At 69.7% G+C, this 227,566-nt stretch carries 190 protein-coding genes and 4 tRNA genes (2 of these 194 cut by a window edge); 120 read left to right on the top strand and 74 right to left on the bottom strand.

Annotation, left to right across the window (positions count from 1 at the left end; all coding sequences use genetic code 11):
- The 3 genes in view from acuI to ACG00Y_RS06605 are tightly spaced (at most 13 nt apart) and all read left to right on the top strand, a layout consistent with a single transcriptional unit that may run on beyond the window.
- A protein-coding gene (gene acuI / locus ACG00Y_RS06615; protein WP_394477138.1) for an acrylyl-CoA reductase (NADPH) crosses the window boundary here: on the top strand, window positions 1–114 show its 3' end. 873 nt of this gene lie to the left of the window's left edge; the window shows 114 of its 987 coding nt (coding positions 874–987); the start codon falls outside the window, past its left edge; it ends in the stop codon at window positions 112–114.
- A gap of 13 nt (window positions 115–127) precedes the next feature.
- On the top strand, window positions 128–586 hold the full coding sequence (locus tag ACG00Y_RS06610) for a (2Fe-2S)-binding protein (RefSeq protein WP_394477136.1): 459 nt from the start codon (window positions 128–130) through the stop codon (window positions 584–586).
- Window positions 587–588: 2 nt separating this feature from the next.
- Window positions 589–2,829, top strand: a complete 2,241-nt coding sequence (locus ACG00Y_RS06605; protein WP_394477134.1) for a xanthine dehydrogenase family protein molybdopterin-binding subunit — start codon at window positions 589–591, stop codon at window positions 2,827–2,829.
- 293 nt (window positions 2,830–3,122) lie between these two features.
- On the opposite strand, the gene ACG00Y_RS06600 is transcribed toward ACG00Y_RS06605, so the two are convergent.
- Window positions 3,123–3,710: a TetR/AcrR family transcriptional regulator gene (locus ACG00Y_RS06600; RefSeq protein ID WP_394477132.1), complete on the bottom strand. Its 588-nt coding sequence runs from the start codon at window positions 3,708–3,710 to the stop codon at window positions 3,123–3,125.
- A 112-nt stretch (window positions 3,711–3,822) separates the two neighbouring features.
- Here ACG00Y_RS06600 and ACG00Y_RS06595 point away from each other — a divergent pair, with 112 nt between their 5' ends.
- Window positions 3,823–4,290 (top strand): nuclear transport factor 2 family protein, encoded by a 468-nt coding sequence (locus ACG00Y_RS06595; protein WP_394477130.1) that lies wholly within the window; start codon window positions 3,823–3,825, stop codon window positions 4,288–4,290.
- Between the two features lie 321 nt (window positions 4,291–4,611).
- Here ACG00Y_RS06595 and ACG00Y_RS06590 read toward each other — a convergent pair whose 3' ends face one another.
- Genes ACG00Y_RS06590 through ACG00Y_RS06570 form a run of 5 tightly spaced genes read right to left on the bottom strand, consistent with a single transcriptional unit; the run spans window position 4,612 to window position 8,719 of the window.
- Complete coding sequence (locus ACG00Y_RS06590) at window positions 4,612–5,469, bottom strand: alpha/beta fold hydrolase (protein ID WP_394477128.1); 858 nt, start codon at window positions 5,467–5,469, stop codon at window positions 4,612–4,614.
- A gap of 12 nt (window positions 5,470–5,481) precedes the next feature.
- Complete coding sequence (locus ACG00Y_RS06585) at window positions 5,482–6,558, bottom strand: alkene reductase (protein ID WP_394477126.1); 1,077 nt, start codon at window positions 6,556–6,558, stop codon at window positions 5,482–5,484.
- A gap of 34 nt (window positions 6,559–6,592) precedes the next feature.
- The gene (locus tag ACG00Y_RS06580; RefSeq protein WP_394477124.1) at window positions 6,593–7,594 is read right to left on the bottom strand and encodes an NADP-dependent oxidoreductase; all 1,002 of its coding nucleotides are present in this window, start codon (window positions 7,592–7,594) and stop codon (window positions 6,593–6,595) included.
- A 9-nt stretch (window positions 7,595–7,603) separates the two neighbouring features.
- Window positions 7,604–8,059: a DUF2147 domain-containing protein gene (locus ACG00Y_RS06575; protein ID WP_394477122.1), complete on the bottom strand. Its 456-nt coding sequence runs from the start codon at window positions 8,057–8,059 to the stop codon at window positions 7,604–7,606.
- Between the two features lie 54 nt (window positions 8,060–8,113).
- On the bottom strand, window positions 8,114–8,719 hold the full coding sequence (locus ACG00Y_RS06570; RefSeq protein WP_394477120.1) for a TetR/AcrR family transcriptional regulator: 606 nt from the start codon (window positions 8,717–8,719) through the stop codon (window positions 8,114–8,116).
- Window positions 8,720–8,920: 201 nt separating this feature from the next.
- Between ACG00Y_RS06570 and ACG00Y_RS06565 the strand changes: the two genes are divergently transcribed.
- From ACG00Y_RS06565 to ACG00Y_RS06540, 6 genes are all read left to right on the top strand, one after another.
- On the top strand, window positions 8,921–9,697 hold the full coding sequence (locus tag ACG00Y_RS06565; RefSeq protein ID WP_394477118.1) for a crotonase/enoyl-CoA hydratase family protein: 777 nt from the start codon (window positions 8,921–8,923) through the stop codon (window positions 9,695–9,697).
- 8 nt (window positions 9,698–9,705) lie between these two features.
- The gene (locus ACG00Y_RS06560) at window positions 9,706–11,583 is read left to right on the top strand and encodes a feruloyl-CoA synthase (RefSeq protein ID WP_394477116.1); all 1,878 of its coding nucleotides are present in this window, start codon (window positions 9,706–9,708) and stop codon (window positions 11,581–11,583) included.
- Window positions 11,580–12,515 (top strand): amidohydrolase family protein, encoded by a 936-nt coding sequence (locus ACG00Y_RS06555; protein ID WP_394477114.1) that lies wholly within the window; start codon window positions 11,580–11,582, stop codon window positions 12,513–12,515. The genes ACG00Y_RS06560 and ACG00Y_RS06555 overlap by 4 nt, the downstream gene beginning before the upstream one ends.
- Window positions 12,515–13,234 carry an alpha/beta fold hydrolase gene (locus ACG00Y_RS06550; protein ID WP_394477111.1) on the top strand — a complete coding sequence of 240 codons (720 nt, stop codon included), beginning with the start codon at window positions 12,515–12,517 and terminating at the stop codon, window positions 13,232–13,234. Before ACG00Y_RS06555 ends, ACG00Y_RS06550 begins: the two co-directional genes overlap by 1 nt.
- Window positions 13,228–13,668 (top strand): nuclear transport factor 2 family protein, encoded by a 441-nt coding sequence (locus ACG00Y_RS06545; protein WP_394477109.1) that lies wholly within the window; start codon window positions 13,228–13,230, stop codon window positions 13,666–13,668. The genes ACG00Y_RS06550 and ACG00Y_RS06545 overlap by 7 nt, the downstream gene beginning before the upstream one ends.
- A gap of 357 nt (window positions 13,669–14,025) precedes the next feature.
- Entirely contained in the window at window positions 14,026–14,580 is a 555-nt protein-coding gene (locus ACG00Y_RS06540) for a hypothetical protein (RefSeq protein WP_394477107.1), read from the top strand.
- Window positions 14,581–14,713: 133 nt separating this feature from the next.
- On the opposite strand, the gene ACG00Y_RS06535 is transcribed toward ACG00Y_RS06540, so the two are convergent.
- On the bottom strand, window positions 14,714–16,510 hold the full coding sequence (locus ACG00Y_RS06535) for a sigma 54-interacting transcriptional regulator (RefSeq protein WP_394477105.1): 1,797 nt from the start codon (window positions 16,508–16,510) through the stop codon (window positions 14,714–14,716).
- 361 nt (window positions 16,511–16,871) lie between these two features.
- On the opposite strand from ACG00Y_RS06535, the gene ACG00Y_RS06530 reads away from it, so the two are divergent.
- From ACG00Y_RS06530 to ACG00Y_RS06490, 9 genes are read left to right on the top strand one after another with little or no spacing between them, the layout of a single operon-like run.
- Window positions 16,872–18,338, top strand: a complete 1,467-nt coding sequence (locus tag ACG00Y_RS06530) for a benzaldehyde dehydrogenase (protein WP_394477103.1) — start codon at window positions 16,872–16,874, stop codon at window positions 18,336–18,338.
- A 38-nt stretch (window positions 18,339–18,376) separates the two neighbouring features.
- Window positions 18,377–19,144, top strand: coding sequence for a coniferyl-alcohol dehydrogenase (locus tag ACG00Y_RS06525; RefSeq protein ID WP_394477101.1), 768 nt, complete (start codon window positions 18,377–18,379; stop codon window positions 19,142–19,144).
- Window positions 19,145–19,173: 29 nt separating this feature from the next.
- The gene (locus tag ACG00Y_RS06520; RefSeq protein ID WP_394477099.1) at window positions 19,174–20,910 is read left to right on the top strand and encodes a DUF1302 domain-containing protein; all 1,737 of its coding nucleotides are present in this window, start codon (window positions 19,174–19,176) and stop codon (window positions 20,908–20,910) included.
- Window positions 20,911–20,932: 22 nt separating this feature from the next.
- The gene (locus ACG00Y_RS06515) at window positions 20,933–22,297 is read left to right on the top strand and encodes a DUF1329 domain-containing protein (RefSeq protein ID WP_394477097.1); all 1,365 of its coding nucleotides are present in this window, start codon (window positions 20,933–20,935) and stop codon (window positions 22,295–22,297) included.
- The gene (locus tag ACG00Y_RS06510) at window positions 22,294–23,331 is read left to right on the top strand and encodes a WD40/YVTN/BNR-like repeat-containing protein (protein ID WP_394477095.1); all 1,038 of its coding nucleotides are present in this window, start codon (window positions 22,294–22,296) and stop codon (window positions 23,329–23,331) included. The genes ACG00Y_RS06515 and ACG00Y_RS06510 overlap by 4 nt, the downstream gene beginning before the upstream one ends.
- 12 nt (window positions 23,332–23,343) lie before the next feature.
- A complete protein-coding gene (locus ACG00Y_RS06505) occupies window positions 23,344–25,770 on the top strand; it encodes an efflux RND transporter permease subunit (protein WP_394477494.1) in 2,427 nt (808 codons plus the stop codon).
- Complete coding sequence (locus tag ACG00Y_RS06500) at window positions 25,767–27,350, top strand: methyl-accepting chemotaxis protein (protein WP_394477093.1); 1,584 nt, start codon at window positions 25,767–25,769, stop codon at window positions 27,348–27,350. The genes ACG00Y_RS06505 and ACG00Y_RS06500 overlap by 4 nt, the downstream gene beginning before the upstream one ends.
- Complete coding sequence (locus ACG00Y_RS06495; protein ID WP_394477091.1) at window positions 27,344–28,447, top strand: ABC transporter substrate-binding protein; 1,104 nt, start codon at window positions 27,344–27,346, stop codon at window positions 28,445–28,447. The genes ACG00Y_RS06500 and ACG00Y_RS06495 overlap by 7 nt, the downstream gene beginning before the upstream one ends.
- A 30-nt stretch (window positions 28,448–28,477) precedes the next feature.
- Window positions 28,478–30,220, top strand: coding sequence for a carboxylesterase/lipase family protein (locus tag ACG00Y_RS06490; protein ID WP_394477089.1), 1,743 nt, complete (start codon window positions 28,478–28,480; stop codon window positions 30,218–30,220).
- On the opposite strand, the gene ACG00Y_RS06485 is transcribed toward ACG00Y_RS06490, so the two are convergent.
- Window positions 30,217–30,606, bottom strand: coding sequence for a winged helix-turn-helix transcriptional regulator (locus ACG00Y_RS06485; RefSeq protein WP_394477087.1), 390 nt, complete (start codon window positions 30,604–30,606; stop codon window positions 30,217–30,219). The two genes, ACG00Y_RS06490 and ACG00Y_RS06485, sit on opposite strands and share 4 nt — an antisense overlap.
- Window positions 30,607–30,685: 79 nt before the next feature.
- On the opposite strand from ACG00Y_RS06485, the gene ACG00Y_RS06480 reads away from it, so the two are divergent.
- The 6 genes from ACG00Y_RS06480 (at window position 30,686) to ACG00Y_RS06455 (ending at window position 35,471) form a co-directional block, all read left to right on the top strand.
- Window positions 30,686–31,561 (top strand): NmrA family NAD(P)-binding protein, encoded by an 876-nt coding sequence (locus ACG00Y_RS06480; RefSeq protein WP_394477086.1) that lies wholly within the window; start codon window positions 30,686–30,688, stop codon window positions 31,559–31,561.
- 17 nt (window positions 31,562–31,578) lie between these two features.
- Window positions 31,579–32,235: a hypothetical protein gene (locus ACG00Y_RS06475; protein ID WP_394477084.1), complete on the top strand. Its 657-nt coding sequence runs from the start codon at window positions 31,579–31,581 to the stop codon at window positions 32,233–32,235.
- A gap of 62 nt (window positions 32,236–32,297) precedes the next feature.
- Entirely contained in the window at window positions 32,298–32,885 is a 588-nt protein-coding gene (locus tag ACG00Y_RS06470) for an RNA polymerase sigma factor (protein WP_394477082.1), read from the top strand.
- A complete protein-coding gene (locus tag ACG00Y_RS06465; protein ID WP_394477080.1) occupies window positions 32,882–33,517 on the top strand; it encodes an anti-sigma factor family protein in 636 nt (211 codons plus the stop codon). The genes ACG00Y_RS06470 and ACG00Y_RS06465 overlap by 4 nt, the downstream gene beginning before the upstream one ends.
- Window positions 33,514–34,779, top strand: coding sequence for a S8 family serine peptidase (locus ACG00Y_RS06460; RefSeq protein ID WP_394477078.1), 1,266 nt, complete (start codon window positions 33,514–33,516; stop codon window positions 34,777–34,779). Before ACG00Y_RS06465 ends, ACG00Y_RS06460 begins: the two co-directional genes overlap by 4 nt.
- Before the next feature lie 65 nt (window positions 34,780–34,844).
- Window positions 34,845–35,471: a hypothetical protein gene (locus ACG00Y_RS06455; RefSeq protein ID WP_394477076.1), complete on the top strand. Its 627-nt coding sequence runs from the start codon at window positions 34,845–34,847 to the stop codon at window positions 35,469–35,471.
- Between the two features lie 19 nt (window positions 35,472–35,490).
- On the opposite strand, the gene ACG00Y_RS06450 is transcribed toward ACG00Y_RS06455, so the two are convergent.
- Window positions 35,491–35,991 carry a MarR family winged helix-turn-helix transcriptional regulator gene (locus ACG00Y_RS06450; protein ID WP_394477074.1) on the bottom strand — a complete coding sequence of 167 codons (501 nt, stop codon included), beginning with the start codon at window positions 35,989–35,991 and terminating at the stop codon, window positions 35,491–35,493.
- A gap of 145 nt (window positions 35,992–36,136) precedes the next feature.
- Here ACG00Y_RS06450 and ACG00Y_RS06445 point away from each other — a divergent pair, with 145 nt between their 5' ends.
- The 5 genes from ACG00Y_RS06445 to ACG00Y_RS06425 are packed head-to-tail and all read left to right on the top strand — an operon-like array spanning window position 36,137 to window position 41,780.
- A complete protein-coding gene (locus tag ACG00Y_RS06445; RefSeq protein WP_394477072.1) occupies window positions 36,137–37,387 on the top strand; it encodes a thiolase family protein in 1,251 nt (416 codons plus the stop codon).
- A 4-nt stretch (window positions 37,388–37,391) separates the two neighbouring features.
- Window positions 37,392–38,951, top strand: a complete 1,560-nt coding sequence (locus ACG00Y_RS06440) for an acyl CoA:acetate/3-ketoacid CoA transferase (protein WP_394477070.1) — start codon at window positions 37,392–37,394, stop codon at window positions 38,949–38,951.
- 30 nt (window positions 38,952–38,981) lie between these two features.
- Window positions 38,982–39,752: an SDR family NAD(P)-dependent oxidoreductase gene (locus ACG00Y_RS06435; RefSeq protein ID WP_394477069.1), complete on the top strand. Its 771-nt coding sequence runs from the start codon at window positions 38,982–38,984 to the stop codon at window positions 39,750–39,752.
- 28 nt (window positions 39,753–39,780) lie between these two features.
- On the top strand, window positions 39,781–40,815 hold the full coding sequence (locus tag ACG00Y_RS06430) for an aromatic ring-hydroxylating dioxygenase subunit alpha (RefSeq protein ID WP_394477067.1): 1,035 nt from the start codon (window positions 39,781–39,783) through the stop codon (window positions 40,813–40,815).
- Window positions 40,812–41,780, top strand: a complete 969-nt coding sequence (locus tag ACG00Y_RS06425) for a PDR/VanB family oxidoreductase (RefSeq protein ID WP_394477065.1) — start codon at window positions 40,812–40,814, stop codon at window positions 41,778–41,780. Before ACG00Y_RS06430 ends, ACG00Y_RS06425 begins: the two co-directional genes overlap by 4 nt.
- A gap of 33 nt (window positions 41,781–41,813) precedes the next feature.
- Here the strand turns inward: ACG00Y_RS06425 and ACG00Y_RS06420 are convergent, their stop codons facing one another.
- The 6 genes from ACG00Y_RS06420 to ACG00Y_RS06395 all read right to left on the bottom strand — a co-directional run bounded on the left by ACG00Y_RS06420 (window position 41,814) and on the right by ACG00Y_RS06395 (window position 49,264).
- The gene (locus tag ACG00Y_RS06420; RefSeq protein ID WP_394477064.1) at window positions 41,814–43,166 is read right to left on the bottom strand and encodes a porin; all 1,353 of its coding nucleotides are present in this window, start codon (window positions 43,164–43,166) and stop codon (window positions 41,814–41,816) included.
- Window positions 43,167–43,200: 34 nt separating this feature from the next.
- Entirely contained in the window at window positions 43,201–43,353 is a 153-nt protein-coding gene (locus ACG00Y_RS06415) for a hypothetical protein (protein ID WP_394477063.1), read from the bottom strand.
- Window positions 43,354–43,434: 81 nt separating this feature from the next.
- Window positions 43,435–44,241, bottom strand: coding sequence for an oxidoreductase (locus tag ACG00Y_RS06410; RefSeq protein WP_394477062.1), 807 nt, complete (start codon window positions 44,239–44,241; stop codon window positions 43,435–43,437).
- A gap of 113 nt (window positions 44,242–44,354) precedes the next feature.
- Entirely contained in the window at window positions 44,355–47,456 is a 3,102-nt protein-coding gene (locus ACG00Y_RS06405) for an efflux RND transporter permease subunit (protein ID WP_394477060.1), read from the bottom strand.
- A complete protein-coding gene (locus ACG00Y_RS06400) occupies window positions 47,453–48,571 on the bottom strand; it encodes an efflux RND transporter periplasmic adaptor subunit (RefSeq protein WP_394477058.1) in 1,119 nt (372 codons plus the stop codon). The genes ACG00Y_RS06405 and ACG00Y_RS06400 overlap by 4 nt, the downstream gene beginning before the upstream one ends.
- Window positions 48,572–48,646: 75 nt before the next feature.
- On the bottom strand, window positions 48,647–49,264 hold the full coding sequence (locus ACG00Y_RS06395; protein ID WP_394477056.1) for a TetR/AcrR family transcriptional regulator: 618 nt from the start codon (window positions 49,262–49,264) through the stop codon (window positions 48,647–48,649).
- Window positions 49,265–49,347: 83 nt separating this feature from the next.
- On the opposite strand from ACG00Y_RS06395, the gene ACG00Y_RS06390 reads away from it, so the two are divergent.
- The gene (locus ACG00Y_RS06390) at window positions 49,348–50,826 is read left to right on the top strand and encodes an efflux transporter outer membrane subunit (RefSeq protein ID WP_394477054.1); all 1,479 of its coding nucleotides are present in this window, start codon (window positions 49,348–49,350) and stop codon (window positions 50,824–50,826) included.
- Between the two features lie 204 nt (window positions 50,827–51,030).
- Here the strand turns inward: ACG00Y_RS06390 and guaA are convergent, their stop codons facing one another.
- From guaA to guaB, 3 genes are read right to left on the bottom strand one after another with little or no spacing between them, the layout of a single operon-like run.
- A complete protein-coding gene (guaA, locus tag ACG00Y_RS06385; RefSeq protein ID WP_394477051.1) occupies window positions 51,031–52,617 on the bottom strand; it encodes a glutamine-hydrolyzing GMP synthase in 1,587 nt (528 codons plus the stop codon).
- A 16-nt stretch (window positions 52,618–52,633) separates the two neighbouring features.
- Window positions 52,634–53,869, bottom strand: coding sequence for a TCR/Tet family MFS transporter (locus ACG00Y_RS06380; protein WP_394477049.1), 1,236 nt, complete (start codon window positions 53,867–53,869; stop codon window positions 52,634–52,636).
- A 56-nt stretch (window positions 53,870–53,925) separates the two neighbouring features.
- Window positions 53,926–55,395, bottom strand: a complete 1,470-nt coding sequence (gene guaB / locus ACG00Y_RS06375) for an IMP dehydrogenase (protein WP_394477047.1) — start codon at window positions 55,393–55,395, stop codon at window positions 53,926–53,928.
- A 78-nt stretch (window positions 55,396–55,473) separates the two neighbouring features.
- On the opposite strand from guaB, the gene ACG00Y_RS06370 reads away from it, so the two are divergent.
- Window positions 55,474–55,953: a DUF4124 domain-containing protein gene (locus ACG00Y_RS06370; RefSeq protein WP_394477045.1), complete on the top strand. Its 480-nt coding sequence runs from the start codon at window positions 55,474–55,476 to the stop codon at window positions 55,951–55,953.
- A gap of 7 nt (window positions 55,954–55,960) precedes the next feature.
- Here the strand turns inward: ACG00Y_RS06370 and ACG00Y_RS06365 are convergent, their stop codons facing one another.
- Both ACG00Y_RS06365 and ACG00Y_RS06360 read right to left on the bottom strand, forming a co-directional pair.
- Window positions 55,961–56,263: an RnfH family protein gene (locus ACG00Y_RS06365; protein ID WP_394477043.1), complete on the bottom strand. Its 303-nt coding sequence runs from the start codon at window positions 56,261–56,263 to the stop codon at window positions 55,961–55,963.
- Complete coding sequence (locus ACG00Y_RS06360; RefSeq protein ID WP_394477041.1) at window positions 56,253–56,714, bottom strand: type II toxin-antitoxin system RatA family toxin; 462 nt, start codon at window positions 56,712–56,714, stop codon at window positions 56,253–56,255. The genes ACG00Y_RS06365 and ACG00Y_RS06360 overlap by 11 nt, the downstream gene beginning before the upstream one ends.
- A 47-nt stretch (window positions 56,715–56,761) precedes the next feature.
- Between ACG00Y_RS06360 and smpB the strand changes: the two genes are divergently transcribed.
- Window positions 56,762–57,220 (top strand): SsrA-binding protein SmpB, encoded by a 459-nt coding sequence (gene smpB / locus ACG00Y_RS06355; RefSeq protein ID WP_394477039.1) that lies wholly within the window; start codon window positions 56,762–56,764, stop codon window positions 57,218–57,220.
- Here smpB and ACG00Y_RS06350 read toward each other — a convergent pair.
- Genes ACG00Y_RS06350 through phaR form a run of 3 tightly spaced genes read right to left on the bottom strand, consistent with a single transcriptional unit; the run spans window position 57,206 to window position 60,333 of the window.
- Entirely contained in the window at window positions 57,206–58,390 is a 1,185-nt protein-coding gene (locus ACG00Y_RS06350; RefSeq protein ID WP_394477037.1) for a PLP-dependent transferase, read from the bottom strand. The genes smpB and ACG00Y_RS06350 overlap by 15 nt on opposite strands.
- Window positions 58,387–59,769: a 30S ribosomal protein S12 methylthiotransferase RimO gene (rimO, locus tag ACG00Y_RS06345; protein WP_394477034.1), complete on the bottom strand. Its 1,383-nt coding sequence runs from the start codon at window positions 59,767–59,769 to the stop codon at window positions 58,387–58,389. The genes ACG00Y_RS06350 and rimO overlap by 4 nt, the downstream gene beginning before the upstream one ends.
- A gap of 30 nt (window positions 59,770–59,799) precedes the next feature.
- Window positions 59,800–60,333, bottom strand: a complete 534-nt coding sequence (gene phaR, locus ACG00Y_RS06340) for a polyhydroxyalkanoate synthesis repressor PhaR (protein WP_394477032.1) — start codon at window positions 60,331–60,333, stop codon at window positions 59,800–59,802.
- 188 nt (window positions 60,334–60,521) lie between these two features.
- Between phaR and ACG00Y_RS06335 the strand changes: the two genes are divergently transcribed.
- The 13 genes from ACG00Y_RS06335 to ACG00Y_RS06275 all read left to right on the top strand — a co-directional run bounded on the left by ACG00Y_RS06335 (window position 60,522) and on the right by ACG00Y_RS06275 (window position 72,411).
- Complete coding sequence (locus tag ACG00Y_RS06335) at window positions 60,522–61,655, top strand: zinc-binding metallopeptidase family protein (RefSeq protein ID WP_394477030.1); 1,134 nt, start codon at window positions 60,522–60,524, stop codon at window positions 61,653–61,655.
- Window positions 61,652–62,524, top strand: a complete 873-nt coding sequence (locus tag ACG00Y_RS06330; protein ID WP_394477028.1) for a transglutaminase-like domain-containing protein — start codon at window positions 61,652–61,654, stop codon at window positions 62,522–62,524. Before ACG00Y_RS06335 ends, ACG00Y_RS06330 begins: the two co-directional genes overlap by 4 nt.
- Window positions 62,525–62,789: 265 nt before the next feature.
- Window positions 62,790–63,578 carry a GntR family transcriptional regulator gene (locus tag ACG00Y_RS06325; RefSeq protein WP_394477026.1) on the top strand — a complete coding sequence of 263 codons (789 nt, stop codon included), beginning with the start codon at window positions 62,790–62,792 and terminating at the stop codon, window positions 63,576–63,578.
- Window positions 63,579–63,591: 13 nt separating this feature from the next.
- A complete protein-coding gene (locus ACG00Y_RS06320) occupies window positions 63,592–65,319 on the top strand; it encodes a fumarate reductase/succinate dehydrogenase flavoprotein subunit (RefSeq protein WP_394477024.1) in 1,728 nt (575 codons plus the stop codon).
- A 13-nt stretch (window positions 65,320–65,332) separates the two neighbouring features.
- Window positions 65,333–65,566, top strand: coding sequence for a 4Fe-4S dicluster domain-containing protein (locus ACG00Y_RS06315; RefSeq protein ID WP_394477022.1), 234 nt, complete (start codon window positions 65,333–65,335; stop codon window positions 65,564–65,566).
- A gap of 5 nt (window positions 65,567–65,571) precedes the next feature.
- Complete coding sequence (locus tag ACG00Y_RS06310; protein WP_394477020.1) at window positions 65,572–66,522, top strand: HEAT repeat domain-containing protein; 951 nt, start codon at window positions 65,572–65,574, stop codon at window positions 66,520–66,522.
- 79 nt (window positions 66,523–66,601) lie between these two features.
- Window positions 66,602–66,940 carry a ferredoxin FdxA gene (gene fdxA, locus ACG00Y_RS06305; RefSeq protein ID WP_394477018.1) on the top strand — a complete coding sequence of 113 codons (339 nt, stop codon included), beginning with the start codon at window positions 66,602–66,604 and terminating at the stop codon, window positions 66,938–66,940.
- Window positions 66,941–67,010: 70 nt separating this feature from the next.
- The gene (locus ACG00Y_RS06300; protein ID WP_394477017.1) at window positions 67,011–68,471 is read left to right on the top strand and encodes an ABC transporter substrate-binding protein; all 1,461 of its coding nucleotides are present in this window, start codon (window positions 67,011–67,013) and stop codon (window positions 68,469–68,471) included.
- A gap of 4 nt (window positions 68,472–68,475) precedes the next feature.
- Window positions 68,476–69,417, top strand: coding sequence for an ABC transporter permease (locus tag ACG00Y_RS06295; protein ID WP_394477015.1), 942 nt, complete (start codon window positions 68,476–68,478; stop codon window positions 69,415–69,417).
- Window positions 69,418–69,422: 5 nt separating this feature from the next.
- Entirely contained in the window at window positions 69,423–70,283 is an 861-nt protein-coding gene (locus ACG00Y_RS06290; RefSeq protein ID WP_394477013.1) for an ABC transporter ATP-binding protein, read from the top strand.
- A gap of 8 nt (window positions 70,284–70,291) precedes the next feature.
- Complete coding sequence (locus ACG00Y_RS06285; RefSeq protein ID WP_394477011.1) at window positions 70,292–70,597, top strand: gamma-butyrobetaine hydroxylase-like domain-containing protein; 306 nt, start codon at window positions 70,292–70,294, stop codon at window positions 70,595–70,597.
- 3 nt (window positions 70,598–70,600) lie between these two features.
- The gene (locus ACG00Y_RS06280; RefSeq protein ID WP_394477010.1) at window positions 70,601–71,374 is read left to right on the top strand and encodes a ferredoxin--NADP reductase; all 774 of its coding nucleotides are present in this window, start codon (window positions 70,601–70,603) and stop codon (window positions 71,372–71,374) included.
- Window positions 71,374–72,411: a YeiH family protein gene (locus tag ACG00Y_RS06275; RefSeq protein WP_394477008.1), complete on the top strand. Its 1,038-nt coding sequence runs from the start codon at window positions 71,374–71,376 to the stop codon at window positions 72,409–72,411. The genes ACG00Y_RS06280 and ACG00Y_RS06275 overlap by 1 nt, the downstream gene beginning before the upstream one ends.
- Window positions 72,412–72,414: 3 nt before the next feature.
- Here ACG00Y_RS06275 and ACG00Y_RS06270 read toward each other — a convergent pair whose 3' ends face one another.
- The gene (locus ACG00Y_RS06270) at window positions 72,415–74,286 is read right to left on the bottom strand and encodes a S8 family serine peptidase (protein WP_394477006.1); all 1,872 of its coding nucleotides are present in this window, start codon (window positions 74,284–74,286) and stop codon (window positions 72,415–72,417) included.
- Between the two features lie 119 nt (window positions 74,287–74,405).
- On the opposite strand from ACG00Y_RS06270, the gene gspG reads away from it, so the two are divergent.
- The 30 genes from gspG to ACG00Y_RS06120 all read left to right on the top strand — a co-directional run bounded on the left by gspG (window position 74,406) and on the right by ACG00Y_RS06120 (window position 116,094).
- Window positions 74,406–74,831, top strand: coding sequence for a type II secretion system major pseudopilin GspG (gspG, locus tag ACG00Y_RS06265; protein WP_394477005.1), 426 nt, complete (start codon window positions 74,406–74,408; stop codon window positions 74,829–74,831).
- Window positions 74,832–74,841: 10 nt separating this feature from the next.
- Window positions 74,842–76,026: a type II secretion system F family protein gene (locus ACG00Y_RS06260; RefSeq protein WP_394477003.1), complete on the top strand. Its 1,185-nt coding sequence runs from the start codon at window positions 74,842–74,844 to the stop codon at window positions 76,024–76,026.
- Between the two features lie 625 nt (window positions 76,027–76,651).
- Entirely contained in the window at window positions 76,652–78,190 is a 1,539-nt protein-coding gene (locus tag ACG00Y_RS06255; protein ID WP_394477001.1) for a GspE/PulE family protein, read from the top strand.
- On the top strand, window positions 78,171–79,238 hold the full coding sequence (locus tag ACG00Y_RS06250) for a PilN domain-containing protein (protein ID WP_394477000.1): 1,068 nt from the start codon (window positions 78,171–78,173) through the stop codon (window positions 79,236–79,238). Before ACG00Y_RS06255 ends, ACG00Y_RS06250 begins: the two co-directional genes overlap by 20 nt.
- Complete coding sequence (locus tag ACG00Y_RS06245) at window positions 79,235–79,744, top strand: hypothetical protein (RefSeq protein WP_394476998.1); 510 nt, start codon at window positions 79,235–79,237, stop codon at window positions 79,742–79,744. Before ACG00Y_RS06250 ends, ACG00Y_RS06245 begins: the two co-directional genes overlap by 4 nt.
- The gene (locus ACG00Y_RS06240) at window positions 79,741–80,256 is read left to right on the top strand and encodes a hypothetical protein (protein ID WP_394476996.1); all 516 of its coding nucleotides are present in this window, start codon (window positions 79,741–79,743) and stop codon (window positions 80,254–80,256) included. The genes ACG00Y_RS06245 and ACG00Y_RS06240 overlap by 4 nt, the downstream gene beginning before the upstream one ends.
- Complete coding sequence (locus tag ACG00Y_RS06235; protein ID WP_394476994.1) at window positions 80,253–82,397, top strand: secretin N-terminal domain-containing protein; 2,145 nt, start codon at window positions 80,253–80,255, stop codon at window positions 82,395–82,397. Before ACG00Y_RS06240 ends, ACG00Y_RS06235 begins: the two co-directional genes overlap by 4 nt.
- Window positions 82,372–82,857, top strand: a complete 486-nt coding sequence (locus tag ACG00Y_RS06230) for a type II secretion system protein (protein ID WP_394476992.1) — start codon at window positions 82,372–82,374, stop codon at window positions 82,855–82,857. The genes ACG00Y_RS06235 and ACG00Y_RS06230 overlap by 26 nt, the downstream gene beginning before the upstream one ends.
- A complete protein-coding gene (locus ACG00Y_RS06225; RefSeq protein ID WP_394476990.1) occupies window positions 82,857–83,237 on the top strand; it encodes a type II secretion system protein in 381 nt (126 codons plus the stop codon). The genes ACG00Y_RS06230 and ACG00Y_RS06225 overlap by 1 nt, the downstream gene beginning before the upstream one ends.
- Window positions 83,224–83,751, top strand: coding sequence for a type II secretion system protein (locus ACG00Y_RS06220; RefSeq protein ID WP_394476988.1), 528 nt, complete (start codon window positions 83,224–83,226; stop codon window positions 83,749–83,751). Before ACG00Y_RS06225 ends, ACG00Y_RS06220 begins: the two co-directional genes overlap by 14 nt.
- Before the next feature lie 135 nt (window positions 83,752–83,886).
- Complete coding sequence (gene epsA / locus ACG00Y_RS06215) at window positions 83,887–84,741, top strand: XrtB/PEP-CTERM-associated transcriptional regulator EpsA (protein ID WP_394476985.1); 855 nt, start codon at window positions 83,887–83,889, stop codon at window positions 84,739–84,741.
- A gap of 291 nt (window positions 84,742–85,032) precedes the next feature.
- Window positions 85,033–85,818: a PEP-CTERM sorting domain-containing protein gene (locus ACG00Y_RS06210; RefSeq protein WP_394476984.1), complete on the top strand. Its 786-nt coding sequence runs from the start codon at window positions 85,033–85,035 to the stop codon at window positions 85,816–85,818.
- A 131-nt stretch (window positions 85,819–85,949) separates the two neighbouring features.
- Complete coding sequence (locus ACG00Y_RS06205) at window positions 85,950–87,461, top strand: hypothetical protein (protein WP_394476982.1); 1,512 nt, start codon at window positions 85,950–85,952, stop codon at window positions 87,459–87,461.
- A 210-nt stretch (window positions 87,462–87,671) separates the two neighbouring features.
- Window positions 87,672–88,769 (top strand): PEP-CTERM sorting domain-containing protein, encoded by a 1,098-nt coding sequence (locus ACG00Y_RS06200; protein WP_394476980.1) that lies wholly within the window; start codon window positions 87,672–87,674, stop codon window positions 88,767–88,769.
- 250 nt (window positions 88,770–89,019) lie between these two features.
- The gene (locus tag ACG00Y_RS06195; protein ID WP_394476978.1) at window positions 89,020–90,639 is read left to right on the top strand and encodes a ShlB/FhaC/HecB family hemolysin secretion/activation protein; all 1,620 of its coding nucleotides are present in this window, start codon (window positions 89,020–89,022) and stop codon (window positions 90,637–90,639) included.
- A 4-nt stretch (window positions 90,640–90,643) separates the two neighbouring features.
- A complete protein-coding gene (locus ACG00Y_RS06190) occupies window positions 90,644–103,510 on the top strand; it encodes a filamentous haemagglutinin family protein (RefSeq protein ID WP_394476976.1) in 12,867 nt (4,288 codons plus the stop codon).
- A gap of 10 nt (window positions 103,511–103,520) precedes the next feature.
- Entirely contained in the window at window positions 103,521–105,212 is a 1,692-nt protein-coding gene (locus ACG00Y_RS06185; protein ID WP_394476975.1) for a DUF2341 domain-containing protein, read from the top strand.
- A 3-nt stretch (window positions 105,213–105,215) separates the two neighbouring features.
- Entirely contained in the window at window positions 105,216–105,626 is a 411-nt protein-coding gene (locus tag ACG00Y_RS06180) for an ExbD/TolR family protein (RefSeq protein ID WP_394476973.1), read from the top strand.
- Between the two features lie 653 nt (window positions 105,627–106,279).
- A complete protein-coding gene (locus ACG00Y_RS06175; protein WP_394476971.1) occupies window positions 106,280–106,681 on the top strand; it encodes an ExbD/TolR family protein in 402 nt (133 codons plus the stop codon).
- Entirely contained in the window at window positions 106,681–107,358 is a 678-nt protein-coding gene (locus ACG00Y_RS06170; RefSeq protein ID WP_394476969.1) for a TonB C-terminal domain-containing protein, read from the top strand. The genes ACG00Y_RS06175 and ACG00Y_RS06170 overlap by 1 nt, the downstream gene beginning before the upstream one ends.
- A gap of 18 nt (window positions 107,359–107,376) precedes the next feature.
- Window positions 107,377–109,026 carry a putative porin gene (locus ACG00Y_RS06165; protein WP_394476968.1) on the top strand — a complete coding sequence of 550 codons (1,650 nt, stop codon included), beginning with the start codon at window positions 107,377–107,379 and terminating at the stop codon, window positions 109,024–109,026.
- A 2-nt stretch (window positions 109,027–109,028) separates the two neighbouring features.
- Complete coding sequence (locus ACG00Y_RS06160) at window positions 109,029–109,658, top strand: hypothetical protein (RefSeq protein ID WP_394476966.1); 630 nt, start codon at window positions 109,029–109,031, stop codon at window positions 109,656–109,658.
- A gap of 71 nt (window positions 109,659–109,729) precedes the next feature.
- Complete coding sequence (locus ACG00Y_RS06155) at window positions 109,730–110,059, top strand: ArsR/SmtB family transcription factor (protein ID WP_394476965.1); 330 nt, start codon at window positions 109,730–109,732, stop codon at window positions 110,057–110,059.
- A gap of 12 nt (window positions 110,060–110,071) precedes the next feature.
- The gene (locus ACG00Y_RS06150; protein WP_394476963.1) at window positions 110,072–110,566 is read left to right on the top strand and encodes an arsenate reductase ArsC; all 495 of its coding nucleotides are present in this window, start codon (window positions 110,072–110,074) and stop codon (window positions 110,564–110,566) included.
- A gap of 8 nt (window positions 110,567–110,574) precedes the next feature.
- Window positions 110,575–111,078, top strand: coding sequence for an arsenate reductase ArsC (locus ACG00Y_RS06145; protein WP_394476961.1), 504 nt, complete (start codon window positions 110,575–110,577; stop codon window positions 111,076–111,078).
- Between the two features lie 2 nt (window positions 111,079–111,080).
- Entirely contained in the window at window positions 111,081–111,743 is a 663-nt protein-coding gene (locus ACG00Y_RS06140; protein WP_394476959.1) for an aquaporin, read from the top strand.
- Window positions 111,736–112,464, top strand: a complete 729-nt coding sequence (gene arsH, locus ACG00Y_RS06135) for an arsenical resistance protein ArsH (RefSeq protein ID WP_394476957.1) — start codon at window positions 111,736–111,738, stop codon at window positions 112,462–112,464. Before ACG00Y_RS06140 ends, arsH begins: the two co-directional genes overlap by 8 nt.
- A gap of 116 nt (window positions 112,465–112,580) precedes the next feature.
- Entirely contained in the window at window positions 112,581–113,069 is a 489-nt protein-coding gene (locus tag ACG00Y_RS06130; protein WP_394476955.1) for a MarR family winged helix-turn-helix transcriptional regulator, read from the top strand.
- Entirely contained in the window at window positions 113,060–114,901 is a 1,842-nt protein-coding gene (arsN2, locus tag ACG00Y_RS06125; protein ID WP_394476953.1) for an arsenic resistance N-acetyltransferase ArsN2, read from the top strand. The genes ACG00Y_RS06130 and arsN2 overlap by 10 nt, the downstream gene beginning before the upstream one ends.
- A gap of 5 nt (window positions 114,902–114,906) precedes the next feature.
- Window positions 114,907–116,094 carry an MFS transporter gene (locus tag ACG00Y_RS06120; RefSeq protein ID WP_394476951.1) on the top strand — a complete coding sequence of 396 codons (1,188 nt, stop codon included), beginning with the start codon at window positions 114,907–114,909 and terminating at the stop codon, window positions 116,092–116,094.
- Between the two features lie 90 nt (window positions 116,095–116,184).
- Here ACG00Y_RS06120 and ACG00Y_RS06115 read toward each other — a convergent pair whose 3' ends face one another.
- The 6 genes from ACG00Y_RS06115 to ACG00Y_RS06090 form a co-directional block, all read right to left on the bottom strand.
- Window positions 116,185–116,592, bottom strand: a complete 408-nt coding sequence (locus ACG00Y_RS06115) for a PIN domain-containing protein (RefSeq protein WP_394476950.1) — start codon at window positions 116,590–116,592, stop codon at window positions 116,185–116,187.
- Between the two features lie 4 nt (window positions 116,593–116,596).
- Window positions 116,597–116,821, bottom strand: a complete 225-nt coding sequence (locus ACG00Y_RS06110) for an AbrB/MazE/SpoVT family DNA-binding domain-containing protein (protein ID WP_394476948.1) — start codon at window positions 116,819–116,821, stop codon at window positions 116,597–116,599.
- 217 nt (window positions 116,822–117,038) lie between these two features.
- A complete protein-coding gene (locus ACG00Y_RS06105) occupies window positions 117,039–118,064 on the bottom strand; it encodes a glycoside hydrolase family 43 protein (protein WP_394476947.1) in 1,026 nt (341 codons plus the stop codon).
- Window positions 118,065–118,105: 41 nt separating this feature from the next.
- Window positions 118,106–118,447 carry a cyclophilin-like fold protein gene (locus ACG00Y_RS06100; RefSeq protein WP_394476945.1) on the bottom strand — a complete coding sequence of 114 codons (342 nt, stop codon included), beginning with the start codon at window positions 118,445–118,447 and terminating at the stop codon, window positions 118,106–118,108.
- 133 nt (window positions 118,448–118,580) lie between these two features.
- Complete coding sequence (locus ACG00Y_RS06095; RefSeq protein WP_394476944.1) at window positions 118,581–119,174, bottom strand: DapH/DapD/GlmU-related protein; 594 nt, start codon at window positions 119,172–119,174, stop codon at window positions 118,581–118,583.
- Window positions 119,175–119,184: 10 nt separating this feature from the next.
- On the bottom strand, window positions 119,185–120,348 hold the full coding sequence (locus ACG00Y_RS06090; protein ID WP_394476942.1) for an alpha/beta hydrolase: 1,164 nt from the start codon (window positions 120,346–120,348) through the stop codon (window positions 119,185–119,187).
- Between the two features lie 149 nt (window positions 120,349–120,497).
- On the opposite strand from ACG00Y_RS06090, the gene ACG00Y_RS06085 reads away from it, so the two are divergent.
- On the top strand, window positions 120,498–121,397 hold the full coding sequence (locus tag ACG00Y_RS06085; protein ID WP_394476940.1) for a LysR family transcriptional regulator: 900 nt from the start codon (window positions 120,498–120,500) through the stop codon (window positions 121,395–121,397).
- A gap of 117 nt (window positions 121,398–121,514) precedes the next feature.
- Here ACG00Y_RS06085 and ACG00Y_RS06080 read toward each other — a convergent pair whose 3' ends face one another.
- Window positions 121,515–122,948, bottom strand: coding sequence for a sensor histidine kinase (locus ACG00Y_RS06080; RefSeq protein ID WP_394476938.1), 1,434 nt, complete (start codon window positions 122,946–122,948; stop codon window positions 121,515–121,517).
- A gap of 126 nt (window positions 122,949–123,074) precedes the next feature.
- Complete coding sequence (locus ACG00Y_RS06075; RefSeq protein WP_394476937.1) at window positions 123,075–123,755, bottom strand: response regulator transcription factor; 681 nt, start codon at window positions 123,753–123,755, stop codon at window positions 123,075–123,077.
- A gap of 127 nt (window positions 123,756–123,882) precedes the next feature.
- On the opposite strand from ACG00Y_RS06075, the gene ACG00Y_RS06070 reads away from it, so the two are divergent.
- The 4 genes from ACG00Y_RS06070 to ACG00Y_RS06055 all read left to right on the top strand — a co-directional run bounded on the left by ACG00Y_RS06070 (window position 123,883) and on the right by ACG00Y_RS06055 (window position 128,078).
- Window positions 123,883–124,905: a porin gene (locus ACG00Y_RS06070; protein ID WP_394476935.1), complete on the top strand. Its 1,023-nt coding sequence runs from the start codon at window positions 123,883–123,885 to the stop codon at window positions 124,903–124,905.
- Between the two features lie 24 nt (window positions 124,906–124,929).
- Complete coding sequence (locus tag ACG00Y_RS06065) at window positions 124,930–125,889, top strand: tripartite tricarboxylate transporter substrate binding protein (protein ID WP_394476933.1); 960 nt, start codon at window positions 124,930–124,932, stop codon at window positions 125,887–125,889.
- Window positions 125,890–126,067: 178 nt separating this feature from the next.
- On the top strand, window positions 126,068–126,577 hold the full coding sequence (locus tag ACG00Y_RS06060) for a tripartite tricarboxylate transporter TctB family protein (RefSeq protein ID WP_394476931.1): 510 nt from the start codon (window positions 126,068–126,070) through the stop codon (window positions 126,575–126,577).
- A gap of 13 nt (window positions 126,578–126,590) precedes the next feature.
- Entirely contained in the window at window positions 126,591–128,078 is a 1,488-nt protein-coding gene (locus ACG00Y_RS06055; RefSeq protein ID WP_394476929.1) for a tripartite tricarboxylate transporter permease, read from the top strand.
- A gap of 7 nt (window positions 128,079–128,085) precedes the next feature.
- Here ACG00Y_RS06055 and ACG00Y_RS06050 read toward each other — a convergent pair whose 3' ends face one another.
- The 13 genes from ACG00Y_RS06050 to ACG00Y_RS05990 all read right to left on the bottom strand — a co-directional run bounded on the left by ACG00Y_RS06050 (window position 128,086) and on the right by ACG00Y_RS05990 (window position 145,856).
- Window positions 128,086–131,307, bottom strand: a complete 3,222-nt coding sequence (locus tag ACG00Y_RS06050; protein ID WP_394476928.1) for a type I restriction endonuclease subunit R — start codon at window positions 131,305–131,307, stop codon at window positions 128,086–128,088.
- A 24-nt stretch (window positions 131,308–131,331) separates the two neighbouring features.
- Complete coding sequence (locus tag ACG00Y_RS06045; protein WP_394476926.1) at window positions 131,332–132,489, bottom strand: restriction endonuclease subunit S; 1,158 nt, start codon at window positions 132,487–132,489, stop codon at window positions 131,332–131,334.
- Entirely contained in the window at window positions 132,482–133,828 is a 1,347-nt protein-coding gene (locus ACG00Y_RS06040; protein ID WP_394476924.1) for a PDDEXK nuclease domain-containing protein, read from the bottom strand. Before ACG00Y_RS06040 ends, ACG00Y_RS06045 begins: the two co-directional genes overlap by 8 nt.
- Window positions 133,825–135,378, bottom strand: a complete 1,554-nt coding sequence (locus ACG00Y_RS06035; protein ID WP_394476922.1) for a type I restriction-modification system subunit M — start codon at window positions 135,376–135,378, stop codon at window positions 133,825–133,827. The genes ACG00Y_RS06040 and ACG00Y_RS06035 overlap by 4 nt, the downstream gene beginning before the upstream one ends.
- 69 nt (window positions 135,379–135,447) lie before the next feature.
- A complete protein-coding gene (locus ACG00Y_RS06030) occupies window positions 135,448–137,724 on the bottom strand; it encodes a DEAD/DEAH box helicase (RefSeq protein ID WP_394476920.1) in 2,277 nt (758 codons plus the stop codon).
- Between the two features lie 113 nt (window positions 137,725–137,837).
- Window positions 137,838–138,479: an RpiB/LacA/LacB family sugar-phosphate isomerase gene (locus ACG00Y_RS06025; protein ID WP_394476918.1), complete on the bottom strand. Its 642-nt coding sequence runs from the start codon at window positions 138,477–138,479 to the stop codon at window positions 137,838–137,840.
- A 141-nt stretch (window positions 138,480–138,620) separates the two neighbouring features.
- On the bottom strand, window positions 138,621–139,073 hold the full coding sequence (locus ACG00Y_RS06020) for a PaaI family thioesterase (protein ID WP_394476916.1): 453 nt from the start codon (window positions 139,071–139,073) through the stop codon (window positions 138,621–138,623).
- Complete coding sequence (locus tag ACG00Y_RS06015; RefSeq protein WP_394476915.1) at window positions 139,063–139,854, bottom strand: SDR family oxidoreductase; 792 nt, start codon at window positions 139,852–139,854, stop codon at window positions 139,063–139,065. The genes ACG00Y_RS06020 and ACG00Y_RS06015 overlap by 11 nt, the downstream gene beginning before the upstream one ends.
- Window positions 139,851–141,626, bottom strand: coding sequence for an acyl-CoA dehydrogenase (locus ACG00Y_RS06010; RefSeq protein WP_394476913.1), 1,776 nt, complete (start codon window positions 141,624–141,626; stop codon window positions 139,851–139,853). Before ACG00Y_RS06010 ends, ACG00Y_RS06015 begins: the two co-directional genes overlap by 4 nt.
- A gap of 2 nt (window positions 141,627–141,628) precedes the next feature.
- The gene (locus tag ACG00Y_RS06005) at window positions 141,629–142,051 is read right to left on the bottom strand and encodes a PaaI family thioesterase (RefSeq protein ID WP_394476911.1); all 423 of its coding nucleotides are present in this window, start codon (window positions 142,049–142,051) and stop codon (window positions 141,629–141,631) included.
- Complete coding sequence (locus ACG00Y_RS06000; protein ID WP_394476910.1) at window positions 142,051–143,226, bottom strand: acetyl-CoA C-acyltransferase; 1,176 nt, start codon at window positions 143,224–143,226, stop codon at window positions 142,051–142,053. Before ACG00Y_RS06000 ends, ACG00Y_RS06005 begins: the two co-directional genes overlap by 1 nt.
- Before the next feature lie 31 nt (window positions 143,227–143,257).
- The gene (locus tag ACG00Y_RS05995) at window positions 143,258–145,351 is read right to left on the bottom strand and encodes a 3-hydroxyacyl-CoA dehydrogenase NAD-binding domain-containing protein (protein ID WP_394476908.1); all 2,094 of its coding nucleotides are present in this window, start codon (window positions 145,349–145,351) and stop codon (window positions 143,258–143,260) included.
- A 130-nt stretch (window positions 145,352–145,481) separates the two neighbouring features.
- Complete coding sequence (locus ACG00Y_RS05990; protein ID WP_394476906.1) at window positions 145,482–145,856, bottom strand: hypothetical protein; 375 nt, start codon at window positions 145,854–145,856, stop codon at window positions 145,482–145,484.
- A gap of 130 nt (window positions 145,857–145,986) precedes the next feature.
- On the opposite strand from ACG00Y_RS05990, the gene ACG00Y_RS05985 reads away from it, so the two are divergent.
- From ACG00Y_RS05985 to ACG00Y_RS05950, 8 genes are all read left to right on the top strand, one after another.
- On the top strand, window positions 145,987–148,323 hold the full coding sequence (locus ACG00Y_RS05985; RefSeq protein WP_394476905.1) for a hypothetical protein: 2,337 nt from the start codon (window positions 145,987–145,989) through the stop codon (window positions 148,321–148,323).
- A 40-nt stretch (window positions 148,324–148,363) separates the two neighbouring features.
- On the top strand, window positions 148,364–148,741 hold the full coding sequence (locus ACG00Y_RS05980) for a VanZ family protein (protein WP_394476903.1): 378 nt from the start codon (window positions 148,364–148,366) through the stop codon (window positions 148,739–148,741).
- A gap of 71 nt (window positions 148,742–148,812) precedes the next feature.
- Window positions 148,813–149,967 (top strand): ergothioneine biosynthesis protein EgtB, encoded by a 1,155-nt coding sequence (gene egtB / locus ACG00Y_RS05975; RefSeq protein ID WP_394476901.1) that lies wholly within the window; start codon window positions 148,813–148,815, stop codon window positions 149,965–149,967.
- Window positions 149,964–150,926 (top strand): L-histidine N(alpha)-methyltransferase, encoded by a 963-nt coding sequence (egtD, locus tag ACG00Y_RS05970; RefSeq protein WP_394476899.1) that lies wholly within the window; start codon window positions 149,964–149,966, stop codon window positions 150,924–150,926. Before egtB ends, egtD begins: the two co-directional genes overlap by 4 nt.
- Window positions 150,927–151,005: 79 nt before the next feature.
- Window positions 151,006–151,617: an ECF-type sigma factor gene (locus ACG00Y_RS05965; RefSeq protein WP_394476898.1), complete on the top strand. Its 612-nt coding sequence runs from the start codon at window positions 151,006–151,008 to the stop codon at window positions 151,615–151,617.
- A 4-nt stretch (window positions 151,618–151,621) separates the two neighbouring features.
- Entirely contained in the window at window positions 151,622–153,907 is a 2,286-nt protein-coding gene (locus tag ACG00Y_RS05960; RefSeq protein WP_394476896.1) for a protein kinase domain-containing protein, read from the top strand.
- 111 nt (window positions 153,908–154,018) lie between these two features.
- Window positions 154,019–155,923, top strand: coding sequence for a hypothetical protein (locus ACG00Y_RS05955; protein WP_394476895.1), 1,905 nt, complete (start codon window positions 154,019–154,021; stop codon window positions 155,921–155,923).
- 2 nt (window positions 155,924–155,925) lie between these two features.
- Complete coding sequence (locus ACG00Y_RS05950) at window positions 155,926–156,705, top strand: PEP-CTERM sorting domain-containing protein (protein WP_394476893.1); 780 nt, start codon at window positions 155,926–155,928, stop codon at window positions 156,703–156,705.
- A 27-nt stretch (window positions 156,706–156,732) separates the two neighbouring features.
- Here ACG00Y_RS05950 and urtE read toward each other — a convergent pair whose 3' ends face one another.
- From urtE to ACG00Y_RS05900, 10 genes are all read right to left on the bottom strand, one after another.
- Complete coding sequence (urtE, locus tag ACG00Y_RS05945) at window positions 156,733–157,437, bottom strand: urea ABC transporter ATP-binding subunit UrtE (RefSeq protein WP_394476892.1); 705 nt, start codon at window positions 157,435–157,437, stop codon at window positions 156,733–156,735.
- Window positions 157,427–158,260, bottom strand: coding sequence for an urea ABC transporter ATP-binding protein UrtD (gene urtD / locus ACG00Y_RS05940; protein ID WP_394476890.1), 834 nt, complete (start codon window positions 158,258–158,260; stop codon window positions 157,427–157,429). Before urtD ends, urtE begins: the two co-directional genes overlap by 11 nt.
- Window positions 158,257–159,303 carry an urea ABC transporter permease subunit UrtC gene (urtC, locus tag ACG00Y_RS05935; RefSeq protein ID WP_394476889.1) on the bottom strand — a complete coding sequence of 349 codons (1,047 nt, stop codon included), beginning with the start codon at window positions 159,301–159,303 and terminating at the stop codon, window positions 158,257–158,259. Before urtC ends, urtD begins: the two co-directional genes overlap by 4 nt.
- Window positions 159,300–160,841, bottom strand: coding sequence for an urea ABC transporter permease subunit UrtB (gene urtB, locus ACG00Y_RS05930; protein WP_394476887.1), 1,542 nt, complete (start codon window positions 160,839–160,841; stop codon window positions 159,300–159,302). Before urtB ends, urtC begins: the two co-directional genes overlap by 4 nt.
- 134 nt (window positions 160,842–160,975) lie before the next feature.
- Window positions 160,976–162,232, bottom strand: coding sequence for an urea ABC transporter substrate-binding protein (gene urtA / locus ACG00Y_RS05925; protein WP_394476885.1), 1,257 nt, complete (start codon window positions 162,230–162,232; stop codon window positions 160,976–160,978).
- 243 nt (window positions 162,233–162,475) lie between these two features.
- Window positions 162,476–163,705: a fumarylacetoacetase gene (gene fahA / locus ACG00Y_RS05920; RefSeq protein ID WP_394476884.1), complete on the bottom strand. Its 1,230-nt coding sequence runs from the start codon at window positions 163,703–163,705 to the stop codon at window positions 162,476–162,478.
- Window positions 163,698–164,981 carry a homogentisate 1,2-dioxygenase gene (gene hmgA / locus ACG00Y_RS05915; protein WP_394476883.1) on the bottom strand — a complete coding sequence of 428 codons (1,284 nt, stop codon included), beginning with the start codon at window positions 164,979–164,981 and terminating at the stop codon, window positions 163,698–163,700. The genes fahA and hmgA overlap by 8 nt, the downstream gene beginning before the upstream one ends.
- Complete coding sequence (locus tag ACG00Y_RS05910; RefSeq protein ID WP_394476882.1) at window positions 164,974–165,174, bottom strand: DUF2783 domain-containing protein; 201 nt, start codon at window positions 165,172–165,174, stop codon at window positions 164,974–164,976. The genes hmgA and ACG00Y_RS05910 overlap by 8 nt, the downstream gene beginning before the upstream one ends.
- Window positions 165,167–166,747: an FAD-dependent oxidoreductase gene (locus ACG00Y_RS05905; RefSeq protein WP_394476881.1), complete on the bottom strand. Its 1,581-nt coding sequence runs from the start codon at window positions 166,745–166,747 to the stop codon at window positions 165,167–165,169. Before ACG00Y_RS05905 ends, ACG00Y_RS05910 begins: the two co-directional genes overlap by 8 nt.
- A gap of 2 nt (window positions 166,748–166,749) precedes the next feature.
- Window positions 166,750–167,721, bottom strand: a complete 972-nt coding sequence (locus ACG00Y_RS05900) for an MBL fold metallo-hydrolase (protein WP_394476880.1) — start codon at window positions 167,719–167,721, stop codon at window positions 166,750–166,752.
- A 68-nt stretch (window positions 167,722–167,789) separates the two neighbouring features.
- Between ACG00Y_RS05900 and ACG00Y_RS05895 the strand changes: the two genes are divergently transcribed.
- Window positions 167,790–168,515: an IclR family transcriptional regulator gene (locus ACG00Y_RS05895; protein ID WP_394476879.1), complete on the top strand. Its 726-nt coding sequence runs from the start codon at window positions 167,790–167,792 to the stop codon at window positions 168,513–168,515.
- A 260-nt stretch (window positions 168,516–168,775) separates the two neighbouring features.
- Here the strand turns inward: ACG00Y_RS05895 and ACG00Y_RS05890 are convergent, their stop codons facing one another.
- The 3 genes from ACG00Y_RS05890 to ACG00Y_RS05880 all read right to left on the bottom strand — a co-directional run bounded on the left by ACG00Y_RS05890 (window position 168,776) and on the right by ACG00Y_RS05880 (window position 171,835).
- Window positions 168,776–169,468: an N-acyl amino acid synthase FeeM domain-containing protein gene (locus ACG00Y_RS05890; protein ID WP_394476878.1), complete on the bottom strand. Its 693-nt coding sequence runs from the start codon at window positions 169,466–169,468 to the stop codon at window positions 168,776–168,778.
- A 331-nt stretch (window positions 169,469–169,799) separates the two neighbouring features.
- Window positions 169,800–170,531, bottom strand: a complete 732-nt coding sequence (locus ACG00Y_RS05885; RefSeq protein WP_394476876.1) for a SapC family protein — start codon at window positions 170,529–170,531, stop codon at window positions 169,800–169,802.
- Window positions 170,528–171,835: a hemolysin family protein gene (locus tag ACG00Y_RS05880; protein WP_394476875.1), complete on the bottom strand. Its 1,308-nt coding sequence runs from the start codon at window positions 171,833–171,835 to the stop codon at window positions 170,528–170,530. The genes ACG00Y_RS05885 and ACG00Y_RS05880 overlap by 4 nt, the downstream gene beginning before the upstream one ends.
- Before the next feature lie 142 nt (window positions 171,836–171,977).
- Between ACG00Y_RS05880 and ACG00Y_RS05875 the strand changes: the two genes are divergently transcribed.
- Window positions 171,978–172,802, top strand: a complete 825-nt coding sequence (locus ACG00Y_RS05875) for a symmetrical bis(5'-nucleosyl)-tetraphosphatase (RefSeq protein WP_394476874.1) — start codon at window positions 171,978–171,980, stop codon at window positions 172,800–172,802.
- Between the two features lie 17 nt (window positions 172,803–172,819).
- Window positions 172,820–172,907, top strand: a tRNA-Ser gene (locus tag ACG00Y_RS05870).
- Here ACG00Y_RS05870 and ACG00Y_RS05865 read toward each other — a convergent pair.
- From ACG00Y_RS05865 to ACG00Y_RS05850, 4 genes are all read right to left on the bottom strand, one after another.
- Complete coding sequence (locus ACG00Y_RS05865; protein WP_394476872.1) at window positions 172,893–173,180, bottom strand: type II toxin-antitoxin system RelE/ParE family toxin; 288 nt, start codon at window positions 173,178–173,180, stop codon at window positions 172,893–172,895. The two genes, ACG00Y_RS05870 and ACG00Y_RS05865, sit on opposite strands and share 15 nt — an antisense overlap.
- The gene (locus tag ACG00Y_RS05860; RefSeq protein WP_394476870.1) at window positions 173,180–173,650 is read right to left on the bottom strand and encodes a hypothetical protein; all 471 of its coding nucleotides are present in this window, start codon (window positions 173,648–173,650) and stop codon (window positions 173,180–173,182) included. The genes ACG00Y_RS05865 and ACG00Y_RS05860 overlap by 1 nt, the downstream gene beginning before the upstream one ends.
- Window positions 173,651–173,774: 124 nt before the next feature.
- Window positions 173,775–174,509, bottom strand: coding sequence for a tRNA-uridine aminocarboxypropyltransferase (locus tag ACG00Y_RS05855; RefSeq protein ID WP_394476868.1), 735 nt, complete (start codon window positions 174,507–174,509; stop codon window positions 173,775–173,777).
- A 30-nt stretch (window positions 174,510–174,539) separates the two neighbouring features.
- Window positions 174,540–175,571, bottom strand: a complete 1,032-nt coding sequence (locus ACG00Y_RS05850) for a LacI family DNA-binding transcriptional regulator (protein ID WP_394476866.1) — start codon at window positions 175,569–175,571, stop codon at window positions 174,540–174,542.
- 277 nt (window positions 175,572–175,848) lie between these two features.
- Between ACG00Y_RS05850 and ACG00Y_RS05845 the strand changes: the two genes are divergently transcribed.
- From ACG00Y_RS05845 to ACG00Y_RS05820, 6 genes are all read left to right on the top strand, one after another.
- Window positions 175,849–177,801 carry a sialate O-acetylesterase gene (locus ACG00Y_RS05845; RefSeq protein WP_394476865.1) on the top strand — a complete coding sequence of 651 codons (1,953 nt, stop codon included), beginning with the start codon at window positions 175,849–175,851 and terminating at the stop codon, window positions 177,799–177,801.
- 11 nt (window positions 177,802–177,812) lie between these two features.
- Window positions 177,813–179,420 carry a glycoside hydrolase family 43 protein gene (locus tag ACG00Y_RS05840; RefSeq protein ID WP_394476863.1) on the top strand — a complete coding sequence of 536 codons (1,608 nt, stop codon included), beginning with the start codon at window positions 177,813–177,815 and terminating at the stop codon, window positions 179,418–179,420.
- Between the two features lie 839 nt (window positions 179,421–180,259).
- Window positions 180,260–180,664 carry a hypothetical protein gene (locus tag ACG00Y_RS05835; protein ID WP_394476861.1) on the top strand — a complete coding sequence of 135 codons (405 nt, stop codon included), beginning with the start codon at window positions 180,260–180,262 and terminating at the stop codon, window positions 180,662–180,664.
- A 105-nt stretch (window positions 180,665–180,769) separates the two neighbouring features.
- Window positions 180,770–181,165, top strand: a complete 396-nt coding sequence (locus tag ACG00Y_RS05830) for an HPF/RaiA family ribosome-associated protein (RefSeq protein ID WP_394476859.1) — start codon at window positions 180,770–180,772, stop codon at window positions 181,163–181,165.
- A 179-nt stretch (window positions 181,166–181,344) separates the two neighbouring features.
- Window positions 181,345–182,004: a PEP-CTERM sorting domain-containing protein gene (locus ACG00Y_RS05825; protein ID WP_394476857.1), complete on the top strand. Its 660-nt coding sequence runs from the start codon at window positions 181,345–181,347 to the stop codon at window positions 182,002–182,004.
- Window positions 181,965–182,687: a pyridoxamine 5'-phosphate oxidase family protein gene (locus ACG00Y_RS05820; RefSeq protein WP_394476854.1), complete on the top strand. Its 723-nt coding sequence runs from the start codon at window positions 181,965–181,967 to the stop codon at window positions 182,685–182,687. Before ACG00Y_RS05825 ends, ACG00Y_RS05820 begins: the two co-directional genes overlap by 40 nt.
- 49 nt (window positions 182,688–182,736) lie before the next feature.
- On the opposite strand, the gene ACG00Y_RS05815 is transcribed toward ACG00Y_RS05820, so the two are convergent.
- From ACG00Y_RS05815 to ACG00Y_RS05795, 5 genes are all read right to left on the bottom strand, one after another.
- Window positions 182,737–185,634 (bottom strand): family 43 glycosylhydrolase, encoded by a 2,898-nt coding sequence (locus ACG00Y_RS05815; protein ID WP_394476852.1) that lies wholly within the window; start codon window positions 185,632–185,634, stop codon window positions 182,737–182,739.
- Window positions 185,635–185,735: 101 nt separating this feature from the next.
- Window positions 185,736–187,667: a hypothetical protein gene (locus tag ACG00Y_RS05810; RefSeq protein WP_394476851.1), complete on the bottom strand. Its 1,932-nt coding sequence runs from the start codon at window positions 187,665–187,667 to the stop codon at window positions 185,736–185,738.
- A gap of 77 nt (window positions 187,668–187,744) precedes the next feature.
- The gene (locus tag ACG00Y_RS05805; RefSeq protein ID WP_394476849.1) at window positions 187,745–189,313 is read right to left on the bottom strand and encodes an ABC transporter substrate-binding protein; all 1,569 of its coding nucleotides are present in this window, start codon (window positions 189,311–189,313) and stop codon (window positions 187,745–187,747) included.
- A gap of 52 nt (window positions 189,314–189,365) precedes the next feature.
- Window positions 189,366–190,586 carry an HD-GYP domain-containing protein gene (locus tag ACG00Y_RS05800; protein WP_394476847.1) on the bottom strand — a complete coding sequence of 407 codons (1,221 nt, stop codon included), beginning with the start codon at window positions 190,584–190,586 and terminating at the stop codon, window positions 189,366–189,368.
- A 169-nt stretch (window positions 190,587–190,755) separates the two neighbouring features.
- A complete protein-coding gene (locus ACG00Y_RS05795; RefSeq protein WP_394476845.1) occupies window positions 190,756–191,400 on the bottom strand; it encodes a c-type cytochrome in 645 nt (214 codons plus the stop codon).
- A gap of 86 nt (window positions 191,401–191,486) precedes the next feature.
- On the opposite strand from ACG00Y_RS05795, the gene ACG00Y_RS05790 reads away from it, so the two are divergent.
- From ACG00Y_RS05790 to ACG00Y_RS05740, 11 genes are all read left to right on the top strand, one after another.
- Window positions 191,487–192,341: an AAA family ATPase gene (locus ACG00Y_RS05790; protein ID WP_394476843.1), complete on the top strand. Its 855-nt coding sequence runs from the start codon at window positions 191,487–191,489 to the stop codon at window positions 192,339–192,341.
- Entirely contained in the window at window positions 192,341–192,568 is a 228-nt protein-coding gene (locus tag ACG00Y_RS05785; protein ID WP_394476841.1) for a hypothetical protein, read from the top strand. Before ACG00Y_RS05790 ends, ACG00Y_RS05785 begins: the two co-directional genes overlap by 1 nt.
- Window positions 192,565–193,161, top strand: a complete 597-nt coding sequence (locus ACG00Y_RS05780) for a GNAT family N-acetyltransferase (RefSeq protein WP_394476839.1) — start codon at window positions 192,565–192,567, stop codon at window positions 193,159–193,161. Before ACG00Y_RS05785 ends, ACG00Y_RS05780 begins: the two co-directional genes overlap by 4 nt.
- Window positions 193,158–195,146 carry a S9 family peptidase gene (locus ACG00Y_RS05775; protein ID WP_394476837.1) on the top strand — a complete coding sequence of 663 codons (1,989 nt, stop codon included), beginning with the start codon at window positions 193,158–193,160 and terminating at the stop codon, window positions 195,144–195,146. Before ACG00Y_RS05780 ends, ACG00Y_RS05775 begins: the two co-directional genes overlap by 4 nt.
- An 8-nt stretch (window positions 195,147–195,154) precedes the next feature.
- Window positions 195,155–196,774 (top strand): M28 family metallopeptidase, encoded by a 1,620-nt coding sequence (locus ACG00Y_RS05770; RefSeq protein ID WP_394476835.1) that lies wholly within the window; start codon window positions 195,155–195,157, stop codon window positions 196,772–196,774.
- Window positions 196,775–196,882: 108 nt separating this feature from the next.
- Window positions 196,883–197,791 carry a matrixin family metalloprotease gene (locus ACG00Y_RS05765; protein WP_394476833.1) on the top strand — a complete coding sequence of 303 codons (909 nt, stop codon included), beginning with the start codon at window positions 196,883–196,885 and terminating at the stop codon, window positions 197,789–197,791.
- 38 nt (window positions 197,792–197,829) lie between these two features.
- Window positions 197,830–199,020 (top strand): vWA domain-containing protein, encoded by a 1,191-nt coding sequence (locus tag ACG00Y_RS05760; protein ID WP_394476831.1) that lies wholly within the window; start codon window positions 197,830–197,832, stop codon window positions 199,018–199,020.
- Window positions 199,017–200,834: an autotransporter assembly complex protein TamA gene (locus ACG00Y_RS05755; protein ID WP_394476829.1), complete on the top strand. Its 1,818-nt coding sequence runs from the start codon at window positions 199,017–199,019 to the stop codon at window positions 200,832–200,834. The genes ACG00Y_RS05760 and ACG00Y_RS05755 overlap by 4 nt, the downstream gene beginning before the upstream one ends.
- Window positions 200,831–204,781: a translocation/assembly module TamB domain-containing protein gene (locus tag ACG00Y_RS05750; protein WP_394476827.1), complete on the top strand. Its 3,951-nt coding sequence runs from the start codon at window positions 200,831–200,833 to the stop codon at window positions 204,779–204,781. The genes ACG00Y_RS05755 and ACG00Y_RS05750 overlap by 4 nt, the downstream gene beginning before the upstream one ends.
- 273 nt (window positions 204,782–205,054) lie before the next feature.
- Window positions 205,055–205,723 carry a helix-turn-helix domain-containing protein gene (locus ACG00Y_RS05745; RefSeq protein WP_394476825.1) on the top strand — a complete coding sequence of 223 codons (669 nt, stop codon included), beginning with the start codon at window positions 205,055–205,057 and terminating at the stop codon, window positions 205,721–205,723.
- 3 nt (window positions 205,724–205,726) lie between these two features.
- Window positions 205,727–206,257, top strand: a complete 531-nt coding sequence (locus ACG00Y_RS05740) for a DUF6036 family nucleotidyltransferase (RefSeq protein WP_394476823.1) — start codon at window positions 205,727–205,729, stop codon at window positions 206,255–206,257.
- Between the two features lie 6 nt (window positions 206,258–206,263).
- Here the strand turns inward: ACG00Y_RS05740 and ACG00Y_RS05735 are convergent, their stop codons facing one another.
- Window positions 206,264–206,614, bottom strand: a complete 351-nt coding sequence (locus ACG00Y_RS05735) for a GFA family protein (RefSeq protein ID WP_394476821.1) — start codon at window positions 206,612–206,614, stop codon at window positions 206,264–206,266.
- Between the two features lie 56 nt (window positions 206,615–206,670).
- Window positions 206,671–208,881, bottom strand: a complete 2,211-nt coding sequence (gene katG / locus ACG00Y_RS05730; RefSeq protein WP_394476819.1) for a catalase/peroxidase HPI — start codon at window positions 208,879–208,881, stop codon at window positions 206,671–206,673.
- Window positions 208,882–209,034: 153 nt separating this feature from the next.
- Here katG and ACG00Y_RS05725 point away from each other — a divergent pair.
- From ACG00Y_RS05725 to ACG00Y_RS05685, 9 genes are all read left to right on the top strand, one after another.
- Window positions 209,035–209,109, top strand: a tRNA-Arg gene (locus ACG00Y_RS05725).
- Between the two features lie 129 nt (window positions 209,110–209,238).
- Window positions 209,239–209,796: an NADPH-dependent FMN reductase gene (ssuE, locus tag ACG00Y_RS05720; protein WP_394476817.1), complete on the top strand. Its 558-nt coding sequence runs from the start codon at window positions 209,239–209,241 to the stop codon at window positions 209,794–209,796.
- Between the two features lie 116 nt (window positions 209,797–209,912).
- Window positions 209,913–210,869, top strand: a complete 957-nt coding sequence (locus ACG00Y_RS05715; RefSeq protein ID WP_394476815.1) for a sulfonate ABC transporter substrate-binding protein — start codon at window positions 209,913–209,915, stop codon at window positions 210,867–210,869.
- A 7-nt stretch (window positions 210,870–210,876) separates the two neighbouring features.
- A complete protein-coding gene (ssuD, locus tag ACG00Y_RS05710) occupies window positions 210,877–212,049 on the top strand; it encodes an FMNH2-dependent alkanesulfonate monooxygenase (protein WP_394476813.1) in 1,173 nt (390 codons plus the stop codon).
- Window positions 212,050–212,054: 5 nt separating this feature from the next.
- Complete coding sequence (gene ssuC / locus ACG00Y_RS05705) at window positions 212,055–212,819, top strand: aliphatic sulfonate ABC transporter permease SsuC (RefSeq protein ID WP_394476811.1); 765 nt, start codon at window positions 212,055–212,057, stop codon at window positions 212,817–212,819.
- A 1-nt stretch (window position 212,820) separates the two neighbouring features.
- A complete protein-coding gene (locus tag ACG00Y_RS05700; protein WP_394476809.1) occupies window positions 212,821–213,603 on the top strand; it encodes an ATP-binding cassette domain-containing protein in 783 nt (260 codons plus the stop codon).
- 113 nt (window positions 213,604–213,716) lie between these two features.
- Window positions 213,717–214,049, top strand: a complete 333-nt coding sequence (locus ACG00Y_RS05695) for a hypothetical protein (protein WP_394476807.1) — start codon at window positions 213,717–213,719, stop codon at window positions 214,047–214,049.
- Between the two features lie 31 nt (window positions 214,050–214,080).
- The gene (locus tag ACG00Y_RS05690) at window positions 214,081–214,419 is read left to right on the top strand and encodes a thioredoxin domain-containing protein (RefSeq protein WP_394476805.1); all 339 of its coding nucleotides are present in this window, start codon (window positions 214,081–214,083) and stop codon (window positions 214,417–214,419) included.
- 166 nt (window positions 214,420–214,585) lie between these two features.
- Complete coding sequence (locus tag ACG00Y_RS05685) at window positions 214,586–223,150, top strand: GH36-type glycosyl hydrolase domain-containing protein (RefSeq protein WP_394476803.1); 8,565 nt, start codon at window positions 214,586–214,588, stop codon at window positions 223,148–223,150.
- Window positions 223,151–223,216: 66 nt separating this feature from the next.
- On the opposite strand, the gene ACG00Y_RS05680 is transcribed toward ACG00Y_RS05685, so the two are convergent.
- Window positions 223,217–223,420, bottom strand: coding sequence for a hypothetical protein (locus ACG00Y_RS05680; RefSeq protein WP_394476801.1), 204 nt, complete (start codon window positions 223,418–223,420; stop codon window positions 223,217–223,219).
- 121 nt (window positions 223,421–223,541) lie between these two features.
- Between ACG00Y_RS05680 and ACG00Y_RS05675 the strand changes: the two genes are divergently transcribed.
- Window positions 223,542–225,065, top strand: coding sequence for a glycine betaine ABC transporter substrate-binding protein (locus ACG00Y_RS05675; protein ID WP_394476799.1), 1,524 nt, complete (start codon window positions 223,542–223,544; stop codon window positions 225,063–225,065).
- On the top strand, window positions 225,062–225,871 hold the full coding sequence (locus tag ACG00Y_RS05670; RefSeq protein WP_394476797.1) for a substrate-binding periplasmic protein: 810 nt from the start codon (window positions 225,062–225,064) through the stop codon (window positions 225,869–225,871). Before ACG00Y_RS05675 ends, ACG00Y_RS05670 begins: the two co-directional genes overlap by 4 nt.
- Before the next feature lie 81 nt (window positions 225,872–225,952).
- Here the strand turns inward: ACG00Y_RS05670 and ACG00Y_RS05665 are convergent.
- From ACG00Y_RS05665 to ybgF, 4 genes are all read right to left on the bottom strand, one after another.
- Window positions 225,953–226,028, bottom strand: a tRNA-Lys gene (locus ACG00Y_RS05665).
- Window positions 226,029–226,100: 72 nt separating this feature from the next.
- Window positions 226,101–226,176 (bottom strand) — tRNA-Lys (locus tag ACG00Y_RS05660).
- 55 nt (window positions 226,177–226,231) lie between these two features.
- Entirely contained in the window at window positions 226,232–227,020 is a 789-nt protein-coding gene (locus ACG00Y_RS05655; RefSeq protein WP_394476795.1) for a tRNA threonylcarbamoyladenosine dehydratase, read from the bottom strand.
- Between the two features lie 5 nt (window positions 227,021–227,025).
- Window positions 227,026–227,566, bottom strand: partial view of a tol-pal system protein YbgF gene (gene ybgF / locus ACG00Y_RS05650; RefSeq protein ID WP_394476793.1) — the 3' portion only. Its footprint extends 242 nt past the window's final position; 541 of the gene's 783 nt are visible here — the last part of the coding sequence; its start codon lies off the right edge, out of view; the stop codon is at window positions 227,026–227,028.

Below are 227,566 nucleotides of genomic sequence, written 5' to 3'. Positions count from 1 at the left end.
GACAAGCTGGCCAGCGCCACGAGTGTGGTCGCGCTGGCCGATGTGCCTCGAATTGCCGACCAGGTACTCCAAGGCCAGGTCCGCGGCCGCGTGGTCGTTGATGTCAATGCCTGACGAGGGCAGCACCATGAATCTGACCGTCAACAGCAAGTCCCACGCGATCGACGTGGAGCCCGAGATGCCCCTGCTGTGGGTGCTGCGCGATGAGCTGCGCCTGACCGGCACCAAGTTCGGCTGCGGCATCGCGCAGTGCGGCGCCTGCACCGTGCATGTGGACGGCAACGCCGTGCGCTCTTGCGTGACGCCGGTGGGCGCCGTCAGCGGCGCCGTCACCACCGTCGAGGGCCTGGGCACGCCAGCCGCCTTGCATGCCGTGCAGGCGGCCTGGGTGGAGCACCAGGTTGCCCAGTGCGGCTACTGCCAGTCGGGCCAGATCATGAGCGCGGCCGCCCTGCTGCAGCACAACCCGGCGCCCAGCGACGCCGACATCGACGCCGCCATGTCCGGCAACCTCTGCCGCTGCGGCGCCTACCCGCGCATCCGTGCGGCCATTCACGACGCAGCCACACGCACCCGGGGAGCCTGACCATGGGCAAGCTCGCAACCATCGCCCGCCGCAGCTTCCTGATCGGCTCGGCCGCCGTGGCCGGTGGCGTCGCCTTCGGCATCTACAAGGTCCGGCAGGCGGCGCCCAACCCGCTGCTGGACGACCTGCCGCCAGGCGCCGTCGCCCTCACGCCCTTTGTTCGCATCGATGGCCAGGGCGTGACGCTGATCACGCCACGCGCCGAGATGGGCCAGGGCATCCACACCACGCTCGCGGCGCTGGTGGCCGAGGAGCTGGACGTGGCCTGGGACAGCATCCGCGTCGAGCACGGCCCGCCCGGCGCGGCCTACTACAACCGCGCCCTGGTGGAGCACAACGTCCCCTTCTCGGAGCTGGACCAGGGCCTTGCGGCCGAAGCCATGCGCGGCGCCATGGGCGCGATGGCCAAGCTGTTGCCCATGCAGATCACCGGCGGCTCCTCCAACGTGGCCGACCTGTTCGACCGCATGCGTGCCGCCGGTGCGGCGGCGCGGTTCGCGCTGGTGGCGGCGGCGTCACCCAAGCTCGGCCTGCCGGCAGCACAGCTGAAAACCGACAACGGCAGCGTCATCGCCCCCGACGGCCGACGCCTGAGCTACCAGGAGCTGGCAGCCGCAGCGGCCGGCATCGAGCTGCCCGCGAGCCCGCCACTGAAGGCCCGCGAACAGTGGCGCTACCTCGGCAAGTCCATGCCGCGCGTCGACATGGTGGCCAAGTGCACCGGCACGGCCAGCTTCGGCATCGACGTGCAGCTGCCCGACATGGTGTTCGCCACCGTGCGCATGAACCCGGCGAAGGGCGCGGCCCTCGTCAGCTCGGACGCCAGCGCCGCCAAGGCCATGCGCGGCGTGTTGAAGGTGCTGGACCTGCCCGGCGGCGTTGCCGTCGTTGCCAACAACACCTGGCGCGCCTTCCAGGCGGTGCAGGCCGTGCGCTGCGACTGGGCGGAGCCGACCTACCCCGCCAGCACCCAGGCGATGGTCGATGCCATCGTGGCCTCGATGACCGAGAAGAACCAGGACAGCCGGCTGCGGGACGATGGCAACGTCGACAAGGCGCTGTCCGGTGACAAGGTGCTGGAGGCCGAGTACCGCGTGCCCTTCCTGGCGCACGCGACGATGGAGCCGATGAACGCGGTGGCCTGGCTGCATGACGGCCAGCTCGACATCTGGGCCGGCGTGCAGAACCCGACGGCCGCGCGTGACCAGGCGGCCCAGCTGGCAGGCCTCGATGCCAGCCAGGTGCGCCTGCACGTCATGCTGATGGGCGGTGGTTTCGGCCGGCGCCTGGAGTCCGACTACGTGGCGCAGGCCGTGCAGCTGGCCGTGGCGATGGCAGGTCAGCCGGTCAAGCTGACCTGGCGCCGCGAAGAAGACATGGCGCAGGACTTCTACCGCCCCGCCGCCGTGGCACGTTTGCGGGGCACGACGGCCGCGAAGCAGGTGAGCGCGCTGGACGTCCAGGTCGCCTCGCTGTCGGTGGTTGAGTCCAACCTCGGCCGCCTGGGCCTGCCCGCCCTGGGGCCGGACGCGAAGATCATCGAAGGCGCCTACGACCAGCCCTACGGCATCGCCAACTACCGCGCCACGGCCTACCGCACGCCGGCCGCCCGGCCGGTGAGCTACACGCGTTCGGTGGGCAATTCGTACAACGCCTTCTTCATCGAGAGCTTCATCGACGAGCTGGCCGCGCAGGCCGGCGCCGACCCGCTGGACATGCGGCTGGCGCTGCTCAGCCATGAGCCCTCGCGCCAGGTGCTGTCGGCGGTGGCGGCCCTGTCGGGCTGGGGCCAGCCGCTGCCCGCCGGGCGCGGCCGGGGCCTGGCCTTTCACCTGTGCCGTGGCGTGCCGGTGGCCCAGGTGGTCGAGATCACGACGACCCCGCGGGGCGTGAAGATCGACAAGGTGTTCGTTGCCGTGGACGTGGGCACGGCGCTGGACCCGCGCAACCTCGAAGCGCAACTGCAGTCGGGCGTGATCTTCGGGCTCAGTGCCGCGCTGTATGGCGAGATCAGCTTCGCCCAGGGCGCGGCCGAGCAGAGCAACTTCCACGACTACCCGGTGCTGCGCCTGCAGCAGGCGCCTCAGATCGTGGTCAAGGTGCTGGAGAGCGGCGGCGCCATCCGCGGCGTGGGCGAAACCGGCGTGCCGCCCGTGGCCCCGGCGCTGGCCAACGCGATCTTTCAAGCCACTGGCAAGCGCATTCGGGAGTTGCCGCTGCGCAGGCACGTCGACTTTGTTTGATGGCAGGGGGTGGCCAAACCTGGCCGAAGCGGCTGGCTTGGATGGAACGCGTTGCTGGTCCTGGCCGTCGGCGATTTACGGCTCTGCAGCGGGAAGAGACATTCGAGGTTTGTCCGCGAACTCTCCCCGCCGACCCGTTGCGGCCGTTGGCGTCGGGGATGCTGACCCGTGGAAAGCAGCCCTTGAGCGCGAGAGATCACCGACAGAGCGTGGGAGGCACTTATCGGAACGCATCTCTCAGCCCAGCTCTGCCAAGGCTGTAAGGCGCAGAGCAGGCTGACCTCCAGTCGCATTCAGGCTTTGTGGTTCAACTGGTCGGCAGTGAATTGGAGCGCGCGCAGCGCGAGTGCCGAATCCTCGCTGTACTGGGCCTGCACGATGGCGCCATCCACGGCGATGGCCAAGGCCTCGGCCGTCTTCCTCCGCTGACCCGACGGCGGCAACAAGGCTTCGATGGCATCGGTCATCTGCTGCTTGTGCTGGCGGGTGGCCTCAACGACCGCAGGGATCGCGGGCCCCATCTCGCTGACGCCGTTGAGAAAGGCACAGCCGCGGAAACCGCCGAGTGCCTGGCCGCTGAACCATTCGCTCAGCACGGGCGGCAGCGCCTGTGCACCCCGTGACGCGCCGCCGTGGCGCGCCAAAGCCTCCGTGAACCACGTCATCCACAGGTCGTGTCGACGGTTCAGGTACGCCAGGATCAGGTCGTTCTTGCTCGGGAAGTGTCTGTAGAAGGTCACCTTGGTCACGCCGGCCTCGGCGATGACGCGGTCGATCCCGGTGGCCCGCAGGCCCTCGGCATAGAAGAGGTCGTGCGCCGTGCGCAGGATGCGTTCTCTTGCGGGCAGGTCGCCGATGTCGACATCAGTGCGTGGGGCCATGCCCGCACTATAGACAGACTTGTCTACATGCGCCAGAATTCGCACGTAGACAGATCTGTCTACGCGCCGCCGGTCTGCGGCCCATCCTGACCCTTCACTGAAAGCCACTGCCATGGACACCCGCCCCCCGCTGCCGCCGTTCACCCGTGAAACCGCCATTCAGAAGATTCGCCTGGCCGAAGACGGTTGGAACAGCCGCGATCCCGCACGCATCGTGCTGGCCTACAGCCCAGACACGGTCTGGCGCAACCGGGCGGAGTTCCCTCGTGGCCGCGCCCAGGCGCAAGCCCTGCTGGAGCGCAAGTGGGCGCGGGAGCTGGACTACCGCTTGATCAAGGAGCTCTGGGCCTTCGACGGCAATCGCATCGCGGTGCGGTTTGTGTACGAGTGGCACGACGACGCCGGCAACTGGTTCCGCAGCCACGGCAACGAGAACTGGGCGTTCGACGAACAGGGATTGATGACGCATCGCCACGCGAGCATCAACGACCAGCCGATCAAGGCCGAAGACCGCAAGTTCCATTGGCCGCTCGGCCGGCGCCCGGACGACCATCCAGGGCTCACGGCGCTGGGCCTCTGACCTGAACGCACAGCCACGCCAGACGCGTGCAAGCCGAGCCCCAGCGCCGCGGAACCAGCCACCCGCCTGCACCAGCAACTGATGCGCGGGACTGCGCAGGTCGAGTAGAGAAGTGGCCCCGGCTTGCCCGTCCAGAGCAAGCGCCCATCCTTCACTCCCGCGATGCCAATGCGGTCGTTCGCGAGGGGCCGCTCGTGGCCGATCTGAAACAGTCAGCCCGCCTCGCCGAATACCCGCTCCCCGCCTTTTGCAGCCATCAACTACGACGTGGACTTCACCCGGTTTCAATTGAGCCCTGGATGCACGTCCGCGGCGCAGCCGTCAGCGTGCCAGGAACACGAGCGCCCTGGCCACGAAGTCGGCGTGGAACTGGAACACCGCGCCGTGCCCGGAGTCCGGATAGATGACCAGCTCGCTGTTCGGCAAACGCTGCGCCAGGTCGTGCGTGTTCTGGCTCGGCACCATGCGGTCGTTGTCGCCATTCGCGACCAGGACCGGGTGGTGGATCTTTGACAGGTCGGTAGGCGCCTTGTTGCCCCACAGGCGCAGCGCCTTGAGCTGGGCCTGCAGCGCGGCCACGGTGATGGCCTTGTCACGGCCTTCGGTGCGTTCCTTCAGGCGCAGCAGGAATTCCTTGCCCGCACGGATACCGGCCGGCGTCCGCGTGAAGAACAGGAACTGCTTCGGGTCCTGGAAGGTCAGCCAGCCACGCAGCATGTCCAGGTAGGTCACGCGGGCCACCTGGCTGATGCCTTCGCCGCCCGCCGGGCCGGTCCCGGTGATGATCATCTTGCGCACCAACTGGGGCGCCATCTGCACGATCTCCTGGGCGACCATGCCGCCCATCGAGAAGCCGAACAGGTCGACCTGCTTCAGGCCCATGGCCTGGATGAAGCTGATGGCGTCATGGGCCATCTCCTCCATCGACGCCGCCGGCACGCCGCTCGATGCGCCGACGCCGCGGTTGTCGAAGGCGATCACGCGATGCCTGGCCGCCAGCCCGTCGATGACGCGCGGGTCCCAGTTGTCCAGCACGGCGGCCAGGTGGATGAGGCACACCAACGGCGTGCCGCGGTTCTCGGTGCCGAGTTCCCGATAGGCGAACTGCACCCCACCGGCGGACACTGTCCGGGTCGGCACGTTCTTCCAGGTGACCGGCGAGGCGGGCGACGTGTTCACGGCTGGAGCCGCTCAGGCCGCGAGCGCGGGATAGTCGGTGTACCCCTTCGGGCCCGGGGTGTAGAACGTCGCCGCGTCCACCGCGTTGAGCGCCGCGTTCGCCTGCAGGCGCGTGACCAGGTCCGGGTTGGCCAGGAAGGGGCGGGCAAAGGCGATCAGGTCAGCCTGGCCTGCATGCAGCGCGCGCTCTGCGCTGTCGCGATCAAAGCCGCCGGCCAGGATGAAGTTGCCCTCGAAGGCCTTCCTCAGCCTGGCCTTCAGCTCCGCAGGCACGGGTGGTGCGCCCATGGCCGAATGGTCCAGCAGGTGCAGATAGGCCAGTCCGAGCTTGGACAGCTCCTCCGTCAGCGCCAGGTATTGGGTGTCGACTTCAGCGAAGGCGCCGGTGCTGTTGAACACGCCGTAGGGCGAGAGCCGGATGCCGACGCGATCCCCGCCGATGGCGGCCACGGTGGCGCGGGCAACCTCCAGCGCAAAGCGGTTGCGGCCCTCGATGCTGCCGCCGAATGCATCGGTCCGCTGGTTCACGTTGGCGTTCAGGAACTGCTCGATCAGGTAGCCGTTGGCCGCGTGCAGCTCGACGCCATCGAACCCCGCCTCGATGGCCAGCAGCGCGGAGTTCGCATACTCCTCGACGACGTAGGCGATGTCGGTGGCCGTCATCGGCCGCGGCGTGCTGTGCGCCTGCATGCCTTGCGAGTCGGTGTAGATGTCGCCGGGGCAGGCACTGGCCATGGGCCCCAGCACCTCGGCACCGGCCGGCAGGTTGGCCACATGGCTCACGCGGCCGGTGTGCATCAGCTGCACGAAGATCTTGCCGCCTTGGGCATGGACCGCATCGGTCACGGCCTTCCAACCCCGCGCCTGCGCGCTGTTGAAGAGCCCCGGAATGCGCGCGTAGCCCAGGCCATCGGGCGATGGCGATGTGCCCTCCGTGATGATCAGGCCTGCCGAGGCGCGCTGGCCGTAGTACTCGGCCATCAGCGCGTTGGGGGTGTTCGCATCGACGGCGCGGTTGCGCGTCATGGGCGCCATGACGGCACGGTTGCGCAGTTGGAGGGCACTGCTGGCCAGGGGTTCGAAGAGCATGGTTTTCCTTGAGAAAGAGAGGAGCCGCTTGGGCTCACTTGATCTTGATGACGACCTTGCCCTTGGCACGGCCCGACTCGACGTAGGCCAGCGCCTCGTTGGTCGCATCGAAGGGGAACACCCGATCGATGACGGGGCGGATGGCGCCCGCCTCGATGAGCTTGGTGATTTCCCGCAACTGGGGGCCGCTCGCCTTCATGAAGAGGAAGGCATAGCGAACCTCTCGGCGCTGTGACCGGCGCCGGATGCCCCAGCTCAGCAGCCGCATGACCAGCCGCACGAAGCCGGGCGCCGCAATCTCCGCGCCGAAGTCCGGGTCAGGCGGCCCGGAGATGGAGATCAGCTTGCCGCCGCGTTTGAGCACGTTGAGCGACTTCTCCAGCGTCTTGCCATCCTGGCTGTTGAGGACGACGTCGAAGTCTCGCAAGACCTGCTCGAAGTCCTGCGTCTTGTAGTCGACGGCGATGTCCGCGCCGAGGCCCTTGACGAGCGCGGTGTTGCCCGCGCTGGTGGTCGTGGCCACCGTGGCGCCCAGGTGCTTGGCCAGCTGGATCGCAAAGGTGCCGACACCCCCGGAGCCGGCCTGGATGAAGACCTTCTGCCCCCGCTTCAGCCCGGCCTTGCCGAACAGCGCCTGCCAGGCCGTCAGGCCCACCAGCGGGATGGAGGCGGCCTCCTCCATCGTGAGGTTCCGGGGCTTGGGCGCCAGCGAGGCCTCCTTGACGGGGACGAACTCGGCGAACGTGCCAATGCGGAAGTCGTCCACCCGCGCATAGACCTCGTCGCCCGCCTTGAACTGCCGGGCACGCGGCCCCGTCTTCACGACGACGCCTGCGACGTCGTGGCCCAGGGCCGTGGGCAGGCGGTAGGGCAGGATGAGCTTGAACTCGCCGTCCCTGATCTTGGCGTCCAGCAGGTTCACGCTGGCGGCATGCACCTCGACCAGGACTTCATCGTCCCGCAGCTCCGGCACCGGTGTTTCCGCCGCCCGCAGCGGGCGCTGCTTGCCGTAGCGTTCCAGGAGAAATGCTTTCATGACGCTTCCTTACTCCTGGCGCAACCAGGTCTGTGAGCGGCCCAACATGGGCACGCCGATATAGCCACGCACGCTGAGCTGCTGGCCGTTTTGAATGAGGCGCAGCTGGCTGCGGTAGACCTTGCCGTTGTCGGGGTCCAGGATCTGCCCGCCGACGTAGTCGTCGCCATCCTTGGTCAGGCCGCTCAGGATGACAAGGCCCAGCACCGGCGCGTTCTTCAGCGCGCCCTCGCACTTGACGCACTTCGGGTTTGGTTCTTCGCCGGCGGCGGGAAAGACCTTCTCGATCCGCCCCTGCAGCTTTCCATTCGCTTCGGTCACCCGGATCAGCGCCCGTGGCTTGCCGCTGACGTCGTCGACGTTCTTCCACAAGCCAACCGGCGAGGCGTCGCCGGCCCAGGCATGCAAGGGCGCGAGTGCCGCAGACAGTGCGATCAGCGAGACCGCTTTGAAGATGTTTCGCATGATGCTCGTCATGTGTTGAGTCCAAAAAAGATGGCAAGGCCCGCCATCAGGCAATCAATGGCCGTCCGGTGTCAGATGCTTGAGCGCTGCGGCGCGCAGCCCGTCAGCCAGGGCCGGCTCATCCACGGCGCGCGACAACATCAGCGCGCCAACCATGGTGGCAACGGTCACCAGCGCACGCTCATGGGCGGCCGGCGAACCCCAGTCGGCGGACTGGCGGGCGAGCAGGTCCACCATCTCCTTGATGTGCCGTGTCGCCACGCGGCGAACTTCCGGTGCCTGACGAGCCGTCTCCGATCCGAGCGCCGCCAGCGGGCAGCCCACATCGATGCCAGCCGCGTGTTGCTCGGACAGGTAGACGGCCAGCATGGCTGCCAAGGCCGACCCGGGTGGCACGCCGGCCACCACGTCGGCCGCGACGCCCGCCGACTCGGCGCAGGCCTTTGCCGCAGCCTCGGCCAGCATGGCCTCGCGCGACTCGAAGTGGGCATAGAAGGCACCATGCGTCAGCCCGGCCTCCTTCATGATGTCTGCGACGCCCGTGCCGTCGTAGCCGCTGCGGCGGATGGCCCGCGCGGCCACCGCCACGATGCGCTCGTGGGTGGCGTCCTTCGCCGCTGCTCTCGCGTTGATTGCTGACTTTCGCATGATGTGCATCATACGCATGATCCACCACGGCGCAACATCGGCCACTCAGACCTGGCGCGTCGCGCCGGGGGTTTTTCACGGATTGGCCGGGGCCGGGGAAGCCGTCTCCACGGGCCTCGGCCAGGCCCTACTAGGGCAATCACCAGGGTTGTACGCCAACATCATCATTAGCTAGACTAACAATAACTCAACAAAACCAATCAGGCGAACCCCATGACCCCATCGGACCTGGTCACGTGCACTGTCGAAGGCGCAGTTGCCACGCTCACCCTCAACCGGCCGGCCAAGCGCAATGCGCTGAGCCTGGAGATGATCCGCACGCTGGACAGGCACCTGGCCGCGCTGCCCGAGTCCGCGCGCGTCATCGTGCTCGCAGCAAATGGCGATCACTTCAGCGCCGGTCTGGACCTGAGCGAGCTGGGCGAGATGTCGGCCGCCGAGGGCGTGTTCCATTCCCGCGCCTGGTACGAGGTGTTCGACCGCCTGCAGTTCGGCCGGCGGCCGGTGGTGGCGCTGCTGCACGGCGCGGTGGTGGGCGGCGGGCTGGAGCTGGCGGCCTGCGCCCATGTGCGCGTGGCCGAGCACAGCGCCTACTTCGGCCTGCCCGAAGGCCAACGCGGCATCTTCCTGGGCGGCGGCGGCTCGGTGCGCATCAGCAAGCTGATCGGCTTTTCGCGCGTCACGGAGATGATGCTCACCGGCCGCACCTACAACGCCGACCTGGCCATGCAGGTGGGCCTGGTGCACCACTGCGTGCCCGACGGCGAAGGCGCCGCCAAGGCGCTGGAGCTGGCCCAGCGCATCGCCAGCAATGCGCCCATGTCCAACTTCGCCATCATGCATGCCCTGCCGCTGATTGCCGAACAGCCGATGTCGCACGGCCTGATGACCGAGTCGCTGGTGGGCGCCATCACGCAGTCCGCCCCCGAGGCCAAGGCCCGCATGGCGGACTTCCTCGCCAAGCGCGCCGCCAAGGTCGAGCGCAGCTGAGCCCCGCCATGAGCGCCGCCGCCCCCTACCGTCCCGTGGCCTTCGGGCCCTATGGCGCCGAGATCACGCCGCAGCCCGACGGCGGCTGGCTGATCCGCGCCCACCAGCCGATCGCGGCCTATCCGCGCCGCTTCACCGAGCACCTGTTGCACTGGGCCGCCACCGCACCGGACCGCAGCTTCCTCGCCCAGCGCGAGCGCGGCCCGCTGGGCACACCCGGCCGCCCCTGGCGCCACCTCAGCTATGCCGAGGCCGCTGCCCAGGTGAAGGCACTGGGCCAGGCCTTGCTGGACCTCGGCCTGTCGGCCGAACGGCCCCTGATGCTGCTGTCGGGCAACGACATCGAGCATGCGCTGCTGACGCTGGCGGCCATGCATGTGGGCGTGCCGGTCGCGCCCATCTCGCCGGCCTACTCGCGGCTGGACCCGCAGGCTGCCAAGGTCGCGCAGGCGGTGGCGCTGCTGCAGCCGGGGCTGGTGTTCGCCGCCGATGGCGACGCCTTCGGCCCGGCGCTGGACAAGGCCTTAACTCAGGGTAGGCCGGGCACGCCGGTGCTGCTGACCCACGGCCACCGGCCGGGCGCGCTGCGCATGCTCGACCTGCTGCGCACCGTGGCCACGCCCGCCGTGGACGCGGCCCACGAGCGCGTGAGCGCCGACACGGTCGCCAAGCTGCTGTTCACCTCGGGCTCCACGCAGGCGCCCAAGGCCGTCATCAACACCCACCGCATGCTCTGCGCCAACCAGCAGATGTATGCCCAGTGCTACCCCTTCCTGGAGGAGGAACCGCCGGTGCTGGTGGACTGGCTGCCCTGGCACCACACGGCCGGCGGCAATGCCAACTTCGGCCTGGTGCTGCGCAACGGTGGCAGCCTCTACATCGACGAGGGCAAGCCCACCGAGGACGGCATGGCCGAGACGGTGCTGAACCTGATGGACGTCTCACCCACGGCCATCTACACGGTGCCCAAGGGGCTGGAGATGCTGGCCCACCACATGGCGCAAGACCCGGCACTGCGCGACCGCGTGCTGGCCAGGCTCAAGCTCATCTTCGCGGCGGGCGCGGCCATGCCGCAGTCGGTCATCGAGCTGGTGGACCGGCTGGCCACCGAGGCGCTGGGCCAGCGCATCCCCATGACCATGGGCCTGGGCATGACCGAGAGCGGCCCGTTCGCGGTGTCCCACCACCTGCCCGGCTGGCGGCAGGGCATCGTCGGCCTGCCCGCGCCGGGGCTGGACCTCAAGCTCGCGCCCGTGGGCGACAAGCTGGAGCTGCGCTACCGCGGCCCCAGCATCACGCCCGGCTACTGGGGCCAGCCCGAGCTGACGGCGGCCGCCTTCGATGACGACGGCTTCTTCTGCAGCGGCGACGCCGCGCAGTGGATAGACCCGGCCCAGCCCGCGCGCGGCCTGCGCTTTGACGGCCGCATCGCCGAGGACTTCAAGCTCATCACCGGCACCTGGGCCAACGTCGGTCAGCTGCGCGCCCGCGCCATGGCCGACGCCCTGCCCTATATGCACGACGTCGTCGTCACCGGCGACGGCCGCGATGCGCTGGGCCTGCTGGTGTTCTTCGCACCGGCCGCGGCCGAGCTGGCGGCGCCCGGCACGCCGCACGACCCGGCCGCCTGGGCCGCCGACCCGGCCGTGCGCGCCTGGGCGCAGCGCTGGCTGGACGCGCTGGCGGCCACCGGCACCGGCAGCTCCAACCGCATCACCCGCGCGCTGCTCGTGCCGGCCGCGCCCAGCGCCGCGCAGGGCGAGGTGACGGACAAGGGCTCGCTCAACCAGCGCGCCGTGCTGCGCGCGCGCGTCGCGCTGGTGGAGCGCCTGTACGCCGAACCGCCACCCGCCGACGTGCTGCTGGCCAACGAGGGCCAGCGATGAGCGAGCAAGCCCTGCAGGACCTGGTCGCCATCGACATCCACACGCATGCGACCGTCTCCACACGCAATGCCTTCGACCCTGTTGCCGACGCCTTCGACCAGGCCATGGCCAGCTACTTCAAGGAGGCCATGCCCCGGCTGACCATCGCCGAGACGGCCGCCTACTACCGCGAGCGCCGCATGCTGTCGGTCATCTTCTCGGTCGACACCGAGCGCGGCATGGGCCAGGTGCGCATCAGCAACGAGGAGGTGGCCGAAGAGGCCGCGCAACACCCGGACGCCCTCATCCCGTTCGCCAGCGTCGACCCGCTGCGCGGCAAGATGGGCGCGCGCGAGGTGCGCCGGCTGGTGGACGACTTCGGCGTGCGCGGCTTCAAGTTCCATCCCTCGGCCCAGGCCTTCTACCCGAACGACCGCGCCTGCTACGAGGTCTACGAGGCCATCGCCGAGGCCGCGCTGCCGGCCATCTTCCACAGCGGCCAGACGGGCATCGGCGCCGGCATGCGCGGCGGCGGCGGCGTGCGGCTGAAGTACTCCGACCCGATGTTCCTGGACGACGTGGCGGTGGACTTCCCCGACATGCCCATCGTCATCGCCCACCCGTCCTTCCCCTGGCAGGAGAACGCGCTGGCCGTGGCCACGCACAAGCCCAATGTCTGGATCGACCTGTCCGGCTGGTCGCCCAAATACTTCCCCGAGATCCTCATCAAGTACGCCAACGGGCTGCTGAAGAAGAAGATGCTGTTCGGCTCCGACTTCCCCGCACTCACGCCCGAGCGCTGGATGGCCGACGCCGCCACGGCCGGCCTGCGCCCCGAGGTGATGCCACTGCTGCTGAAGGACAACGCCGTGCGCCTGCTGCGCCTGGACGAGCATCCCGTGTGGGGCCGCTACCAGCGCCTGCAGCCACCGGCCGGCGCGGAGTGCTGCTGATGGCGGCGCCGCTGCTGGTGCTGGTGCCGGGGCTGCTGTGCGACGACAGCGTCTGGCAGCCGCAGATCGCCGGCCTGGCCGACCGCGCCCGCTGCTGGGTCGCGCCCAACGACGGGCATGACAGCCTGCCGGCGCTGGCCACCGAGCTGCTGCGCCAGGCGCCGGCCGAACGGTTCGCGCTGGCCGGTCACTCCATGGGCGGGCGCATCGCGCTGGAGGTCATGCGCCAGGCGCCCGAGCGCGTCGAGCGCCTGGCCTTGCTGGACACCGGCTGGCAGCCGCGCCCGGGCGGCGAAGCGGGCGAGGCCGAGCGCCACCAGCGCCTGTCCTTGCTGGCCGCGGCGCGCGAATCGGGCATGGCCGAGCTGGCCCGGCGCTGGTTGCCCGGCATGGTCAGGCCCGAGGCCCATGGCAGCGCCGTGTACGGCCAGATGCAGGCCATGGTCCAGCGCCACACGCCCGAGCAGTTCGCCGCCCAGGTGCAAGCCCTGCTGGAGCGTCCCGACGCCGCCGACGTGCTGGCCCGCGTCGCCTGCCCCAGCCTCGTGCTGTGCGGTCAGGACGACCAATGGAGCCCGCCCGACCGCCATGCGGCCATGGCCCGCCTGATCCCGGACGCAAGGCTGGTGCTGGTGCCCGACTGCGGCCACATGAGCACGCTGGAGCAACCCGAAGCCGTCACGGCCGCGCTGGCCGACTGGCTGACCGAGCCATGCTGATCGACGAGCTCACGCTGCTCAGCGCCGAGGCCGGCTGCCGGCGCACCGTGCTGCGCAGCGCGCACTGCATCGACACAACCGATCCTGCGGGCCTGGCCGCGCTGTTCACGCCCGACGGAGAACTGCACCGCCCTTCCGGCGAACCGGCCCGGGGGCGTGAGGCCATCGAGGCCGCCTACCGCAACCGCCCGGCCGAGCGGCTGACACGGCATCTCGTCGTCTCCACGCTGGTGGAGATGCAGTCGGCCGACACGGCCTGCGCGCTCAGCCGCGTGCTGCTCTGGGTGGGCGATGCCGGCGACCCCGCCGGGCCGCAAGGCCGGCAACGCCGGGGCGCACCGCTGCTGGGCAAGTTCGCCGACCGCCTGCGCCGCCAACCCGATGGCAGCTGGCTGATCGAGCACCGCGACGCCAGCTTCGAGTTCCACGGCTGAAGCGTCCTCGCAGGGCAGGAAGTGAGTGAAGTGAGGGCCGAGCGCCGGGCCGCTGCGTACTCCAGCGGTCGTCAACATGCAGGCCAGAGCGATGAGCACGCAATCCAGTCACCGCTAGCACCTGCGGCAGCCAGCAGGTGAACGAGCGGTGAGTCGGCGTTGCAGCGCGAGCGGTCACCGAAGATTTCTACTTCGCCTTTCCAGCTCATAGCACCCTCGCTGTACCGGGTAAGGCGTGTGGGCGTCAGCTCAGTGCCGAAGACTCCGATCCCTGACGGGAATGCCAGCGCGAGCGAATACACAGAGCGACTCGGAAGTTTCGGTACTCTTTCGGCTATTCAAGGGAGGACAACAAATATGAATGACCTAAAAGGCTGCGCTGCATTGGCCTTAGCCGCATCAATGTTGACCGCCAGCGCCGCAGCGCAGACACCTGCGGCCCAGAGCACAACGCTGAAGAGCAATTCCTTCGTAGCGCAAGCCGAAGCCGCATATGTGGCGCATCTGGCGTCCGAGAAGACCGGAGATGTAGCCCTGTACAAGCAGTCCCGGGCCAAAGGAGCTGTGGACGAGATGTTGGCGAACCTGCGCCAGCGGGGGATGTCAGACAAGGACCTGCCCACCATGCTGAAACGCGGGGCGAAGTACTCGACGCCGCTGGATGGCTATCGCCTTCTCCAGGCCGACGGCGCGGGCGGTGCCGGGCGGCTGTTCTACCGCAAGGACTGGAAGAACGGCGAGACGGAGATGGTCGATTTCCTGGGCTACGTTACCCGCTGGGAAGACGGGCGCTGGAAGATTGATTGCGTGCTCAATGCGACGGGCACCAAGCTGGGCCTAGGCTCGGGCGGCAAGTTGCAGGAGCGCACCGTGGACGAGGTGGCCGGGCATCGGTGCTTATCGTTGAAGTAAGCCAAGCCCGCAAACATGAATCGGGATGGCGGCCCTCAACACCACTCGCGTCGGACTATGCAGGCCGCCCCAAGCCGGCCCACAGGGAATGTGCCCCACCCGCCTTCAGCGGGGCGGGACTGGGCGAAGGGCTTCAGCCATGCCGCTCCAGCCGGTAGGCCAGCTGCGCCCGGCTCAGCCCCAGCGCGCGCGCAGCCGCCGACAGGTTGCCACTGTGGGCATCGACCGCCTCCTGCAGCAGCCGGGCCTCCAGCGCCGGCAGGTCCAGCGCGGCGGCGCCCAGTGCGGACTGCAGGTGCTGCAGCAGGTTGTCCACGCCCGGTTCGGCCTCCTGCGCAAGCTCCCCTGCGGACGACACCGCCAGCACCGCCTGCCGGGCCAGCGGCTCGCCGCGGAACATGTGGTGCACGTCGATGGCCATGCCGTCTTCCACGTTGATGACCGCCCGCTCGACGAGGTTGAGCAGCTCTCGGATGTTGCCCGGCCAGTCGTAATGCAGCGCCGCACGCACGGCCCGCGCACTGAAACCGCGCACCGCACGGCCATGGCGCTGCGACTCGCGGCGCAGGAAATGGCTCATCAGCAGCGGGATGTCCTCGCGCCGCTCGCGTAGCGGCGGCAGGTGCAACGGGAAGACGTTGAGGCGATAGAACAGGTCCGCCCGGAATCGCCCGGCCTCCACCTCGGCCCGCAGGTCGACATTGGTGGCGGCCGCCACGCGCACGTCAACCTGGATGAGCCGTGAACCGCCCACCCGCTCGATCTCGCCTTCCTGCAGCACCCGCAGCAGCTTGGCCTGGGCCACAGGGCTGAGCGTGCCCACCTCGTCGAGGAACAGCGTGCCGCCGTGCGCGCGCTCGAAGCGTCCCTCGCGCGAGGCATGCGCGCCGGTGTAGGCGCCCTTCTCCACGCCGAACAGCTCGGACTCCAGCAGGCCCTCCGGCATGGCGGCGCAGTTCAGCGCGATGAAAGGCTTGTCCGCCCGCGGGCTGATGCGGTGCAGGCGCCGTGCGAAGGCCTCCTTGCCGACGCCCGATTCGCCCGAGAACAGCACGGTGGCCGACGTGCGCGCCACCCGGTCCAGCAGGTGGCAGGCCGAGACGAAGGCCGACGACGCGCCGACCACCTCGTGCCGGCCATCGCCCGTCGCGCCGACAGGCGCCGGGCCCAGGGCGGGATCGGTCGGCGGCGCAGGCTGCCCGGCGCCCGGCGCCATGGCGCGGAAGTCATGCGCCTCCAGATAGCGCAGGTCCTCGCTGATGTCGCCCCAGGCCGCGGCATGCCGACCGATCACGCGGCATGCGGCGGCCCCCATCGCGCGGCAGTCCACCTCGCGGAAGATCACCGGCTGGCCGAACAGCGTCGTCACATAGCCCGTCGCATAGCCGACCTGCGACCAGCAGGCCGGGTCGGTGCCGATGCCATAGGCGCTGATGTGCTCGTCGTCCTCGCTGGAATGCTCCCAGATGAACTCGCCGTCGTAGGTGCCGCGGTCGATGTCGAACGAGAAGCTCACCGGCGTCACCTTCACCACGCCCTCCAGCGCATGCAGTCGGGCGCCCGCCATGAAGACGGCGGCCGCATCGGCATCCGGCCAGCGTTGGCGCACGAGCTGCGCATCGCGAGAACCACTGACGTAGCCCGCCCGCGTCAGCAGCCCGCGCGCGCGCGACAGGCCCAGCGTGTCGATCAACTCGCGCCGCAGATGTCCCGTCGCTGCGCTGTGGACGAGCAGCATGCGCTGGTCATTGAGCCAGATCCGGCCGTCGCCCGGCGAAAAGAACAGCGCCTCGGTCAGCTGCGCCAGCGTGGGCGCACTGCCGTCGAGCGACCAGTTGAAGTCCTGGCTGTTGCCTTTGCGCAGCATGGCGTCCGATTGGCGCGACAGCTCCGCCAGAGAGATCTTCGGAGGGACGTTGTGCGGTTTCATGATTTCGTCAAAGCCAGGGGTCGCAGTCTGCTTCAGTCTTGCGAATTTGCGCGAGTCCGCAAGCCACTGCCCCCGTGAGTACTGGGGCTGAACGCCCCGGTTGCCGGCATCGGGAAAGTCCCAGTGAGCCGCCTCCCGTCCCGGGGAGAGCAAGCGGCAGAAGCCGCGCGGCGTCGCGCGCCGCCTCGGGGTTGGCATGCCAGTTGCGCTGAGCCCAGCGTGCGCCGGGCGGCAGGCCGAACGGTCTCAGCGTTTCTACGGATTCCCGAAGCCACCCATCCAAGCACACATTAAGCCCATATTTTTGTTTGCCTGGCTAATCATCGTATAGGCAATCTAAACAAGAACCCAAGGAGACACCATGCAGCAGAGCCCCACGTTCCTGGCCGGCGCCCCCTGGCGTGACAGCCTCTTCATCGGCCAATGGCGCGCTGCGGCGCGCACGCTGGACATCATCGAGCCCGCCACCGGCGAGCGCCTGGGCACGGCGGGCGAGGCCACGCCGGCCGATGTGGCCGAAGCCGCCCGAGCCGCCGCCGCCGCGCAGGCCGCCTGGGCGGCCACCGCCCCGCGCGAGCGCGCCGCCGTCTTCCACAAGGCCGCCGCCCTGCTGCAGCAGCATGCCGACGAGCTGGCGCTGTGGATCACCCGTGAGGGCGGCGGCATCCTGCCCAAGGGCCAGCACGAGGTGCGCGAGGCCATCACCTTCTGCCACGTGGCCGCCGCCATGCCGATGCAGCCGGCGGGCCAGCTGCTGCCCAGCGTGCCGGGCCGCCTGAGCATGGCGCGGCGCGTGCCGCACGGCGTCGTGGCCGTCATCTCGCCGTTCAACTTCCCGTTGATCCTGACCTTGCGCGTCGTCGCACCGGCACTTGCCGCTGGCAACGCCGTGCTCATCAAGCCCGACCCGCGCACGCCGGTCAGCGGCGGCTACCTGATTGCCCGCGTGCTCGAGGCCGCTGGCCTGCCGGCCGGCGTGCTGTCGGTGCTGCCCGGCGGCGCCGAGGTGGGCGAGGCACTGATCACCGCGCCCGAGGTGCGCATGGTGTCCTTCACCGGCTCGGTGGGTGTGGGCCGGCGCGTCGGCGAGCTGGCCGCGCGACACCTCAAGAAGGCCTCGCTGGAACTGGGCGGCACCAACTGCCTGGTCATCCTGGACGACGCCGACCTGGACCTCGCCGCCAGCAACGCGGCCTGGGGCGCCTGGCTGCATTCGGGCCAGATCTGCATGGCCTCCAACCGCGTGCTGGTGCATGAGTCCATCGCCGAAGCGCTCACGCAGCGGCTGGTGGCCAAGGCCACGCACCTGCCGGTCGGCGATGGCGCCACGGGACAAGTGGCCCTGGGCCCGCTGATCGATGCACGCCAGCGTGACCGCGTGCATGCGCTGGTGCAGGACAGCGTGGCCAAGGGTGCCAAGCTGCTGGCCGGCGGCACCTACGAGGGCCTGTTCTACAAGCCCACCGTGCTCAGCGGCATCAAGCCCGGCATGCGCGTGCATGACGAAGAGGTGTTCGGCCCGCTGCTCAACCTCGTCACCTTCAAGACCGACGAGGAAGCCGCTGCGCTGGCCAATGCGCACGACGGCGGTCTGGCCGCGGCGGTGATCTCCAAGTCCATGAACCGCGCGATGGCGCTGGCGCAGCAGCTGAAGGCCGGCATGGTCCACGTCAACGACCAGACGGTGAACGACGACGCCACCAACCCCTTCGGCGGCCCCGGCGTGGCCGGCAACGGCAATGTGCATGGCGGACCGGCCGACTGGGAGGCCTTCACGACCTGGCAATGGGTCACCGTCAAGGCCGCGCCGCCGCCCTACCCGTTCTGAACCGCCCCGCACAAACGACAACAACAGGAGACATACCCATGAAAGTTCAAGGCAAGACCATCGTCGTCACCGGCGCCAGCTCGGGCATCGGCGCCGACACCGCGCGCCTGCTGCGCGCCCACGGCGCCAAGGTCATCGGCATGGACCGCAACGACCCGCTGCTGACGCTGGACGGCTTCGTCAAGGCCGACCTGTCGCAGCAATCGGCCATCGACGCGGCCGTGCGCCAGCTGCCCGCGCAGATCGACGGCCTGTGCACCGTGGCCGGCGTGCCCGGCACGTCGCCCGTGGACCTGGTCAGCCGCGTCAACTACCTCGGCGTGCGCCATCTGTGCGAGGCGCTGGTGGAGCGCATCCCGCGTGGCGGCAGCATCGTCAACGTCTCGTCCATCCTCGGCTACTTCTACCGTGACCGGCTCGACACGCACAAGGCGCTCGCCGCCGTGCAGGGCTTCGAGGCCGGCCTGGCCTGGCTGGCCCGCAACCCGGTGCCGCAGAAGGGCTGCTACGAGTACTTCAAGGAGGCGTTGATCGTCTGGTCGACGCTGCGCTCCAGCGAGTTCTTCATGCAGCGCGGCGTGCGCATGAACTGCGTCGCCCCCGGCCCCGTGTTCACGCCCATCCTGGGCGAGTTCGTCGCGCAGCTGGGCGAGGAGCGCGTGGCCGCCGACGCCCACCGCATCCCGCGGCCGGGCCTGGCCGACGAGATCGCGCCGGCCATCGCCTTCCTGTGCAGTGACGACGCGCGCTGGATCAGCGGCGTCAACCTCGCGGCCGACGGCGGCTTCGCCGCGACCTATCTCTGAGCACATAACACCTCAAACCAGGAGACACCATGAGAAAGAACCGCGTCGCGTTGGCGGCGGCGGCAGCCCTGCTGTTGCCCGCTGCACAAGCCTTCGAGATCGAAACCAGCGTGCCCGACCTCAAGGTCCGGTTGGACCTCACGCCCAAGTTCAGCGCCGGCTACCGCGTCAAGGACCCGTCCGCAGCGCTGAGCCGCCTGGACGTGGCCCGCGACCCCGGCACCGTCAACGAGGACGACGGCAACCACAACTTCGGCAAGGGCCTGATCTCCCGCCGCTTCGACCTGCTGGCCGAGCTGGACATCTCCACGCCCACCTTCGGCGCCCGCATCAGCGGCACCGGCTGGTACGACGGCGCCTACATGGGCCGCAACGACTACAACGGCACCGCGCTCTACGCCGCCGGCAACCCGCTGGGCCCGGTGGTCAGCACCGCCAACAACGACTTCGGCCAGGCGCCCAACGAGTTCCTGCCCGCCACGCGGCGCCAGCACGGGCGCGGCGGCGAGCTGCTGGATGCCTTCGTGTCGTTCAAGGGCGAAGTGGCCGGCATGAAGGCCAACCTGCGCGTGGGCAAGCACACGCTGCAATGGGGCGAGAGCCTGTTCTTCGGCCAGAACGGCATTGCCAATGCGCAGGGCCCGGTGGACATCGCACGCATCACCTCCGTGCCGGGCTGGCAGTTCAAGGAAGTGCTGCTGCCGGTGGAGCAGGTCTCCGCCACGCTGCGCCTGGCCGAGGGCCTGCAGCTGGGGGCCTACTACCAGCTCAAGTGGCGCAAGAGCAAGCTGCCCGGCGTCGGCAGCTACTTCTCCAACCAGGACTACGTCGGCGGCGGCCGCGTCAACTTCGGCCAGGCGCCCGATGGCTCGCCCATCGAGCTGCCCACGCTGACCTCGCGCGACAACAAGCCCAAGAACAGCGGCCAGGGCGGCATCCAGCTGCGCTGGAGCCCGACCGGCGGCGACTACGAGTTCGGCTTCTATGCCGCGCAGTACCACGACAAGACGCCCAGCGCGCTGGTGTTCGACTTCGCGCAAGGCCATGTGCGCATGGCCTATGCCAGCAACATCCGCACCTTCGGCGCCAGCGTGACCTCGTCCATCGGCCAGCTGAACTGGGCGCTGGAAGGCTCGGTGCGCCAGAACACGCCGCTGAACGGCGACCCCGCCGTGCTCGGCGGCCCCAGCCCCATCCCGAGCTGCGACACCGGCAGCAACACGCCCTGCTATGCCGTCGGCGACACGGCCCACCTGCAGCTCAACGGCATCTACGTGCTGCAGCCCAACGACTTCTGGCAGGGCGGCGCGCTGCTGGGCGAGATTGCCTACAACCACCGCCTGAAGATCAAGCGCGACATCTTCGCCGGCCCCAACGGCCAGAACCTGGGCGTCGGCGGCCTGGACCCGAACACCACCAAGGGCGCGTTCGCCATGCGCGTGCTGTTCGAGCCGGCCTACTTCCAGGTGCTGACCGGGCTGGACATGTCCATTCCCATCGGCCTGGGCTGGAACTTCGGCGGGCGCTCCTCGGCCATCGCCAACTTCGCCGGCGGCGTGTCGGACGGCGGCGACTGGACCGTGGGCCTGAAGGGCACCCACCAGAACGCCTGGAACTTCTCGCTGACCTACACCGACTACTTCGGCAAGGCCAAGACCTTCACCGAGACCCTGGTGCCCGGCAGCGGCTCGCCGCGCCAGCTGACCTTCGGCCAGACCCTCAAGGACCGCGCCTACGTCGCCTTCAGCGCGTCGCGCACCTTCTGACCCCAGACAAGGAATCCCCACCATGAAGCACGCACTGCTCCGACTGAACGTTCTCGCGCTGGCCTGCGCTGCCCTGCTGCCGCTGGGCGCCGGCGCCGCCGTGTCGGCCGACGAGGCCGCCAAGCTCAAGACCACGCTGACCCCCATGGGCGCCGAGCGCGCCGGCAACAAGGACGGCAGCATCCCGCCCTGGGAGGGCGGCCTGACCAAGGCGCCGGCCGGCTACAAGAACGGCGACCCGCGCCCTGACCTCTTCCCCGCCGACAAGCCGGTGCTGCAGATCAGCGCCAAGAACATGGCCCAGCACGACGCCAAGCTCAGCGATGGCGTGAAGGCGCTGATGAAGAAGAACGCCGACTTCCGCATCGACGTCTACCCCACCCGCCGCAGCGCTGGCGCGCCGCAGTACGTCTACGACAACACGTTCAAGAATGCCACCCGCGCCAAGCTGGTGGACAACGGCCTGGGCGTGGAGGGCGCGTTCGGCGGCATTCCCTTCCCCATCCCCAAGGACGGCTACGAGGCCATCCTGAACCACCGCCTGGCCTGGCTGGGCGTGAACACCCAGACGCCGATGCGCGTCTGGGTCATGACGGCCGACGGCAAGCGCACGATGGCCAGCGGCGGCAACCAGACCTTCCGCCGCCCCTACTACGACCCCGAGGTCAGCCCCGAGAAGTTCGACGGCTACTACGCGCTGGGCAAGTTCGCCGCCACCGAGCCCGGCTCCAAGGCCGGCGAAGCCATCCTGGCGCACGACGGCATGACCAGCGCCACGCCGCGCGGCCTGTGGCAGTACCTGGTGGGCCAGCGCCGCGTGCGCAAGGCGCCTTCGGTGGGCTATGACACGCCCGACGCGGTGACCTCCGGCATCGGCCTGTTCGACGAGGCCTTCAACCTGTTCGGCCCCATCGACAAGCACGAGCTGAAGCTGGTCGGCAAGAAGGAGCTGTACATCCCCTACAACAACAACCGCGCCGCGCTGGCCAAGGTGGCCGACCTGGTGAAGCCGGGCTCGCTGAACCCCGACCTCGTGCGCTGGGAGCTGCACCGCGTGTGGGTGGTGGAGGCCACGCTGGCCGCCGGCAAGCGCCACGTCGCCGCCAAGCGCAAGTACTACATCGACGAAGACAGCTGGCAGATCATCCTGATCGACGGCTGGGACGCCAAGGGCGAACTCTGGCGCACCAACTACACGCTCACGCTGACCGCGCCGGACATTCCGGCCGTGCTGGGCAACATCTTCTGGGGCGGCTACGACCTGCAGACCGGCGCCTACTACCTGAACATGGCCACCAACGAGTTGCCGGTCCAGGTCAAGGTGCTGCCCAAGCTGGAGCGGGCCTTCTTCAGCCCCGAGGAACTGGCCAACGAGAGCACGCGATGAAGCGGCGTGCGCTCTGCAGCGCGGCGGCCCTCGGGCTGCTCGCCGGCCCGGCGCGCGCGGCTGCCCCGCTGCCCCCCGTGCTGACCCAGCCGGCGGCCCCCACGCCGCTGGCCACGCGCAGCGCGCTGCTGGCCGCCGCGCAGGCCGGCCAGCGCCTGGTGCTGGCCGGCGAACGCGGGCTGCTGGTCTACAGCGATGACGGCGGCCAGAAGTGGCAACAGGCCGAGGTGCCGGCGCAGGTCAGCCTCACGGCGCTGGCCTTTGCCAACGCCCAGCAGGGCTGGGCCTGCGGCCATTTCGGCAGCCTGCTGCAGACGACCGATGGCGGCCAGCGCTGGCAGCTGCTGCTCGATGGCCGGCAGCTGGCCCAGCTGGAGCTGGCCGCCGCCGGCGACGACGAGGCCCTGCGCGAGGCCGCCCAGCGCCGCGTGGCCGACGGCCCCGACAAGCCGCTGCTGGACCTGGGCCTGAGCCCGGACGGCAGCGTCTACGCCGTCGGCGCCTACGGCCTGGCCTTCGTGCGGCGGGGCGACGCCTGGCAGAGCCTGCACACGCGCCTGCCCAACCGGCGCCGCCTGCACCTGTACGCGGTGCGCAGCGACGGCCCGCGCGTGTTCATCGCCGGCGAGCAAGGCCTGCTGCTGCGCTCGCTGGACGGCGGCGCCCACTTCGAGGCGCTGGCCTCGCCCTACAAGGGCAGCTTCTTCGGCCTGCTGCTCACGCGCGACGGCACGCTGCTGGCCTACGGGCTGCGCGGCAACGTCTGGCGCTCGGCCGACCAGGGCGACAGCTGGACGCAGGTGGACAACCCCGTGCCCGTGTCGATCAGCGCCGGCCTGCAGCGCAGGGACGGCTCGCTGCTGCTGCTGGCCCAGAACGGCGACCTGCTGCTCAGCCGCGACGACGGGCGCAGCTTCGTGCGCCGCAGCGCCCTGCCGCCGCTGCCATCGGCCACCTTCGTCGAGGCCGACGCCGGCCATGTCGTGCTGGCCGGCCTGCGCGGGCTGCAGCGCCAGCCGCTGAGCTTCACCTGAACTTCACCCGAGATTGCGACCGTGAGCGTGAGCCTTTCCACCGACGACAGCGCCCAGCCCGTCATTGCCCGCCTTGAGGACTTCGACCCGCGCAGCGGCTCGGGGGCCGAGCGGCTGTTATTCAACCACCGCCCCTGGGTGCTGGCCCTGTGCCTGCTGCTGACGCTGGTGCTGGGCTGGCAGGCGCTGGCCATCCAGCTGACCGCCAGCTTCGACAAGACCATCCCCAGCCGCCACCCCTACATCGCCAACTTCCAGGAGCAGCGCGCCCAGCTGGCCGGCGGCGGCAACGCGCTGCGCATCGCCGTGGCTGCGCGCCAGGGCAACATCTTCGACAAGGACTACCTGGAGACGCTGCGCCTGCTCAACGACGAGCTGTTCCTGATGCCGGGCGTGGACCGGCCCTTCATGAAGTCGCTGTGGACGTCCAACACCCGCTGGGTGGCCGTAACCGAGGAAGGCCTGGACGGCGACACCGTCATCACGGACCGTTATGACGGCAGCCCCGAGGCCCTGGCCGAACTGCGCGCCAACATCGAGCGCTCCGGCGAGATCGGCCAGCTGGTGGCGGGCGACTTCAAGAGCAGCATCATCTACGTGCCGCTGCTGGAAGCCGACCCGCAGACCGGCCAGGCGCTGGACTACGCCGCGCTGAGCCAGCGCATCGAGGCGCTGCGCAGCAAGTACGACAGCGACCGCGTGCAGCTGCACGTCGTGGGCTTCGCCAAGGTCATGGGCGACCTCATCGACGGCGTGCGCCAGGTCATGGGCTTCTTCGCGCTGGCGCTGCTGATCTGCGGCGGCGTGCTGTATGCCTACACCCGCTGCCTGCGCTCCACCGCCATCGTCGTCGCCTGCTCGCTGATCGCCGTAGCCTGGCAGCTGGGCCTGCTGCAGCTGCTGGGCTATGCGCTGGACCCGTACTCCGTGCTCGTGCCCTTCCTCGTGTTCGCCATCGGCATGAGCCACGGCGCGCAGAAGATGAACGGCATCCTGCAGGACGTGGGCCGCGGCACACACCGCGTGGTGGCCGCGCGCTACACCTTCCGCCGCCTGTTCGTGGCCGGCCTGACGGCGCTGCTGTGCGACGCCGTGGGCTTTGCGGTGCTGGCGCTGATCGACATCCGCGTCATCCAGGACCTGGCCGCCAACGCCAGCATCGGCGTGGCCGTGCTGATCTTCACCAACCTCGTGCTGCTGCCGGTGCTGCTGTCTTACGTGGGCGTCAGCCCCAAGGCCGCGCAGCGCAGCCTGAAGCAGGAGCAGAGCGAGCAGCTCACGGGTGGCTGGGCCTGGCTGGCGTCCTTCACGCAGGCCAAGCCGGCCGCGCTGGCCCTGTCCATCGGTGCCGTGCTGCTGGTGGGCTCGGTGGCGCTGGCCACCCGGCTGCAGGTCGGCGACCTGGACGCCGGCGCGCCCGAGCTGCGCGCCGACTCCCGCTACAACCGCGACAACGCCTACCTGGTGCAGAGCTACGCGGCCAGCACCGACATCCTGACCGTCATGGCCACCACGCCGGACGACCAGTGCACGCGCTACGACACGCTCAGCCAGGTCGACGCGCTGGCCTGGCGGCTGCAGCAGTTGCCCGGTGTCGAAGGCACGCAGTCGCTGGCCGGCCTGGCCAGGCTGGGCATGGTGGGCTTCAACGAAGGCAACTTCAAGTGGTACGAGCTGATCGCCAATGACCAGGCGCTGGGCGGCGTGCAGACCATCGCGCCGCGCGAGCTGCTGAACAAGGCCTGCTCCTTCCTGACGCTGCAGGTCTTCCTGCGCGACCACAAGGCGCAGACGCTGGAGCGCGTTCTGGGCGAGGCCGAGTCCTTCATCGCCGCGCAGCCTGCGGGTGGCGACGTGCGCTTCCTGCTGGCCGCCGGCTCGGCCGGCATCGAGGCCGCCACCAACAGCGTCGTCAAGCAGGCCATGCGCGAGATGCTGTACTGGGTGTACGGCGCCGTGGTGCTGCTGTGCTGGCTGACCTTCCGCAGCTGGCGCGCCACCGTCGTGGCCGTGCTGCCGCTGGTGCTGACCTCCATGCTGTGCGAGGCGCTGATGGTGATGCTGGGCATGGGTGTCAAGGTCGCCACGCTGCCGGTCATCGCGCTGGGCGTGGGCATCGGCGTGGACTACGCGCTCTACGTGCTGGCCGTCATGCTGCAGCGCCTGCGCGCTGGCGACAACGTCGACCAGGCATACCGCGCCGCGCTGCGCTTCACCGGCCGCGTGGTGCTGCTGACCGGCCTGACGCTGGCACTGGCCGTGTCCACCTGGTTCTTCAGCCCCATCAAGTTCCAGGCCGACATGGGCATCCTGCTGGCCTTCATGTTCCTGTGGAACATGGTGGGCGCCCTGGTGCTGCTGCCGGCGCTGGCGCGCTGGCTGCTGAAGCCGGCGACCGCAGCGCAGGCGCAGGTGCTGCCGGCGGGTCAGGCGGCATGACACGCGGCCTCAACTGGAGCCTGCGCCGGCAACTGGCGGTCGGCGTGGGGCTGCTGCTGTCGCTGATGCTGGGCATCGCGCTGCTGGCGCTGTGGCAGGGCGGCCGGCTGGGCGAGCAGCTGGCGCGCATCGTCACCGTCAACAACCCGCGCAACGACCTCGCCCACGCGCTGCACGCGGCACTGCTGCGCCAGCAGGTGCTGGAGCGCAGCTTCCTGGCCTACACCGAGGCGGAGGACTTCGAGGCCGGGCGCAAGCAACTGCGCGCCGCCCAGGCCGAGGTGCTGGGCGCCGAGCAGGCGCTGGGCAAAGCGCTGGACGGCAATGACGAGGCCATCACCCCGCTGCGCGACGCACTGGCCCAGGCCCGCGCGCTGCGCGAGCAGGCGCAGCCGCTCGTCGAGTCCGCGCTGCAAGCGGCCGAGCAAGGGCGCGGCGTCGATGCGGCGCTGTCGGCCATGCTGCCGGCCGAGGGCGCCCAGAACGGCTGGGCCGACGCGGTGCGCGGCATCGTCGCCGCCATCCGCGACGCCAATGCGCGCGAGAACGCCGCGCAGCAAGGCCAGCAACGCGCCATGCGCCTGCAGCTGCTGGCGCTGGCCGGCCTGGCGCTGGCGCTCGGCGCCACGCTGGCCTGGGCGCTGTACCGCAGCGTCATGCGCCCGCTGCAGCAGGCCGTGCGCCTGGCCGAGCGCATCGCGCAGGGCGACCTGCAGGCCGAGGTGGCGACGCGGCGCAGCGACGAGTTCGGCCGACTGCTGACGGCGATCGCCGATCTGCAGGGCGCGCTGCGCGAGACCGTCGCAGACCTGCGCCACTCGGCCGACCTCGTCGACGCCGCCAGCCGCGACATCGCCGCCGGCAGCCAGTCGCTGTCGCAGCGCACCGAGGCCGGCGCCGCGCGGCTGCAACAGGCGGCGGCCACCGTGCACGGCCTCGTCGGCCTGGCCGAGCAGGCCGACCGCGCCGCCGCCAGTGCCAACAGCAGTGCCGAGCAATCGCGCAGCCTGGTCGCGCAGGGCCGCACGGCCATGACCGAGCTGGCCGGCCGCATGGGCGAGATCGCCACCGCCGCCGGCCGCACGACCGAGATCGTGCGCAGCATCGAGGCCATCGCCTTCCAGACCAACATCCTGGCGCTGAACGCCGCCATCGAGGCCGCACGGGCCGGCGACGCGGGGCGGGGTTTCGCCGTGGTGGCCGGTGAGGTGCGCCAGCTGGCCGCCCGCACCGCCCAGGCCGCCGCCGAGATCGGCCAGTTGAGCCACGACACGCAGCAAGGCGTCGGTGCCGGCGAGCAGTCGGTGCGAGCTGCGGGCGAAGTCGTCGACTCCCTGCACCTGGCCGCCGAGCAGGTCTGGCAGGTCGTGCAGCAATCGGCCCAGGCCGCCCGCCTGCAGCGCGACCAGTTGCAGGAGGTCAACCACAGCGTCGGCCAGCTCGACCACCAGACCCAGCACGACGCCGCGCTGGCCGAGCAGCTCAACGCCTCGGCCGCCGCGCTGCAGGGCAGCGCCGGCACGCTGCTGCGCGGCGTCGGGCGCTTCCAGCTCGACTCGATGGTGGCGCCCAAGTGCTGAGGCGCCGCGCCGCGCTCGTCGCCCCGCTGCTGGCGGCCATGCCCGCGCTGGGCCAGCCGGCGGGCGCACCGGTCGTGCTGGGCCAGTCCCTGCCCATGACCGGCACCGGCTTCACCACCGCCAACCGCGTGCGCGCCGGCGCCCTGCTCGCCGTGGAGCGTGCCAACGCGGGCGGCGGCCTGCTGGGCCGGCGTGTGGAGCTGCTGACGCTGGACGACGGCGGCGACGCCCGGCGGCTGGCGGACAACGTGCGCCGCCTGCGCGAACAGGGCGCTCTTGTCCTGCTGAACTGCGTGGGCGAACAGGCCTGCCACGCCGCCGCGCAAGCCAGCGCCCAGGTCGGCCTGCCGCTGGTGGGCCCGTTCTCCGGCGACGCGCGGCTGCGCGCGCCGGCCGTGCGGCATGTGTTCACGCTGCGACCCGACGATGCCCGCGAGGCCCGGCTGCTCGCCGGCCAGTTGCGCGTGCTGTCGGTGGCCCAGGTGGCGCTGCTGGCCGACGGCCACGAGCCGGTGCGCGAGGCCGCGCTGGCCCGCGCGCTGCAGGCCGCCGGCATCACCGTGCTGCGGCTGCCGGTCGACCCCGCGCGGCCGGCGGCCACGCTGGCGCAGGCCTCCGATGCGGCCGGCGCCGCTGTGCTGAGCCTGGGCCCCGACAGCCTGGAGGCCCTGAGCCAGACCGCCCCCACCACCGTGGCCGGCCTGCCGGCGATGCTGATGACCGCGCCCAGCACCGGCCTGACCGAGCAGATGCGCATGCTGCGCGGCCACGGCCTGGGCTTCACCACGGTGCTGCCCAACCCCGAGGCCTCGCAGCTGCCACTCGTGCGCGACTTCGGCCGCGATGCCGAGCGCTTCGGCTCGCCGGACGCCGTCACCTTCGAGGGCCTGGGCGGCTATCTGCACACCCTGCTCTGCATCGAGGCCTTGCGGCGCGGCCGCAGCGCCGACAGCCCGGCCGACCTGGTGCGCGCGCTGCAGGCCTGGGGCCGACGACCGCTGGGCGGCTTTGACTTGAACCTCACGCCGGAACAGCGCCACGGCTCGGACTTCGCCGAACTGGGCGTGCGCGGCCGCGACGGCGTGGCCCGCCGCTGACACCGACCAGCCCCGAAACGGAAACCCCACATGACCACCCCTCGCCTGCCCGCCCCCTTCAGCCGCCGCGACACGCCTTCGGGCACCGTCATCGGCTCACGCGAACCCGCCAGCGCCGGCGGTGAAGTGCACGCCTGGCGCGGCCTGCGCTACGCCGCGCCGCCGCTGGGGCCGCTGCGCTGGCGTGCGCCGCAGCCGGCACCGCGCTGGGATGGCGAGCTGCAGGCGCTGGGCCATGGCGCCATCGCGCCGCAGTTCGCTGGCCGCATCGCCGCGCTGCCCGCCAGCCAGCACGGCCAGGTCGTCGGCGACGAGGACTGCCTGTGGCTGAATGTGTTCGCGCCCGTCGATGTGGAGGGGCCGCTGCCGGTCATGGTGTGGATACACGGCGGCGGCAACGCCGTCGGCACGGCCGCCACCTTCGACGTGGCCCGCAACCTGGCCGCACGGGACCGGGTCATCGTCGTCACGGTGAACTACCGGCTGGGCGTGCTGGGCTGGTTCGCCCACCCGGCGCTGCAGCAGGCGCCGGACCTGAGCGGAGAAGACTGCTCCGGCAACTTCGCGCTGCTTGACCTGATCGCCGCGCTGCGCTGGGTGCAGAGCCACATCGCGGCCTTCGGCGGCGACCCCGGCTGCGTCACCGTGTTCGGCGAATCGGCCGGCGGCCAGCAGGTGCTGATGCTGCTGGCCAGCCCGCTGGCCAAGGGGCTGTTCCACCGTGCCATCGCCCAGAGCCCGGTGTGCGAGAGCTTCAGCCGCGACGAGGCCATCCGCGGCCTGGACTCGCCGCTGGACAGCCACCGCTGCGGCAGCGAGGAGGTGGTGCGCCGCCTGCTGGCCCGCGCCGGGCTGGCGGCGGCGCCCGATGACCTGGCGACCTGGCTGCGCAGCCTCAGCCCGGCTGAACTGCTGGCCGTGCATGCGCACGGCAGCGAAGGCATCTACCTGGCTCCGCGCCCCATCCGCGACGGCGTCGTGCTGCCGCTGGCGCCGCTGCCCGAGCTGTTCAGTCAGGGCGACTGGAACCGCGTGCCGGTGCTGCTGGGCAGCAACCGCGACGAGTTCCGCACCTTCCTGGCCGGCAAGCCGGAGCACTGCCGGCTGATCGGCGGCAAGCTGCCGGTGCTGAAGGACCGCGCGGCCTACCGCTACGAGTCCGGCATGATGTCGCGCGCCTGGCGCGCCCACCACGTCGACCGGCCGGCGGACGCGATGCTGGAAGGCGGCCATGCCGACGTCTGGACCTACCGCTTCGACTGGGACGAGGCGCCCGCCATTCCCTTCATCCGCCCCGACCTGCTGCTCGGCGCCGCCCATGCGATGGAGCAGGCCTTCGCCTTCCGCGACCTGGCCGGCGAGTTCGACATCTTCCAGGTCAACACGCCCTTCAACCGCGCGGGCCGCCGCGCCCTGTGCGACGCGATGGGCTCGGCCTGGACCGCCTTCGCCCGCCACGGCCGGCCCGAGGTGGCCGGCGGCCCGCCCTGGCCCGCACGCCGCCTGCAGGGCGCCGACAGCCTGGTGTTCGACACGCCGCGCGACGGCGGGCTGCGCATGGCCGCGATGCGCGAGTCGCTGGCCACGCTGCAGGCCGAGCTGGAGCAGCCTTCCGCGCACAGCGCCCTGCAGCGCCTGCGCTGCTTTGCGCGGCTGTTCCTGTGGACGCCGCTGATCGCGGGCGTTGTCGATGCCGCCGCCTACGAGCGCCTGCGCGCCCGGCTGGGCCGCAGTGAGGCGGCCGAGGCGTTCCGGCCGGTGATGGAGATCTAGGAAGCTGTTTGCGCCTGCAGTGAGCGCATCAGGTTGCCCTCCACGCAGTCCACCAGCGCATGCACATGGGCGGCAATGTCCTGCCCCAGCGGCGTCAGCGTGTACTCGACGTGCGGCGGCACCACCGGCCGGGCATGGCGCTCGATGAGGCCGTCGCGGGCCAGCGTCTGCAGCGTCTGCGCCAGCATCTTCTCGCTGACGCCCTCGGCGCGCCGCCGCAGGTCGCTGAAGCGCAGCCGCCCCTCGTCGCGCAGCGTGACGAGGATCAGCACCGCCCACAGGCTGGTCACATGCTGGAACAGCTGCCGCGACGGGCAGCGCGACGCGAACAGCGCGCCGCGGGTCGGCAGGGGGTGGCCGGTGTCGGCAGAGGGGGAGGCTTGCATACTTACCTTCAGGTATGTACTTACCAAACAGACTGTACCTTACTAGACTGCCGCACCTTCCACCCTCAGAAGCTCTCTCATGCTTGCAATCACCGGCGCCTCCGGCGCACTCGGCCAGCGCGTCCTCCACCATCTTGTCCACACGCTGGGCCATCCGGCCGGCCAGATCCTGGCCCTCACCCGCCAGCCCGCGACACTGGCCACGTGGGCCGCACAAGGCGTGCAGGTGCGCACCTTCGACCTGGACGCCCCCGCCACGCTACCCGGCGCGCTGCAGGGCGCCAGCCGCCTGCTGTTGATCAGCACCGACGCCCTCGGCCGCCGCCTGGCCCAGCACCAGGCCGCCATCGCGGCGGCGAGCGCAGCCGGCGTGCAGCATGTCGTCTACACCTCCATGCCCAGGCCCGAGGGCTCGCCGCTGCTGCTGGCGCCCGAGCACCTGGGCAGCGAGCAGGCGCTGGCCGGCGCCGGCTTGGCCGGCTGGACGGTGCTGCGCAACCACTGGTACTTCGAGAACCTGTTCGGCAGCCTGCCGCACGCGCTGGCCGGCGGCCAGTGGTACACCGCCGACGAAGGCCAGCCCAGCGCCGACATCGCCCGCGACGACCTGGCGCTGGCCGCCGCCACCGCGCTGGCGGACGGCTTTGCCGGCCAGCGCGTGCTGACGCTGTCGGGCCCCGAGGCGCTGACCAAGGCCGACATGGCCCGCCGCATCAGCGCCGCCACCGGCCGCGGCCTGAGCGTGGTGCAGGTGCCGCTGGCCGCCATCGTCGACGGCCTGAAGGGCGCCGCCCTGCCGCCGCAGATCGCCGAGGTGTACGCCTCGTTCGACACCAACACCGCCGCCGGCCGCGTGGCCGAGGTGACCGGCGACTTCGAGGCGCTGACCGGCCGCAAGCCGCAGAGCTTCGACGACTGGCTGGTGCAGAAGGCCGACGCGCTGCGGGCCCTTTGAGACCCGCGGCGTCGTTGTTGCTGCTGTGCGCCGGCGCCGCTGCGGCGCAGACGCGCAGCCTCAGCGCCGAGCTGGCCGTCAGCAGCGAACTGACGGAGCGCGGTGCCTTCGTCGGCCTGCGGCGCCCCATCGCCCAGGCGGCCGTGTCGCTGTACGACGCCACCGGCTGGTCGGTCGGTGGCGCGCTGGGCGTGCCCAGCAACGGCCTGCGCAACGCCCGCGTCGTGCTGCGCGCTGCGCACGACCGGCCGCTGGCCGGCGACTGGCAGCGCCAGGTCGCGCTGCAGTACTACGGCTACCCCGGCGGCGGACCGACCGGCCGCGGCTTCGACCGCTGGGAGGCGGCGCTGGAGCTGCGCTGGCGCGACCGCTTCATGCTGGGCGCAACCGGCTTCCACTACCTGCACCCGGCGCCCGGCACCCCGGCGCTGCAATGGGCGCTGGACGCGGGCGGCCGCTGGTCGCTGGGGCCGCAATGGTCGGCCCAGGCGGCGCTGGGCCTGGCGCGCGTGCGCAACCGCGGCGCCTACGCCTACGGCAGCCTGGGCCTGGCCTGGCAGGCGGGCGACTGGCGGGCCGAGGCCAACCTGCTCGCGTCCAGCCCGCAGGCGCGCCGCCTGATGCCCAGCAGCACGCCGGGCCACCTGTCCATCGCGCTGACGCGAATGTTTTGACGGGGCGTGCAACCGTGCGCGCCGAACGCGGCACACACGGCCAGTGACCTGACCCCGATGCCATGAGCTTCACACCACGACCCGACGAGGTCGACCAACAACTGCTGCGCGCCGTGGCCGGCGGCGACCGCGCGGCGCTGGCCACGCTGTACCGCGCCTACCACCCGCGCCTGTGCCAGTTCCTCACCCGGCTGACCCGCCGCACCGACCTGATGGACGAGATCGTCAACGACAGCTTCTGGATCGTCTGGCAGAAGGCCGGCGGCTTTCGTGGCGACTCGCGGGTGTCGACCTGGATCATCGGCATCGCCTACCGCTGCGGCCTGAAGGCGCTGCGCCGCGACGGCCCTGACGACCTGGACAGCCTGGACGACGATGACCTGCCCGCCACCGCAGCCGCCGACGAGCCGGCCGAGCAACGCGAACTGCGCGACTGGCTGGACAAGGGGCTGAGCAAGCTGAGCTGGGAGCAGCGCGTCATCGTCGAGCTGGTGTATGCCGGCGGCCACTCGCTGGAGGAGGCTGCCGCCATCACGCAGGCGCCGGTGGGCACGCTGAAGTCACGGCTCTTCCAGGCGCGGCTGAAGCTGCGCAACCTGCTGCCCGCACTGGCCGGCGACGCCGCGCCGCTGAAGGAGAACCTGCCATGAGTCCCACCCCCGGTCACGACGACGCGAGCCATGCCCGCGTCCAGGCCCTGATGCCCTGGGTGCTGAACGGCCAGGCCGACGCCGGCCAGCAGGCCGAGGTGGCACGGCATCTGGCCAGCTGCGCGGCCTGCCGCGACGAGATGGCCCGCCAGCAGCGGCTGCAGGCCGCACTGCAACTGCCCGCGAACCCGTCGCCGAGCGCCGAGCAAGGCCTGGAGCGGCTGCTGCAGCGCATCGAGCTGGAGGGGCTGGACGAGCAGCCCAGGCCAGCGCCCGCGCGCCCCCAGCGACTGAGCCTCGCGCTGGCCGCCTGCGTGGCGCTGCAGGCCGTGGCGCTGGCCGTGCTGGCGCCACGCGCCTGGCAGCACGAGGACGCGGCCTACCGCACGCTCAGCCAGGCCGGGCCGGCCGACACCGGCCGCCTGCGCGTGGTGCCCGCGCCGCAGCTCAGCCTGGCCGCCTGGCAGGCGTTGCTGCTGGCGGAAGGCCTGCAAGTCACCAGCGGGCCCAATCAAGCAGGCGCCTACGCGCTGACGCCGGTGGCCACGCACGCCGACCTGCCGGCGCTGCTGGCCCGCCTGCGCGCCCGCCCCGAGCTGCTGCTGGTGGAACCGCTGCAGGCAGCGCCATGAGGTGGGCCCTGCTCGTTGCGCTGCTGCTGGCGCTGGCCGGCTGCGCCAGCGCGCCCACCGCACCGGCCGGCGCCGACGCCGACATGCAGGCCCGCAGCGACCGCTTCGTCGTCGTGGCCGTGGCCAACCCGCTGCAGCGGCTGCCGTCCCGCGCCGGCACCAGCCTGTCCAGCTACGGCGGCACGCCGCGCTACACGCAGGGCGAGCAGGCGGCCCGCGTGCTGGCCGACGTGGCGCGGCGCCACCAGCTGCGCGAGGCGGCGGCCTGGCCCATTCCCGTGCTGGGCGTGCACTGCGTGGTGTTCGAGATCGCACCCGACGCCTCGCGCGACGCGGTGCTGGCCGCACTGGCCCAGGACGCGCAGGTGCAGCTGGCGCAACCGCTGCACGACTTCGAGCCGCTCGCCACCGACGCGCCGGGCGTGCGCTATGACGACCCCTACCTGCCGCTGCAGCAGGGCTTCCTCGCGCTGGGTGTGCCGCAGGCGCACCGCCTGAGCACCGGCCGCGGCGTGCACATCGCCGTGATCGACACCGGCGCGCAGACCGACCACCCCGACCTGAACGGCCGCGCCATCGCACTCCACAACCTCGTCGACGAGCGCCCGGCGGCGGCGCTGGCCGAGCGGCATGGCACCGAGGTGCTGGGGCTGATCGCGGCCACCGGCAACAACGGCCAGGGCATCGTCGGCATCGCGCCGGACGCCCGCCTCAGCCTCTACCGCGCCTGCTGGTACGGCGCCGCGAACGGCCGGGCCCGCTGCAACAGCTTCACGCTGGCCAAGGCGCTGGTGGCCGTGCTGGCCAGCGACGCCCGCGTCATCAACCTGAGCCTGGGCGGCCCCGACGACCCGCTGCTGACCCAGTTGCTGCAGCAGCTGCTGCGCCAGGGCCGCAGCGTCGTCGCCGCGCTGCCGGCCGATGGCCTGCGCCGCGGCTTCCCGGCCGGCGTCCCGGGCGTCATCTCGGTCGCCGCGACCGGCCAGGCCGACGGCGCCGCACCGCTGCAGGCGCCCGGCCGCGATGTGCTGACGCTGCAGCCCGGCGGCCGCTACGACTTCGCCAGCGGCTCGTCCATGGCGGCAGCCCAGGTCAGCGGTGTCGTCGCGCTGATGCTGTCCGCCCAGCCGGCGCTGGACGGGCCGGCCATCGCGCACCTGCTGACCGGCGCCGAAGGGCGGCCATGGACGGCCCAGCAGCTGCTGGCGCTCGGCAAGGCCGCACCGGCGGGCCGGCAAACAGCTGCTCACAATTTCAGATAGCCACTGCAACCATTTGCCTGATTCACGGCACCTACCGCCGTTGCCACTTCTTCAGGCCTTGCGACATGCTGCTCAAGAACCTGCTCGTGTTCGTCCACCTCATCGCCATGGCGGTCGCCGTGGGCAGGATGCTGGAGTTCGACCTGCGCTTCCTGCGCGCCGCCCACCTGCCCATGAACGGCGCCATGCGCCGCGCGCTGCGGGCCACGCAGCGCACGATGACGGCGACGCTGGGGCTGCTGTGGGCCACCGGCCTGGCGCTGGTGGCCTTGGCGGCCTGGCAGGACCCGAACGCGCTGCTCAACGAGAAGCTGTGGATGAAGATGGTGACGGTGGCCTGCCTGACTGCCAACGGCGTCGTGCTGCACCGCTTCGCCTTCCCGCTGCTGGCCGGCGGCCTGCCCTTTCTGGCACTGCCACCGCGGCAGCGCCTGGGCCTGACGCTGTGCGCCGTGATGTCGTCGGTCTCCTGGCTGTACGCCAGCTTCCTGGGCATCGCCCGCTCCTGGAACCACAGCGCGCCCTTCGTCCACGTACTGGGCGTCTACCTGGCGCTGCTGGCGCTGGCGGCGCTGGCCGCCACTGCCCTCGTGGCCGTGCTGGCGGCCAGCCAGCGGCCCGGCGGATGCGACACGGACGACGGCACCACGCGCTTCTCCGACACCGTCGCGCAGGGCGGCCCCGGGGGCTGACGCCGCCGCAGCGGCGCACTCAGCGCGCCAGCCGGCCCAGCAAGTCCATCAACTGCAGCCGTTCGGCGGCGCTGAGGCCGGCGGTCAGCCGGGCCTCGTACTCGGTGAGCTTCTCGCGCAACTGCTCCAGCCGCGCCTGGCCCTGCTCGGTCAGTTGCAGCGAGTAGCGGCGCCGGTCACCCTCCACCTCCATGCGCCGTATCCAGCCGGCCGACTCCAGCCCGTCCACCAGCTTCAACGCGCTCGGCCCCGCCACGTTCAGCGCCTTGGCCAGCGCGGCCTGGTTGGTGCCGGGGCTCATCGCGATCAGCGACAGCGCCGTCACGCGCGCGGGCGACAGGTCCAGCGGCGCCAGCATCTCGAAGAACAGGTCGAAGGCGCGCAGCTGCGCCAGCCGCAGCTGGTAGCCCAGCGCATTGCTCTGGAAATCGAAAACGTCACCCGCGTCGGCGCGGGGCCGGCGGGCTTTGGCACGCGGCGCCAGTTCGGCAGGCGCTGGGGCGGGGGCGGATCTAGGCATTCGTGCTCCTGAGACGGGCGCTGCGCACGGCGGTCGCGGCGGCAACTCAATCGGTCGGAAATCCGACTTGCGCGACAGTATCAACCTTATTACAGTTAGCCATGCTAATGCATAGCCACATTCAACAATTCACCTGACCACGCCCATGCCGGACTTCTCCCGCCCGCTGCACGACACCTGGCTGCTTGCCGGGGCCCGCACCCCCTGGGTCGACTACTGCGGCGCGCTGGCCGCCGTCTCGCCGACCGACCTGGGCATCCATGCCGCCCGTGCCGCCATCGAACGCAGCGGGATGGCCCCGGCGGCCATCGGCGCCAGCGTCGTGGCGTCGATGGCGCATGCCGACTTCGACGCCTACGTGCTGCCGCGACATGTGGGCCTGTACGCCGGCCTGGACATCGGCGCGCCGGCCATCGGCGTGCAGCGCATCTGCGGCAGCGGCTTCGAGGTGCTGCGCCAGGCGGCCGACCAGATCGCGCTGGGCTATGCCGACGCCGTGCTGGCCGTGGGCACCGAGTCCATGAGCCGCAACCCCATATGCGCCTACACGCACCGCAGCGGCTTCAGGCTGGGCGCGCCGGTGGAGTTCAAGGATTTCCTGTGGGAAGCGCTCGACGATCCCGCCGCCCGCGTGTCGATGATCCAGACCGCCGAGAACCTCGCGCGCCAGCACGGCATCCGCCGCGAGGCGGTGGACGCCTACGCCGCCCGCTCCTTCGAGCGCGCGCTGCACGCCCAGGCGCAGGGCTGGTTCGCCGAAGAGATCGCGCCCGTGACGGCCCAGCGCTTCGAGCGCGAGGGTTACCACGACCGCGGCCTGCGCCTGCCGCGCAAGGTCACCACAGTGGCCCAGGACACCCACCCCAAGCCCTCGCCGGTGGAGGTGCTGGCCGGCCTGCGCACGGTGTACGACGGCGGTGTGCAGACGGCCGGCAACTCGGCCGCGCTGGTGGATGGCGCGGCAGCGATGGTCGTCGGGTCGGGCGCCGTGATGCGCGACGGCGGCCGCCCGCCGCTGGCCCGGCTGGCCGGCGCCGCTGCCGCCGGCGTGCCACCCGAGATCATGGGCATCGGCCCCGTGCCCGCCATCCGCCAGCTGCTCGCGGCCACCGGCCTGTCGATGGCGGACATCGCCCTCGTCGAGATCAACGAGGCCCAGGGCGCCCAGGTGCTGGCCTGCGCCCAGGTGCTGGAGCTCGACCCGGCCCGCCTCAACGTCAACGGCGGCTCCATCGCGCTGGGCCACCCGCTGGCGGCCACCGGCCTGCGGCTGACGCTGACCGCCGCGCTGGAGCTGCAACGCCGCGGCGAGCGCTACGCCATCGTCAGCGCCTGCGTGGGCGGCGGCCAGGGCATGGCGCTGCTGATCGAGAACCCGAACTTCTGCAAGGCCTGACCCCATGAAAGTCATCACCGCCGACGCCGTCGGCCCCCTGATCCGCGACAACGCGACCGTCTTCCTGGGCGGCCTGGCCATGATGGGCCTGGCCGAGGAAGTGCTGCAAGGCCTGGAGCGCCACTTCCTGGCCACCGGCCACCCCAACCAGCTCACCACCTGGGCCTGCGGCGCCATCGGCAACGCGGCCGATGGCGGCATGGCCCACCTGGCCCACCCCGGCATGGTGCGGCGGGTCGTGGCCGGCCACTTCGGCCAGACCGGCGCGCAGATGATGGCGCGCGTGCATGCCGGCGAGGTGGAGGCCTACAACTTCCCGCAGGGCTCGCTGTCGCACCTGACGCGCCACATCGCCAGCCGCTCGCCGGGCCTGCTGACGCGCGTGGGTCTGGGCACCTTCGTCGATCCGCGCATCGAGGGCGGCAAGCTCAACGCCGCGTGCAGCGAGGACCTGGTGCGCCTGGTGGAGCTGGACGGCGAGGAATGGCTGCACTACCCCTGCCCGCACATCGACGTGGCGCTGATCCGCGCCACCTATGCCGACGAGCACGGCAATCTCAGCCTCGACCGCGAAGGCCTGCTGCTGGAGCAGCTCTCCATCGCCCAGGCCGCGCGCGCCTGCGGCGGCATCGTCATCGCCCAGGTCGAGGCCGTGGTGCAGGCCGGCAGCCTGCATCCCAAGTCGGTCAAGGTGCCGGGCTTTCTCGTCGACTACGTCGTCGTCGCCGAGCCGCGCAACCACAAGCAGACCATCACGACGCAGTTCAACCCGGCGCTGTCGGGCGACGTGCGCGTGCCGATGAATGCGGTGCCGGCACTGCCGCTGGACGAGCGCAAGGTCATCGCCCGCCGCGCCGCCATGGCGCTGCGCCCGGGCGCGATCACCAACCTGGGCATCGGCATCCCGGCGGGCATCCCGGCCGTGGCCGCCGAAGAGGGCGTGGCCCAGCTGCTGAGCCTGAGCGTGGAGTGCGGCGTCAACGGCGGCGTGCCGGCCTACGGCGGCGACTTCGGCATGGCCTACAACGCCGAGTCCATCATCGAGCAGGCCTCGCAGTTCGACTTCTATGACGGCGGCGGCCTGGACTGCAGCTTCCTGGGCCTGGCGCAGACCGACGCGGCCGGCAACGTCAACGTCAGCAAGTTCAACGGCCGGCCGGTCGGCTGCGGTGGCTTCATCAACATCACGGCCAGCACGCCGCGCCTGGTGTTCTGCGGCACGTTCACGGCCGGCGGCCTGGAGCTGGCCGTGGGTGACGGCCGGCTGACCATCGTCAAGGAAGGCCGCTCGCGCAAGTTCGTCGAACAGGTCGAGCAGATCACCTTCAACGGCAGCGACGCCGCCCAGCGCCGCCAGCAGGTCAGCTTCATCACCGAGCGCGCCGTCTTCGTGCTGCAACCCGACGGGCTGGAGCTGACCGAGATCGCACCCGGCGTGGACCTGGAGCGCGACGTGCTGGCCCACATGGGCTTTCGCCCGCTGATCCGCGACTTGAAGCTGATGGACGCCGCGCTCTTCCAGCCCCACTGGGGCGGCCTGGCCGCCGCGCTGGGCGCGACCTGACCCCGACACACAACACAGGAGACATCGATCATGGACATCCACGGACAAGCCGCCCTCGTGACCGGCGCCGGCTCCGGCCTGGGCGAGGCTGTTGCGCGCGCCCTCGTCGCCGCCGGCGCGCGCGTGGCGCTACTGGACATCAACGAAGCCAGCGCCCGGCGCGTCGCTGACGACCTGGGCGCCAATGCGCTGGCCCTGCGCTGCGACATCGCCGACGCGACCTCCGCCGCCGTCGCGCTGGACGCCGCCGCCGCCGCCCATGGCCCGGCGCGCCTGCTGATGAACATCGCCGGTGTCGGCGGCGCCAAGCGCGTCATCCAGCGCGACGGCAGCCCGGCGCCGCTGGAGGACTTCGAGCGCACGCTGCGCATCAACCTCGTCGGCACCTACAACATGGTGCGGCTGTTCGCCGCCCGCGCCGCCCAGTTGGAGGCCGGCGCGGACGGCGAGCGCGGCGTCATCGTCAACACGGCCTCGGTGGCCGCCTTCGACGGCCAGGTGGGCCAGGAGGCCTATGCCGCCTCCAAGGCCGGCGTGGCGGGCATGACGCTGCCGCTGGCGCGCGACCTGGCGCAGTGGGGCATCCGCGTCTGCACGATCGCACCGGGCATCTTCGCCACACCGTTGCTGAAGGAACTGCCGGAAGCGGTGCAGCAGTCGCTGGCCCAGTCCATCCCCTTCCCCAAGCGGCTGGGCGACCCGGCCGAGTTCGCGGCGCTGGCCCTGCACATTGCCACCAACGGCCACCTGAACGGCGAGGTCATCCGCCTGGACGGCGCACTGCGCATGGCACCGCGCTGACCCCCCGGACACGACAGAGGAGACAACCATGTTCCCGCTCAACACCTGGTACGTCGCGGCCCGCAGCGAAGAGATTCCACGAGACAAGCCGCTCGGCCGCCGCATCTGCAACCAGCCCATGGCCTTGTTCCGCACCCAGGCGGGACAGCTGGCCGCCGTCGAGGACTTCTGCCCCCACCGCGGGGCGCCGCTGTCGCTGGGCAGCGTGCAGGGCGACACGCTCGTCTGCGGCTACCACGGCCTGGCCATGGGCTGCGACGGCAAGACCGTCTCCATGCCCTGCCAGCGCGTTCGTGGCTTCCCGGCCATCCGCAGCTTCCCCGTCCACGAGGCGCACGGCTTCGTCTGGGTCTGGCCGGGTGATGCCGCCAAGGCCGACGTGGCGTTGCTGCCCAGCTTCGAATGGCTGGGCAACCCGGCCTTCGGCTATGGCGGTGGGCTCTACCGCATCGCCTGCGACTACCGGCTGATGGTCGACAACCTGATGGACCTGACGCACGAGACCTATGTGCATTCGACCAGCATCGGCCAGAAGGAGATCGACGAGGTGCCCTGCACGACGCGCGTGGAGGGTGACCACGTCATCACCGAGCGCTACATGAGCGGCATCGAGGCGCCGCCATTCTGGAAGATGGCGCTGCGCATGAACGGCCTGCCCGACGACCAGCCGGTGGACCGCTGGCAGATCTGCCACTTCACGCCGCCCAGCCACATCATGATCGAGGTGGGCGTGGCGCTGCAGGGCCACGGCGGCTATGCGGCGCCGGATGCCGTCAAGGCGGCCAGCTGGGTGGTGGACTTCATCACCCCCGAGACCGACACCTCCATCCACTACTTCTGGGGCATGGCGCGCAAGTTCAAGCCGCAGGACGAGGCGCTCACGGCCCAGATCCGCGACGGCCAGGGCCGCATCTTTGCCGAGGACCAGGAGATGCTGGAGCGCCAGCAGGCCAACCTGCTGGCCTGGCCGGAGCGCAAGCTGCTGATGCTCAACATCGATGGCGGGGGCGTGCAGTCGCGCAAGGTCATCGATCGCCTGCTGGCGGCCGAGGCGGCCGCATGAGTGCGCCGCTGCTGCAACTGCGCGTGGCGGCAAAGCGCCCCGCCGCGCAGGACGTCGTCGAGCTGACCCTGCAAGCGCCCGACGGCGAGCCCCTGCCCGCCTTCGAGGCCGGCGCCCACGTCGAGCTGCACCTGGCGGGCGGCCTGGTGCGGCACTACTCGCTCTGCAACGCGCCGGGCGAGCGGCAACGCTACGTGCTGGGCGTGCTGCGCGAGCCGGCGTCGCGCGGCGGCTCGGTGGCCGTGCATGAGGGCCTGAACCCGGGCGATGTGCTCGCCGTCGGCGGGCCGAAGAACCATTTCTCGCTGCAAGCCACCGCCGCCCACAAGCTGCTGCTGGCCGGCGGCATCGGCATCACGCCCGTGCTCAGCATGGCGCGCCAGCTCGCTGCCCAGGGCCGCAGCTTCACGCTGCACTACGCCGGCCGCAGCCGGGCGCGCATGGCCTTCCTGGCCGCGCTGGCCGACGCGCCGCTGGCCGCCCACACGCACCTGCACGTGGGCGATGAGAACGGGTCCATGGACATGGACGCCGTGCTGGCCGCGCAGCCCGAAGGCAGCGAGCTTTACGTCTGCGGGCCGGCCGGCTTCATCGACGCGGCACTGGCGGCCGCGCGCCGCCTCGGCTGGGCCGAGGCCAGGCTGCACCGCGAGCTTTTCGCCGCCGCGCCGCGCAGCGACACCGGGGAGCACCAGCCCTTCGACATCGAGGTGCAGGGCAGCGGCCAGGTCATCCACGTGCCGGCGGGCTGCAGCGCGGCGCAGGCGCTGCAGGACGCTGGCCTGCCGCTGCTGACCTCGTGCGAGCAGGGCGTCTGCGGCACCTGCCTGACCCGCGTCGTGGCCGGTGAGCCGGACCACCGCGACCAGTACCTCACCCCCGAGGAGCAGGCCGCCAACGACCAGTTCCTGCCCTGCTGCTCGCGAGCCAGATCGCCACGGCTGGTGATTCAGCTGGGCGGCTGAGCCCAGCCCGGTTCGACCTGTCGCTGCATCAGCTCAAAAGCTGTGCCGGATGCCGAAGGCGAGCACGCTGGATCGCCCGTCCGGCGAGATGCCAACGCCATTGAACGCCGGTGTTTCACGCAAGCCGAGCGCGGCCAGGATGGCATCGGGGCCACCGGAGACGTTGATCGGCCTGGCGCCCGTCGGCGTCACGCCGACGATGGGCAACACCCGGCCCTGACGGTCTTCGGCGACGGCCAGCCGCGAATAGAGCACCGTGCGCTTGGACAGCTGATAGTCCACGCCCAGCGAGATGCCGAGGTTCTTGCCGCGGGTGAAGTTCGTGAAGCGGCTCTCGCCGGCCTCGCCTATCCAGACGAAGTTGCCGACGGGCACGCGCGCGCCGACGACGAGGGTCTGAATCTTCGGGTCCAAGCGCCCGGCGCCAGGCAGGCTCAGCGGCGGCTGCCCGGGCAGATTGAGGACGCCGCCATCGAAGTAGCGCCCCTCGTGGACCATCGCGTGCAGCGACGGGCCATCGACCGACAGCATGTACTTTGCGGACAGCGCGAAGCCCCAGTAGCGATCCAGCTCGAAGATCGATCCGCCTTGCGACAGCACGGGGACATCGAACTCGTTGTAGTGCGCGCCTGCGCTCAGGCTGAACGTTGGCGCGGTGTAGGCGAGAAACAGCCCACCGGACCGCCCACGCTTGCCACCGGACTCTGAACCTGACGCTTCGGCGCCCGCGCCGGCGGCCCCCAGCATGGCGCCGGTGGCGGCCGTCACCGTGCTGCCACGCGCCGGGCTGACGATGCGAGAGACACCGGCGTTGGGGCTGTAGGAGACGGCGGCTGCAAAGCCACCGACCCGGGCCCAGTAGCTGATCTGGTTGTCCTGCCTGACCTGCAGCGTGTTGGTGACCAGGCCGGCGGTGAACAGGTCGGTGCCGCCGAGGCCGTCTGGCGTGCCTGACGCGAAGGCGTAGAAGATCGGCGCGTACTGACGGCCGAGGCGGACCTCGCCAGCAGGCGTCGTCAGGTACACCATGGCTTGCTTGCCGAAGAAGCGGCCGTCCTGGGACAGGCTGCCGTCATCGCTGCCGGGCTGCGATTCCAGAACGAAGCCCGCCGCATACCCGCCGCCCAGGTCCTCGCGCCCCTTGAAGCCCAGGGTGTTGGTGCGCGAGAGACTCTGCGTCACCCGCGTCTTCGTGCCGGCGCTGCCGGGCGGAAAGATCAGCGCGGCGGACGCGCCGGTGGGCGTGCCCGCACTGCCGGTCGTCTTGTGCGTCGTGTCGACCGCCGTGTCGATGTTGCCGTACAGCGTCAGCACCGCCTGGGCGCTGGCCCCGGATGCGCAGACCGAAAGCGCGGCCGCCAGGCCGATGCGAGTGCGGAGGTTCATGTTTGTCCCCGGATCGGTTTTAGGTGGTTTGCCATCAGTCCCAGGAGGTCAGCTCACAGCCCGGCGTGGTGTAGCCAAGCTCTCGCTGGATCTGAGGCGCGTCGCACGCCTTCTTGTCGACGGGCGCCGCACAACCGGCAAGCGCAGCGAGCACGGCCAGCAGGGAAACACGCAGGTAAGTCTTCATGGGGGAACTCCTTCAAGGTTTGCCCCGTTGGGGCGGTGTTCGGCAAGGGCCTTGCCGAGGTGAATCCGCGCAGGCTCGGGCTCAGCCCAGGCCCAGCGACTTGCGCAGACTCTTGTCGACCGGGCCCGCCGGCATGAAGCGGCGCAGCTTGCTCAGCAGCGAGGCCTGACCCGCCGGCGTGCGGCGCATGCGCCAGGGCCCGAAGGCGGCGTCGACGATGGTGTCGGCCACCTTCCCCGGCTCGTCACCAGCGCTGACATTGGCGGAGACGGCCTGCAGGACGGCCTTGCGCTCGCGGTCGTAGGCATCGATCAAGGTCGCTGCCAGCGGCGAGTTGGCTTCGAGATTGGTCTTCGTATAGAACGGCTGGACCAGGGTCACGCGGATGCCGAACTGACGCACCTCGTGATCCAGCGATTCCGACAAACCCTCGACGGCATGCTTGGACGCCGCATAGACGCCCATATAGGGCGCGGGCAGGAAACCCAGCACGGAGCTGACGTTGACGATGCGGCCCTGCCGCTGCGTTCGCATGTGGGGCAGGACCGCCTGCGCGACCCTGAGCACGCCCAGCACGTTGGTGTCGAACAGCGCGGCCGCCTCGGCGGGCGTGGTCTCCTCCACCGCGCCGACCATGTTGAAGCCGGCGTTGTTGACGAGGACGTCGATGCGACCTGCGCGCTGGATGACGTTCAGCACGCCGGCCAGGACCGAGGCGTCGTTGCGGACGTCCATCTCGACCAGCTCGATATCCGGGGTCGGGCTGGCCTTGGCCAGGCTGCGCACGGTGCCGAAGACACGGCTTCCACGCGCGGCGAATGTCTTGGCCGTGACGAGGCCGATGCCGGATGAAACGCCCGTGATCAGGACGACGGGTTGTGTGGTCATGATGTTCCTTCTTGGTTCGGTTGAATGAGGCGAAGCGCGGCCCCACGCGTGCCGCTGCACGCGCGATGCTTCGTCGCAAGGGGGTGCCGCTGGCGGGAGCAGCGGCTGCTGGATCAGGTGGCTGGGCTGGCCGGCGTAGCGCCGGTCACCGCCCCTTCTCGGCCCGGCCGTATTCGGAACCAGATTGCATACATCGCCGGCAGGAACACCAGCGTCAGCACCGTGCCCGCCAAGGTGCCGCCGATGAGGGTGTAGGCGAGCGTTCCCCAGAACACCGACTGCGTCAGCGGGATGAAGGCGAGGATGGCCGCCAGCGCCGTCAGGATCACCGGCCGCGCCCGCTGCACGGTCGCCTCGACTACCGCCTGGAAGGGCGGCTGGCCGGCCTGCTCGTTCTCCTTGATCTGCCCGATCAGGATCAGCGTGTTGCGCATCAGGATGCCTGACAACGCGATCAGGCCCACCAGCGCATTGATGCCGAAAGGCTGCTGGAACAGGATCAAGGTCGGCACCACACCGATCAGGCCGAGCGGGCTGGTCAGGAAGACCATCACCATCGCGGCCAGCGAGCGGACCTGCAGCACGAGGATCAGCAAGGTGACGGCCAGCATGATGGGGAAGATCGGCAGCATCGCGACCGTCGCCTTGCCGGATTCCTCGATGGAACCGGCCTCCTCGATCCGGTAGCCACTGGGCAGCTTGTCAATGACGGGCTTGAGCTGCTGCGTGATGGCGGCGGACACATCCGGCGGCTGCAGGTCTTCGGCGATGTCGCCGCGGACCGTGATCGTGGGCATGCGGTCGCGGCGGCGCATGACGGGTTCTTCCATGCGCACGGCTATGGCGCCGACCTGCGACAGCGGGATGCGCTGGCCGTTGGCGCCGGCCAGCGTGAAGTCGCCGATGCGCGCCGGGTCGAGCCGCACATCGCCGGCCGAACGCGCGACCACCTGGACCGTGCGGATGTCCTCGCGAACGGCGGTGACCGGCACGCCGCTGAGCAGGAACTGCAGCTGCTGCGCGACCGCGCTGGAGGTCAGCCCCACCGCCTGCAGGCGATCCTGCTGCAGCGTGAAGTGCAGCATCGGCGTCCGGGTGCCCCAGTCCGTGTTGACGGTGCGCATCATGGGGCTGGTCTGCATCACCTGCTGCACGTCGGCGGCGATCTGCCTGAGCGTGTCTGGGTCCGGCCCGGTCACGCGATAGGCGACCGGGTAGGGCGAGTAGGGACCGAACACCAGTTGCGTGACGCGCACATGGGCCTCGGGCGCGAGGCCGTCGGCGATGGCCTGGCGCAGCCGGTGCTTCAGCGCCTCGCGCTCCTGCTGGCTGTCGGTGCGCGCGACGATCTTGGCGAACGACGGGTCGGGCAGCTCGGGCGACATCGACAAGTAGAAGCGCGGCGCGCCCTGCCCCACATAGGCGGTGACGATCCTGGCCTCCGCCTGCTTGGCCAGCCAGGCCTCGACCTTGGCGGTTGCGGCGCTGGTCTGGGTGATGGCCGTGCCGTAGGGCATCTGCACCTCGACCAGCACCTCCGGTCTATCCGAGATAGGGAAGAACTGCTTCTTCACCACGGCCATGCCGAGCACGGACAGCACGAACAGCCCGACGACCGCCCCGGCAACCCACCACTTGCGCGCGATGACGCGACCGAGCGTGCGGCGGAAGCGGTTGTAGCGCGGCGTGTTGTACAGCGCCGCGTGCCCGCCTTCCACCGTCTTGAAGTCCGGCAGCAGCTTGACGCCGAGATAGGGCGTGAAGACCACCGCGACCACCCAGGACGCGATCAGCGCGATGCCGACGATCCAGAACATGTTGCTGGTGTACTCGCCGGCCGTGGAGCGCGCAAAGCCGTTGGGCATGAAGCCGACGGCAGTCACCAAGGTGCCCGACAGCATGGGCGCCGCCGTGTGGCTCCAGGCATAGGCGGACGCGGCCAGGCGGCTGTAGCCCTCCTCCATCTTCACGACCATCATCTCGATGGCGATGATGGCGTCGTCCACCAGCAGGCCCAACGCCAGGATCAGCGAGCCCAGCGTGATGCGGTCGAAGCTCTTGCCCGTGGCCAGCATGACGACGAACACGGCCGCCAGCGTCAAGGGCACGGCGGCGGCCACGACGACGCCGACTCGCCAACCCATGCTGACGAAGCACACCACCAGCACCACCAGCAGGGCGGCAAAGAACTTCATCATGAATTCGTCGACCGACGCGCTGATGTTGACGGCCTGGTCGGTGACCTTGGTGAGGCTGATGCCCGTCGGCAGGTCGGCGTTGATGCCCTGGATCTCGCCGTCGAGCGCCTTGCCGAGGTCCAGGCCGTTCCAGCCGTCGCGCATGACCACACCCAGCAGCAGCGCGGGCTCACCACCATTGCGGATCAGGAAGCTCGCCGGGTCCTCGTAGCCGCGCTTGACGGTGGCGATGTCCGACAGCTTCAGCGTGCGCCCCTGCGCCACCAAAGGTGTGTCGCGGATCTTCTGCAGGTCGTCGAACGCACCGTCGACACGGATGAAGACCTCGGGGCCTCTCGTCTCGACAGAGCCGGCCGGGGTCAGCGCGTTCTGGCCGTTCAGCGCCGCGAACACGTCCTGGGGGCTGAGCCCCAGCGTGGCGATGCGCTCGTGGGAGAACTCGACAAAGATGCGCTCCGACTGCTCGCCGACGATGTTGACCTTCTTGACGCCCGGCACGTGCAGCAGCCGCTGGCGCAGTTGCTCGGCGTCACGCACGAGCGCACGCTGCGGTTCGCCCCTGGCCTTCAGCGCGTACAGCGCAAAGGTCGTGTCCGAATACTCGTCGTTGACGAAAGGGCCGATCACGCCGGGCGGCAGGTTGCGTATCTCGTCGCCCACCTTCTTGCGGGCCTGGTAGAACTCGTCCTGCACCTCGGCCGGCGGCGTCTTGTCCAGCAGCGTCAGCGTCGTGAAGGCCAGGCCCGGCCGCGTGTAGGTCTCGGTGCGGTCGTACCAGCGCAGCTCCTGCATGCGCTTCTCGATCTTCTCGGCGACCTGGTCCTGCATCTCCTGCGCGGTGGCGCCCGGCCAGGCGGTGACGATGGTCATCACCTTGATCGTGAAGGCCGGGTCCTCGGCGCGGCCGAGCTTGAAGAACGACAGCACGCCCGCCGCCGAAATCAGCAGGAGCAGGAAGACGGTGATGGCGCGCTCACGAACCGCGAGCGCCGACAGGTTGAAGCGGCCCGCGCTCACGGGCGGCTCCCGTTGTTCGCGGCGGCCACGGCCGGGTCCATCACGCGGACCTGCGCGCCCTCGCGCAGCAGATGCGCGCCGAGTGCGACGACGATCTCGCCGCGCTTGACGCCATCCACGACCTGGGCGCGCTCATCGTCGACACGCTTGATCGTGACCGTCCGCCACGTGATCTTGGTCGGTGAACCGCTGACGACCCACACCCCCGGCCCTTTGCCGGCGTCGAACACCGACGCGATCGGCACCTGCAGGGCCGGATGCCCGGTGGAGGGCTCGTCTGCCATTTGCACCGTGACCGTGGCGCCCAGCGGGGCGTTGGCGAGTGCACCGTCCAGCACGTAGCGGGCCTCGAAGGTGCGCGTGAGCCGGTCCGCCGCGCTCGACAGCTGCCTCAGCTTGACGGGACTGCCGGCACCCTCGCTGCCGAACAGCCTGGCTTCGGCCTTGGCCCCGATCGCCGGGCGCAAGGTCTCCGGCAACTGGACAACGGCCTCGCGGTGGCCCGCATGGGCCAGGCGGACGACCGGCTGGCCCGCCACCACCACCTGCCCCGGCTCGGCCAGCGTCTCGGTGACGACGCCGTCGGCATCGGCGATCAGCTCCGCGTACCGGCTCGCATTGCGGGCCACGCTGGCCTGCGCCTCGGCGGCGCTGAGCTGCGCCTTGGCTGCGTCTGCCGCCGCCTTGACCTGGTCGTAGGCGGCGGTCGAGATGGCGCCGGTGCCGCGCAGGTCGCGATACCGGAGCTCATCGTCAGCCGTCTGCTGCGCACGGGCCCTGGCGGCTGCGACGGCCTCGTGCTGGGCCTCGGCGGCCAGCTTCAGGTCTACGGGATCGATGCGCATCAGCAGCTGGCCGCGCTTCACGGCCTGGCCCGTGTCGACCAGGCGCTCCAGCACCTTGCCCGGCACGCGGAAGCCCAGGTCGCTTTGCACGCGCGCCGCCACGGTGCCCGTGAAGGACCGGGACGACCCCGAGGCGTCCTGGACGACGGCGGTCCTCACCAGCGGCGCTTGAATGCGCGCATCCGTGATGGGCGTCGATTCGCCGCAAGCGGCCAAGGCCAGCGGCAACACGCAGATGACGGCAGAAAGAGCGAGGCGAGGCCGGCGCATGAAGGTCCCTTGGATGACGAATCAGGACCTTCATTTTGATTCTTGTGACCAATGCAGTCAATAGTCACAACGGATTTAGGGCGACAAACTTCGCAGAACGAGGCTGGCCAGCAGCGCCGGCGCCTGTTCGGTGCTGTCCATGCTGTGCTGCAGCAGCAGCGGATTCAGATAGGGCCGCATGACCAGGTGGATGGACATCACGGTCTCGTCCAGCGGCGTCTTGCGCTCGAAGTCGCCGCTCTGCCGCCCTTCCTGCAGCACGTCGCGGAGCAGTTGCTGCGTGCGCGCTTCGTAGTCGATGACGGCCTGCCAGCGCTCCGTCGCCGCCGAGGTGGCGATCTCGAAGAGCTTGCGGTCCTGGAAGAAGAGCCGCAGGCTGGCCTCGGTGCTGACCTTGAAGAGGCGGCGCAGCTTGTCAGGCGGCTGGGCAGCCTCGGCGATGGCTGCGCTGACCTCGGCCTCGATCTCGCGCAGGCAGTTCGCGCAGATCAATTCGCCAATCGCCTGCTTGGACTCGAAGAACTTGTAGATGTAGGCCTTGGAGAAGCCGATGGCCTTCGCCAGGTCGGACACCGTGGTCTTCTCGTAGCCGTAGCGGCTGAAGTGCTCGGTGGCCGCAGCCACGATTTGCGCACGGACGTCATGGTCGGCCGGGCCGCGGGCCGGCGTCGGGGAGGTGCTCGTTGATGTCATGGGCGTCAGCTTACGGGAGAGCGTCACATTGGACAACGAGTGACCATTTGGTATTATGGTCACTTCAATTCCAGGAAGAGTCCATGCCCTCCCCTTCAGCGCTTGCCGCCCTCCTCCTCCTCGCCAGCCTGACCGCCGGTTGCGCTGTCGGGCCAGCCTACACACACCCCACTGCGCCGCTCCCTGAGCGCTTCCAAGGCCAGGCCGAAGTGGATCGCCGCGCGGCAACCGGCAGCGCCGACCTGGCGCAATGGTGGGCGGCCTTCGACGACGCGCAACTGGCGCGGCTGGTGCAGATCGCGCTGCAGCAGAACCTGGACCTGGCGCAGGCCACGGCCAGGGTCGCCCAAGCGCGGTCTGCCGTCGGCATGGCGAACGCCGCCTTGCTGCCGTCGGGCCATGTCGGCGCCCAGGCCGCAAGGGCCTACCCATCAGTGGAGACCCCGTTGGGCCAGGTGCTGAACGCCAACCCCGGCTTTGACCGCCACGGGAGTTCCTACGAGGTCAACGCCAGCGCCGGCTGGGAACTCGATCTGTTCGGCGGCTTGCGGCGCGGCAAGGAAGCGGCTCAGGCCGAGTACCAGGCTTCAGAAGCCGGCGCCGTCGCAGTGCGCCTGGTCGTGGCGGCACAGACGGCCGATGTCTACGTGAGCATCCGCGGGCTGCAGGCGCGTCTGGCGATCGCCCATCGTCAGGTCCAGACCCAGCAGGAACTGCTCGACAAGGTCAAGCTGCTGCACGGCAAGGGCCTTGCTGCGGAGACGCAGGTCCACCAGGCCGAAGGCGCCCTGGCGCAGCTTCGTGCGTCGATACCCGTTCTGCGGGCCGGCCTGGCGACGGCCATGAACGCGCTGGATGTGCTGCTGGGCGCGCTGCCGGGCACCCACAGCGCCGCGTTGGCCGGCGGCGGCCGCATACCGGCAGCGCCAGGGATAGCCGCTTCGGCGTCGCCGGCCGAGCTGCTGCGGCGTCGCCCGGACCTGATCGCAGCGGAGCGCCGCCTGGCTGCAGCGAACGCCCGGGTCGGCGTCGCGCTTGCCGAGTACTACCCGAAGTTCTCCCTGAGCGGCTTGATCGGCAGCGCCACCTCCGTTTCCGCCGGGAGTCTCTTCAGCGGCGGTGCCAGCCAGGCCGCCGGCGTGCTGGGCCTGCGGTGGCGACTCTTCGACTTCGGCCGCATCGACGCGCAGATCGAACAGGCCAAGGGCCAGGAGGCCGAGTTGCTAGCCGGCTATCGCCTCGCCGCCCTCAGGGCGACCGAAGACGTCGAGAACGCGTTCTCGGCCCTCGTGAACAGGGAGATTCAGCTTGCGGAGTTGACGCAAGGGGTCGAGTCGCTGACCCGTGCGCGCGCAGCGGTGTTCGCCGCCTATCAGAAGGGTGTCGTCAGCCTGATCGAGGTGCTGCAGGCCGATGACAACCTGCTGAGGGCTTCCGACGCCCGCGCTCAAGCGCAAACGGAGGCGGCTCGGGCTGCGATCTCCTCGTTCAAAGCACTCGGCGGTGGCTGGCAGCCGCCCGCGCAGAACGTGGCCACAAGGCGTCTTTCAGGCGCTCTGTGACGACAGCGGCGCCGGTCTCCCGACCTGAAGGGTCGATGCAGTGACGAATGCGGCAACCACAAGCCATCAGCCGTGAAAACCGATGGCGCCGGTGGGAGTGACTGCTGCTGTAGACCTTCCCATTGGGCTTGAGCGCCCTCAACTCCATGCCCGTGAGCAACCTGCCCCCCGTTTTCGCGTTGGACGACCCGGCACGGCTGTGAATCATTCCCACTCGATGGTCGCCGGCGGCTTGCTGCTCACGTCATAGGTCACGCGATTGATGCCGCGCACCTCGTTGATGATGCGGCCGCTGGTCTTCTTCAACAGCGAATACGGCAGCTCGGCCCAGTCGGCCGTCATGAAGTCGCTGGTCTGCACGGCGCGCAAGGCCACGACGTAGTCGTAGGTCCGGCCGTCGCCCATGACGCCCACGCTCTTCACCGGCAGGAACACGGCGAAGGCCTGCGAGGTCAGCGCGTACCAGCTCTTGCCCGTAGCCGGGTCGATGGTGTTGCGCAGCTCCTCGATGAAGATCGCGTCGGCGCGGCGCAGCAGGTCGGCGAAGTCCTTCTTCACCTCGCCGAGGATGCGCACACCAAGGCCGGGGCCGGGGAAGGGATGGCGGTAGACCATATCGGCCGGCAGGCCCAGGGCCACACCTAGCGCGCGCACTTCGTCCTTGAACAGCTCGCGCAGCGGCTCCAGCAGCTTGAGCCCAAGCGTCTCAGGCAGGCCGCCGACGTTGTGGTGGCTCTTGATCGTCGTCGCCTTCTTGGTCTTGGTGCCGCCGCTCTCCACCACGTCGGGGTAGATCGTGCCTTGCGCCAGCCACTTGGCGTTCTTCAGCTTGCTCGCCTCGGCCTGGAACACTTCGACGAACTCGGCGCCGATGATCTTGCGCTTGCGCTCCGGGTCGGTCACGCCGGCCAGCTTGCCGAGGAAGACCTCGCTGGCGTCGACGCGGATCACCTTGGCATGCAGGCGGCCGACGAACATGTCCATCACCATGTCGCCTTCGTTCAGGCGCAGCAGGCCGTGGTCGACGAAGACACAGGTGAGCTGGTCGCCAATGGCGCGGTGGATCAGCGCGGCAGCCACCGAGGAATCGACGCCACCGGAAAGGCCCAGGATGACCTCCTCGTCTCCCACCTGCTCGCGGATGCGCGCGACGGCCTCGTCGATGTAGCTGCCCATCTGCCAATCGCCCTGGCAGCCGGCGATCTCGCGCACGAAGCGCGTGATGATGGCCGCGCCCTGTAGGGTGTGCGTGACCTCGGGGTGGAACTGGAAGGCGTAGAAGCCGCGCTCCTCGTCGGCCATGCCGGCGATGGGGCAGCTGGGCGTGGAGGCCATCAGCTTGAAGCCGGGCGGCAGCGCGGTGACCTTGTCACCGTGGCTCATCCAGGCCTTCAGCATGCCGTGGCCCTCGGGCGTCTCGAAATCCTGGATGCCGCTCAGCAGCTTGGTGTGTCCATGGGCGCGCACCTCGGCGTAGCCGAACTCGCGGTGATCGCTCCACTCGACGGTGCCGCCCAGCTGCACGGCCATGGTCTGCATGCCGTAGCAGATGCCCAGCACCGGCACGCCCAGCTCCCACACGGCCTGCGGCGCGCGCAGTTCGTGGTCCTCGTAGGTCGAGGCATGGCTGCCGCTCAAGATGATGGCCTTGGGCGCGAACGACCGGATGAACTCGTCGGAAACGTCGTTCGGATGGATCTCGCAAAACACGGCCGCTTCGCGCACGCGGCGGGCGATGAGCTGGGTGACTTGCGAGCCGAAGTCGAGGATGAGGACTTTGTCGTGTTGCATGGTGTTGAGCCTGAGGCTAGGCAGTTTGCAAGGCGAGGCGCTGGCGATGGAAGAAGCGGTAGGCGAGAACCAGGCCGGTCAGTTGCAGCGCGGCGCAGGTGAAGAAGGGCAGACCCATCAACGGGTCGGTGGCGGGGCGGTGCGAGACCCAGCCCAGCAGCGTCAGGCCGATAAGCGGCGCGATGACAGCCATCATGCTGTTCAGCGACGACACGGCGCCCATCGCCCGGCCCTGGCTGTTGGCACCCGCCGCATTGGAAATGATGCTCTGCACGGCTGCGGTGGCAACGCCGCCCAGCAGGTTGAAGGCGATGACGGCGTACATCATCCAGCCCTCGGTCACGAGGCCGAAGCCGAGGTAGGCCAGCGACGCCGAGCCCATGCCGATGAGGGCCAGGCGCTGCGGGCCGAAGCGGGCCAGCAGCGGCTTGAGCAGCACGCCCTGGCTGATGACGGAGACGATACCGACGGCGAACAGCGACCAGCTGACCTCCAGTGGCCCCCAGCCGAAGCGGAACTTGGTGTAAAGCACCCAGGTCATGTGCAGCATGTACTGCGACAGCGACGCCAGCGCGATGACGGCGACCAGGGAGCCGACGCCCTTCAGCGCCGCCAGGCCGTGCAGCGCCGACACCGGGTTGGCCTTGCGCCAGTCGAACGGCGTGCGCCGGTCCAGCGGCAGCGACTCGGGCAGCACGAAGAAGCCATAGCACCAGTTCAGCAAGGCCATGCTGCCCGCAGCGATGAAAGGCCAGTGGATGTCGTAGTGGCCCAGCCAGCCACCGATGACGGGCCCCAGGATGAAGCCGACACCAAACATCGCACCCAGCTGGCCGAAGCGCCGCGCGCGGTCCTCCGGCGCGCTGATGTCGGCCACATAGGCATTGGCGATGGCGATGTTGGCCTGCATGGCCCCCGAGAACAGGCGCACCGCCACGAGCATCCACAGCGCCGTGGCCATCGCCGTCACGAAGAAGCTGAGCGCCAGGCCGGCAAAGCCGATCAGCAACACCGGCCGGCGGCCAAAACGGTCCGACAACGCGCCGAGGATGGGCGAGCCAACGAAATTGGCCACGCCGAAGGCCATGGTCACCAGCAGGAAGGCCGAGGTCTGCTCGTCGTTGCTGGTGGTGAACGTGCCGACGATGTGAGGCAGCACCGGCACCATCAGGCCGATCGAGATCATGTCGATCAGCACGGCGGCCATGATGAAACCCATGGCCGGGGTGCGTGTCGGAGAGGTGCTGCTCATCGTTCCTGAAAAGAGAAACGGGGCGATTGGCATCGCCCCGTTTGGCTGTCAGCAGCTCACTCGCTGCGGTAGTTCGGTGCTTCCTTGGTGATCTGCACGTCGTGGACATGGCTCTCGCGCATGCCGGCCGTCGTGATCTCGACGAACTCTGCCCGGTTCTGCATGTCTTCAATTGACCCGCAGCCGCAGTAGTGCATGGACGCCTTCAGGCCACCGGCCATCTGGAAAATGACCTGCACGACCGAGCCCTTGTAAGGCACCTGGCCCTCGATGCCTTCGGGCACCAGCTTGGACGTGTTCGGGTTGTTGGCGGACGTGTCCTGGAAGTAGCGGTCCGCGCTGCCCTTGGCCATCGCGCCCATGGACCCCATGCCGCGGTAGCTCTTGAAAGTGCGGCCCTGGTAGAGGATGACCTCGCCCGGGGCTTCTTCGGTGCCGGCGAAGGCGCCGCCCATCATCACGCAGTCGGCGCCGGCAGCGATGGCCTTGGCCAGGTCACCGGAGTAGCGAACGCCGCCATCGGCGATGACCGGCACGCCGGTGCCCTTGAGCGCCGTGACGACGTTGTCGATGGCCGTGATCTGCGGCACGCCGACGCCGGCGACGATGCGGGTCGTGCAGATGGAGCCGGGGCCGATGCCGACCTTGACGCCATCCGCGCCAGCTTCCACCAGCGCCAGCGCTGCGGCGCCGGTGGCGATGTTGCCGCCGATGACGTCGACGTTCGGGTACTGGCTCTTGACCCAGCGCACGCGCTCCAGCACGCCAGCACTGTGGCCGTGAGCCGTGTCGACGATGAGGGCGTCGACGCCAGCCCGCACCAGCAGTTCCACGCGCTGCTCGGTGTCGTCGCCGAAGCCGACCGCCGCGCCGACGCGCAGCTTGCCCTGGGCGTCACGCGCGGCATTGGGGAAGCTGGTCTGCTTGGTGATGTCCTTGGTGGTCATCAGGCCGCGCAGCTCGAAGGCGTCATTGACGACGACGACGCGCTCCAGCTTGTGCTTGTGCATCAGCGCCTTGGCTTCGTCGGTGGACGCGCCATCCTTGACGGTGATGAGCCGCTCGGCCGGCGTCATGATCTCGCTGACGCGGGCATCCATGCGGGTCTCGAAACGCAGGTCGCGGCCGGTGACGATGCCGATGACGCGCTTGCCTTCGACGACCGGGAAGCCCGAGAAGCCGTGCTGGCGGGTCAGCTCCACGGCCTCGCGCACCGTGGTGTTGGGGCCGACGGTCAGCGGCTCGCGGACGACGCCGCTCTCGTAGCGCTTGACGCGGGCAACTTCACGTGCCTGCGCCTCGGCGCTGAGGTTCTTGTGCACGATGCCGATGCCACCTTCCTGCGCGATCGCGATCGCCAGGCGGGCCTCGGTCACGGTGTCCATCGCGGCGGACACCAGCGGCAGATTCAGGGGGATGTTGCGCGACAGGCGGGTCGCAAGGCTGGTGTCACGGGGCAACACCTGGGAGAACGCTGGCACCAACAGAACGTCGTCGAAGGTGAGCGCTTTGCCGAGAAGGCGCATGAGGAAAGCTCCAGTCGCAAAGCGGCATTATACGGAGGGCCTCAGGGCTACACTGACCGCATGCGTCGCAAGCCCCTCATGCTTATCTTGATCGGCCTGGTCCTGGCCGCGTCCGCCCAGGCCCAGTGGAAGTGGAAGGATGCCAAGGGCAACGTGCAATACAGCGACCGACCGCCCCCGACCGGCACGCCGGACAAGGACATCCTGCAGCGCCCCGCCGCCCCTTCTCGCATCGTCGGCATCGTGCCCGCCGGCCAGCCCGCCAGCGCGGCGTCAGCCCCCGCACCCCGGCCGGCCGCCAGCGCGCCGGGCCAGGAAGCTGCGCGCCAGAAGCAGGAGCAGGAGCGCGACGCCGCCAAGCAGAAGGAAGAGGCGCGCCGCGTCGCCGAACAGCGGCGCGAGAACTGCACCCGCGCTCAGGGCAACCTGCGCGACCTGCAGAGCGGCATCCGCATCACACGCACCAACGAGCAGGGTGAGCGCGTCTTCATGGACGATGTGCAGCGCCAGGCCGAAGTCGAGCGCGCCCGCAACTTGATCACCAGCGAGTGCAAGTAGGGGCTGTTCAGCCGCCCGCCTTGGGCCGGTGGCGCGACACGATGCGCTCGCCGCGCTTGGCATAGCGCAGCCGCCGCGCCTCCATCGGATCGACAGTCAGCGGCCGATAGACCTCGATGCGGTCGCGCTCGCGCAGCGCTGTTTCCAGCGGCCGCACGCGGCCCCAGATGCCGATGCGGAACTGGTCGAGATCGAGATCAAAGTCGGCGCAGCCACGCAGCGCCGATTCAATCGTGGCGCCCTCCTCCACCTCCAGCCAGCGCTGCCGCACATCGCCGGCCTGAGGGCTCCAGACCAGCTCAACGCGCACCGTAGAGGCTTTCCGCGCGCTGCACGAAGCCGTCGACGAAGGTGTTGGCGATGCGGTCGAACACCGGGCTGACCACCGCCTCCAGAGCGCCGCTGTTGAAGGCGTACTTCAGGTCGAAGACGATCTTGCAGGCGGTGGGCTCGCCCTCGGTGCCGGGCTTGTTCAGCGGCAGGAACTGCCACAGCCCGTCCAGATGCGAGAAGGGGCCATCGACCAGTTCCATGTCGACGCTCAGCTCGGCCTCATCGTTGCGGTTGCGCGTCGTGAACGCATGGCGCACGCCGGCGTAGGCCAGGTGCAGCCGGGCCGTGACGGCATCGCCCTCGCGCGCCAGCACGTCGACCTTGTTGCACCAGGGCAGGAACTCGGGATAGCGCTCCACGGCGGTGACCAGCTCGTACATCTCGCGCGGCGTGTACCAGAGCAGAACGGACTTTTTGACCTGCTTCATAGAATGGACAAATTGTATTGAGGGGCATCGCCCCCATTTGCGTCCCCATGTCCATCGCCGAGAACCGCCGCGCCCGTTACGACTACCACATCGAGGAACAGTTCGAGGCCGGGGTGGTGCTGTCCGGCTGGGAGATCAAGGCCATCCGCGCGGGCCAGGTGCAGCTGACCGACGGCTATGTGCTGATCAAGAACGGCGAGCTGTTCCTGATCGGCTGCCGGATCAACGCGCTGCGCAGCGCGTCCACCCATGTGTCGCCCGAGGCGGACCGCACCAAGAAGCTGCTGATGCACAAGGCCGAGATCAAGCGGCTGGTGGGCAAGGTCGAGCAGCGCGGCTTCACGCTCGTGCCGCTGAACCTGCACTACAAGGGCGGCCGCGTGAAGGCCGACATCGCGCTGGCCAAGGGCAAGGCCGAGCACGACAAGCGCAATACCGAGAAACAGCGGGACTGGGAACGAGAGCGGGGCCAGCTGATGCGCCACAAGGTGTCAAACAAGAGCTGACAGCGCTTGTTCGAGGTCGGCTTTCAGGTCGGCACCGTCCTCCAGACCAATTGCAAACCGCACCAGCGTGCCGCCATTGAACGGCAGCGGCAGGTCGCGGCTGCGGCTCATGTCGTAGGGCACGGCCAGGCTCATCGGGCCGGCCCAGGAATAGCCGATACCGAAGAGCTGCAGCGCATCGACGAAGGCATCCACCTGGGCTGCGCTGTACTCGGGCTTGAAGACAGCTGAGAACAGGCAGGCCGCACCCACACCGCCCACGGCCAGCCAGTTTTCATGACCGGGCGAGTCCGGCAGCGCTGGATGGAAGACGCGCGCCACTTCAGGTCGCCCGGCCATCCAGCCCGCCAGTTCGCGCGTCACGCGGTCCTGCGCCTCGTAGCGCAGCGGCATCGTCGGCAGGCCGCGCAGCACCAGCTCCACGTCGTTCTGGCCCAGGCCGTAGCCCAGATGCTCGTGCGCGTGGTTGAGCTTGTCGTGCAGCCGGCGGTCACGAGTGCAGACCGAGCCCATCAGCACGTCGGCGCCGCCGCTGGGGTATTTGGTCAGCGCCTGCATGACGATGTCGGCGCCCAGGCCCGGGTGGGTCTGCGGCGCCGGCTCGAAGCCGTTGAAGGCCAGGCCCGCGCCCCAGGTGTTGTCCAGCGCCGTCGTGATGCCTCGCGCGCGGCAGGCGGCCAGCGTGCCGAGCAGGTCCGGGAACTCCAGCGTGATGGAGCCTGCCGCTTCCAGCCAGACCAGCTTGGTGTTGTCGCGCATCTCGGGCACCGTCAGCGGGTCGTAGAAGCGATGCGTAACGCCCCACTGCGGCAGCCAGGACTCGGTCAGATAACGGTTCTGTCCGTAGACGTTGTCCGGCACCAGCACCTCATCGCCCGGGCGCAGCACGGCCAGCGACGGCAGCGTCACGGCCGCGAGGCCGCTGGGCACCAGCAGGCAGTGCTCGGCATGCTCCAGCGTGGCGATGCGCGCGGCCAGCGTGTAGCTGGTGGGCGTGCCATGCAGGCCATAGCGGTAGCTCAGGCCGTCGCGCGGGCGGGGCCTGTGCAGGTCGGCCGTGTCCTTGAACAACACGGTCGATGCCTTGGCCACGGGCACCGGTATCGCGTCCCAGCCTTCCGGCGCACGGTAGGGGTGGTGGATCAGCTCGGTAGCAGGCCCCCGGGTCATACGAGCGTGGCGACCAGGTCGTGCCCATCAGCGGCCACGACGCGGGCGCGCACGAAGTCGCCCACCTTCATCGTCTTGCTGGCCTTCTCGGGCGGCAGGATCTTGACGGTGCCGTCGATCTCGGGCGCGTCGGCATAGGAGCGACCCACGCCGCCCTTGCGGCCCAGGCCTGGGGCGGAGTCGACCAGCACCTGCAGCGTCTGGCCGACACGGGCCTGCAGCTTGGCCGTGGACACCTGTTCGGCCACCGCCATGAAGCGCGCTCGGCGTTCCTCGCGGACCTCGGTGGGCAGCGCGCCTTCGATGTCGTTGGCGCTGGCACCCTCGACGGGCGAGTAGGCGAAGCAGCCCGCGCGGTCGATGCGCGCTTCCTGCATGAAGTCCAGCAGATGCTGGAACTCGGCCTCGGTCTCGCCGGGGAAGCCGGCGATGAAGGTCGAGCGGATGACCAGCTCCGGGCAGGCCTCGCGCCAGCGCAGGATGCGCTCCATGTTCTTCTCGCCGTTGGCCGGGCGCTTCATGCGCTTGAGCACATCGGGGTGGGAATGCTGGAAGGGCACGTCCAGGTAGGGCAGCACCAGGCCCTCGGCCATCATCGGCAGCACTTCGTCCACATGCGGATAGGGGTAGACGTAGTGCAGCCGCACCCAGGCGCCGAACGGCTTGGCGATCTCGCCGAGCTGGGCGACGAGGTCCAGCATGCGGGTCTTGACCGGCTTGCCGTCCCAGAAGCCCATGCGGTACTTCACGTCCACGCCGTAGGCCGAGGTGTCCTGGCTGATGACCAGCAACTCCTTCACGCCGCTCTCGAACAGCGCGCGTGCCTCGTTCAGCACGTCGCCGATGGGGCGGGACACCAGGTCGCCGCGCATGCTGGGGATGATGCAGAACGAACAGCGGTGGTTGCAGCCCTCGCTGATCTTCAGGTAGGCGTAGTGCTTGGGCGTGAGCTTGACGCCGTAGCTGGGCACCAGGTCGACGAAGGGGTCGTGGGGCTTGGGCACGTGCGTGTGCACCGCGTCCATGACCTCCTGCGTGGCATGCGGGCCGGTCACGGCCAGCACGCTGGGGTGCATCTCCCGCACCAGGCTGCCGGCATCGCTGCTGGCAGCACCTGCCTTGGCGCCCAGGCAGCCCGTGACGATGACCTTGCCGTTCTTGGCCAGGGCCTCGCCGATGGTGTCCAGGCTCTCCTTGACGGCGTCGTCGATGAAACCGCAGGTGTTGACGATCACCAGGTCGGCGCCGGCAAAGGTCTTGGAGGTCTCGTAGCCCTCGGCGCGGAGCTGGGTGAGGATCAGCTCGCTGTCGGTCAGCGCCTTGGGGCAGCCGAGCGATACGAAACCGATCTTCGGGACGGAGGTGGTCGATGCATTCATCGCCGCATTTTCGGCGATGTGGCGCGGACCTTACTTTTTCGGCACGAACGGGAACAGCGCACCCGCCGATTTCAGCTGTTCCTGCCACTGGTTCATCAGCGTCTTGGACTGCTCGGCATAGCCGCCCATCAGGCCCGTCCAGGCCTCGGGCGTGAAGGGCATGCCCGGCGTCTGCTCGGTGAAGCGCTGCTGCATGTCGGTGAAGGCCTGCATCTGGCGCTCCAGCAGCCCGCCCATGACGCCCTGCATCGCATGGCCGTACAGGCGGATGATCTGCGCCAGCGAGTTGGCCGAGAACATCGGCACGCCGCCGGTCTCCTCCTCCAGGATGATCTGCAGCAGGATGGCGCGCGTCAGGTCCTCGTTGCTCTTGGCGTCGTGCACCTCGAAGGCGGTGCCGTCCAGCACCATGGCCTTCACGTCGGCCAGCGTGATGTAGCTGCTGGTCTGCGTGTCGTAGAGGCGGCGGTTGGGGTACTTCTTGAGAATGCGCACGCCCGGGTTGATGTCGGGGCCGGTGGTTTTCTCGGTCGTGGATGCCGGCTTTTTGCGGGCAGTCGCCATGCGGGTGTCTCCTGGTGCGATGCAACAAATTCTAGGCAGGCCCCGAATGTCGCCCGAAACGGGTTTACCTGGGGCCTGAATCTCATTTTTCTCTGCGGCCGAGCACAGGAAGCTCGGTTCGCCTACACCGCCGCAACCGGCAGCCGGTCAAGATAAGCCACGCCTGCTGGCCATCCATCTCCAACGCCATGAAAACCTTCTGCTGCGAACGCTGCCAAACCCGCGTCTTCTTCGAGAACACGTCCTGCGACGTCTGCAAGGCCAGGCTGGGCTTCATCCCGGCGGAGCTGACCCTCGGCTCGTTCGACGAGGACGAAAGCGGCGACTGGCTGCGCGTGACGGGCACGGCGGCGTTCCGGCGCTGCGCCAACCACGTGGCGCCGGTGCATTGCAACTGGATGGTCGGCGCGGGCGAGGCGGAGCCGCTGTGCCTGTCGTGCCGCACGACCAAGGTGCGCCCGCAGCTCGCCAAGGCCGAGAACCACGGCTACTGGCGCAGCATCGAGGCCGCCAAGCGGCAGCTGGCCTACAGCCTGGCGTCCTGGCGCCTGCCCTTCCCGTCCAAGGCCGAGGACGCCCGGCACGGCGTCGCGTTCGCGCTGATGGAACAGACCGACCCCGAAAAGAAGGTGCTGACCGGCCACGACAACGGCCTCATAACGCTCAACATCGCCGAGGCCGACGACGCCCAGCGCGAGCGCGTGCGTGCCCAGATGCGGGAGCCCTACCGCACGCTGCTGGGGCACTTGCGCCATGAAATCGGCCACTACTACTGGGACCGGCTCATCCGCGACACACCCAACATCGGCAAGTTCCGCGAGATGTTCGGCGACGAGCGGGCCGACTACGGCAAGGCGCTCAAGCAGCACTACAGCGCGCCCAAGGCCGACTGGCAGACAAGCTTCGTCAGCGCCTATGCCAGCTCCCACCCCTGGGAGGACTGGGCGGAGTGCTGGGCCCACTACATGCACCTGCAGGACGGGCTGGAGACGGCCACCTCCTGGGGCCTGCAGCTGGACCACGCGGTGCCCGGCGGCACCACGGTGCGGGCCGAGGTGATCGCCGCCGACGCGACCGACGTGCAGGCCAAGGTCATCCGGCACTGGCTGCCGGTGTCGCAGTTCATCAACGCCATGTCGCGCAGCCTCGGCGGGCGCGACAGCTATCCGTTCACGATGCCAGACGCCGTGCTGGACAAGCTCGCCTTCATCCACGACGTGATCGGCGCCGGCGTGCGCGGCGACAACCCGATGAACTTCACACCACGGCCCGCCCCGCAGGCCGCCATTGCCACCCAAACCATTGAAAGCACCGCCGCATGATCCGCATGGAATTGCAAGTGCAGCTGAAGTACGAAGTGTCTGCACCCGGCGCTGACTTCATCCTCAACATCCACCCGGCCTACACGCCCTGCCAGCGCGTCTCGTCCGAGAACCTGACGCTGAGCCAGAACATCCCGTCCGAGCTGCAGACCGACAGCCGCACCGGCAACCGCCATCTGCGCCTGCAGGCGCTGCCGGGCCCGCTGGAGATCAGCTACGAGGCCACCGTAGAGTTGGCCCACCGCCAGGACCAGCCCGCCGACCTTCATGAAGTGCCGGTGCACCAATTGCCGCTGGAGGTGCTGCAGTACATCTACCCCAGCCGCTACTGCCAGTCGGACCGGCTCATCAAGCTGGCGACCGCCGAGTTCGGCTCGGTGCCGGCGGGCTATGGCCGGGTGCAGTACATCGCCGAGTGGATACAGCGCCACGTGTCGTTCGCATCGAACACGTCCAACTCGACCACGTCCGCCGTCGACACCTTGATCGAGCGCGCCGGCGTCTGCCGCGACTTCACTCACCTGATGGTGGCGCTGTGCCGGGCGCTGAACATCCCGGCCCGCTTCACGACCGGCACGGACTACGGCGCCGACCCGGTGCTGGGCCCGCCGGACTTCCACGCCTATGCCGAGGTCTATCTGGGCGGGCGCTGGTACATCTTCGACGCGTCGGGCACGGCCATTCCGATGGGCTTCGTGCGCTTCGGCACCGGCCGCGATGCGGCGGACGTGGCCTTCGCCACCATCTTCGGCACCGTCCAGTCGTGGGCGCCCTTCATCCAGACCACGGCCTACGCCGATGCCGCCACCGGCTTCGTGCTGCCGCACCGCTGCACGATGGCGCTGTCCACCGACGCCATGCCGGGCTGATCGCGCCGGCGCCGCACTGAAAACGAGCGGCGGCGCGCTCAAGTTTGGCGCACCAGCCCGCCTCGGTGCGGCCCTCAGCGCCCGTCTTGCCGGTGCGGATTCATGGATCTCCACCCTCGCTGCCAGGGCGTCAGGGGCGTCTCGCCCGCGCTGAAGCACCCTCGTCCGCAGCCGGCATAAAACCTGGCACGGCTCGTGCTCGTACTGACTTGTCATAACGAGTTGGACGGCCATGAGCAAAGGCGCTCTCGCAGCTAGGAAATCCTTGACGCTGGTCACCGCCCCCGAGTTGGGCGGCGAGCCTCGGATCAAGCTGTCGTCACCCCAGCCGCTGTACACGCAGATCAAGGAGATCCTGCGCGCACGCATCCTCGATGGCAGCTACCAGCCGCATCAGCAGATGCCGTCGGAGAGCGAGATGATGGCCGCGTTCGACGTCAGCCGCATCACCGTGCGGCAGGCGCTCAACGACCTGCAGAACGAGGGCCTGATCTTCCGCATTCACGGCAAGGGCAGCTTCGTCTCCAAGCCCAAGGCCTTCCAGGACCTGGGCCGGCTGCAGGGCTTCGGCGAGGCGATGCGGCAGATGGGCTACGAGACCTTCGCCCGCGTGCTGGCCATCAAGACGGTGACGCCGTCGCCGCAGGTCGCCGAGAAGCTGCACCTGCCCAAACGCGCCAAGGTCACGGAGCTGCAGCGCCTGCGCTTCCTGAACCGCGAGCCCATCTCGCTGGATGTGACCTATGTGCCCTCGTCCATAGGCCAGCGCCTGGCCAAGGAAGACCTGGCGGCGCGCGACATCTTCGTCATCCTCGAGAACGACTACGGCCTGGCCCTCGGTCACGCCGAACTGCAGATCGGCTCGACGCTGGCCGACGAGATGCTGGCCGCGCAGCTCAAGGTCGAGGCCGGCTCGCCGGTGCTGTTCATCGAACGCACCACGCACACGGCCGATGGCGCGCCCATCGACTACGAGCACCTCTATTACCGCGGCGACGCCTTTCAGTACAAGGTCAGGGTCGATCGCGTTCCCGTTTCGGAACGAGCCTCTTGAGGAGAGCGAGCACATGAACACGATCGAAACCGAATACGACATCGTCATCGTCGGCGGCGGCACCGGCGGCCCGATGGCCGCCGTGAAGGCCAAGGAGAAGAACCCCAAGCTGCGCGTGCTGGTGCTGGACAAGGCCAACGTCAAGCGCAGCGGCGCCATCAGCATGGGCATGGACGGCCTGAACAACGCCGTCATCCCCGGCCATGCCACACCCGAGCAGTACACCAAGGAGATCACCGTCGCCAACGACGGCATCGTCGACCAGAAGGGTGTCTATGCCTACGCGGCCAACAGCTTCCCGATGATCGAGGAGCTGGACCGCTGGGGCATCAAGTTCGAGAAGGACGAGACCGGCGACTACTCGGTGCGCAAGGTCCATCACCTGGGCAGTTATGTGCTGCCCATGCCCGAGGGCCACCACATGAAGCGGGTGCTGTACCGCCAGCTCAAGCGGGCGCGGGTGGAGATCACCAACCGCGTCGTCGCGACAAGGCTGCTGACCGGGCCCGACGGCGAGATCGCCGGCGTCATGGGCTTTGACTGCCGCACGGCCGACTTCCACGTCATCAAGGCCAAGGCCGTCGTCATCTGCACCGGCGCGGCCGGGCGGCTGGGCCTGCCCGCCAGCGGCTATCTGTTCGGCACCTACGAGAACCCCACCAACTGCGGCGAGGGCCATGTGATGGCCTATCACGCAGGGGCCGAGCTGACCAACCTCGAGTGCTTCCAGATCAACCCGCTGATCAAGGACTACAACGGCCCGGCCTGCGCCTACGTGACCGGCCCGTTCGGCGGCTACACGTCCAACAACGCCGGCCAGCGCTTCATCGAGTGCGACTACTGGAGCGGCCAGATGATGATGGAGTTCTTCAACGAACTCGAAGGCGGCAAGGGCCCGGTGTTCCTGAAGCTCGACCACCTGGCTGAAGAAACGATCAGCGAGATCGAGCACATCCTGCACACCAACGAGCGGCCCAGCCGCGGCCGCTTCCACGAAGGCCGCGGCACCGACTACCGCAAGCAGATGATCGAGATGCACATCTCTGAGATCGGCTTCTGCAGCGGCCACAGCGCTTCGGGCATCTGGACCAACGAGCGCGGCGAATGCTCCATCCCCGGGCTGTATGCGGCCGGCGACTGCGCCAGCATCCCGCACAACTACATGCTGGGCGCCTTCGTCTACGGCAAGTTCTGCGGCGAGAACGCGGCGGACTATGTCAGCCGCGTTGCGCAGTCCGGGCTCGACGCCGGCCAGGTGGAGAAGGAGAAGGCCCGCGTCTACGCGCCGCTGGGCAAGGTCGAAGGCCTCACGCCCTTCCAGGTCGAATACAAGACCCGCCGCATCGTCAACGACTACCTGCAGCCGCCCAAGGTCACCCGCAAGATGGAGATCGGCCTGCAGCGCTTCGACGAGATCCGCGAGGACTTGCAGCACATGGGCGCGGCCGACCCGCACGAGCTGATGCGGGCCATGGAGGCCCACACCATCCGCGACTGCGCCGAGCTGGCGGCGCGCGCGTCGCTCTACCGCACCGAGAGCCGCTGGGGCCTGTACCACCTGCGCGTGGACCACCCGGAGAAGAACGACGCCGACTGGTTCTGCCACACCAACGTGACCAGCGACGCCAACGGCAACGCCGTGTTCCGCAAGCGCGAGGTGGAGCCCTACGTCGTGGAGCTGAACGAGGAAGAGAAGTCCGCCTATCAGCGCCTGCGCGTCGCCACCCCGGCTGCAGCCTAACGAGGAGATCGCCATGACCATTGCAATCACCCGAACACAAGCCCCCGTCGTCATCGACGAGGACAAGTGCATCGCCGACAAGGGCTGCACCGTCTGCGTCGACGTCTGCCCGCTCGACGTGCTGGCCATCGACCTGAGCAAGAACAAGGCGTTCATGAAGTTCGATGAATGCTGGTACTGCATGCCCTGCGAGAAGGACTGCCCCACCGGCGCGGTGCGCGTCGACATCCCCTACCTGGTGAGGTGATCACGATGGCCACCCTCCATGACCGCCTCCGCAATCCCGATGCCGGCGTGCGCCGCATCGCCGTCATCGACCTGCCCTACACCGACGAGGAAGACGACATTGCGCCGCTGCTGATCGCGGCGCTGTCGGACGCTGACGCCACCGTGCGGCTCGAAGCCGCCAAGGCGCTGGAAGGCTTCGAGGAGCCCGAGGTGCTGGCTGCGCTGGCGCCGCTGCTGAAGGACGAGGACGCCGACGTGCGCGCCGCCGTCGCCTACACGCTGGCCGAACTGAAGGACCCGGCCTCGGCCACCGCGCTGCTGCCCTACCTCAGCGACGCCGACCCCGAGGTGCAGGCCGCCGCGCTGCAGGCCGTGAAGGCCTTGCGCGTGGACGCTGCCTTTGACCCGGCCATGGCGGCGCTGGCACATGCGGACGCGAAAGTGCGCCGCGCGGCCGTCAGCGTGCTGGGCTATCTGAAAAAGCCGCAGGCCATCTCCGCGCTGACCGAGGTCGCGGCGCACGACGACGACGCCGAGGTGCGCCGCGTCGCGGTGGGCGCGCTGAGCTTTGCCAACGATGCCGACGTCAGCGTGCATCCCGCGCTGAGCCGGGCCCTCGCCGACCCGGTGTGGCAGGTGCGCGAGGAAGCCGCCACGACCTTCGCCAAGACGGGCTCCATCCTCGGCGTGCCCAACCTCGTGCGGGCCATGGACGACGAGTTCTGGCAGGTGCGCGTGAAAGCCGCGCGGTCCCTGGGCAAGCTGAAGGCGCGTGACGGCGTGATGGCGCTGGTGGAGGCGCTGATCCACCCGGTCAGCAACCTGCGCAAGGAGGCCGTCATCGCGCTCGGCGAGATCGGCGACCCGCGCGCCATCACGCCGCTGGAGCGCACGCTGCGCGACCCCGACCCCGACGTGCGCAAGCTGTCCAAGCTGGCGCTCACCACCATCCAGATGAACGGGAGCAATGCATGAAGCCCCCACGCTCACTTGCGTTCGCTGCCCCCCGAGGGGGCGCGCACCTGCCTTGGGACGGCCCGGCGGGAGGTGCAGCATGAGCTTCGTCGTCACCGAGGCTTGCATCCGCTGCAAGTACACCGACTGCGTCGCGGCCTGCCCCGTGGAGTGCTTCCACGAAGGCCCCGACTTTCTCGTCATCGACCCCGAGGTCTGCATCGACTGCGGCGTCTGCGTGCCCGAGTGCCCCGTCGAGGCCATCTTCGACGAGAAGGACTTGCCCGCCGAGCAGCGCGAATACATCGAACTGAACCGCCGCCTCGCCGCGCAATGGCCGCTCATCACCGCCGCGCAGGACCCGCTGCCCGACGCCGAGCACTGGGCGAACCAGCCCCACAAGCGCGCGCTGCTGACGGAGACCGCCCAGCCCGCCTGATATCCGACACAGCGCAGGCACCGATCTTGCGCCGCTGCTTTTGAACCTACCCGACTGCCAGGAGATTGAGATGAAGTTGACCCAGCTCTCGCAAATCCCTTCCTCGCTCGTGAAGTGCCTCGCGCTCTGCGCGGTCTTCCTGGCGCCGACCGCCCAGGCCGCCAAGCAGGTGGTGACCATCGGCATAGGCACGCAGAACACCACCACCAACACGGTGACCGGCGGCATCGTGCTCAAGGAGATGAAGCTCCTGGAGAAGCACCTGCCCAAGACGGGCAAGTACGCCAACATCGAGTGGAAGCTCGACTGGCAGAACTTCACCTCCGGCCCGCCGGTCACCAACGGCATGATCGCCAACAAGCTGCAGATCGGCATGATGGGCGACTACCCGCTGCTGGTGAACGGCGCCACCGGCCAGCAGAACAAGGGCAACGAGACGCTGCTGGTCGCCGTCATCGCCTACAACGCCTTCGGCTCGGGCAACGGCGTGGTGGTGCACAAGGACAGCCCCTACTACGAGCTGGCAGACCTCAAGGGCAAGACGGTCTCGGTGCCCTTCGGCTCAGCCGCCCACGGCATGATGCTGCAGGCCATGCAGGAGCGCGGCTGGCCTGCGGACTACTGGAACCTGGTCAGCCAGAGCCCCGAGGTGGGCACCACCAACCTGCAGGAAAAGAAGATCGACGGCCACGGCGACTTCGTGCCCTTTGCCGACCTGCTGCCGCACCGCGGCTTCGCGCGCAAGATCTTCGACGGCGCGCAGACCAAGATCCCGACCTTCCACGGCGTCGTCGTGCGCAAGGAGTTCGCCGACAAATACCCCGAGGCCGTGGTCGCCTACATCAAGGCGCTGATGGAGGCCAACGACTGGCTGCGCAAGGACCCCAAGCTGGCCGCCGCCAAGATCCAGGAGTGGACCAAGATCGAGAAGGAGGTGGTCTATCTCTTCCTCGGCCCGGGCGGCATCCACACGCTGGACCCGAGCATCAAGCCGCGCTGGGTCGAGACCATCAAGATCGCCCACGGCGTGCTGTCCAAGCTGGGCCGCGTCAAGGAATTCGACATCCCCGCCTGGGTCAACGAAAGCTATCTGCGCGAAGCCTTCAAGCAGCGCGGCCAGGACTACGAGGCGCAGAAGCAGACGCTGGCCAACTACGACATCACCGGCACCGACCCCATCTGCAAGGTGCCGGTCACGCGCCCCAAGGACGCGGGCGAGATCTGGCTGTCCACAGGCGAGATCGTCCCGGTCAGTTCGCCCTCCTGCCTGCTGGCCGGCGTGAAGCAGTACGAGGCCGCGGGCAAGAAGGTCAACGTGGCCTACCTTTACGACAAGGCGCTGGGCATCAAGGTCGTCGCCGACAAGGCCTTCTACGCGGTCGACACCAGCAACCCCAAGGCGCCGGTGGCCGTGCCCTTCCTGCTGAAGAAGGACGCCGAGGCCTATGCCGCCAAGAACAACGGCCGGCTCGCCACCTTCGCAGAAGCGCTGGGCCAGGCCTCGGCCATCGTTGTCGCCAGCACGAAGTGACACCATGAGCGCCCTGCCCCACCTCCAGGCCTATGCGCCGCCCGCCGTTGCTGCTGCAGCGGCGGTGCACAAGCCCACGCCGCCCACCCACATCGGCCAGGGCGTGACGCCCCTGCCCCTGCCGCTGCCGGCGGCCACCGCACCCAGCCTGTGGCAACGCTTCTGGCAGGGCCGGGGCGCGGCGGCGCTGCTGGGGGCCATCTCCATCGCCAGCGTGCTGCTGTTCTGGCAACTGGCCACGCACTACAAGCTGGACGCCTACATCCGCTTCAACAACATCCCGACGCCGGCCCAGGTACTGGAGAAGGTGGTGGAGGTCAACCAGAGCCCCAAGTTCGTCACCAACATCGGCATCAGCGTGCGGCGCATCCTGCTGGGCTTCCTGGTGGCCACCGCGCTGGGCGTGGGCCTGGGCGTGGTGATCGGCCGCTACCGCTGGGCGCGCGCACTGGCCATGCCGGCGCTGGAGGTCTTCCGCCCCATCCCGGCCATCGCCTGGGTGCCCATGTCCATCATGCTGTGGCCGGACAACGAGGTGAGCATCGTCTTCATCACCTTCCTCGGCGCCTTCTTCCCCATCCTGCTCAACACCGTGCACGGCGTGGAGGCCATCGACCCGGTGCTGCTGCGCGCGGCGCGCACGCTGGGCGCCGGCGAGGCCAGCCTGCTGCGCCACGTCGTGCTGCCCGGCGCGCTGCCGCACATCTTCACGGGCCTGGCGGTGGGCATGGGCGTGGCGTGGGTGTCGCTGATCGCCGCCGAGATGATCTCGGGGCAGTTCGGCATCGGCTACTTCACCTGGGAGGCCTACTCGCTGATCAGCTATGCCGAGATCGCGCTCGGCATGATCACCATCGGCGTGCTGGGCCTGCTGTGCAGCGGCGCCATCAGGCTCCTCGCCAAGCTCGCCATGCCCTGGCAAGCCCACTCAACCGGAGCCCCATGATGGACATGAGCGTTGCATCCCATGGCCGCGTCGACGTGCGCGACCTGCACATCCGCTTCCAAAGCAAGGGCCAGGACTTCGAGGCCGTGCGCTCCGCAAACGTGCATGTGCGGCCCGGCGAGTTCGTGTCGCTGATCGGCCCTTCCGGCTGCGGCAAGTCGACGCTGCTGAACGCGGTGGCCGGCTTCCTCAAGCCCACCGGTGGCCAGGTGCTGCTGGACGGCCAGCGCATCACCGGCCCGGGCTCGGACCGCGGCGTGGTGTTCCAGCAGTACTCGCTGTTCCCGTGGATGACGGTGCGCGCGAACGTCGAGTTCGGCCTGCGTATGAAGGGCGCATCCGCCAACGAGCGCCAGGCGCAGGCGCGCACGCTGCTGGGCCTGGCCGGACTGCTGGCGTTCGAGAACCACTACCCCGACCAGCTCTCCGGCGGCATGAAGCAGCGCGTGGGCATCGTCCGCGCACTGGCCACCAGCCCGCAGGTGCTGCTGATGGACGAGCCCTTCGGCGCGCTGGACTCGCAGACCCGCGTGGTCATGCAGGAGATCCTGACCAACATGTGGCAGCGCCTGCGCATCTCGGTGCTGTTCATCACGCACGACATCGAGGAGGCGGTGTTCCTGTCCGACCGCATCTATGTGATGACGGCACGCCCCGGGCGCATCAAGGCCGAGCTGGACGTGCCGCTGCCGCGGCCGCGCACGGCGGCCATGACCTCCGAGCCCGAGTTCGCAGCCATGGTCAAGCAGATCAAGGGCCTGATCCGCGAGGAGAGCATCGCCGCGATGGGCGGCGAGCTGAGCGACGGCGGCCTCGTGGGCCTGAGCACCGAGGTCGGCCCGCAGGGCGTCGGCCACCTGGTGTAGAAGCCGCCATGACCCCCTACACCGACACGGTGCCCACCCAGCTGGTGTGGCACCAGGCCAGCGGCATGCTCGAACTGGGCTGGGCCGATGGCCGCGAGGCCCACTTCACGGCGCCGCAGCTGCGCTCGGCCTGCAAATGCTCGGTCTGCGAAAAGCGCCGCCGCGACGGCAATCCGCTGGCCGCGCCTGTCGACACGGCGCTGACCGGCATCAACCCGGTCGGCGAGACGGGCGTGCAGTTGGTCTTCAGCGACGGCCACGACCGCGGCATCTATCCCTGGCCCTATCTCCACCAACTTGCCCTGGAGGCTTGAGCAATGAGCGTTCTCTTCGACGCCGAGGTGCTGGACGTCCGCCACTGGACCGACCGGCAGTTCTCCTTCACCTGCACCCGCGACCCGGCCTTCCGCTTCCAGAGCGGCCAGTTCACGATGCTGGGCCTGATGGTCGACGGCAAGCCGCTGCTGCGCGCCTACAGCGTCGTCAGCCCGCACTGGGAGGAGACGCTGGAGTTCCTCAGCATCAAGGTGCCCGACGGCCCGCTGACATCTCGCCTACAGCACATCCAGGCCGGCGACAAGATCCAGATCGGCCGCAAGGCCTCGGGCACGCTGCTGACGCAGAACCTGCTGCCCGGCCGCCACCTCTACCTGCTGTCCACCGGCACCGGGCTGGCGCCCTTCATGGCCATGGTGCGCGACCCCGAGGTCTACGAGCAGTACGAGAAGGTCATCCTCGTGCACGGCTGCCGCCAGGTGGCGGAGCTGGCGTATGAGGACGTCATCACCCGCGAGCTGCCCGACAACGAGTACTTCGGCGACCAGGTGCGCGAGAAGCTCCTGTACTACCCCACGGTGACGCGCGAGCCCTTCCGCAACCAGGGCCGCATCCCGACGCTGATGCAGAGCGGCAAGCTGGCCCAGGACCTCGGCCTGCCGCCGCTGTGCATAGAGAACGACCGCTTCATGCTGTGCGGCAGCCCCGAGATGCTGCGCGACACGCGCGCGCTGTTCGACGTCATGGGCATGACGGAGGGCAACATGAGCCATCCGGGGCACTTCGTCATCGAGCGGGCCTTTGTAGAAAAGTAATGCTGGCCCGCACAGCCCTTCTAGACGCTCCGGGCCAGGCCCTTCGCCGCGTCTGGCCGGGCTGGGCCACCTGCGTGCTGATCGCGCTGGCCGCGTCCTTCGTGGCCGCGCTGCACCAGGGCCCGCCGATGCTGTACGCGCTGCTGTTCGGCGCGGCGCTGCACAGCCACAACCCCGAGGACCGCACGGTGGCGGGTGTGGATTTCTGCAGCCGCACCGTGCTGCGCCTGGGCGTGGGGCTGCTGGGCGCACGCATCGCCTGGGAGCAGGTGGCGGCCCTGGGCTGGCCGACCGTGCTCATCGTGTTGGGCGCGGTTGCGAGCACGCTGCTGTGCGGCTGGTGGGGCGCCAAGGCCTTGCGCCTGCCCTGGGCCGTTGGCGTGCTGGCGGGCGGGGCCACGGCCATCTGCGGCGCGTCGGCGGCGCTGGCCATAGGTGCGGTGCTGCCGCAGGCGCGCGACGGCGACACGTCCAACACGCACCATGCCGTCATCGTCGCCGTGATGGCCACCCTGCTGTCGACGGCCGCCATGGTGGCCTATCCGCTGATCGCGCTGCAGCTGGGTCTCTCGCCCGCCGGCGCGGGCCTGTTCCTGGGCGGCAGCATCCACGACGTGGCACAGGTGGTGGTGGCGGGCTATTCGATCTCGCCCGCTGCGGGCGACGCGGCCACGCTGGTCAAGCTGCTGCGGGTCAGCCTGCTGGTCGTGGTGGTGCTGGGTGTGTCCATGGCCTGCCGCAAGCCGGCGCCGCCGAAGGCCCCCATGGTGATGCGCCTGGGCGGGCTGATGCCGGGCTTCCTGTGGCTGTTCATCGCGCTGGCCGCGCTCAACTCGCTGGGCTGGCTGCACGGGCTGCAGGAGCCACTGAACACCACCTCGCGCGCCTGCCTGATGCTGGGCGTGGCGGGGCTGGGCATGAAGACCTCCTTCCCCCACCTCGCCAGCGCCGGCTGGCGGCTGGTGCTGCTGATGCTGGCGACCAGCGCCTGGCTTGCCGGCGTGACACTCACCGCCGCTTGGGGGCTGGGCGGCTGAAGCTCAGCGCGGTCGGCGGCGCGGACGAAGCGCGAGCGCGCCGGCAGCCAGCCCGGCCAGCCACCATGCCGACGCCGCGCCGCCACCACCGCCACCTGAATCCCCGCTCGGAGGCGTCGGTGCCGGCGGCGGTGGCGGCGGGGGAGGAGGCGGTGGCGGGGGAGGAGGCGGCGGGGGCGTCAGCGGAATCGCCGTGCTCCCCTGGGCCTGGCCGCAGCGGTTCAGGTTGGCGCTCTGCAGGCCCAGCGAGGCGCGCGTCGGCGCGGTGTACGTGGTCGGCGCCAGCGCGTACTTGACCGCCTCGGCGGCATCCAGCAGGCCTGCGCCGCCGGTGGTCGTCTGCAGCGTGCAGCGGCTGTTGTTGGTCGTCGTGCAATGGCCCAGCGCATAGGCCGTCACATGCGGCCGCGCGCTGGCCTTGAGGCCGGCTTCCACCTGGGCCAGCGTCAGGCCGGCGTTGGCCGACCACATCAGCGCTGCCGCGCCCGCCACCTGCGGGGCCGCGAAGCTGGTGCCGCTGACGGCGCCATAGCCCGCCGTCGAGGGCGCCGTCGCGCCGGTGTTGATGGTCGACACAACGCCGCTGTCGGCCAGCTCGGTGTCGCAGGTGCGCCGGTAATCGGCGTCGCCGCCGGGTGCGAGCAACTGCACTTCGGCACCGAAGTTGGAATAGATCGCCTTGAAGCCCTGGCGGTTTGCCGCCGCGACGCCGAAGACGCCGCTGCAATTGGCCGGCCGGCCCACGGCGCCGCGCAGGTTGCCCGCTGCGGCAACGATGAGCACGTTGCGCGCACGCAGCTCGGCAATGGCGTCCTGGTAAAGCCGCGCTGCTGCCGCCACGTCGGGGTTGCTGTCCGTCGCGCTGCAGGAGGTGACGCCGGCAAAGCCGATGACAACGATCTTGGCCGGGTTGGGATTGGCCGGCACGCCGGCCACGGTGAGGCCCGCGGCCCAGCGCATGCCGTCGACCATGTCGGCCACCGAGGCGCCGCATTTGCCCGACACGCGCACCGGCAGGATGCGCGCATTCCAGTTGATGCCGGCCACGCCGCCGTTGTTGTTCGTCACCGCGCCCAGCTGGCCGGCCACCAGCGTGCCGTGCCAGCTGCTGCTGGCATTGACAAGGCAGCCATCGAAAGGCTTTGAGCCATCCGGATTGGTCGTGGCCTGCTCGGCGGCACTGAGCACGTCGCCCGGATCATTGGCTCCCGGACCGCGGGCGCTGCCGCCCTTGTTGGCAAAGAGCGGGCTGCTGACGAAGTCGTAGCCCGGCAGCAGGTTGGTGGCCAGGTCGCCGTGGGTCGTGACGCCCGAGTCCAGCACCGCGATGACGGGTGTCGCCGCGCCGGTGGTCGTGTCCCAGGCCTTGGTGAAGCCGGCCGCGCCGGCATTGCTCGTGTCGTTCTGGTCGTCCAGCCACCACTGGGCGTTGGCTGGGTCGGTAGCGCGGAACAGCGGGTCGTTGGGCACGGCCGCACGCTGTTCGCGCAGGTCGGGCATGGCGTGGGCCAGGCGCGTGTCGGCACGCAGAGCGGCCAGCCAGCCCGCCTTGGCCGCAGCGTCCACCTCGGCGCCCGCCTGCAGCCGCCACCAACCGGCACCCAGCGGGCGCTCGGCCTGCAGCGGCAGGCCGGCATCGGCGAGCACGCGGCCCAGCAGCGCCCGCTGCTGCGCGCCGTCTAGGCCTTCGTCGCTCAGCTTGACGACCAGCGTCGTGCCATGGCGCGCCTGCGCAGCCTCGGCCGGCGGCAGCTGCACGGCCAGGCCGACGGCAGATGCGGCCACGGTGGCGATGGTTGCGGCGGCGACGAACTGGTTGAAACGAAACCCGCTTGTGGCGGGCTTGGGCGGTGGGGTCAGAGGTGGTGTCTTCACACCGTCACGTTAGGAAAGTCCGGTGAAACCCCCATGACATGAGCCGAACGGCTCATTGACGTTGTCATCTCATATTCATTCACGCGCCGGTCACCGCAGCTTCATACGCTGCACGGCCCATGAGCACACCCACCCACCCCATCTCCCAACGCGGCTTCACGCTGCTGGAACTGCTCGTCGTCATGGTCATCATCGGCCTGCTGGCGGGCTATGTCGGCCCCAAGTTCTTCGGCCAGATCGGCAAGAGCGAGGTCAAGGCCGCCCGCGCGCAGATCGATGCGCTGACCAAGTCGCTGGACCAGTTCCGCCTCGATGTCGGCCGCTATCCGAGCACCGAGCAAGGCCTGGCCGTGCTGGTGGCCAAGCCGGCCGACGAGCCCAAGTGGGCGGGGCCGTATCTGAGCAAGGCCTTGCCCAAGGACCCCTGGGGCCAGGACTATCAATACCGCAGCCCGGGCGAGCATGGCGAGTACGACCTGCTGAGCCTGGGCAAGGACGGCCGGCCCGGCGGCGAGGGCGAGGACGCGGACCTCACCTCCTGGTGACGTGCTGACCATGCCCGAGTTCGACGTCCGCTACCTGGATGCCCAGCGCCAACCGGCGCAGGCCCGGGTGCAGGCGGCGGACGCGAGCGGCGTGGCCACGGCGCTCGGGCTATCCCCTGCCGCGCTGCTGGCCGTCGAGCCCATTGCCGTCAAACCATTGAAGGCGGGCGCGGGCCGCTTCCCGCGCCGACAGTTCGCGCAGCAGCTGGCCGTGCTGCTGCGTGCCGGCATCCCACTGCTGGAGGCGCTGCAAACGCTGCAGTCGCAGGACAACCCGCCGGCCGTCAGCGCCGCGCTGGCGGGCGTGGTCGCGCGCATCCAGCTGGGCGAATCCTTCTCGGCCGCGCTGGCCTCGCAGCCGCTGGCCTTTGACGCGCTGTTCGTCGCCGTGGTGGAGGCCAGCGAGCGCAGCGGCCAGGTCGAACAGGCGCTGTTCGAGCAGGCGAGCTACCTGGCCTGGGTGGAGCAGCTGCGCGGCAAGCTGGTGGCTGCGGCCATCTATCCGGCCATGCTGGTCGCGGCGGGCACGGCCGTCGTGCTGTTCCTGCTCGTCTTTGTCGTGCCGCGTTTTGCGGGGTTGCTGGAGGGCGCGGGCGGCGACCTGCCGTTCGCGTCGCGTGCGCTGATTGCCGTGGGCGCGTTCAGTGGCGAGCATCCGATGGCGCTGCTGTTGATGGCTGCAGGTCTTGTGGTGCTGCCTGTCGTGGCCTGGCGGCGTGGCTTGCGTGAGGCGCTGCTGGCGAAGCTGTGGCGGCTGCCGCTGATCGGGCCGAAGCTGCATCTGCTGGCGCTGGCGCAGCTGTATCGCTGCCTGGCGATGCTGTTGCTGGCGGGAGTGCCCATCGTGCCGGCGCTGGTCAACGCGCGCGGGGTCGCGGCAGCGCATTTGCGTGCGGCACTGGATCGGGCGACCGAGGCAGTGCGGTTGGGTGAGCGCTTGTCTGTGGGCCTGCAGCGCGAGGGGCTGGCGACGCCGGTGTCGCTGCGCATGCTGCGAGTGGGCGAGCACAGCGGCGAGCTGGGTTCAATGCTGGCGCAGGCGGCTGGGTTCTACGACGAGGAGTTGTCGCGGCTGTCGGAGCTGGTGACGCGGCTGGTGAATCCGGCGTTGATGCTGGTGATGGGGTTGGTGATCGGCACGGTGGTGGTGTTGATGTATCTGCCGATCTTTCAGTTGGTGGAGCAGGTGGGGTGAAGGGCGCTATTCGTTGCTTTGGCTTTGTGGCCAGGCCCATGCCGGGATTTCGCCCCGGCGGGCGACTCACTTTCTTGGGCGCCCAAGAAAGTAAGCAAAGAAACCGCCCCCGAACCGCCCGGCCCTTAGCTTCGCAGCGGGCTCCCCTGCGATGCTCGGTCCTTGAGCCCGCGCGCCGAACTCGCTCCGCTACGCTCTGCTCAAACAAGCGGCGCGAGTCAGTTGTCGAGGCGAGCTTCGCTCGCGGGCTCAAGGCCCTGCGCTTCTCGGCGGGCTCAGAGGGGGGAAGAGAAATACCTCGGTGCGAACGGCTTTCGGGTTTGGCTGTTGGCTGTTCGGCTGTTCCTGGATCTCCCCTTCAAAACCGCCGAGAAGCGCAGAAGCCCAGGGCGCGTGCGCAGCACGCTTCAAGAACTGACTCGCGACGCTTGTTTGAGCGTAGTGAGCGCAGTGAACGAAGCGAGTTCGGCGCGGCCCTGGGCTTCGAGCATCGCAGGGCAGCCCGCAGGGCCGGTTTTGCAGGGGCGGTTTCTTTGGTTACTTTCTTGGGCGCCCAAGAAAGTGACTCGCCTGCGGGGGCGAAATCCCCGCTGGGCCTTGGCGTCAACCAACACCAGGCAACAGCATGAACGCCGCCATCGAAACCAAGCCCGATGTGCTGGACCGCCTGCCCGCCCACGACGCCCCCTGGGCCCTCACCTTCGCTTCCTGGCCCCAAGCCGACGCCCAACGCTGGCGCGCCGTCATGGCCACGTCCGCCACCGGCCGCCTTGCACTCCTCGCTGACCGCCCACTCGAACCCCTGCTGCGCCTACGCATCGAATCCAATCTCAAGAAGCCCGTCCTCTGGTGGCCCTGCGACCCCGCCGACATCGACGCGCTGCTTGAAGCCGGCGAGGCCGACTACCGCGCCCTCGGCGCCATGGCTGCATCCTTCGGCGACGCCGCCCACACCGACACCGCACAAGAACTCTCCGCCCTCAACCTCGCCGAGCAAGCCAGCCCCGTCGTCCGCCTGCTCGACGCCACGCTCTACGACGCACTGCAGGACGGCGCCAGCGACATCCACTTCGAGTGCCAGCTGCGCGGCATGAAGATCCGCAGCCGCATCGACGGCGTGATGCTCGATGTGAAACAGATCGACGGCACGCAGGCCGCCGAGCAGCTCGTGTCGCGCCTCAAGGTCATGGCCGAGCTGGACATCGGCGAGCGCCGCCTGCCGCAGGACGGCCGCTTCAAGCTGCGCGTGCAAGGCCGCGAGGTGGACTTTCGCCTGTCCATCATGCCCAGCGTCTTCGGCGAGGACGCCGTCATCCGCGTGCTGGACCGCGCCCAGATCGAGGCGCAAGGCGCGCTGACGCTGGATGCGCTGGGCTTCGAACCCGAAGCGCGTGCGCAGATCCGCGCGCTGGCCCGCCAGCCCCACGGCATGCTGCTCGTGACCGGCCCCACCGGCTCGGGCAAGACGACGACGCTCTACGCCGCCATCAGCGAGGTCAATACCGGCCGCGACAAGATCATCACGATCGAGGACCCGGTCGAGTACCAGCTGCCCGGCGTCGTGCAGATCCCCGTCAACGAGAAGAAGGGCCTGACCTTCGCACGCGGCCTGCGCTCGGTGCTGCGCCACGACCCTGACCGCGTCATGGTGGGCGAGATACGCGACCCCGAGACGGCGCAGATCGCCGTGCAGGCGGCGCTGACCGGCCACCTCGTCTTCAGCACCGTGCATGCGAACAACGCCTTCGACGTGGTGGGCCGCTTCATGCACATGGGGCTGGATCTCTACAACGTCGTGTCGGCCCTGAACGGCGTGCTGGCGCAGCGGCTGATGCGCATCAACTGCACGCACTGCCGGCAAGCGCTGGCAACGACGCCCGCGCAATTGCGCGACCACGGCCTGCCGGAGGACGCGGCGCTGCTGCATGGCAAGGGCTGCACGCATTGCCGCGGCACCGGCTACAAGAGCCGCCGCGCCGTCAGCGAGCTGCTGTGGCTGGACGACGAACTGCGCGACCTCATCGCCAGCCGCGCGCCGCTGGGCCGCATCAAGGAGATGGCGCGCGGGCGTGGCATGCGCTCGCTGCGCGATGCAGCGGTGGCGCTGGTACTGCGTGGCGACTCGACGCTGGAGGAGCTGGAACGTGTCACGCTCGCGGACTGAGCGGCTGCTGCTGGCGGCCGACGGCACGGCTGTCGACGCGCAAGGCAAGACCTGGCACGACTTCGCGGCCTGGTGCGCAGCGCATGCCGGCGCACGCGTCGAGCTGCTGGCCGGGCCCCGGCACATGCACAGCCTGCTGGTGCCCGAGGACCTGCCGCTGGCCGACGAGGACACGCTGGTGGCCTATGCGCGCCTGCAGTTCACGCACTACTTCGGCCCTGCTGCCCAGGCCTGGCCGCTGGCCGCATGGGCACGCGGCGCCTGCGCGCTGGCCGATATCGACCTGGCGGCGCTGCAGGCGACCGCGGCGGCGCACCGCGTGCGCATCACGTCCCTGCGGCCCAGCTGGACGCTGGCGGCCGCCACGAATGGCGACTGGGCCATCGTCGACGGCGACCTGCTGACCTGGCTGCGCCGCCGCGACGGGCGCCTCGTCGAGCTGCAGCAGCGCCATGCCGACGAGGCGCTGCTGCAGGAGCTGCAAGGCGCGTGCATCGAGCAGGCCCAGGCGCTGCTCGCCGCAGCTGAAGGCCAGCCCGGCCCCGACTTCATCACCCAACCCACGCGCATGCGCCCGCTGCTCTGGGCCTGGGCCGCCACGGCCGCCATCGCTTGCGTGCTCGTCGCCGTGCAGGCACATGGCCAGCGCGAGGAGGCCCAGCGCCTGGCCGAGCAGGCCGCCGTGCTGGACCGCTTTGCCCACCCGGCCGCCACGTCGAAGGCGCAGGCGCCCAACCCCGCCGCACGCAGCCGCGCCCGGGCCGCCGCCCACCAGCTCGACATTGATTGGGCCGCGCGCTGGACCGAGCTGGAGCGCGCCTTGCCGCCCAGCCTGCAGCTCACCGCGCTGGACCTGGACGGCAAGACCCTGCGCCTGGAGGGCCAGGCCAACGCCGCCGATGCAGTGACCCAGCTGGTCGACCGCCTCGCCCTGCAGTCCGCGCCGGGCGAGGAGGTCGTGCTGACGCGGCTGCAGCGCCCCGACTCGCCAGCCGACGCCGGCCTGCTGCGCTTCGAGCTGATACGCCGCGCGGGAGTGGCACGATGAGGCGCGCGCTGCAGCTTGCCCAGCGCCTGGGCTGGCCCGCCACGCTGGCTGCCGTGCTGACGCTGGCGGCGGTGGCCGGCGCGCTGTGGCTGCCGCGCGAGCAGGCGCGGCTGGACACCCAGCGCCAGGCTCTGTCCGCCCGCCGCCTCGTGCTGCAACGGGCACCGGCCCCGCCACCGGCAGATGCCCGTGCCTTCGCACAAAGCCTGCCACCCGACAGCGAGCGCCAGGCGCGCACCGCCGCCCTGCTCGCGCTGAGTGCCGAGCAGGGCCTGCCCTGGCCGCGCAGCGAGTTCCGCTACCAGGCCGATCGCGAGCTGGGCCTGGCCCAATACCGCATCGCGATGACGGTGGCCGGCCGCTACAGCGCGCTGCGCGGCTTTGTCGCCGAGGCGCTGCGGCGCGACCCGGCGCTGGCGCTGGAGGCGCTGCGGCTGCGTCGCGATGCGACGGGCGAGCTGAAGGCCGAGCTGGCCTGGGTGCTGCACATGCAGGCGGCAAGATGAAGCGCCCTGCACCCCGCCAGATCGCGCTGTTCGCCACACTGGGCCTCAGCCTGGCAGCCACCGCCTGGGTGGCCAGCAACGACGAACCCGAAGTCGCCGCGCCAGCACCCCGCCGCAGCGTCGCTGCCGCCGTACCCGCCGCCGCTCAGGACTGGCCCGGCCCCGCATCGGCAACGCGCACCGCCTGGCCCGAGGCCGACGCCGAGGCTCGCCGCGCCTGGGCCGACACGGCGCCGCCCGCCCCCACCGCTGTCGCCGCATCACCAACTCAAACGCCCAACGCTCAGCCCGACGCCGACGACGCCGCCCCGCCCTTCCCCTACGAACTCGTCGGCCGCATGACCGACAGCCGCCCGCGCGTCGTGCTCAACGGTGCCCAGCGCAGCCTGGTGCTCGGCGCCGGCGAGGTAGTCGACGGCCAGTGGCGCATCGAGGCCATCGAGCCGGGCGGCTTGCGGCTCAAGCGCCTGCCCGACGGGCCCAGCCAGTTCATCGCCTTCCCGCCCTCATGAAACCCGTCCTGCTTCTGTCCCTGGCCCTGCTCCTGGCCGGTTGCGCCCACCCCGCCCTGCGTGAGGCCGACACGCTGTCGCGGCGCGGCGACCACGAGGCCGCGCTGCGTCTGCTGGCCGACATCAGCCAGCGCGAGCCGCAAGACCTGGCCCTGCGCGCCGAGCTGACCCGCCAGCGCGAGCGCAGCCTGCAGACCCTCGCCGGCCAGGCCGAGACGGCCCGCACCCTGGGGCAGCTCGACGCGCTGGACGCCCTCGTCAAGCGCATGCAGGCCGTGGACGCGGAAGCGCCGCGCACCCGCGCCCTGACCCAGGCGCTGGCCCGCGCCCGCAGCCACGAAGCCAGGCTGCGCGAGGCCCAAGCGCAGTTCCAGGCCGGCCGCCTGGACGCCGCCCGCCAGACGGTGCAGCAGGTGCTGGCCGAAGACCCCGGCCAGCCGCAGGCACTGCAACTGCAGGTACAGCTGCGCCAGCGCTACAGCCCGCCGCCGCTGCCGTCGGCGCTCGCCGAGGCCTACCAGAAGCCGGTCAGCCTGGAGTTCCGCGACGCGCCGCTGCGGACGGTCTTCGAGGCCATGGGGCGCGGTGCCGGCGTCAACTTCGTCTTCGACAAGGAGGTGCGCGGCGATGCCAAGGTCACCATCTATCTGAAGGACGTGACGCTGGACGAGGCCATGCGCGTCATCCTGTCCACACAGCAGCTCGAACGCAAGCTGCTCAACGAGCGCTCGGTGCTGATCTACCCGGCCACGGCGGCCAAGCAGCGCGAGCACCAGGAGCTGGTCACGCGCAGCTTCTACCTGAACAACGCCGACGTGAAGCAGGCCCAGGCGCTGGTGCGCATGATGGCCAAGACGCGCGATGTCTTCATCGACGAGCGGCTGAACCTGCTGGTGGCGCGCGACACGCCGGAGGTCATCGCGATGGTGGAGCAGCTCATCGCCGGCCTGGACCTGCCCGAGCCCGAGGTGATGCTGGACGTGGAGGTGCTGGAGATCAGCAGCGACCGCACCGCCGAGCTGGGCCTGCAGCCGTCCACCGACATTCAATACGGCCAGCCCAATGCCGGCAGCCTGGTGCCGTGGAGCAGCCGCGGCAGCTTCATGACGCTGGTGGCCAACCCCATCGTCACGGCGCGGCTCAAGGGCAGCGCGGGCGCCACCAACACGCTGGCCAGCCCCAAGCTGCGCGCGCGCAACCGCGAGAAGGCGCGGATACAGATCGGCGACAAGGTGCCGGTCTTCACGAGCACGTCGACGGCCAATGTCGGCGTGTCGACGGCGGTGACCTACCTGGACGTCGGGATCAAGCTAGAGGTCGAGCCCACCGTGCAGCTGGACAACGAGGTCGTCATGAAGGTCAACCTGGAGGTGTCGACGCTGGGCGCCCGCGAAAGCTCGGGCGGCGCCCAGCCGGCCACCGCCTACCGCATCGGCTCGCGCAATGCCAGCACCTCGCTGCGCCTGCGCGATGGCGAGACGCAGGTGCTGGCCGGCCTCATCAAGGCAGAGGACGGCAAGGGCATCAGCGGCGTGCCCTATCTGTCGGAGACGCCGCTGCTGGGCCGCCTGTTCGGCGTGCACACCGACACGCGCAGCAAAAGCGAGATCGTGCTGCTGATCACCCCCCATGTGCTGCGCAACCTGACCCTGCCGGACGCCAGCCGCAGCATCCTCGCCTCGGGCGTGGACGCCAACCCCGGCGCGGAAGGCGCGCGGCTGCGGCCGGCGGCGCAGGTGGCGCTGCCGATGGCGGGCGCGGCGCCGGCCGCTGCGGTCGGCGCGCCTGCTGCGGCTGCGGCAAGCAACGACGCGCTGCGCCTGTCGGCCACGGGGGACGCCGTCGTTGGCGAGTTGGTGTCGGTGACCGTGTTCAACCCGACACCCCATGCCGCCGAGGGCGAGCTGGCCTACGACCCCTCGCTGTTTGCACCGGCGCAGGCGGGCGTGCCGCCGAACGGCCGGCTGTCCTTCAAGCTCGGCGCCCGCGGCGGCCAGGTCGTCTTCGTGCTGCGCGCGCTGGCGGCGGCGGGCGGTCAGACGGCCGAGTTCAGCCTAGTCAGCGCCATCGGCCGCGACGAGCAGGGCAGCAGCGTGCCGCTACGTGCGGAGGGCAATGCCAGTGTCGTGGTCGAGAGGTAGAGGTTTCACCCTCGTAGAGATGCTGGCCGTCGTCGCCATCGTCGGCGTGCTGGTGTCCGCCGCCCAGCCGCTGCTGCTGTGGGCGCACAAGCGCGAGCAGGAGTACGAACTGCGCCATGCGCTGCGCACGCTGCGCGGCGCGCTGGACGACTACCGCCAGGCCGTGCGCGATGGCCGCGTCAAGGTGGCCGTGGGCGACAACGGCTACCCGCCCGACCTGCGCACCCTCGTCGACGGCATGCCGCTGGCCGGCCAGCCTGACAGCGCCAAGCGCATCTACTTTTTGCGCCGCCTGCCGCGCGACCCGCTGGCCGACAAGAGCCTGCCCGCTGAAGCCACCTGGGGCCTGCGCAGCTACGACAGCCCGGCCAGTGACCCGAGGCCGGGCAGCGATGTCTACGACGTCCATTCACGCTCCGAGGCGCGCGCGATCGACGGCTCGCGCTATCGGGATTGGTGATGAAGCTCGCCCGTGGGTTCACCCTCATCGAGTTGATCGTCGTCATGGCCATCGTCGCCCTGCTCGCCGGTATCGCCGCACCGCGCTACTTCAACAGCGTCGACCGGGCGAAGGAGAACAGCCTCAAGTCCTCACTGCGCGTCATGCGCGACGCCATCGACCATTTCGCCGCCGACAGGGGCCGTTACCCGGACAGCCTGGATGAGCTGGTGCAAACGCGCTACTTGCGCGCACTGCCCGAGGACCCGCTGACCGGCAGCCGCCAGGGCTGGGTGGTGCTGCTGCCGCCGGCCGATGCCGACATCGCCGGCCAGGTGTTCGACGTGCGCAGCGGCAGCGCCGAACGCGCGCCGGATGGCAGCTTGTATGCGGACTGGTGAACAAGGTTTTACCTACCTGCTGCTGCTGTTCGCCATGGTCATCGGCGGCATCGGCCTGGCGGCCCTGGGCGAGCAGGCCCGCCAACGCGCGCTGCGTGAGCAGGAGGCCGAGCTGGCCTTTCGCGGCGCCGAGATCGCGCGTGCCATCGCCAGCTATGTGCAGGCCAGCCCGGCCGGCAGCCGCGCGCTGCCGGCCAGCGTCGACGCGCTGCTGGAGGACCGCCGCTCGGGCCGCATCGTGCGGCATCTGCGCCAGTTGCGTGCCGACCCGCTGGGTGGCCCGGCAGGTGGCGATTGGGTCTGGCTGGCACCCGGCGAACACGGCTGCAGCGCGCCGCCCAAGAGCGGCTCGGCCACCCCGGGCCTGAGCGCCGTCCGCAGCAGCAGCACGCGCGCCTTGCTGAAGCGCGACAGCAAGGACGCCAAACCCGCCTGCGACCTGCTGTTCCGCCATGAGGCCTATCTGCAGGCTGCAGGCAAGCCCGCTGCCAGCAGCGCCGCGGTTTCACCCTAGTCCGAACGGCCCATGCCTTCACCGGCCCTTCAACGCCCGGTCATGCGCAGGCCCTAGCCTCCCGTCTTTCGCGCCGCTTTGATTCACGGCAGCCCTCCGGGTTCCCTTCCAGGACGCAAAGTTTTGTCGCCATCCATGACCCAGAGCCCCCCCGACTCGGCCCCGACCTCGCTCGTGCTGAGCGACAACCAGGTCGAAGCCATCGTCAGTTCGGCGGAAGCGGGCCTGGACGTGCGCCGCCGCTACCAGTTCTTCGTCTGGATGCAGGGCAGCCTGCAGGTGCTGCTGCCCCACCAGCTGGGCATCTGCGGCGCCTACTCGCGCAGCCGCCACGAGCTGCAGTTCGAGGCCTTCAACGCCGTGCCCGTCGACGCCGCGCTGCTGACCAGCTTTGCCGACACGCGCAGCGCCCTGCTCGTCCAGTTGCAGGAGATGTGGCTGCGCGCGCGCTGCAAGCCCATCACGCTCAACCTGACCCACACACCGCTGCCCGACACCCACGCCGAGCAACGCCAGTTGCTGCAGGCGGCCGGCTTTCATGAGCTGGTGGCGCATGGCGTGTCGCGGCCGCAGCGGCCCAACGAGATCGAGAGCTTCTTCGTGCTGGCCAGCCAGGGCGAGCCCTACTCGGCCCGCCACCGCTTCTGCCTGGAGCTGCTGATGCCGCACATGCACAGCACCTGGCAGCGCGTGCAGGTGATCGAGCGCGAACTGCGCGAGCTGCCGCCACCCACGCTCGCCACATCCCGCTCGGGCTCGCACGTCACCGAGCGCGAGCGCGAGATCCTGCGCTGGCTGCGCGAGGGCTGCAGCAACGCCCAGATCGGCGAGACGCTGAGCATCAGCGCACTGACCGTGAAGAACCATGTGCAGAAGATCCTGCGCAAGCTCGGTGCCGCCAACCGCGCCCAGGCCGTCGCCATCGCCATCAGCCTCAACCTGCTCAGCAGCTCGGCCCAGCCCGGCGAGCTGACGGCGCAGCGGCGCTGACCGCTTGCATCCCCCTTGTCTGAGGGGGTGGTTTTTGGGCGCACCGGGTTCCCGCGTAGTCCGTTCGGTTCCCCCTAGTCGCGATCTCGCCTTTGTCCATGTCATGGCGCACTGACAAAGTTCTCAATGTCGCAGGACATGTGTTCTTTGAACCGGGGTCAGGCCCTAACACCCAGACGGACAGACGGGCGCAGCGATGGGCCTGCACGGTCCGCTCAGGTGTCGCTCAGCACGGCCGGCGGGCTCGCCCGCCGGAATGACATCCACACCACTTCTCATTGGAGTAATTGCATGAAATTCATCAAGACCCTCGCGGCTGCTGCCGTTCTGGCGGCCGTCAGCGCCCCGGCCCTGGCCACCATCAAGGCCGTGGCCGACGGCACGTCGGAAATCTTCTTCGCAATCGGCGACAACAACGGTTCCTTCATCCTGGACACCGGCGTGAGCCTGAATGACTTCCTGGCCGGCAACATGAACTTCAGCCGCGCCGTGGCCGGCACCGAGTGGAACAAGTACATCGCCAGCGACACCAACCTGTTCGACGGCTCGCCTTCCAGCACCACCGGCACCCGCTGGGCGCTGTTCGTGTTCGACGGCAATGGCAACTTCGACGTGACCCAGATCCGCGCGCTGAGCACGGTCGGCGCCGGCGGCAGTGCCGCCTCCTTCGGCTTTAGCGGCGACGAGTTCGTGGGCGCATGGGGCTTCACGGGCCTGGTGGGCCAGAACGCCAACGGCACGGGCACTCACTTCGGCCTGCCGGAAGACAACGGCACCAGCTTCAACGCCAAGGGCACGCTGGGCTATGCGGCGTCCACCTTCTTCAGCTTCGGCGGCACGAACACCCGCATCGGCAATGCCGTCGGCGTTGATTCCAGCCTCGTGCTCATGACCGGCGCCGATCCGGACGACGGCCTGCTGCCCGTCATCGCCAACACCGTCCCCGGCGTCACCGTCAGCTTCGACGGCGCCACGCTGAACGTCGTCTCGGCCGTGCCCGAGCCGCAGACCTATGCGCTGATGCTCGGCGGCCTGGCTGCCGTCGGCTTCATCGCTCGCCGCCGCCGCTCGGTCTAAAGACCGTCCCGGCCTGGAGCCGCTGCGGCCTGCGGCGGCTCCCACTCTCTCTGCACCACTACCTACGCATCATGTGCTCGACCGAGCACAGGGATGCACTCGCACGCCTCCTTCTGACAGGACACCTCATCATGAAGCTCCGCCTCCTCGCCATTGCCGCCGCCCTGGTTGCTGCCTCCGGCGCCCATGCCCTGACCCCGGCTCAGATCGCTGCCTCGCGCACCGCCGGCACACTCAAGGAAGTCACCTTCTCCGGCGCCTCCGCGCTGCGCCTGACCTTCGGCGCCTACGCGGCCGAGATCTGCGACACCGCCACGCTGCACGTCTACTTCAACGGCGCGCTGCCCGTTGACAACACCGACGGCGTCAACCACCGCGCCTACGCCTGCAAGCTGAAGGCTGCTGCCGGCAACTACGCCGCCGGCACCGATGTCGTCATCTACAAGCGCGACCAGAGCGGCTCCACCGCCGGCGCCAACCCCATCGCCACCAACTCGGCCATGGCGCACATGAAGATCGTCGACGACGCGACCTGCGCCGTCACGCCCAACCCGGCGTTCAGCGACATCCTGGTGCCCAACTACCTGTGCTCCGGCACCGAGAACCGCGTTTCCGACGCCGGCATCTCCGACGTCGAGCCGGCCGTCCTCAACGTGGCCCCCAACCTGACCGACAACACGCCGGGCAACCCGGGCAGCGGCTCGGTGGCTTCGGTCGACCTGTCCAACCTGGTGACCAACTCCTTCGTCCAGGCCATCTTCGGCGTGGCCGTCAACAAGCAGGCCTACCTGGCCCTGCAGAAGACGCAGTTCCCCGCACTGGCCAGCGCCACCACCGTCGACGAGAGCGACGCCTTCCGCCCCAGCCTGCCCACCACCTTCATCCGTGGTTTCCTGACCGGCGGCCTGTCGGCCTCCAACACGACCAAGCGCGGCTGGGGCCTGGTCATCAGCGAAGCCGCTGATGCCGCCGTCAACACCAAGGCCTTCAACATCTGCCGCCGCCAGCCGGGTTCGGGCACGCAAGCCGCGTCCAACCTCTACTTCGCCAACAGCCCCTGTGGTGGCGGTGCCGCAGCTTCCCCGCTGCGCCAGGCTGGCACGACATCGCCGGCGCCCGCCGTGACCGGTTCCTACATCGTCAACGAGCAGTCGGGCAGCGGTGGCGTGCTGAACTGCCTGAAGGCCGTCGACGCGCTGACCGGCGCCTATGGCCTGGCTGTCATCGGCCGCGAGAACAACCCGCTGGCCAATGGCGCCCTGCCGGGCAGCGCCGGCGACGGTGGCTATCGCTACGTGAAGATCGACGGCATGCAGCCGGTTCGTTATGACGCCGCCACCGGCAAGGGTGCCGTCACCGGCGACTACGACTTCGTCTACGAGTCGACCCTCCAGTACAACAGCACCAACGCTGCTGTCGATGCCGACAAGCTGAGCTTCATCAACGCCGTGCGTGTCAATGCACCCAAGCCTGCTTCGTTGCGCGTCCTGGACGTCGACGTGCAGCAAGGCGTGGCCTCGCCCTCGGGTGCCTGGGCCGCCCTGGGCCAGTACCCGGCGCTGAACGCCAACGACAAGCCCTTCGCATCCCGCGTGGCCCGTCTGGCCGGCCAGAGCTGCACGACGCTGAAGTACGTTCGCTAAGCCAGACGATCCTGCCGGTCGGCTTCGGCCGATCGGCAAGACCCAGGGGCGCGCCGGGTTCTGGCGTGCCCCTTTTCCGTTGTGGATCGGTCACCCGCAGCGCGCCCGGACATGGTCCGAATGGGCCATGGGCCGGCGGTTCTGCTTCGCGACCGATTCACGCGCGCCTCGAATACTGACGGCTGGTTCATTCGCCTGATCGACGCCCCCATGAAGCACCGCTCCATCCCCTTTAAACGCATGGCTCTGTCCGCCGTCTTCGTCGCGGCAGCGGCCCTCGGAACAGGCACCAACGCCGCCATCATGACCGGGCCAGACAACGGCGAACTCTTCCTGGTGGTGATGGACCCCGTCACGGCCAAGATGAGCTACACGCTGGACCTCGGCATCTCGGCCAAGGACTTCTGGGCCACGGCCCAGCAGGACGTGGGCGCATCCCTGTTCAGGACGCTTGACCCCACCACCGACAGCGCGTTCCAGACCTTCATGAACGCCGCCGACCTGGCCACCACCAGTTGGATGCTCTTGGGCTTTGCCGTCGACCAAAGCGATGAAACCAATCGCACGGCGTTCACGACGCTGACCAACAATGGCTCGGTGGCCAAGCAGACGATCAGCTACGACGGCATGCGGTCGCTGAGGTCGCCGGCACTGGCTGGCACCAGCGCCGTCCTCACGTCCACAACGATCAGCACGCTGAACGGCGCCACCAACGCAGACATCCTCGCAAGCACCCATGACACGGCAGACCACGGCAGTGCCGTCGCGAGCAAGGATGCGGGCAACTCATTGACCTACTTCTCCCGCAACACGAGCTTCGGTGATTCAGCCTCCGGCTCAGGCGACGGCTCCTGCTTCCTGAACTTCCAGGTCTGCGCCGGCAACCCGATCGGCACCTCGTCCTGGTTCTATCGCCTGACCCCGACCCTCGTCGACCCCGCCGATCCGGCGGCCGGCATTGACGACGTCAGCGTCACCCACGACGAGTTCGACAACCTCGGCGGCGACGGCTACTGGGGCTTCATCAAGGACCCGACCTCCAGCAAGCACTTCCTCAGCTACACGCTGGCAGGCGCCAACCCGACAGTCCTGACCAGCACCGACGCCGGTCGCTTCCGCCTGTCCACCATCGACTACAGCGCACAGAGCGGCGGCGCCCGGTTGATTGGCGGGCTGGCGGCCGACGATGTGGCCTTCCAGCTGGGCACGGTCAGTGCCGTGCCGGAGCCCGAGAGCTGGGGCCTGATGCTGGGCGGCCTGGCCATGCTGGTCGGCGCGCGTCGCCTGCGTCGCGCCAGGCAAGGCTGAACGCAAGGCACGCCTGCCGGCCCGGCCGCATCCGGCAACACGCTGTTGCCGCGATGCGCCCGCCTGCCCGTTTGACAGGGCGGCATAGTCCGTTCGGCCCACGCCGCTTCATCGCCGGTTCACTGCCAACGCGAACACTCCGGGCAAGCTGATTGAAGCCATCGCGGCGCTGCTGCGCAGGCTCACTCGGCACCCCCTCAACAGATCTGCTCCAGAGAGCCGCCCCACGTCACGTGGTGCGGGTGCCGCCGTGTCGTACCGAGGATTGATTGCACTGCTGCTGGCGCTCGCGCCGTTGCTGGCCGGGGCGCAGGGCGCACCGGCGCCGCGCTTCGACATCCTGGAATTCGAGGTCGAGGGCAACACCGTGCTGACGGCCATCGCCATCGAGAAAGCGCTGATGCCCTTCATGGGCCCCGGCCGCAGCATCGACGACGCCGAGGCCGCGCGCGCCGCGCTGGAGAAGGCCTACCAGAGCGCCGGCTTCCTGACCGTCTTCGTCGACCTGCCCGAACAACGCGTGGACGGCGGCGTCATCCGCCTGGCGGTGCTGGAAGGCCGCATAGAGCGCCTGGCCGTGACCGGCGCCCGCTACTACGACCAGGGCGTCATCCGCACCCAGGTCGCCGAACTCGCACCGGGCAATGTGCCCAACTTCAATGAAGTCCAGCGCCAGCTCAGCCAGGTCAACACCGGCGAGGAGCGCCGCGTGCAGCCCGTGCTGAGGCCGGGCCGCCTGCCCGGCACCGTGGAGGCCGAGCTGCAGGTCAAGGACAAGCTACCGCTGTCGGCCACGCTGGAAGTCAGCAACGCCAACAGCGCCAACACGACGGACGAGCGCGTCACCGGCAGCCTGCGCTACGACAACCTCTGGCAGCGCGGCCACAGCATCGGCCTGACGCTGACCACCGCCCCCACCGAACCCGACCAGACCACCATCGCCCTGCTGAACTACGGCGTGCCGCTGGCCGGTGGCGACAGCCTGAGCTTCTACGCCGTGCACTCCAACACCAACATCGACGCTTTAGGCGGCGTCAAGGTGCTGGGCAAGGGCAACACCGTCGGCCTGCGTTACGGCATCAACCTCGGCGCCACCGAGCGCAGCAACCAGAGCCTGGCGCTGGGGCTGGACTACCGCGACGTGGAGGAACAGATCAAGCTGGGCGAGCTCAGCATCGCCAAGCCGCTGCGCTACCTGCCCCTGCAGGCCAGCTACACCGCCAACTGGGCGGTGCCGGGCCGGCAGCTGCAGGCCAATGTGGCGATGTCCGTGGGCCTGCGCCCGCTGCTGGCGCGCCGCATCGACGGCTGCGAGCTGGAGGACGGCAGCATCGGCAACGACGACCAGTTCCGCTGCAAGCGCAAGGGCGCCGATGGCGGCTTCGCGACGCTGCGCTTTGACCTGCGCCACACCGAGGTCTTCGACAGCTTCAGCATCGCCGCCCGCGTGGCCGGCCAGCTCGCATCCCAGCAGCTGAGCAGCGCCGAGCAGTTCAGCCTCGGCGGCGCCGACAGCGTGCGCGGCTACTACGAGGGCGCTGCCGCCGGCGACCACGGCCTGCTCGCGTCGCTGGAACTGCGCAGCGCCAACCTCGCCACCTGGCTGCAGCGGCGCCACCCCGGCCCGGCCTTCGAGGATCTGGGCGAGCTGAGCGTGCTGGCCTTCGTCGACGCCGGCCGCCTGGACACCATCAACCCGGACGCCGGCCAGAACCGCCGCCAGCCGCTGCTCGGCACGGGCGTGGGGCTGCGCTTTGCCAGCCGCAGCGGGGTCAACCTCGACTTTCAAGTGGCCCGGGCCCGCAAGGCCGTCGTTGGCGCCCCACCACCGGGCCGCCGCGTGCACGCCCGCATGGCAGTGAAGTTCTAAGACCATGACACGCATAGCCGACCACCCGCCCGCCTCCCTGGCCTCGCCGCCCTGGCCCCATGCCGGCCATGCCCTGCTGAAGCCGCTGGTCGTGGCGCTCGCCGCCGTCATGCCCTGGCAGGCCGATGCGCAGACCCGGCCGGCTCCGAGCGCCATCCCCGTGCCCAAGTCGGCCGCCGGCTGGCGCGTCTACGGCAGCGGCAGGACCGCTCCAGTGGTCACGCCCAACAGCCGCGGTGGCCAGGACATGAGCGTGCTGCAGAGCAGCCAGCGCGCCATCTACAACTGGGCCAGCTTCAACATCGGCGAGTCCAGCTCGGTCACCTTCGACATGCCGGCCGGCGGCGCCAGCGCGCTCAACCGCATCCACGACGCCAACCCCAGCCAGATCTACGGCAGCCTCAAGGCCACCAACGGCGGCGAGCTCATCCTCTACAACCGCAACGGCATCCTGTTCGGCGGCGGTGCCCAGGTCAACGTGGGCAGCCTGATCGCGACGACGCTGAGCCCGCGCGACGACGACTTCAAGGTCGGCTTCTCGGCCAATGTGCTCGGGCCCGACCCGGCCTTCCGCTACAGCTTCGACCCCGACAACACCGCGTCGCTGTTCGACAAAAGCTTCGTGCGCGTCGACGCCGGCGCCACGCTGACCAGCGCCGAGGGCGGGCGCATCTTCCTGTTCGCCAAACAGGTGGACAACGCCGGCAAGCTCGCCACGCCAGGCGGCCAAACCGTGCTCGCGGCGGGCGCCGAGGCCTATCTGCGCCTGCCCACCGACGCGCCGACCGCCCAGAAGGTGTATGCCTCCGAGTCCAACCCCAATGTGCCCGCGCTGCGCGGCCTGTTGGTGGAGGTGGGCCGGGCCGACCTGGGCACGGCCGGCGACGGCACGGTGACCAACGCAACCAGCGGCGAGATCGCGACGCCGCGCGGCAACGCAACGCTGGTCGGCATGGCCGTCAACCAGTCGGGCCGCATCTCGGCGACGACCAGCGTGTCGCAGAACGGCTCCATCCTGCTGCTGGCTCAGGGCAACGCCACCGGCAGCCTGGTGCCCTCCGACCCGCAGTACAAGCGCGCCCGCGTGGGCGGCCAGTTGGTGCTGGGCACAGGCAGCGAGATCACCATCCGGCCCGACGACCTGGGCGCCGACGGCAAGCCGCTGACCTCGGACGGCAATGCGGGCTTCACCGCCTCGCGCCTGGCGCTGTCCGGCGCCGACATCCATCTGCAGGGCGGCGCCAGCATCGTCGCGCCCGGCGCCCAGGCCACGCTGCGCGCGACGCAGACGCCTGCGTACGACACCGCCCCCGGCGTCACCCAGACCTTCATCCCGGACGGTGGCAACCTCAGCATCGACGCCGGCGCCCGCATCGACCTGTCCGGCACAACCGACACGACGGTGAGCGCCTCGCGCTACTTCGTGACCACCGAGCTGCTCGGCAGCAACGACCTGAAGGACGCGCCGCTGCAGAAGGACGGCCTGCTGTTCAAGAACAAGGTCACGCTGGATGTGCGCGCCGCGTCCGACATCCTGGGCGACCTGGCCAGCTACCGCAGCGGCCTGCAGCGCAGCGCCAGCGAGCGGCTGTCGGCCGGCGGCACGCTCAGCATCGTCTCGGGCGGCACGGTCCATGTCGCCACCGGCGCCAAGCTGGACGTGAGCGGCGGCCGCGTGACGGTCAGCGAGGCCACCGTCAGCCCGACGCTGCTGACCGCCCAGAGCGGCCAGGTCTACACGCTGAACACGGCGCCCAAGGACCTCGTCTACAGCGGCATCAGCAATGCCTTCGTCAACAGGAGCGGCTGGAGGCGCAACGGCGCCAGCGTCGCCTACGGCCTGACCGGCAGCGCGCGCGTGGAGGCCGGCTATGTCGAGGGCCGCGATGCCGGCACCATCAGCATCGTCTCGCCGCGCCTGAGCCTGCTGGGCGAGCTGGGCGGCCAGAGCACCCAGGGCCGCCGCCAGCTCATGGGCCTGGACAGCCGCGCCGCCCTCGGCGGCCTGACGCTGGGCGCGCCTCGCCACGGCAACGACTTCGGCTCCATCAGCTACGCCGGTGCCGTGCTGCAAAGCCTAGCCATCAAGGCCAGCGCCAGCGAGGCCGGCGCCGAGCTGTCGCTGGCGCAGATCGAGCAAGGCGGCTTCGGCCGCATCCAGATCGCGGCCCTGGGCGACCTCGACCTGCCGGCTGGCGCCAGCCTGAACCTGCCGCTGCTGGCTAGCCTGGAGCTGGACTCCGAGCGCGGCAGCGTGCGCCTGGGCAGCAGCATCCGCCTGCCCGGCGGCAGCCTGCTGGCACGCAGCCTGGATGGCGGCAGCATCGAGGTGGGCGCGGGCGCCCGCATCGATGCCTCCGGTGTCTGGACCAATGCGCCGCTGGACGGCGGCGTCGGTTCGGCCGCGGGCACGGGCGGCGGCAGCATCCAGCTCAGCAGCCGGGGCAGCGTCAGCACGGCCGCCGGGTCGGCGTTGAACGTCTCGGGCGGCGCCTGGGTCGATGCCAGCGGCACGGTGCGCGGCGGCAATGGCGGCAGCCTCGCGCTGTCGGCCGGCCTGGGCAGCTTCTCCAACGACCGCGATCAGCGGCGCCTGAACCTGGCTGGCAGCTTCAGCGGCTACTCGATGCAGCGCGGCGCCTCGCTGGCGCTGACGACGCAGAGTATTGGCATCGGTAGTGACCGCGCGGCCGACCTCAACCTCGGCAATGACTTCTTCAACCAGGGCGGCTTCGCCAGCTTTGCGCTGGACGGCCGGCAGTTCCTGGACCTGGGCGCCAACGCACGCCTCGAACCCGTCGTCACGACCTGGGTTGCGAAGGCCGACGCCACGCAACTAGCCAGCGGCTCGCCGGCCGCCGAGGCGATGCGCATCGGCCAAGCCGCCAACAGCCTGCCGCCGGTCGTCAACCTGAGCCTGCGCTCCAGCGGCCTGGGCGCGGGCCGCAGCGAAGGCCGGCTGACGGCCGCCGCCGGCGCCAGCATCGTGCTGCGCCCGCAAGCCAGCCTGCAGCTGGAGGCGCGCACGGCGCTGGACTGGCGCGGCAGCGTCAAGGCGCCCGGTGGCTCGGTCGGCTTCAACGTGGCGCGCAATGCCGGTGCCGGCGACGAGGCGATTGCCCAGTCCCTGTGGCTGGGCTCGCAGAGCGTCATCGACGTGGCGGGCACACGGCTGCTGACGCCCAGCAACGACGGCTTGCAGCGCGGCCAGATGCTGGCCGGCGGCAGCGTCAACGCGGCCGTCAGCGGCGGCCTGGCGGGCAGCCTCGTCTGGCAGCAAGGCGCGCAGATCAAGCTGGACGGCGCCGTCGGCGAGCTGGACGTTTCGCTGCGCGAAGCCGGTGCCATCACGACCTCGCGCCAGACGGTGGCCAGCAGCGGTGGCAGCCTGGCCTTCAGCGGCAATGGCGCGATGCTGCTGGAAGGCCAGTTCAGCGCTGCGGGTGGCAACGCCAGCCAAGCCGGCGGCCGCCTCTCGGTGGCGCTGACTTCGGGGGCTCGCGACACCGCCGGCGCGCTGCCGCCCGTGCGCGAGCTGCAGCTCACCGCGCAGCCCGGCCAGGCCAGCGCCGGCCTGCAAACAGACGCCCTCGCCGCGCCCACAGGCCTGGACCAGGCCAGCGCCGCCATCTCTGCCGCGCAGATCACCGCCAGCGGCGCGGCCGATGTGACGCTGGCCGCGCAAGACGGGCTGCGCATCGCCGATGGCGTCAACTTCTCCGTCGACCGCCACCTGACGCTGGACGCGCCGCGTCTGTCACAAAGCGGCACTGCAGCGGCTTCGCTGACGGCGGCCAACCTGACCTGGCGCAACCAGCAGGCCCGTATCGACACCGGCGGCGCCAGGCGCGACCTGCCCACCGCACAAGGCGGCAGCGCCACGCTGAACCTGGCCGGCAACAACGTCGTGCTGGCCGACCGCCTCGTCACCCAGGGCGTGGGCAAGCTGTCGGTCACGGCGCGGCAGGACCTGCGCCTGCAGGCCGCCACCTTCGGCGACCCCGACCGCGCCGGCCTGCTGCAGACCCAGGCCGACCTGAGCCTGCGCGCAGCCCAGATCTACCCGGCCACCGACACCCCCTTCACCCTCGACGCCACCGGCCGCCTCGTCAGCATCTCGGCGACCAGCAAGCCCACCGACCAACCTGCCAGCGCCGGTGGCCAGCTGACGATCAAGGCCGCGCAGATCGAGCAAGGCGGCGTACTGCGCGCGCCCTTTGGCAGCATCAGCCTGCAGGCCAGCGAGCAGTTGACGCTGGCGGCCGGCAGCGAGACCTCGGTCAGCGGTGCCGGCCAGACGCTGCTGTTCGGCGAGTTCAACGGCAGCACCTGGTTGGCGCCCAGTAACCGTGACACTGCACTGACCACGCCGCTGGCCAAGTCGGTGACGCTGGAGTCGCCGCGCCAGGAGCTGCAGGCCGGCGCTACCGTCGACCTCAGCGGCGGTGGCGAGCTCAAGGGCTGGCAGTTCGTGCCCGGCCCGGGCGGCTCGCGCGACGTGTTCACCGGCAGCGACGGCGCCTTCGCGCTGCTGCCTGGCCGCCAGCTGCAAGGCCTGTGGGACCCATCGCTGGCCGCCGCCACGCCGGCCCTGGGCCGCGAGATCATCATCGGCGAGGGCGCCGCCGTGCCCGCCGGCCGCTACACGCTGCTGCCCGCGCGCTATGCCGTGCTGGACGGCACCTACCTGATCCGCCCCGCCAGCGGCACTGTTGCAGCCCTGGGCACGGCCATCACCCAGGTCGACGGCAGCCAGCTCATCGGCGCCCGCCTGGCCGACGCCGGCACCGGCTTGCAGGCCGCGCTGCCCGGCGCCTGGACGCTGGAGACCTCCGCCCAGGCCCGTAAGCGCGCCGAGATCCGCCTGACCGACTTCGACGCGCAATTCGCCGCCAACGCCAGCAAGGCCGGCAGCGCCGTGCCCGCCGGCGCCCGCGACGCCGGCCGCCTGGTGCTGGCCGGCCAGCAAATGGCCATCGCGGCCACGCTGCGCGGCGCCGTCGGCAGCCTGCAGGAAGGCGCGGCCGCCGCCGTGCCGGGCCGAGGTGCCGAGGTCTACATCGCCGCTGAGCAGATCCAGGTGGGCGGCCAGCTCGCCGCGGGCGACAGCCAGACGCTGCTGCTCAACGCCGCCGAACTGCACCAGCTCGGCGCCCAGAGCCTGGTGCTGGGCGCCCGGCCCGGCACCGGCGCCGCGCTGGATGCGCTGCCGCTGGACGTGCAGGCGCGCGAGCTGCGCGTGGCCGCCGGCACGGTGTTGTCGGCGCAAGACCTGACCCTGGCAGCGCGCGACACGTTGACGCTGGGTGATGGCAGCACGCTGACCGCCAGCGCGCCGACGACCAGCCTGGCTTCGTCCACCCCCTGGCAATACCGCGTCAGCGGCGATGGCGCCGCCCTGCGCGTCAGCAGCGAAGCCCGGGCCGAGCTGCTGCGCAGCACGCCGCCGGACTTCAGCGGCCTGCTGGAGATCGGCAGCCAGGTCAAGCTGGCCGCCGGCAGCGGCGCCATCGCGCTGGACAGCTCCGGCCGGGCCACCATCGGCAGCGAGCTGGGCCTGCAGGCCGGGGCGCTGGCCCTGGGCGCCGGCGCGCTGAGCGTGGGCAACCTGCCCGCCGACACCAACCGGCTGCGCCTGGACCCGACGTGGCTGAGCGGTCTGAGCGGCCAGGGCAGCAATGCCGACCTAACGCTGCGCAGCTACTCCAGCATCGCCTTCGCGGCCGGCAACAGCCTCGGCGAGCTGCAGCCACGGCGCCTGACGCTGGACGCGCCGCTGCTGCTGGCCCCGACGCTGGGCGAGGCCGTCGTGAAGGCCGGCGACCTGGTGCTGGCCAACCGCAGCGGCGTCGCCCCCGGCACCGACAACCGCGCCGGGCAGTTGACGCTGCAGGCCGACCGCACGCTGACGCTGGCCGGCGGAGCCCAGCACAGCGCTGCATCGACCACCACCTGGCAGGCGGGCGAGGCCGCCTGGCTGCAGGGCACGGGCGAGTTCTCCGCCCAGAGCCACCTGAACGTGACGGCCCCGCTGCTGGGGCATGCCGGCAAGGCCGACACCCGCATCCGCGCCGATGGCGCCTTCCGCCTGGCCAGCAACGGCGCGCCCACTGCCGCAACCACCGCCCAGCAGCAGCCGGGCGGCCGGCTGGCCATAGACGCCGCCAGCATCGAGCAGGCCGGCCGCATCGAACTGCGCGGCGGCCGCGTCGACCTGAGCAGCAGTGGCCTGCTGCACCTGGCGCCCAGCGCCATCACCAGCGTCGCCGGCCAGACCGTCAAACTCGCCGGCAGCGACATCGCGCTGGCCGCAGGCAGCCTCAACCTGCAAAGCCGCACCGGCAACATCAGCGCCGACGCGGGCTCGCTGCTCGACGTCTCGGCCGCGCCCGGTGGCGACGCCGGCACGCTCAGCATCACCGCCGCTCAGGGCCGAATCGACATCGCCGGCAGTTTGCGCGGCGCGGCCACTGCGGCCGGCAACACCCAGGGCGACGCCGCCAGCCTGCTGCTCGACAGCCGCGACGCGGTGGACCTCGCCGCCCTGGCCTCGCGCCTGAACAGCGGCGAGTTCGGCCAGCTCGTCAGCGTGCGCAACCGCAGCGGCGACCAGCTGCTGGCCGCCGGCACCACGCTTGCCGCCAGCGAAATCCGCCTCGTCAGCGACGCCGGCAAGCTGGACATCGCCGGTGTGCTCAACAGCAGCAGCACGCGCGGCGATGCCGGCAGCATCGTGCTGGCGGCGGGTCAAGACCTGACCCTGCTCGGCGGCGCCCAACTGCGGGCCAGCAGCCCGGCCGGCCAGGGCGGCGACGTGGAGATCCACAGCACGGCCGGCCAGATCGACCTGGGCGCCGGTGCGCTGATCGACACCCGTGGCCGCAGCGCCGCCCAGCACGGCAGCCTGCTGCTGCGCGCCAGCCGAGAAGGCCTGGCCGAGGACGGCAGCGGCGTGGGCAACGAGGTGCGCATCAAGCCCATCGCCGCCGAAATACGCGGCGTGGCCCTGGTGGACGTGGAGGCCGTCAAGGTCTACCACGGCGTCACCGAGATCGGCATCGGCAGTGCGCCTGCCCCGGCGCCAACACCGGCACCCACCCCGGCGCCCGTTCCCGCGCCCAGCCCTGCGCCCAGCCCCGCACCGGCGCCCTCGCCCACCCCGGTACCCGGCCCCGTCATCCCGCCCAGCGAGAACGACAGCACGCGCAACCAGCTGCCCCCAGCACCGCCGCTGCAGCCTGCCGCTGCCGGCGCGCAAGCCATGGCACTGACCGCCAGCAGCGCGACCGAACCCTCGGCCGGCAACGGCAACGACTCCACGCGCGACCAGCTGCCGCCCGGCTCGGCAGGCCCCGCGCCAGCACCCACTCCCGCGCCGGCACCAGCGCCCACGCCGCCCCCCGGCCCCATCCCCGGCAGCTTCGGCACCGCACTTGTCGACCACGAGAGCCGCGCCTTCCTCGAAGCCCAGGCCGAATCCATCTCGCAGCGCCTGAGCTCGTTGCAGCCCAGCCAGGCGCCCGGCGCCCTGCAGCCACGCATGCGTGTGCGCGCCGGTGCCGAGCTGCAGTCCAGCGGCGACATGCGCCTGGGCGTCGACTGGAACCTGCCGCTGCTCGTCAAGGCCGATCGCGAAGCCATGCCGCATGCCGGCGAAACCTCGATCACGCTGCGCGCCGCCGGCAAGCTTGAGATCACCCACGGCCTGAGCGCCGGCTTCCAGTCGCCCAACGGCAGCGCCAGCACCGCGCTGGACGACTGGGTCGCCGTCAGCGGCCGCGCCGGCAGCCTGCGCCTGGTGGCGGGCGCCGACCTGACCTCCGCCGACCTGCTCGCCACGCGCCACGGCGCCACCGACAGCCAGCTCCTCATCGGTCGACCGGCGAGCTTCAACGAAACGCCGCCCACCGTGCCCGTGCGCTCGACCACGGGCGACATACGCATCGCCTCGGCCGGCGACGTGGTGCTGAGCAACATCGGCGCCAAGGTCTACACGACCGGCCACCCCGTGCTGAGCCAGGAGCCCGAGAACCTCGACGCCCCGGCCAGCCCACCACCCCCACCGCCAGCGCCCGTGCCACCGCCGGCACCGACGCCCACGCCCGTCCCGACACCGCCGCCAGCGCCCGCGCCGGTCCCCACGCCGCCGCCTGCGCCGACGCCCGTGCCCACGCCGCCACCGGCGCCGGCGCCGACGCCGGTTCCTGTGCCACCGCCCAGTCCGTCGCCCAGCCCCGCGCCCTCGCCCGCACCAACCGTCCCTTCCGAGGGCAATGGCAACGAGAGCACAGGGGGCAAGCTGCCGCCGCCCCCGCCCACCACGCCTGGCCAGGCGCCCACGCCCACGCCGGTCCCGGTGCCCCCGCCAGCGCCGACGCCTGTTCCGACGCCTCCACCGGCACCGACACCGGTCCCGGTGCCACCGCCCAGTCCGTCGCCCAGCCCCGCGCCGACGCCCACCGTCCCGTCCAACGGCAATGGCAACGAGAGCACGGGCGGCACGCTGCCGCCGCCTCCGCCGACCACGCCGGGCCAGGCACCTGCGCCCACGCCGGTCCCCACGCCGCCGCCAGCGCCCACGCCAGTTCCGACACCACCACCGGCACCCACACCGGTCCCCGTGCCGCCGCCCAGCCCGTCGCCCAGCCCCGCGCCGACGCCGACCGTCCCGTCCGCCGGCAATGGCAACGAGAGCACCGGCGACACGCTACCGCCGCCCCCGCCGACCACTCCGGGCCAGGCACCCACGCCCACGCCGGTCCCCACGCCGCCGCCAGCACCCACGCCGGTTCCGACGCCACCGCCGGCACCGACACCCGTCCCGGTGCCGCCCCCTGCACCAACACCGGTGCCGACACCACCACCGGCACCCACACCGGTCCCCGTGCCACCACCAGCACCGACGCCGGTCCCGGTGCCGCCGCCCAGTCCGTCTCCCAGCCCCGCGCCCGCACCCACCGTCCCTTCCGCCGGCAATGGCAACGAGAGCACCGGCGACACGCTGCCGCCGCCCCCGCCGACCACGCCGGGCCAGGCACCAACGCCCACGCCGGTTCCCACACCGCCGCCAGCGCCAACGCCTGTTCCGACGCCACCGCCGGCACCCACACCGGTCCCGGTGCCGCCTCCGGCGCCAACTCCGGTGCCCGTGCCGCCGCCGGCGCCCACGCCTGTTCCAACCCCGCCGCCGGCACCGACGCCGGTCCCGGTGCCGCCACCTGCGCCCACGCCCGTTCCCACACCACCACCAGCGCCCACGCCTGTTCCAACGCCACCACCAGCGCCCACGCCTGTTCCAACGCCACCACCGGCACCGACGCCGGTTCCGGTGCCGCCTCCTGCGCCGACTCCGGTGCCCGTGCCGCCGCCCAGTCCGGCCCCCAGCCCCGCGCCCGCGCCGACCGTCCCTTCCGAGGGCAATGGCAACGAGAGCACGGGCGGCAAGCTGCCGCCGCCCCCGCCAACGACGCCTGGCCAGGCACCAACGCCAACGCCGGTTCCCACACCACCACCTGCACCGACGCCGGTCCCGGTGCCGCCCCCCGCGCCCACTCCGGTGCCCGCGCCACCGCCGGCGCCCACGCCTGTTCCAACCCCGCCACCGGCGCCGACTGTCCCTTCCACCGGCAACGGCAACGAAAGCACGGGCGACAAGCTGCCCCCGACGCCACCGACAACCCATCCAGCCAACGGCCCGGCGGCATCAGCATCCACAGCTGCGACGACCGGAACCGGCCTTGCCAAGGCCGCCAACACCGGAGCGACTGCCGAGAACGCCGAACAAGCCGGCAACACCTCGGCCGGCAATGGCAACGACACAACGCAGGGCAGCCTGCCGCCCAGCCCGCCGACGCGGCCGGGCGAGGTGACGACCCCGGTCCCGACACCGCCAGCCGCCCCAACGCCCGCCCCAACGGCACCCACACCGCCCGCACCGGTGCCCACGCCTGCTCCGCCGCCGGCAGAGCCCGACCCCATCCCTGCGGCCGACGCCAATCTGGGCATGGACCTCAGCCTGCTGGCGCCCGACCTGCAGGCCGCCGGCCTCAGCCCCTTCCTGGCTCGCGGCGGCAGCATCAGCATCAAGGCAGGCAAGGACCTGAAGGGCGCGGCGCTGGGCCGCACACATGACGACGTCAGCCAGTGGTGGTGGCGCTCCGGCGTGGACGGCATGTCGCCCACGGCCTGGTGGTCGCGCTACGACCAGTTCGGCCAGGGCATCGCGACCTTTGGCGGCGGCCATGTCAGCTTGACCGCGGGCGGCAACGCCGTGCAAGTGCATGCCGCAGCAGCCGGCAGCGGCTGGCGCGGCCTGCCCGACAACGACCCCGCCATCACGGCCACGCAGGTCTTCCAGCGCGGCGGTGGCAATGTCAGCCTGACGGCCGGCGGCGATGTGCTCGGCGGCCGGCTGTTCGCGACCGGCGAGCGGCTGGATGTGAAGGCCGGCGGCGCGGTGGCCCGTGACCCGGCGGACCTGCAGGTCAGCGTCGATGCCGGCCTGCAGTTGCTGCACCTGGGCACCCAGGTGCGCGTGCGCACCGCCGACGGCCTGGACCTCGCCGCCGTGCGCGATGCCGGCATGACGACCACCGCCAGCGCCAATACGCTGGGCCTGGGCGGCGTGCTGGGCGGCCTGTCGGCGGGCGCGTCGCTGGATTTGCTGAGCAACACCGGCGAGCTGCGGCTGCGCGGCGACGCGGCGCGCTCAGGCGGCCAGCCCGGCTCTCGCGATGCGGCAGAGAGCCTGCTGCCGGAGACGCTGCGGGTCGTGGCACCCGGCGGCGACGTGACGCTGGATGCCGCGCTGATGCAGATGCCGCAACGCGATGCCCGCACGGAGATCCTGGCCTCGGGCTCGGTGACGTTGACGGGCCTGGCAGTCGCGGCCCAGGCCAACCCGCTGGAGGTCGGTCTCTACAACCGCGACCGCCTGGCCACGCTGCTGGGCCAGCCGCTGTCGGGCCTGCGGCCGACCCGCTATGCCGACCAGGAGGGCGTCACGCCCGTGGACACCGCGGCGCAGCTGGATGCGAGCGACCGCTCGGCGGTGCGCATCGTGGCGGGTGAGGATGTGCGCGTCGACAGCAACATCGTCTCCGCCAGGCCGGTACAGCTGGAGGCCGGTCGCGACATCGTCTTCCGCAACGGGCAGAAGCTCAGCATCCAGCACCAGGACTGGCGCGTCGGCAGCGACGGCACGCCGCTGCAGGTGCGCGAGTTCAGCTGGCTGCAGGCGGGCCGAGACCAGCGCGGTGTGGCGGTGGAGATTGCCGGCCCGGGCGAGCTGCTCGTGCTGGCCGGCCGCGACATCGACTTGGGGCAAAACAGCGGCCTGGTGGCGCTGGGCGGCACGCGCAACAGCAGCCTGCTGCCGGCCAGGGGCAGCGACATCACCGTCGTGGCCGGCCTGCGCGGCGATGGACAGGACTACCGCCAGGCGGTGCGCGAGGGCTTTGCGCTGCTGGGCAGCAGCGGCTGGACGCCAGCCCGACTGGCCTCGCTGTACACGGCGCTGGGCGGCGAGCGCACAGGCTTTGCCACGCTGCCGGCCGGCGAACAACTGGCCGCGCTGCGCGAGCTGATGGGTGCAGCCACGGTCGATGCCCGCATCGCCAGCTATGTGCGCGGCCTGCCGGCACGGGCAGACGCGGCCGAGCAGCGGTTGCGCATCGCGGTGCTGCTGGGCGTGGAGCCGGGCGACGCCAAGGTCACGGACTATGCCGCCAAGCTCGCCAGCACCAACCAGCCGGCCTGGAGCGAGCTGAGCGAGGCGCAAGCACTGAAGGTGTTCGATCAGCTGCCCGAGGCCCAGCGTGCCGGCATCACCACGCCGCTTCTGACGCAGCGTCTGAGCGGCATGGACGACGCTGGCCGCCACACACTGCTGGCCGGCCTGGCCGGCGCCAAGGAGCTGGGCGCGCTGGGCAGCTATGTGCGCAGCCTCGGCGGCGCGCTGGCCACGATGAGTGATGCCCAGGCCTTGCAGGCTTTCGAGGCCTTGCCGCTGCAGCAGCAGATGCCGTGGCTGAACCAGCAGCTGATGGCCGAACTGCAAGTCTCGGGTGCGGCGGCAGCCGCGCTGGCCGGCGACGAGCGCTGGCGCGCCTACGCGCCGGGCTATGCGGCCATCAACAGCCTCTTCCCCATCGACGCGCTGAATGCCCGCCCGAGTGGCGAGGTGCGTCTGCCGACCAGCCAGATCAAGACCCTGCAGCAGGGCGACATCCGCTTGCTGGCGCCGGGCGGCGGAGCGAACGCGGGCGAGCTCGTCGCCAGCGGCTCGCCCAAGGCGCCGACGGAGCTGGGGCTGGTCACGGTCAACGGCGGCGACATCGTCGCGGCCGTGCGCAATGACTTCGCGGTCAACCAGTCGCGTGTCTTCACACTGGCCAAGGGCGACCTGCTGCTATGGGCCTCGGCCGGCAACATCGACGCGGGCCGGGGCGCCAAGACGGTCACCGGCGCGCCGGCCCCGGTGCTGCGGCTGGACGACCAGGGCAACCTGGTGTTCGACACCTCGGGCTCGTTCAGCGGCTCGGGCATCGCGGTGCTGAACGCCGACAGCAACCTCTTCCTGTTCGCGCCGGCCGGCGAGATCAATGCCGGCGAGGCGGGCATCCGCTCCAAGGGCAACGCGACGCTGGCGGCCGAACGCCTGGTCAACGCCGTCGACATCCAGGTCGGTGGCAAGACCTCGGGCGGCGGCAAGGTCGACGCGCAGGCGCCCACCATCGCCGCGCCGTCCAACGCGACGCTGGCCGCCGCCAGCGCGGGCCTGAGCAGCGGCGACAGCGAAGACGACGAGAAGAAAAAGCGCCGCAAGCGCCGCAACCTGCTACTCGAATTCCTGGGCTTCGGCTCTTCCTAAGACCTAGACCATGCGCAAAGCACTCACCTCACTTCTTCTCGCCACGCTGCTGCCGGCCACCGCCCACGCCTGGTGGAACCCCGATTGGACCGAACGCGCCAAGATCACGCTGAACACGTCGAGCCAAGGCCTGGAAACCAAGGAAGCCGCCAGCGGCGTCGCCGTGGCGGTGCGGCTGCACTCGGGCAACTTCGACTTCACGGCGGCCAAGGAGGACGGCAGCGACCTGCGCGTCATCGCCGCCGATGACAAGACGCCACTGAAGTTCAGCGTCGAGCGCTTCGACAGCGTCAACGAGCTGGCCGTGCTTTGGGTGCAACTGCCGAGCGTGCTGCCCGGCACGGACAAGAACAGCTTCTACGTCTACGGCGGCAATGCCAAGGCGGCGGTGGAAGCGTTGGACGCGAACGGGTTTGACGCCGCCACCGTCATCGCGCTGCACTTCAGCGACAAGCCGGCGGGGTCGGACCAGCTCGGCGCCGTCAAGCCGCAGGGCACGCTGGTCACCGAGCCCAACGGGCTGCTGGCCACCAGCGCCAAGCTGTCGGGCGACGCGATCGTCTATGCGCTGTCCGACAAACCCGTGGTCGACGCGGGCAACCAGCTGACCGTCAGCCTGTGGGTGAAGCTGGACGACGTGCAGCGCGCGACGCTGCTGAACTGGGGCGGGCTGACGCTGAGTCTGAACGGTGGCAAGGTCGTGGTGCGTGCCGACAAGGCCGAGGTGTCGGGCGGCGAGGTGCCGGTGGCGCGCTGGACGCAGGTCGCCTTGCGGCTGGGCCTGGGCAAGGCGACGCTGTTCGTCAACGGCGCGCAGGTGGCCCAGGGCGACCTGGCCACGCCGGCGCTGGGCAACAGCCTGCGCCTGGGCGAAGACGCACGCGGCCTGATGGACGAGGTGCAGGTGGCCGCCACGCTGCGCAGCGCGGACTGGCTCGCCGTCGCGGCGGGCGCGCAGGGGGCAGAGAGCAAGCTGGTCGCATCCATGCGTGAAGCCCAGGGTGCCGCCGAGGCCGAGGGCGGCGGCGACCACGGCTACATGGGCGTGCTCGTCAAGAACCTGACGGTGGACGCCTGGGTGGTCATCATCATCCTCGGCATCATGTTCGTCATCGCCTGCTGGGTGATGGTCACCAAGGGCATGCTGGTCACCCAGGTGGCCAGGGCCAACCGCAGCTTCGTGCTGAAGTTCCGCGAGGCCAACGAGGAGCTGCTGAAGCTGGAGACGCACGCGCCGCATCCGGCCTCGCCGATCTACCGGCTGTACCAGGCCGGCATCCGCGAGCTGGCCAAGCGCAAGGTCGGCGAGGCGGGCAGCCTGCCGCTGTCGGGCGCGTCGCTGGACGCGGTGAAGGCCTCGGTCGATGCCGACTATGTGCGCGAGAACGCACAGCTGAACTCGGGCATGGTGCTGCTGACCATCGCCATCTCGGGCGGGCCGTTCCTGGGCCTGCTGGGCACGGTGGTGGGCGTGATGATCACCTTCGCGGCGATTGCTGCGGCGGGCGACGTGAACGTGAACGCGATCGCCCCAGGCATTGCCGCGGCGCTGCTGGCGACGGTGGCCGGCCTGGGCGTGGCGATCCCCGCGCTGTTTGGCTACAACTACCTGGCGGCGCAGATCAAGAACGCGACGTCGGACATGCAGATCTTCATCGACGAGTTCATCACTCGCGTGGCCGAGCTGTACGGAGCCAGGTAAGTCATGTCCGCCGACATCAAGGGCGACAACCAGCTCTACGACGACATCAACGTCACGCCGATGCTGGACCTGGCCTATGTGCTGCTGGTGGTCTTCATCATCCTGACGACCGCGTCGGTGCAGGGCGTGAAGGTGAAGTCGCCCGAGACGCAGGCGGCCAACAACCTGGCGAAGCCGCAGACACGTGCGATCACGATCACGGCGGATGGGGGGGTGTATCTGGACGCCTATCCCGTCGACATGGAGCAGCTTCGGGCGTCGTTGGCTCAGTACAAGTCGGCGAATCCTTCGCTGCCCGTGGTGTTGAAAGCGGACGCGGCGGCGCAGTACGACAAGGTGATGCAGGTGTTGGAGGTGGCCAAGAAGTTGGACATCACGGAGATTGGGCTTGTGACGAAGCGGGCGGGGCAGTGATGGTTGTTCTTCGGTGTTTTGTCTTGTCGCCAAGGCCCAGCCGGGAGTTCGCCCCGGCGGGCGACCTACTTTCTTGTGCGGACAAGAAAGTAGGCAAAGAAACCGCCCCCGTTCCGTCGCCCCTTCGCTGCGCTGCGGGGTCCCCTGCGATGCTCGCAACCCGAGGCTCGCGCAGAACTCGCTTCGCTACGCTGCGCTCAGACAGCTGCGCGAAGTCAGTTGACGAAGTGCGCTTCGCGCACGCCTCGGGTTGCTGCGCTTCTCGGCTCCTCCAAGGGGGAGCCCCCGAACAGCCGCAACAGCCAACAGCCAAACCCGAAAGCCGTTCGCACCGAGGTATTTCTATTCCCCCCTCTGAGCCCGCCGAGGAACGGAAGGCCTTGAGGCCGCGTGCGCAGCACGCTTCGTCAACTGACTTCGCACAGCTGTCTGAGCGCAGCATAGCGAAGCGAGTTCTGTGCGAGGCCTCAAGGCCTGAGTACCGCAGGGCAGCCCGCTGCGAAGCTAAGGGCCGGGCGGTTCGGGGGCGGTTTCTTTGCTTACTTTCTTGGGCGCCCAAGAAAGTGAGTCGCCCGCCGGGGCGAAATCCCGGCATGGGCCTCCGCGCCAAGCCAAAGCAACAACAACAACAACCCCAGCGGAGCGTCTGACAAATGCAAGTCAACCAAGACGCCAAACCCTACGACAGCATCAACGTCACCCCGATGCTCGACCTCGCCTACGTGCTGCTCGTCGTCTTCATCCTGATGACCACCGCCTCGGTGCAAGGCCTGAGCATCACCATGCCCAAGCCCAGCAACAAGCCCAGCACCGAAAAGCACGAGCTGAAGATCGTGCAAGTCATGCCCGACGGCGGCGTGCTGGTGAACGGCGTGGGCGTGAGCCTCGACGAGCTGGAAGCCCAGCTCGTCGCCGCGAAGGCACGCGACCCGCACATGTCCGTTGCCATCAAGGGCGACGCCCGCACCCAGTACGCCAGCGTCGTCGCCGTCATCGACCTGTGCAACAAGCTGCAGGTCAACATGGGCCTGGTCACAAGCCGGATCGGCACGTGATGAAGACCAGCCACATCAAGCTGATCGTCGCGGCCAGCTGCCTGCTGCTGGGCCTGGCCGTGTGGTGGGCCGTCAAGGGCATCAAGACCGAGGCGCCCAAGCGCCAGGTCGCCAAGATCTCCATCCTGCCCGACACGCCGCCACCCCCTCCCCCGCCGCCCAAGGAAGAGAAGAAGCCCGAGCCGCCCAAGGAAGAGCCCAAGCAGGTCATGCGCGAGGAGCAGCCCAAGCAGGCCGACGCGCCCAAGGCCGCCGAACAGCTCAAGATGGAAGGCGCGGCCGGCGACGGCCCGAGCGCCTTCGCGGCGGGCAGCGTGGCCAAGGACTACGCGGGCGGTGCGCCGACCACCGGCGGCAGCGCCGGCCCCGCCGGCACGGCGGCCGACCGCGCCCAGGAGCGCTTCTATGCCAACAACGCGCGCCAGCTGCTGCAGGTCGAGATCGAGCGCCATCTGAAGTCCGACGCCGAGCAGCTGACCGCCACCTTCGCCATCTGGCTGGACAAGGACGGCGGCATCCAGCGCTTTGAACTCAGCCCCAGCGGCAACGACGGCAACGACAGCGCGCTGCGCACCGCCCTCGACGAAACCCGCCGCCAGCTCAAGTTGCCGCCACCACCCGCGCTGGCCCTGTCGCAGCCGATGCGCTTCCGGCTCAGCGTGCGGCCCCAAGCCTGATTCAGATCCATCCCACTCATGAAACCCATCCTCACGCTGCTGACTGCCAGCCTGCTCGCACTGCCTGCTGCGGCCCAGACCACCGACAAGGAAGAACTCGCCCGCCTGCGCGCGACGACGCAAGCCCTCATCGACGCCCTCGTCGCCCAAGGCCTGCTGACGCGCGACAAAGCCGAGGCCATCCTGAAGCAGGCGCAGACCACGGCCGCCACGCCGGCACCACAGCCGCAGGCCGACGCCGCCAAGCCCAATGTGCTGCGCATCCCCTATGTGCCCGAGACCCTGCGCCAGCAGATGCGCGACGAGATCAAGGCCGAGGTGCTGGCCCAGGCCAAGGGCGAGCGCTGGGGCCAGGCTGATGCGCTTCCGGAGTGGCTGGGCCGCGTCAAGATCGCTGGCGACATCCGCGCCCGCGCGCAGAGCGAATTCTTCGACGACCGCAACGTGCCCGCGGAGGTCTACCGCGCACAGACCGCCTCGCCCGCCTGGGCCCCCGACCTGACGAACACGACCACCGGCCGGCAGCGCCTGACGCTGCGTGGCCGCATCGACGTGGAAGCCCGCTTGAGCGACCAGGTGCTGGCCGGCATTCGCCTGGCCACCGGCAGCACGGGCAACAGCGCCACGTCCACCTCGCAGACCCTGGGCAACAACTTCAACCGCTATACCCTCGGCCTGGACCGCGCCTACATCCGCTGGCAACCGCCGACCTTCATGAACGGTCTGTCGGCCGATGTCGGCCGCATGCCCAACCCCTTCTACAGCACCGACCTGGTCTGGCCCGAGGACCTGGCCTTCGACGGCGTGGCCGCCAAGCTCAGCCATGCCTTCGCGCCGCAGCGCGGCCTGTTCGCCACGGCCGGCGTCTTCCCGCTGGAGGAACTGAACCTGAGCACGCGCGACAAATGGCTGCTCGGCGCGCAGCTGGGCGGCGAGATCGACCTGGCGCGCGGCGTGCAGTTCAAGCTGGGCCTGGCGGGCTACGAGTTCCACAAGGTGGCCGGCCAGCGCGAGAGCAGCCCGCCGCCGAGCGGCCCGCGCAATGGCGCGACCAACTACTTCGCGTCGCAATACCCGACCAGCCTGCGCCTGAAGGGCAACACGCTGATCAACCTCAACGACCCCACCAGCACGGCCGCGCCGACCTGGGGCCTGGCGTCGCGTTTCCGCCCGGTCAACCTGACGCTGGGCCTGCAGCTCTATGGCGTCATGCCCGTGCCGGTGGGCATCACGCTGGACTGGATCAAGAACACCGGCTTCGACCTGAAGGACATCCAGGCCCGTGCCGGCGTCGCCATGCCCGACCTGCGCGAGAAGACCACCGCCCTGCAAGGCCGTGTACAGGCCGGCGCACCCAGGCTGGCGCGGCGCGGCGACTGGCAGGCCTTTGCGGCCCTGCGCCTGGTAGAGCGCGATGCCTGGATCGACGGCTTCACGGACACGACCTGGCACCTGGGTGGCACCAACTACAAGGGCTGGAGCCTGGGTGGCAACTACGGCCTGGACCGCGGCTTCTGGCTGGGCGCGCGATGGACCAGCACGCGCAACCTCGACGACAGCATGCGCTTCCTGGCCGTGCCCGGGGACCCGACCTCGCTCAGCGGCAACCTCAGCAGCGCGCCGCTACGCATCGATGTTTTCCAGCTCGATCTGAACGTCCGGTTCTGAACATGAAGCGCCTCACCACCCTCACCCTCGCCGCCCTGCTCGCGCTGGGCGCCCAGGCGCAGGACGCCAAGGTCTCCAAGGAGCGCGAGGCGCTGCGCCGCGCCCAGGCGGCCTTGCGCGCCGCGCAGGAGCAGCAGAGCACGCTGCAGGCCGAGAAGGCCAGGTTCGAGGCCGAGGCCGCCGCCGCACTCAAGGACGCCAGCGGCGCCAAGGCGCAGATCTCCGGCAGCGCAGCGCGGCTCAAGGCACGCGAGGCCGAGCTGGAAGCGCTGCGCGCCCAGTTGCAGGCCACAAAGCTTGCCCAGCAGGACGGCGAGGCCAAGGCGACCGAGCGCGAGCAGGCCCTGCAGCAGCAGCTGATGGCCGCGCGCCAGGACGCCGCGTCACGCCAGCAGGCCAACCAGGCCATCACCCAGTTGCTGGAGCGCAGCACCCAGGCGCTGGCCGATGCCGAGACCAAGAACCGCGAGCTGTATGCCATAGCCCAGGACCTGGTGAAGCGCTGGCAGGGCCGCTCGACGCTGGACACCGCCCTGCTGCAAGACCCCGTGCTGGGCCTGACCGCCGTGCGCTTCGAGGACCAGGCCGAGAAGCTGCGCACCGAGCTGGCAGCCCGGCGCATCGCGCGCTGAGGTTCAGGCATGCCGCGGGCATGCCGCACACAGGCTTGCCTTTTCTCCTATATTTCCATAATAATGAAATCATGGAAGAACAAGACGTCATCAAAGGCCTCGCGGCGCTGGCCCAGCCCTTGCGCCTGCAGGTGTTCCGCGCGCTGGTCGTCGTGGGCGACGCGGGCCTGACGCCGGGCGCCATCCACGAGGCCCTGGGCGTGCCGGCGGCGACGCTGTCCTTCCACCTGAAGGAGCTGGTCAACGCCGGCCTGGTAACGCAGGAGCGCGCCAGCCGCAACCTGATCTACCGCGCCCACTACGGCCAGATGAACGCGCTGCTCGGCTACCTGACCCAGAACTGCTGCCAGGGCGCCGCCTGCGCCGTAGAGGACGGCACCACTTCCTGCACCACCTGCTGAACGGGACTTCCCATGCTCGACAACACCTTCAACGTGCTCTTCGTCTGCACCGGCAACTCAGCCCGCTCCATCCTGGCCGAGGGACTGATGAACAGCCTGGCCAACGGGCGCTTCAAGGCCTGGTCGGCCGGCAGCCAGCCGACCGGCGTCGTCAACCCGCTGGCCTTGCAGACGCTGGCTTCCTTGCACATCCCGACCGACGGCTTTCGCAGCAAGAGCTGGGGCGAGTTCGCGGGGCCGGGCACGCCCATCATGGACTTCGTCTTCACGGTCTGCGACTCGGCAGCCGGCGAGGTCTGCCCCGTCTGGCCGGGCCAGCCGATGTCGGCCCACTGGGGCGTGCCCGAGCCGGCCGCCGTGCAGGGCAGCGACGCGGTGCGCCAGCAGGCCTTCCTGGACGTGGCCGTCACGCTGAAGCGCCGCATTGAGCTGCTGCTGGCGCTACCCATCCCCAAGCTGGAGCCACTGGCCATCCAGCACGAGATTCAACAGATCGGCACCCGCTGAAGCCTCCCATGACCACCCACGTCCTCATCCTCTGCACCCACAACTCCGCGCGCAGCGTCCTCAGCGAGGGCATGCTCAACCACTGGGCCAAGAAGCTCGGCAAAGACGTGCAGGCGCACAGCGCCGGCAGCGCACCCAGCGGCCGCATCAACCCCTTCGCCGTCGAGGCCCTTCAGAGCGCCGGTGTGGACACCAGCGGCTACTTCAGCAAGAGCTGGGACCGCTTCAGCCAGGACGGCGCGCCGCCGCTGTCCATCGTCATCACCGTCTGCGACAGCGCGGCGGCCGAGCAGTGCCCGGTGTTCTTCGGAGGCAACGGTCAACCCGTGAAAGTGCACTGGGGCTACCCGGACCCGTCCAACGCCGAGGGCGGCGACGAAGGCAAGCGCCGCGCCTTCGAGCTGACGCGCCAGGCCATCGGCTACCGCATGCTGCAGCTGCTGCAACTGCCCCTGGAAACCATGAGCAAGGCCGAGCTGCAACAGGCGCTGGCCGAGATCTACAAGAGCTGAGCATGAGCCTGTCCCGCAAGCTCCTCGCCGAGGGCCTGGGCACGGCGCTGCTGCTGGCTGTGGTCATCGGCTCCGGCGTCATGGCCGAGCGCCTGTCGGGCGGCAATGTCGCCATCGCGCTGCTGGCCAACACGCTGGCCACAGTCGGCGGGCTGTACATCCTGATCGAGGTGTTCGGCCCCGTCAGCGGCGCCCACTTCAACCCGGCGGTCAGCGCCGTCATGGCCTGGCGGGGCGAGCTGCCGCTGGCGTCGCTGCTGCCCTATGTCGCCGTTCAGCTCTTCGGCGCCATGCTTGGCGCCTGGCTGGCCCATGCGATGTTCGACATGAGCCTGCTGCAGTTCTCCACCAAGCTGCGCAGCGGCACGGGCCAGTGGGTCGCCGAATGCGTCGCCACCTTCGGCCTGCTGCTGGTCATCCTGCGCGCACCGCCCACGCGCGTGGCGGCGATGGTGGCGGCCTACATCGGCGCGGCCTACTGGTTCACGGCGTCCACGTCCTTCGCCAACCCGGCGGCCGTGTTCGGCCGTATGTTCAGCGACAGCTTTGCGGGCATCGCCCCGGCGAGCGCGCCGGGCTTCGTGGCGGCCGAGTTCGTCGGCACCGCGCTGGCGGTGGCTGTCCATCAACTGCTGTCTGCGCCTGCGAAAGCCCGCCATGTCTGAACTCCTGTTCCCCGACACGACCTTCCCCGCGCTGCGCGCCGACCTGTTCGACGTGCCCACGCAGCAGCGGCTGACACCAACCCCGTCGCAGCACCGGCCGCGCATCCTCATGCTCTACGGCTCGCTGCGTGAGCGCTCCTACAGCCGGCTGCTGACCTTCGAGGCCGCCCGCCTGTTGGAGGCCATGGGCGCCGAGGTGCGCATCTTCAACCCCAGCGGCCTGCCGCTGCCCGACGACGCGCCGGACGGCCACCCGAAGGTGCAGGAGCTGCGCGCCCTCGCAATGTGGTCCGAGGGCATGGTCTGGACCTCGCCCGAGCGGCACGGCGCCATGACCGGCATCATGAAGGCGCAGATCGACTGGATTCCGCTGACCTCTGGCGCCGTGCGGCCCACGCAGGGCAAGACGCTGGCGGTCATGCAGGTGTCGGGCGGCTCGCAGTCCTTCAACGCCGTCAACCAGCTGCGCGTGCTGGGCCGCTGGATGCGCATGCTGACCATCCCCAACCAGTCCTCCGTCGCCAAGGCCTTTGCCGAGTTCACGGAGGACGGCCGCATGAAGCCCTCGGCCTTCTACGACCGCGTCGTGGACGTGATGGAGGAACTCTTCAAGTTCACGCTGCTGACGCGCGACCTCGGGCCCTACCTGGTGGACCGCTACAGCGAGCGCGAGGAGAGCGCCGAGGAGCTGTCCCGGCGAGTCAACCAGCGCGCCATCTGACACCTCCCACGGGCAGCACGGGGCTCAGGCCCCGTTTCTCTGGCCCAGATAGTTGCTATTGACAACCACAAAGGCGAACCCGATCATGCGCCCAGATAGTTGCTACACACACCCAAATGACCGCATCCTCCGCCGGCAGCCTGTTGCGCGAAGTCGCCCGCATGTACACCCGCGCCCAGCGCGTCGTGGCCGACTGCTGCCGCACCACCAGCACGCAGTGCCATCTGCTGACCGAGCTTGGCCGCGCCGGGCCGCTGCCGCTGTCGGAGCTGGGCACGCGGGTCAGCCTGGAGAAGAGCTGGGTGTCGCGTGCCGTGGAGGCCATGGCAGCCCGTGGCTTGGTGACCAAGGAGCCGAACCCGCAAGACGCAAGGAGCTGGCTCGTCACGCTCACCGCCGACGGCGAACGCACCGTGGCTGAGCTGAACCAGACCCTCGATGACCACGCCGCCGCGCTGCTCGCCTCGCTGAGCGCGCGCGAGCGGGACGCCGTCGAGCACTCATTGCTGACGCTGCTGAAGGCTCTGCGTGAAGACACCGCCGCCATGTGCTGCCTGTCGCCCGAGCCTCGGCAGCCCACCCAGGACTCCAAACCATGTTGCTGAACGCCATTTCCCTGCGCCAGGCCGGCGCGTCCGACTGGCCGGCCGTCGAGGCGCTGCTGCTGGCCAACAAGCTGCCCACCGAGGGCGCGCAATCCCATCTGCCGACCTACCTACTCGCCACGAGCAACGGCGAAGTCGTCGGCTGCGCCGGCGCCGAGGTCTACGGCCAGGTCGCACTGCTGCGCTCGGTCGCCGTCGCGCCGGGCCTGCACAGGCAGGGCATAGGCCGGCTGCTCGTCGAGCGGCTGCTGCACGAGGCGCGCTCCCGGGACATCGCGGCGCTCTATCTGCTGACCGTCACGGCGCCGGAATACTTCGCGCAGTACGGCTTCAAGCGCATGAAGAACGAGGACGCCCCGCAGGCGCTGAAGGCCTCGGCCGAGTTCCAGGGCGCCTGCCCGGCCTGCGCCGCGCTGATGGCGCTGACGCTGCGCGAGGCGCCCGTGGCCGACGCCACGCTGCCCGTGGCCGTGCTGGGCGCGGGGCCCGTGGGCCTTGCCGCTGTGGCGCAGCTCGTGGAGCGGGGCCTGCCCTTTGTCGCGCTGGAGGCCGGCACGCAGGTCGGCGCCAACCTGCGCGACTACGGCCATGTGCAGCTGTTCTCGCCCTGGCAGTTCAATGTCGACGCCGGGATGGCCCGGCTGCTGGCACCGACCGGCTGGGAAGCCCCGCCCGCAGCCGAGCTCCCCCGCGCCGGCGAGGTGGCCGAACGCGTGCTGCAACCCTTCGCCGCGCTGCCGCAGGTCGCGCCGTTCATCAAGCTTGGCGCCCGCGTGCTGGCGGTCAGCCGCGAGGGCTTCGACAAGGTCAAGAGCGCGGGCCGAGACAAGGCCGCCTTCCTGGTGCGCTACGAGCGCAACGGCGAAGTGCACGAGCTGCGCGCCCGCGCCGTCATCGACGCGACGGGCACCTGGAACCAGCCCAACCCGGTCGGCGCCAACGGGCTGCAGGCCATCGGTGAGGCCGAGGCGCAGGACCGCATCTTCTACGGCATCCCCGACGTGGCCGGCGCGCAGCGCAGCCGCTACGGGGGCAAACGCACGCTGGTCGTGGGCGCCGGCCACTCGGCCGCGAATGCGCTGCTGGCGCTGGCCGACCTCGCCCGGCAAACGCCCGGCACACGCCTGGCCTGGGCGGTGCGCTCGCCGGCGCTGCAACGCGTCTTCGGCGGCGGCAGTGCCGACGCGCTGCCCGCCCGCGGCGCGCTGGGCGCATCGCTGCGCCGGCTGCGCGACAGCGGCACGCTGGAGTTTTTCAGCGGCTTGCGCGTCACGCGCATAGCGCGCGTCGGCGGCCAACTGCGCGTCACCGGCCTGGATACGCAGCAGCAGCCCGTCGTCGTCAACGGCCTCGACGAGATCATCTGCGCCACTGGCCAGCGGCCCGACCTGTCACTCACCAGCGAGCTGCGCCTGAAGCTGGACCAATGGCTGGAGTCCACCGAGGCGCTGGGCCCGCTGATCGACCCCAACCTGCACAGCTGCGGCACCGTGCGCCCGCACGGCCACCGCGAGCTGGCGCATCCCGAGCCCGGCTTCTACACCGTGGGCGTGAAGAGTTATGGCCGCGCGCCGACCTTCCTGATGGCCACCGGCTTCGAGCAGGCGCGCTCGGTGGCGGCGGCCATCGCTGGTGACTTGACTGCGGCGGACCGCGTGGAGTTGGATCTGCCCGAGACGGGCGTGTGCTCGGTGGAGCTGGCACCCGAGGCTGCGACCACGGGCTGCTGCGGCCCGGCGCCGCAGGTCGCAGCGGTGGCCGTTGCAACGCCCAAGCGCGGATGCGGGCCGGCTGCTGCGCCGGTTGCGCAACCCGCACGCTGCTGCGGCTGACCTTGATGCAACCCGGCCGCACACGTGTCGTCGCCACGCTGGGCACCGCCCAGACACTGGCCTGGGCCTCGTCCTACTACCTGCCCGCCATGCTGGCGCGGCCGATGGCGGGCGAGCTGGGCGTATCCGAGCCGACGGTGTTCGCGGCCTTCTCGGCGGCTCTCGTCATCTCCGCCCTCGTCGGCCCCTACAGCGGCCGGCGCATCGACCGCTGGGGCGGGCGGCCGGTGCTGATGGCCACCAGCGGCCTGTTCGCGCTGGGCCTGGCGCTGATGGCCGTGGCCACCGGGCCGCTCAGCCTGTTCGCGGCCTGGGCGGTCATGGGGCTGGCGATGGGCAGCGGCCTCTACGAAGCGGCGTTCGCGTCGCTGGTGCGGCTGTACGGCCACGAGGCGCGCAGCGCCATCACCGGCATCACGCTGATCGCCGGGTTCGCGAGCACCGTCGGCTGGCCGCTCACGGCCGTGCTGGAACAGGCCTTTGGCTGGCGCGGCGCCTGCTGGGCCTGGGCCGGGCTGCACTTGCTCATCGGGCTGCCGTTGAACGCGTGGCTGCCCCGGGCGGCGCTGCCGGCGTCGTCGGTCGCAATCGATCAACAACCGCCAGCCGAGGCGGACGCGGCGGACCCGCCGCTGCGCACCGCCGCGCTGCTGGCCTGGGTGTTCGCCGTGACCTGGTTCATCAGCACGGCCATGGCGGCCCACCTGCCCGCATTGCTCGCGGCCACCGGCGCGGCGCCCGGCGCCGTCATCGCCATCGGCGCGCTGGTGGGGCCGGCGCAGGTGGCCGGGCGGCTGCTGGAGTTCGGCCTGCTGCGGCGGCTGCACCCGCTGTACTCCGCGCGCATCGCCGCGCTGCTGCACCCGCTGGGCGCGGCGATGCTGGCGTTGCTGGGCGCGCCCGTGGCTGCGGCCTTCGCGCTGCTGCACGGCGCCGGCAACGGCATCCTGACCATCGCCAAGGGCACGCTGCCGCTGGCGCTGTTCGGGCCGGCCGGCTACGGCCATCGGCAAGGCCTGCTGATGCTGCCGGCGCGGCTGGCCCAGGCACTGGCACCCTGGTTGTTCGGCCTGCTGCTCGCAGGCTTCGGCACGGCGGCGCTGTGGTTCTCGGCGGCGCTGGCGCTCAGCGCGCTGGCGGCGCTGCTGGTCGTGCGCCTGCCGGCAGGCGCACGCAGGCATCCAGGCCCGTGACCCGCCCGCCCTCGCCGCGGTCTCGCAACGCGATCTGCCCGAGCTGGCCATACCCCGTGGCGCCCAGGGCGGGTCGCGACCCGCCCGGCTTCATAGGCCGAGCAGTTCGCCACGCGGTAGCTTGGCGGCAGCGGCGTCGAAGGTGACGAAGCGCGTCCGCCCCAGTTGCGCCGCGCGGGCGTTGTGCAGGCAGTCCGCGAAGTCGGCGCTAGGGTGCTGGTTCCAGATGTAGAGCGCTTCCTCGGCCGTCGGCTCATGCTCAAGCGCGACGCCATCCGTCTCCAGCAATCGTGCGAACGTGGCGGCGATGGCCGGCTTGTCGAGGCGGTAGCGGCTGCGCAGCACCCACTCGGTTTCCAGCAGCGTGGTGAGAACGATCAACAAGGGCTCGCCTGCGGCTTCTGCCCGCTCGACCAGACGCGTTGCCGCCTGGAACTGCGACTCGTCATCGCGCACCAGCAGGCGCACAAGGACGTTGGTGTCGATGGCGGTGCTCACCCTTTCAGCTGCGGAAGGGCTTCATCTCTTCCACGCTGACCGAAGGCTGGCCAGGGCGGGTCAGGCTGCCGGCGAGGTCGAGCAGGCGGCGGGTCTTGGCACGCATGACGACGGTGCCGTCACTGAGGGTGGTGAAGGTCAGCTTGTCACCGGCTTCCAGGCCCAGCCGCTCGCGGATTTCCTTGGGGATGGTGGTCTGGCCTTTGGCGGTGAGGGTGGCTTCCGACATGAGAATTCCTTTCGATCAACGAAATCGTAAGGAAATCGAGAGGTCATTGCAAGTCAGCAACGCAATGGGCGGGCGCTGGCTCTCTGTGTTGAGGAAGGGCGCCGCAAGCCTGCGGCCTGGCTGGATCGTCAGGGGTTCCAACTACGGGTATGGGTTGAGGACCTGGCCGATCCCGTGCGCAAGCAGCGCCGTCGCCACTTCGCGGTTGCAGGCCTGCCTAGGTCATCACGACCGGCTCGATGCTGCCGTCGTCCCCAAAGTGCAGGCGATCGATCGCTACCTGGCGGTGATTGCCGTCGGTCTCATCCAGGGGGCGCCGGTGATAGACGATGTACCAGTCGTCGGTGCCAGGGATGCAGATCACCGAGTGGTGCCCGGCGCCCCGGGCCACGCGAGGGTCCTGCTGGAGGATCTTGCCCCGTGGCGTGAACGGCCCGAGGGGACTGGGCCCCGTGGCATAGGCCACGCTGTACAGGGGCCCGGTCCACTCGCCCTCCGACCACATCAGGTAGTAGACGCCGCGCCGCTTCAGCATGAACGGCGCCTCGACATAGTCGGGTGACGGCGTGATGGACTTGTAGGTCTGGCCGTCCTCGAACGGGGTCAGGCTGGTGAGCTCGGGGGACAGGCGGACGACGTTGCAGTGCTTCCAGCCACCGTAGTACAGATAGCAGGTCCCGTCGTCATCGCGGAACACCATCTGGTCGATCGGTTGCGCGCCGTGAACGATGCTGCCGATCAGCGGCTTGCCAATGGCGTCCCGGAACGGGCCGTCCGGTCGGTCGCTGACCGCCACGCCGATGCCACCGATCTGCTGATCGCTCTTGATGTCGTTGGCGCCGAAAAACAGGAAATAGCGCCCGTCCTGTTCGATCGTGCAAGGCGCCCACATCGCATAGGCCGCCCAGCTGACGTTCTCGATGTCGAGCACGCGCGGATGACGGGTCCAGGTGACGAGATCGGGCGAGGAAAAGGCGTCGAGAAACGTCTGCTTGAGGAATGGGCTCCAGATCGTGGGCGATGCCCGCTGCTGGGCCTGCCATGCCGTGAAACGGCTGGGCTCCGCAGGGACCGGCCCGTCGGCCGAATAGGTCGGATAGATCCAGTACCGGTCGCCGAAGATGCGAATGTCCGGATCGGCGTACCAGCCCGGCAGCACCGGATTGGCTGCGAGTGCCGTGCCCGCAGCGACGAGTCCAGCGGAAGGCCCGGCCAACTGCGTTTGTTGATTGATCAAGGGCATGGACTGACTCTGAGACGGCGCGTGGTGGACGAGGCGATTCTTCACGGCACAGCAAAGCTGACGCGCGGGTTGCCGCGGCCCAAGGCCGCACCCAGGCCGGTGGGCGTCTCGATGCGGCCGATCCGCGTGTAGCTGTAGTCCGAGCGTAGCGCCTCGTAGAACACCACCAGCGTGTCGTCGCCATAGAGCAGCACGTCACCGGCGCGGATGTTTCTCAGCGGCGCGGCGGCCGTGGGCAGGCTGCGCGGGAGCTTGGCGTATTTCTCGTTGCCGTTCAGCTCCACCATGTCGAAGGTGGCCGGCAGCAACGCGACGAAGGCGCGCGTGGTGGCGTTGTCCTCCAGCGTCACGGCAAAACGCCGGGTGTCCACGGTCATCCACATGGTTGTCTCCTTCGATGCGGCTGGCTTGCCGCTGCGTCCTTCTTCCAACGGTCTGTCCGCAGCAGCAGCGGAAAACGCGAGCATCAATGCCAGCAGGCCGGCTGCTGCCCGGGAGGATTTCATCAGCGCCATGTCAGCCGGCGTCGCGCTGCCCGCGCGCGCCGTCAATGTGCTTGATGAAACGCGCGGGAATGCCGCCCACCACCGTGTTCGCCGGCACATCCCGCGTCACGACCGCATTGGCAGCCACCACGGCGTTCTCGCCGATGGTCACGCCGGGCATCACGGAGACACCGGCGGCCAGCCACGCACCCTTCTCGATGATGATGGGCGCGCAATGCGTGGAACGGCGGGTTGCCGGATCAAGCGGGTGGTTGATGGTGACCAGGTTCACCTTGGGGCCGATGAGCACGTCGTCGCCTATGGTGATGCCGCCGCGGTCCATGAACTCGCAGGCGTGGTTGATGAACACGTTCTTTCCGACGCGGATGTTCCTGCCGAAGTCGCTGTAGAACGGGGGCAGGAGCGCGAACGATTCGTCGACCTGTGTGCCGGTCAGGTGGCTGAACAGGGCGCGCACTTCGGCGGCGTCGTGATAGCCGGTGTTCATCTGGGCGACGACACGTTGCGCCTCGGTGATCAGCGCGGCGATCTTCGGGTACTCCGGGTCGCTGAGGGAAATGGTGTCGCCAGCCAGCTCGCGCTGGAAGATGTCGCGGGTGCTCATTGCCTTTCCTTCAAGCTGCGGGCCGCGCCAGATGGTGGCCAAAGAAGGCTGTCAGCTTGGCCCAGGGAATTAGGTTCACGCGGTCGTACAGGTCGACGTGGCCGGCACCGGGCACCCAGTGCAGTTCCTTCGGCTCCGCCGCGCGCTGGAACGCGGCCTCGCTGAACTCCCGCGAGTGAGCCTCGGTTCCGGTGATGAACAGCATCGGGCGCGGCGCGATCGTCTCGATGTCGTTGAATGGATAGAAGTTCATGAACTTGACGTTGCTGCTGAGCGTGGGGTGAGTGGTCAGCAGCGGCGACTGGCCGGGCGGCGTGTACTCGCCGCGGGGCGTGCGGTAGAAGTCGAAGAACTCGCGCTCGATCGGGTGGGAGGCCGGCGTGATCTGGTGCACCGTGCCGCTGGTGTACTGCGTTTCACCGCCAGTGAACTCGACATCGCGCTGCCGCGCGGCCTGGGCGATGACGGCCTTGCGTTGCGCAACCGTCTGCGACTGGTTCAGCGCCTGCCGGTTGGCGGCACCCATGTCGTACATGCTGACCGTGGCGATGGCCTTCATGCGCGGGTCGATCTTGGCCGCGCTGATGACGAAGCTGCCGCTGCCGCAGACTCCGAGGACGCCGATGCGTTCGCGGTCCACGGCAGGCTGCGTGCCCAGGTAGTCGACCGCAGCGCTGAAGGCTTCGGCATAGAGGTCGGGCGACACCGCGTTGCGCGGGCGGCCTTCGCTCTCGCCCCAGAACGGCAGGTCGATGGACAGCGTCACGAAGCCCTGCTCGGCCAACTTCGTGGCGTAGAGGTTGGCGCTCTGCTCCTTGACGGCGCCCATCGGGTGCCCGACGACGATGGCCGCCTGGGGTCCGGCGCTGCCCGGCCGCTTGGGGGTGAACAAATTGCCTGCGACGTCCATGCCGTACTGGTTGCGAAAGCGCACCTTGCGCGTCGTGACCGCTGCGCTTTGATAGAAGTTGTCGGCATCCCCGGGCTGGCGATCCCCGCGACGTGGTGCGGCAGCGGGCGAGGCTGGTTGATCCTGGGCCGCTGAGGACGCGCCCGCCACCAGGCCGCCGATGGCGACCAGGCCGACGCCGGCCCCGGCGAGGAAACTGCGACGCTGGGGCGCGTCCTGCTGGTCGTCGAGCGGGTGGGAGTTCGATGAAGTCTGCTTCGTCATGTCGATGTTCCTTGGCCGGACCGGACGTACACCCGGCCCATGCGTGTTCTGGGATGACAGGAAGTTTGACGACGCACGAAGCCCATGACTAGGTGATGGACGCTTATGCAGCTTATAAGGCTGGCTAATCAATCCAAGCGGTACCGCACATGGCAAGACGCAACCTCAACGACCTGCTCGCCTTCGTGACCGTGGCGCGCGAAGGCAGCTTCACACGCGCCGCCGCGACGCTGGGCGTGACCCAGCCGGCGCTCAGCCAGGCGATACGTGGGCTGGAGGAGCGGTTGCAGATGCGCCTGCTCACGCGCACGACGCGCAGCGTCGCGCCCACGCCGGCGGGCGAGCGGCTGGCGCAGGCCATCGGCCACCGTTTCGACGAGATCGAAGCCGAACTCGATGCGCTGACCGCGCTGCGCGACAAGCCGGCCGGCACCGTGCGCATCACCTGCGGCGACCACGTGCTGCGCAACGTGCTGATGCCCAAGCTCGGGCCGCTGCTGCACGAGTACCCCGACATCACGCTCGAGTTCGACATGAGCTATGGCTTCCGCGACATCGTGGCCGACCGGTTCGACGCGGGTGTGCGCCTGGGCAACACCATCGACAAGGACATGATCGCCGTGCCGATTGGCCCCGAGCTGCGCATGGCCGTGGTGGCATCACCCGGTTACTTCGCGCAGCATCCCAAGCCGAAGACGCCCCAGGACCTGATGTCGCATCGCTGCATCAACCAGCGCATGCCGACCTCCGGCGGCCTCTATGTCTGGGACTTCAGCCGTCGCGGCAAGCACGTCAATGTGCGTGTCGATGGCCCCCTGATCTTCAACACGGCACCGCCGCAGGCCGACGCTGCCATCGCCGGCCTGGGCATCAGCCTGCTGCCCGAAGACGAGCTGGAGCCCTACCTGGCCGACGGCAGCCTGGTGCGCGTGCTGGAAGACTGGTGCCCGCCCTTCGCCGGCTACCACCTCTACTACCCCAGCCGCCGGCAGCCGTCACCGGCCTTCACGCTGGTGCTGCAGGCGCTGCGATACGAGGCTTCGCGGTAGCAAGAGGGCCTGCACAGAACGAGGTCAGGTCTAAAGAACAAATCCCCAACTTGCACCTCAAGTCCACGGCCGGCCGCCGCTACGGTGAACGAACAAAACCTCTCGGCCCGCAAGCCCTCAGCTGCGACGCTGCGCCAGCGGCAACTGCACGCGCGCATCCAGGCCCGTGACACGTTCACCCTTGCTGCGGTTCACCAACTCGATCTGCCCGCCCAGCGAATGCACCAGCGCCTGGCAGATCGCCAGGCCCAGGCCCGAGCCCTTGCCGGTGTCGCCGGCCGCAAAGGGCAGGAACAGCCGGGCCTGCTGCTCGGCCGTCAGCCCGGTGCCGCCGTCCGCGATCAGCAGCCGCGCCATGCCGGCGTCAACCGACAAGTCGATGGCCAGCCGCCCGCCGGCCGGCGTGTGCTGGATGGCGTTGTGCAGCAGGTTGCGCGTCAGCTCGCGCAGCGCCCATTCGTGGCTGGCGATGGGCGCGGGCTCGGTGCGGATGTCGAAGTCCAGGCCCTGCTTGGCGATCAGCGGCGCCAGGTCCAGCGCCACGGCGCGGGTGATCTCGGCCCAGTCCTGCGTGGGCATGGCCTCGCCGGGCTGGCGCATCTGCTCGGCGCGCGCCAGCGCCAGCATCTGGTTGGCCAGTTGGGTGGCGCGGTTCACCGTCGTGGCGATCTCGGCCAGCGCCTGCAGGGGCTCCACGTCGCCCTGGCGGGCCGACTGCACCTGCACCTTCAGCACGGCCAGCGGTGTGCGCAGCTGGTGCGAGGCATCGCGCACGAAGCGCTTCTGATGCTCCAGCAGCCGCGCCTGGCGGGCAAGCGCCTCGTTGGTGGCGGCGATCAGCGGGGTCAGCTCGACGGGCAGGTCAGGCGCCTGCAGCGGGCTGAAGTCGCCGGCGTCACGCTCGCGCAGCGCGGCGCTCAGCTCGCGCACCGGGCGGGTCGCGCGCTGCACGACGGCCCACACGACGATGGCGATGACCGCCAGCAGCGCCGCCTGGCGCCACAGCGTATGCAGCAATACCTGGCGCGCCAGGCTGCGCCGCAGGTCCAGCGTCTCGGCCACCTGGATGGTGGCCAGGCCCATGCCGGTCTGGCCCGAGACCGGCTGCAGCAGCACGGCCATGCGCACCGGCTCGCCGCGAAAGCTGGCGTCGTAGAAGTCCACCAGCGCCGGGTAGGCGCCCTGCACGGGCAGCTGGCCGGTCCAGCTGGGCAGGTCGTCGTAGCCCGACACCATCTCGCCCTTGAAGCCGCGCACCTTGAAATACAGGCGGCTGCGGCCATCGGTCTCGAAGGCCTCCAGCGCTGCATAGGGCACGGGCGCTACCAGCCGGGCCTCGTCACCGCTGCCGTCCACACCCAGCAGCTCGCCGATGCTCTTGGCCGAGGCCAGCAGCGTGCGGTCGTAGGCGGTGTCGACGGCGCGCAGCGTCTCGCGGTACAGGCTCACCGCATTGACGGCCACCAGCAGGCCCACCGGCAGCAGGATGCCCCACAGCAGCCGGGCGCGCATGGACAGGCCGGCGAGGCGTCGGGCCAGACGGCTAGGCATCATCGGCGTGCAGCAGCCTGTAGGGCGGGTCGCGACCCGCCGCTAGGTGGACGGATGCAGATGTGTGCAGCCCCCGGCAAACGGCGGGTCGCGACCCGCCCTACGGGGCTTTGCTTGGTTTTGAACTCAGTCATCGGCTTGCAGCAGATAGCCGAGACCACGCAGCGTCACCAGCTTCACGCTGGCCGCCGGCAGCCGCTTGCGCAGCCGGTAAGCGACCACCTCGATGGCATCGGGCTGGGCATCGGCCGCGTCGGCAAACACGAGGTCGAAGAGCTTGTCCTTGGCCATCGCCTGCCCCGGCCGCACGAGCAGCGCGCGCAGCAGCGCGGCCTCGCGTGGCGGCAGGTCCAGTGGCTGGCCCTGGTGGTAGACGGCGCCGCTCTCCACGTCGGCGCGCAGGCCGCAGAAGCTGGGCACATCCGGCGGCCGTGCCTCGCTGGCCTGGCCTTGGCGGCGCACCAGCGCACGGATGCGGGCTTCCAGTTCATCCAGGTCGAAGGGCTTGGGCAGGTAGTCGTCGCCACCGGTGTTCAGGCCCAGGATGCGGTCGCCCAGCGTGCCCCGGGCCGTGATGATGATGACCGGCGTCGTCAGCCCCTCGGCACGCGCCTGGGCCAGCACGTCCAGCCCGTCCTGGCCGGGCAGCGACAGGTCCAGCAGCACGACGTCCGGCACGCTGGCGCGCCAGCGGCTCAAGGCCTTAGCGCCGTCGTCGCAGATGACGACGCGAAAGCCGCGCCGCTCGAACGACCTCTGCAACGAGGTCTGCATCGCGGCGTTGTCCTCGATCACCAACAGCTTCATGGGGCGGCAGGCTAGCACTGTGATCCCCTGCGGCTGGGGCTGAGGTTTACCCCGAGGCGATGGACAGCCGAATGACAGCCTCGCTGTCGAGGATGGAACTCCCAATAAGACATACAGGAGACAAGCGATGACATCGCAAATGAAGACGCTCGCCCTCGTGGCGCTTGCCGGCGCATCGACGCTGGCCGCCGCCCAGACCACCTCCAGCGTGACCATCTTCGGCGTGCTCGACGTCGGCGTGCAGCGCCTGAAGAACGGCAACAAGACGCTGAACCTGGAGAGCATCGACGGCATGCAGACCAGCCGCATCGGCTTCCGGGGCCAGGAGCAGCTGGGCAACGGCCTGAGCGCCAGCTTCCACCTGGAAGGCGCGATCGGCCCCGACACGGGCGCCGGCGGCGACTGGCGGCGCCGCGCGACGGTCAGCCTCGCGAGCAAGGACGCGGGCGAGCTGCGCCTGGGCCGCGACTACACGCCCACCTTCTGGAGCATCAGCCGCTTCAACGCCTTCGGCACCAACGGCGTGGGCGCGGCCAGCAATCTGGTCTATGGCTTCGACGGCGTGTCGGGCACGGCCAAGACGGTGATCCGCTCCGACAACTCGGTCGGCTACTTCCTGCCGGGTGGCCTGGGCGGCGTCTACGGCCAGGCCATGGTGGCGGCTGGCGAGGGCTCGACGGGCCGCTATGTCGGCGCACGCATCGGCTGGGCCGGCGACGGGCTGGATGTCGCGCTGGCCGCGTCGGAGACCACCAACACGCTGGCCGGCGACAAGTTCAAGGTCGTCAACCTGGGCGCCAGCTACACCCTCGGCGCGCTCAAGCTGCTGGGCCTCGTGCACAACAGCAAGCAGACGACGCGCGAGCAGAAGAACGTCGCCATCGGTGCCCACTACAAGGTGGGTTCGGGCGTCATCCGCGCCAGCTTCGTGAACGCCAAGTCCAGCAACAGCGCCAACGGCCAGGACTACACCGGCAAGCTGTACGCGCTGGGCTATGTGCACACGCTGTCCAAGCGCACGTCGCTCTACACGACGGTCTCGAAGGTCAACAATAGTGCGACGGGGCGGTTCCTGATCCCAGGTGGTTCGGCCATCACGCCGGGCCAGGGATCGAGTGGTGCCGAAGCCGGCATCTACCACTCCTTCTAAGCTGACAAGACCAAGGAGATACCCATGCGTCGCGACACCTTCCTGAAGTCCCTGGCGGCCCTGGCCGCCGCCGGTGCACTGCCCTCGGCCCATGCGGCAGGCGTGCCGATGAAGATGATGATTCCCGCCAACCCCGGCGGTGGCTGGGACACCACCGGCCGCGCCCTCGGCAAGGCGCTGCAGGACGCGGGTGTCGCGTCCTCGGTGCAGTTCGAGAACAAGGGCGGCGCGGCCGGCGCCCTGGGCCTGGCGCAGTTCGTCAACGCCAGCAAGGGCGACCCGAACGCACTGCTGGTCATGGGCGCCGTCATGCTGGGCGGCATCATCACCGGCAGGCCGCCGGTCAGCCTGTCGCAGGCCACGCCCATCGCGCGGCTGATCAGCGAATACAACGTCTACGTCGTCCATGCCGCGTCGCCGCTGAAGACGATGAAGGACGTGGTGGACCAGCTCAAGAAGGACCCCGGCAGCGTCAAGTGGGGCGGCGGCTCGCGCGGCGCCACCGAGCACATCGCCGCGGCCATGATTGCGCGCAATGTCGGCGTGGACGCGGCCAAGATCAACTACGTGCCCTTCCGCGGCGGCGGCGAGGCGGTGGCGGCCATCCTGGGCGGCAACGTGACGGTGGGCGGCAGCGGCTTCAGCGAGTTCCAGCCCTACATCGACAGCGGCAAGATGCGCGCGCTGGCCGTCACGGCGCCGACCCGCATCAAGGGGCTGAACGCACCGACGCTGAAGGAGCTGGGCATCGACGTGGAAATCGGCAACTGGCGCGGCCTGTACGCCCCGCCCGGCATCACGGCCGATCAGCGCAAGGCGATGACGGACAGGGTGTTGCAGGCCCTCAAGAGCAAGAGCTGGGCGGAGTCGCTGGCCAAGAACGGCTGGACGCCGGCCCTGCTGAGCGGGCCCGAGTTCGACGCCTTCGTGGACCGCGAGTTCGCGACGCTGCGGGCGATCATGGTCAAGTCTGGAATGGTGTGAGCCCCTCGCCCAGTCTTGCTTCGGCTGCACGCCGGCAAGCCTGGTCGGTCCCCCGAGGGGACGGCGATGCTCGCGGCATTGAGCCGCTCGCACATCGCCAGACGGGCCGGCTTGGGAGCGGCCCGGCGCTCGGCCCGAAATGCATGCGGCGGTGCCGCGAATTCAACAAGGATCGCTGATGAGCAGCAATTCCTCTTCAACCGGCCAGACCCTCGCCGGCATCGCCGCACTGCTCGTCGGCGCCGTGATGGCCTATGGCGCCACGTTCATCTCGTCGGAGGCCGGCTATGCCGGTGTCGGCCCCAACGCCCTGCCCTGGCTGGTGGCCGTGGTGCTGATGATCTGCGGCGCCTGGCTGATGTGGGAGGCGCGCACGGGCGGCTACCGCGAGATGGAGGCGCCGTCCGGCGCCGAGCGGGCGGACCTGCCCGCTGCCGCCTGGGTCGTGGCCGGCGTCGTCGCGAATGCCGCCCTCATCACGACGCTGGGCTTCATCCTGTCGTGCGCGCTGTGCTTCGCGCTGGCCGTGCGCGGCCTGCGCATGGCTGAGGGCAAGCCCGGCGGCGCACTCAAGCGCGGCGTGCTGGACCTCGTCACCGGCATCTGCATCTCCGCACCGGTGTTCTGGCTCTTCACCAAGCTGCTCGCCATCAACCTGCCCGGCCTGACGGCCAGCGGCTGGGTTTGAGGAAGCCAAGACCATGACCGATCTCTGGACCCAGCTGCTCGGCGGCTTCATGACCGCCGGCACGCCCATCAACCTGCTGTGGGCCTTCGTCGGCTGCGTCGTCGGCACCGCCATCGGCGTGCTGCCCGGCCTCGGCCCGGCCGTGACGGTGGCCATGCTGCTGCCGATCACGACGCAGGTGGAGCCCACCGCGTCGATGATCTTCTTCGCCGGCATTTACTACGGCGCGATGTACGGCGGCTCGACGACGTCCATCCTGCTCAACACGCCCGGCGAGACCGGCACGATGGTGACGGCGCTGGAGGGCTTCAAGATGGCCAAGAGCGGCCGCGCCGGCCCGGCGCTGGCCACGGCGGCCATCGGCTCCTTCGTGGCCGGCACCATCGCCACGGTGCTGGTCACGCTGTTCGCGCCCGTCGTGGCGGACTTCGCCGTCACGCTGGGCCCGCCGGAATACTTCCTGCTGATGCTGTTGGCGTTCACGACCGTCAGCGCCGTGCTGGGCAAGAGCACGCTGCGCGGCATGACCTCGCTGTTCATCGGCCTGGCGCTCGGCCTGATCGGGCTGGACCAGATCACCGGCCAGGTGCGCTACACGGCCGGCGTGCCCGAGTTCATGGACGGCATCGAGACGGTTCTCGTGGCGGTCGGCCTGTTCGCCGTCGGCGAGACGCTCTACATGGCGCTGTACGAAGGGCGCAGCACGGCCAACCTGAACAAGCTCAGCAGCGTGCACATGACGCGCAGCGAGTGGCGGCGCTCCTGGCCGGCCTGGCTGCGCGGCACCGCCATCGGTTTCCCGTTCGGCACCATCCCCGCCGGCGGCTCGGAGATCCCGACCTTCCTCAGCTACGCCACCGAGCGCAAGCTCAGCAAGCACAAGGACGAGTTCGGCACCACCGGCGCCATCGAAGGCGTGGCCGGCCCCGAGGCGGCCAACAACGCGTCGACCACGGCCACGCTCGTGCCGCTGCTGACGCTGGGCATCCCCACGTCGGTCACGGCGGCCATCCTGCTCAGCGCGCTGCAGAACTACGGCATCCAGGCCGGCCCGCAGCTGTTCACCACGTCGTCGGACCTGGTGTGGGCGCTGATCGCGTCGCTGTACATCGGCAACGTGATGCTGCTGGTGCTGAACCTGCCGCTGGTGGGCCTATGGGTCAAGCTGCTGAAGATCCCCAAGCCGCAGCTCTACGCGGGCATCCTGATCTTCGCGACGGTGGGCGTCTACGGCATGCGCCAGAGCGCCTTCGACCTCTACGTGATGCTGGCGCTGGGCCTGATGGGCGTGGCGATGCGGCGCTTCGACTTCCCGACCGCGCCGGTCGTCGTCGGCATGATCCTCGGGCCGATGGCCGAAGCACAGGGGCGCAATGCCTTGTCCATCGGCAGCGGCAGCTGGAGCGTGTTCATCGAGCGGCCGATGTCGGTGTGCCTGCTGGTGGTGCTGGCTGCGGTGCTGGTGCTGCCGCGGGTGTGGAAGCTCAGGCGTCGTCGTTGAGCGCGCCTCAGCGCGTCAGCTCCTCCGCCAGCATTTCGGCCTGCCTGATCACCGTCTCTGTCGCCAGCAACTGCATGTCCGGCGGGTAGCCGTACTGCCGCAAGGTTCGCTTCACCATCACCTTCAGCTTGGCGCGCACGTTCTCCTTGATCGTCCAGTCGATGCTGGCGTTCTCGCGCACGCGCTGCGTCAGCACCACGGCCAACTCGCGCAGTTGGTCCTTCTGCATCAACTCGCGGGCGCTGTCGTTGTTCGCTACCGCCGTATAGAACGCGTACTCGAACGAGGTCAGGCCCAGTTGCGCCGCCTCGTCATCGGCCGCCACGATCTCCTTGCTGACCTTGATCAGCTCCTCCATCACCTCGGCGGCCGTCAGGATCTTGTTCTGGTACTTCCTGATCGCGGCTTCCAGCATGTCCATCAGCGACCGGCTCTGCACCAGGTTGCGTTTGGCGCGCGCCTTCAGCTCGTCGCCCAGCAGCTTCTTCAGCACCTCCAGCGCCACGTTCTTGTGCTCGTAGCCCTTCAGCTCGGCCAGGAAGTCGTCGGACAGGATGGAAATGTCCGGCTTCTTGATGCCGGCCGCGTCGAACACATCGACCACCTGCTCAGACACCAGTGCCTGGTCGATCACCTGCCGGATCGTGGTCTCGAGCTCTTCGCTGCTGCGGCCGCCGGCCACGCTGTCGAACTTGACCAGCCTCGCCTTCACCGCCTGGAAGAAGCCCACCTCGTCCTTCACGTCCATGGCCTGCTCGTGCGGCACCGCGATGGCGAACGCCTGTGACAGCGCAGCCACCTCATTGATGTATCGCTTGCGCCCATCATCCAGGCCCAGGATGTGCTCCTCGGCCTGCAGGATCAAGGACAGCTTCTCGCCGGTGTCGGCCTTGAAGAAGCGTTCGTAGGCAAAGCCGTGGAACAGCGCCGACACCACCTCGATCTTCTCCAGCAGCAGGCGCACCGCCTGTTCCTGTGCCACGGCCGGGTCGCCCCTGCCGCCGGCGTCGGAGTAGAACGACAGCGCCTCCTTCAGGTCGGCCGCGATGCCCAGGTAGTCCACCACCAGGCCGCCTGGCTTGTCCTTGTGCACGCGGTTGACGCGCGCAATCGCCTGCATCAGGTTGTGGCCCTTCATCGGCTTGTCGATGTAGAGCGTGTGCATGCTCGGCGCGTCGAAGCCCGTGAGCCACATGTCGCGCACGATCACCAGCTTCAGCGGGTCGGCGTCGTCCTTCATGCGCTCGGCCAGCAGCTTGCGCTGCTCCTTGGTCGTGTGGTGCTGCGCCAGCGTCGGGCCATCGGCGGATGAGGCCGTCATCACCACCTTCATCGCGCCCCGGCGCAGGTCGTCGTCGTGCCACGCGGGCCGCAGCGCCTTGATCTCTTCGTACAGTTCGGCCGCGATGCGGCGCGACATGCTCACCACCATGGCCTTGCCCGCGAACACGGCCTGCCGGGCCTCGAAGTGCGCCACGATGTCGCGCGCAATGTTCTTCACACGCGGCTCGCTGCCGATCAAGGCCTCCATCCGAGTCCACCTTGCCTTGGCCTTCTGCGTCTCGGTCAGCTCGTCGAGCTCCAGCTCCTCGTCAAGCTCGGCGATGAGGCGGCGGCCCTCGTCGCTCAGGCTCACCTTGGCCAACCGGCTCTCGTAGTAGATGCGCACCGTGGCGCCGTCTTCCACGGCCTGTGCAATGTCGTAGATGTCCACGTAGTTGCCGAACACCGCCGGCGTGTTGACATCGGTCTTCTCGATGGGCGTGCCGGTGAAACCCAGATAGGTGGCCTGCGGCAGGGCATCGCGCAGGTACTTGGCAAAACCGTAGACCGTCTTCTTGCCGACGACGTTGCCGCTGCCGTCCTTCACGTCCACCAGGCGGGCCTCGAAACCGTACTGCGTGCGGTGCGCCTCGTCGGCGATCACCACGATGTTGCGGCGGGGCGAGAGCTCGTCGTGCACGTTGCCACTTTCTGGCTGGAACTTCTGCACCGTCGAGAACACCACGCCGCCGGCCGCCACCTTCAGCAGGCGCTTCAGGTGTTCGCGGTCTGCCGCCTGCACCGGCTCCTGCCGCAGCAACTGGCGAGAGGCGGCAAAGGTGTCGAAGAGCTGGTCGTCCAGGTCGTTGCGGTCGGTCAGCACCAGCACCGTCGGGTTGTCCATCGCCAGCACGATCTTGCCCGTGTAGAACACCATCGACAGCGACTTGCCCGAGCCCTGCGTATGCCACACCACACCCGCCTTGCGGTCGCCCTTGGGCTGGTCGCGCGCGTCGGGCACGCCGTAGCTCGCCGGAGTTTCGCGCACGGCCAGCGGCGCGCTCAGGTCGGCCGCCCGCAGCGTGGAGGCCACCGCCGCGTTCACCGCGTAGTACTGGTGATAGGCCGCCAGCTTCTTGACCGTGCTGACCGTCACCTGGCCGGTCTGCGCATCCACCTTGCGCGCCTTCTCGAACACGATGAAGTGCCGCAGCAGGTCCAGCACCGTGGCGGGCGGCAACATGCCCTGGATCAGCGTTTCCAGCTGGCTGACGAGATGTGAGGCCTCGGCCTTGCCGTCCGCGCTCTTCCACGCCATGAAGCGCGACAGCCCGGCCGACAGCGCGCCGGCCCGCGCCTCCAGGCCATCCGAGATCACCACCCAGGCATTGGTGTGGAACAGCGCCGGGATGACCTGTTTGTAGGTCTCCACCTGCTGGTGCGCCGACCGAATCGTCGCGTTCTCGCTGCCCGCGTTCTTCAGCTCCACCACCACCAGCGGCAGGCCGTTGACGAACAGCACCACGTCCAGCCGCTTGCGCTCCGCATGCTGCTCCTGGTTCTGCGCCACGGTGAACTGGTTCACCACGAGGAAGTCGTTGGCTTCAGGCCGCGCAAAGTCGATCAGCGCCACGCGCTCGCCGCGGGCCTGCCCGTCCTGCTGCAACTCCACCGTCACGCCCTCGGTCATCCAGCGGTGGAAGTGCTCGTTGGCATCCAGCAGGTCCGGCGAGGCATGGCGTTGCACCTCCTTGATGGCCATCTCCACCGCCTGCGCGGGCAGCCGGTGGTTGATGCGGCGCACGGCTTCAGCGAACCGCTCGGCCAGCAGCACATCGCTGTAGCGGGCGCGCTCCGGGCTGTCGCCATCGGGCGCAATCACCGGCCCCGGCAGGTAGCGCCAGCCCTGGCGCTCCAGCAGCTTGATGGCGAAGGCCTCGATGGCGGATTCGGTCAGGTAGCTCATGGGCCCTCCCCAGGGTCTTGATGCTCAGCAGGCTACGCGGACTTCGCCGCTCATCAGTTTGGGTAGCAGGTTGTCGCGCGTCCGCTCCAGAACCGCAATCTGCTCGATGTTGCGCTGTCGCTTGGACAAGACGGGTTCACTCCAGGATGAGAACTGCTCAGCGAGATCAAGGCTGGGTAGCGTCGTCTTGATCGCCAAGATGTCTTCCGGCCGAACCCGCTGGTGGCTGCCACTGGTGCCCGATGCCGCCATCATCAGGGCGTCTCGGGCCGCGCTGGACGTGAGCAACCCGTAGAGGTAGCCGAACCAGGCCTGCTTCTTGGGCTTGAGCACCTGGAACTCGGTCGAACAAATCGCCTGCGGGCCTTCGGGCAGCGTGTCGATCGGCCAGACACGCGACACCCGCGGGTTGAGCTTGGAAACCAGCAACACGCCCTCGGGCACTTCGAATTTGTTGCTGAGAATTTGCGAGCCCGGCTCCACGACTGCCCGCTGGCCCGCATCGAAAGCCGGCAAGCTGAAGTGAAGGAACGCCGCTGCCGGTTGATCACCGGGCTGAACCCCTCTCTTCAGGTGATCAGCGAAGTCACCAACGCTGTACTCGGTCCAATGGTCCTCAGCGCCTTCCAGGAACCACTGCCGGAACAGCGTCTCGGCCATGGTTTCGAGAGTACGGTTCTGGCGGCGCAGTAGGTCAACCTTGTCGTCCAGACCAGCTAACAGGTCGGCAATGGCTTGCTGTGCAGCTGGCCGCGGCACCCGCGCCGGCAGTAGGTGAACATGGTTTCTGTTCAGCGTTGGGTTTGAGGAACCGACGTCATAGGCTCCGAGATCCAACGACTGCAAGTAGTAGTAGACGAAGCGCGGAACATTGCCGTGGAAATCCTTCACCCAGAGAGTCGTGTCGTGGGGCCAGTAGTCGCCCGCAAGATAGAAGACCGACCCAAGCGTTCCTTTTCGCCCCAGCACCACGCCAGGACCTTTGACAGGTGCTTCACGGTGGTAACTCCTGATGCCTGAAGACGACACAACGGGGTATGTCCCTTCCGACTGAAGAGCCTTCGTGATGTCAAAGCCTCTTTGCAGAGTGACAACCTTCCCTAAGGCTGTTACTTCCCACTCGGAATGGGTTTCTGCGGATGAGTCTTTACGAGGGCTGGCGCTGGTCGGCGGGCTATTCATCGCCAACCTCGCTGCGTCGCATATCAAGTCGGAACTTAGCCTCCACCAACGCCCTATGCAGCCTCTCCCGCAACACCTCCTGCGGCGGCAGCTGCAGCCAGTACTCGGCCACATGGATCTGGTCTTTCTCCAGGTCCATCAGCTCCACCACCTCGGCGTCCTTGTCGCTGCACAGGATGATGGCGATGGGCGGGTTCTCGCCGGGCTGCTGCTCATGCTTGGCCAGCCACTTCAGGTACAGCTCCACCTGGCCCTTGTGCTCGGGCCGGAACTCGCCCAGCTTCAGCTCGATGACCACCAGCCGGCGCAGCCGGCGGTGGAAGAACAGCAGGTCGATGACGTAGTCGTGCCCGCCGACCTGGATGCGCTTTTGCCGGCCCATGAAGGCGAAGTCAGAGCCCAGGAGTCTGCGCGGCAGAGGGCGTGGCCCGCGCCGGGGCGAGTTGCGGGGCCAGGCAAGGCGCCGGCGAGGCGTGGGTCGGGACCCACAACGAGCCGGCAACGCCGAATGGCCCCGCAAATCGCCCCGGCCCTCCGGGTTGGGCCTGGCTGGGGCGCATGCGGCGTTGCTCGTCGTTGCGGGCGCGAGCCCGCGGCCTCCTCGCGCCTTGCCTGCGCCCCAGCCAGGCCCAACGCGGGCCACGCCCTCTGCCGCGCAGACTCCTCGCAGGATAAAGCGCTCCAGCTCGGCCAGGATCGCGGCTTCCAGGTCTTTCTCGGTGAAGCCGTCCTTCAGGTCCAGGAAGTCCAGCAGATAGGGGTCTTTCAGGAACAGCGCGGGGCTGGCGTTGCTGCCCTGGCCCAGCTGCGCCAGCTCCTGGCGGATCAGGTGGTCCGGCTGCCGGGAGATGGCCGTGCGCTCGTACAGCAGGCCGTCCATGCGCTCGCGCAGCGTGCGCACGGACCAGCGCGACTGCGCGCACAGCTCGGTGTAGAAGTCGCGCCGCGTGGGCTCGTCGATCTTGATCAGCTCGACGAAGTGCGACCAGCTCAATTGTTGCGACAGCGTCGCAACTTTCCGCTCGTCGGGCAGGCTGTCGTAGAGCTTGGCCATGCGCGTGAGGCCCGAGTGGCTGAAGCCGCTGCCGTAGTCGCGCGTCAGGCGTTCGGCCAGGGCCTTCAGCACGCCGGCGCCATACGTCGCCCGCTCGCCCTGCAGCACCTGGGTCTTGATGGCCTTGCCGACGTGCCAGTAGGTGAGCACCAGGGCCTGGTTCACCTGCGTGAGTACCTGGGCCCTCGCCTGCTCCACCCGCTGGCGGGTGTCCTGGTACAGCGTGTCCACCACCGGGTCGGTCGGGTCAGCGGCAGGCGCGGCAGTCACACGCCTGCGGCTCACAGCTTCACCTTGGCCAGGTTTTCGGCGATGGCCGCGTTCAGGCGCGCCTCTTCCAGCAACTGCGCCTCCAACTCGGCCTTGAGCGCCGCGAAGCGCTCGGCGAAGTTGAAGTCTTCGTCCTCGTCGGGCAGGCCCACGTAGCGGCCGGGCGTGAGCACATGGTCCAGCTCCGCCACGCGGGCCAGCGGCACCGAGGCGCAGAAGCCTTTCACGTCGGCATAACCCGGCTCGCCGGTGCGCCAGGCGTGGTAGGTGCCGGCGATCTTGCCGATGTCGCCATCGTCGCCGGCGCTCAGCTCGCGGGTGCGGCGGTTGATGAGGTGGCCCAGGTTGCGCGCGTCGATGAACAGGATCTCACCCTTGCGCGGGTGGCCGTTCTCTCGCGCGCAGTTCAAGAACCAAAGGCAGGCCGGGATCTGGGTGTTGAGGAAGAGCTTGGCCGGCAGGTTGACGATGCAGTCGATGAGGTTGGCCTCACTCACCAGCGCGCGGCGGATGTCGCCCTCGCCGCCGCTCTTGCTGGTCAGCGAGCCCTTGGCCAGCACCACGCCCGCGCGGCCATTGGGCGCCAGGTGGTGCAGGAAGTGCTGCAGCCACGCGAAGTTGGCGTTGCCCACGGGCGGCACGCCGTGCTTCCAGCGCCCGTCCTTGCGCAGCAGTTCACCGCTCCAGTCGCTGACGTTGAAGGGCGGGTTGGCGATGACGAAGTCGGCCTTCAGGTCCTTGTGGGCGTCGTTCAGGAACGAGCCCTCGGTGTTCCACTTGACCTGCGACGAATCGATGCCGCGGATGGCCAGGTTCATGCGCGCCAGCCGCCAGGTGGTCTGGTTGCTTTCCTGACCGTAGATGGAGATGTCCTTCAGCTGGCCCTGGTGCGAGGTGACGAACTTCTCGGACTGCACGAACATGCCGCCGGAGCCGCAGCAAGGGTCGAACACCCGGCCCTCGTAGGGCTCCAGCATGGCCACCAGCAGCTCCACGATGGAGCGCGGCGTGTAGAACTGCCCGCCCTGCTTGCCCTCGGCCAGCGCGAACTCGCCCAGGAAGTACTCGAACACATGGCCCAGCACGTCGGCGCTGCGGGCCTTGGCGTCGCCGAGCGCAATGCTGCCGATGAGCTTCATCAGACCGCCCAGGCTGAGCGGGTCCAGGTTCTGGCGCGAGAAGACCTTGGGCAGCACACCCTTGAGCAGCGGGTTGTCGCGCTCGATGGCATCCATGGCGCCATCGATGGACTCGCCGATGGTGGGCTGCGTGGCCTGGCTCAGCAGGTAGGACCAGCGGGCCTGCGCCGGCACGAAGAACACGTTCTCGGCGGCGTATTCGTCCTTGTCCTCGGGGTCGGCACCGGCGAAGGCGCCCTCGCCCGTTTTCAGCTTGGCGTGGATCTCTTCGAACGAGTCGGAGATGTACTTCAGGAAGATCAGGCCAAGCACCACATGCTTGTACTCGGCGGCATCGATGTTCTTGCGCAGCTTGTCGGCAGACTTCCAGAGCTGCTTTTCCAGCGGTTCTTCTTGAGTGGCCTTGTCAGCCTTCGGTCGGGCCATGGCGGCGGGTATTCCTCTTGTGACAAAACGCCGTCCGCGACGGGCCGGCGCATCCTAACTGCGGCCCTCTCACTCCTCCAACGGCGCCAGCAGCAGGTGCAGCTCGGGCGCCGTGAACTTCGCGAGCATCGAGCCGTCGTCCCGCCCCAGCAGGCCGTCGGCCAGCGCCCGCTTGCGCGCCTGCAGCTCCAGCATGCGCTCCTCGATGCTGCCCTGCGCCACGAGCTGGTAGACGAAGACCGGCTGGTCCTGGCCGATGCGGTGGGCCCGCGCGCTGGCCTGGGCCTGCACGGCGGGGTTCCACCAGGGGTCGACGTGGATGACGGTGTCGGCGGCGGTCAGGTTCAGGCCCACGCCGCCGGCCTTCAGGCTGGCCAGCAGGATGGGCTCCTCGCGCGCCTGGAAGCGGCGCACGACCTCGCCGCGCTGGGCGGACGGCGTCTCGCCGGTCAGGCGCAGGTGGGCCAGCCCCAAACGGTCCAGTTCAGCGGAGATCAGGCTCAGCATCTCCGTGAACTGCGAGAACACCAGCAACCGCCGGCCCTGGGCGACGAAGTCGGGCAGGTGCTCGCGCAACCAATCCAGCTTGGCGCGCTCGACGCCGGGCGGCACCTGCATGCTCTTGACGAGTAGCGGGTCGCAGCAGACCTGGCGCAGCTTCAGCATCGCGTCCAGCACGCTGATGAGGCTGGCGCTGCTGAAACCGTCGCGCTCCAGGATGCGCCGCACCATGTGGTCGGCCGCGACGCGCACGCTCTCGTAGAGCTGCTTCTGCTGGCCGACCAGCGTCACGCGCTTGACCAGCTCCGTCAGCGGCGGCAGCTCGGCCGCCACCTCGGTCTTCATGCGACGCAGGATGAAGGGCCGCACGCGCGCGGCCAGCAACCGGGCGCGCGCGCCGTCGCGGTTGACCTCGATGGGCTTGCGCCAATGCTTGGCGAAGGTGCGCGAGTCACCGAGGAAGCCGGGCATCAGCAGGTCGAACTGCGACCACAGCTCGCCGAGGTGGTTTTCCAGCGGCGTGCCGGTCAGCGCCAGGCGGTGGCGTGCGTCCAGCCGACGTAGCGCGCGGGCCGCGCGGGCCTGGGCGTTCTTGACGGCCTGGGCTTCGTCCAGGATCAGCAGATGCCAGGGCTGGGCCGCGAGCGTGCGCAGGTCGCGCCAGACGAGGTTGTAGGTGCTGAGCACGATGTCGGCGCTGGCGAGGTCGACGGCCGCGCGGTCGGCGCCGTGCCAGGTCTGAACCGTCAGCCCCGGCGCGATGCGCGCGGCCTCATGCTGCCAGTTGAACAGCAGCGAGGTCGGCACGATGACCAGCGCGGGGCGGTCCAGCCGGCCGGCCTGCTTCTCCGCCCAGATATGGGCCAGCGCCTGCGCCGTCTTGCCCAGGCCCATGTCGTCGGCCAGGATGCCGGCGAGGTTGTGCTCGCGCAGGTACTGCAGCCAGGCCAGGCCGTGCAGTTGGTAGGGCCGCAGCATGAGGCCCAGGCCTGGGGGCTGGGGCGTCGACGTGGGTGCGCCGGCCGCCAGCAGGCGCCGGCCCAGCGCCTTGAGGCCCGCGTCGCCATGGATCTGCCAGCGGCCGCGCGACTCCTCCTCGACGCAGCGGATGCGGTCGGCGTCCCACTCATTGAGCTTGAGCGGCTTGCCCTTCTCCAGCTCGGCGGGCTTGAGCAGGTCCAGCAGCGCCAGCATGATGGCTTTCAGCGGCGCGGCTGCGGCGTGAAAGCGCCGGCCGCCGGGTGCGCGCAGCGAGATGACGGCGTCGTCCTCGATGGCGGCGATGGCCACGGCGTCCAGCCAGCGCTTGTCCTTGCGCAGCAGGTTGGCGATCAGCGGCGCGAGGTCGATCTGCTTCCCGTCCACCTCCATGCCGAGGCTGACGAGCCAGGCGCCGGTGCGCCGCTCCAGGCCCAGGCCTTCGACACGGCGGCCGGGCTTGGGCGCTTCTTCAGCCGCTTCTTCGCTCAGCCCGAGCTGCCAGCCGCTGACGGACTGGCTGTGGTGGGCAAAGCCCGGCTCGGTCGTGACCTGCCAGCCGAGCGCCTGCAGTTCGGGCACCTTCTCGGCATGGAAGTCGCCGAAGAATTCCTCCTGGACGAGGGTCCACAGCGACTCGCCACCCAGCGCCAGCGGCGCACCGCGCCATTGCAACAGCGCGGGGTCGAGCGCGACGAGGCCCAGCTTGAGCAGCGTCTGCTCGGCATCGGCATCCCGCCGCGCCAGCGTCGCCACCGTCACCTGCTCGCCGCGCGGGCCAAGGGCACCGCGCGGGCGCAGACCCAGCAGGCCGTCGCCGCGGGTTAGCGTGCGCAGCGTGAGGTGGGGCGGGGAAACATCGACCATTGCGACAGTCTCGCAGCGCCGAAGCCCGCAAGGACGAAGGGCGAACCGCCGTTACCGGCCGTTCGCCCTCCTTGTGCGAAGACCTGCGGCCAGCGCGGCCGCGGATGTCGCAATCAGCTAGCCAAGACGCTCTTGATGTGCGCAGCGATCGCGTCATCCTGGCAGTTCGTGAAGAACAAGTCCTGGAACTTCTCGCCCGACACGGTGGCCTTCAGCAGGTCCTGGTCGACGGTCTTCAGCACCGTCAGCATGTCCTTGCACGAAGCGGCCTTCAGGTCCTTCAGGATGCCGCGGTTCTTGGCCATGATGGCGGCGCGCTCCTTGGGGTACCCGGCGCCGCGCTCGTTCTCGAGCAGCTTGCGGTAGCAGTCCTGCAGGTTCAGCTCGGCCGCCCAGCCGAAGCCCTTGGCGTAGGGCATGGACATGGCGTTGCCGTCGTTGATCTGGCCGAACAGGAAGGCGTCGGTCGGGTCGATGACCAGGCCGCAGAACACGCCGGGCATGGAGTTGCAGGCCAGCATGGAGCCCATGCCGGTGCCGCAGCCGGTGATGACGAAGTCGGCGGCCTTGCTGTTCAGCAGGATGCCGGCCAGCAGGCCGTTCATGACGTAGGTGAGCGAGGCCTTGTCTTCCGGCGTGTACATGCCGTAGTGGTGGACGCTGTGACCGAGCGGCTCGGCAACGGTCTTGAGCGCGCTGTGCACGATCTCAGACTTGGCGGCTTGGCTGTTCTCGATGATGAGGGCGATCTTCATGGCGGTGACTTTCAGAGGCGGTGCGGAATGGGGCGGACGCGGCAGAGGCCGGCGGCGCGCGCCATTTTGCCCGTTTATGGAACGACGTTCCGAAAATCTCGCTCAAGCCCGCGAGCAATGCGGGGATTCACCCGCAGCTTCTCAATCGCCCTCGCCGCCCAGCGGCTTCAGCTGACGCCCCGCCGGCAGTGCCCGCAGGTACTTGAACGTGCCGGTGGCATGGGCGCAGAGCTTGCCGTCAGCAGCGAAGACCGAGCCCTCGCAGAAGGCCATGGTCGTGGAGCGGTGCAGCAACTTGCCCACGGCCCTCAGTTCGCCTTCGCCCGGGCGCATGAAGCTGGTCTTCATCTCCACGGTGACGACGCCCGGCCCCAAGTCGGGCAGATGACGGTTGACGCTGCGGGCGGCGTGCGCCATGGCCACATCAAGCAGCGTCATCACGACGCCACCGTGGGCCACGCGCCAGGAGTTCAGGTGCTGCTCGGCAATGGTCAGGCGCAGTTCGGCTTCGCCGTCTTCGATGGCTTGTAGCGTCAAGCCTAGTTGTTCGACGAAGGGGATGTGAACCGGGAATTGCATCCCGTCAGTTTCCATGGACGGCGCTGACACCACCGTCCACAGCCAGGATCTGCCCCGTGATGTGCTTGCCCGCCTTAGACGCGAACAGCAGCGCCGCGCCCTTCAGGTCGTCGTCGTCGCCCAGACGGTTCAGCGGCGCATGGGCGGCCAGCTTCTCCTCGCCGAGGCTGGCCAGCAGGCCCTTGGTCATCTTGCTCGGGAAGAAGCCCGGCGCCAGCGCATTGACGGTGATGCCGTACTGCCCCCACTCACCGGCCAGCGCCCGCGTGAAGTTCACGGCGGCGCCCTTGCTGGTGTTGTAGGCGATGGTCTTCATGGCGCCCGAGTTGCCCGACAGCCCGGCGATGGACGCCACGTTGATGATGCGGCCGGACTTGCGCGGGATCATGCTGGCCTTGGCCACCGCTTGCGCGAAGACGAACAGGCTGCGGATGTTCAGGTCCATGACCTTGTCCCAGGCCTCGATGGGGTGATCCTCGGCCGGCGCGCCCCAGGTGGCGCCGGCGTTGTTGACGAGGATGTCGATCTTGCCCATGCGCTCCATGGTTTCGGCAACCACGCGCTGCGCGTCCTCGGCCTTGGACGCGTCGGCGGCGATCCAGCGCGTGTCGATGCCGCGGGCCTGCAGGTGGGCGGCGGCTTCTTCGAGATCGGCCGCCTTGCGCGAGGTCAGCATGATCCTGGCGCCGGCATCACCCAGCGCCTCGGCGATCTGCAGGCCCAGGCCGCGCGAGCCGCCGGTGACGAGGGCCACCTGGCCGCTCAGTTCGAAGAGGTCTTGGACTTTGGTGCTCATAGGTATTCAGCCTTGATGTCGCGGCACAGAGGCTCGCGGCGGGAGACGACGTCGAGCCAGGCACCGATCTTGGGCAGCTCGTACGCAAAGAAGTAGCGGGCGGCGGCGCGCTTGCCGTGGGCGAAGTCGCTGTCGCCCTCAACCGCGAGCGCCACGTCCAGCCACAGCCAGGCCAGCACGGTGTGGCCGAAGGCCTGCATATAGGGCACGGCGTTGGCCAGCGCGTCCTCGGGCTGGCCGGTGCTCCAGGCTTTCTTGGTGGCGCCGCCTACTTGAGCTAACGCCGCAGCCAGCTGGTTGGCCTGCTGCGCCCAGTCGGTCTGGATGGCGCGCTCGATGGTGAGTTGCACGCGCGCCGCCAACGCGGCCAGTGACCCACCTCCCTGCTGCACCACCTTGCGCCCCAGCAGGTCCAGCGCCTGGATGCCATGCGTGCCCTCGTGGATCATGTTCAGCCGCTGGTCGCGCCAGTACTGCTCGACGGGGAAATCGCGCGTGTAGCCATAGCCGCCCAGCACCTGGATGGCCAGCGAGTTGGCCTCCAGGCACCACTCGCTGGGCCAGCTCTTGGCGATGGGGATCAGCACGTCCAGCAGCGCCTGCGCCTGTGTCTTGTCATCACCCGTCGCGAGTTCGTCGACGAGGCGCGCGCAGTAGAGCTCCAGCGCCAGGCCGCCTTCGACATAACTCTTCTGTGCGAGCAGCATGCGGCGCACGTCGGCGTGTTCGATGATGGGCCGCTGCGGGCTGGACGAATCTTTGCCGGCGGCGGTCATCGGCCGGCCCTGCGGGCGCTGCTTGGCGTATTCCAGGCTGGCCTCATAGCCGGCATAACCGAGCATCACAGCGCCCAGCCCGACGCCGATGCGCGCCTCGTTCATCATGTGGAACATGCAGCGCAGGCCCTCGCCGACCTTGCCGACGAGGTAGCCGATGGTGCCGCCGCGCTCGCCGAAGTTCAGCAGGCAATTGGTCGTGCCGCGATAGCCCAACTTGTGGTTGAGCCCGGCCAGCACAACGTCGTTGCGCTCCCCGGTGAGCTGGGCCTGTTCGTTGACCAGCCACTTGGGCACGATGAAAAGGGAGATGCCGCGCGTGCCGGGGATGAGCTTGCCATCCGGGCCGGGCACCTTGGCGAGCACCAGGTGGATGATGTTCTCGGTGATCTCATGCTCGCCGGCGGAGATCCACATCTTGTGGCCCTTGAGCCGGTAGCGCGGGCCCAGCGGGTCGGTCTCATCGTCAAGCTCCGCCCGCGTCGCCACGTCGGACAACGACGAGCCGGCTTGCGGCTCGGACAGGCACATGGTGCCAAACCAGCGGCCGGCGAACTCGTTCCTGGCGAACACCTCGCGCTGCAGCGGCGTGCCGTGGGCCATCAGCAGGCTGGCATTGCCCGAGGTCAGCATCGCGTAGCCGCCCATCGCCACGCTGGCCTTGCTGAAGAAGGCGTTGCCGGCCATCTCGATGACGCAGGGCAGTTGCATGCCGCCCACGTCGTAGTCCTGCGCGGCGGCGAGCATGCCGGACTCGGCATACGCCTTGGTCGCGTCATGCGTGGCCTGCGGCAGGTGCACGCGCTCGCCGTCGAAGTTGGGCTCCTGCGTGTCGGCCAGGCGGTTGAACGGCGCGAACTTGTCGCGGGCGATGCGCTCGCAGGTGTCGAGCACGGCGGTGAAGGTCTCGGCCGAATGCTCCGCGAAGCGCTCGCGCTTGGTCAGGTTGGCGGCCTGCAGCCAGTCGAACAAAAGGAAGTCGAGCGTCTCGCGCATGTTCACTCCGACAGGCGAACGATGGTGCCCTGGGCCAGAGCGCACAGCTTCTCGGCGCCGTCCTTCACCGCGAAGACCTCGCAGCGGCACACCGCCTGCGTCTTGCTGACGGCGTCGGCGCTGGCGCGGGCGATCAGGCGCTCGCCCACCGCCGGGCGCACATAGTTGATCTTGAACTCCGACGTCACGACCGGCACCTGCATCGCCGTGCCGCCGGCAAAGGTCAGCGCGTTGTCGGCCAGGTAACTGACGACGCCACCGTGCGCAAAGCCGTTCTGCTGCAGGTGCTCGGGCTTGAGCGCCAGTTGCAGGTCGACCTTGCCGGGCGACAGCGCCACGAGTTCGGTGCCGAGCAGCACGCTGAACGGCTGCTTGGCGAGGACCTCGCGGCCCATCGCCAGGAACACCTCGGGACTGACACTCATCAGAGGACTTCGAAGACGCCCGCCGCGCCCATGCCGCCGCCGATGCACATCGTCACGCAGACACGCTTGGCGCCACGGCGACGGCCTTCGATGAGGGCGTGACCCGTCAGGCGCTGGCCCGACACACCATAAGGGTGGCCGACGGCGATCGCGCCGCCGTTCACGTTCAGGCGGTCCATCGGAATGCCCAGCGTGTCGGCGCAGTACAGCACCTGCACGGCGAAGGCTTCGTTCAGTTCCCACAGGTCGATGTCGGCGACCGTCAGGCCCAGCTTCTTCAGCACCTTCGGGACCGCGAACACGGGGCCGATGCCCATCTCGTCGGGCTCGCAACCGGCGACCGCAAAGCCCAGGAAGCGGCCGAGCGGCTTGAGGTTGTGCGTGGACGCGTACTGCTCGCTGACCAGCGCGCAGGCACCCGCGCCATCGCTGAACTGGCTGGCATTGCCGGCCGAGATCAGGCCACCGGGAATGGCGGAACGCAGGTCCTTGATGCCCTCGTAGGTGGTGCCTTCGCGTAGGCCTTCATCGGCGCTGATGGTGACTTCCTTGCTCATCAGGCCCATCACCTTGTCGGCGACGCCCATGGTCGTGGTCACCGAGATCAACTCGTCAGCGAACTTGCCGGCGGCTTGCGCGGCACAGGCCTTCTGCTGGCTGCCCGCGCCGTACTGGTCCATGCGCTCACGCGAGATGCTGTAGCGCTTGGCCACGTTCTCGGCCGTCTGCAGCATGTTCCAGTAGATCTCGGGCTTGAGCTTCATCAGCGCCGGGTCGACCAGCATGTGCTTGTTGGCCTCCTGCTGGACGCAGGAGATGCTCTCGACGCCGCCAGCGATGTAGACGTCGCCCTCGCCCGCAATGATGCGTTGCGCGGCCATCGCGATGGTCTGCAGGCCGCTGGAGCAGAAGCGGTTGATGGTAACGCCGCTCACGGTGATGGGCAGGCCTGCCTTCAGCGCGATCTGGCGCGCGATGTTGGAGCCGGTGGCGCCTTCGGGCGTGGCGCAACCCATCAGCACGTCCTCGATGGCGCCGCCCTCGATGCCGGCGCGCTCGACGGCGGCCTTGACGGCATGGCCGCCCAGCGTCGCGCCATGGGTCATGTTGAACGCGCCCTTCCAGCTCTTGGCGAGCGGCGTGCGGGCGGTGGAGACGATCAGTGCGTTGCTCATGTCTTGTTCCTTGTTCGTGTGACTGCGGCGATCAAGTGAAGGACTTACCTTCAGCGACCAGTCGCGCCAGCAGCGGCGCCGGCGTCCAGAACGCGCCGTCGTCCATCGGGTTCTTCGCAAAGCGGTTCATCGCCTGCACGACGTTGAAGAGGCCCAGCGTGTCGGCGTAGCACATCGGGCCGCCGCGGAAGATCGGGAAGCCGTAGCCGGTCAGGTAGACCATGTCCACGTCCGACGCGCGCTGGGCGATACCTTCTTCCAGCAGGTGCGCGGCCTCGTTCACCAAAGCGAACACCAGGCGATGCACGATCTCCTCGTCGCTGATCTGGCGTGTCTTGGCACCGATGGCCTCACGGTGCTTGGCCAGCAGTTCGTCCACCACCGGCGACGGGATCGCGTCGCGCTTGCCGGGCAGGTAGTCGTACCAGCCGGCCCCGGTCTTCTGGCCGAAACGGCCCAGCTCACAAAGACGATCAGCACTCGCCGAATACTTCATCGTCGCGCGCTCGACCGCACGGCGTTTGCGTATCGCCCAGCCGATGTCGTTGCCCGCCAGGTCGCCCATGCGGAACGGGCCCATCGCGAAGCCGAATTTCTCGACGGCCTTGTCCACCTGCTGCGGGCTGCAGCCCTCGTCCAGCAGGAAGCCGGCCTGGCGGCTGTACTGCTCGATCATGCGGTTGCCGATGAAGCCGTCGCAGACGCCCGACACGACGGCCGTCTTCTTGATCTTTTTGCCGATGGCCATCACGGTGGCCAGCACGTCCTTGGCCGTTTCCTTGCCACGCACGACTTCCAGCAGCTTCATCACGTTGGCCGGGCTGAAGAAGTGCATGCCCACCACGTCCTGCGGGCGCTTGGTGAAGGAGGCGATCTTGTCGACGTCCAGCGTGGACGTGTTGGACGCCAGGATGGCGCCGGGCTTGGCGACTTCGTCCAGTTGCTTGAACACGGCTTCCTTGACGCCGATCTCCTCGAACACCGCCTCGATGATGAGGTCGGCATCGCCCAGGTCGGCGTAGTTCAGCGTCGTGCTCAACAGCGCCATGCGCTGGGCGTACTTGTCTTCCTTGAGCTTGCCCTTCTTGACCTGGGACTCGTAGTTCTTCCTGATCGTCGCGACGCCGCGGTCCAGCGCTTCCTGCTTGGTCTCCAGGATGGTGACCGGGATGCCGGCGTTCAGGAAGTTCATCGAGATGCCGCCGCCCATCGTGCCGGCGCCGATGACGCCGACCTTGGCGATGGTGCGCAGCGGCGTGCCTTCGGGCACGTCACTGATCTTGCTGGCCACACGCTCGGCGAAGAACAGGTGGCGCAGCGCCTTGGACTCGGGCGTCATCATCAAGGCCGCGAAGCCTTCGCGCTCGGCGCGCATGCCGTCGTCGAACTTCATCGTCACCGCACCAGCCACAGCTTCCAGGCAGCGCAGCGGCGCGGGGAAGTTCTTGCTCATGCCGCCCACCATGTTGCGGGCGAACTGGAAATAGGCATCGGCATTCGGATGGCGCGCCTTCAGGTCGCGCACCTTGGGCAGCGGTCGCTTCTCGGAGACCTCTTCGGCGAACTTGACGGCCGCGTCCAGCACGTCGGCATCAACGACCTTGTCGAACAGCTTCTGGCCCGGGACCATGGCCAGCATCTGCGCCTCCACCGGCTCGCCACTGACGATCATGTTCAGCGCGGGCTCCACGCCCAGTGCGCGCGGCAGGCGCTGCGTGCCGCCAGCACCGGGCAGCAGACCCAGCTTCACTTCCGGCAACGCAACCTTGGTGCCGCTCTGTGCGACGCGGTAGTGGCAGCCCAGCGACAGCTCCAGGCCACCGCCCATGCAGACGCTGTGGATGGCTGCGACGACCGGCTTGCTGCTGTTCTCGACGACCGAGATCAGGCTCAGCAGATTCGGCTCGGCCAGCGCCTTGGGCGAGCCGAACTCCTTGATGTCCGCCCCACCCGAGAACGCCTTGCCAGCGCCGGTGATGACGATGGCCGTGACGGCCGGGTCGGCCTCGGCGCGCTCCACACCGGCGGCCGTGGCGGCGCGGGTGGCAAAACCCAGGCCGTTGACCGGCGGGTTGTCGAGCGTGATCACGGCGACGCTGCCGCGGACTTCGTAATGGGCTGTCATGGGCACGACCTCGGTTGGCGGGCAAGCCGCACATCCTGCAGCCAGCCCAAAAATAGAACGATCGTTCGATTCTAGGCAGCGCCCGCCGCGCGGTCTTGTCCCGGCAGTGACAAGGCTGGGCCTGTCAGCCCTACTCGGTCCGGCGCAGCACCACCGTGTCCTTGAACGCCTCGGGCTTGGGCTTGGCCGGCTGCGGCTGCAGCTTGGACTCGGCGTACAGCCGCGCCGCCTCGGCCGGGTCCACCGGCGCCTCGGGCGGCGGCGCCGGGCGCGGTGCGGGCCGCACGGCCAGGCGCAACTCATGGTTCTCGCGCTGCAGCTGCTCGATCTGCTTGCGCGCCTGCGTCAGTTGCTGGCCGGCGAGCTGCAGCGCCTGCTCGGCCTGCAGGTGGCGCTGCGCCTCGCGCTTGGCGCGGCTGGACATGCGCGCGTACACGGCGCCCGCCGCCAGCGGGCCGCCCACCAGCAGACCGCCCAGCAGTGGCAGCAGTTGATCGTTGTCCATCTGTCTTCTCCCCGGTCTGGTTGTCGTACTGAATGTATAGGCGCGACATCGGGCCGGGCTCGGCGCTCAGGGTTTCCCGCAGGTCAGCGGGGCCGTTGGTCCGGCCGCGCTCGCCGGCTAGAGTGCGCCCATGCTGATCCCGGTCGTCTACCCGCCCCCCGACACCTCGCCGCCGCCGAAGTTCTCGCCGCCGCCGGGCCAGCCTCCCGAGCCCACGCCGCCGCCCGAGCCGCCACGCGGCAACGAGCCACCGCCGCCGCCACAGCAACCCAGCGAAGGCGACGTGCCGCGCATGCTCTACCTCGTGCGCGTGCTGTGGCTGTGCCTGTTCCCGGTCGGCATCGTCATCGCCGGCGTTGCCGTGCTGCTGGGGCTGGAGCAGGCCGGCGAGACGCTGCTGTCGCTGGAAGTCGGCAGCCTGCAGACGGCCATGCTCGTCTTCTCGTTCTGGCTATGGCTGCTGCTGGCCTGGTACACGAGCCGCCTGCTGCTGGACCGCCGCTTCAAGGCTGACTCGCTGGGCGAATGCACCCACCCGCGCTTTGCCGAAGGCCTGCGCCGCTGGCTGCCACGCGGCCTCGTCCTCGGCGGCGGCCTGCCCATCGCGGCCTTCTTCCTGCTGCAGACGCGCGAGCGCCTGATCGGCGCCGGGCTGCTGGCCGTCACGCTGGCGCTCTACCTGTTCGTCTGGAAGCGGCGCGCCTGGCTGCTCAAGCTCGGCACCGACTCGCGCCTGGCCCGCTGGCTGGCGCTGGACCTGCGTCGCGAGGCCATTGCGCTGATGGTGCGCGAGGACCGCATGGCCACGCCGTCGCGCATCCTCATCGCCCTGGTGATGCTGCTGCAATGGGCCTTGTTCGCCGCGCTGCTGGCCTGGCCCGAGGCCACGGCGCGCGCGCTGGGCTCGCCGGCCCTGGTGCTGCTGGCGATGGGCAGCTGGATCGTCTTCGGCGGCATCGTGCTGACCTATGTGCCCAAGGCGCTGATCGGCCTGCCGCTGACGCCGCTGCCGCTGCTGCTGTTCCTTGCCTTCGCGCCGCTGAACGACAACCACCGCGTCGCCCCGCCCGACCTCAACCCGCCGCGCGGCGTCGCCAAGCGCCAGCCTGCGGACGCCTGGCTGCAGACCTGGCTGCGCACCGTCGGTGCCGACGGCCGGCGGCCGCTGGTGCTGGTGGCGGCCTCGGGCGGCGCGTCGCGGGCGGCCTACTGGAGCGGCGCCGCGCTGGCCCGGCTGCAGGACCTGGGCGAGGCCGAGGGCGTCAACTTCGCCGACACCGTGTTCGCCATCAGCGGCACCTCGGGTGGCGCTTTAGGAGCGACCAGCTTTGTCGCCGCCCTCGACGCACGCCGCCAGGCCGTGAACGCCGCCGCCTGCACGCCGTGGCAGCTGGTGCGCGACTTCACCGGCCAGGACCACCTCGCCGCGCCGGTCGGCGCCCTGCTCTACGCCGACCTGGCCCAGCGCTTCCTGCCCATGGCGCTGGCGGGCGCGGACCGCTCGCTGGCGCTGGAGGAGGTCTGGACGCGCGACTGGACGCGCAGCCTGGCACGCCACTGCCCGCTGCGCGAGACCGCCCAGCCCAACCCCTGGCGCGAACCGCTGACCGTGCTGCACGGCCGCGCGAGCGACGCGCAATGGCTGCCGCTGCTGGCACTGAACAGCACGGCGCTGGCGCGCGGACAGCGCGTGCACCAGGCCGACTTCCTGCTGTTCAACAGCGACGGGCTGGACCTGCTGGACCCCACGCTCGGCCTGGACGTCGAGCGCCTCACACTGGCGCAGGCGGTGCACAACAGCGCCCGCTTCCCCTACATCAGCCCGGCGGCAGCCGTGTTCTTCAAAGACCCGCACATGAACGACGAGACCGGCGACAGCGGCCCCATCTGGGACCGACTCGGTGACGGCGGCTATGTGGAGGCCAGCGGCACGCTGATGTTGTCCGACCTGTTGCGCGACCTCGAAGCCAGCGGCCGGCTGCGCGTCTGCAAGCCCGAGGACGACTGTGCGGCGCAAGGCATCCTGGACCGCTCGCGGCTGCGCCTTCTGCTGCTGGTCAACCGCCCCTCGGAGGTGGACGACTGGCTGTGCCGCGACGCGCCCCAGGCCGCCGACGCGCCGCCGGTGGACAACCGCCGCTACCGCGCGGCCGACCTGCGCCTGGACGAGGTGCTGGCGCCGCCGGTCGGCATCCTGAGCAGCAACGGCGCGCGCGGCCGGGACTCGGCCGTCGACCTCATCAAGCGCATCGGCGGCTGCGGCCAGGTGGCCGAGCTGCGCCTGCCGGCCGTGCAGGGCGAGCGGCCGCCGTCGATGAACTGGATGCTGAACGCCACCTCGCGCGCCTTCATCGACGCCGCGCTGCTGGAGAAGCTGCCCGTCGCCGACGCCAGCGTCGGCCCGGCCCAGGCGCAGCTGAACGCCCACCTGCGCCAAGCCAAGGGCTGGCTGCAACAGATGAAGTGACGCTGCGGTGCAACATCGACGGGCCACAATGCGGCCCGACATGAGAAGTCTTCAGTCCCTGTTCACCGCTCCCGAGCGCCGCGTGCTGTGGCGCGCGCTGCTGGCCCTGCTGCTGGCCGTCATCACCTGGCTGGCACTGTCGCCCGCGCCACCGGAAAGCGCCAACACCGGCTGGGACAAGGCCAACCACACGCTGGCCTTTGCGGCGCTGGCCTTTGTCAGCGTCTGGGCGCTGTGGCAGCGGCCGCGCCAATGGCTGCTGCTCGTCGCGGCGCTGCTGGCCTACGGCGGCTTCATCGAGATCGCGCAGAGCTTCGTGCCCTCGCGCTCAGCCGAATGGAACGACGTGCTGGCCGATGGCATGGGCATTGCGCTGGGGCTGCTGGCGGCCTCGCCGATTGCGCGATTGAGCAAGTAGGGGCTCGTCCTACAGTCAGTGCCACTGCACTGACATACCGTTGGCAGCAGATTGCGATACGGTGCCAACCCATGTCGACCGCCCCGCTGCCGGACTTGCTCCGCGCCACCCGCGCCCACTCGCTGACCCTGGCCGCGCCGCTGTCCGACGAGGACGCGCAGCTGCAGTCCATGCCCGACGCCAGCCCGGCCAAATGGCATCTGGCGCACACCACCTGGTTCTTCGAGACGCTGGTGCTGACGCCCCATCTGCGCGGCTACCGTGTCTTCGACGAGCGCTGGCCGCGCCTGTTCAACTCCTACTACGAAAGCCTGGGCCCGCGCCACGCCCGGCCACAGCGCGGGTTGCTGAGCCGGCCGTCGCTGGCCGAGGTCAAGGCCTACCGTGCGCATGTGGATGCCGCGCTGGCCGACCTGCTGCCGCATGCACCTGCCGAGGCGCTCGCCCTGATCGAGCTGGGCTGCCACCACGAGCAGCAACACCAGGAATTGCTGCTGACCGACATCCTGCACGCCTTCTCGTGCAACCCGCTGCTGCCGGCCTATGACGCGGCGGCGCCTGCCCAGGTGGCAGCACCCGAGCAGGCCTGGCTGAAGCACCCGGGCGGCATCGTCGACATCGGTCATGCAGGCCCGGGCTTTGCCTTCGACAACGAAGGCCCGCGCCACCCCGCGCTGCTGACACCCTTCGAGATCAGCAACCGCCTCGTCACCTGTGGCGAGTACGCCGACTTCATCGACGCCGGCGGCTACCGCGAGCCGCTGCTGTGGCTGTCCGACGGCTGGGCCACCGTGCAGGCCCAGGGCTGGCAGCGGCCGGCCTACTGGCTGGCCGACGGCGGCGTCTTCGGCCTGCACGGCGTGCAGCCGATGGACGCGAATGCGCCCGTCATGCAGCTCAGCTTCTACGAGGCCTGCGCCTTTGCCGAATGGGCCGGCGCGCGGCTGCCCACCGAGTTCGAGTGGGAGGCGGCATGCGGCTTGCCGGGCTTCGCGCAGGCCGCCGACCAGGCTTGGCAGTGGACGCGCTCCAGCTACGCGCCCTACCCCGGCTTCAAGCCGGCGGTGGGTACCGTCGGTGAGTACAACGGCAAGTTCATGGTCGGCCAGCAGGTGCTGCGCGGCGGCAGCCTGGCCACGCCGGTGGGCCACGCGCGGCCCAGTTATCGCAACTTCTTCCCGCCGGCCGCGCGCTGGCAATTCAGCGGAGTGAGGCTCGCACGATGAAACCAGGCATTGAATGGCGCCAGCCCCGCGCTGCGGCCGAGAACGAGCAGTTCGCGGACGACCTGCACGCCGCGCTCAGCCGCACGCCCAAAGCGATCTCGCCCAAGTACTTCTACGACGAGGTGGGCTCGAAACTGTTCGAGCGCATCTGCGACCTGCCCGAGTACTACCCCACCCGCACCGAGCTGGCGTTGCTGCAGACGCACGCCACCGACATGGCCGCGCAGATGGGCGAGCGGGTGCAGTTGGTGGAGTACGGCGCCGGCGCGCTGCGCAAGGTGCGCCTGCTGCTGGACGCGCTGCCGCGCGAGCGCGTGGAGTTCGTGCCGGTCGACATCTCCGGCCCGCATCTGCTGTCGGCCTGCAACGGCCTGGCGGGCGACTATCCCGGCCTGGCCATCCACCCACTGGTGGCCGACTTCACGCGCCAGCACGCGCTCCCCGCCCGACCCGCAGGCGCCCGCCGTGTCGGCTTCTTTCCCGGCTCCAGCATCGGCAACTTCACGCCCGCCGAGGCCGACGCCTTCCTGCGCCTGGCGGCTGCCGAGCTGACCGGCGGCGGGCTGCTGATCGGCATCGACCTCGTGAAAGACCACGAGGTGCTGCATGCCGCCTACAACGACGCGCAAGGCGTTACCGCAGCCTTCAACCTGAACCTGCTGGAGCGGGCGCGCAACGAGTTGGGCGCCGAGTTCCCGGCGGGCGGCTTCGAGCACCTGGCCTTCTACAACCCTGCGTATTGCCGCATCGAGATGCACCTGCGCGCGACCAGGCCGCTGGCGCTACAGCTGGGTGGCGAGATCTACAGCTTCCACGAGGGCGAGACGCTGCACACCGAGCACTCGCACAAGTACACGGTGGCCGGCTTCCAGGCGATGGCCGAGCGCGCGGGCTTCCGGCCGGGCAAGGTGTGGACGGACGCCAACCGCTGGTTCGCGCTGCTCTGGCTGCAGGCCTGAACCGAACGCCCGAAACAGGGACAGGCCAACGCGGAGTTCAAACGGCGCGGTCGTGGTGACAATGCCGGCCGTCGCCGCCATGAACCCGATCGCTTCGCCCTCGCCAGACCCACCGCCGCCCGCCGCCGATGGCCGCCCGCTGACCCAGTTGCTGCGCGACTGGCAAGCCGGCGATGCGCAGGCCCTGCGCCGCCTGCTGGCCTGGGTGCAGGCCGAGTTGATGCGGCTGGCGCAGTCGCGCCTGCGCGGGCAGGACAGCCCCTCGCTGGGCGCGGAGGACTTGCTGCAGGAGGCGCTGCTGCGGCTGGTCAACGGTGCGCCGGACTGGCACGACCGCCAGCATTTCTTCGCCACCGTGTCGCTGGCGATGCGCCAGGTGCTGGTGGACCATGCGCGCCGCCGCCAGGCCGGCAAGCGCGCGGCCGGCGCCGGTTGGCAGTTGGTTGACTGGACGCTTGCCGACCCGGGCGAGGAGGCGCAGACCGCCGACCTGCTGACGCTCGACAGCCTGCTGCAGCAGCTCGAGGCCGAGGACCCGCGCGCCGCGCAGATCGTGCAGCTGACCTACTTCGTCGGCCTGGAGCGCGAGGACATCGCCACGTTGATGTCGCTGTCCGTCGCCACCGTCGACCGCGAGCTGCGCCATGCCCGTGCCTGGTTGTCGGCCGGCCTCGGGCGCGCCAGCCTCTGAACGCGTGGCCGCCCCCAGTCGCTACGCCCGCAGCAAGGCGCTGTTCGACGCGCTGGCGGACCTGCCCGACGCCGCCGCGCAGTGGCAGGCGCTGCAGGCGGCGGACGCCGACGAGGCGCTGCGCAACGACGTCTGGGCGCTGCTGCAGGCGCACCGCCAGACCACCCGCATCGGCGCGCCCATCGCCGCCGCGTCACGCGGCTGGCAGCCGCCGGCCGAGCCGCTGAAGGCCGGCGACCGGCTGGGCCCTTGGGTGCTGCGCGGCGACCTGGGCGAAGGCGGCATGGGCCGCGTCATGCGCGCCGAACGGGCCGACGGCGCCTATGAACAGCAGGTGGCCGTCAAGCTGCTGCGCGGCCGCGCCGATGCCGACGCGCTGGCCCGGCTGACCCGCGAGCGGCAGATCCTCGCCGGCCTGCGCCACCCGCACATCGCCCGGCTGCTGGACGGCGGCAGCACGCCGGCCGGCCAGCCCTACCTCGTCATGGAGCTGGTGGACGGGGCGCCCATCGACCGCTGGTGCGAGCAGCACGGCAGCGACCTGGCGGCGCGGCTGGCGCTGTTCGGCCAGGTCTGCGACGCGGTGGCGCATGCGCATGCGCGGCTGGTCGTGCACTGCGACATCAAGCCCTCCAACGTGCTCGTCGACAGCGAGGGCCAGGTGCGGCTGCTGGACTTCGGCATCGCCCGGCTCACCCAGGGCGACACGCCCGACGCCACGCCGGCGCTGACGCCCGCCTACGCCAGCCCCGAGCAGCTGGCCGGCGCAACACCTGGCACCGCCAGCGACATCTACAGCCTGGGCCGGCTGCTGCAGCTGCTGGTCGCAGGCTGCCTGCCCGCCGGGCTGCGCGGTCGGGCGCTGCGCGTCGTCATCGCCAAGGCGCTGGCCGACGAAGCGGCAGCACGCTACGCCACGGTGGGCGAGCTGCAGGCCGACCTGCACCGGCTGCAGCAGGCCCGGCCGGTGCGCGCCTGGCCGGCCGGGCCGGCGCGCCGCCGCTACGTCGCCGCGCTGGCGCTGCAGCGGCATTGGCTGGTGCTGCTGGCCGGTACCGGCGCCATCGCAATGGCCGGCGCCTTCACCTGGGGCCTGGCCCAGCAGCGCGAGAACGCGCGTCGCGAGGCCGAGGCGGCGCAGCAGATCAGCCGCTTCGTCACCCGGCTGTTCGAGGGCGCCGACTCCCACAACGGCGCCCAGCGCGCCGCCGACACCCCCGTGCGCCTGCTGCTGGACCGCGGCCATGACCAGCTGCAGCGCGAACTGCAGGACCAGCCGGCTCAGCGCGCCCGGTTGCTGGACGTGCTGGGCACCGTCTACGAGAACATTGGTCAGCTGGACTCTGCGGTCCGCGCCTACCGCGAGGCCATAGCGCTGGAGGCCGCCGCCGGCCCGGCCCGCCATGCGCACGAAGCCGCGCTGCAATACAAGCTGGCCTTCACGCTGAACCGGCAGGGCCGCTATGAGGCCGCCGCCGCTGCTGCCGAGCGCTGCCTGGCGCTGCGCGAGGCGCTGGCCAACACCGCGCCCGCCGACATGGCCGAAGCCCACAACGCCGTGGGCGTGACGCTGAGCAACCTCGGCCGCAGCGCCGCCGCCCGGCCCCACCTGGAGCGCGCGCTGACACTGCGCCGCGCCGAGTTCGGCGACACGCACAACCGCGTCGCCCAGCTGCACAACAACCTGGCGCTGTGGGCGCTGGCGGTCGGCCGACTCCAGGAGGCCGAGGTCCAGGCCCGCCGCGCCGTGGCCATCGGCCGCACCCTGCCCGCGTTGCCCAGCCTGCACCATGGGCGGCTGACGGTGCTGGCCCGCACGCTGATGGCGCAGCAGCGGCTGGACGAGGCCGAGCCACTGCTGCAGGAGGCGGCCACGCTGGCCCGCGAACGCTTTGGCGCCGACACCACCTATCTGCACCGCGTGCTGCGCGAGCTGGGCCTGCTGCAGGCACAACGCGGCCGCTGGCCTGCGGCGGTGACCACCTACCGTGAGGCATTGAGCGCCGCCGAACAGGGCGGCGACACCGGCAACCCGGTGCATGCGCTGACCCTGAGCCGGCTGGCTGTGGCGCTGGCGGCCATGGGTCACACCAGCAGCGCCGAGGCGGCGCACCGCCAGGCGCTGGCCGGCCTGCAGGGCGCCGGCGACCCGCTGGGCGAGGCCGAGGCCCAGGCCGCCTATGGCCAGTGGCTGCAGGCCCGGCAGCGCGGCGCAGAGGCGGCGCCCTTGATCTCTGCCGCAGCCGCCACGCGCAGCCGCCTGCTGCCGCCAGGACATCCCTTGCGCTGACCCCTCACTTCAAGGGAATTTGCGGTGCCGATGACAGGTGCCCCACCTTTTCTGCGTTGAGGCCACCCAGGCGGGCATGCCGCCCGAACACAGCCCCTGCAGGAGAGAACGATGTTCAAACCCAAGACCCTGGCCCTGTGCGCTGCACTGGCCGCGGCCCAGCCTGGCTTCGCCCAGGTCGATGAGATCCCCGGCAACCCGTCGGCGGCGGCACCCCGTGTCTGGTGGACCGGCGGCAGCAAAGGCAGTTTCGACGTGCCGAAGAACCGCCTCGATCTGGACACCAACTGGAGCGCCCCGCTGCGCGAAGCCGACGACCTCGGCTTCGGCCACACCAGCGGGCCCACCAGCCTCGTCAACGGCGGCAGCGGCTTCACGGCCAACAGCATCAGCTTCAGCGACCTGACGGCCTACACCCTCAGCGGCAACCGCATCCAGCTCAAGGGCAGCCTCTACAACGGCAGCAGCGTGCGGCAGACCTTCCAGGCCACGCTGCAAGGCACGGCTCTCGGCGCGCAGACGTGGAACGGCGGCAGCGCCGGCATCGCCCTGCAGCTGGCCAGCCAGGTCGGCAACCGGCTCAACCTCATCGACATCAACGCCACGGTTGCCAGCACCTTTCTACTCAAGCGCGAGGTGATGAACCTGGACTACGGCCAGGGCGTTGCCCTCAACCTCACCTACAGCCAGCTCGCCACGCCAGGCGGCGCCGCCATCACCGGCGGCTGGGAGAACGCCCGCATGCAGCTGGTGCGCAGCACCTGGACGAGTGGTGGCACGCTGGCCATCGGCGGCGGCAACAAGAGCGCGCGGGTGGAGCTGCAGAAGTCCGCCCAGCTGCAGGCGCAGGACCTGCGCATCGCCCGCAACGGCCGGCTCACGCTGTCGGGCGGTGACCTGAGCTTCACCAGCATCAGCCTCGTCGACGGCGGCACGCTGGACTGGGTGCGCGGCACGGTCCACGCCCGGGGCGCGCTGGCGTTGGGGGCACTGGGCCCGGCCATTGCGCTGGACGCCGATCATTTCCTGAAGGTGGATGGCCCGCTCACCGTCGCCACCGGGCAGACGCTGTCGATGACCGGCAAGAGCCTGCTCACCACGCCCGAGCTGCACCTGGCCGGCGGCGTGCTGAAGGCCGGCGTGCTGGGCGGCCAGGTGCCGCTGCTGAGCGGCCACGGCCAGTGGCTGGGCCGGGTGGGCGGCGCCACCACCATCAACGCCAGCGGCGGCCTGCTGCGAATCGGCGACCCATCGCAGACCGGCGCCGTCAACCTGAGCGGCACGCTCAGCCTGGCCTCGGGCGCGAGCGTGCAGCTGGACAGCCTGGACCTGGCGGCGCTGGGCAGCCGCACGACGCTGGTGGGCGGCAATGTGCTGGCCGCCGCCAACGGCATGGCGCTGGCCGCCGGTGACCAGCTGGCGGCCCGCAACGGCGGCCGGCTGCAGGGCAGCCTGGTCAACGACGGCCTCGTCATCACCCGCCGCTCACAAGGCAGCGCCGGCTTGCTGACGCTGGACGGCGAGGTCAGCGGCAGCGGCCGCTTCGATGGCGAGTTCAGCTTCCTGGCCGGCATCAGCCCGGGCGCCGAGCGGGGCGTGGGCATTGGCAGCCTGGCGTTCAGCGGCAGCGAGGTCTGGCTGGGCGAGCAGGCCCGCCTGACGCTGGACATCACCGACGGCGCAGGCGGCTGGACCGGCGACCGGCTGACCGGCATCGGCCGGCTGCATGCCGGCGGCGAGCTGCGCCTGCGCTTCCACGGCGGGGCGCCCGAGGCCGGCGATGCCTGGCAGGCGCTGGACTTCAGCCAGCTCGACGGCAGCTTCAGCCGCATCACCATCGAGGGCCTGGACGGCTGGCAACTGGACACCGAGCAGCTGCTGGCCAGCGGGCGCATCAGCGTCAGCGCGGTGCCGGAGCCTGGGACCGCCGCGCTGCTGGTGATGGGCGTGGCCGTGCTGCCGTGGTGCCGGCGGCGACTGGCCGGTCGCGCCGAGACTGCAGACGCAAGGAGCTGATCATGATTTCACGCCAGCTGGCCGCCGCCGTGATGGCCTGGGTGATGTGGGCGCAGCCGGCGCAGGCCGCCGAGCAAGCCGACGTAGCGCTTCTCAGCATGCAGTCCCGGGCCACCCTGACTCTGGGCGGCAGCCCCGTCACGCGGCGCTTCGACGCGCCCTTCAACACCTCACTGGAGCGCGACGGGCTGGGCAGCGTCACGGTGCAGTCGTCCAGCAGCACGGGTGGCGGCGTCAACGCTGCGGCCATGGCGCGCTCCGGCCGCGCGATGGCTGACTTCGACTCGACCCAGACGTTCCGGTTCGCCGACACCCACAGCCCGCAGTGGGTCACGTTCGGGCATGTTGTCGAAGGCAGTGTGCAGTTGCCTTCAGGCAGCGGCGCCGGCAGCCTCTCCTACGGCCTGACCTTGTTCGCGCCGGATGGCCGCACGCTGCTGCGTGACGTGTGGAGCGATCAAACCAACAGGGCCTCCGCCAGCTGGTTCACCGAACTGGGGCCGGTCAGCTTCCTGGCCGAGCCCGGCATCTACCGGCTGGAAGTCGAAGGTGTTGCGTTTGCCGATGCCCCGGTCGGTGGTGGCGTCACGCGGGCGAATCTGTCGAGCTATCTCAGCTTCACGGTCACGCCGGTGCCCGAGCCGTCAATGTTCGAGCTGCTTGTCGGTGGAATAGGCGTGGTCGGCGCAGTTGCTAGCCGGCGGCGAGCCGGCCGGCAGTCGCAGGGGCGCGCGACCCGCCGGGCTGCCGCTGGACGCAACGTGAAACCCAACGATGCATGAAGCGGCCAGTGCCGCCCGAGCCGCGCCTCAGATCGCCAACCTCTCGCGCACCCCATCCACCGCCATGTCCTTGCCCCGCCCGCGCATGACGATCTCGCCGCGCTGCATCAGCAGGTACTGGTCGGCCAGTTCCTCGCAGAAGTCGTAGAACTGCTCCACCAGCACCACGCACAAGCCCTTGTCGTGGGCCAGGTGCTTGATGACACGGCCGATGTCCTGGATGACGTTGGGCTGGATGCCTTCGGTGGGTTCGTCCAGCAGCAGCACCTTGGGCCCCGGCGCGAGCGCGCGGGCGATGGCGAGCTGCTGTTGCTGGCCGCCGGAGAGGTCGCCGCCACGACGTGAGCGCATTTTGTCCAGCACCGGGAACAGCTCGAACAACTCCTTGGGCAGCGGCGTACCGGCGGGCTGGCTGGAGAGGCCCATCTGCAGGTTCTCCATGACCGTCAGCCGGCCGAAGATCTCGCGGCCCTGCGGCACATAGCCCAGGCCGGCCCGCACGCGCTGGTGGGTTTTCAACTTGTCGATGTTCTCGCCCGCCAGCGTGATGCTGCCGGACGTGACGGGCACAACGCCCATCAGGCTCTTCAGCAGCGTGGTCTTGCCAACGCCGTTGCGGCCCATGACGACGGTGATCTCGCCGGGCTTCAGGTCAAAGCTCAGGCCGCGCAGGATGTGCGAACCACCGTAGTGCTTGTGCAGGTCCTGGACCTTCAGAAGATCATCGGCCAAGGTACACCTCGATCACTTTCTCGTCCGACTGAACGGTCGCCATCGTGCCCTCAGCCAGCGTCTTGCCTTCATGCAGGACCGTGACGGTGCGGTGCTCGCCGGCCAGCGTGGCGACGAAGCTCATGTCGTGCTCCACCACCACCAGCGAGTGCTTGCCCTCCAGGCTCAGGAACAGCTCGGCCGTGCGCTCCGTCTCCTCGTCGGTCATGCCGGCGACGGGCTCGTCCAGCAGCAGCAGCTTGGGGTCTTGCGCCAGCAGCATGCCGATCTCCAGCCACTGCTTCTGGCCGTGGCTCAGCAGGCCGGCCACGCGGTCATGCTCCTCAGCCAAATGGACGGTCTTCAGCAGTTCGTCAAGGCGGTCCCGCTGTTCGCCGCTGAGCTTCGCGCTCATGGCGAACCGCGCGCGGCGGTCGCCCGCGAGCGCCAGTTCCAGGTTCTCGGTGACTGACAGCGCCTCGAAGACCGTGGGCTTCTGGAACTTGCGGCCGATGCCCGCACGGGCGATCTGCTGCTCGCTCATCAGGCGCAGGTTGAGGTTGCTGCCGAAGTAGATGCGGCCGCTGTCGGGCCGGGTCTTGCCGGTGAGGCAGTCCATCGTCGTCGTCTTGCCGGCGCCGTTGGGGCCGATGACGCAGCGCAGCTCACCCACGCCGATCGTGAAGCTCAGGCCGCCCAGCGCCTGGAAGCCGTCGAAGGCGACCTTGAGGTCTTCAACGTAGAGGGCCACGCCCTGGTTGAACACGGGCTCGCCGGACGTGGCGATGCTGGTGATGGCGCGAGCGCGGGTCTCGGCGCCGGCTTCGAGAAGCTCTGGAGTCATTTCTTGAACCTCTTCGCCAGGCCCATCAGGCCTTGCGGCAGGAACAGCGTGACGGCGATGAACAGCCCGCCCAGGATGTAGAGCCAGCCCTCGGGCCACACGGCCGTGAAGACCGACTTGGTGCCGTTGACGAAGAAGGCGCCGATGACCGGGCCGATCAGCGTGCCGCGCCCGCCCACGGCCGCCCAGATGGCCATCTCGATGCTGGCTGCCGGGCTCATCTCGCCGGGGTTGATGATGCCCACCTGCGGCACATAGAGGATGCCCGCCAGCGCGCACATCATGGCCGAGATGACATAGGCACTGAGCTTGAAGGCCACCGGGTCGTAGCCCAGGAAGCGCACACGGCCTTCCGCGTCGCGGATGGCCTGCAGGATGCGACCCCAGCGGCTTTGCGTGAGCGCGCGGGCTATTCCATAGCAGGCAATCAGCGCCACCCCGCTGGCCACGCACAGGCCCACCTTCATGCCCGGCGTGTTCAGCGGCATGCCGGCGATGCGCTTGAAGTCGGTGAAGCCGTTGTTGCCGCCAAAGCCCGTCTCGTTGCGGAAGAACAGCAGCATGGCCGCCACCGTCAGCGCCTGCGTGATGATGGAAAAGTACACGCCCTGGATGCGCGAGCGGAAGGCGAAATAGCCGAACACCGCCGCCAGCAGACCGGGCACCGCGAGCGCCAGGAAGATCTGCCCGACCAGCGAGTCGCTGAGCGCCCAGTGCCAGGGCAGCTCCTTCCAGTTCAGGAAGACCATGAAGTCTGGCAGGTCCGACTGGTACTGGCCGTCGCGGCCGATCTGGCGCATCAGGTACATGCCCATGCCATAGCCGCCCAGGGCAAAGAAAAGCCCATGGCCCAGCGACAAGATGCCGCCGAAACCCCAGATGAGGTCCAAGGCCAGGGCACAAATGGCAAAGCAAAGGAACTTGCCGAGCAGGCCGACATAGAACTCGCTCAGGTGCAGCACATGGCCGGGCGGGAAGGCCAGATGCAGCAGCGGCGCGAGCAGCAGCGTGATCGCGAGGGCGATGAGTGCAGCGCGCTTCATTCGACGCTCCGGCCCTTGAGGGCGAACAGGCCTTGCGGTTTCTTCTGGATGACGAGGACGAGCAGCATCAGCAATGCAATCTTGGCGAGCACGGCGCCCTGCCAGCCTTCGAGCAGCTTGGACAGCACACCCAGGCCCAGGCCCGCGTAGACGGTGCCAGCCAGCTGGCCCACGCCACCCAGCACGACCACCATGAAGGCGTCGACGATGTAGCTCTGGCCCAGGTCGGGGCCGACGTTGCCGATCTGGCTCAGCGCGCAGCCGGCCAGGCCCGCAATGCCCGAGCCGAGCGCGAAGGCCATGGTGTCGACCTGGGCGGTGTTGACGCCCACGCACGCGGCCATGCGGCGGTTCTGCGTGACGCCGCGCACCATCAGGCCCAGTCGCGTGCGGGCCAGCAGCAGGCCCATGCCGACCAGCACCAGCGCCGCGAAGACGAGGATGGCCATGCGGTTGTAGGGCAGCGTCAGGTTGGGCAGCAGCGCCCAGCCGCCGGACAGCCAGCCGGGGTTCTCCACCGCCACGTTCTGCGCGCCGAACAGCGAGCGCACCGCCTGCATCAGCACCAGCGAGATGCCCCAGGTGGCCAGCAGCGTTTCAAGCGGCCGGCCGTAGAGCCAGCGGATGACGCTGCGCTCCATCGCAGCGCCGACCAGCGCGGCGGCGAGGAAGCTGGCTGGCAGCGCAATCCAGAGGTAGTAGTCGAACGCATCGGGCGCCCAGGCGCGGAAGCCCTGCTGCACCATGTAGGTGGCGTAGGCGCCCACCATCAGCAGCTCGCCGTGGGCCATGTTGATGACGCCCATCAGGCCGTAGGTGATGGCCAACCCTAACGCGACCAGCAGGAGCACAGAGCCCAGGCTCAGGCCGGAAAACAGCAACTGCGCGCGCTCACCCCAGGCGAGGCGGTCGCCGATGGCGTCGATGGCGCTCCTCATCGCGGCCTTGGCGGCGGCATCGGTCTCGCTGTCGATGCGCTCCAGCAGCAGCGCGCGTGTCGTCGGGTCGGCGCTGCCGGCCAGTTCGACGGCAGCGGCGCGGCGCTGGGCGGCGTCGGTGGACGACAGCTTGGCGCCGGCCACCAGCGCGCCGAGTTGATCGCGCAGCTTGGTGTCGGTCTCGGCGGCCAAGGCGCGCTCGTACAGCGGCAGCTTGGCCGCACTGGCGTCCTCGCGCAGCGTCACCAGTGCCTTGGCGCGCACATCGCGGTCCGTGGACAGCAGGGCCAGCCCGGCGAGCGCCGAGTCGATCTCGCGGCGCAGGCGGTTGTTGAGCATCGGCTCGTCGCCATCGGGCAGCGGTGCACCTTCGGCGGCCACGACGGCCTTCCCTTCGCGCAGCCGCACGCGGCCGTCCAGCAAGGCCTGCAAGTAGTCGGCCAGCGCGGGGTCGGCCTGCGCCACGGCCTCGTTCAGCGCGGCGACACGGTCGTCGCTGTCGCCGGCGGCGATGCGGTTCAGCAGCTCAGGCGGCGGTGCCCCCCAGGCCGCCAAGCCCAGGAGTGACAGACACCAGCCGATCAATAGTCGTTTGATCATGAAGATCCAAGCGAACGCAAACAAGTGACACGCACGGTGCGCGCGCCATTGCAGTGGCTGCCGCGGACCCGGCCACGCCGGTCCACGGACAGCACCCCATCAGGCCGCAGCAATCGCTGCGGCGGGGTTGAGCCTTATTTCGTCGGCTCGTCCTTCTTGCCCTTGTTCTCGGGGATGTACGGGCTCCACGGCTGGGCCTTGACCGGGCCGGGGGTCTTCCACACCACGTTGAACTGGCCGTCCGCCTTCACTTCGCCGATGAAGACCGACTTGTGCAGGTGGTGGTTCTTCTCGTCCATCTTGGACGTGATGCCCGAGGGCGCCGTGAAGGTCTGGCCGGCCATGGCGGCGATGACCTTGTCGGTGTCGGTGCTCTTGGCCTTGGTGACGGCCTGCGCCCACATGTTGATGCCGATGTAGGTGGCTTCCATCGGGTCGTTGGTCAGCGGCTTGTCCTTGTGGCCGGCGATGCCCTTGGCCTTGGCGTAGGCGCTCCACTTCTTGATGAAGCCATCGTTGGCCGGCGCCTTGATGGACATGAAGTAGTTCCACGCGGCCAGGTGGCCTTGCAGCGGCTTGGTGTCCACGCCGCGCAGCTCTTCCTCACCCACCGAGAAGGCCACCACCGGCACGTCCGTCGCCTTCAGGCCCTGGTTGCCCAGTTCCTTGTAGAAGGGCACGTTGGAGTCGCCGTTGATGGTCGACACGACGGCCGTCTTCTTGCCTTCGGCCGAGAACTTCTTGATCTTGGCAATGATGCTCTGGTAGTCCGCGTGGCCGAAGGGGGTGTAGTCCTCCATGATGTCGGCGTCGGGGATGCCCTTGCTCTTCAGGAAGGCGCGCAGGATCTTGTTGGTCGTGCGCGGGTAGACGTAGTCGGTGCCCAGCAGCACGAAGCGCTTGGCGCCGCCGCCGTCCTTGCTCATCAGGTATTCGACGGCGGGAATGGCCTGCTGGTTGGGCGCGGCACCTGTGTAGAACACGTTCTTGCTCAGCTCTTCACCCTCGTACTGCACGGGGTAGAACAGCAGCGAGTTGGTCTGCTCGAACACCGGCAGCACCGACTTGCGGCTCACCGAGGTCCAGCAGCCGAAGACGACGGCGACCTTGTCCTGCGAGATGAGCTGCTTGGCCTTCTCGGCGAACAGCGGCCAGTTGGAGGCCGGGTCCACCACCACAGGCTCCAGCTTCTTGCCAAGCAGGCCGCCCTTGGCGTTGATCTCGTCGATGGCCATCAGCACGGTGTCCTTCAACACCGTCTCGGAGATGGCCATGGTGCCCGACAGCGAGTGCAGCACGCCGACCTTGATGGTGTCGGCCGCGTAGGCGGCGGGGGTGATGAGAGCAGCGGTGGCAGCAGCGGCCAGGGCAAGTGCGGAACGGCGAAGCATCGGGTAAGCCTCCAGGTTGGATTTGAGGGGAGCGAGGTAGCCGGATGGCATGTCCGCAAGGCCCGTGCCAGCTCGTGAACTCCTCACGCCCCACGAGGGCACCCCCACACAACACCGTTATGGTGCTTTCCGCACCGTTGGTGTACAGAGGCATCGCCACCACGCACCAAACAACGTCGCATCAGCCTGCTTGCGCGGCTGCCACTCACCAAGCCGGGGCATCGCGCCCCGTCGACAGCCGGCTCAGCGGGCCGGCAGGATCACCCCGTCGCAGGCACCAAAGCCGATGCGCCGGTAGCCGGGTTTCTCGGCGCTGGCGCGCAGGCCGAGCTGGTCGCCGTCGAGCAGGAAGATCCTCGTCTCGCCGTTCGGCAGCGTGATGGGCTGCTTGCCGCCTGCGGTGAGTTCCAGCAGCGAGCCCGCCTCGTCGGGCTGCGGCCCGCTGATGGTGCCTGTGCCGAGCAGGTCGCCCGGCTGCAGGTTGCAGCCATTGCTGGCGTGGTGGGTCAGCATCTGCGCCAGCGACCAGTAGGCGTGGCGCAGGTTGGAGCGGGACAGGCGCACTGGCTCCGGCATCGCCGGCGTCTTCAGCCAGACCTCCAGGCCGATGTCGAAGCTCGCATTGGCGCGGTGCGCCGGTGAATCAAGATGGGGCAGCGGTTGCGGGTCCTCCATCGGCCGCGTGAACGGGATGCGGAAGGGCGCCAGCGCCTCCATCGTGACGATCCACGGCGAGATGGTGGTGCCGAAGTTCTTGGCCAGGAAGGGGCCCAGCGGCTGGTACTCCCAGGGCTGGATGTCGCGGGCGGACCAATCGTTCAGCAGCGTCAGGCCGAAGGCGTGCTCGTCGGCCTCGTCGATGGAAAACGGCTCGCCCAAGGCGTTGCCGGGGCCGACGAACAGACCCAGCTCCAGCTCGCAGTCGAGGCGGGCACTGGGCTTGAAGACCGGCTGGTCGGCGTCGGGCGGCTTGACCTGCCCCTTGGGTCGGCGCAGCGGCGTGCCGCTGACGACGATGGAGGAGCTGCGGCCGTGGTAGCCGATGGGCAGCCACTGGTAGTTCGGCAACAGCGGGTTGTCCGGGCGGAACAGCTTCCCAACGGCACGGGCGTGGTGGATGCCGGTGTAGAAGTCGGTGTAGTCGCCGATGCGGCAGGGCAGCGTGTACTCGGCGCCCGACTGCGGCACGAGATCGACCTGGGGCGAGCCGGCCTTCAGCGTATCGAACAGGCGGTGGCGCAGCGCGCGGCGTTCCACGGACGAGCGGGCCATCAGCGCGTTCATGTCGGTGAGGCCCCAGCCCGTCAGGTCCAGGATCTGGTCGCCGATGCCGACGCCGATGCGCCAGGGTTCCAGCGTGCCTTGGCTTCGGAAGCTGCAGAACGGCAGGTTCTGCAGTGGGAAGTCCGTAGCGGGGTCGTTGGCGGAGCCGACCCAGGAGAGGGTCGCCGCGTCGTGGGTGTGGTCAAGCATTGAAGTTGTCCTGCAGGTCGCGCCAGCAATCGGCGTAGGTCTTTTCCAGCGGCGCCTCGGTCAGCGCCCAGGCTGTGGGTTTGAGCGGCCAGCGGGTCTCGAACATGAAGGCCAGCGTGTTGTCCAGCTTGTGCGGCTTCAGCTCCGCGCCGCTGGCCTTGTCAAAGGCCTCGCTGTCGGGGCCGTGCGGCACGTAGCTGCTGTGCAGGCTGGCGCCACCGGGCTTGAAACCCTCGGGCTTGGCGTCGTACTGGCCCAGCACCAAGCCCATGAACTCGCTCATCACGTTGCGGTGGTACCAGGGCGGGCGGAAGGTGTCCTCGGCCACCATCCAGCGCGGCGGGAAGATGACGAAGTCGACGTTGGCCCAGCCGGGCGTGTCGCTGGGGCTGGTCAGCACCGTGAAGATGCTGGGGTCGGGGTGATCGAAGCTGACGGTGTTGATCGCCATGAAACGCGCCGTGTCGTACCGGTAGGGCACGAGGTTGCCGTGCCAGGCGACGACGTTGAACGGGCTGTGGCCCTGTGTGGCGCGCCAGAGCTTGCCGCCGTAGCGCTTGACGATCTCGTACTCGCCGGCCTCGGTTTCATGCCACGCGACGGGCGCCTCGAAGTCGCGCGCGTTCGCCAGGCCGTTGGAGCCGATGGGGCCCAGTTCGGGCAGGCGAAAGGCGGCGCCATGGTTCTCGCAGACATAGCCGCGTGCGGGCATGTCCAGCGGGTCGACCTTGAACGCCATGCCGCGCGGCAGCAGCGCGATGGAGCCGGGCGCGACCTCCAGGCGGCCCAGTTCGGTGGTGATGAGCAGGCGGCCCTGCTGGGGCACGAGCAGCATCTCGGCGTCCGCATTGACCAGCGCGCGGCGGCCCATGGGGCGCGAGGCGACATAGGCGAGCGCGGCCATGCCGCCGAGGCCCGGCTCGCCGTTGACGGCATAGCTGCGCAGACCGCCGATGAAATCGCCCTCCCCGTCCAGCGACGTGGGCGCCCAGCGCAGCGGATCGGGCGGCGCGCTCTCGCCTTGCGCAGCACCGCTCTTCCAATGCGCATGGGGCAGCGGCGCGTAGCCACCCACAACGACCGCAGGCCGGCGGCGGTAGAGCCAGGTGCGCTGGTTGTCGGCGCGCGGCGCGGTGAAGGCGCTGCCCGACAGCAGTTCGGCGTACAGCCCGTGCGGCGCGCGTTGCGGGCTGTTGCGCCCGATGGGCAGTGCGCCAGGCACCGCCTCGCTGCCGTGCTGGTTGCCGAAGCCGGTGAGGTAGGAAAGTTCAGTCATGGCGTTCGTGAGCGACTGCGAAGGCTTGCCGGAGCACTTCGCGGTCACCGATGTGGTTGCACAGGATCAGCGTCAGCCGCGCCAGCCAGTCAGCAGCAGCCTCGTCGCTCAGGCCCGCCTGGGCGGCGATCAGCTCGGCGTAGAAAGCGTCCGCGTCGGCACCGAAATTTGGGGTCAGAGTCAATTTATTCATAAGCCCTCCCATGGGCGCGGGCCAGCGCTGCGCGCAGCGCCTCGGCGTCGAAGCGGTGCCAGCGGGCGGCCACGATGGCGTCCGGCCGGATCAGGTGGACGCTGCCGGGCCGCGCGCCGTAGCGCGTGGCCGCGACGCCCTCGGCCGGCAGCGTGACCACGCGCAGGTCCTGCGCCGGCGGCGACCAGCCGAATGCCAGCAGCACGAAGCCCGCGCCGAACTGCTCGCTGAGCCAGCCATCCTCCACCGGCGCGTCGGGGGCCGGGCAGCCCGGTGCGGGGCCGGCGTCCCAGGCTTCGGCATCCAGCGTGCTCAGTGGCGAGTCGACATGTGCCGTCGGCTGTGACAGCCGCCCGCTGTTGACCAGCGGCTTGGCGAAGTCGGTGCGGGCAGCAAGATCCAGTGCGGCGCGGCGCAAGCGCCGGCTCAGCGCGCTCCTGGGGCTGATGAAGTCGGTGGCGCGCGTCGAGTGGCCGATGTTGTCGTCGGCGGCCTCGATGCGTTCGAACTCGTACGAGTCCAGCAGCCCGTCACCGCCCTCGCCTCGCAGCACGGCGGCCAGCTTCCAGCCGAGGTTGTCGGCATCCTGCACACCGCTGTTGGCGCCGCGCGCACCGAAGGGCGAGACCTGGTGGGCGGCGTCGCCGGCCAGCAGCACACGGCCGGCGCGGAAGCGGTCGGCGCGCCGGCAGCTGAACTGGTAGATGGACGACCAGACCAGCTCGAACGGCGCACCGTCCAGCATCGCGGCCACGCGCTGGCGGATGCGGGCCGGGTCGCGCTCGGCCGCCAGATCGGCCTCGCGACCCAGCTGGAAGTCGATGCGCCACAGCCCCTCTGCCTGCGCGTGCAGCAGCACGGACTGGCCCGGATGGAAAGGCGGGTCGAACCAGAACCAGCGCTCGGGCCGGGCCGGGTCCAACCCCCGCGGCCTGGCACCGGCGCCCAGGCGCACGTCTGCAATCAGGAAGCGGTCCTCGAAGACCTGGCCGTGAAAGCCCAGCCCCAGCAGGCTGCGCGTCGGACTGCGCGCGCCGTCGCAGCCGATGACCCAGTCGGCGCGCATATCGAACAGGCCGTCCGGCGTGCGCAGGTTCAGCGTCACGCCGCCCTCGTCCTGCTCCAGCCCGATCAGCTCGTGCCGACCGCGCAGCTCGATGCGGCCGTCCAGCTGCACGGCGCGCACCAGCCGCGCCTCGACCTGGTCCTGCTGCAGGTTGACCATGGCCGGCATCTTGTGCCCGCCCTCGGGTTGCAGGTCGAAGGCATAAGCCTCGCGCTCGCCGCGGAAGACGCGGCCACGCTGCCAACGCACGCCCTCGCGCGCGACGGCCTCGCCCACGCCCAGGCGGTCGAACACCTCCAGCGTCTTCTGCGCCCAGCAGACCGCGCGCGAGCCCTCGCCGATGTGGTCGCTGTCATCGATGACGACGACGGGCACGTCGCGGCGGGCCAGGTCCAGCGCCAGCGTCAGGCCCACCGGGCCGGCGCCGACGATGACGACCGGGCGGCGCTGCGGCTGGCCGGAGCGCTGCTCCAGCGTCTGGTGATAGGGGTAGCGCGGGAGGTCCACGGTCAGCTGCCTTCCAGCGCCTTCCACATCTCCACGTCGCGCTCGGCCGTCCAGATGCGCGGGTGCGCCGTGCCGCCGGCCTCGTCATAGGCGCGGGTCACGTCGAAGGGCATGCAGTGGTCGAAGATGACCCAGTGGCCGTACTTGGGGCGCAGCGCCGCCATGGTCTGCTGGTAGACAGGCTTCAGCGCCTCGCCCGCCGCCACGCCGGCCTGCACCGCCGCATATAGCTCGCTGACGAAGGCCCGCGTGCCGGCCAGGCCCGCCGCCACCTGCGCCGCGCCCTTCAATGCCGGTCCGCGGCCGGGCACCAGGGCGGCGGCGTCCAGCTTCGCAATCGCATCCAGCGTCGCCGGCCAGTCGGCAAAGTGCGCATCGCCGCAATAGGGCGTCGCGTCGAACTCGACCAGATCGCCGCTGAACAGCACCCGCTCACCGGGCAGCCAGGCCACCGTGTCGCCCGCCGTGTGGCCGCGCCCGGGCGAGAACATCTCGACCTTCACGCCGCCGAGGTCCAGCGTCAGCCGACCCGCGAATGTCAGCGTCGGCCAGGTCAGCCCAGCCGGCACCGACTCGACATTGCGGAACAGGCGCGGGAAGCGGCCGATCTCGCTGGCCTTGTCCTGCTCGCCGCGCTCCTGGATGAGCGCCAGCGTCGCGTCACTGGCGATGACCTGCTCCAGCCCTTCGGCCTTGAAGGCGGACGCGCCCAGCACACGCACCGCGTGGTAGTGGCTCAGCAGCACGTACTTGATGGGCGCGGCCGTCACCTCGCGGATACGGCGGATGACGTCGGCCGCCATGACCGGCGTGGCCTGGGTGTCGATGACCATGACTGCGTCGCGGCCGATGACGATGCCGGTGTTGGGGTCGCCCTCTGCCGTGTAGGCCCAGGCGTGCTCTGACAGGCGTTCGAAGCTGACCCGCTTTTCTTCCAGGTCGGCTTGTGAGGCAAAGGCTTTGGTTGTGCTCATGGCATCTCCGTCTGCGGCGCCGAAATTTAACCTAATCCAAATCAATTCACCAATATAGAATTTTCGGCATGAAGGAACCAAGAGGCATCCAGAGCATCGAAGTGGGCGGCCAGTTGCTGCTGGCACTGGCCCACCACGGCCGACCGATGGCATTGAAGGACCTGGCCCGCGAGGCCGGCATGACGCCGGCCAAGGCCCACCCCTACCTGGTGAGCTTCATCAAGCTTGGGCTGGTGGAGCAGGACGGCGGCAGCGGCCGATCCGGCGACTACGGCCTGGGGCCCCTCGCGCTGCAACTGGGCCTCATCAGCCTGCAGCAGTACGACCCGGTGCGTCTGGCGACGCCGGTCATCGAGGAGCTGGCGCTGCAGCTGGGCCACACGGTGGCCATCGCCGTCTGGGGCACGCGCGGGCCCACCATCGTGCGCGTGGCCGAGGGGCCGACGCCCGTGCACGTCAGCATGCGTCACGGCACGGTGATGAGCCTGGCCGGCACGGCGTCAGGGCGGCTTTTCGCGGCCTGGCGGGGCGCAGAGGCGGCGGCGCTCGGAGAGCCCCTGCCCGATGCAGCCGCCATCGCTGCGGTGCATGAGGCCGGGCTGGCAACTTCGCGCGACGGGGTTGTCCTCGGCGTCAGCGCGGCGGCAGCGCCGGTCTTCGACGCTGCGGGGCGGCTGGTGCTGGCGCTGACGGCCATCGGCACCAGCACGGGCTTCGACACGGCCCCGACCGGGGCGCTGGTGATCACGCTGCGAGATGCCGCTTCCCGGCTGTCGCGCCGCCTCGGTCACTGACCCTCCACGCTGACCGCAGGTGCCCGCAACGTGACCGACCGCGATCCGCCGCTGAGGTAGCAGACGCAAGTCTTCCAGGGCGGCTACGACCCGCGCTTCACGAGCGCCACCGGCCGCACTTTCTACGCTCGGGCGCCCTAAGAACGCTGATCGACGGGTTCGCAAAACAACAAAGGGCCCCACGGGACCCTCTGTTGTTGGGAGCACCGCTCAAGAGCGGTGTGAACCCGATGTGACGTCAACGAAATGGCCCAACAGGTTCAGGCGACCGGCAGCTTGGCCAGCATCGCGGCCTCGGTGGCCTCATCCCAGAACAGTGGGTAAAGGCAGCGCGCCGTCGACAGCAGTTCGGGACGGCCGCCCAGCAGGGCGATCTGTTCGCGCGCCGTCGCAAAGTCAAAACTCATCAGCACGGCGGGTGCGTCCACGCGCGGGTTGTGGCGCGCCATGGTGTACGGCAGCAGCCCCAGCCAGCGGCGATAAAAGGCGACATGGCGCGGGTTCACCTCGATGACCAGGCGTGCAACGCGCGCACGGCGGTGGGCATGGAGGTAGCCAAGGTGAAAGATCTGGGCCAGCACGCGCTTCGGCTCGTGGGAGTGCTTGTCGACCGCCAGACCACCGAATTCGCACAGCGTGATGCCCGCAGCGCGCCACTCGGCCATCTCTTCCTTGAACAGCGCATCGGCGTGCAGGCCACCTGGGCCATCGAATCGCACGGACAGCGTGCCGACGATCTTGTCCCCGTCATTGGCGGTGCAAACAATATCACCCGCTTCGTTGCGACTGCTGTAACGCTCGCGCGAAACCGCCAGACCGCGGTCGCTGTAGCGGCGCTCGACAAGACCCAATGCATCGCCGTCCAGCGCACCGAAGTCGCTGTTCATCTCCAACGGCGGACCGCCGAAGGGGTTGAGCGGCGCACGGCGGCTTTCTTTGAAATTCGGGAACATCAACTGTGTCCTTGGCGCACGATGCGCCGGTCAGCGAAGTTTAGAGATTGGAATGTGACTTTTCCCAACGGCAAACATACAGATACTCCTGCTTTCCCTAGGGCGTGTGCCAGAAGTCGCTCGAACAGGTGACGACCTGACCCGAACACGTCTGCGTTTTACACCGCCGGACGTCCGATTCTGCATCCGGCGGCTCAAGCAAGACGCTGCAGTCGCTCAAGGCGCCCTTGCCGGGCTGGTAGAGGACTTTCACCTCCCAGAAGGCGTGTCCTGCCGGCGCACACAGAAAGAAGGCCACGCATGCGTGGCCTTCTCCTGAGCGCGAAACCGGTCAGGCGGCGTAGCGCGCCGCCAGGCGGTTCATGTTGGTCATGGACAGGCGGTGCATCTCGATCAGCGCGATCAGGCCGTTGCGGTGCAGTTGCAGCACCTTGTCGTCGGCCAGCTCGCTGTACTTCTTCTCGTCCACGGCCAGGAAGCCTTCGACGTCGATCTTCTCGCCGCCGGGCAGCGTCGCCTCGAAGCGCATGTCCAGCAGCAGGTCCAGCTCGACGAGCAGGTTGCAGATCAGGCGGGTGCGCTCGGCTTCCTGCTCGTAGTTCTCCAGGAACGCACGGGCGTTCTGCAGGAACTCGGTCGGCTCGCCGTCCTTGAACAAGGCCTCGCCGGTGGCTTCGTTGAAGCCGGCCCACTTGCTGTCGATGCAGACCGCCAGCGTGTTGGCGTTGCCGTCCAGGCGCGCCATTGCGAACGGGTAGCGGCGCACGTAGGCGGGCACGTAGTTGCCGGTCCACTTGTCGCCGTCGACGAACAGGTTGGAACCCGGCTTCAAGCCCAGCACGGCCAGCGGTGCGACCTGCGGCTTGCCATCCGCGCCCTCGCCGGCGCGCACGAAGACCACGGGGTACTCCCTGCACGCGTCAGCGAATTCCACAGCGGCCAGGAACACCGAGTTCTGGTCGGCCACCTGGCCGACCACGGCCTTGGCCGTGTCCAGCTTCAGGTTCTTGTGGGCTTCGCGGTCCAGCGGCGCCAGTTCGCCGTACATCGGGGGGTTGCTCATGATTCTCTATCTCCAGTTTCCGCGGCCAGACGACTGACCAGCACTTTGTCCACACGTTTGCCGTCGAGGTCGACGACCTCGAATCTCCACGCGTCCCACTCCACGACATCGGTCGTGCGCGGCAAGCGCCCCAGCAGCAGCATGATCATGCCGGCCAAGGTGTTGTAGCGCCCACGGTCCTCCTCGGGCAGTTCCTTCAGCGCCAGGCGGTCCTTCAGCTCGGGCACGGGGATGAGGCCGTCGATCAGCCAACTCCCGTCCTCGCGCTGCACCGCCCAGGCATCGCCATCGCTGGGGGCGTTGAACTCCCCGGCAATGGCTTCCAACACGTCGCGCACGGCAATCACGCCCTGCACTTCGCCGTACTCATCGACGACGAAGACCAGCGGCGCGTCCGACACGCGGAAATGATCCAGCAACTCCATGCCCGACAGCGTCTCGGGCACGAACAGCGGCGCCTCCAGGCCCGCCGCCAGGTCCAGCGACTGCCCCTCCAGCGAGCGGGCCAGCAGCATCGGCGCATGGGCGATGCCCAGCACGTCGTTCAGGCCGCCACGGCAGACGGGGTAGCGGCTGAAGCCACGCTCGCGCAGCACGGCCAACACCTCGGCCGGCGTCGCGTCGACGTCCAGCCAGGCGATCTCGCCGCGCGGAATCATCATCGAGCCAACCTGGCGCTCATCGAGCCGGAACACGTTGCGCACCATCTGGTGCTCATGCTCCTCGATGACGCCGGCGTCCCGGCCCTCTTCCAGGCTGGCGGCAATCTCCTCTTCCGTCACGCCACGCTGGCCGCGGTTGCGCAGGCCCAGCAGGCCCAGCGTGAACTCGGTCGCGAAGCTCAACAGCTTCACCAGCGGACGCGTCGCCGTGGAGATGACATTCATCGGCGGCGCGACGAGGCGGGCCACCGTCTCGGGATAGATCTGGCCAACACGCTTGGGCACCAGTTCGCCGAAGACGATGGTCAGCAGCGTGATGATGACGACGACCAGCGCGGTCGCGGTGATCTGGGTCGCGTCCGGGTGCAGGTGGAAGGTTTCGGCCAGCCAGTGAGACAAGGGGCCCGAGAAGGCCGCATCACCGACGATGCCGTTCAACACGCCGATGCCGGTGATGCCGATCTGCACCGTCGACAGGAACTTGGTGGGGTTGTCGTGCAGGTCCATGGCGGCCTGCGCACCACCCTCGCCGCTTTCCACCATCACCTGCAGCCTGGCCTTGCGGCTGGCGGTCAGCGCCATTTCGGACATCGCGAAAAGGCCGTTGAGAAAGATCAGGAAGAGAACGAGAGCGGTGTCCATCTAGAGCGCCGAACCTGGGAAAACCCGAGGCGGCGCAGGGTCGAAAACGAAGCCCGGGAGACTAGCAGAAGGCCGTGACAGCGCCCATCGCACATTCCCGGAGGCACGAGCCCGGCAGCCCGGGCCCCTTAGCATCCCGGCGATGAACTACCTGATCGGTGACCTCCAGGGCTGCTGCGACGCCTTCGAGCGCCTGCTGGCCCGGCTGGACTTCTCGCCGTCGCGCGACCGGCTCTGGCTGCTCGGCGACCTCGTCAACCGCGGGCCGTCGTCGCTGGCGACGCTGCGCCGCCTGCAGGCGCTGGGTGACGCGGCCACCTGCCTGCTCGGCAACCACGACCTGCACCTGCTGGCCGTCGCCCATGGCGTGCGGCCGGCGCATCGCCACGACACGCTGGCGCCCATCCTGCAAGCACCCGACCGCGAAGCCCTGCTCGGCTGGCTGCGCCAGCAGCGCCTGGCCGTGTCCGACGCGGGGTGGCTGATGGTGCACGCCGGCGTCGTGCCGCAGTGGGACCGCAGCGACACGCTGGTGCTGGCGGCGGAGGTGGAGGCCGTGCTGCGCAGCGCCGACCTGCCTGCGTTCCTGCACGAGATGTACGGCAACGAACCGGCCCGCTGGGACTCGGCCCTCACCGGCACGGCGCGGCTGCGCTTCACCGTCAACGCGCTGACGAGGCTGCGCTTCTGCGCGGCGGACGGCACGATGGACTTCAAGACCAAGGACGGCGCCGGCGCCGCGCCGCAGGGCTTCCTGCCCTGGTTCGACGTGCCGGGCCGGCGCACGGCCGACGTGCCCATCGCCTTCGGTCACTGGTCGACGCTGGGCCTGCTGGACCGGCCGCAGCTGCTGGGGCTGGACACCGGCTGCATCTGGGGCGGCCGCCTGACGGCCGCGCGCATAGCCGGCCTGCAGCGGGAGATCATCCAGGTCGACTGCGAACAGGCGCAGAAGCCAGGCCTCTAGAATGCGCGTCCTTCTGCGGAGGCTTGGGGGAGTGGTTTAACCCAACGGTCTTGAAAACCGTCGGCCGGTAACGGCCCGTGAGTTCGAATCTCACAGCCTCCGCCACTGCTGCGAGCCGTGCAGCAGCGTCAGCAGCTCGACGCACTTGGCCTTGGGCCTGACACGGTAGACGACGATGAACGGCGTGCGGCTGATGACCAGTTCGCGGGTGCCCCGTTTCCGGCCAGGCCGGCCAAGATCAGGCTGCTGCTGCAACACGTCCGTCTGCTGTTCGATGCGATCGAGCACGGCCAGCGCCGTGATGGGGTCTTGCTCTGCGATGTAGTCGATGGCTTCCTGCCGCTGCCGGCTTGCGCGCGGCGTCCACAGCAGCCGCATCACTTGCCGGCCTTCGCGATGCGCCTCTGCAAGGCGGCGCGCTGCTTCGCCATGTCGGCTTTCACCACCTCATGGGGCAGCCACTCGGCGCCGGGTGCGTCGGCCTCTGCGATGGCCTCCTCCACCTGGCCACGGAACCACTTGTCGTGCGCCGCCGCCTCGTGGGCACGCTTGAGCGCGGCCGAGGTGTCGGGCCGAGAGACGGACTTGCCACCGGCCGGGTCATAGCTGGCCGCGTTCACGTCGAAGCGCTCCACGCCGAGATCCTTGAGGTAGCCGACCAGCGTTTCCAGCCTCCTGAAGATGCGGACCTCGCCGCTGCGCGTGGCTGCCAAGGGCCGCTCGGTCACGCCGTACTTGACGACGACGCGCCAACCGCCGGCCTGGCCGATGACATGCGCAGCGCGCACCGCCTGGGCTTCAACCAGGCGCGTCAGGGTGGTGTGGTCGATGGTTTCTTCAGCGCTCATGCTGCTATCCGTTCGGTGGTCATGCGCCCAGAGGGGTCCGCGACTATTGCAGCGCAACTTGCAAATGCAGTGTCTTGCGAATAGCTTATCTTTGCAATTGCGCGATGAGATGCTGAAGCGCCGCCTATGAAGTCGCCTCGTCCAGCCGCCGGTGCGCCACGCCGTCCCACACGACGGGCAACTGGTTTCTCGCCTGCAGGTAGTGATGCGTGAAGACGCCCAGGTAGGCATCCAGCGTCTTGCCGGCGGCCTCGTCACCCGCGAGATGCAGGCATTGCGCGGCCACCTCGCTGGTGCAGAAATGGTCGCCGCAGCGTGACCGGCGCAGCCGGTACTGCGAGGCCTCGGCGGGCTCAAGGCTGAGCACCGGCATGGAGTTCAGGTAAGGGCTGCGGCTGAACATCTTGCGGGCCTCTGACCAGGTGCCGTCCAGCAGGATGAACAGCGGGCGCTTGACCTGGCCGTCCGCGCCGGCGACGTGCGGCTGGACCACATGCACCACGCGCTCCGGCGCGGCGTACTGGCCCGGGAACACGACGTAGGGCTCCCAGCCCGGATCGCTCAACAACGCGATGAGCGCCGGGTCGGGTTCGGTGCGCGACCAGCCGAAGGCGAAGGTGTCCGCAACCATGTCGGCGATCAGCCAGCCGGTGTTGGTCGGCTTCAGTGGCTCGATGTCGGCCATCACCAGGCACACTGCGGCGCGCGTGGGCACCGAGGGGCGCAGGGCGCACATGCAGTGCGTGGGCACCAGCCGGCAGCCGTCGCAGCGCTCGCGCTTGAAGCCGCCGCGGGCGAGAAATGGCTTGGTGGCTTTCGCCAGACGCGCGGCGCGCAGCAGGGACACGGCATGGGGCATGCGCCGATTGTCCGAGCAGCGGCGTCCTCCTCAGGCCGTCGACCCCAGCCGCACCGGCGGCCTCAGTCGCGGCGCGGCGTCGGACTGGCGGCGTATCAGCGCGAACTCTTTCACCACATGCTCGCAGCGCAGCACCTGCCCGGCACGGCGCGCGCGGATATGGCGCACCAGCAGGTCCACCGCCGCACCGGCCATCTCCATGATGGGCTGGCGCACGGTGGTCAGCTCGGGCCAGATCGTCGTGGCCAGCGGCGCGTCGTCGAAGCCGACGACGGTCAGGTCGCTCGGCACATCCAGGCCCATGCGGTGGGCGATGGCCACCGTCGCGGCGGCCATGTCGTCGTTGCTGGCGAAGATGGCCGTGGGCCGGTGGGGTTGGGACAGCAGCCGCTCGGCGGCGTCCAGGCCCGAGCGGTAGGTGAACATGCCTTGCGCGGCGACCTCCTGCTCGGCGAAGTCCAGGCCGGCATCCGTCAGCGCCGCGCGAAAGCCCGCGAGGCGCCGCGAACTGCAGGTCTGGCGGGGGTTGCCGATGATGAAACCCAGCCGCTGGTGACCCAGCGCGAGCAGGTGGCGCGTCATCTCGTAGGCGGCCTGGTAGTCGTCGATGCTGACGGCGCAGACCTGCTGCGGCGGGATGCCGCGCGACACGGCCACGGCCAGCGTCTGCGTATCCGCCACCAGCGCCAGCAAGGCGTCGGACTCGCAGAACGGCGGCAGCAGGATGAGGCCGTCCACGCCCTGTTCGACCATCTCTGCCGTCAACCGCTCCTCGCTGTCGGCGGCATCGCACTTGCGCACGACGAGCTGCACATGGCTGAGGCTGGCCTTGTTCAGCAGGCCGATGAGGAACTCGTTCAGGTAGCCGGCCGAGGGGTCGTTGTAGAGCAGGCCGACGCGGATGGGTTCAGACCCCGCCAGCCGACGTGCCGCCTGGTTGGGCAGGTAGTTCAGCGCGGCGATGGCGGCCGTCACGCGCTCGCGCGTCTCGGCGCGCACCTTGGCTTCGCCGTTGACGACGCGGGACACCGTCATCGGCGACACGCCGGCCATCTTGGCCACGTCGGTGATCGTGGCAACCCTGGGCGCACGCCCGTGCAATGGGGCGTTCAATCCGACATGCCCCTGCCCAAGAAGTGCCAGACTTTCACTTGCCCCACCCGTCCATTGGTTGCGCGATCATGAGCCACTTTAGCGGCGGGCATCGGCGCCGGTGCTAGGCGTTTGTCCGAACCGGGATGCTGCGGCAGCCCGTGCTCGCCCCGCTTGTGATGGGCCTGTTGATACCGCTACATTTCGCCGCCGGCGCGCTGCGCCAAGGACTCATTGAATGACGACGATGAACAAAGCCCTCTGCCTGCTCTCCCTCGGCCTGCTGGCCACCGCCGCCCAAGCCGACGTGCGGCTGGCCCAGGTGTTCGGTGAACACATGGTGCTGCAGCGCGACCAGCCCATCCGCCTGTGGGGCTGGGCCACGCCGGGCCAGACGCTGGCGGTGGAGCTGGCCGGCAGCAAGGCTTCGGTAAAGGTGCCCGCTGGGGGCCGCTGGGAGGCGAAGTTGCCGGCGCTGAAGGCCGGCGGCCCGCACCGGCTGACGGTGGCGGGCGACCAGCGCATCGAGCTGAAGGACGTGCTGATCGGCGATGTCTGGCTGCTGAGCGGCCAGTCCAACATGGAGTGGCCGCTGTCCGCCACCGACACTGCCGCAGCCGAGATGGCCGGCCCGCAGAACGCTAGCCTGCGCCATCTGCGCGTGCCGCTGCGGGCCAGCCTGCAGGCCGAGGCCGACATCGCGCCGGCCAGCTGGGCCGTGGCCGAGACCGGCAAGGTGGGTGACTTCAGCGCCATCGGCTACCACTTCGCGCGCCACATGCAGCTGGTGCAGGGCGTGCCCATCGGCCTGGTCAACACGGCCTGGGGCGGCTCTCACCTGGAGACATGGGTGCGGCGCGAGGTGGCGCTGCGCGACCCCGGACTGGCCGGTGCCGTGCGCGCACTGCCGGCGGACGCGGCTGCCTTCACTCAGGCGCGCCGCCAGGCGACAGAAGCTGTGGTGCAACGCTGGCAGCCTGGCCTGGCCTGGCAGGGCGTGGACGCGAGCGGCTGGTCTGCGGCCGCCGACATCGACAAGGACTGGCCGACGCTGCAGGCGCCGGGCGTCTGGGAAGGTCAGGGCCTGCCCGGGCTGGACGGCGTCGTCTGGCTGCGCAAGCGCGTCGATCTGAGCGCGGCGCAGGCCGCTGGCGCGGCCAGCCTGCACCTGGCCAAGGTGGACGACTGCGACGAGGTCTGGGTGAATGGCCAGCGCGTGGGCGGCCAGTGCGGCTACGACCAGCCGCGCCAGTACGCCGTGCCGACCGGCGTGCTGCGCGCGGGCCCGAACTGGATCGCCGTGCGTGTGACGGACAACGGCGGTGGCGGCGGTTTCCACGGCGACGCGGCCGCGCTGCGGCTGGACACACCGGCCGGCGCCGTGTCGCTGGCGGGCGCCTGGCGCGCCCGCGTCGCCGAAGCCGGCGGCGCCCCCGGCCCCACGGCCAACGACGCGCCGACGCTGGCCCACAACGGCCTCATCGCGCCGCTGCACGGGCTGTCGTTCAAGGGCGTGCTCTGGTACCAGGGCGAGAGCAACACCGGCCGCGCAGCGGCCTATGCCGGCGGCTTCCAACGCTTGATCCAGGACTGGCGCCTGCAGTTCCAGCAGCCGCAGTTGCCCTTCTTCTTCGTGCAGCTGGCGTCCTTCCTGCCGCTGCAGAACAACCAGCTCGGCCAGGGTGGCTGGGCCGAGCTGCGCGAGGCGCAGCGCCAGGCGCTCGCCCTGCCCCACACCGGCATGGCCGTCGCCACCGACGTGGGCGACGCCAACGACATCCACCCGCGCGACAAGCGCACGCTGGGTCAGCGCCTCGCCGCGCTGGCGTTGCATGACCTGGGCCTGCGCGCGCAGCCAGCCAGCGGCCCGCGCCTGGCGGCGGCCGAGGTGCGCGGCGCCGAGCTGCGGCTGCGCTTCACCGCGACCGGCGGCGGCCTGCGCACGGCCCGGATGGGCGAGGCGCTGCGCGGCTTTGCGCTGGCCGGCGCCGACCGCCGCTTCGTGCCGGCCACGGCGCGCATCGAGGGCGATGTCGTCGTGCTCAGCAGCCCGCAAGTGGCCGCCCCCGTCGCGGCCCGCTATGGCTGGGTGGACAACCCCAGCGAGTCCAACCTCGTCGGTGGCGATGGCCTGCCGGCCTCGCCCACGCGCAGCGACGACTGGCCGCTGCCGTCGCAGGGCAAGCGGTATCCCAACTGAGGCTGATCGCCATGATCCGCAACCCCGTCCTGCCGGGCTTCAACCCCGACCCCTCGTTCTGCCGCGTTGGTGACGACTTCTACATCGCCACCTCCACCTTCGAGTGGTACCCGGGCGTGCAGATCCACCACTCGCGCGACCTCGTCAACTGGACGCTGGTGACCCGGCCACTGACGCGCAAGAGCCAGCTCGACATGCGCGGCAACCCCGACTCCTGCGGCATCTGGGCGCCCTGCCTGTCGCATGCCGACGGCCTGTTCTGGCTGGTCTACACGGACGTGAAGCGCTTCGAGGGCAACTTCAAGGATGCGCACAACTACATCGTCACGGCGCCGGCCATCGAGGGGCCCTGGAGCGACCCGGTCTATGTGAATTCATCCGGCTTCGACCCCTCGCTGTTCCACGACGACGACGGCCGCAAGTGGTTCCTGAACATGCTGTGGAACCACCGCACCGCCTCCATCGGCGGCGCGCCCAAGACGCCGGCCTTCGACGGCATCGTCATGCAGGAATGGGACGCGCAGCAGCGCAAGCTGATGGGCCCGGTGACCAACATCTACAAGGGCACGAAGCTCGGCCTCGTCGAAGGCCCGCACCTGTTCAAGCGCGCCGGCTGGTACTACCTGATCACGGCCGAGGGCGGCACGGGCTACGGGCATGCGGTGACGATGGCACGGTCGCGCGAGCTGCTCGGCCCCTACGAGAACCACCCGCAGCTGCACCTGCTGACCAGCCGGGACGCGCCCGATGCGCCGCTGCAGCGTGCGGGGCATGGGCAGGTCGTGGAGCTGGCCGATGACAGCACCTATGTGGCCCACCTGTGCACGCGGCCGCTGCCTGGCACGCGGCGCTCGCCGCTGGGGCGAGAGACGGCTATCCAGCGCTGCGAGTGGCGCGACGACGGCTGGCTCTACCTGGCGCACGGCGGGCTCGTGCCTGCACTGGATGTGCCGTCGCCTGTCGACGTGCAGCCCAGGCCGCGCGAGGCTGTGCGCCGCCGCTTTGCCGGCCTGACCGCGCTGCCCCCGGAGTTCCAGTGGCTGCGCACGCCGGAGCCTGACCGCCTGTTCACGCTGACCGGCGACGCGCTGCGCCTGACCGGCCGCGAATCGCCGGGCAGCTGGTTTGAGCAAAGCCTGGTGGCGCGCCGGCAGGAGGACTGGGCCTTCCGCGCCGAGACCACGCTGCGCTTTGCGCCCGACAGCTACCAGCAGGCGGCCGGCCTCACCCACTACTACAACCGCCACAAGTTCCACACGCTGGTGGTTACCTGGCACGAGAGCTACGGCCGCGCGCTGAGCATCCTGTCCTGCCCGGGCGACTTCCCCGACAACCGGGTGCAGTACCCGCTGACGGAGGTGGTTCAACTGCCCGCCGACGGCCCGGTCAGCCTGGCCGCGCAGGTGGACGGTGCGACGCTGCAGTTCCAGGCCGACTGGGGCGACGGCTGGCGCGACGTGGGGCCGGTGCTGGACGCCAGCGTCATCTCCGACGAAGGCGGCCGCGGCGAGCATGCGTCGTTCACGGGTGCGTTTGTGGGGATGGTGGCGTTTGACACCAGCGGCGGGGGGCGGGTGGCGGACTTTGAGGGGTTCGAGTACTTGCCGGGACGAGGCTGAACGCTGCTTTGCTGGGGATGCTGCCCGTTGCTTAGCAGGCTCCCAGCGGCCACCCGCTGAACGCTGGGCCACTTCAGTCAAGCCGTCTCCTGGCTTGTCGACCTGCAGAATCAGCAGCGCCTTCGCGGGAGAATCGAGGCCGTCTGCCCCGCCTCCCTTGGGAACTATCGCCGTCTCTGACCGGGCTTACAACGCTTGCCTCCGCAGGCCGGTTAACTCAAACGTTCGGCGCCACAGTTCCTCCGCAGTCTTCACTTCCAACCCGCTTGCCATGAGCACACGAGCTAAAGTAATCGCCGCCCTCGCACTTTCAATCGCACCTGCTTATGCCGTCCCCGCTGAGCTTGAGAACGCCACCTTGGACGTCGCACTCCAGGGTGCTTGGTGCAACTCGGACGATGGTGGCAAGACGTGTTGGGGCTACGACACATTTGTCAGCGGCCGAGTGAACTCCTGCGGTACGTTTCCGGAGACACGTACAAACTTCACGGGACAGTCTCGCTACACCATTAGGGGCGCCAAAGTTTGTCATGTAGTGACTGCTTCCTCAGTCCCTGAAATCCTGAAGCCTGGTAACCGTTTCTGCGTCGAGGTTCTGAAGATTGACGATCGGACTCAGCGCTTTCGGGACCTCGATACAGGTGACGAAACAGTCGTGTATCGAGTCGATTCAAAGAACGTTCGGTGTCCCGGACGCATGTGACGCCTAGCTCGTCGCTCAAGCCAAGCGCTCACGGCAGGCCAACAAGCACAGTCTGGCAGTACGCGGTACGTTTTCGCCAGGCCGGGCCTGCGTCCTGTATCTGTCGCCCGCTTCGCTTGAAGGTTGAAGCCTGACCATGTGGCGCATCGAGTTCTCCGCCGACAAGTTCCTGCCCATCCTGCCCGAGCAGTGCCAAACCAACCCCGGCGCCTATGGATTCGAGCTGGCACTTTGGCTGGCGCAGCGCCTGCTGGCAAGGGGGATCGTGACCAGCTATCCGCAGGGCGAAGACTGGGGTTGGTTTATCGAGCACACCGACGCCGACGAAACCGAGATTCAGATTGGGTGCGCGTCAGTGGCTTCCGAAGGCGACGGGTATGCAAATAGGGCCATCGAGTGGTCCATCTTCGTCAAGCCCTACACCTCGTTGCGAGAGCGACTCAAGGGCGTGACGCACGCGGCGAAAGTCGAGCACGTCGGCCGGGCCATCCTGGAATCGCTTGCAGCCGAGGGCATTCCTGCCAGGCACGCACCGGACTGACCCACAGCCGCCCCTCACCTGCTGGCGCCCTGCCCTCCCGCCACCGGCACGACGCTTGCCCCTCACGGCAAACGCGCGACGTCCGCGCGGAAACCAAGGAAAGCCATGCAGGTGCACATAGAGACCGACAACCATGTGGAGGGCCGCCAGGCGCTCATCGAGCACGTCGAGGGCGTGATCCGCGACGCCGTCGACCGCTACGAGGGCCGGGTGACGCATGTGGAGGCGCACCTGGGCGACATGAACAGCGGCGAGAAGTCGGGCGCCGACGACATGCGCTGCCTGCTGGAGGCGCGTGTGGCGGGGCTGAAGAACATCGCGGTCAAGCACCAGGCGGAAAGCCTGCACATGGCCATCGAAGGCGCAGCCGGCAAGCTGACGAACGCGCTGGATTCGGCGCTGGGCAAGCTGCATGACCGCGAGCGGCGCCACGCGGGCACGGGCGAATTGAGCGCCGATGCCGCCCGCGAACTCGACGACGACGCGCCGCCGGTGAACTGACCGCGTCCGCCGGCCAGCGCCGGCTGACGCGCCGGGCCGCAAGCGCCGCCCCGCCCAAAGCACGGGGGACGCCGGCCCTTCACCGGCCCGCCAGGGTCAGTGGCGATTGACGCCGTGCCCGCGACCCGACAAGGTGCGATGCCGTTCATCGAACTTCCTCGAACAGGAGCATGCGCATCATGAGACTCAACGCCTGGATCGTCTCGTTCGCACTGGCAGGCCTCGCCGCCGCCGGGCCGGCCGCCGCACAGACCTACCTCAACAGCAGCAACATCACCGTCACCGTCGGCGCGGGCACGTCGCCAGGCGACTTCAACAACACCTTCAACAACGGCGCGACGATCACCAAGGTGATCGATGCGCCGTCGGCAGACGCCGAGGAGTTCCACAACCAGCAGACGCACATCTGGTACACCGCCGACTCGCTCGGCGGCGGGCTGGAACTGCGCTTCGACTTCCAGACCGAGTACGACCTCAGCGTGCTGCACTTCTGGAACTACACCTCCGAGGACTACGACGTCGACTCCGTCAGCTTCACCTTCTACAGTGGCGCGAACGTGCAGGTGGGCACGCTGTCCGTGGCGCCGGCACTCGGCAGCAGCCCCGGCATCCGCGCGCAGGACATCACGCTGGCAGCACCGCTGAATGTGCGCTATGTGACGGCCTTCCTCACCGGCAGCAATCGCCAGGTCGACTTCCAGAACATCGGCTTCACCGCCGATGTCTCGGCGCCGATTCCCGAGCCCGAGACCGCTTCGCTGATGGCGCTGGGCCTCGCCGGCCTGCTGCTGGCGGCGCGGTGGCAGCGTCGTCGGTGTTCCATGGCCTCGGGTTCCTGAGCTGGCCTTCGCCCGACCATCGAAAGGAGCCGGAACTGGCTGCAACGACGTTCGACGCTGCCCACGTGATCCAGGACGAAGCCGCGCTGGCGGCTCTGTTTGAGCCCACCCATGCGCTGGCGGTGCAGAAGAGCCGCGACAGCCTCGGGCCGCATGCACAGGCGTTCATTCGCCGATCTCCGTTGCTGTGCATCGGCACGCAGCACCGGGACGGCAGGGCCGACGTGAGCCCGCGCGGCGACCCAGCCGGTTTCGTCAGGGTCCTGGACGACCGCACGCTGGCCATCCCGGATCGCCCCGGCAACAACCGCCTCGACAGCCTGAGGAACATCCTGGCCAACCCCAGCGTCGGGCTGTTGTTCATCATTCCCGGCTTCGACGAGACGCTGCGCGTGAACGGGCAGGCGACGCTGGTGACCGAGCCCGAGCTGCTGCGCAGCATGTCCATCCAGCAGCGCACGCCGAGCCTGGCCATCCTGGTGCACGTGACCGAGGTGTTCCTGCATTGCGCCAAGGCGTTCCGGCGCGCGCACCTGTGGAGCGACGAGCAACGCCAGGCCAGAAGCGGCATGCCATCGCTGATGAAGATGATCCTGGACGACACGACGGGCGCCCCCGACGACGCCGAGCTGTGCAGGCTGGACGAGGCGCTCGAGGACGCCTACCGGAAGACGCTCTACTGACGAGTCGCGCCTGCGGGCCGGTACGGCCGGTGCCGCACCGGCGCCCGCTTCAGGGGCCGAGCGCTTCGAAGTCCACCCAGGCGAAATCTCCCACCGCCCGCGTCGCCGTCGCGCTGACGGCGTACAGCCCCAGGTACACACCGATGAAGCCCGTCGCCGTCTCCGTCGACAGCTGCCAGGTCGGCACGCTGCACAGCGGCTGCCAGGCCTGCTGCCCCACAGCGCGCCAGGACAGCGTGTAGCGCGCCGGCTCGGCCAGCACCTGCAGTTGCACCGGGCCGGCGGGCACGGGGGCGCTGCCCTGGACGGTGGGTTTGCCGCCCAGTTGCTGCAGGCACTCCATGCGCGGCGCGCTCACGCCGGTGCGGCGCAGCAGCAGGTGGTGGGACTCGTTCATGCGCACGGCCAGGCCGGCGGCGTCGCCTTCCGCAGCGGGCTTGAAATCCAGCTCGGCGGCGAAGCGCTGGTTGAGTTTCTCCTGGCGGCGGCCGACGAAGGCCGGGGTGCCGACGACGTCCAGCCCGTTTTGTGCGCCGATCAGGCGCAGCTGCCCGGGCCGCGCCGTCAGCGACCAGCGGCCTGAAGCCAGCGTGCGCAGGAAGGTCCAGTGCGGCGACAGCGGCTTGTCGGCGGCAAAGGTCTCGCGCACCGGCGGCTGCGGCCAGGGCGCCCAGGTGGGCAGGCCTGTGGTCGGCTGCGGCTGGGCCAGCGCCTTGTTCTGGCCGAACTCGGGCCAGTCGTCCTCGCGCCAGCGCACCGGCGCAAGCAGCGTCTCGCGGCCGATGTGGTGGTGCCGCCCGCCGTTGGCGGCCTGCGGGCGGATGGCCAGCAGCGTGGCCCACCAGTCGCCCTTGGGCGTCATGACGAGGTCGGCATGGCCCAGCGCCTGCAGCGGGTGGTCGGGCAGGTTGCGGTGGGTCAGGATGGGGTTGTCGGGGTGCGCCTCGAACGGGCCCCAGGGCGAGCGCGAGCGGCCCATGGTGATGCGGTGGTCGTAGGACGTGCCCCCCTCGGCGATCATGATGTAGTACCAGCCGTTGCGCTTGTACAGGTGCGGGCCCTCTGGCCAGATGCCGCCCATGCCGCTCCAGATCAGGCGCGGCTCTTCCAGCAGCTTGCCGGCCTTGATGTCGATGCGCGCCTGGTAGACGCCGCCCCGCTCGCCGCCGCCGTGGCGGGTGTAGTAGACAGTGCCGTCGTCATCGAAGAAGAACGACGGGTCCATGCCGAACACGGGCTCGGGCAGGCGCACGGGGTCGGACCAGGGACCCGCCGGGTGATCGGCAGTGATGAAGAAGTTGCCGATGCCGTCGACGTCGGTCGTGACGATGTAGAAGCGGCCAGCCTCGCAACGGATGGTGGGCGCGAAGATGGCGCGGGAGCTGCGCCGGCCGGCGAAATTGATCTGGCTCTCGCGCGTCAGCGCGTTGGCGATCAGCTTCCAGTGCACGAGGTCGCGGCTGTGATAGATGGGCAGGCCGGGAAAGTATTCGAAGGTGCTGGTGACGAGGTAGTAGTCCTCGCCCGAGCGGCAGACGCTGGGGTCGGACGCGAAGCCGCTGAGCACGGGGTTGTCGAAGCTCGCCGGCATGGGCGCGGCGGCGGCCGGCGCGGGTGTGGGGTTGCAGCGGCGTTGCAGGAAGTCCAGCGGGAAGGCCTCGGCCATGGCCTTGTAGCCGGCCATGGAGGGGTGCAGGCCGTCGTTGTCCCAGGTGGCGCGCAGGTGGGTGGGCTTGGCGGGGTCGCGGGCCAGCGCGTCGTAGTCCAGCACGGCGTCGAAGCCGGCGCGGCGTATCCAGTCGTTCAGCGCCTGGCGGTCGGCCTCGTTCTCGGGCTGAGGCTGGTAGTAGCCGCTGCCGCCGTAGGGCATGACGGTCGACACCAGCAGGCAGACGCCGCGCTCGCGGGCGCGGCGGGCCAGCGCCGTGAAGCCTTCCTTCATCTCGGCGAGCAGCGCCGCGCGGGACTCTGGCGTCGTCGTCTTGCCCCGGTGGCTGCTGCCCAGGTCGTTCACGCCGATCAGCACGACGGCATGCGTGACACCGCTGCGGTCCAGCGCGTCGCGGTCGAAGCGCGACAGCACTTTCGGCCCCAGCCCGTCGCGCAGCAGGCGGTTGCCGCCGATGCCGGTGTTGACGACGGCGGCATCGCGGCCGGTCGCGGCGAGGCGGCGCGTCAACGCGTCGGTCCAGCGCTGGTAGCTGCCGGGCGACACGCCGTAGCCGTCGGTGATGGAGTCGCCGATGGCGGCCAGCACGGGCTGCGCGGTCGTCCCACGCACGTCCACGGCGGCCAGGTGCCACCAGCCGTCGCGCGCAGCGGCATCGGGCCAGGCAGCGGCGTCGGTGCGCGCGCCGGGCACGGCCCAGCTCTGGATGCGCGAACCGGGGTGCACCGTCGCCACGGCCGGCGCGGTCTGCACATGCCACTGCACGGCCAGGTCGGCGCCGCGCGGCACAGCCAGGTCGACCGCGTCGCTCCAGGCCTCGGCGCCGGGCGCCAGGCTCAGGGCCCGCTGGCCGTTGAAGGTCAGCCCACGCTGGCTCGCGGCCTGCAGCACCGGTTGCGCGGTGCCCGGCTCGCCCTGAACCAGCGCCACGCTGGCCGAGGCCAGCTCCAGTGGCTCACGGCCGAACAGGTTGCTGACGCGCACGCGCAGCGACGTGCCGGCGGCGCTGACGCGCACGACCTGGCGCAGCGTCACGTCGCGCAGCGGCTGGCGCCAGGCGGCGGGCACCGGCTTGCCGTTCACCAGCTCGGGCGTGCCGGCCGGCGGGGCTGCCTGCTCCAGCTGCGCGCTGCCCCAGGCCGCCAGCCATGGCGCGGTGGCTGGCGGCGCCGGCTGCGCCACCTTGGGCGCGGGCGCGCAGCCCACGGCCAGCAACAGGCTCAGCAGCGCCAGCCAATGCGCCCAGCCTCCGCGACGACGAACGTCCGAATTCAGCATGTCTCCACCATCGTTTGATTGCTCTCACGACGATGATAGCGATACCAACAGGGTCGCCAGCCCCGGGGTTTGCACGAGGATTCGTGCCGGGCAACGTGTCGTTAGGGGCTGGCGGTGTAGCGCGTATGGAAGCGCCGGCCCTGCGAGTCCATGGCCTGCAGCCACAGCTCGGCCTTCACCGTGCCGACCGGCGCGAAGGTCGCACCCAGGCTGGTGACCGACGTGCGGGGCGGCAGCGGCACGGTCGTGTCCAGCACCGTCGGCTCGCTGCCGTCGTCCGGCGTGAAGACGCGCTTGATCTCGATGAGCCGCAGGTCCGGATTGGCCGCCGCCCAGATCGACCAGTTGAAGGCGCCGCCCTGCAGCGTGCCGGCCTGCAGGTCGGTGGCACGCAGCACGAGGTTGGGCGTCAGGCCGTCGATGGCCGGGAAGCGCGCCGCCGCCGGCTCGCCCAGCGCGTCGGCGCGCAGGTAGGCGCTGCGCGTCTCGACGACGCTGGCGATGTTGTAGCTGACGACGTGTTTCGCGCCGCGCACGCTGTCTGCCGAGCCTATCCAGCCGACGGCCGCGCGCTGGATGGCGAGGTCGCCGACGCCGCCGGTCGCGGGCAGGCTGGTGGCGCCCGTCGTCGTCGACACGCACAGCTGCGGACGGTTGCAATAGCCGAACGGAAAGGCAAAGCCACCGGGCGTCTGCAGCGTGGCCGAGCTGAGCAGCTGCACCGGCGGGTTGGTGGGCAGCGGGTCGGGCGTCTGCGCCTGGATCTCCACTTGCAGGCCGATGCCCGGGTTGGGCGACAGGCTGGTGTCCGCCGTGCCGTCGGCCTTCTTGGCCGCAAAGCCCAGCGGATGGACGGCGACGGCGAGGCGCTTGCCGTTGCCGGCGAGGTTCCACTTGTTGGCCGTCGTGGCGGCCTTGTTGAACATGACCACGTCGCTGAACAGGTCCACCACCGCGCCGCTGGAGTCGCTGATGACCGCGCCGACGATGACGCGGTTGCAGTTGCCGGTGGGGGCGATGTCGTCGGCGCAGCCCAGCAGCTGGAAGCGGCCGAACTGGCGGTTGGCCGAGGTGTAGACGGACAGGATGGCGGCCAGGTCGGTGCGCACGCGGCCGTTGTGCTTGTCGTAGCTGGTGGTGACGAGCGGGTGGGTCATGATGGTGCTGACGTCCAGGCCCTGGGCGATGAGCTGGTTCAGCGCGGCGCCCAGTTCGTCCAGGCCGGCAAGGTTGCCGAGCAGCGTCGTCGCACTGGTGGCAGCCTTCAGCGTCGACGTGATCGCGTTGACGGGCGTGGCGCCGGTGGTCTTGAGCAATTCGGTCTGCGCGAGCGGCAGGTCGACGACGACCTCGGGCGCCGTGCCAGACAGGAATTTGTTGCCGACCTGCAGCACCGGCACGTTCAGGCGCGAGCGCGCCAGGTCCACGCGCACGCTCTCGATGAGCAGGTCGTGGGCGCTCTTGTTGGCGGCAAAGCTCGGGTCGGCCAGCAGGTCCAGCGACGTGATCTTCAAGTCGGAGATCTGCGTCTTGACCAGCGTCTTCAGGAAGTCGCCAGCGGCCGGCGCAGCGGTGGCCATCTGGGTCAACTGGCTGGCGCTGGTCGCGGCAGCGGCGAAGACGGGCGCCGGCTCGGTGCCCAGCGCCAGCGCGACGACGGCATTCGTCAGCGGCGTCACATGGCCCACCATCGCGGCGCTGATCGTCGGCACGGCCGAGTGCAGCACCTGCATGTGGCCGGCGGCGTCCATGCCGCGCGCCTGGATGAACAGCGGCGCAGCGGGGCTGAGGGCCGACAGCGTCAGGGTGTAGCTGCCATCGGCGCCGTGCGTGGTCGCCGTGCCGACCGCCCTGCCCTGGCCATCGACGACGCTGACCTGCGCGTTCACCAGCGGCGCGCCCGTTGCCGCCACGCCGCGCAGCGTCGGCGGCGTGGTGGGCGCGGGCGTGCTGGCGTCGCCGCCCCCACCGCCACCGCCGCCACAGGCAGCGAGAAACAGGGTCAAGGCAAGGACGGCAAGGCGGTACGGCATGGCGCGGGCGGGGAACGGAGCTTCATCCCAGTGTGCCGCCCGGGCCGCCGCCGCGTTGGGCGGTAAAGCGGCTGGAATCAGCGGTTGATCCGCACCCAGGCCAGCTCCAGCCAGTTGTCGGCCCGGTGCACCGGCGTGACATTGGCACGCGCGGCCCAGGGGATGACCTGGCGGTGCAGCGGCAGGATGTTGACCTCGTCACGCAGGGCAGTCAGCGCGCCGCGGATCTGCTGCTCGCGCTTCTTCAGGTCGGCCTCGACGCTGCTCTGCGCGGCCAGCGCGTCGGCGCGGTCGTTGCGGAAGCCGCCGTAGTTGTAGTCGCCCACGCCCTTGGCGCTGCGGTGGCGGTACAGCGGCGTCAGCGCGGCCTCGGCGTCGGTGACGCTGCCGCCCCAGCCGTACATGTAGAGGCTGGTGTCGAGCTTCTCCAGCTTGGGGAAATGCTGCACGCGCGGCGTGGCATTGACCTTCACCCTGACCTTTATCTGCGCCCACATGGCCGCCAGCGCCACGCAGATCTCCTCGTCGTTGACGTAGCGGTTGTTGGGGCAGTCCAGCGTCACGTCGAAGCCCGCGGCCAGGCCGGCCTCGGCCATCAGCTTGCGTGCAGCGGCCAGGTCGTAGGGCAGGCGCGTCTGCAGCGCCGGGTCATCGAAGGACGCGCTGCTGGACGGCGTCAACGCGCCGGTGGGCACGGACTGGCCCGCCATCAGCTTGGCCTTGATGGCCTCGATGTCGATGGCCTGATAGAGCGCCCGGCGCACGCGCTGGTCCTTGAACGGGTTCCTGTCTCCAGGCGCCTTGCCGTAGAGCAGCTTGTCACGGGCCTGGTCCATGCCGATGAAGACGAGGCGGTTCTCCGGGCCCTCGATGACCTTGACGCCGGCGGTGTTGCGCAGCCGGGCGACATCGCGCGGCGCCGGGTCGTGCAGAAAGTCGATCTCGCCCGAGACCAGCGCCGCCAGCCGCGTCGCGTCGCTGGCGATGGGGCTGTAGACCACCTCCTGCACATTGCCCTCCGTCTTGTTCCACCAGGCCGGGTTGCGCTTGAGCACGGTCTTGATGCCCGGCTGGCGGCTCGCCAGCATGAAGGGGCCGGTGCCGTTGGCGTTCACCGACGCGTGGCTCTCCTGCTTCTGCTTGAAGTCCAGCGGCTTGGTGACGCGGTGCGCCTCGCACCACCGGCGGCTCATGATCCACAGCTGGTCGATGTGCTGCAGGAAGACCGGGTTGACGGTCGCGAGCTGGAAGTCCACGGTCAGGTCGTCCACGCGCTTCGGAACCCCGACGGCGTTCGCGTAGACGGACACCTGCGACGCCGGCTCCCGGGCGCGCTGGATGGAGAAGACCACATCGTCCGCCGTCAGCGGCGTGCCGTCGTGGAACTTGACGCCGGCGCGCAGCTTGAAGCGCCAGATCAGCGGGCCGGTCTGCTTCCAGCCCTCGGCCAGGCCCGGCACGAGGGCCAGCTTCGCATCGCGGTTGGTGAGACGCTCGTAGATCTGGCCGTTGATGTTGTTCGTCAGCGTCTCGTTCTGCGAGTGCGGGTCCATGGTCTGCGGGTCACCCTGGCTGGCCCAGCGCAGCGTCTGCGCCGACACACCAAGGGCCGCACTCAGCAGCGCCAGACCTATCCATCCCCTCATCACCAGACTCCCAACTGCATTCATCGAACGTCAGTTTAGGAGGCCCTCGACGTCATCGCCGGGCAGCGGGATTCCACAGTTCGTCGAGATGGGTGAAGCCCCAGTTCTCGGGCGGCTCGCGGCCGGTGATCTTGTCCGTGACGCCGGAGGCCGACAGGTCGATGACCTGCACTGGAATGGGCATGTTCGACTTCGTCGAATAGAAGACTTTCACGCGTGGGGACACCAGCGAAGCCGCGTTCTGCTCGACGACGACGGCCAGCCGGCCGGAGTGCATGCGCACCAGCGTGCCGGTCGGGTAGATGCCCACGCTCTTGACGAAGGCCTGGAAGACGATCGGGTCGAAATGACCCTTCCACTGCGACATGCGCTGCAGCGAGCCGGCCGGGTCCCAGGCAGTCTTGTAGGGCCGCGACGAGGTGATCGCGTCGTACACGTCGCAGACGGCGCCCATGCGCGCGAGCAGGCTGATCTGCTCGCCCACCAGCTTGTGCGGGTAGCCGCTGCCGTCCAACTTCTCGTGGTGGTGCAGGCAGACGTCCAGCGCCGAGGCGGGCACCTTGGCGCCGCTTCTGAGCAGCGCCGCGCCACGCTCGGGGTGGCTGCGCATGACGCTGAACTCCGCGTCGGTCAGCGCGCCGGGCTTGTTCAGGACTTCCAGCGGCATCTGCATCTTGCCCACGTCGTGCAGCAGGCCGGCCAGGCCCGCCTCGCGCACCTGGTCGTCGGCCAAGCCCATCTGGCGGGCGAGGGACACCATCAGCCCGCAGACGGCCACCGAGTGCATGTAGGTGTAGTCGTCCTTGTCCTTCAGCCGCGCCAGACTGACGAAGGCCCAGGGATTGCGCGCCAGCGACGACGTGACCTCGTCGACGATGGGCAGGCAGGACTCGCTGTCGATCGCATTGCCCAACCGCGCCTCGCCGAACAGCGCGATGACGGCCACCCGCGCCCGGCCGATCACCTGGGTGGCGCGGTCCATCTCCGCCTCCATGCTCACACGCGGCTGCTGCGGCTGGGCTGGGGGCGGCGCGCTGACCGCTGGCGCCGCTGCCTTCTCGATGGGGGCGACAGGTTCGGGCGCAGCCACGTCAGCACCCTTGCTGATGTCTATCCACACCGCCGGCACGCCGCTGGCCTGCAGCGCCGCCAGGTCCGCCGGCTCCGTCAGCACGAACTTGGTCTTCCAGAACGGATGGGAGAGCCAAGCACCCTCCATGGCCTGGAGATACATGCCGAGCCTCGCCTCGCTGGTCGGGATCTTTTTCAACATGACTGCGTTGTCGTTGTGCGGCCGAGTATCCGAGCCTCTGGGCGCGCACGCTGTGCAGCCCAGCACGCTTTCGGCCAGGGAAGACCCCCGGAAGCTTGCGCTGGATCAACTCCGTGACGAACAACAAAAAGCCGCCTCGATGGGCGGCTTTCAGTGAGCAGCGAGCGCTTCAGCGGAACTTGCGCTGCGGCACCGTGGCCATCTCGGTCGGCAGCGAGGCGATGTAGCTGGCGATGGCCTTCAGCTCGGCGTTGCTGAACTGCTTGACCTGGCCGGCCATGATGGCATTGCTGCGGCCGACGTTGGCGTTCTTCTCGGTCTTGTAGGCCTTCAGCGCAACGGTCAGGTAGTCGGCATGCTGGCCGGCCAGCTTGGGGTAGGTCGGGTCGATGGGCTTGTTGAAGTTGGCGCCGTGGCAGGAGATGCAGGCACCCTTGTTCAGCAGCTCGGCCACGTTGGCAGGCGCGGCGGGCACGGTGTCGGGCGTGGCCGGCTTCTGGGCCTGCTGCTCGTAGAAGGCGGCCATGTCGGCCATGTCCTGCTCGGTCAGCGAGGCGGCGATGCTGCGCATCGTCGGGTGCTTGCGGTCGCCCTTGGCATAGGCCTGCAGCGCGGCCACGATGTACTTCGAGTTCTGGCCCGCGATCATCGGCACCTTGTGGATCTCGGGGAAGCTGGCCTGGTAGCCGGCGATGCCGTGGCAGCCAATGCACATCGCAATCTTCTTCTCGCCCGCTTTCACATCCTGCGCCTGGGCGGCAACGCCACCCAATGCGGCGGCCAGGGCAAGCGAGATCTGCAGCAGTTTTTTCATGTCTCGTGGGTGTCGGTTCGGGAGCGGCGGCGATTATAGGAGGGCTCCTATACTGAATCGGACTCCCCCCAGCCCCGGTTTTCCCCATGAAATTCCAAGGTTCCGACCAATACGTTGCCACCGCCGACCTGAAGCTGGCGGTCAACGCGGCGGCCACGCTGCAGCGGCCGCTGCTCATCAAGGGCGAGCCCGGCACGGGCAAGACGATGCTGGCCGAGGAGGTCGCCAATGCGCTCGGCATGCCGCTGCTGCAGTGGCACATCAAGAGCACGACCAAGGCGCAGCAGGGCCTGTACGAGTACGACGCCGTCAGCCGGCTGCGCGACAGCCAGCTGGCCGGCATCGAGGGCAGCGAGCGGGTCAGGAACATCGAGAACTACATCGTCAAGGGCGTGCTGTGGCAGGCCTTCGAGGCCGAGCAGCCGGTGGTGCTGCTCATCGACGAGATCGACAAGGCCGACATCGAGTTCCCGAACGACTTGCTGCGCGAGATCGACCGCATGGAGTTCTACGTCTATGAGACGCGCCAGCTCATCAAGGCCAAACATCGCCCGCTGGTCTTCATCACGTCCAACAACGAAAAGGAGCTGCCAGACGCCTTCCTGCGCCGCTGCTTCTTCCACTACATCAAGTTCCCCGACGCCTCGACGATGCAGAAGATCGTCGACGTGCACTTCCCGACGCTCAAGAAGGACCTGCTGGCCGCCGCGCTGAAGAACTTCTACGACGTGCGCAACCTGCCCGGCCTGAAGAAGAAGCCCAGCACCTCGGAGCTGATCGACTGGCTCAAGCTGCTGGTGGCCGAAGATGTGCCGGTCGATGCGCTGCAGGCCAGGGACGACAAGGTCAGCATCCCGCCGCTGGTGGGGGCGCTGTTGAAGAACGAACAAGACCTGACCCTGTTCGAAAAACTCGTATTCATGCAGAAGAACAACCGCTGATGACACAACCTGATCTGAACCGCGCGGTGCGCGAAGGCCTGGCGGATGCCGTCGGCTTCGTGCTGGGCGCCCTGGCGGGCTGGGGGCTGGGCCGCCTGCTCGGTGTGGACTTCATCAACAGCAAGGAATGGGACGCCGCGCAGATGGGCGCGCTGGTGCTCATCGTCGTCGGCTGCGGCGTGGGTCGCTGGGCGGCGCGACGCGTGATGCTGCGAGACCAGCCGTGAAGCCCGTCGACCCGGTCACGCTGGCGGCCGGGCCCATTCGCCTGGTGCCGCTGACGCTGGACCATGTTCCCGGCCTGCAGGCTGCGGCGGCCGACGGCGAGCTGTGGAACCTGCGCTTCACCAGCGTGCCGGCGCTTGACGAGACCCGCGCCTACATCGAGACAGCCCTCGCCGGCCAAGCTGCCGGCCACCGCCTGCCCTTCGCCGTGCTGGACGCGGACACCGGCGAGGTGCTGGGCTCGACCAGCTATCACGACATAGCTCCGGCCGTCGAACGCGTCGAGATCGGCTACACCTGGTATGCCCGGCGCGTGCAGCGCAGCGCAGTCAACACGACAGCCAAGCTGCTGCTGCTGACACATGCCTTCGAGACGCTGGGCGCCAAGCTCGTGGGCTGGCGCACCGACAACTTCAACCACGCCTCGCAGCGCGCCATCGAGCGCCTGGGCGCCAGGCGCGACGGCGTGATCCGCCACCACGCGCTGCGCCGCGACGGCACGGTGCGCGACACCGTGATGTACAGCCTGACCATGGGCGAATGGCCCGAGGTCAAGGCGCACCTGAACTGGCAACTGAGCCGACAGAGAACATGAACAACAAATCCAAGGCCTTCGACGTTGATGCACTTTGGGCCTTGGATCGCATCGGCGAGCCCAGCCTCTGCCCCGATGGCTCCCAGGCCGTGGCCGGCGTCACCCGCCATTCGATGGACACGAACAAGGCGCAGAGCAGCCTGTGGCTGTTCTCGACCTTGGGCGGCCAGCCGCGCCGGCTGACCGAGGCCGGCGACAAGGACGGCAGCCCGCAGTGGAGCCCCACGGGCGAGCTGATCGCCTTCACGGCCAAACGTGAGCAAGGCGGGTTGCGGGATGAAGAGCCGCAGCTCTACGTCATCGCGCCGGACGGCGGCGAGGCGCGGCGCGTGGGCTCGGTGCCTGCCGGCGTCGAGGCCTTCAAGTGGTTCCCAGACGGCCGGCGCATCGCCTTCGTCAGCTGGGTCTGGCCTGACCGCAAGGCCGCGGCGCAAGGCCAGGCACTGCGCGACTTCAAGGCCCGCAAGGAAACCGCCTACGTCACCGACGAGGCGCTGTACCGCTTCTGGGACCATCACATCCCGATGGACCGCGTGCCGCATCTGCATGTGATGGACGTGGCCACCGGCAAGGCGCGCGACCTGTTCGAAGGCACGGCGCTGGAGCTCAGCCGCGCCGAGCCGGACGTGAACACCTTCGACATCTCGCCCGACGGCTGCCGCATCGCCTTCGCCTTCGACCCGGCGGTGGAAAAGAAGCTGGACAACCGCTACGCGCTGGCCGAGATCGACGTGAAGACGCGCCGCATGCAGACGCTGCTGCAGGACGGCGACTGGCAGTTCGCCGCGCCGCGCTACAGCCATTCGGGCGCCCACCTCGCCTTCCTGGCCAGCCACCAGGCACAGGGCCACAACCGGCCGGATCAACTCGCCGTGCTGGACCAGCGCGGCAACTGGGCCGTGTTCAGCGGCGACTGGGACCACGAGGTCAGCGCGCCGCTGCGCTGGGCCGAGGACGACCAGGCCGTGCTGTTCGCCGCCGAGGACCGCGGCCGGCGCCACCTGTGGCAGTTCGCGCTGGGCGACTGCCGGGCCGACCTGATGTTCGAGGGCGGCCACGTCGGCAGCTTCGCCCAGGCCGCAGGCTTCACGGTCGTCAACCACGACGGCGTGCAGTTCCCGCCGCGGCTGTCGGTTGTCGGCGAAGACGGCGTGCGCCGCATGGAGGCGCTCAACGACGCGCGCCTCGCCGCCCACGACTTCGGTCGCCATGAGGAAGTGACGATCACCGGCGCACGCGGCGACAACGTGCAGATGTGGCTGGTCTACCCGCCGGGCTTCGACGCCAAGAAGAAGTGGCCGGTCATGCACGTCATCCACGGCGGCCCGCACACCGCCTTCGGCGACAGCTGGCACTGGCGCTGGAACCACCAGGTGTTCGCTGCGCAAGGCTATGTCGTCGCCTGCGTCAACTACCACGGCTCGTCCAGCTTCGGCCACGAGTTCCTGGACAGCATCACCGGCCACTGGGGCGAGTACGAGCTGCAGGACATCGAGGCCGGCACCGACTGGCTGCTGCAAAAACGCTGGGTGGATAAGCGCCGCATCGTTGCCACCGGCGGCAGCTACGGCGGCTACATGGTGGCCTGGATGAACGGCCATGTGGCGCCCGGCCGCTACCAGGCCTATGTCTGCCACGCCGGCTGCTACGACTGGCAGGCCATGTATGCCGACGACGCCTACAGCTGGCACCGCAAGGAGCTGGGCTCGGCCTACTGGGAAGACCCGGCCAAGGTCGCCGCGCAGAGCCCGCACAGCTTTGCGCAGCACTTCAAGACACCCACCCTCGTCATCCACGGCCAGTTGGACTACCGCGTGCCCGACGCGCAAGGCCTGGCCTACTACAACACGCTGAAGTCACTGGGCGTGCCGGCGCGGCTGGTGTGGTTCCCTGACGAGAACCACTGGGTGCTCAAGCCCCGCAACAGCCGGCTTTGGTACGGCGAGTTCTTCAGCTGGCTGCAACAACACCTAGCGGCAAAATAGCGCTGACCATGCAACGCCGCCCCCTGCTCGCCGCGCTGGCCGCCCTGCCTTCGCTGGTCCGCGCCGAGCCGGTACGCCGGCCCGGGGCCGACCTCGCGCGGCTGCAGGCCCACCTGCGCTTCCTGGCCGACCCACTGCTGGAAGGCCGCGAGGCCGGCACGCGCGGCTACGACCTCGCTGCGGCCTACGTGGCCAGCCAGTTCGCGCAATGGGGCCTCCAACCCATGGGCGATGCCGGCAGCTTTGCCCAGGCCGTGCCGCTGAAGACGGCGAAGCTCGCCGCCACCGCGCCCATGCTGGAAATCTGCCGTGACGGCCGCTGCGAGCGCCTGGCCTGGCTGGACGAATTCAGCACCAGCCCCGATCTGAGCCTGGCCCGCAGGGACGTGAGTGCGCCGCTGGTGTTTGCCGGCTATGGCATCCACGCGCCCTCCTTCGGGCTGGACGACTACGCGGGGCTGGACGTGAAGGGCCGCATCGCCGTCGTGCTCGCCGGCCGGCCCCCGCAGATACCCAGCGAGGAAGGCGCGCACTTCGGCAACGCCCGCACCAAGCGCGAACTGGCGGTGCGGCACGGCGCCATCGGCGTCATCACGCTGTCGACACCGCGCAGCGAGATCGTCTCGCCCTTCCACAACAACCGCCGGTTCGTGGACAACGTCTCCATGGACTGGCAGGCGCCCGACGGCCGCGGCGGCAGCGACATCCCGGGCCTGCAGGCCAGCGCCTTGATCAGTGTCCAGGCCGCGCCCAAGCTGCTGGCCGCGCTGAACCGCCCCTACACCCAGCTCGTGGCCGACGCCGAAGCCGGCCGCACGCTGCCCCGCGGCGACTTGGGGCTGAGCGCCCACCTCGTGCGCGACAGCGTGCATGGCCAGGCGCGCAGCCACAACGTCGTCGGTTTCATCGAAGGCCGCCATCCGCAGCTGAAGGACGAGGTCATCGTGCTGACGGCGCACCTGGACCACATGGGCCGCAAGGGCGACACGGTCTTCCCCGGCGCGATGGACAACGCGATGGGTATCGCGATGTTGCTGGAGGTGGCACGCCTGCACGCGCAAAGCCCCGTGCCGCTGGAGCGCTCGGTGCTCTTCGTTGCGGTGACGGGCGAAGAGAAGGGCTTCCTGGGCTCAGCCTGGTTCGTGCGCCACCCGCCCGTGCCGGCCGCGTCGCTGGTGGCCAACGTCAATATCGACATGCCCATCCTGCTGCACGACTTCAAGGCCGTTGTCGCGCTGGGTGCCGAGCACTCCTCGCTCGGCGCCGCCGCCGAACGGGCCGCGCACAGCCTGGGCCTGCAGCTCGCGCCCGACCCCGCGCCCGAGCAGAGCCGCTTCACGCGGTCCGACCAGTACAGCTTCGTGCGCCAGGGCATCCCCGCCGTCATCCTCGGGGCGGACGGCGCCTCCTTCGATGAGAAGGAGGACGGCAACGCGCTGATGCGCGAGTTCCGCCGCCTGCGCTACCACCAGCCCGGCGACGACCTCAGCCAACCTTTCCATTGGCGTGCAGTGCAGCGCTTCGCGCAACTGCAGTGGGCGCTGTTGCAGCAGCTCGGCGTTCAGCCTGAGCGCCCGCGCTGGCTGCCCGGCAGCTTTTTCGGCGAGCAGTTCGGGCCGCGCCGCTGACGGCCCTTCCCCCGCAGACGAGGGTACGAACCTAGGGATGTCCGCCGGGAGAATGCACGGCAACGCCGCCATTCGATGCGGCGAGCCAACCATCTTGAGGGAATGCCCATGAAGAAGATCTGCCTGGCCGCCGCCACAGCCGCCGCCTTGAGCCTGGGCGCCAATGCCGCCCACGCGCTGACCATCGTGTTCGACTACAGCCTGGACACGCAGAACTTCTTCACGGCCGAGAAACGCAACACGCTGGATCAGGTCGCGTCCATCTTCGAGAACAACCTCGCCAACCACCGCGCGGCCATCAACAACGCCACGTTCAGCCTGCCGAATTTCTCCTACACCGAATACCCCAACCAGCGGGTGGATTACCCCGGCACCGCCGTGTACGCGACCGGCCAGTCCCTCGCAGCCGACACCGTGCGCATCTACATCGGCGCCACCGATCTGTATGACTCGACCGTCGGCCTGGCCTACGTCGGCACGCTGGACGGCCAGAACAACGGCAGTTTCACCGGCTGGGGTGGCGCCATGCTGTTCGACACGACGACCGACTACAGCAGTCTGGACGATTACTACCAAGGCCAGGGCAAGCCCAACCCCTACGCCGGCCTCACACCGGCGCGCGACTGGTATTTCGACAGCGACATCCGCACGGCCGAAGCGCCCGTCCGCACCCGCCTGCCGATAGACCCGGCCAACCCGGGCAGCGGCTACTGGAACCTGTCCAACATGGACTTCGCCACCGTCGCCATGCACGAGCTGGGCCATGTGTTCGGCCTGCAGCACAGCGCGAACAGCGACGACAACATGTACTTCAACACGGACGGCTCGCGCCAGCTGTTCACGACCGGCGACTGGAGCGCCATGGCGGCGGGCGGCTGGAGCGTCAACTCGCTGAACCCCGACCTCTATGCCGTCGTCGACGTGACCACGGCCGTGCCCGAGCCAGGCAGCTACGCGCTGATGCTGGTCGGCCTGATCGGCGTCGGTGCGGCCACGCGACGTCGCCACAAGCGCTGACAACTGGGCATGGCCCGACTCCGCATAATCTGCGGGCCATGCTGATCCAGTTCTTCTACACACTGCGCGCCGCCAAGCTCAAGGTCACCGTCCCGGAGTACCTGACGCTGCTGCAAGCCCTGCAGGCCGGCGTCATCGCCAGCCCTGAGGATGGCGGCGTGGCCAGCATCGACGACTTCTACACGTTGGCCCGCGCCTGCCTCGTCAAGGACGAGACCCAGTACGACAAGTTCGACCGCGCCTTCGCCGCCTACTTCAAGGGCGTGGAGATGCTGACCGACTTCACGGCCGAGGTGCCACTGGACTGGCTGAAGAAGAACCTGGAGCTGAACCTGACGCCCGAGCAAAAGGCTGCCGTCGAGAAGATGGGCTGGGACGAGCTGATGGAGACGCTCAAACAACGTTTCGAGGAGCAGAAGGAACGCCACGAGGGCGGCAACCGCTGGATAGGCACCGGCGGCACCAGCCCCTTCGGCAACGGCGGCTACAACCCGCAAGGCATCCGCATCGGTGGTCAGGGCGGCAACAAGAGCGCCGTCAAGGTCTGGGAGCAGCGTGCCTACCGCGACTACGACGACGGGCTGGAGCTGGGCACGCGCAACATCAAGGTGGCGCTGCGCCGGCTGCGCCGCTTCGCCCGCGAGGGGTCAGACCTTGAGCTGGACCTGGACGGCACCATCCACGGCACGGCCGCCAATGCCGGCATGCTGGACATCCGCATGCAGCCCGAGCGCCACAACAAGGTCAAGGTGCTGCTGCTGATGGACGTGGGCGGCACGATGGACGAGCACGTCGGCCGCGTGGAGGAACTCTTCAGTGCCGTCAAGACCGAGTTCAAGCACCTGGAGTTCTACTACTTCCACAACTGCGTCTACGACTTCGTCTGGAAGAACAACCGGCGCCGCTTTGCCGAGAAGCTCAACACCTTCGACCTGATCCGCAAGTACAACCGCGACTACAAGCTGATCTTCGTCGGCGACGCGACCATGAGCCCCTACGAGATCCTGCAGGCCGGCGGCAGCGTCGAGTACAACAACGACGAGGCCGGCGCCGAATGGCTGCAGCGCCTCACCCATGCCTTCCCCAAGTACGCGTGGATCAACCCCGAGCCGCAAGGCGTCTGGCAGTACCGGCAGAGCATCGCGCTGATCCAGCAGCTGATGCAGCAGCGCATGTTCCCGCTGACGCTCTCCGGCCTCGAAGGCGCGATGCGACTCCTCAGTAAATGATGCGTTTCCCTTTCGCGCTGCTGCTCGTGGCGGTACTGAGCGGCTGTGCAACCCAGGCGCCGACGCCAGCGCCGGTCCCTGCACCCGATGTGCCAGCCAACGCCCCGGCCGTCTACAGCCTGGACATCGAGGTCGAGGACGACTACCGCGACAACCGGCTGCGCAACCTGCTGCAGGAACACCTGGACATCGCCCGCTACCGCGCCAGCGAGGCGGCGCTGAGCCGCGTCGAGCTGGCCCGCCTGGCGGCCGCCGCACCAGCCCAGGCCGCGACGCTGCTGGAGACGCTGGGCTATTTCAGCGCCGCGGCCACCGTCGAGCGCAACGCCGAGGACAGCTCGCGGCTGCGCCTCATCGTCAAGCCGGGACCGCGCACGCGCGTGACAAAAATCGATCTGGAATTCCAGGAAGGCCTCGCCGCCGACGACGCGAAGGCGATGCGCGACAGCCTGCGCAAGGCCTGGTCCCTGGAGGAAGGCGACCCCTTCACGCAGGGCTACTGGGCCTCCGCCAAGAACGACCTGCTGCTGCTCGCGCGCACGGGCGGCTTCCCGCAGGCGCGCTGGGGCGAAACCGCCGCCCGGGTGGACGTGGACACGCAGACCGCCGAGCTGCGCCTGGTCATGGCCAGCGGCAACCGCGCCCGCCTGGGCACGCTGCGCATCGAGGGGCTGAAGCGCCAGAGCCGCGAGACGGTCGAGCGCCTCACCGGCTTCCGCCACGGCGACGCCTACACGGAGCAGCAGCTCGCCGAGTTCCAGGAGCGCCTGGTCAAGACGCAGCTGTTCGATTCGGCTCGCGTGCAGTTGCAGCCCGAAACCGTCGAGGCCGATGGCACCAGCCCCGTACTGGTGACGCTGACCGAGTCGTCGCTGCAGCAGGCCACGGTCGCCGTCGGCTACCACGCCAACAACGGCCAGAGCATCAGCGTCGAGCATCTGCACCGCCGGCCGTTTGGCCAGTCGGTGCGGGCGCGCTCCAAGCTGGAGTTCAGCCGCGACCTGCGCGGCGTGGAGCTGGAACTCAGCTCACACCCGCAGCCCGACCTGAAGCGCAACCTGGCCTCGCTGCAGTTCGAGCAGGACCTGACCGCCGACAAGGCGGCCACCAACCTGGGGCTGCGCCTGGGCCGGATCTACGAGTCGCCGCGCGACGAGCGGCTGACCTATGTCGAGCTGCTGCGCGCCCGTGAAACCGCCGGCAACGAGGTCAGCACCAACCTGGCCGTGTCGCTCAACCAGCAGTGGATACGCCGGCGGCTGGACAGCACGCTGCTGCCCACCGAGGGCCACCAGGGGCTGCTGCTCGTCGGCGCCGGCCATGTGCGCGGTGATGGCAGCAGCGGCAACGACAGCGGGCCGTTCGGCCGCATGCAGTTCAAGCTGGGCTACTACAAGCCGTTCGGCGGCTGGTTCGGCTCGGCGCGTGCCGAGGTGGCGCAGGTGCTGGCGCGCGAGCGGGTTGGCGTGCCGGAGAAGCTGCTGTTCCTGGCCGGCGGCGACGAATCGGTGCGCGGCTATGCCTACCGCAGCCTCGGGTCGGTCGAAAACGGCCTGACCGTGGGCGGCCGCGTGCTGGCCACCGGCAGCGTCGAGATGGCGCGGCCCATCATGGCCAGCCTCCCCAGCCTGTGGGGCGCCGTCTTCATCGACGCCGGCAATGCCGCGTCGCGCTGGCAGGACTACAGCGCCAAGCTCGGCTACGGCGCCGGCGTGCGCTGGCGCAGCCCCGTCGGCCCGCTGCGCGTGGACTTCGCCCGGGCGCATGACACGGGCAAGTGGCGGCTGCACTTTAGTGTGGGCATCACGCTGTGAGGCGGTCGCTGCGCATCCTGCGTAACGCCCTGATCGGGCTGACCGCCATCCTCGTGCTGGCCGCCGCCTTCGTCGCCTGGCTTCTGCAGCGCCCGTCCGGCGGCGCCTGGCTACTGGCCAACTTGCCGGGCGTGCAGGTCGAGGCGCCTGAGGGCTCGCTGCTGGGCGACTTCCGCGCCAAGCGGCTGTTGCTGACATGGGCCGGCGGCGAGGCCGAGCTGCGCGGGCTGCGCTGGTCGGGCCTGGGCGCCAGCGCCAGCCAGCGCGTGCTGCGGGCGCGCGAGCTGGCGGTGGACGAGGTCATCATCCGCACGCAGCCCAGCACCAGCCCCACCGTCGAGCCGCCCGAGCTGACGCTGCCGCTGGGTGTGCACATCGCCAGGCTGGCTGTCGGCCAGCTGAGCTGGTCGGCCACGCAACCGCCGTTGAAAAACCTCGTCGCCGAGGTCAACCTGCCGCGCAGTGGCACCCACCACATCAAGCTCGTCGGCGCACGCTGGCAGCAGCTGCTGCTGACCGGCGACGCCAAGGTCGACACCGCCGCGCCGCTGCACACCGAAGCCGTGCTGACGGTGCAACAGAACGAAGGCACGGACCTGCCCTGGATGGCCGTCGCCGCCGCGCGCGGGCCGCTGGCCAAGCTCACTGCCAAGGCCGAACTGGAGGCCGCCAAGCAGACGCTGAAGCTGGAGGGCCAGGTCCAGCCTTTCGCGCCCTGGCCCGTCAATGCGCTGCTGTTGCGGGCCGACAAGTTCGACCTGGCGGCGCTGTCTGCCCTTGCGCCTGGCCTGCCGCGCACGGCCTTGACGGGCACGGCGAAGCTCAATGCGCCGGCCTTGAATGCCGAGGCCACGCTGCAAGCCGACCTGCGCAACGACGCCGCTGGCCGCTGGGACCAGGGCGCCCTGCCCGTGCGCCAGCTCGCCTTCTCGCTGGCCGGCCGGCCCGACCAGCTCACCAGCCTGAGCCTGACCGCGCTGGACGCCCAACTGAGCGGCGGCGGGCGGGTGCAAGGCAAGGGCCAGCGCAGTGCCGACGGCCGCTGGCAGCTCGACGCCCGCGTGCAAGGCCTGCGCCCCGAGGCGCTGGACGCGCGAGCCACACCCGCGCGGCTGGACGGGCCGCTGCTGCTGTCGGGCGGCAAGGCCGATCAGCCGCTGTCCGCCAGGCTGGACCTGCGCGGCACGTTGCAAGCCAAGCCGCTGCGTCTGCGCGCCCAGGTGCAGGGCCGGCTGCTCGAACAAGGCAGCCGCTGGCAGATCGAGGAAGCGGTGCTCGCCAGCGGCGAGGCCGAGCTGAAGGCCAGCGGCCGTGTCGACATCGGCACCAGCCTCAGCGCCAGCCTCAGCACCCAGGTGCGCCAGTTCGACCCCCACCTGCTGTGGCGCGGCGAGCCCGGCTCCGCCTGGGCGCGCCTGCCGGGTGCCACGCGACTGAATGCCGACGCCAAGCTGGACCTGCGCGGCAACAACCTGGAGACCGCCACCGGCAGCGTCGACGCCACGGTGCAGCCCAGCCAGTTCGCCGGCTTGCCGCTGGACGGGCAGTTCAAGCTGACCCGCCCGCGCGCCGCCGATGCCGCCTCCTTCGACGCCCAGGCACGCCTGGGCAGCAACCGCGCCCAGGCCAGCGGCAACGCGCGGCCCACGGCCATCAACGCCAAGCTGAAGCTGCAGGCGCCCAAGCTGGCCGAGCTGAACCCGCTGCTGGCCTTGTTCGACCAAGGCCCCGTCACCGGCCAGGCCGACGGCGATGGCGAGGTGCAGCTGCTGCGCGTCGCCGACAACAAGCCTGGCAAGTCCACCGCCTGGCGCGCAGGCGGCAGCGGCCGCCTGGCGCTGGACAAGGCCAGCGCGCTCGGCATCACGCTGGCGAACGCCCGCGCCCAGGGCTCGCTGCCGCTGCCCGGCGCCGACGGCGATGGCCCGCTGGCGCTGACGCTGGAGCTGGGCGGCGTGCGCCACCCGCAGGCCAACGTCAAGCTCGCCAAGGTGGAACTGCAAGGCCGGCGCAGCGCCCACGAGATCAAGGCCCAGCTGGCCGGCCATGTGCCCGCACCCGCCGGCAGCGGCAGGCAAGACATCAACCTCGGCGCCACGCTGCAGGCCAATGGCCGCTGGGACGGCGAGGCATGGGCCGGCCGTATCGCCAAGCTCGACGTGGCGCCGCTGCGGCCCGGCGCGCCGGCCACGCTGGCCGCCAGCAACGTCGCGCTCCGCGTGGGCCCGGGTCTGCGCGTCACCACCGAGCCCGGTCGTGCCGAGGTGGGTGGCGCCTTCGTGCGCTGGCAGGCCTTGAGCTGGCAAGGCGGCGAGCAGGCCGACCTGCGTGCCGAGCTGCAGCTGGAGGACCTGGCCGCCGCGCCGCTGCTGGCGCGCTGGCAGCCTGATTTCGGCTGGAGCGGCGATCTGCGCGTGACTGGCCATGCGTCTCTGGCGCTGGTGGGCGAGCAGCTGACTGCAGACCTGCTGGTCGAGCGCGCCAGCGGCGACCTGCGCGTCACCGACGAGTTGGGCCGCCGCCGGCTGGGCCTCACCGACCTGCGCCTGGCCCTGAACGTGCGCGACGGCGTCTGGCAGCTGGCGCAAGGCCTGGCCGGCAAGGAGCTGGGCAGCCTGGGCGGCGCCCTGACGCTGCGCCCGACCGGGCTCTGGCCCGACGCCGCCACGCCCATCGGCGGCGTGCTGCAGGCCAATGTGAGCGACCTCGCCACCTGGGGCCGCTGGGTGCCCGCCGGCTGGCGCCTGGGCGGCCGCGCGTCGGCCACCCTGCAGCTGGGCGGCACGCTCGGTACCCCCGACGTGCATGGCCGCGCCGAGGGCGAGGGCATCGCACTGCGGCATCTGCTGTATGGCGTGGACTTCAACGAGGGCCGCTTCACGCTGGACCTCAAGGGCCAGCATGCCGAACTCACGCAGCTGGAGGCACGCGGCGGCGACGGCTGGCTGCGCGCCACCGGCCGGGCCGAGCTGGGCAGCACGCCGACCGCGCATGTCGAATTGACGGCCGACAAGCTGCGCGTGCTGTCGCGCGTGGACCGCCGCATCGTCGCCAGTGGCGAGGCCCGCCTGGACCTGAATGAGCAAGGCCTCCAGCTCGGCGGCAAGCTGCGCGCCGACGAAGGCCTGATCGACTTCACGCGCGGCGACGCACCGGCGCTGGCCGACGACGTGACCGTGGTGCGCAGCTCGCGCAGCATCGATGCCGCCGCCATTGCGCCAGCGCCCAGGGCGCCACGCAACACGCAGGTCGACGTGTCGCTGGACTTCGGCCGCGACTTCAAGGTGCGCGGCCGCGGCCTGGCGACGACGCTGCGCGGCCAGCTGCAGATCGCGCAGAAGCCCGAAGGCCCGCTGCGCGTGACCGGCAAGCTCGCCGCCGACGGCGGCCAGTACGCCGCCTACGGCCAGAAGCTGGAGATCGAACGCGGCGACATCAGCTTCACCGGGTCGCTGGACAACCCCTCGCTGGACCTGCTGGCCGTGCGGCCCAACCTGGACGTGCGCGTGGGCGTCTACGTCGGCGGCACCGCGCTGGCGCCGCGCGTGAACCTGTATTCCGTGCCCGACATGAGCGACACCGACAAGCTCTCCTGGCTGCTGCTGGGCCGCGAGCCCGACGGCCTGGGCCGCACCGACACGGCCCTGCTGCAACGCGCGGCGCTGGCCCTGCTCAGCGGCGAGGGCGAAGGCATGACCGGCCGCGCGCTGCGCAACCTGGGGCTGGACGAGATTTCGCTGTCGCAGAGCGACGGTGACACCCGCGCCACCATCGTCCGCCTGGGCAAGCAGATCTCGCGGCGCTGGTACGTCGGCTACGAGCGCAGCCTGAACGCGACGACCGGGTCCTGGCAGCTGATCTACCGCATCGCCCAGCGCTTCACGCTGCGGGCGCAGAGCGGGGATGACACGGCGCTGGATTTGATCTGGCAATGGAAATGGGACTAGCTCTCCCACCCCCGAGGGGCTGACACCCCTCCCCCTCAAGGGGGCCGAGCCCGGACACATTCGATCCAGTGGATCGAATGTGCCTGGCGAGGGGCCGGGCCACTGGCCCGGCGCGGCCTGCAAGGCCAGCCGATGGCCTGGCAGAGCCAGCGCCATGGCTGCGGCTGGAGGAGCAGCCGGCCTGCGGCGGCTGCGTTCTCCGAGGCAACGAGGCAACTATTCTTGTTCGGAATATTGGTCAAATAATTTAAAAATGACTACCATTCTGGACAAATGACCGAGACCACCACCGCCGTGCTTGAGCGCCAGCTGCTGCTGCAGTTCGGCGAGCGGCTGCGGCGGTTGCGCAAGGCGCGCAAGCTGGGCACGGTGCAGATGGCGCAACAAGTGGGCATCTCGCGCACGACGCTGGCCGCTGTCGAGGCTGGCGACCCGGGGCCGTCGCTAGGCACGTATCTGCGCGTCATGTCGGTGCTCGGCATCAGTGGCGACCTGGCCTTGCTGGCGGGTGACGCGCTGCAGGCGGCTCCGGTGGAATCGGCCGGGGCGCGGTCGCGGCGGGCGCGGCCCATCGTGCGCGTCAGCGTCACGGCCGACACCTCACGCCACGACGCACAAGACCTGCAAAGCCTGGTTCTCCACGAGGAGGCCGTGCGTCTCGTGCGTGAGCAGCCCGAGTTGGTGGATGAGGCTCAGGAGACGCTCAAACGCTGGCTTGGCGGCCGGGTGTCCAACACCACCTCCCTGTGGCAAGAATGGCAAGGCATCCTGGAGCGGCGCAGCTGGCGCAAGGTGCTCGGCCGCAGCCGCCGCGCTCAGGAGCTGCGACAGGCATCGCCTCTCATCACCGTGCTGCCAGCCGCCGTGCGCGCGCGCGTGCTGGCCGACGTCAGCCAGCTCAAGAAAGGCGTCACGCTGGGCGCCACCGCCAGCCCGAGTTGAGCCATGACCCGCGAAGAGCTGGAGCACCTCATCCGCGCCAGCGCGGCGGTGACGGACCAGTACGAGTTCGTCATCGTCGGCAGCCAGTCCATCCTGGGCGCGCTGCCAAATGCCGCAGCGGAATTCACAATGTCCGCCGAGGCCGACATCTACCCGCTGGCGGCGCCCGAGCTGGCCGAAAAGATCGACGGCGCGCTGGGAGAGGGCTCGCAGTTCCACGAGACCTACGGCTACTACGCGCAGGGCGTCGGGCCCGACACGGCCATCCTGCCCAACGGCTGGCAGCAGCGTCTGCATCGCGTGCAAAGCGCAGCAACGAATGGCCGCGTCGGCTACTGCCTCGACCTCGTCGACCTCTTCCTCTCCAAGGCTGCCGCAGGGCGCGGCAAGGACCGGCTGTTCTGCATCGCCCTGCTGCAGCACGGGCACGTTTCGACCGCTGACGCGCTCACCCGGCTACCGGACATGCCGCTCGACGATGACGGCAGGCGCCGCCTTCGAGCGGCTATCACTCGCTGGTCCAAGGCCGCCTGAAGCGCTCTACTTCGCCCGCCCGTCGTACTGATGCACCGGCACGGCCGCGAGGTCGATGCCCTCGATGCAGCGGATGTTCACCGCCGCGACCGCATCGCCATTCGGCGCCTTGCCTTCGCCGTAGGGATGGATGCCGCAGGTCGGGCAGAAGCGGTGCTGGATGACGTGCTTGTTGAAGGTGTAGCTGGCCAGGTCGCTCTCCGGCGTCAGCAGGCGCAAAGCGGTGCGAGGAACAAACCACAGCAGCGAGCCCTTGCGCTGGCAGATGGAGCAGTTGCAGGACAACCCGGAATCGATCTCGCCATCGACTTCGAACTTGATGCGGCCGCAGTGGCAGCTGCCTTGGTGGGTGGTCATGGGCTCGCCCCGGTGAGAGTTGGAGACGGGCATTCTGGCGCCCGTCCCCTCCCCCATCAACGCAGGTCGAAGCGATCCGCGTCCATCACCTTGACCCAGGCCGCAGCGAAGTCCTGCACGAACTTCTGCTGGGCGTCCGCGCCGGCATAGACCTCGGCCAGCGCGCGCAGCTGCGCGTTGGAACCGAAGACGAGGTCGACGACGGTGGCCGTCCAGCGGCGCTCGCCGGTCTGGCGGTCCACGCCTTCCAGCACGTCGGCATCGGTGGCGGACTTCTGCCACTTCGTGCGCATGTCCAGCAAGTTACTGAAGAAGTCGTTGCTCAGCGTGCCGGGCCGCGTCGTGAAGACGCCGTGCTTGCTGCCGCCGGCATTGGCGCCCAGCACGCGCAGGCCGGCCACCAGCACCGCCATCTCCGGCGCCGACAGCTGCAGCAGCTGCGCCTTGTCGACCAGCCGCTCCGCCGCCTTGGCCGCAGGCAGGCCCTGGCGCAGGTGGTTGCGGAAGCCGTCGGCCTGCGGCTCCAGCACGGCGAACGACTCGACGTCGGTCTGCGACTGCGTCGCGTCGCCGCGGCCGGGGTGGAAGGGCACGACGACATCGAAGCCGCCCTGCTTCGCCGCGGCTTCCACTGCGGCGCTGCCGCCCAGCACGATGAGGTCGGCCAGCGAGATCTTCTTACCGCCGGAAGCCGACGCGTTGAACTCCTGCTGCAGCGATTCCAGCGTCGACAGCACCTTGGCCAGTTCAGCGGGCTGGTTGACTTCCCAGTCCTTCTGCGGTGCCAGGCGGATGCGCGCGCCGTTGGCACCACCGCGCTTGTCGCTGCCACGGAAGGTAGAGGCCGAGGCCCAGGCGGTCGTCACCAGCTGCGCGGTCGTCAGGCCCGAATTCAACAGCTTGGCCTTCAGCGCGGCGACATCGTTCGCATCGACGAGCGCATGGTCGACCTTCGGGACGGGGTCCTGCCAGATCAGCTCTTCACGCGGCACCAGCTTGCCGAGGTAGCGAGAGATGGGACCCATGTCGCGGTGGGTCAGCTTGAACCAGGCGCGCGCGAACGCGTCGGCGAACTCGGCCGGGTTGGCGTGGAAGCGGCGCGAGATCTTCTCGTAGGCCGGATCGAACCGCAGCGCCAGGTCGGCCGTGGACATCATCGGCGCGTGGAACTTGGTCGGGTCATGCGCGTCGACCACGTCGTTCGCGCCGGCACCGCCCTTGGGCCGCCATTGGTGGGCCCCGGCGGGGCTCTTGGTCAGCTCCCACTCGTACTTGAACAGCGTGTCGAAGTAGCCGTTGTCCCAGGTCGTCGGGTTGGGTTTCCAGGCGCCTTCCAGGCCGCTGGTGATGGTGTGGCCGGCCATGCCGGACTCGTAGCTGCTGCGCCAGCCAAGGCCCTGGTCGCAGATGTCAGCGGCCTCGGGCTCGCGGCCCAGCTGCTTGGGGTCGCCCGCGCCGTGCGCCTTGCCAAAGGTGTGGCCGCCGGCAACGAGGGCCACCGTCTCCTCGTCGTTCATCGCCATGCGCGCGAAGGTGACACGGATGTCGTGCGCCGACAGCACCGGGTCGGGGTTGCCGTCCGGGCCCTCGGGGTTCACGTAGATCAGGCCCATCTGCACGGCGGCCAGGTGCTCGGCCAGCTGGCGCTCGCCGCTGTAGCGGCTGGCCGGCGCGCTGCTCGCAGCCAGCCACTCGGCCTCGGCGCCGAAGTCGATCTCCTCGGGCTCGTAGATGTCTTCACGACCACCGCCGAAGCCGAAGGTCTTGAAGCCCATGGACTCCAGCGCGACGTTGCCGGTCAGGATGAAGAGGTCGGCCCAGGACAGCTTGCGGCCGTACTTCTGCTTGACGGGCCACAGCAGGCGGCGCGCCTTGTCGAGGTTGCCGTTGTCGGGCCAGCTGTTCAGCGGCGCGAAGCGCTGGCCGCCCGTGCCGCCGCCGCCGCGGCCATCGGCCACGCGGTAGGTGCCGGCGGCATGCCAGGCCATACGGATGAAGAAGGGGCCGTAGTGGCCGTAGTCGGCCGGCCACCAGTCCTGCGAGTCGGTCATCAGCGCGTGCAGGTCCTTGACGACAGCGTCCAGGTCCAGCGTCTTGAACTCGGCGGCGTAATCAAATGACTCGCCCATCGGGTTGCCGCGCGGCGACTGCTGGTGCAACGAGCCGACGTTGAGCTGGTCGGGCCACCAGTGCCGGTTGTTGCGGGCACGGACGACAGGTTGCTTGTCTTGGGCGCCCGAGAACGGGCATTGCGCTTCGGTGGACATGGCTGTCTCCTTTGACTGTGGGGGGAAGGCCTGCAGTCTAGAAACCGCTCCATGTCGAAGCAACGCAATCCTCGCAATCGCGGCGATAGCAAGAGGACCGGCACACGCATGCGAGAATCCGCGCCCTCGCCGGGCCGCAGCGCCCGCGCGGCGCTCTCCGTAGTTCAATGGATAGAACGGCCGCCTCCTAAGCGGCAAATGTGGGTTCGATTCCCGCCGGAGGGACCACGGTGCATGCAGGCCCAGGCCCCGCCAGCGACGCGCGCAACACGCACCGCATAAGCATCCCCGCTTTCCTTCGTTCCGCGCAGAAGCGCCCTTCCCTATCGTGCAAGGCCTGACACCCCACAGGCCACCATGCACATCACCAGCATCTCCGGCAGCCCCAGCGAACGCTCGCGCTCGGCCTGGCTGACGCAGTTCGCGCTGACCCGCCTTGAAGGCGTGGCCACGCGCAGCGAGCACATCGCCGTGCGCGAGCTGCCCGCCGGTCCGCTGCTGTTCGCCGACATGAACGACCCCGCCATCACGCGCGCCGTCGAGGCGGTCGCCGGTGCCGGTCTGGTCATCGTCGGCACGCCCATCTACAAGGCCGCCTACTCGGGCCTGCTGAAGCTCTTCCTGGACCTGCTGCCGCCCGACGCGCTGCGCGGCAAGACTGTGCTGCCGCTGGCCACCGGCGGCAGCGCGGCCCACCTGCTGGCGCTGGACTACGCGCTCAAGCCCGTGCTGTCGGCGCTGGGCGCGCGCCATGTGCTGGACGGTGTGTTCGCCACCGACGCCCAGCTGCAGCGCCATGAGTCGGGCGGTTATGTGCCCGACCCCGACCTGCTCGCGCGGCTGGACCGGGCGCTCGAACCCATCGTGCCCGCAGCGCGAGTGCGCGGCGACACCGAGCTGAGCTGTAGGCGCTGACGCGCACCACCCCCTGTCTCCTCGCCTCCCGCCCGGGATCGGCGACTTCTTCCCGGCGCCCGGGCGCTGATCGGGTGCGACCGAGCGCCGGGACTTTTTTGCACAGGACAACACGCATGCTTCTCCGTTCCTTCTTCCGCTGGACCGCACCGCTGCTCGTCGCTGCCGTCAGCTTCCATGCCTCCGCGCAGAGCACGCTGCGCATCGGCTTCCAGAAATCCGCCAGCCTGCTCACGTTGCAGAAATCCACCGGCTCGCTCGAAAAGAAGCTCGCCCCGCTGGGCGTGGCGGTGAAGTGGGTCGAGTTCCCCGCCGGCCCGCAGTTGCTGGAAGGCTTGAACGTCGGCGCCGTCGACGTGGGCTTCGTCGGCGAGGCGCCGCCCATCTTTGCGCAGGCCGCCGGTGCCAGCTTCGTCTACATCGGCTTCGACCCGGCCGCCCCCGAGGCCGAGGCCATCGTCGTGCCCAAGGACTCGCCCATCAAGTCGGTGGCGGAGCTGAAGGGCAAGAAGGTCGCGCTGAACAAGGGCAGCAACGTCCACTACCTGATCGTCAAGGCGCTGGAGAAGCAGGGCCTGAAGTTCAGCGACATCCAGCCCGTCTACCTGCCGCCGGCCGATGCGCGCGCCGCCTTCGAGCGCGGCGCGGTGGATGCCTGGGTGATCTGGGACCCCTTCCTCAGCGCCGTCGAGAAGCAGAGCGGCGCCCGCCTGCTGCAGGACGGACGCGGCATCGTCAACAACTACGCCTACTACCTGGCCGAGCGCGGTTACGCGCAGTCGCAACCCAAGGTCATCCAGGCGCTGTTCGAGGACACGCAGGCCCAGGCTGCCTACCTCAAGGGCAACATCAAGGCCGCCGCTGCCGTCATCGCGCCGCTGCAAGGCCTGTCGACCGAGGTCGTTGAGCTGGCGCTGACGCGCTACCAGTTCGGCGTGAAGCCGCTGACGCCCGCCGTCGCCGCCGAGCAGCAGAAGATCGCCGACACCTTCCATGCGCTGGGCCTGATCCCCAAGCCCATCCGCGTGGCCGACGCGCTGCCCGGCGCGGCAAAGCTGGCCGACGCCAAGTGACACCGCCATGAAGATCTTCTGGTTCATCCCCACCCACGGCGACAGCCGCTACCTGGGCAGCTCGCGCGGCGCCCGCGTGAACGACTTTGCCTACTTCAAGCAGATCGCCATCGCGGCGGACAGCCTGGGCTACGAAGGCGTGCTGCTGCCCACGGGCCGTTCATGCGAAGACTCCTGGGTCGTCGCCGCCAGCCTCATCGACGCGACGCGCCACCTGAAGTTCCTCGTCGCGCTGCGCCCCGGCCTCGTGGCGCCGTCGCAGAGCGCCCGCATGGCCGCCACGCTGGACCGCCTGTCGGGCGGCCGCCTGCTCGTCAACCTCGTCACCGGCGGCGACCCGGAGGAGCTGGCCGGCGACGGCCAGTTCCTGGGCCATGCCGAGCGCTACGAGCAGTCCGCCGAGTTCATCCGCATCTGGCGCGACCTGCTGACCCGCTCTCACACCGGCGAGCCTCTGGACTATGAAGGCGAGCACCTGAGCGTCAAGGCGGGCAAGGTGCTCTACCCACCGATCAACACCCCCTACCCGCCGGTGTTCTTCGGTGGCTCGTCCGGCCCGGCGCACGACCTGGCGGCCGAGCAGGTCGACACCTACCTGACCTGGGGCGAGCCACCCGCCGAGGTGGAGAAGAAGCTGCTGGACGTGCGCGAGCGCGCCGCTGCCAAGGGCCGCCAGCTGAGCTACGGCATCCGCCTGCACGTCATCGTGCGCGAGACCGAGGACGCGGCCTGGCGCGCGGCCACCGAGCTGCTGTCCGAGCTGGACGAGGCCACCGTGAAGGCCGCGCAGGCGCGCTTCAAGACCATGGACTCGGTCGGCCAGCGCCGCATGGCCGAGCTGCATGGTGGCCAGTTCGACAAGAACAACGTGCGCGCCGGGCTGGAGATCTCGCCCAACCTGTGGGCCGGTGTGGGCCTGGTGCGCGGCGGTGCAGGCACGGCCCTCGTCGGCAGCCCGCAGCAGGTGGCGGACCGCATCAAGGAATATGCCGACATCGGCCTGCAGTACTTCATCCTCAGCGGCTACCCGCACCTGGACGAAGCACATCGCTTTGCCGAGCTGGTGTTCCCGCTGCTGCCGCTGGATGTGCGCGAGAAGCTCACGTCGCCGGCCTTGACCGGCCCGTTCGGCGAGGTCGTGGCGAACAGCTACGTGCCCAAGGCGGTCTCCGCAAGCTGAACGCGATGCTGCGCCGCCTGACCCCCTGGCTGCTGCCCACGGCCATCATCATTGCCTGGGAGATCGCGTCGCGCAGCGGCCTGCTGTCGGCGCGCATCCTGCCGGAGCCGGCCGCCGTGCTGGCGGCGTTCTGGAAGCTGCTGCTGTCCGGCGAGCTGGCGCACCACGTCGGCGTCAGCGCGGCGCGGGCCTTCTCGGCGCTCGCCATCGGCGGCGGCCTGGGCCTGCTGCTGGGCCTGCTGACCGGCACCTGGCGCCGTGCCGAAGCGTTGCTCGACACCACGCTGCAGATGCTGCGCAACATCCCCGCGCTGGCACTGATCCCGCTGGTCATCCTGTGGTTCGGCATCGACGAGGCGGCCAAGCTGGTGCTGGTGGCCGTCGGTGTGTTCTTCCCGGTCTACCTGAACACCTTCCACGGCATCCGCAACGTCGACCGCGACCTCATCGAGATGGCGCGCAGCTACGGCCTGTCGAGCTGGCAGCTGTACCGGCAGGTCATCCTGCCCGGTGCCCTCCCCTCCATCCTCGTGGGCCTGCGCTTCTCGCTGGGCCTGATGTGGGTGCTGCTCATCGTCGCCGAGACGCTGTCGGCCCAGGAAGGCATCGGCTACCTGACGATGAACGCCCGCGAGTTCCTGCAGACCGACATCGTGTTCGTGGGCATCCTGCTCTACGCGCTGCTCGGCAAGCTGGCCGATGTCGTCGCGCGCGGGCTTGAGAGGGCCTGGCTGCCGTGGCACCGCGGCTATGCCCTGCAAGGGACCTGACATGTGGCTCACCGAGATCGACGCCCCCGTGCTGCCACGTGAACCATCGACCGAGGCAGCCCGCGACCCGTCCAACGGCCTCGCGCTGCGGCTGCGCGGCGTCGCCAAGTCCTTCGGCGCCCGCCATGTGCTGACCAGCCTGGACCTGGACGTCGCCCCCGGCGAGTTCGTCGCGCTGGTGGGCCGCAGCGGCTGCGGCAAGAGCACGCTGCTGCGCCTCATCGCCGGGTTGGACGCCCCCAGCGCCGGCGGCGTCGAAGCCGGCACCGATCAAGAACGCCGGCTGATGTTCCAGGACGCCCGCCTGCTGCCCTGGAAGCGCGTCGTCGACAACGTGGCCCTGGGCCTCACCGGCCGCGATGCGCGCGACCGCGCGATGGAAGCGCTGGCCCAGGTCGGCCTGGCCGGCCGCGGCGACGAGTGGCCGGCGACGCTGTCCGGCGGCCAGCGCCAGCGCGTCGCCCTGGCCCGCGCGCTGGTGCACCGCCCGCGCCTGTTGCTGCTGGACGAACCCCTGGGAGCGCTGGACGCGCTCACCCGGCTGGAGATGCACCGCCTCATCGAGCAGCTCTGGCGCCGCCACGGCTTCACGGCGCTGCTCGTCACGCATGACGTGACCGAGGCCGTCGCGCTGGCCGACCGCGTGCTGCTGATCGACGGCGGCGGCATTGCGCTGGACGCCACCGTCTCGCTGCCCCGGCCGCGCGCGCGCACGGCGCCGGGGTTTGCGGAGCTGGAAGACCGGGTGCTGCGGCACATCATCGGCCAGCTGCCCCTGGCCTGATCGCCGTGACCAAAACCACGGCTTGCGCGGCTCCATCGCCGTGCCTGCGGCGCAGGCCGCAGAAACGGTGCTTTTCGCTACCGCTGCCGGGCCCGCCGTCCTATGTTGGCGGCATGACGCCCCAGCCCCCCCGCCGGCTCCCGCAGCCCAGCCTGGCCCCGCGCCGCATCACCGGCCAGCCCGGCTGCGCGCGGCTGGTCATCGACGACCGCATCCCCTTCGAGCATCAGCCCGTGCAGGCGGCGCTTCAATCGCTGGAGCGCTTCTCGGCGCTGATGGCCGCCCAGGGCTGGCCCGCCCACGTGTCGCGCCTGGCCTATGACCGCGTCTATGCCGGCGAACGCTTCGGCTTCGCCCGCCGCGTGGGCCGGGGCGAGCTGCCTGGGCTGGCGGAACAGCTCATCCAATGCTGGCGCGCCAGCCGCAGCGAGGCCGAGGAACGCTGAAGCCTCGCGCGGCATGGCACCATGCCGCCCCATGCCCGTCCACATCGCCTGCCTCTGCGCCGCCTGGTGCCGCACCTGCGAGTCCTACCAGCAAATATTCGAAGCCGCCTGCGCGGAGCTGCCACAGCAAGGCCTGCACGTGCGCTGGATCGACATCGAGGACGAGGCCGAGCTGATCGGCGATCTGGACATCGAGACCTTCCCGACGTTGCTGATCGCCGACGATGAGCATGTGCGCTTTGCAGGGCCGCTGACGCCGCAGCCGGAGACGCTCAAGCGTGTGCTGCGCGCCCATCTGGCGGATGCGACGCCGGCCAAGGTGGCGCCGGAGTACGTGGAGCTGGCGGGCAGGCTCAGGATTCAGGGCTGACCGCGAGCCGAGTGCAGCGCCACCCCTAGAACGTCAGCCAATATCGTTCCAGTTTTCGCATCGTGAGCGAGTGTGCAGCATGTCGCCCTACCCGTAGGACTGCACTGACAGCCACTCGGCACGACTGCCGCTGCCGGGCCGGCCTGCAGGCGCCGACAGTGGCGCCATGTCCGAGCTCCCCCCCGCACCGCCCGCCCCCCTGCCCCAGGACCTGACGCCCGGTGGCGCAGCCGTGGGCTTTCTGCGCGTGGCCACCGGCCCGGAGGCCGCCGCGCTGCCCGTGCGCGCCGTGCAGTTCGGCGCCGAGCGCTTTGCCGAGCATGGGCGCAGCCTGGCCGCAGCACAGCGCGTCGATGACGACCGCAGCAAGCCGCGCCCGTTCTTCCCGCGCCTGAAGAGCAACCTGCAGGTCTGGAGCGCCGCTCTGGAGGTGCTGGCCGAGCACGGCCTGCAGGCCGACACCGACCCGGCCCACGCCTGGCTGCTGGACAACGCCCGCCTCGTGCAGCAGCAGCTCGACGAGGTGCTGCATGACCTGCCGCGCAGCTACTTCCAGCGCCTGCCGCGCCTGGCCGACGAGCCGCTGCAAGGCCTGCCGCGCGTCTACGGCGTGGCCTGGGCGTGGGTGGCGCATGCCGACAGCTCGCTGGACATGGCGGTGATGTGCCACTTCCTGGCCGGCCACCACGAAGCGCAGCCGCTTACGCTGCGCGAGCTGTGGGCGCTGCCGTCGACGCTGCGCGTCGTGCTGGTGGAAAACCTGCGCCGCCTGGCCGAGCGCGCCGCCTGGCGTCATCTCGGCCGGCGCGCCGCGCAGGCGCTGTTCGAGACGCTGCCGCATGCCAGCGCCGACGCGGTGCGCCGCCAGCTCGCCGACTGGCAGGCCCGCTGGCCGGCTGACCCGGCCATCCAGGCGCTGGCGCTGCGCCTGCACGACCGCCTCGTCGACCGCACGCTCGGCCAGCCCGACGAAGAGCAAGGGCCCGATTCCGCCTGGGCCGCCGCGCGCAGTTGGGTCAACGGCCTGGTGCCCGACCCTGCCGCCGCCCAGGCCGCCGAGCAGACGGAAAGCGCGGCCGACCACCAAAGCATCCGCAACGCCATCGGCAGCCTGCGCCGGCTGGGCGCGGCCGACTGGGCGAGCTGCTTTGACGCCGTGCATCCGGCGCTGAAGGCGCTGAACCAGATCGACGTCTATCGCCAGGAGCAGGAGAGCACGCAGAACCGCGCCATGCACTGCATCGAGGCGATGTCGGCCAGGCACGGCGTACCCGAGGCCGACCTGGCCCAGGTGCTGCACCGCCTGTGCAACGACCCGGGCTGGGGGCCAGACGCCGCCGAGCGCGCGCCGCTGCACTGGCTCATCGGCCGTGGCCGCGCGCAGTTGCTCAACGAGCTGCACATCAAGGACCGCTGGCCCGAGCGCGCCTCGGCCGTGCTGCGCCGCCACCGCACCTTCATCTACCTGGCCAGCCTGTGCCTGCTCAGCATCGCCGCGATGGCGCTGCTGCTGGCCGTGGGGCTGCCGGCCGACACCGGTTGGCCGATGGCCATGGCAGCCGCGCTGCTGGCCGCGCTGCCGGCTAGCGAGGCCATCGTGGCGCTGGCCAACCGCCTCATCAGCGAAAGCTCCCGGCCGCTGCGGCTGCCGCGCCTGGCCTGGCCCGGCGGCATCCCGCCCGAGGCGCGCACCCTCGTCGTCATCCCCTGCATGCTGACGCGGCCCAAGGGCATCAGGGCGCTGCTGGCCCAGCTGGAGCGCCACCACCTCGCCAACCTGGAGGCCGAGGCGCAGTTCGCGCTGCTCAGCGACTACGCCGACGCCAAGGCCGAGCACCTGCCGCAGGACACCGCGCTGCTGGCCCAGGCGCGCGCCGGCATAGCGGCACTGAACCAGCGCTACGGCCTGAGCTGTGGTGGCCTGCCGCGCTTCCTGCTGCTGCACCGTGAACGCCGCTGGAGCGAGACCGAGCAGCACTGGATAGGCTGGGAGCGCAAGCGCGGCAAGATCGAGGCGCTGGTGGCGCTGCTGGCCGCCGACCCTGCGACCTTGGCGACAGTCGCGCTGCCGGACCGCTTTGTCGACCTGGGCGAGCTGTCCACGCCCGCGCCGGCCATCCGCCATCTCGTCTCGCTGGACAGCGACACCGCCCTGCCCCCGGGCGCCCTGCGCGAGCTGGTGGCCATCGCCGCCCACCCGCTGAACCGGCCGCGCGTCGAGACGTCTGCACGCGGCGCGGTCACCGTCGTGCACGGCCACGGAATGCTGCAGCCGCGCATCGCCACGCCGCTGGCCACGGCCGCCGGCAGCTCCACGGTGCACGGCACCTGGTTCCACAGCCTGTTCGCCGGCCAGCCGGGGTTGGACCCGTACAGCAACGCCGCGTCAGAGGTCTACCAGGACTTGTTCGAGGAAGGCAGTGCCACGGGCAAGGGCCTCATCGACGTGCAGGCCGCCGCCCAGGTGCTGGCCCACCGCCTGCCCGAGGGTCAGGTCTTGAGCCACGACCTGCTGGAGGGTTCGCTGATGCGCTGCGCCGGTGTCAGCGATGTGGTGCTGGTGGAGGCCGCGCCCATGCATGCCGACGTGGCCGCGTCGCGCATCCACCGCTGGACACGCGGCGACTGGCAGCTGCTGCCCTTCATCAACGAGCCGCGCCGCTGGGGCCTGCGCGGCATCCACGTCTGGAAGATGCTGGACAACCTGCGCCGCAGCCTCGTGGCACCGGCCGCGCTGCTGCTGCTCGTCACGTCCTGGCTGGGCCTGGGGCTGACGCCCGGCTGGGCGCTGACCGCCGTGGCGGCGGCCTTCGGCGCCGGGCCGCTGATGGGCGCGCTGGCCGCCTGCGCGCCCGCACGGGACCGCATCTCGCTGCCGCGCTTCTACCGCCAGGCCGGCATCGAGCTGGGCCGCGCCGTGGGTGGCACGGCCTGGCACCTGGCCATGCTACCGGCGGCCACCTGGCTGCAGCTGGACGCCATCACTCGTGCGCTGTGGCGCCAGCAGGTCACGCGCCGCGGCCTGCTGGAGTGGACCACCGCCGACGCCGCCGAGGCCGCCGCCCGCACCGACTGGCGCTCGCTGCTGAGCCAGCACCGCCGACTGAGCTTCGCCACCGGCGTGCTCGCCACGCTGCTGGTCAATGCCGACTTCCTGGGTGCCCCGGTGCCGTGGCATATCGCGCTGCCGCTGCTGGCCGCCTGGCTGCTGTCGCCGCTGTGGATCGCGCTGGCAAGCCGGCCGCGTGCCAAGCCGCGCCGCGAGGCGATCGACGACGACGAGCGCCACTACCTGCTGGGCGTGGCGCGCGACACCTGGCGCTGGTTCGAGCGCTGGGTCACCAAGGACGACAACGACCTGCCGCCCGACAACGTGCAGTTCGACCCCGACGTGGCCATCGCCCACCGCACCTCGCCCACCAACATCGGCCTGTACCTGCTGTCGGCCTGCTGCGCGCGCGAGTTCGGCTGGCTGCACAACGTGGGCCTGGCCGAGCGCATAGGCCGCACGCTGGACACGCTGGACAAGCTGCCGAAGCACCGCGGCCATCTCTACAACTGGATGGACACGCAGCGCCTGGCGGTGCTGGAGCCGCATTACGTGTCGGCCGTGGACAGCGGCAACCTGTGCGCCCATCTGCTGGTGGTCGCAGCCGCCTGCGAGGGCTTTGCGCGCGGCGAGGACGGCATGGCGCCGCCGCCCGACGTGGCCGAGGCGCTGAACGCCGTCGCCGCCCGCGCCCGCGCACTGGCACTGGCGCATGACTTCCGCTGGCTCTACGACCCGCAGCGCCGGCTGCTGCACATCGGCGCCATCGCGCCGCCCTATGTCGAGCACGGCGACGAAAGGCTGGACCAGAACCACTACGACCTGCTCGCCTCCGAGGCGCGGCTGACCAGCCTCGTCGCCATCGCCAAGGGCGACCTGCCGGCCGCGCACTGGGGCGCGCTCGGCCGGCCGTTCTTCTCGCGCGGCCCGGTGACGGGGCTGAAGAGCTGGTCGGGCTCGATGTTCGAGATGCTGATGCCGTCGCTGGTGCTGGACGAACCCGCCGGCAGCGCGCTGGAGGAGGCCGCCCGCGCGACGGTGGTGGAGCAGATCCGCGCCGGCAAGGCCAGGGGCCTGCCCTGGGGCGTGTCCGAGAGCGCCTACGCCAAACGCGACGCGAGCCTGGCCTACCAGTACGGCCCGCAGGGCACGGCCGCGCTGGCACTGCGCGACACGCCGCCGGAAGAGATCGTCATCGCGCCCTATGCCAGCCTGATGGCGACGATGGTGATGCCGCGCGCCGCCGTGGCCAACCTGCGCCATCTGCAGGCGCTCGGCGCACGCCACGAGCTGGGCTTCATGGAGGCGCTGGACTACACCGCCAGCCGCCAGCCCGAAGTTGCAAGCGATGCCGACGAGATGGACTCACGGGCCGGCCCGCGATTCCAGCGCATCGGCACGGCCATGAGCCATCACCAGGGCATGGCGCTGGTCGCGCTGACCGAGGTGCTGTGCGGCGGCGCGCCGCAGCGCTGGGCCGACGCCGAGCCGCGCCTGTCGGCCGTGCGCTGGCTGCTGCACGAGCGTGCGCCGCACGAGGTGCCGCCGCTGAAGGAGCCACCCGCCACGCCCACGCGCACCGCGCCGCGCCAGGCCCACATCTCGCTGGTCGTGCCCGACACGCGCGGCCGTGCACTGCCGGCGACCGCCTGGCTGGGCCAGGGCAGGCTCAGTTCCATGCTGCGCGAGCACGGCGGCGGCGCGCTGATGTTCGGCGAGCCCGGCCAGCAGGTGCTGCTCAACCGCTGGCACGACGATCTGTCGCAGGACCTGCTGGGCCACCACCTGCACCTGCGCGACCTGGACACGCCCTGGCCCGCCACGGCCGAGGGCAGCTGGCGCGGCGGGCCGGAGGTCAGCCCCTGGCGGTCGCTGACGCTGCGGCCCACGCCCGGCCCGCAGTGGCGCTACAGCGCCCGCCTGCACCCGGCCAGCGCGCAGTTCACGGCCGAGGGCGAGCAACTGCACAGCCACACCGAGGTCTGGGTGGCCGTGGAGGACGACGTAGAACTGCGCCGCATCACGCTGCGCAACCTGTCCGACCGCGAGCGCCGCGTGGCACTCGTCTCCAGCTTCGAGCCGGTGCTGGCACCCGCGCGGGCCGACCTGGCCCACCCGGCGTTCGGCAAGCTGTTCCTGCAGGCGCACTGGGCACCCGACCAGCGCGCACTGCACTGGCAGCGCCTGCCGCGCGGCCACAAGGAGGCGCCGCTGCATGCGGTGCATGCGCTGGTCGGCCTGGAGATGGAAGGCGGCGCGCGGCTGGACCGCCTGCAGGCCGGCACCGACCGCGCCCACTGGCTTGCCCGCGGCGGCCGGCCCGGGCAGCCGGGTGGCGCTATCGCCCGTGCCGACGGCAAGGCCTTGCTCGCCAGCCAGGTGCCGGGCCTGTCCAGCGAAGCCGGCGCGCTGGACACCGGCAACGACCCGATCTCGCTGCTGCACCTGGCGCTCCACATCCCGCCGGGCGCGCGCATCACACTGACGCTGGCCACCGCCGCCGCACCCGAGGCGCAGACGCTGAACCATGTGCTCGACAAGCTGGCCCAGCCCGCGCTGCGCGAGCGCACGCTGATGCTGGCACACACGATGGCCGGCGTGCGCACCCAGGGCGCCGGCCTGGCCCCGGGCGCCTGGCGCGCCGGCCTGGCGCTGCAGACGCTGCTGACCTCTCAAGGCCCGCGCGACGGCGTGCCGGCACTGGAGGGGCACTACCAGCGCGACGCCCTGTGGCGGCACGGCATCTCGGGCGACGTGCCCATCATCCTCATCCGCGTGGCCGACACGACCGGCGTGCTGATGGTGCGCGAGCTGTGCGCGCTGCTGCAGGCCCAGGGCAGCCCGCTGACGGTGGACATCGTCGCACTGGACGCCGAGCCGGCCTCCTACCTGGCGCCGGTGTCGCGCGCTTTGCGCTCACTCGCCGAGCAGCAGCAGCGCGGCCGTGCGCGGCTGCATGTGCTGGCCGACGGCGCCGTGCAGCAGGACACCCGCTTTGCGCTGAACCTGCTGGCCCGCGTGCGCTGGTTTGCCGACGGCCGGCCGCTGGCCCAGCAACTGGAGCGCATCACCCAGCCGCACGAACAGGCCGCCAAGGCCCGCCGCGCCGCGCTCGCGACCCATGTGCTGTGGAAGGCCGCCGAGCCCGGCGCCACGCAGCCAGCGCACGACTTCGACACCGCCAGCAGCGCCTGCCGCTTCGAGCTGGCGCCGCAGAGCCAGCCGCCGCGGCCCTGGGTCAACGTCATCGCCAACGAGCAGTTCGGCTGCCAGGTGTCCGAGCGCGGTGCCGGCATGGCCTGGGCCGGCAACAGCCGCCTGCACCAGATCACGCCCTGGTCCAACGACGCGCTGCTGGACTCGCCCGGTGAATGGCTGATCCTGCACTGCCTGGACAGCGGCTGCGCCTGGCTGCTGGGCCGCGCCAGCGCTCATCAACCGGTGGCCCACCTGCCCGGCGCCACGGCGATGGCCTTCACGCTGCCCGGCATGGTCGTGCGCCTGCGCTGGACGGTCGATGCCCAGGCCGCCGTGCGCCAGTGCCAGGTCGAGCTGCATGCGGCGCCCGGCACCGCGCCGCGCCGGCTGCGCCTGCTGGCCGCCGCGCAATGGCAGCTGGGCATGGACAGCAGCGCCCGCCGCAGCGTCGTGACGCGCATCGAAGCCCCGTCCACGGCCGCAGCCGATGCGCCGACGCTGGTGCTGGCCACGCAGGCCGACGGCCTCAACGGCTTTGGCGGCCACACGGCCTGGCTGGCGCTGCGCCCCACGCGCGGCGGCGACCAGACGCCCGACCAGGTCGACGCGCTGGCCGAGGACCATGCGTTGTGGCCTTGGCCTCACGAAGCGGGTTTTGCCGCCGACCTGAACCCACCCCGGCTGTGGAGCGCCGCCGTGGAAGCCAGCGGCGACCGCCGCCTGCTGTTCGACGACGAGGGCCGCCTCGTCATGCCGCATGCGCTGGACGGCCAGGCCGGCCCGGGCACCGACGCGGCCGCGCTGCTGGCCGTGCCGCTGCGGCTGGAGGCCGGCCATGCCTGGCATGCCACCGTGTTGTTGGGACACGCGCCCAGCCTGAACGAAGCGCGCGAGCTGGCCCAGGCCGCGTGGCAGGTGGACCCGCTGCAACGCCTCGCCGCACAACGCCAGGTCTGGCGCAACTTGAGCGCCCCAGTGCAGGTGGCGACGCCCGACGCCGGCTTCGACGCGCTGGTGAACCACTGGCTGCCCACGCAGGTGCTGGCCTGCCGCATCTGGGGCCGCGCCGGCTTCTTCCAGGCCGGCGGGGCGTTTGGCTTCCGCGACCAGTTGCAGGACGCGATGTCGCTGGTGCAGCACGCGCCCGAGCGCCTGGCCGAGCAGATCCGCCGCCATGCGCGACGCCAGTTTCGGGAAGGCGACGTGCAGCACTGGTGGCACGAGCCCGCCGGCGCCGGCGTGCGCACGCATTTCGCCGACGACCGGCTGTGGCTGGGGTTGGCGCTGGCGCTCTACACCGAGCGGACGGGCGACACCGCGCTGGCCGACGAGCAACTGCCGTTCATCGACGGCAAACCCGTGCCCGAGGGCGCCGAGGACATCTACGAGACGCCGGCCATCACCGAAGAGACCGCCAGCCTCTACGAACACGCGGCGCGCTCAATCGACATCAGCCTGCCTGTGGGAGCGCACGGCCTGCCGCTGTTCGGCACCGGCGACTGGAACGACGGCATGAACCGCGTCGGCGCCGAAGGACGTGGCGAGTCGGTCTGGATGGGCTTCTTCCTGTGCGCCGTCATCGACGCGCTGCGCCCCATGGCCGTTGCGCGCGGCGAGCAGGCGCGCGCCGAGACCTGGAAGCAGGCGCGCGACAAGCTCTCCGCTGCGCTGGACGCCAACGCCTGGGACGGCGAGTGGTACCGCCGCGGCTGGTTCGACGACGGCTCGGTGCTGGGCACGCACACGGCCAGCGAATGCCGCATCGACCTCATCGTGCAGGCCTGGGCCGTGCTAACCGGCGCCGGCCGGCCCGAGCGCGCCGCCCAGGCCCTGGACAGCGCCTGGCGCGAGCTGCACGACCGTGACGCGCACCTGCTGCGCCTGTTGTGGCCGCCCTTGAAGGACCACCAGCCCGAGGCCGGCTACATCCAGGCCTACCCGGGCGGGGTGCGCGAGAACGGCGGCCAGTACAACCACGCCGCCACCTGGGCGCTGATGGCCAGCGCGCAGCTGGGCCAGGCGGACCGCGCCTGGGCGGCGTTCACGGCCATCAGCCCGGCGCATCGCGGCGCGCATGGAGAGGTCTATGGGCTGGAGCCGTTCGCGGTGGCGGGCGACATCGAGACCGCACGGCCCCACGCCGGCCGTGGCGGCTGGAGCTGGTACACGGGAGCGGCCGGCTGGCTGCTGCGCGCGGCCGTCGAGTCCATCTGCGGCGTGCGCCTCAGCGGCGGCCAGCTGACCGTTCAGCCCTGCCTGCCGCCGCACTGGTCACAGGCGCGCGTGCGGCTGCAGGTGGGCGGGCGCAGCATCGACGTGCTGGTGCAGCGCGCTGCGGCCAACGCCGGCACGCCCGCCGGCTACCGCCGGCTCGCCCCGGGCACTCCGCTGGCACTGAACGAGGCCACGGGCGACCAGCGCCTGTGGGTGCCGGCGCCCGAGCGTGCGGCCACCCTGCGGGCCGAGCCGGCGCTGGTGGCGTGAAACAACAGGCACAAAAAGAAAGCGGCCCCGGAAGGGGCCGCTTTACACAATCGGTAAAACGAGCTGTCAGGCCGTCAAACCCAGGCAGACCAGCATGAAAAGTCCACCGAGCAGCACGGTCGTGAACAAGCGGTGGCCAACCATCGCATCGATGGATTCCAGCGAACACAGGGCACGCTGGCTGCGGTCGGAGATGCTGCGGCACTGGCGCAGATGTGCGCCCAGGCTGTCCAGATGCTGACGCAACAAGTGATCGGGGGCTCGGGACATGGGGGGTTCCTTCCTTGATTGGCTTTAACTCTAGAACTCGAAACGCGCGGCGTCTTTCGGCGGCGGCTGCACCTTTGCGTAGGAGGCTTCCTACCGGCTGGTTCGAGGCATCATGAAACCCATGATTGCGCTCGTCCTGCTGTTCGCCCGCGTCGCCCTCGCGGGCGGCGCATTGCTGCTGATGGGCAATCTGCATGCCCAGTCGCTTCAGGTCGGCTCCAAGCGCTTCACCGAAAGCTATCTGCTCGGTGAAATCGTCAGCCAGACGCTGACCGCACAAGGCATCGCGGCCCAGCACAGGCAGGGCCTGGGCAACACTGCCATCCTGGCGGCGGCGCTGCAGCAGGGGCAGATCGACCTGTACCCAGAGTACACCGGCACCATCGTGCGCGAGCTGCTCAAGCGCACTTCGGCCGCCGATGCCCAGGCGCCGCTGAAGCAGATCAACGTCTGGCTGAAACCGCTGGGCCTGAAGGCGGCCGTGCCGCTGGGCTTCAACAACAGCTATGCGCTGGCGATGCGCGAGGCGGACGCGGCGCGGCTGGGCATTGCGACGATCTCCGACCTGGCCGCCAAGGCGCCAGCACTCAAGCCCGGCCTGTCCCACGAGTTCATCGCCCGCGCCGACGGCTGGCCGGCGCTACAGCGCGCCTACGGCATCACGCTCAAACCCGGCAACGGGCTGGACCATGGCCTGGCCTACCAGGCGCTGGCCGGCGGCCAGGTCGACCTCATCGACGTCTACACGACCGATGCCCAGCTCGCCCGCCAGCCGGTGCGCGTGCTGCGCGACGACCGCGGCTTCTTTCCGCGCTACGACGCCGTGCTGCTGATGCGCGCCGGCGTCGACGAGCGCCCGCTGCAAGGCCTCGCCGGCCTGCTGCCGGCGGCGCGCATGATCGAGCTCAACGCCGCGGCCGAGCTGGAGGGCCGGCCTTTCGCCGTCGTGGCGCGCAGCTTCCTCGGCGCTGGCGCGGTGACAGCAAGCCCCGGCTTGATGGACCGCCTGCTGGCGCCCGACCTGCCCCGGCTGCTGGGCCAGCATCTGGCGCTGGTGCTGGTCTCGGTGGCACTGGCCGTCGCCCTGGCAGTGCCGCTGGGCATTGCGGCGCACCGGCGGCCCAGGCTCTCCGGGCCGGTCATGGCCTTCGCCGGCCTGCTGCAGACCCTGCCCTCGCTGGCGCTGCTGGCCTTCCTGATTGCGCTGCTGGGCCGCATTGGTTTCGTGCCGGCGCTGCTGGCGTTGTTCGTCTACGCGCTGCTGCCCATCGTGCGCAACACCCATGCCGGCCTGCAGGCGGTGTCACCCGGCCTCGTGCAGGCCGCCCAGGCGCTGGGCCTGACGCGCGGCCAGACGCTGCGCAGCATCGAGCTGCCGCTGGCCCTGCCCACGCTGATGGCCGGCGTGAAGACGGCGGCCGTCACCAACGTCGGCACGGCTACCGTGGCGGCCTTCGTCGGCGCCGGTGGCCTGGGCGAGCGCATCGTCGCGGGCCTGGCCGTCAACGACAGCGCGCTGCTGCTGGCCGGCGCCCTGCCCGCTGCGGCGCTGGCCATCGTGGTGCAACTCGCTTTCGACGCGCTGGAGCGCCGTGTCGGGCGGCTGCACAATCGCCCGCAGGCAAGAGGGAGCCGAGGGGCATGAACGCAACGACGCGATCGGTCTGGTGGGCATGGGGCATGCTGGCTGCAGCAACCGCGCAGGCGGCTTGCTCGCGCCCCATGGCCGTGCCGATGGCGCCCGTCGGCATGAGCGTCAGCTTCGACGGCGAACGCAGCAGCGGCCTGTACCCCACGCTGCTGCGCGAACTGGGCGCCAGCGTCGGTTGCGAGTTCCAGATGCAGCGCGTGCCCCGGGCGCGGCTGCAGAAGCTGTTCGAGACCGGCCAGGCCGACCTGCTCGTGCCGGCATCCGCCTCGCCGTCGCGTGACCCCCACGGCGAGTTCGTGCCGCTGCTGCAGGTGCGCGCCACGCTGTTGTCGCTGTCGCAGGGCAAGCCCGCGCCGAACTCGCTGGCGGAGCTGGTCGCGCAGCGCGACTACAAGATCGCCGTCGTGCGCGGTTTCTCCTTCGGCCCGGCCTATGAGCAGGCGATGACGGCGCTGCGGGCCCAGCAACGCCTCGTCGAGGAATCCGACCCGGCCGGCGTCGCCCGCGCGCTGCGCTTGGGCCTGGCCCAGGGCACGGTGATGACGGCCAACATCTTCATCGGCACGCTGGCCCTGGAGCCCGACCTCGCGCCACTGATGCCCCAGGTGCGCTCGGAGCCGCTGGAGGAACTGGGCTGGTCGGAAAGCGGCCTCTACCTGTCGCGCCACACGCTCGGCGAAGCCGACCGCCGCCTGCTACGCACCGCATTCGCACAGGCGGTGCGCTCCGGGCGGGTCTGGCGGCTGTTCGTCGACAACTACCCGGCCGGCAGCCTGAACGGCAACGTCAAGCCGCTGTGAACCGCGCAGACAACAAAAAACCCCTTACGCGTTGATTCGTAAGGGGTTTTTTGCGCTACCGGACGTTGCCGGAAGCTGATTTGGTGGGCCCTGAGTGACTCGAACACTCGACCTACGGATTAAGAGTCCGCTGCTCTACCAACTGAGCTAAGAGCCCTGATTCAACTCGGCTAACCGTGCTGAGCCAGTGATTGTAGCGTGGATTCCGTCGAATCACCGCTGAAAAACCTGGTGGGACGTGCAGGATTCGAACCTGCGACCAACGGATTAAAAGTCCGCTGCTCTACCGACTGAGCTAACGTCCCGTGTCAAGCAGAGCCCGCCATTATAGGCAGGTTTTTTGGCGCCCCGCAAGAATTTTCATTCAGCAGTCTTCAAGCCTGTGCGCGCCAGGTGTAGGCGCTGCAACTCGGCCGCCGCGCACAGGCCGAAGGTCGCAGTGACGGCGACGCTGGAACCGTAGCCGTGGCAGTTCAGGCTGCCATCCACGTCACAGGCTTCGCCTTCGCTTTGCTGCGGCAGATGCACGGGCTCGACCGAGTAGACGCAAGCGACGTCCAACTTGCCCGTTCGCGGCGCGGCGTGGTGCTTGCGCAGGCGCTGCCGCAGTGAGGCTAACAGCGGGTCGTGCGTCGTCGCACTGAGGTCGGCTATCTGCACGCGATGCGGCTCGCGCTTGCCGCCGGCAGCACCAACGGTGACGAAGGGCAGTTGCCGCTCTCGGGCCCAGGCGGCCAGCGTGGCCTTGGCGCGCACCTGGTCGCAGCAGTCGATGAGGCCGTCGAACTGGGCGTCACCGATCAGGCCAGGCCAGTTGTCCGGCTCGACGAACTCCTCGACAACGCACACGACGCAGCCAGGATGAATGTCGGCGATGCGCAGGCGCAGCGCCTCGGCCTTGGCCATGCCGACGGTGGACCCCAGCGCCTGGATCTGGCGGTTGATGTTGGATTCGGAGACCTGATCGAGGTCGATCAGCATCAGCTCGGCAGCGCCGCTGCGGGCCAGCGCCTCCACGGCCCAGGAGCCGACACCGCCCAGGCCCACGACCGCGAATCTCGCGGTACGCAGGCGCCGGTAGGCCGCGTCGCCGTGCAGGCGGCGCAGACCGCCGAAGCGACGCTCCAGATCAGCGTCGAGCTGATCCATCGCGGTCACTTCAGCGTGGCCAGACGTTCCTTGGCGGCTTGGGCGGCCTCGGTGCCGGGATAGGCCTTGATGACGTCGTCAAAGCTGCGCCGGGCGGCCTTGTTGTCCTTCAGCTCGACCTGGCAGTTGCCCAGCGCTAGCAGCGCCTCGGCGGCGCGCGGATGCTCTGGGTTGCCGGCGACGAAGGCGCGGAAGGTCGCGATGGCGTCCTTGTAGTCACGCTTGCCGTACTGGGCATTGCCGAGCCAGAAGCGCACCGAGTCGGTGTAGCCGCTGGCCGGGTAGCGCTTCAGGAAGGCGTTCAGCGCGGCCACGGCCTCGGCGAAGTCGCCTCGGCGCACGAGGCCGATGGCGGCGTCATACTGACTGCGCTCATCGGGCGCGACCTGGAACTCGCGGCCGTCGAGGCTGACCTTCTGCGGCTCCAGCGGCTTGAAGCGCGCATCGATGGACTGCGACTGGTCGGTCAGCTTGCGCTGCGTGTCGGCCAGCTCGCGGGCGAGCTGCTCGTTGGTACCGCGCAGCTTGGCGACCTCGCCGCGCAGC

It is taken from the genome of Pelomonas parva, from assembly GCF_043555835.1.
GTDB lineage: Bacteria > Pseudomonadota > Gammaproteobacteria > Burkholderiales > Burkholderiaceae_C > Pelomonas > Pelomonas parva.
Note: the sequence above shows the minus strand (reverse complement) of the source record. Positions and strands in the feature narration are given on the sequence as shown.

What these genes read in the sequence shown, in the direction of transcription:
- ACG00Y_RS06555 (WP_394477114.1), top strand. Translation starts at nt 11,580, where the DNA reads ATGAGCGAGCAAGCCCTGCAGGACCTGGTCGCCATCGACATCCACACG.
- ACG00Y_RS06400 (WP_394477058.1), bottom strand. Translation starts at nt 48,571, where the DNA reads ATGCGCCGGCCTCGCCTCGCTCTTTCTGCCGTCATCTGCGTGTTGCCG.
- ACG00Y_RS05765 (WP_394476833.1), top strand. Translation starts at nt 196,883, where the DNA reads ATGAAGAAGATCTGCCTGGCCGCCGCCACAGCCGCCGCCTTGAGCCTG.
- ACG00Y_RS06485 (WP_394477087.1), bottom strand. Translation starts at nt 30,606, where the DNA reads ATGCAAGCCTCCCCCTCTGCCGACACCGGCCACCCCCTGCCGACCCGC.
- ACG00Y_RS05890 (WP_394476878.1), bottom strand. Translation starts at nt 169,468, where the DNA reads ATGTTCCCGAATTTCAAAGAAAGCCGCCGTGCGCCGCTCAACCCCTTC.
- ACG00Y_RS06090 (WP_394476942.1), bottom strand. Translation starts at nt 120,348, where the DNA reads ATGACGAAGCAGACTTCATCGAACTCCCACCCGCTCGACGACCAGCAG.
- ACG00Y_RS06080 (WP_394476938.1), bottom strand. Translation starts at nt 122,948, where the DNA reads ATGCCTAGCCGTCTGGCCCGACGCCTCGCCGGCCTGTCCATGCGCGCC.
- ACG00Y_RS06175 (WP_394476971.1), top strand. Translation starts at nt 106,280, where the DNA reads ATGCAAGTCAACCAAGACGCCAAACCCTACGACAGCATCAACGTCACC.
- ACG00Y_RS06105 (WP_394476947.1), bottom strand. Translation starts at nt 118,064, where the DNA reads ATGCCCTTGATCAATCAACAAACGCAGTTGGCCGGGCCTTCCGCTGGA.
- ACG00Y_RS06585 (WP_394477126.1), bottom strand. Translation starts at nt 6,558, where the DNA reads ATGCTCTTCGAACCCCTGGCCAGCAGTGCCCTCCAACTGCGCAACCGT.
- ACG00Y_RS05690 (WP_394476805.1), top strand. Translation starts at nt 214,081, where the DNA reads ATGCCCGTCCACATCGCCTGCCTCTGCGCCGCCTGGTGCCGCACCTGC.
- ACG00Y_RS05840 (WP_394476863.1), top strand. Translation starts at nt 177,813, where the DNA reads ATGATCCGCAACCCCGTCCTGCCGGGCTTCAACCCCGACCCCTCGTTC.
- ACG00Y_RS05770 (WP_394476835.1), top strand. Translation starts at nt 195,155, where the DNA reads ATGCAACGCCGCCCCCTGCTCGCCGCGCTGGCCGCCCTGCCTTCGCTG.
- ACG00Y_RS06500 (WP_394477093.1), top strand. Translation starts at nt 25,767, where the DNA reads ATGACACGCGGCCTCAACTGGAGCCTGCGCCGGCAACTGGCGGTCGGC.
- ACG00Y_RS06205 (WP_394476982.1), top strand. Translation starts at nt 85,950, where the DNA reads ATGAAGCTCCGCCTCCTCGCCATTGCCGCCGCCCTGGTTGCTGCCTCC.
- ACG00Y_RS05955 (WP_394476895.1), top strand. Translation starts at nt 154,019, where the DNA reads ATGTTCAAACCCAAGACCCTGGCCCTGTGCGCTGCACTGGCCGCGGCC.
- ACG00Y_RS06245 (WP_394476998.1), top strand. Translation starts at nt 79,235, where the DNA reads ATGAGGCGCGCGCTGCAGCTTGCCCAGCGCCTGGGCTGGCCCGCCACG.
- ACG00Y_RS06180 (WP_394476973.1), top strand. Translation starts at nt 105,216, where the DNA reads ATGTCCGCCGACATCAAGGGCGACAACCAGCTCTACGACGACATCAAC.
- ACG00Y_RS06410 (WP_394477062.1), bottom strand. Translation starts at nt 44,241, where the DNA reads ATGACCACACAACCCGTCGTCCTGATCACGGGCGTTTCATCCGGCATC.
- egtD (WP_394476899.1), top strand. Translation starts at nt 149,964, where the DNA reads ATGAAACCAGGCATTGAATGGCGCCAGCCCCGCGCTGCGGCCGAGAAC.
- ACG00Y_RS06560 (WP_394477116.1), top strand. Translation starts at nt 9,706, where the DNA reads ATGAGCGCCGCCGCCCCCTACCGTCCCGTGGCCTTCGGGCCCTATGGC.
- ACG00Y_RS06490 (WP_394477089.1), top strand. Translation starts at nt 28,478, where the DNA reads ATGACCACCCCTCGCCTGCCCGCCCCCTTCAGCCGCCGCGACACGCCT.
- ACG00Y_RS06535 (WP_394477105.1), bottom strand. Translation starts at nt 16,510, where the DNA reads ATGAAACCGCACAACGTCCCTCCGAAGATCTCTCTGGCGGAGCTGTCG.
- arsN2 (WP_394476953.1), top strand. Translation starts at nt 113,060, where the DNA reads ATGTTGCTGAACGCCATTTCCCTGCGCCAGGCCGGCGCGTCCGACTGG.
- ACG00Y_RS06210 (WP_394476984.1), top strand. Translation starts at nt 85,033, where the DNA reads ATGAAATTCATCAAGACCCTCGCGGCTGCTGCCGTTCTGGCGGCCGTC.
- ACG00Y_RS06565 (WP_394477118.1), top strand. Translation starts at nt 8,921, where the DNA reads ATGACCCCATCGGACCTGGTCACGTGCACTGTCGAAGGCGCAGTTGCC.
- ACG00Y_RS06435 (WP_394477069.1), top strand. Translation starts at nt 38,982, where the DNA reads ATGGACATCCACGGACAAGCCGCCCTCGTGACCGGCGCCGGCTCCGGC.
- ACG00Y_RS06275 (WP_394477008.1), top strand. Translation starts at nt 71,374, where the DNA reads ATGCTGGCCCGCACAGCCCTTCTAGACGCTCCGGGCCAGGCCCTTCGC.
- ACG00Y_RS06430 (WP_394477067.1), top strand. Translation starts at nt 39,781, where the DNA reads ATGTTCCCGCTCAACACCTGGTACGTCGCGGCCCGCAGCGAAGAGATT.
- ACG00Y_RS06370 (WP_394477045.1), top strand. Translation starts at nt 55,474, where the DNA reads ATGCTTATCTTGATCGGCCTGGTCCTGGCCGCGTCCGCCCAGGCCCAG.
- urtD (WP_394476890.1), bottom strand. Translation starts at nt 158,260, where the DNA reads ATGACTCCAGAGCTTCTCGAAGCCGGCGCCGAGACCCGCGCTCGCGCC.
- ACG00Y_RS05735 (WP_394476821.1), bottom strand. Translation starts at nt 206,614, where the DNA reads ATGACCACCCACCAAGGCAGCTGCCACTGCGGCCGCATCAAGTTCGAA.
- ACG00Y_RS06445 (WP_394477072.1), top strand. Translation starts at nt 36,137, where the DNA reads ATGCCGGACTTCTCCCGCCCGCTGCACGACACCTGGCTGCTTGCCGGG.
- ACG00Y_RS06480 (WP_394477086.1), top strand. Translation starts at nt 30,686, where the DNA reads ATGCTTGCAATCACCGGCGCCTCCGGCGCACTCGGCCAGCGCGTCCTC.
- ACG00Y_RS06155 (WP_394476965.1), top strand. Translation starts at nt 109,730, where the DNA reads ATGGAAGAACAAGACGTCATCAAAGGCCTCGCGGCGCTGGCCCAGCCC.
- fahA (WP_394476884.1), bottom strand. Translation starts at nt 163,705, where the DNA reads ATGCTTGACCACACCCACGACGCGGCGACCCTCTCCTGGGTCGGCTCC.
- ACG00Y_RS05760 (WP_394476831.1), top strand. Translation starts at nt 197,830, where the DNA reads ATGCTGATCCAGTTCTTCTACACACTGCGCGCCGCCAAGCTCAAGGTC.
- ACG00Y_RS05680 (WP_394476801.1), bottom strand. Translation starts at nt 223,420, where the DNA reads ATGTCCCGAGCCCCCGATCACTTGTTGCGTCAGCATCTGGACAGCCTG.
- ACG00Y_RS06520 (WP_394477099.1), top strand. Translation starts at nt 19,174, where the DNA reads ATGAGAAAGAACCGCGTCGCGTTGGCGGCGGCGGCAGCCCTGCTGTTG.
- ACG00Y_RS06580 (WP_394477124.1), bottom strand. Translation starts at nt 7,594, where the DNA reads ATGAAAGCATTTCTCCTGGAACGCTACGGCAAGCAGCGCCCGCTGCGG.
- urtC (WP_394476889.1), bottom strand. Translation starts at nt 159,303, where the DNA reads ATGAAGCGCGCTGCACTCATCGCCCTCGCGATCACGCTGCTGCTCGCG.
- ssuE (WP_394476817.1), top strand. Translation starts at nt 209,239, where the DNA reads ATGCACATCACCAGCATCTCCGGCAGCCCCAGCGAACGCTCGCGCTCG.
- ACG00Y_RS06220 (WP_394476988.1), top strand. Translation starts at nt 83,224, where the DNA reads ATGCGGACTGGTGAACAAGGTTTTACCTACCTGCTGCTGCTGTTCGCC.
- ACG00Y_RS05965 (WP_394476898.1), top strand. Translation starts at nt 151,006, where the DNA reads ATGAACCCGATCGCTTCGCCCTCGCCAGACCCACCGCCGCCCGCCGCC.
- ACG00Y_RS06065 (WP_394476933.1), top strand. Translation starts at nt 124,930, where the DNA reads ATGCGTCGCGACACCTTCCTGAAGTCCCTGGCGGCCCTGGCCGCCGCC.
- ACG00Y_RS05860 (WP_394476870.1), bottom strand. Translation starts at nt 173,650, where the DNA reads ATGAGCGCTGAAGAAACCATCGACCACACCACCCTGACGCGCCTGGTT.
- ACG00Y_RS05775 (WP_394476837.1), top strand. Translation starts at nt 193,158, where the DNA reads ATGAACAACAAATCCAAGGCCTTCGACGTTGATGCACTTTGGGCCTTG.
- ACG00Y_RS06415 (WP_394477063.1), bottom strand. Translation starts at nt 43,353, where the DNA reads ATGAAGACTTACCTGCGTGTTTCCCTGCTGGCCGTGCTCGCTGCGCTT.
- ACG00Y_RS06255 (WP_394477001.1), top strand. Translation starts at nt 76,652, where the DNA reads ATGAACGCCGCCATCGAAACCAAGCCCGATGTGCTGGACCGCCTGCCC.
- ACG00Y_RS05745 (WP_394476825.1), top strand. Translation starts at nt 205,055, where the DNA reads ATGACCGAGACCACCACCGCCGTGCTTGAGCGCCAGCTGCTGCTGCAG.
- ACG00Y_RS05950 (WP_394476893.1), top strand. Translation starts at nt 155,926, where the DNA reads ATGATTTCACGCCAGCTGGCCGCCGCCGTGATGGCCTGGGTGATGTGG.
- ACG00Y_RS06600 (WP_394477132.1), bottom strand. Translation starts at nt 3,710, where the DNA reads ATGGCCCCACGCACTGATGTCGACATCGGCGACCTGCCCGCAAGAGAA.
- ACG00Y_RS06570 (WP_394477120.1), bottom strand. Translation starts at nt 8,719, where the DNA reads ATGATGCACATCATGCGAAAGTCAGCAATCAACGCGAGAGCAGCGGCG.
- ACG00Y_RS05865 (WP_394476872.1), bottom strand. Translation starts at nt 173,180, where the DNA reads ATGCGGCTGCTGTGGACGCCGCGCGCAAGCCGGCAGCGGCAGGAAGCC.
- ACG00Y_RS06140 (WP_394476959.1), top strand. Translation starts at nt 111,081, where the DNA reads ATGAGCCTGTCCCGCAAGCTCCTCGCCGAGGGCCTGGGCACGGCGCTG.
- ACG00Y_RS06005 (WP_394476911.1), bottom strand. Translation starts at nt 142,051, where the DNA reads ATGAGTGTCAGTCCCGAGGTGTTCCTGGCGATGGGCCGCGAGGTCCTC.
- ssuC (WP_394476811.1), top strand. Translation starts at nt 212,055, where the DNA reads ATGCTGCGCCGCCTGACCCCCTGGCTGCTGCCCACGGCCATCATCATT.
- ACG00Y_RS05830 (WP_394476859.1), top strand. Translation starts at nt 180,770, where the DNA reads ATGCAGGTGCACATAGAGACCGACAACCATGTGGAGGGCCGCCAGGCG.
- ACG00Y_RS06540 (WP_394477107.1), top strand. Translation starts at nt 14,026, where the DNA reads ATGAATGACCTAAAAGGCTGCGCTGCATTGGCCTTAGCCGCATCAATG.
- ACG00Y_RS06595 (WP_394477130.1), top strand. Translation starts at nt 3,823, where the DNA reads ATGGACACCCGCCCCCCGCTGCCGCCGTTCACCCGTGAAACCGCCATT.
- urtB (WP_394476887.1), bottom strand. Translation starts at nt 160,841, where the DNA reads ATGATCAAACGACTATTGATCGGCTGGTGTCTGTCACTCCTGGGCTTG.
- egtB (WP_394476901.1), top strand. Translation starts at nt 148,813, where the DNA reads ATGTCGACCGCCCCGCTGCCGGACTTGCTCCGCGCCACCCGCGCCCAC.
- ACG00Y_RS05715 (WP_394476815.1), top strand. Translation starts at nt 209,913, where the DNA reads ATGCTTCTCCGTTCCTTCTTCCGCTGGACCGCACCGCTGCTCGTCGCT.
- ACG00Y_RS06260 (WP_394477003.1), top strand. Translation starts at nt 74,842, where the DNA reads ATGCCCGAGTTCGACGTCCGCTACCTGGATGCCCAGCGCCAACCGGCG.
- guaA (WP_394477051.1), bottom strand. Translation starts at nt 52,617, where the DNA reads ATGCAACACGACAAAGTCCTCATCCTCGACTTCGGCTCGCAAGTCACC.
- ACG00Y_RS06295 (WP_394477015.1), top strand. Translation starts at nt 68,476, where the DNA reads ATGAGCGCCCTGCCCCACCTCCAGGCCTATGCGCCGCCCGCCGTTGCT.
- ACG00Y_RS06020 (WP_394476916.1), bottom strand. Translation starts at nt 139,073, where the DNA reads ATGGAAACTGACGGGATGCAATTCCCGGTTCACATCCCCTTCGTCGAA.
- ACG00Y_RS06320 (WP_394477024.1), top strand. Translation starts at nt 63,592, where the DNA reads ATGAACACGATCGAAACCGAATACGACATCGTCATCGTCGGCGGCGGC.
- ACG00Y_RS05655 (WP_394476795.1), bottom strand. Translation starts at nt 227,020, where the DNA reads ATGGATCAGCTCGACGCTGATCTGGAGCGTCGCTTCGGCGGTCTGCGC.
- epsA (WP_394476985.1), top strand. Translation starts at nt 83,887, where the DNA reads ATGACCCAGAGCCCCCCCGACTCGGCCCCGACCTCGCTCGTGCTGAGC.
- ACG00Y_RS06440 (WP_394477070.1), top strand. Translation starts at nt 37,392, where the DNA reads ATGAAAGTCATCACCGCCGACGCCGTCGGCCCCCTGATCCGCGACAAC.
- ACG00Y_RS06420 (WP_394477064.1), bottom strand. Translation starts at nt 43,166, where the DNA reads ATGAACCTCCGCACTCGCATCGGCCTGGCGGCCGCGCTTTCGGTCTGC.
- ACG00Y_RS05740 (WP_394476823.1), top strand. Translation starts at nt 205,727, where the DNA reads ATGACCCGCGAAGAGCTGGAGCACCTCATCCGCGCCAGCGCGGCGGTG.
- ACG00Y_RS06145 (WP_394476961.1), top strand. Translation starts at nt 110,575, where the DNA reads ATGACCACCCACGTCCTCATCCTCTGCACCCACAACTCCGCGCGCAGC.
- ACG00Y_RS05825 (WP_394476857.1), top strand. Translation starts at nt 181,345, where the DNA reads ATGAGACTCAACGCCTGGATCGTCTCGTTCGCACTGGCAGGCCTCGCC.
- ACG00Y_RS06395 (WP_394477056.1), bottom strand. Translation starts at nt 49,264, where the DNA reads ATGACATCAACGAGCACCTCCCCGACGCCGGCCCGCGGCCCGGCCGAC.
- ACG00Y_RS05885 (WP_394476876.1), bottom strand. Translation starts at nt 170,531, where the DNA reads ATGAGCAACCCCCCGATGTACGGCGAACTGGCGCCGCTGGACCGCGAA.
- urtA (WP_394476885.1), bottom strand. Translation starts at nt 162,232, where the DNA reads ATGCTTCGCCGTTCCGCACTTGCCCTGGCCGCTGCTGCCACCGCTGCT.
- ACG00Y_RS05800 (WP_394476847.1), bottom strand. Translation starts at nt 190,586, where the DNA reads ATGTTGAAAAAGATCCCGACCAGCGAGGCGAGGCTCGGCATGTATCTC.
- ACG00Y_RS05695 (WP_394476807.1), top strand. Translation starts at nt 213,717, where the DNA reads ATGACGCCCCAGCCCCCCCGCCGGCTCCCGCAGCCCAGCCTGGCCCCG.
- ACG00Y_RS06280 (WP_394477010.1), top strand. Translation starts at nt 70,601, where the DNA reads ATGAGCGTTCTCTTCGACGCCGAGGTGCTGGACGTCCGCCACTGGACC.
- ACG00Y_RS06120 (WP_394476951.1), top strand. Translation starts at nt 114,907, where the DNA reads ATGCAACCCGGCCGCACACGTGTCGTCGCCACGCTGGGCACCGCCCAG.
- ACG00Y_RS06425 (WP_394477065.1), top strand. Translation starts at nt 40,812, where the DNA reads ATGAGTGCGCCGCTGCTGCAACTGCGCGTGGCGGCAAAGCGCCCCGCC.
- ACG00Y_RS06070 (WP_394476935.1), top strand. Translation starts at nt 123,883, where the DNA reads ATGACATCGCAAATGAAGACGCTCGCCCTCGTGGCGCTTGCCGGCGCA.
- ACG00Y_RS05785 (WP_394476841.1), top strand. Translation starts at nt 192,341, where the DNA reads ATGACACAACCTGATCTGAACCGCGCGGTGCGCGAAGGCCTGGCGGAT.
- ACG00Y_RS06075 (WP_394476937.1), bottom strand. Translation starts at nt 123,755, where the DNA reads ATGAAGCTGTTGGTGATCGAGGACAACGCCGCGATGCAGACCTCGTTG.
- ACG00Y_RS06165 (WP_394476968.1), top strand. Translation starts at nt 107,377, where the DNA reads ATGAAACCCATCCTCACGCTGCTGACTGCCAGCCTGCTCGCACTGCCT.
- ACG00Y_RS05880 (WP_394476875.1), bottom strand. Translation starts at nt 171,835, where the DNA reads ATGGACACCGCTCTCGTTCTCTTCCTGATCTTTCTCAACGGCCTTTTC.
- ACG00Y_RS06300 (WP_394477017.1), top strand. Translation starts at nt 67,011, where the DNA reads ATGAAGTTGACCCAGCTCTCGCAAATCCCTTCCTCGCTCGTGAAGTGC.
- arsH (WP_394476957.1), top strand. Translation starts at nt 111,736, where the DNA reads ATGTCTGAACTCCTGTTCCCCGACACGACCTTCCCCGCGCTGCGCGCC.
- ACG00Y_RS06000 (WP_394476910.1), bottom strand. Translation starts at nt 143,226, where the DNA reads ATGAGCAACGCACTGATCGTCTCCACCGCCCGCACGCCGCTCGCCAAG.
- ACG00Y_RS06170 (WP_394476969.1), top strand. Translation starts at nt 106,681, where the DNA reads ATGAAGACCAGCCACATCAAGCTGATCGTCGCGGCCAGCTGCCTGCTG.
- ACG00Y_RS06530 (WP_394477103.1), top strand. Translation starts at nt 16,872, where the DNA reads ATGCAGCAGAGCCCCACGTTCCTGGCCGGCGCCCCCTGGCGTGACAGC.
- ACG00Y_RS06030 (WP_394476920.1), bottom strand. Translation starts at nt 137,724, where the DNA reads ATGGTCGATGTTTCCCCGCCCCACCTCACGCTGCGCACGCTAACCCGC.
- ACG00Y_RS06110 (WP_394476948.1), bottom strand. Translation starts at nt 116,821, where the DNA reads ATGTCGGAAGCCACCCTCACCGCCAAAGGCCAGACCACCATCCCCAAG.
- rimO (WP_394477034.1), bottom strand. Translation starts at nt 59,769, where the DNA reads ATGAATGCATCGACCACCTCCGTCCCGAAGATCGGTTTCGTATCGCTC.
- ACG00Y_RS06360 (WP_394477041.1), bottom strand. Translation starts at nt 56,714, where the DNA reads ATGAAGCAGGTCAAAAAGTCCGTTCTGCTCTGGTACACGCCGCGCGAG.
- ACG00Y_RS06160 (WP_394476966.1), top strand. Translation starts at nt 109,029, where the DNA reads ATGAAGCGCCTCACCACCCTCACCCTCGCCGCCCTGCTCGCGCTGGGC.
- katG (WP_394476819.1), bottom strand. Translation starts at nt 208,881, where the DNA reads ATGTCCACCGAAGCGCAATGCCCGTTCTCGGGCGCCCAAGACAAGCAA.
- ACG00Y_RS06060 (WP_394476931.1), top strand. Translation starts at nt 126,068, where the DNA reads ATGAGCAGCAATTCCTCTTCAACCGGCCAGACCCTCGCCGGCATCGCC.
- ACG00Y_RS05980 (WP_394476903.1), top strand. Translation starts at nt 148,364, where the DNA reads ATGAGAAGTCTTCAGTCCCTGTTCACCGCTCCCGAGCGCCGCGTGCTG.
- ACG00Y_RS06150 (WP_394476963.1), top strand. Translation starts at nt 110,072, where the DNA reads ATGCTCGACAACACCTTCAACGTGCTCTTCGTCTGCACCGGCAACTCA.
- ACG00Y_RS05895 (WP_394476879.1), top strand. Translation starts at nt 167,790, where the DNA reads ATGAAGGAACCAAGAGGCATCCAGAGCATCGAAGTGGGCGGCCAGTTG.
- ACG00Y_RS06550 (WP_394477111.1), top strand. Translation starts at nt 12,515, where the DNA reads ATGGCGGCGCCGCTGCTGGTGCTGGTGCCGGGGCTGCTGTGCGACGAC.
- ACG00Y_RS06050 (WP_394476928.1), bottom strand. Translation starts at nt 131,307, where the DNA reads ATGAGCTACCTGACCGAATCCGCCATCGAGGCCTTCGCCATCAAGCTG.
- gspG (WP_394477005.1), top strand. Translation starts at nt 74,406, where the DNA reads ATGAGCACACCCACCCACCCCATCTCCCAACGCGGCTTCACGCTGCTG.
- ACG00Y_RS06230 (WP_394476992.1), top strand. Translation starts at nt 82,372, where the DNA reads ATGCCAGTGTCGTGGTCGAGAGGTAGAGGTTTCACCCTCGTAGAGATG.
- ACG00Y_RS06390 (WP_394477054.1), top strand. Translation starts at nt 49,348, where the DNA reads ATGCCCTCCCCTTCAGCGCTTGCCGCCCTCCTCCTCCTCGCCAGCCTG.
- ACG00Y_RS06610 (WP_394477136.1), top strand. Translation starts at nt 128, where the DNA reads ATGAATCTGACCGTCAACAGCAAGTCCCACGCGATCGACGTGGAGCCC.
- ACG00Y_RS05815 (WP_394476852.1), bottom strand. Translation starts at nt 185,634, where the DNA reads ATGCTGAATTCGGACGTTCGTCGTCGCGGAGGCTGGGCGCATTGGCTG.
- ACG00Y_RS05810 (WP_394476851.1), bottom strand. Translation starts at nt 187,667, where the DNA reads ATGCCGTACCGCCTTGCCGTCCTTGCCTTGACCCTGTTTCTCGCTGCC.
- ACG00Y_RS05990 (WP_394476906.1), bottom strand. Translation starts at nt 145,856, where the DNA reads ATGGACAACGATCAACTGCTGCCACTGCTGGGCGGTCTGCTGGTGGGC.
- ACG00Y_RS06510 (WP_394477095.1), top strand. Translation starts at nt 22,294, where the DNA reads ATGAAGCGGCGTGCGCTCTGCAGCGCGGCGGCCCTCGGGCTGCTCGCC.
- hmgA (WP_394476883.1), bottom strand. Translation starts at nt 164,981, where the DNA reads ATGACTGAACTTTCCTACCTCACCGGCTTCGGCAACCAGCACGGCAGC.
- ACG00Y_RS05855 (WP_394476868.1), bottom strand. Translation starts at nt 174,509, where the DNA reads ATGCCCCATGCCGTGTCCCTGCTGCGCGCCGCGCGTCTGGCGAAAGCC.
- fdxA (WP_394477018.1), top strand. Translation starts at nt 66,602, where the DNA reads ATGAGCTTCGTCGTCACCGAGGCTTGCATCCGCTGCAAGTACACCGAC.
- ACG00Y_RS05700 (WP_394476809.1), top strand. Translation starts at nt 212,821, where the DNA reads ATGTGGCTCACCGAGATCGACGCCCCCGTGCTGCCACGTGAACCATCG.
- ACG00Y_RS05805 (WP_394476849.1), bottom strand. Translation starts at nt 189,313, where the DNA reads ATGAGGGGATGGATAGGTCTGGCGCTGCTGAGTGCGGCCCTTGGTGTG.
- ACG00Y_RS06575 (WP_394477122.1), bottom strand. Translation starts at nt 8,059, where the DNA reads ATGCGAAACATCTTCAAAGCGGTCTCGCTGATCGCACTGTCTGCGGCA.
- ACG00Y_RS05795 (WP_394476845.1), bottom strand. Translation starts at nt 191,400, where the DNA reads ATGAAAAAACTGCTGCAGATCTCGCTTGCCCTGGCCGCCGCATTGGGT.
- ACG00Y_RS06470 (WP_394477082.1), top strand. Translation starts at nt 32,298, where the DNA reads ATGAGCTTCACACCACGACCCGACGAGGTCGACCAACAACTGCTGCGC.
- ACG00Y_RS06315 (WP_394477022.1), top strand. Translation starts at nt 65,333, where the DNA reads ATGACCATTGCAATCACCCGAACACAAGCCCCCGTCGTCATCGACGAG.
- ACG00Y_RS05755 (WP_394476829.1), top strand. Translation starts at nt 199,017, where the DNA reads ATGATGCGTTTCCCTTTCGCGCTGCTGCTCGTGGCGGTACTGAGCGGC.
- ACG00Y_RS05985 (WP_394476905.1), top strand. Translation starts at nt 145,987, where the DNA reads ATGCTGATCCCGGTCGTCTACCCGCCCCCCGACACCTCGCCGCCGCCG.
- ACG00Y_RS06290 (WP_394477013.1), top strand. Translation starts at nt 69,423, where the DNA reads ATGAGCGTTGCATCCCATGGCCGCGTCGACGTGCGCGACCTGCACATC.
- ACG00Y_RS06055 (WP_394476929.1), top strand. Translation starts at nt 126,591, where the DNA reads ATGACCGATCTCTGGACCCAGCTGCTCGGCGGCTTCATGACCGCCGGC.
- ACG00Y_RS06545 (WP_394477109.1), top strand. Translation starts at nt 13,228, where the DNA reads ATGCTGATCGACGAGCTCACGCTGCTCAGCGCCGAGGCCGGCTGCCGG.
- ACG00Y_RS06185 (WP_394476975.1), top strand. Translation starts at nt 103,521, where the DNA reads ATGCGCAAAGCACTCACCTCACTTCTTCTCGCCACGCTGCTGCCGGCC.
- ACG00Y_RS06095 (WP_394476944.1), bottom strand. Translation starts at nt 119,174, where the DNA reads ATGAGCACCCGCGACATCTTCCAGCGCGAGCTGGCTGGCGACACCATT.
- ACG00Y_RS05675 (WP_394476799.1), top strand. Translation starts at nt 223,542, where the DNA reads ATGATTGCGCTCGTCCTGCTGTTCGCCCGCGTCGCCCTCGCGGGCGGC.
- ACG00Y_RS05995 (WP_394476908.1), bottom strand. Translation starts at nt 145,351, where the DNA reads ATGACAGCCCATTACGAAGTCCGCGGCAGCGTCGCCGTGATCACGCTC.
- ACG00Y_RS06380 (WP_394477049.1), bottom strand. Translation starts at nt 53,869, where the DNA reads ATGAGCAGCACCTCTCCGACACGCACCCCGGCCATGGGTTTCATCATG.
- ACG00Y_RS06240 (WP_394476996.1), top strand. Translation starts at nt 79,741, where the DNA reads ATGAAGCGCCCTGCACCCCGCCAGATCGCGCTGTTCGCCACACTGGGC.
- ACG00Y_RS05790 (WP_394476843.1), top strand. Translation starts at nt 191,487, where the DNA reads ATGAAATTCCAAGGTTCCGACCAATACGTTGCCACCGCCGACCTGAAG.
- ACG00Y_RS06450 (WP_394477074.1), bottom strand. Translation starts at nt 35,991, where the DNA reads ATGCCTAGATCCGCCCCCGCCCCAGCGCCTGCCGAACTGGCGCCGCGT.
- smpB (WP_394477039.1), top strand. Translation starts at nt 56,762, where the DNA reads ATGTCCATCGCCGAGAACCGCCGCGCCCGTTACGACTACCACATCGAG.
- ACG00Y_RS06190 (WP_394476976.1), top strand. Translation starts at nt 90,644, where the DNA reads ATGACACGCATAGCCGACCACCCGCCCGCCTCCCTGGCCTCGCCGCCC.
- ACG00Y_RS05875 (WP_394476874.1), top strand. Translation starts at nt 171,978, where the DNA reads ATGAACTACCTGATCGGTGACCTCCAGGGCTGCTGCGACGCCTTCGAG.
- ACG00Y_RS05910 (WP_394476882.1), bottom strand. Translation starts at nt 165,174, where the DNA reads ATGAATAAATTGACTCTGACCCCAAATTTCGGTGCCGACGCGGACGCT.
- ACG00Y_RS06310 (WP_394477020.1), top strand. Translation starts at nt 65,572, where the DNA reads ATGGCCACCCTCCATGACCGCCTCCGCAATCCCGATGCCGGCGTGCGC.
- ACG00Y_RS06010 (WP_394476913.1), bottom strand. Translation starts at nt 141,626, where the DNA reads ATGCGCGAGACGCTCGACTTCCTTTTGTTCGACTGGCTGCAGGCCGCC.
- ACG00Y_RS06100 (WP_394476945.1), bottom strand. Translation starts at nt 118,447, where the DNA reads ATGTGGATGACCGTGGACACCCGGCGTTTTGCCGTGACGCTGGAGGAC.
- ACG00Y_RS06025 (WP_394476918.1), bottom strand. Translation starts at nt 138,479, where the DNA reads ATGAAGATCGCCCTCATCATCGAGAACAGCCAAGCCGCCAAGTCTGAG.
- ACG00Y_RS06465 (WP_394477080.1), top strand. Translation starts at nt 32,882, where the DNA reads ATGAGTCCCACCCCCGGTCACGACGACGCGAGCCATGCCCGCGTCCAG.
- ACG00Y_RS06015 (WP_394476915.1), bottom strand. Translation starts at nt 139,854, where the DNA reads ATGAGCACCAAAGTCCAAGACCTCTTCGAACTGAGCGGCCAGGTGGCC.
- ACG00Y_RS05685 (WP_394476803.1), top strand. Translation starts at nt 214,586, where the DNA reads ATGTCCGAGCTCCCCCCCGCACCGCCCGCCCCCCTGCCCCAGGACCTG.
- ACG00Y_RS06525 (WP_394477101.1), top strand. Translation starts at nt 18,377, where the DNA reads ATGAAAGTTCAAGGCAAGACCATCGTCGTCACCGGCGCCAGCTCGGGC.
- ACG00Y_RS06130 (WP_394476955.1), top strand. Translation starts at nt 112,581, where the DNA reads ATGACCGCATCCTCCGCCGGCAGCCTGTTGCGCGAAGTCGCCCGCATG.
- ACG00Y_RS06460 (WP_394477078.1), top strand. Translation starts at nt 33,514, where the DNA reads ATGAGGTGGGCCCTGCTCGTTGCGCTGCTGCTGGCGCTGGCCGGCTGC.
- ACG00Y_RS06225 (WP_394476990.1), top strand. Translation starts at nt 82,857, where the DNA reads ATGAAGCTCGCCCGTGGGTTCACCCTCATCGAGTTGATCGTCGTCATG.
- ACG00Y_RS06330 (WP_394477028.1), top strand. Translation starts at nt 61,652, where the DNA reads ATGATCCGCATGGAATTGCAAGTGCAGCTGAAGTACGAAGTGTCTGCA.
- ACG00Y_RS06035 (WP_394476922.1), bottom strand. Translation starts at nt 135,378, where the DNA reads ATGGCCCGACCGAAGGCTGACAAGGCCACTCAAGAAGAACCGCTGGAA.
- ACG00Y_RS06285 (WP_394477011.1), top strand. Translation starts at nt 70,292, where the DNA reads ATGACCCCCTACACCGACACGGTGCCCACCCAGCTGGTGTGGCACCAG.
- ACG00Y_RS05835 (WP_394476861.1), top strand. Translation starts at nt 180,260, where the DNA reads ATGTGGCGCATCGAGTTCTCCGCCGACAAGTTCCTGCCCATCCTGCCC.
- ACG00Y_RS05670 (WP_394476797.1), top strand. Translation starts at nt 225,062, where the DNA reads ATGAACGCAACGACGCGATCGGTCTGGTGGGCATGGGGCATGCTGGCT.
- guaB (WP_394477047.1), bottom strand. Translation starts at nt 55,395, where the DNA reads ATGCGCCTTCTCGGCAAAGCGCTCACCTTCGACGACGTTCTGTTGGTG.
- ACG00Y_RS06455 (WP_394477076.1), top strand. Translation starts at nt 34,845, where the DNA reads ATGCTGCTCAAGAACCTGCTCGTGTTCGTCCACCTCATCGCCATGGCG.
- ACG00Y_RS06350 (WP_394477037.1), bottom strand. Translation starts at nt 58,390, where the DNA reads ATGACCCGGGGGCCTGCTACCGAGCTGATCCACCACCCCTACCGTGCG.
- phaR (WP_394477032.1), bottom strand. Translation starts at nt 60,333, where the DNA reads ATGGCGACTGCCCGCAAAAAGCCGGCATCCACGACCGAGAAAACCACC.
- ACG00Y_RS05900 (WP_394476880.1), bottom strand. Translation starts at nt 167,721, where the DNA reads ATGAGCACAACCAAAGCCTTTGCCTCACAAGCCGACCTGGAAGAAAAG.
- ACG00Y_RS05845 (WP_394476865.1), top strand. Translation starts at nt 175,849, where the DNA reads ATGAACAAAGCCCTCTGCCTGCTCTCCCTCGGCCTGCTGGCCACCGCC.
- ACG00Y_RS06200 (WP_394476980.1), top strand. Translation starts at nt 87,672, where the DNA reads ATGAAGCACCGCTCCATCCCCTTTAAACGCATGGCTCTGTCCGCCGTC.
- ACG00Y_RS06085 (WP_394476940.1), top strand. Translation starts at nt 120,498, where the DNA reads ATGGCAAGACGCAACCTCAACGACCTGCTCGCCTTCGTGACCGTGGCG.
- ACG00Y_RS06605 (WP_394477134.1), top strand. Translation starts at nt 589, where the DNA reads ATGGGCAAGCTCGCAACCATCGCCCGCCGCAGCTTCCTGATCGGCTCG.
- ACG00Y_RS06235 (WP_394476994.1), top strand. Translation starts at nt 80,253, where the DNA reads ATGAAACCCGTCCTGCTTCTGTCCCTGGCCCTGCTCCTGGCCGGTTGC.
- ACG00Y_RS06515 (WP_394477097.1), top strand. Translation starts at nt 20,933, where the DNA reads ATGAAGCACGCACTGCTCCGACTGAACGTTCTCGCGCTGGCCTGCGCT.
- ssuD (WP_394476813.1), top strand. Translation starts at nt 210,877, where the DNA reads ATGAAGATCTTCTGGTTCATCCCCACCCACGGCGACAGCCGCTACCTG.
- ACG00Y_RS06045 (WP_394476926.1), bottom strand. Translation starts at nt 132,489, where the DNA reads ATGAATAGCCCGCCGACCAGCGCCAGCCCTCGTAAAGACTCATCCGCA.
- ACG00Y_RS06335 (WP_394477030.1), top strand. Translation starts at nt 60,522, where the DNA reads ATGAAAACCTTCTGCTGCGAACGCTGCCAAACCCGCGTCTTCTTCGAG.